This window comes from Terrabacter sp. Ter38 (assembly GCF_024519435.1).
GTDB lineage: Bacteria > Actinomycetota > Actinomycetes > Actinomycetales > Dermatophilaceae > Terrabacter.
Map to the genome: position 1 here is coordinate 1 of NZ_JALJRZ010000006.1, position 230,686 is coordinate 230,686.

Genomic DNA, 230,686 nt, shown 5'->3' on the forward strand with positions numbered 1-230,686 from the left:
TGGGTGGCCTCGTTTTCGACCGTCGCTATGGCCTCGTTTTCAAGCGTCGTCGACAGATGGGCAGACCAGCGCGACGCAGGCGTCCCGCCTGCAAATGTGATTCTCGTGCCATGGCCAACCGCTAGCCACTAGCCTTCCCCCATTGTCTTCGCGACGACGCGAAGCACTCGGGGTCATGGAGGTGCTCAACCATGGCATTGACTCGGTTAGCCGGTAGGCGACGTCCAGCTCTCATTGGTGCGGCGATGGCGGGTGCGATAGCCCTCTTCATGCCGAACCAGAGCGTGGCCCAGTCAGTCACGACGGACGACAGCACAGCAATGTATATCGTCCAACTGGCCGGCAGCCCGATAGCCGGCTATCAGGGCGACGTCAAGGGTTTCGCCGCTACCAAGCCCGGTGCCGGCAAGCGGCTCGACACCCGGACCCAGGCCGCCCAGGCCTACCGGGGGCACCTGCGCGACCAGCGCACCGCGGTACTCAAGAACGCACACCTCAGCGGCCACACGGTGACCAACGTGTACGACGTTACGATGAACGGTTTCGCCATGACGATGACGGCGACCGAAGCCGCGCGGCTGAAGTCCAAGCCGGGTGTGCTCCACGTCTGGAAGGACGCCATCTTCACCGCCGACACCGTGTCGACGCCCAGGTTCCTGGGCCTCGACGGCGGGAACGGCGTCTGGAACAAGCAGTTCGGGAGCGTCAACCACGCGGGTGAGGGCGTCATCGTCGGCGTCCTCGACACCGGCTTCTGGCCCGAGAGCCCGAGCTTCGCGCCGCTGAGCGAACCGCGGCCCGACGCCGCGACCATCGCGGCGAAGTTCCACGGCGTCTGCGACGCGGGCAACGACCCGGACATCACCCACCGCATCGCCTGCAACAACAAGGTGATCGGTGCGCGGTTCTTCGACGCGGGCGGCCTCAGCAACGGCCCCGGCGCCAACGAGTTCCACTCGCCTCGTGACCGCAACAGCCACGGCTCGCACACCGCGAGCACGGCCGCGGGCGACCACGGCGCGCCAGTCACGATCAACGGTCTGAGCCTGGGCACCGCATCCGGCATGGCCCCGAACGCCCGCCTGTCGGTGTACAAGATCGGCTGGAACAAGGCCGACGGCACCGCCAGCGCGACCAGCACCGACATCGTCGCCGCCATCAACGCGGCCGTGTCCGACGGCGTGGACGTGATCAACCTGTCGTTCTCCGGAGCGACCGATGAGGTCAACGACGCGGTCGAGATCAACTTCATGTTCGCCGCGGACGCGGGCGTCTTCGTCGCAGCGTCGGCCGGCAACAGCGGGCCGGGGGCCAGCACCGTCGCGCACAACTCGCCATGGCTCACCACCGTCGCCGCGAGCACGCACGACCGGTCCTTCGCCCGTACTGCCACCACCGGTGACGGCCACGTCTACTCCGGCCCCGGCGTTGGGCCGGCCGTCGCTTCATCGCCCCTGGTCTATGCCGGCAACGTGGGACTGCCGGGCGTGAACCCCACGCTGGTCCAGCAGTGCTTCAGCGACGTCGACGGCGTGACGCCGGGCATCCAACCGGCGCTGGACCCGACCAAGGTCGCGGGAAAGATCGTCCTGTGCGACCGCGGTGTCAACGCGCGGACCGACAAGAGCCTCGCCGTCAAGAACGCCGGCGGCGTAGGCATGATCCTCGGCAACGTGTCGCCGAACTCGCTGAACGCGGACTTCCACTTCGTGCCGACGATTCACGTGAGCGACACCGACCGCACCTCGATCCTGGCCTACATCAGCTCGGCCGGTGCCGGGGCGACAGCGAGCCTCTCGGCGGCGACCCAGGTCCAGACGGAGGCCCCGGCCATGGCCGCGTTCTCCTCCAACGGGCCCGCCCTCGCCGCCGGCGGCGACCTGCTCAAGCCGGACATCACCGCACCCGGCGTGGACGTGGTCGCGGCGGTCTCTCCCGCGGCAGACAACGGCAACTTCTACGACGCTGAGTCCGGCACCTCGATGTCGAGCCCGCATATCGCGGGTATCGCAGCCCTGGTGATTCAGAAGCACCCGGACTGGTCGCCGATGGCGGTCAAGTCGGCACTCATGACCTCGGCCAGCCAGGTCGACAACATGGGGAAACCGATCCTGGGTCCAGACGGGGTCAACCGGGCCACGCCGCTGAACTTCGGAGCGGGGCACGTGACTCCGGCCGGCGCCTTCAGCCCTGGACTGGTCTACGACTCCAGCCTGACCGACTGGGTCCAGTTCGGTTGCGGCCTGGGCGAGTTCCAGCCGGTGTTCGGCGACGCCGTGTGCGACTCGTTCGGCTCGATCGACGCCAGCAACCTGAACTACCCCACGCTGGCGATCGGTGACCTCGCGGGCTCGCAGACGCTCACCCGCACGGTCACGAACGTGGACGTCGGCGTCGGCAACTACAAGGCCAAGGTTGTGGCTCCGGCCGGCTTCACCGTCAAGGTCACGCCGGACCACTTCGTCGTCAAGCCGGGCAAGACCATCACGTACTCCGTGACGATCTCCCGGACGACCGCGCCGTTCGGCCGCTACGGGTTCGGCTCGCTCACCTGGGAGCGGACCAACGGCAGCCAGATTGTCCGCAGCAACATCGCGGTCAACCCTGTGCCGCTGGCTGCCCCGGTGGAGGTCGCGGCCTCCGGCGCTACCGGCACCACTGCGGTCTCGCTGACCCCGGGCTACAACGGCACGCTCACCGCGACGCCCCGTGGCCTCGCGCCCGACGCGCCGACCGTGGCGCACCTGACCGGCATCAACACGGCGTTCAACCCGGCGGCTCCGGCCACGGGTCCGGCCGTGTCGAAGGTGACGGTCACCGTTCCGGCGGGTAGCCGATATGCGCGCTTCGGCACGCACGGCTCCGACTACCCGGACGGCACCGACGTGGACGTCTTCGTCTACCGGGCGGGCACCAACGCGCTGGTCGGCCAGAGCGCGGGCGGTACGGCCGAGGAGACTGTGAACACCACGGCCTCGGGCTCGTACGACATCTATGCGGTGCTGTTCGCGCAGCCCGGCGGCGGCCAGGGCGCCTTCGACGTGACCACGCATACGTATGTGGTCCCGGCGGCGGCGTCCGGCTTCACCGCCACCCCGGCAACGCAGTCGGTGACGTTGGCCCAGACAGCCACGGTGACGGCTGGCTGGAGTGGCCTCGCCGCCGGGACGAGCTACCTGGGTGTCATCGACTTCGGTGATGGCACCAACACGATCGGCTCCACGGTCGTGAGCGTCACGAGCTAGTCCCGCACGCGGAACACCGGCGGGTCCCGTTCGCGGGGTCCGCCGGCCGCGTCCTGGGCCCTGGCTATGCTCGGGGAACCAAGGGAGGACCGTGCTGCGCCAGATGTCCATGAGGCGGGTACCGACTCCAGTCGTCGCGGTCGCGGCCTTCGCCGCGCTGCTGGCCGGATGCGCCTCTCCCACGCCGGGGCCGGGCCCCCAACCGTCCGACACCGTCACAGTCACCTCGTCCAGCGCACCGTCGGAGTCGCCGATGCCCAGCCTGTCCTACTCCCCGAAGTACCCGCCGCCGCCGTCCGGCGAGGTCACGGTCACCGGCACGGTGGAGGCCGGCGTGGAGCGCGGCTGCGTCATCCTGCGCGCGGGGGCGACGGTCTACCAGCTCGTCGGCCAGGACCCGGCGATCGTGGCTGGCGCGAGGGTGACCGTCCGCGGCCGGCCCGAGCCGGGCCTGGTGACGACCTGCCAGCAGGGCACGCCGCTGCACGTCATCGAGGTGACCTCAGCAAGCCAGTGACGCTTGCCCCAACGGGAGCCAGGACTGCCCGCTCAGACCGCGCACCAAGCCGGCGCGTACATCTGCACGGCCGGACTCCGGAGCTACGCCGGCGGCGCAGTCGTCGACTGCTTCGAGAGCTCGAGCTTCGGCACGCTTTCCGTCAGCGGGATCATCACCCAACCACCTCCGCGCAACCTCTCGGCCGGTGGGCACCCCGTCAGGATCAGACAGGTTGCGGGTTCGATCATCTTGAGCGCGCGCCGGGTCCGCACAGCACCGGAAGGAAGCTGGGTCAGGCTCGCCTCCGTCGCTCCGTCTCCAGGACAGCAGTCATCGAGAGCTACAGCGCCCCGCCTCCGCTGGTCAGCGCCTCTGGCAACTCTTCGTTCGCTCGAGAACCCGCCGGTAGCGCTATGGCACCCGGGAGCAATCCTGGATGCTAGGACGCAGCAGTCTGCGACCTTCAAGATCCAGGGTCATAACCCCCCGGGGGGGTGTGAATCCGATGACCGCGAGTCAGGGTAGACGTGGTGCGCATGGTCACGGACGCAAGCCGCGTACACATCTGCCAGAGGAATGCGCGATGAGGCTGAACGAGGAGACGGCTCTGGCCCGCCTGGGCGAGCAGGTCCACGGCGTCCTGTGCACCCTGCACCCCGAACGCGGGCCCGACCCGGTCCCGGTCGTGTATGCCGTGAGCCATGACGGGCACGTCGGCATCGGGATCGACACGGTCAAGCCCAAGACGTCCTCCCGGCTCCAGCGCGAGGCCAACCTGGCGGCCGACCCGCGGTGTTCCCTGCTCATCGAGCGCTGGGAGGCCGACGACTGGTCGAGGCTCTGGTGGGTGCGCGCCGAGCTCCGGCACATCAGCGACCCACCGTCCTCCCTGACCGACGTGCTCGCCGACCGACTGGCCAGCAGCGTGCCGCAGTACGCCGACAAGCCCTTCCACCGCATGCTCGTGTGCCGCATCGTCCGGGTCACCGGCTGGGCCGGCGGCAACACGTGAGCCCCTGCGGCCGACGGCCGGACCCGTGTCCGGACCGCGGCTTCGTCGCTCCCGGGCTCACAGGGGAGGGATGATCCTTCGCTGTCGCAGCGTCTCGAAGAGGTCGAGGAACGAGTCCGCCGAGTCCTGGTAGTCGAGGAAGCCCAGCTTGCGACTCTTGCCCATGTCGGCGAACGTCTCGACCGTGCGACCCAGATCAGCGTCCGTGTGCCACCACGACGCCAGCTCCGTCACCGGGTGCGGGGCGAGATCATGGCGCGCGACCAGGTCGGCCCACGCCTCGCCGGCGTGGGTCATGCGCCCCTCGAGGGGCTGCGGCTGACCGGGGTACTCGGCGGGTTCGACACCGAGGCCCTCCGCGACCCGGCTCCACATCTGGCGCCACCGGAAGACCTCACCGTTGACGGTGTTGAAGGCCTGGTCCCGCCCGGCGGGGTCGGTCGCCGACCATGCGACGTGCCTGCCCAGAAGGCGCGCGTCGGTGATGTCGGTGACGCCTGCCCACTGCTGTGGGCTCCCGGGGAACACGAAGGGCTGCCCCGTCTGGCGACAGATGCTGCCGTAGACGGCAAGCGTGACCCCCATGTTCATCGCGTTGCCGAGCGCGTAGCCGATCATCGTGTGCGGTCGGTGCACCGACCACGTGAAGCCCTGCTGGGCCGCTGCCTCGAAGAGCGCGTCCTCCTGGACGTAGTAGAAGTTCTCGAACGGCAGTCGCCCTTGGCTCTCGCGGAAGGGCGTTTCGGCCGGGGCCTTCGCGTAGGCCTCGAAGGGACCGAGGTAGTGCTTGAGGCCGGTCACGAGGACAGCGTGCTCGAGGGTGGTGGTGCGACCGAGCACCTCGAGGGTGTTGCGCAGCATCGCACCGTTGACCCGGCAGTTCTCCGCCTCTGTTGCCTGGCGTTGCCAGGTGGTGAACACCAGGTGGGAGATCGACCTGCCTGCGACCGCACGCTCGACGGACTCGGGGTCGAGGACGTCAGCGAGGACGTGGTCGACGCCGGGAACGGGCTCCCGCACGGAACGGGAGAGGCCCACTACGTCGAAACCCTTGTCCAACAGGGCGTGCGCGCAGTTCTGTCCACCGATGCCGGTGATTCCTACGACGAGGGCAGTGGGTGCCATGCGCGCTCCTTCGGGCGATGCTGACGGTGCGGCGGATGACGTCCGAGCGTCCATGTCCGCGACAGGCCGATGGTGCCGCGATCTGGACAGGGCGTCAAGTGATGATTAACGTTACCTCGAAACAGCTCGCCTGCGTCTGCCCTCGACCGTTCCACCCCGACCACATCCCGGCTCCCGAGGAGGACCCCCATGGCTGGACGCATCCTCACCCGGACCCACGCCACGCCCATCCTCTCGTGCCCCTTCAGGCCCGGCACGTGCCGTGGCGGGCCGGTCCCGAGTCGTGACGCGACGGTGCCCGGGTGAGCGCCGGCCGGATCGGGCAGGACGGGTCGCATCGCGCTACTGTCGGGGAAAACCGACGCCAGCACAGGGGTGAGCCGAGAGTGGTCGAGCAGGTCGAGAACCTCGGTGGCCGCCTCCGCAAGGTGCGGCTCGCCACCGGGATGTCCCTTCGCGAGGTGTCCCGACAGCTGGGGGTCTCGCCCTCCTTCGTGTCCCAGCTCGAGAACGGCAAGTCGCAACCGTCGGTGGCCACCCTCTACTCCTTGGCCCAGCTGTTGGGCGTGTCGATCGACGAGCTCTTCGCCGTGGACGCCGGCGCTGCGAGCTCGCCCTCGGGCACGGGTGGCGACGCCGACGGCACCGAGTCCCTGGCCGCCGCCCCGCGTCCGGCGAACGCGGAGGGCCTCCCGAGCCGGTCGGAGATCAGCTCCCCTGTCGACGCCGTTCCCCGCACCGGTCGTGCCGAGCGCGTCTCCGTCACCAGGTCCGGCGGCCGATCCCGTCTCGAGATGGACACCGGCGTCGTGTGGGAACGCTTGGCCGACAACACCGGCGGGGACCTCGACTTCATCGAGATCATGTATCCCCCGCACAGCAACTCGACCAACGACGGCCGGATGCTGCAGCACGCCGGCGCCGAGTTCGGGTACCTCCTCGAGGGCGAGCTCGAGATCACGGTGGGCTTCGACGTCTTCACCCTGCATGCGGGAGAGGCCCTCGGCTTCGACTCCTCCCAGCCCCACCTCTTCCGCAACCTGCATTCACAGCCGGCCCGCGGGATCTGGTTCGTGGTCCACCCCACGTCCTGACCGCCGGACTGCTTGACAGGTCGTCGTGGAGCGTTCACTCTGACTGAACTCCCGTCGTTCCACCTGTTCAGCGGTTTGCACCGCTCCGAGCCATCTGCCGAGGACGTCATATGCGCGCGCTGCAGTTCACCGGGCCCGACCAGTTCCACCTCAACGAGGTCGCCGTCCCCGAGCCGGGTCCGGACGAGGTGCTCGTCGCCAGTCGGAGCGTCGGGATCTGCCACTCCGACATCGAGCTCCTCGCCGGCCGCTACATCATCCCCTTCGCCTTCCCGGTGATCCCGGGCCACGAGTGGTCCGGCGAGGTCGTCCGCGTGGGCCGCGATGTCAAGGGCCTCGGCGTCGGCGACCGGGTCGTCGGCGAGTGCGTCATCGGTGACGACCACTTCGGCTTCAGCATCAGCGGTGCCGCCGCAGAGTTCTTCCTGGCCAAGGAGGCCTGGCTCCACCGCCTTCCCGACAACCTCTCGTGGACCCAGGGTGCCCTGGTCGAGCCGTTCAGCTGCGGCTACTACGCGACGGTTCGCGCCGACAACCTCGACGCGAGCGACACGGTTCTCGTGCTCGGGACCGGACCGATCGGGCTCGGCGTCGTGGCCGCATCGGTGGGCCGAGGTGCGAAGGTCGTCGTGGCCGAGCCCTCAGCAGACCGGGGGGAGCTCGCTCTGCGGCTCGGTGCCGACGAGGTGCTCGACCCCACTGCCGAGGGCTTCGAAGACGCGGTGCAGGAGGCCACCGACGGCGACGGGGCATCCGTCGTCTTCGAGGCGAGCGGCAAGCCGGCGGCGATGGCGGCGGCGCTCGAGGTCGCTGCGTTCCGCGCCCGGATCGTCTACATCGGGATCGACGTGGGCGGCTCCGCCCCTGCGAAGCTCGGGCTGTTCCAGTCCAAGGAGCTTCAGGCCCGCGGCATCATCGGCTCCCCCGGCGTCTGGCCGCAGACCCTGCGCTTCCTGTCCCGGAGCGGGGTGGACCTCAGCCCACTCGTCACCTCCAGCCACGATCTGGCGGACTCCGAGAAGGCGATCGCCGCCGTTCTTGAGGACCGGTCCCAGGTCAAGGTCCACATCACCTCGTCCGCCCGGCTCTGACGGGTCGACGGAGACCGATGATGCGTGCAGGAGTGCTCCACGGTCGCTCGGACCTTCGGGTCGAGGACCGACCAGAGCCACGACCCCGCGAGGGTGAGGTCCTCATCCAGGTCGCGCTCAACGGCCTGTGCGGTACCGACGCCACCGAGTACGCGAAGGGACCGATGATGGTCCCGCTCACGAACCGACACACCGGCAGCGGCCACGTGGGGCCCACCGTGCTCGGCCACGAGTTCATCGGGACCGTCGTCGCCGCCGGCCCACATGCCGGGGACGGGGAAAGACGATGGACCGGCCGACGGGTGGCCTGCGGCGCGGGAGTCTCGTGCGGTTCCTGTCGTTGGTGCGCGGTCGGTCGCACCAACCTGTGCGAGCGCTACTACACGCTCGGCCTGTCGACCCACGGTGGACTCGCCGAGCTCGTCGTCGCTCCCGTCAGCACCCTGGTCACCATCCCGGACGGGTGCGACGACACGGAAGCGGCGCTCGCACAGCCCTTCGCGGTCGGCCTGCACGCCATCGACCGCGCCGGGATCGCCGACGGGGACGACGTCGTCGTGCTCGGCGCCGGCGCGATCGGCTCCTTCGTCCTGGCCGGGCTGCGTGGCCACCGGGGCACGGTCACCGTGGTGGACGTCGACCCCGACCGCCTCGACGTGGCGCGACGACTCGGTGCGACGAGCACCGTCGCGGTGAGCCGCGAGACGACGCTCGAGGAGCTACGGGACCTCGTTCCCCTCCAGCCCCACGTCGTCATCGAGAGCTCGGGCGCGCCCGGCGCCGCGGCCCGTGCGCTGTCGCTCTGCGCGCGAGGAGGGCGGACGCTGCTGGTGGGCCTCGTCAAAGCCCCGCAGGAGCTCGGCCTCGCCGACATCGTGCTGCGTGAGGTCGACATCGCGACCACCGTCGCCCACATCTGCGCCACGGACATTCCCCGAGCCCTCGCGCTGCTCGAGAGCAGTCCGCTGGCGGGCGTCATCGGCACCACGACGGTGCCGCTCGACGACGTCGTCGCTCGTGGTCTCGACCCGATCGTGGCCGGCTCCGCGGGCGGCAAGATCCTGGTGGATCCTCGCCGTGGCTGACGTCGCGATCCTGGGCACCGGCCGCATGGGGTCGGCGATGGCGCGACGCGTGGCCGCCGCAGGGCACCGGGTGCGGGTGTGGAACCGCACGCTGTCATCCGCCCAGGCCCTGGTGGACTCGCAGACACACGGCGAGCTCGTCCTGTCCTCGACCCCCTCGGATGCCGTGACGGACGCGGACGTCGTGCTGACGATGCTCGCGGACGGCGACGTGACCACGTCGCTGCTGCTCTCGGAGGCCGTGCTGAGCGCCCTGCCCACCCACTGCCTCGTCATCGACCTGGGGACGAGCGGAGTGGCGGCGGCAACGAGTCTGGGTCGCCGGCTCACGGAGGCAGGACATCGCTTCGTCGATGCTCCCGTGTCGGGGAGCGTGCCCGCCGTCACCGCTGGCACCTTGCTCGTCATGGCGTCCGGGCGGCCCGACGACGTCATCGCCGCCCGGGGGGTCCTCGAGTCCTTCGCGGCCGAGGTGCTCCGGGTGGGTGACGTCGGCGCAGGCCAGGCGATGAAGCTCGCGGTCAACCTCGTGGTCCACGACCTCAACGCGGCCCTGGCAGAGGCCCTCGTCCTCGCGGAGCGGTCCGGAGTCACTCGGACGGAGGCCTACGACGTGCTCGAACGCAGTGTCGTCGGGGCTCCCTTCGTCCGCTACAAGCGCCCGGCTTTTCTCGACCCGCAGACGCCGGCCGCGATGAGTTTGGAGCTCGTCGCCAAGGACCTGCGCCTGATCACCGAGCAGGGCAGGACGACCGGCGCGGCGCTGCCGGTGACGGAGCAGACGCTGCAGCGGGTGCAGGGCGCCGTCGACGCCGGGTGGGGCCCACGAGACATGGCCGACCTGAGTCGTATCCAGTCTGCAGGCGACCCACGCGAGTAGGCGTTTCGCCCGCTTCGCGCCTGTCCGTCCCGAGGCGCGCATCACGGTCTTGTCTCGTTGGCAAAGACCCCAGCGTGAACCTCTTGTTAACGCCAAACGCTCTATGTACAGTCTCACCCAACACCTTGGTCGCCCGTGATCCGGACGGTCAGCATCGAAACCCTCAGTGTCGAGGAGTGGGTCATGGATCCGAAGAACGAGACGGTCAGCCCGTCGCGCCGCACCCCCCGCGGGCTCTCGCGTGGACTGCTGACCGTGGTCGCGGCGTTGGCCCTTCTCGTCGTCGCCGGCTTCATCTTCGCCCCGAGCAGCGTCAGCTCCGGTGCCGTCCAGAGCATGCTGCCGTTCGCAGCCGTGCTCGCCATCGTCGCCCTCGGGCAGACCCTGGTCGTCATGCAGGGCGGCATCGACCTGTCGGTCGCAGGCTCGGTGTCACTCGTGATCGTCATCGTGACCCACCAGGCCTACGGCGACGACTCCAAGGTGCTCCCGGCCGCCCTGCTCGCGCTGGGGGTCTCGCTCCTCACCGGGCTCGGCAACGGCCTGCTCATCGGACGCCTCGGCCTCAACCCGATCGTCGCCACCCTGGGCACCAACGCGCTGCTCTACGCCGCGGTGCTGGCCGTGTCCGGGGGGACCCCCCGACAGACCACCGACCTGCTCGCCCGGCTCGCGGGTGACAGCGCTCTCGGGATCCCACACGCGGTCCTCGTCGCAGTCCTCGCGACCGCCGTCGTCACGGTGGTCGTCAAGAAGACGGCGTCGGGACGTCGCTTCGAGGCGGTCGGGGCCAACGGCTCGGCGGCGTGGGCTGCTGGTCTGCGCGTGCAGGGCTTCAAGGCCGGCGGCTACGTCTTCGCGCAGGTCTTCTACTGGCTGGGGGCCCTGCTCCTGGCCGGCATCCTCAACAAGCCCACGGCATACCAGGGCGACAGCTACCTGCTGGCCTCGGTGGCAGCAGTCGTCCTCGGAGGCACCTCCCTGCTCGGCGGTCGGGGCAACCTCGTCGCCACAGCCGTCGCGGCGCTCTTCCTGATCCAGCTGGACCAGTTCGTGCTGGCCCTCGGCTTCGACTTCGCGGGCAAGACCCTCGTGCAGTCGGCCGCGTTCGCGATCGGTGTCGCGCTCTACACCATCAACTGGTCGCGTCTGCGACGGCGATCCCAGCGTCCAGCCAGCACCGTCCCGGCCTGACCCCTCGTGCTTCATCCCTCACCCGGCTCATGACCATCAGAAAGGTCGATCCGTAATGTCCCGACCCAACACAGCCATCCGCGTCCTCGCAGTGTCGAGCGTCGCCGCCCTGGCTCTCGCAGCCTGTGGCAGCTCGTCCGACGGCGCCTCTCCCGCCGCCAGCGGAGGCAGCACCGTCTCGGGGGCGCCATCCTGGTGCGGCTCCAAGCAGATCACCCTGGGCCTGACCGACGGGTTCGGCGGCAACAGCTGGCGTCTCGTCACGACGGCCTCCGCCAAGGACGAGATCGCCAAGTGCCCGAGCGTCACGAGCTTCACCTACGCCGACGGTCAGGGCGACACCCAGAAGGCCATCTCCGACATCCAGGGCCTGGTCGCCAAGGGAGTCAACGCACTCGTCGTCTTCCCGGACGCCGGCAACGCCATGCTCCCTGCCTTGCAGAGCGCCAAGGAGGCCGGCGTCACCACGGTGCCCTACCGGGTCAACCCGGGCGGCGCCGACGGCAAGGACTACGACGTCTGGGTGGGAGCCGACTTCGTCACCGACGGCAAGAACTGGGCCGACTGGCTCACCAAGACCCTGCCGAGCGGGGGCAACATCCTCTTCCTGTCCGGCCCCGCAGGCAACAGCCAGGGCCTCGACGAGCTCAAGGGCATGAAGGAGGTCCTCGACCCGGGGAAGTACACCTTCATCGGGCAGGCGCCGTTCGAGGTCACCAACTGGGATCCCGCCAAGACCCAGCAGGTCCTCAGTGCCGCCATCGCGAAGTACCCGAAGATCGACGCGATCGTGTCCGACTTCGGACCATCCCTCGTCGGTGCTCTGCCGGAGTTCGAGAAGAGCCAGCGCTCCATCCCTGCCCTGGCGACGTCCGACGGCAACGTCCTCTCGTGCTTCTACGAGGCGCACAAGGCGCAGAACCCGGACTTCAAGCTCTTCACCGTGGCCACGGGCAACGACAACGCCCGACTGGCGGTCCAGTGGGCCGTCGCCCTGGCGACCGGTGGCACCCCGCCCGCGTCGAAGCAGTTCAAGGCTCCGGCCTTCGAGGACTCGGTCGGCGGGAAGCCCAGCCCGGTGACGTGCAAGAAGGACCTTCCCGGTGACATCTACCTGTCCGCCCAGATGGCCGGACAGGACCAGGCGAAGCTGCTCAAGTGACTCCGCACGGGGCGGCCGGTGCCGTCACGACCGACGGCCCGGCCGACCCCGTGCCGGTCGATGTCGCCACCGACACCGAGACCGAGACGCTGAGCGAGATGCCGACCGAAACGCCGACCGAAGGACTGGACGTGACCAGAGACACCGCGGTGATCGCCGAGTCGGCGATGGTCCTCTCCGGCATCAGCAAGAACTACGACGGGGTCGCAGCGCTCACCGACGTCTCCCTGGAGATCCGTCGGGGCGAGGTCCACGCCCTGCTGGGCGAGAACGGCGCGGGCAAGTCGACCCTCATGGGGGTCGCCTCCGGTGAGGTGAGCCCGGACGCCGGCACCATCACCGGCGCGGGGCGGCTCATCGAGCGGCTGTCACCCGCCCTGGCCACCCAGCTCGGCATCGCGATCGTCCACCAGCACCCAGCGGTGCTGCCCGACCTCACCGTTGCCGAGAACATCGTGGTCGCCGTGCCCGGGGCCGTCCTCGGGACCGGCGCGGAGCAGATCCGCACGATGCAGCAGATGCTGGCCGACGTCGGCTCGAGCGCCCATCTCGAAGACCGGGTCGGCAACCTCAGCGTCGCCCAGCGCCACCTCCTCGAGCTGGCCAAGGCGCTTGCGGTGGAGCCGAAGCTGCTCATCCTCGACGAGCCCACCGCCCCGCTGGGAGCCGACTCCGTCGACATGCTCTTCGAACGCGTGCGGCGGGCCGCGGCCACCGGCACCGCCGTCGTCTACATCACGCACCGCCTCGCCGAGGTCCGCGAGCTGGCTGACCGCGTCACCGTCCTGCGCGACGGCAAGGTACGCGGAACTGCCGAGGTGGAGGCCATCACCGACGACGAGCTGCTGTCGCTCATCGTCGGGCGCCAGCTCGAGTCGACCTTCCCGGTGAAGCCGCCACAGGATGAGCTGGGTGATGGGGTCCTCGCCGTCGACGGGATCTCGGGTGCCGGCTTCTCCGACGTCTCCTTCACGGCACGCGCCGGGGAGATCATCGGCGTCTCGGGCATCGCGGGCAACGGCCAGAGCGAGGTGCTGCGGGCGCTCGCCGGGCTCACGGCCTTCTCCGGCTCGGTCACGGTCGGCGGCGCGTCGCGGACATCGCGCGACCTGCGCATGCGCTCGGCCTACCTCCCGGCCGACCGACACGACGAGGGCCTGATGATGACGCTCTCGGTCCGGGAGAACGCAGCTCTCTCCGCACTGGACCGGCTACGGGGTCGCGTCCTGCTGAGCCGCCGCCGGGAGGACACCCTCGTCGGGGCCGAGCTCACCGCTCTCGACGTCAAGACCGCCTCACCCGAGACCGTCGTCTCGGCCCTGTCCGGAGGGAACCAGCAGAAGGTCGTGCTCGCCCGGGCCCTGCTCTCCCGCCCCGCCATCGTCCTGGCCGACGAGCCGACGCAGGGCGTCGACGTCGGCGCACGCGCGGAGATCTACCGGATCCTGCGCGAGGTCTCCGCCGCAGGCGTGCCGGTCGTCGTCGCGTCCTCCGATGCCAAGGAGCTCGAAGGACTCTGCGACCGCGTGCTGGTCATGTCACGCGGAGCAGTGCTCGACGTCGTCGAGGGGGCCCAGGTCACTGAGGAACGCCTCATCCACTCGGCCGTCAGCGCGACGGTGCACCAGGGCGGCGCCAGCCGGACGGCCGGCTCCGTCTCGACCCGGCGGAGCCGCTTCCTCACCGGCGACTACGCCCCGGTCGTCATCCTCGCGCTCGTCATGCTCCTTCTCGGCGCCTTCGTGCTGTCGCAGAACTCGCGATACCTCGCACCCTTCAACCTGACGTCGGTCATGACCTCGTGCGCGGCCCTCGGCTTCATCGCCCTCGGGCAGACGATCGTTCTCATGACCGGGGGAATCGACCTCTCCGTCGGACCGCTCGCCGGTTTCCTGGTCGTCGTCGGCTCGTTCTTCCTGACCGCCGAGAAATCGGCCGCGGTCATGGCGCTGGGACTGGTCGTCATGCTGGCGGTCGCCGCCGCCACCGGAGCCGCCAACGGCAGCCTGATCCGCTTCGCCAAGTTCACCCCGGTGGCGGCCACACTGGCGAGCTACATCGGCATCCAGGGCCTCAGCTACCTTCTCCGGGACTCGCCCGGAGGGAACATCGCGATCTCGGTCACTCGCCTCGTCAAGACCAAGATCGGCCCCGTACCGGTCGCCTTCCTGCTGCTCGTCGTCACCGCCGTGGTGCTCGAGTACGCCCTGCGCAGACGGGGCCCTGGCCTGCGACTGCGCGCCATCGGATCCGACGAGGACGCCGCACGCCGGGTCGGGATCAACGTCGGCCGCACGGCGGTCCTGGCCTACGTCGCCGCCTCCTGCTTCGTCTTCCTCGGCTCCATCGTGCTGCTCGGCCAGCTCGGCATCGGTGACCCGGCTCAGGGCGTGGGCTACACCCTGAGCAGCATCACCGCGGTGGTCCTCGGTGGCACCAGCCTCCTGGGCGGTCGCGGCACGTTCATCGGCACGCTGCTCGGCGCCGGGCTCATCGTCCAGGTCTTCAACGCCATGGTCTTCCTCGACCTGTCGCAGACGTGGCAGTACTTCTTCCAGGGCGCCCTCATCGTGGCTGCCGCCGTGATCTACAGCCAAGTGCGCCGAGTCAGGGCCTGACAGCGCTCGACACCATCACCCGACCTTCGAATCACCCTGCAGCCAGGGCGGTCCGTCATCCATCGACAACCACCGAGGAGACTCAAGTGCGCGCAGCACGCTTCCACGGACAGTCCGACATCCGCATCGAGGACGTCGGATCCCCCGAGATCAAGGCGCCCGACGAGGTCCTCGTCGAGGTCCTCTGGTGCGGCATCTGCGGCACCGACCTGCACGAGTACCTCGTGGGCCCCATCGTCACCCCGACCACGCCGCACCCCCTCACCGGGGTGACCCTCCCCCAGACGCTCGGGCACGAGTTCTCCGCACGGGTCGTCGAGGTGGGCCCGCAGGTCACCGACGTGAGGGTGGGCGACCGTGTGAGCATCATGCCCGCGATCGTCTGCGGCCGATGCACCTTCTGCCGGCAGGGACTCGGTCACCTGTGCGTCCGGTTCGCCTGCACCGGGCTCTCCGCCGAGACCGGGGGCCTCGCCCAGTACGCCGTGCTCAAGGAGTACCAGGTCTCGACCCTCCCCGACGAGGTGTCGGACGTGGAGGGTGCCGTCGTCGAGCCGGCCAGCGTGGCGGCATACGGCATCGACAGGGTGGGGATCCGCGGCGGCGACATCGTGCTCGTCACCGGCGCCGGACCCATCGGGGTGTTGTCGGCGCTCTACGCCGATGCCCTCGGCGCGGCGACCGTCGTGATCGCCGAACCCAATCCGAACCGTGCAGCGCTCGCGGCCTCCCTCGACGTCGGCCCGGTCCTCGACCCGACCGCTGAGGGTTTCGCCGAGTCGATCGCACAGCTCACCCGAGGCACCGGCGTCGACGTGGTCGCCGAGTGCTCGGGCAGCACCCCGGGCCTGACCACCGCGATGAACAGCGTGCGCACGCGTGGCTCGATCGTGCAGACCGGCCTGCACACCAAGCCGGCAACGATCGACGCGATGCGGCTGTCGGAGAAGGACATCAGCTACATCGGCAGCTGGTGCTACCTCATCACCGACTGGCCACGCATCATCCGGCTCATCGCCGCTGGGAAGTACCCCGTCGCCAAGGCCGTCACGGCCCAGATCGAGCTGGAGCGGGTCGTTCCAGACGGCTTCGACGTCCTCGTCAACCCCTCGGGTGACCAGCTCAAGATCCTCGTCTCACCGACCGGCGCGACGCCGGCCTGACCGGTGCCACCGACCCTGCGCCACCGGCCGCGACCGACCAGCTGCCGATCCATCCACGTTCTCGAGGAGTAGTCATGGTGTCACCGACGTACGGCACGAATGCGGTCGACTGGGAGAGTCGCCTGGACCTGGACCGGCTGCGCCGCGAGCGCCTGGCCCGGCTCAAGGCGGAGCTCGACCGGTCGGACCTCGGCGCCCTGCTGACCTTCGACTTCCACAACATCCGCTACATGACCGCGACCCACATCGGGACATGGGCGATGGACAAGATGATCCGTTTCGCCATTCTCCCCCGCGGGGGAGACCCCGTCCTGTGGGACTTCGGGTCGGCCGCCCGCCACCACCAGTTGCAGTCGACCTGGCTCGACGAGCCGCACGCGGCTGCGGGTCGAGGAGACCACTACGGCGCCCGCGCGGGCATCTCCACGCTGCGCGGCGCGATCTCCCCCGGGGCAGGGCGCGCCGCGGACGTGGCCGCCAAGGTCGCCCAGGTGATGCGCGACTTCGGGCTCGACGGCCAGGCCATCGGCGTCGACATCGTCGAGCCGCCGGTCCTCTTCGCGCTCGAGGCGGCGGGTTTCCACGTCGTCGACGGACAGCAGCTCTTCCTCGAGGCGAGGCGGATCAAGACCGGGGACGAGATCGGCCTGCTCACGCAGGCAGCGTCGATGGTGGACGCTGCCTACGAGAACCTCTACGAGTTCCTCCGTCCGGGCGTCCGTGAGAACGAGTGCGTCGGCGTGGTGAGCAAGACGCTGTACGACCTCGGCTCCGAGCACGTCGAGGGAGTCAATGCCATTTCGGGAGAACGGTGCTCACCGCACCCGCACGTCTTCACCGACCGTCTGCTCCGGCCCGGCGACCCGGCCTTCTTCGACATCCTGCACAGCCACATGGGCTACCGGACCTGCTACTACCGGACCTTCGCCGTGGGCAGCGCATCGCGGGCTCAGCGGGACGCGTACACGATCTGTCGCGAGCTGATGGACCGGGCGATCGACATCGTCAAGCCCGGCGTGACGACGGCTGACGTCGTCGCCCTGTGGCCCACGGCACAGGAGTTCGGCTTCGCCGACGAGGAGGCGGCCTTCGCGCTCCAGTACGGCCACGGCGTGGGCCTGTCGATCTGGGAACGACCGATCTTCAGCCGCCTCACCTCCTTCGACAGCCCCGAGACGCTGGAGGAGGGCATGGTCTTCGCCCTCGAGACCTACTGGCCCGCGGCCGACGGCTGGGGGGCGGCCCGGATCGAGGAGGAGGTCGTCGTGACTGCCACTGGCTGCGAGGTCATCACGAAGTTCCCTGCCGAGGAGCTGCTCGTGGCCGGCAAGCGCTACTTCACCACCGGCGGCCACCTGCCGACGATGCGCGACAGCCAGTCCCATCTCAACCGCGCGCCGCGCGGGACCGACGCCGACTCCAGCACCGAGGCCGGCACCGGCACCGGCACCGAGGCCGATGCCAGCACGAGGAACAGCTCCACCCCGGCGGAGGTGGGCGCATGAGACTGCCCCTGGCGGAACACCGCTACGGCGAGCACGGCGTCGTGCTCCCGCCGGAGCGCAGCGACAGCAACGACGCCCTCGGCATCGACCTCGACACGCGGCGGCAGCTCTACCGTTCGATGCGAGAGATGCGGACCTTCGAGAAGCGCGCGTACGACCTCTTCATGAAGCAGCTGGTCAAGGGCACGAGCCACTTGTCGCTCGGCATGGAGGCCATCGCGGCGGGCTTCGGGGCCGCCATGCGCGAGGACGACTACACCTTCGCCACGTACCGCGGCCACGCACACACCCTCGCGAGGGGCGTGCCGATGACACCGGTGCTCGCCGAGCTGCTCGGACGGGCCAACGGCCTGATGGGGGGCAAGGGCGGTTCGATGCACCTCACGAGCGTCGAGCACGGGATGATGGGGTCCTACGCCATCATCGGGGCCCACCTGACGATCGCCAACGGAGCTGCGTGGTCCGCGCAGTACCGCGGGTCGGGCCAGGTGGCCGTCTGCTTCTTCGGCGACGGGACCACCAACATCGGCGCCTTCCACGAGGCCCTCAACTACGCCGCCGTGTACCGCCTGCCGGTCGTCTTCGTGTGCGAGAACAACCTCTACATGGAGTACACGTCCATCCGCGACATCACCGCCGTCGCGCACCCGGCGGCCGACCGGGCCTCGGCGTACGGACTCGAGTCGATCGTCGTCGACGGCAACGACGCCGACGCCGTGCACCTCGCCGCGCTCGAAGCCCTCGACCGGGCGCGCTCGGGGCTAGGCCCCTCGCTCGTCGAGGCCCTGACCTACCGCCACGGAGGGCACTCGCGCGCCGACCCCGGGAAGTACCGTCCCACCGGTGAGGTCGACGCCTGGAAGGCGTACGACCCACTCACGATCTACCGCGAGCGACTGGGGCGGCTCGGCGTGTCGGAAGCCGAGCTCGACGCCATGGACGCGACGGCTCTCGCGCTTGTCGATGCGGCCACCGAGGGAGCCATCGCCGGCGAGCTCCCCTCTCCCGAGAGCGCGTTCACCGATGTCTGGGCTGATGGAGGATGGTCATGGCGCAACTGAGCTACCGAGATGCCGTCGCGCGCGGCATCGCACAGGAGATGCGCCGCGACGAGCGGGTCGTCGTCGTCGGCGAGGACATCGCCGGGGCCGGCGGCGTCTTCAAGACGACGGTCGGCCTGCTCGACGAGTTCGGCCCGAAGCGGGTCATCGACACACCCATCAGCGAGCAGGCCATCCTCGGCGCGGCCACGGGCGCGGCGATGACCGGGCTACGACCGGTCGCGGAGATCATGTTCTCGGACTTCTTCGCCGTGTGCTGGGACATCGTGGTGAACCAGATCGCCAAGACGCGCTACATGACCGCGGGGCAGGTGACGATGCCGCTCGTCATCAAGACGGGCAACGGCGGCGGCCTGCGCTTCGGGGCCCAGCACTCGCAGTCGATCGAGAACTGGGCGATGGCCATCCCGGGGCTCAAGGTCGTGACGCCGTCGACCGCCGAGGACGTAATCGGCCTGATGGCCGCGGCCATCAGGGACGACGACCCGGTGATCTTCTGCGAGCACAAGGGTCTCTATGCCGCCAAGGGCGAGGTGCCCGACGGTGAGATCGTCGACACCCTCGGCACCGCCAGGATTCGCCGTCCCGGCCACGACGCGACCATCCTGGCGCTCGGCATGATGGTGCCCAGGGCGCTGGCCGCGGCGGAGGACCTGGCCACCCGCGGCATCGATGCCGAGGTCATCGACGTGCGCTCCCTCGTGCCTCTCGACACCCGGACGATCCTCGACTCGGTCGCCAGGACCGGCAGGCTCTTCACCGTCGAGGAGAACCCCCAGCTGCTCGGCTGGGGCGCCGAGATCGCGTCGCTCGTCGCCGACGAGGCGTTCTGGGACCTCGACGGACCGGTGCAGAGGATCACGACCCCGCACATCCCGCTGCCGTCCGCCGACTCCCTGGAGGACCTCGTCATGCCGTCCGCCGAGAGCGTCGCCAGGACCGTCGAGAAGGCGCTCCAGTCGTGAGCGTGCCGCCGTCGCTGGCGCCCTTCCTCCCCGGGGGTCGGCCGGAGCCTCGCGCCTCAGGTGGCCACCGCCCCCGGCAGGTGCACTCTCCCCGGGTACGCCATCTGGCGCACGACCGGGGCGTGCACCTCGCGGGACTCACCGGCACCGGTCCGCGCGGCCGGGTCACGACGGACGACGTGAACCGGGCGGCCTCGATGGCGGAGTCCCTCCCGCTCGCCTCTCCGGTCGCCGCGCCCGGCGCGGTGCGCGCTCGCTACACCGCGGTCACCGAGGTGGAGGTCACCCGTCTGACGACCTCACCTGACCTGCTCGCCTGCCTCGTCGAGTCGTCGGTCCGGGCGGTCCGGTCCGTGCGCGCGGCGACGGCCGAGGTCGTCCGTACGACGGTGTCGGTGCACGGGCCGCCCGGGGGCGCGCCACGGACGGTCGTCGACGCCCACGACCTCGGAGTGCAGGGGATCCAGCGGGTCCTCGGAGCCTCAGACGCATCCCTGAACGGCTCTGAGGGGCAGGGCTCCTGGGCCGACCTGTCGGTCCAGGACCTCCGGGGCACCGGCGTCCTCTTCGACGTCCCCGTGCTCGAGGACGGCGTGGTCGTCGCGCTCTCGTTCGGAGACGTCGTCGACCGGCCCACCGTCGTCGAGCTCCCCGACGGTGGACGCGGGATCGGGATCGGCTCCTTCGTGCACCTCGCTCTCACCGTCGACGAGCATCTGGCCGGTGCCAGCGCAGCGCGGCTGCTCGCCCGGGTGCGTCAGCGCCTCGAGGCCCACGAGAGCGGGAGGTCGTCGTGAACGCCCGCACCGAGCACCTCGCGTACTCCACCCTCGTGCACCCGGGCGACACCTGGCCGGAGATGCGCGACAGCCTCATGACCTACGCGCCGGCCGTGAAGCGGAGGGTGTCGCCCGACACGCCGTATGCCGTCTCGCTCCGCCTGTCTGCCTCGTCGGCGCAGACGCTGACCGACGACCCGGGCGAGCGGGAACGTCTGCGGGTCTGGCTGGACGAGAACGACATGTACGTCTACACCGTCAACGCCTTCCCCTACGGCCCGTTCAAGGGTCGTGCCGTGATGGAGGAGGTCTACGAGCCCGACTGGTCGGATCCTGACCGGGTCCGCTACACCTGCCAGGTCGCCGACATCCTCGCCGAGGTCTGCCCAGCCCACGTGTCGCCGTCCATCCAGACCTCGCCGCTCGCCTTCCGACCCAAGGTGCTGACGACCGCGGACCGGGCCACGCTGACGGAGAACGTCCTCACCGTGGTGGCACACCTCGTCGACCTCGAGCGCAGGACGGGACGGCGGATCAAGCTCGCGCTGGAGCCGGAACCCGCCTGCTTCCTCGAGACGACCACGGAGACGGTGGACTGGTTTCGCGAGGACGTCTGGTCCTTGACCGGGACGGCGACCCTCCGGCGGCTCACGGGGCTCCCCGTCAGCGAGGTCATCGGGCTGGTCCGTCGACACCTCGGCGTCGTCTTCGACATCTGCCACCAGTCCGTGCAGTTCGAGGACATCGCCCAGTCGCTGGAGCTGCTCTGCGAGGCCGGGGTCCCGGTCTTCAAGCTGCAGGCTGCAGCCGCGCTCCGTGTCCCGGTCGTCACCGACTCCACCGTGGACGCCATCGAGGCGTTCACGGACACGATCTACCTCAGTCAGACGACGGAGCGTCGCGACGGGCGCCTCACGAGGTTCCTCCACCTCGCCGACGCCATCAGGGCATGGCGCGCCGACCCCGCCGGAGGTCCCCGGGAGTGGCGGACGCACTTCCACGTGCCGATCTTCCTCGACGACCTGGACGGTCTCAGTACGACGCGGTCCGGCATCGTGGCCGCGCTCGAGGTGCATGCCCGGACCCCGCTCTCGGACCACCTCGAGATCGAGACCTACACGTGGGACGTGCTGCCCGCGCACCTCAAGAACGGCGACATCGTCGACTACGTCTCGCGCGAGCTGGAGTGGATCCGCGCCGAGCTGGATCGGTTGGACCCGGGGCGATGATCGACCATGCCTCCCTGCGGGGCCGGGCCGAGGCCGCCCTCCCGCCAGACGTGTTCGCCTACTTCGCGGCCGGCGCGGGGGACGAGACCACCCTCGCGCGGCAGGAGCAGGCCTGGGACGAGGTGCTGCTGCGGCCGAGGGTGCTGCGGGACGTGTCGGCGACCGCGGCGGCGTCTCAGGTGCTCGGACAGCCGATCACCGCGCCCGTCCTCGTCGCCCCCACTGCCACCCACCGGCTGGCCCACCCCGAGGGTGAGGTCGGGGTCGCCCGGGCGGCCCGGGCCGCGGGCAGTCTCCTCGTGCTGTCGATGAGGTCGAGCACCCGGGTGGAGGCTGTCGCCGCCGTTGCCGGTCCCTTCTGGCAGCAGCTCTACGTGCTGCAGGACCGCGGCGTCACCGACGAGGTCGGCCGCCGTGCCGCCGCCGCCGGTGCGCTGGCTCTCGTGGTCACCGTCGACACCCCACGCGTGGCTCGCAAGCGCGCCGGCCTCCCTGTATCCCGTCCGACCACCGGGGTCATCGAGTCGCTCGACCACCGCGAGGTCGCCGACCGACGGCTGATGCAGGCCTCGGACGTCGGCCCCCACGACCTCGAACGGCTCGCCGCGGCCAGCGGACTGCCCGTCGTGGCCAAGGGAGTGCTGACCGCAGAGGCCGCCCGGGACTGTGTGGCTGCCGGCGCTTCTGCCGTGGTCGTGTCGACGCACGGAGGGCGGCAGCTCGACGGGGTCGTCCCAACGCCGATGGCCCTGCCGGAGGTCGTCGAGGCCGTCGGCGACCGGGTGGAGGTCTACGTCGACGGGGGTGTCAGCACGGGATCGCACGTCCTCAAGGCGCTCGCCCTCGGAGCGCGGGCCGTGCTCGTCGGACGACCGGTCATCTGGGCCCTCGCCACCGGCGGATCCGACGGGGTGCGAGACCTCCTCGTCGACATGGCCTCGGAGGTCGAGGAGGCACTGGCCCTCGCCGGGTGCCGGTCCTGCGGCGACGTCGGGCCCGACCTCGTGCGCCGGTAGCCCCCGCTGGCGCACGACCACGCATCCTCGATGACCCTCCCCTGCTCAGGAAAGGACGCCATGACGACATCTGCAGTCACCGAGGGCACCGAGCGCTCACTCCTCGGCCGCCTGCCCACAGGCCTCTACATCGACGGCCGGTGGACGGAGTCCGCGGACGGCAGCCGCTTCGAGGTCTGCGACCCTGCCACCGAAGCCGTCCTCGCCACGGTCGCCGACGCGCAGCCAGAGGACGCCTTCCGCGCACTGGACGCGGCGCACGACGCCCAGCCGTCGTGGGGGCGCACGCCACCCCGCGTCAGGGCAGAGATCCTGCGCCAGGCCTTCGAGCTCGTGACCATCAGGGCCGAGGACTTCGCACTGACGATGACCCTCGAGATGGGCAAACCCCTTGCCGAGGCGCACGCCGAGGTCACCTACGGTGCAGAGTTCCTCCGCTGGTTCGGGGAGGAGGCACCCCGGATCTCCGGCCGGTACTCCACGGCCCCCGACGGAGCCAACCGTCTCCTCGTCACGAGGCGCCCGGTCGGGCCGTGCCTGTTCATCACGCCGTGGAACTTCCCGCTCGCCATGGCCACCCGCAAGATCGCGCCCGCCATCGCTGCGGGTTGCACCATGGTCCTCAAGCCTGCCGAGCTCACTCCGTTGACCTCGCTGCTGCTCACCGAGGTCCTCGAGGACGCCGGCCTGCCACGCGGTGTCCTCAACGTCATCCCCACGACCGACCCGGGGTCGGTGAGCGGCCCGCTCCTGGCAGACGCGCGGCTGCGCAAGCTGTCGTTCACCGGCTCGACGCCGGTTGGTCAGCGGCTGATCGCCGCCTCTGCCGACCAGGTCGTCCGGGTGTCGATGGAGCTCGGAGGCAACGCCCCCTTCATCGTCTTCGACGACGCCGACCTCGACGCCGCCGTCGAAGGAGCCCTCGCCGCAAAGCTGCGCAACGGCGGTGATGCCTGTGTCGCCGCCAACCGCTTCCTCGTGCACCGGAGTCTCGCCGACGAGTTCGGACAGGCCCTCGCGGCGAGGATGTCCGGCGTCACGGTCGGCCGCGGCACCGACCCGGCCACGCGCCTGGGTCCTCTCATCAATGCCGCGGCCGTCGCCAGGGTGGGCCGTCTCGTGGACGGAGCCGTCGCCGCGGGCGCCCGTCTCGCCCTCGGTGGCCGGGCACTCGACGGTCCCGGCCACTTCTTCCCGCCCACCGTCCTCATGGACGTGCCATCCGGCGCGGACATCCTCGACGAGGAGATCTTCGGACCGGTCGCCTCGATCGTCCCCTTCGACACCGAGGACGAGGCCGTCCGCCTCGCGAACGCCACGCCGTTCGGTCTCGTCGGCTACGTCTACACCCGCGACCTCGATCGGGGGCTCCGGATGGGCGAACGTCTGGAGACCGGGATGCTCGGCCTCAACACGGGCGTGGTCTCCAACCCGGCAGCCCCGTTCGGCGGCGTGAAGCAGTCCGGCCTCGGCCGCGAGGGAGGACGTGAAGGTATCGAGGAGTACCTCGAGACCTGCTACATCGGCGTGGCCGACCCGTTCGCAGCATTCGGATGAGGGTCGGTTCGCCGGCGGTTCCTCACTCCCGGCGCGTGCGATGACCGCGAGCACGAGCGAGCCGGGCTCGCGGTGAACCCCCCGCGGGCAGGCGCGCCGAGCCAGATGCGGATGCCGCCCACCTCCGGGGAGGGGACGGCATCCGCCATGTTGAGACATCCGTCGCTTCGTCAGCGCACCGCGTAGGCCGCCTTGACGACCTGCGTCACCGAGGCACCCTTGCTGTCGGTCACCTCGACCCGGGTGGTGACCGTCTTGCCGCTGGCACCCGTGTGGTCGACGACCGCGCTCCACGCCCCGGCCTTGCTGGACACCGCGGCGTCCGTCCACGTCGTGCCACCGTCGTAGGAGAAGGCGAACGTCGCCGAGACGATGTCACCGGGGGCGTAGCCGCCGTGACCGGTGACCCGGATCGGCAGCACCTGCCCTGCCGAGGCGGCGAGGGTCTTGCTGCCTTCCTCGGGCAGGCCGACCCGCGGGAAGAGCAGCGGGAGACCGACCGAGAACGTGTCGGGGTCGAGCGCGGAGCGGAAGCGCCACGTCGTCTTGACCTCGGTCGATCGGGCCCACTGACGCGCCGGGCTCCCGAACTTGCCGGTGTTCATCTCCAGCTCGTAGGCCGAGTCCTCGGCCGGCACCTCGAAGACGCCGTTGGGGGTGTAGCTGTAGCCGATCTCCTCGCCGTTGCGGCGCAGCGTGAGGTTGCCCTCGTCCCCGAAGCTGCCGGGGTTGGCCACGTGCCCGAAGTCGTCGCCCCACATCTGGGGGGCGAAGCCCATGAGGCCGCCCTGACGCTCGGCCGTCAGCTGCTCGACGCCCTGGTCGTTCTTGATCGCAGCCGGGGCGACGATGCCGCCGTACCAGCTGTCGGTGCGGACGCTGCCGGCCGGGTAGGTGCGCCAGGCCTCGGTCATCGCCTCTCCGAAGGGGAAGCTCGAGGTGAGGTAGTGCAGCCACTTCGTGCCGCCGTCGGTGTAGAACTCCGTGCGCTTGGTCGCCACCTGCACCGCTTCGTAGGCCGAGACACCGAAGCTGACACCGTTGTCACGGCCGGCGTAGACGTAGTCGAGGAGGGGCGTGTCGACGCCCATGCCCTTGTAGTCGGCCTCCGTGCGGCCGAGCTTCTTGTCCTGCACGACGAAGGTCTTGTCGTCCGTCAGCGGGGTCGACTGGGTGAAACCGAGGTTGTAGACGTACGGGCTGCTCGCCGTCGCCTTCCAGGAGAGCGTCAGCTGACCACCGGCGGCGGCAGCGAGGAGGGCCTGCAGCTGGTCGCCCTCGGCCATCGACAGCGAGTAGGTCGCCACGCTGAGCGGCGTGAAGCCGGCCACGGGCAACCACTTGCCGGGAGCCGGAGCGTAGGCAAGCAGCGCCTTGACACCGGCCGCGCGGGCACGGTTGACCATCGACGGGGAGATCCCGTCAACACTGACCTTCACGAGCACGACCTTGCCGCCCACGCGCGCGGGGTCGAACAACGAGCCGTTGCCCCCGTCGACGAGGCCGGCGGTGCCGACACCGTCGAGGCCCGGGGCCGCGTTCGGCGCCGCGATCGGGTGCAGGACCGGTCCTCCGACGACCGACATCGAGTCGACGGCAGGCGCGTAGCGCCGCGACCAGTCACCGAACTCCCACGTGCCCTGCTTGGGGTTGCCCTGCACGTCGGCGTACACGGCGGTCGTCGTCGAACCACTGCTGAGGGAGCCGGCGTGGATCCACGTGTCGTCCCACGTGCGGGAGAACGAGAGGACCGAGGCCTTGGGCTCACTGGGCCGGTCGGTCTTGACCGACAGCAGGTGCGCCCTGGTCGCGTCGAAGTCGACGGTCGTGTCGCCGGTGATCTTGATCTCCGGTCGGCCGAAGTAGGCGATGGAGCCGACGGTGTTCGGGGTCAGGTAGGTCGGGTCGGGGCTCCGGACGAAGCCCGACAGGAAGTAGGTGCCCGGACGCACCTGGAACGTCTGCTCCGCGGCACCGTTGTTGAAGGCGCGCTGTGCCTTGATGGAGTCGATGTTGACCACGTCGACGCTCGAACCCAGGTTGGCGGGCTGACCGAGGCGGTCCTTCATCCGGACGGTGAGCTGCACCGTCTGGGGAGTGACGTAGAGCGAGAAGGGGGTCGACACGGTGGCGTCACCCGTGGCCAGGATGCGCCCCGTGACGTCGCCGTACTGCGCGGCCCCGAGCTTGGCGGTCGGGTCCACCTTCAGCGGGACCTTGACCGTGGTACCGGCGGGTATCGTCACCGACGAGGCTCCGAGGGCGACCGGCGCCGACTTGACGGCGGAACCGTCGTCACCAGTGACACCGGCGACGGACAGCTTGAGGGTGACCGACTGGTCGGTGACGTTGGTGTAGGGAACGTCGATCGTCGTGATCTGGGCGCTCGTGTGCGGCCACGCGAAGGTGCCACCCTGCACCGGCATGGTGGCGACCGAGGCCTTGGTGGCGGCGAAGACATCGAGGCGGCCGGCACCCTGCGCGCGGACGTCACCGGGGACGTCGGACTTCGCCGACGACACGAGGGCCGCCTTGAGCTGCTGCCCGGTCCAGCTCGGGTGCGCCTGCTTGACGATGGCGGCGGCACCGGCGACGTGCGGCGTCGCCATCGACGTGCCCGACATCGCGACGTATGCGTCGTCGCCCCGACCGCCTGAGCGCGCCGCGGTGATGCCGACGCCCGGCGCCGAGATCTCCGGCTTGAGGGTGTGGTCGACCGCTGTGGGCCCGCGGCTGGAGAACCATGCCGGCACGTCCTGACGGTCCACGGCGCCCACCGTCAGCACCGCGGGAGCACAGCCGGGAGCCGAGACGGTGTTGTTGGCCGAGCCGGTGTTGCCGGCCGCGATGACGAAGAGCGTCTTGCTCGTCGTGGCGAGCTCCTGGGCCGCCGACGACATGGGGTCGTTGCAGGCGGACGGCGAGCCGTTGCTGCCCAGGCTCATGGAGACGACGTCGGCGCCCTGCCCGACCGCCCACTCCATGCCGCCGATGATCATCGAGTCGGAACCTCCACCACTGTCACCGAGCACCTTGCCGATGAGCAGCTGGGTCTCGGGGGCGACGCCCTTCTCGAGACCAGCGCTCGCCGCACCGGAGCCGCCGACGGTGGAGGCGGTGTGCGTGCCGTGACCGTGCACATCCGACAGTGCGCCACCCGCCGACCCCGTGAAGTCCTTGGACGCCAGGATCCGGCCCTGCAGGTCGGGGTGCTCGGCGTCGGCGCCGGTGTCGAGGACGGCGACCTTGGTGCCGCTGCCCTTGAGTCCGCTCGCCCAGGCGAGGTCGGCGCCCACCTGCTTCGTCGACTGGTCGAGGGTGGCGTACGCCTTCGCGTCCAGCCAGATCTTCTCGATCTTCGCACCGGCTGCGGTGGACGGGTCCGTCGCCTCCGCGAAGAAGGCAGCGGCCTGCGCCTTGCCGGCCTTGAGCGCGATGCCGTCGATCGAGTGCAGGGTCTGACCCTTGGCAGCGCCCTTCGGCGTGGCGGGCGCGGAACGCGCCCGGCTGAGGTCCGTGGAGTAGCGGGCGATGACCGGCACGCTGTCGGTACTGGCGTCGTCGTAGCCCATGGCCACGAGCCCCGTCACGTTGAAGAGCTCCTCGTCCACCTTGTCGGAAGACAGGGCGTCCACGGCATCGGCGGGGTAGACGTAGACGTCCTTGCCGACCCGCCGAGTCTCCACGGAGGGCACGGTGCCGTCCTCGCGCGGTAGCACCGTGACGATGGGGGCGTTGGTGCCTGCCCCGGTGACGAGGACCTTGTCGCCCGTGATCAGGGTGACGGTCTTGGGGGCGTCGCTCGTCGCCTGGGCAGCGCGCGATCCGACGATCGGACGGGGTGGGGCACCGGAGCCCTGGCCGAAGGCCGAGGTGGGGGCGGCCGCGGTGGCGGCAACGATGGCAACCGTTGCCACCCCTAGGGTGTTACGCCAGATGGGGCGCATGCTGTGGTCCTTCGGGGAGTGGGGGCGCGAGCCGCTGGTCGGGTCACGCTGCCGGGGGGGGGGTTGCGCCGGGGTGGGGAATCCGGCGCCGTCAGTCACAGTGCCGGACCGCCGGTTTGTCCGGAAGAATGTGCGTGCGGCGGTTATGCGTCATGGCGCAGGTGCGCCCCCCGCCATGACGACGTCAGAGCTAGCGGAAGGAACGACATGGAAGCGCTTGCAGCGCTGGGTCTGGGTCCGGCGGAGGCGAACCTGTACCGCACCCTCGTCGGGCTGGGCGGCACGGGCGTCGACGACCTGACCCATCGCTGCCAGCTCTCGAGGGCGGAGGTCGAGGGCGGCCTCGTCGGGCTGGAGCGCCAGGGACTGGTGGCCCAGTCGGCTGCCACGCCGGGTCGCTGGGTGGCGGCGCCACCGGGGATCGCGCTGCGGGCGCTCCTCAACGACCGACGTCACGAGCTCGAGCAGGCCGAGCTCGTCGCGGCGCGGCTGTCCGAGGTCCACCGCACCGATGCGGCGGGGAGCGTCCACGACCTCGTCGAGGTGGTCGTCGGCGCCGGCGCCGTCGGTCAGCGGTTCCACCAGCTGCAGCTGGGCGCCGTCGAGGAGGTCTGCGTGCTCGTCACCGACAACCCGACGGCCGTGCCGGCGACGGAGAACCAGGCCGAGGACATCGCCGCGGCCCGCGGCGTCCGCTACCGCGTCGTCCTCGAGCGGGACGTCCTCGAGCAGACGTCGCAGACCGAGCTCGTGGCGGTGATCCGCCGGGAGGAGGAGGTGCGCATCAGCGACCGGGTCCCGACCAAGCTCGTCATCGCCGACCGACGCACTGCGATGGTGCCCCTCGATGCCGACTCCCCGGAGCCGGCAGCCCTCGTCATCCACTCGACGGGCCTCGTGCAGTCGCTCCTCGCGCTCTTCGACTCGGTCTGGCGCGACGCCTGGCCACTCAACTTCGCCTCCCCGGAGAGCGACGAGCTCGTCGAAACCGCTCCGGGTCCCGACGAGACCGACCTGCAGGTGCTGTCGCTGCTCATCGCCGGTGCCTCGGACGTCCTCGTCGCGAGACAGCTCGACGTCGGCCTGCGGACCGTCCAGCGCCGTGTCCGTTCGCTCATGGACGCCACCGGAGCCAACAGCCGCATCCAGCTGGGGTGGGCGGCGCACGAGAAGGGCTGGCTCCGGCGACCGTAGCGCCACGGAAGGTGCACCTCGCGGCGACCAGCCCGCCCGCTCCAGCGCCAGCCAGCGCTCGGCATGCCCCAACAACGTTGGACAAGGGTTGTACATTCTGGCGATCGGGCGCCTAGGGTCACCCCCATGGACCCCTGCTCCGCGCTCGAGGCGGTCCGCACCGCTCCCACCCTCCTCGAAGCCATGCGAGCAGCGTCGACGCTCGCCGACGTCACCGCGCAGGCGGACGGTGACGCCGTCCGGGACCTGATCTCGGCGACGCTCTCCGACGATCCCCTGACTGCCCTCGCGGCCGTTCACGCGCTCGGTGTCTGCACCGACCCCACGGCGGCTCCGGTGCTCGCACGCCTGGTGGCCGACGATCGGCGCCCCGTGGCGGAGCACGCGCTCGACGCGCTGCGGCACACGACTCCCGTCGCCGACGCGCTGCCCCACCTCGTCGCCGCGACCCGCAACGGGGCGTTCACGGGCATGCTGGCTCAGCGCACCCTCGAGGCCTGGGCGGCGCGACAGCCGGATCTGCTGCGCGGCGCCCTGCTGAGCGGTCTGGCGGCGACGGCCGACGGCGACGGCAGAGCGCGACTGGTCGAGACGCTGGGGCTGGTGCCCGGCGGGGCGACCACGACGGCGCTCATGGCTCTGGCGGCAGACGAGGCCGAGGTGCTCCCGGTGCGCGCAGCAGCGACAGCCGCCCTGGGCGACGGACCTGCAGCCGACCACAGCGCCGCGGCGCTCCTCGTGTCGCTGGCCCGCAACGTCGGCCCCCTGGCCCAGACCGCCCGGCTCGCCCTCTTCGACCTGCGTCCGGTCCCGGCGTCGCGCGTGCCCGAGGGACTGACCATCGTGCAGCTCTTCCTCCACTCCGAGATCGACGGCCAGCTGCACCAGTCCGGCCGGGGAGACACCGGCGGCATCGCCACGCTGCTCGTGCAGCTCGGGGACGCCCTGCTGCGCGGCGAATCCCCTGTGGCCCGGGTCATCACCCTGTCGGGCGGCAGCCCCGACCCGGCCCAGTTCCCGTCAGGACGTGCGTCGGCTGCGCCCGGAGGCCAGGTCGGCTCCTCGCTGCTCACGACGGGTCACCACTACGCCAAGGTGCCGCTGTCAGGTCCCGTGGGGGTGGCCCGCGCCTGGCCGGCGCGGGTCGCGGCGCGCCGCGGGATCCGCCGGGTCCTCCGGGCCGCCGGCCGCGTCGACGCGATCCACCTGAGGATGGCCGACGTCGGATCCATGGCCGCCGCCGAGGTGGCGGACGAGCTCGGCATCCCCGTCGTGCTGACGGTCGCGCCCGACCCCCAGGCGCTCATCGACGCGCGGGACCGCGCCGGGACGCTGACCCGGGCCGGGTTCGGCGACGTCGATCTCGTGGAGCACCTGTGGTTCCGCGACGGGCTGCTTCGCGACCTCGCCGCGCGTGCCTCACACCTCGTCCTCTTCCCGCGCCCACAGGTCGACGACGACCTGAGGCGCTACCTCGGGATCGATGTCGAGGAGCAGGGTGAGCGCGTCGGCGTCGTCGGCGAGGGGATCGATGTGGCCGGTGTCGACCGCATCGTCAGCGAGACCCTGGACCGGTCCCGACGACGACCCGGGTCCGGCGTCGCCGCCGCCCTCGACGAGCTCGATGCCCTCCTCGACACCCTCCCGGAGGAGCGTCGGGCCCTGCCGATCGTCGTGTCCGTCGGTCGGCTCAACCCCGTCAAGGGGATGGCGACCCTCGTGCAGGCCTGGCGCGACGACGCTCCGCTGCGCCGGCGCTGCAACCTGCTCGTCGTGGGCGGCGACCTCGACCACCCCAGCGACGAGGAGTCCGCCGAGCTGGCTCGCATCGACGCCGCCGTGCCTGCGGACGACGCGGCCGACCAGGGGTTGCTCGTGGCCGGGCACCGCCCCAACGCGACGACCATCGCGTGGCTCACGCGGCTGCGGGGCGGACCCGACGACACGGCACCGCCCGGCGTCTACGTGAGCGCGAGCCTCAAGGAGGAGTTCGGCATCGCGATCCTCGAGGCGATGGCCGTCGGGCTCGTCGTCGTCGCCCCTGCCGGCGGGGGCCCTGCCACCTACGTCGCCCACGGCGAGACGGGCATCCTCGCCGACACGTCCACTGCCGCCGCCCTCGCGAGCGCGACCCACGCCGCACTCGACCTCGCCGCGGCGCCCGACGCCGACGCCCGGACGGAGCAGGCCCGGGACATGGTGCGTACGAGGTTCGGCATCGACACGATGGCCGCGTCGCTCGCCGCGGTCTACCGTCAGGTGGCGGCGCAGCGAGCGGGCCAGCCGCGCCTTTCCGACGCCGTGGAGGGAGCCTCGTGACGCTCCTCGTCATCAGCCCTGACTACGCCTCCCACCTCTACCCGCTCGCCACCCTCGCCACGGCCTGGCGTGACGCGGGTGAGCGCGTCGTCGTCGCCACCGGCACGGCGACCGATTCACTCGTCACCGCGTTCGGCTACGACCGCGAGCACCTGCAGCTGGGGCGCGGCTCGAACCCGGGCGTCATCCGGGCCGAGGAGCAGCCGGCCGGGGAGGACGACTCGCTCCGTGGGTTCTTCGAGGCCACGAGGCTCGGCGCGGTCGAGACGCTCACCTACCAGGCGCGGGCGCGCGGGGACGACCTCCTCTGGAACGCCGTGGGCGTGGCCCGGGCCGTGCACGAGGTCGTCGACCGGGTGCGCCCCGACACGATCATCGTCGACCACCTCGCGTTCGGTGCCCGACTGGGTCTCGCCAGCAGGGGGACCAGCCACGCCGACGTCGTGCTGGGACACCCGTCCGCCCTCACCGTCGGCGACGAGGTGTACGGCTACCCGCCCGCGTGGCCCCGTGCCTTCGGGCCCGCGCCGGACGCCCTCGCCGAGCTGCGGCGGCTCTCGGAGCAGGTGCGCGACGACTTCACGGCGCAGTGGAACACCGCGCTGGCACAGCTGTCGCCGGCGGCCCCGCCGAGCGTGGACGCCTTCGCCGAGACCGGCGACGTCCTGATGCTCAACTACCCCGCGGAGCTGCACGACCCCCACCGCACCTTGCGGCTCCCGCGCCACACCTTCCTCGGCTCGGCGGTGCGGGCGGAGGCCCCGGACGAGCAGGTCGAGGAGTGGCTCGGCCGCAGCGACGAGGCGGTCGTCTACGTCAGCCTCGGCAGCTTCCTCTCCGCCCGGTCGGACCTGCTCACGACGATCGCCGAGGCGCTGCGCCCGCTGGACGTCCGCGTCGCCCTGGCCCACGGGTCGACACCGCGTGCCCTGCTGGGTGCACTGCCCGAGTCGTGGCTCGTACGCGAGATGCTGCCGCAGGTGACCCTGCTCGGTCACGCTTCCGTGGCCGTCTCGCACGGCGGCAACAACAGCGTCACCGAGTCACTGACGGCCGGAGTGCCCCTGCTGCTGCTGCCTCTCTCCACCGACCAGTTCGCCGGCGCCGCCGCCGTGGAGGCGCAGCGGCTGGGCGAGGTGCTCGACCCCAACCACGCGGACGCCGGTGCGATCCGCTCGGCCGCCGAGCGCCTGATGGGTCGCGCGGACTCCGTGGACCGCGCCAAGCTGCACCGGCTGGGCGCGTCGCTGCGCGAGCACCCGGGACCCCGCCGGGCCCGCGACGCGCTGACGCTGCAGACGGCGCCCGCCGACGGCAGCGGTCCCGCGACGGTCTGAGCCTCGCCCCGGTGGGCACGTCGACCCGCACGGTGCGTGCGGCGGCATACGCCCTCGGGCGCGCGGTTGTGGGTCAGCGGAGGCGTGGGCTCCGCCACCGGCCGGCGGCGATCTGCTCGCCCCCGACCCACACGCCTCCGACGTCCGAGCTCGTGCCCAGCGCGAAGACCTTGGACAGCGCGTCGTCGGGGGACGACGCGTTGTCCAGTCCCACGGCGAGCGGGTCACCGGACTCCGGCAGCACCCAGACGGCGTCGAACTGCTTGCCGACCGAGAGGTCCCCCACCTCGTCACCGAGCCCGAGCGCGTCGGCGCCCGCCGCGGTGCTCAGCCAGAGCAGGTGCGCCGAGGTCAGCAGCATCCCCTCCGGGCCGAGGAGCTGCTGGACGAAGTACGCCTGCAGTCCCTCCTTGAACAGCGAGAAGCCGGTGCCGGCGCCGACGTCCGAGCCGAGGGCGACGCGTACCCCGGCCTCGACGTGACGACGGAGCGGAAAGAGCCCGCTGCCCAGCGCGGCGTTGCTCGTGGGGCAGTGGGCCACCGCGGCACCGCGTTCGGCGAGCGTCCTCAGCTCGGCATCGGTCGGGTGGACGTCGTGCGCCAGCACGGACCTCGCCGTGACGAGGCCGAAGCGGTCGTACGTGTCGACGTAGGAGGCCCCGCCGAAGAGGGCGGCGACCTCGCGGATCTCGTGGACGTTCTCGTTGAGGTGCGAGGTGAAGAGCGACCCGGGCACCTCGGCGAGGGTGGCGGCACAGGCCTCGAGCATCGCCTCGCTCGCCGAGAGGGAGAAGCGCGGTGTGACGGCATAGCGCAACCGGCCCTTGCCGTGCCAGCGGCCCGCGAGGGCGAGGGACTCGGCGTGGGCGCGCTCGGCGGTCGTGAGCAGCGGCTCGGGCAACAGCCGGTCCGAGGTCACGAGGCCGGTCGTGACCCGCAGGCCCCAGTGGTCGGCCGCCTCGAACATCACGTCGACGGCCGGGGCCTGGTGGGCCCCGAAGACGAGCGCGGTCGTCGTCCCGGCGTCCACGAGCCCTGCCACGAAGTCGCGGGCCACGCCCCGGGCGTGGTCGACGTCAGCGAGCCGCATCTCCTCCGGCAGGGCGTAGCGGTCCAGCCAGTCGAGCAGGGGCAGACCGAGCCCGCCGATGACGCGCACCTGGGGGAAGTGCACGTGCGTGTCGACGAGCCCCGGAAGGAGCAGACCCTCGCGCAGGTCGAGGACCGGCTCGTCGAGGTGCTCCGCCCGCACCGCGTCGAACGGGCCGCGCGCGGTGATGACGCCGTCGCCGACGAGCAGCCCGCAGTCGTCGTCGGACCGGAGCGTGCCGCCGGCGAAGGGGCTCGTCGGCGTGTCGAGCACGCGGGCCCGGAAGATCGTCACGGACGGGTGCCCGGCGACGGGAGCGTCGCGTGACCGAGCTGCCGCTCCCGCTCGAAGAGCGCCAGCAGGTCGGCCGCGACGGCCACGGCGATGGTCGCCGGGCTCTTCCCGGTGAGCCCCGGCGCCCCGATCGGCGTCGTGATCCTGCTCAGCTCCTGCGCCGAGTGGCCCTCTGCAGCAAGGCGTTGCTCGAATCGGCGCCACTTGGCCGACGACCCGATGAGGCCGATCGAGCCCAGGTGCGAGCACCTCAGGGCGGCATCGCACAGGGCAACGTCCTCGGCGTGGTCGTGGGTCATGACGAGCACGTGAGTGCCGCGCGGGACCTGCCCGAGGACGAGCTCCGGAACGGGCGCGTGGTGGACGTGCACACCGGCCACGGCGTCGGCGAGCCCCGCGAGTCGTCCCGGGGCCACGCGGTCGGCGCGGCCGTCGACGAGGTGCAGCTCGAGGTCGTGACGGCTCAGGATGCGCGCGAGCTCGGCGCCGACGTGACCCATCCCGAAGATCGCCACGGAGGGCACGACGGGCAGTGGCTCGAGTAGTACCGACACCTCGCCGCCGCAGCACTGCTGGCCGTGCTCGACGGGTGCTCGCTCGTTGAGCGCCAGGTCGAGCTGCTCGGGGGCGAGCTCCCCCCGCCGGAGCATCGTGCGGGCGCGCTCGACCGCTGTCGCCTCGAGGTTGCCACCCCCGATGCTGCCCCACGTGTCGTCGGGCGAGACGACCATCTTGGCGCCGGGCTCGCGCGGGGCGTGGCCGCGGACGGCCGCGACCGTCACGAGCACGCCGGGGACCCGGTCCGCACGCAGCCGTTGGGCTGCCGAGAGCCAGTGCACGTCAGTCACCCCTCCCGGCGGCGACCTGCTCCGAGTGCGGGCGCAGCGGGTGCCCGGCGGGGTCTGCGCGCTCGGGCGCCACGCCTACGCCCCGGGGCTCGCCCCGGACGACCGCCACCGTGTGCGGTGGCTGGCCGGCTCCTCGCGCCTGCTGGACGGCCCAGAAGACCGCCTCGGGTGTCGCCGGCGACGCGAGGTCGACCTGCGTGCCGGCGCCCCCGAACGCGGCGGCCGCCTGGCGCAGGGCCTCGCGGACGGAGATGGCGAGCATGAGCGGGGGCTCCCCGACGGCCTTGGACCCGTAGACGACACCGTCCTCGGTGGCGCGCTCGAGCAGTGCGACGTTGAAGACCTCGGGCATCTCGGAGAAGCTCGGCAGCTTGTAGGTGCTCGCCGATGCCGTGGCGAGCCGGCCGCGTGCCGGGCCGGAGGACTCGTCCCACCGGAGGTCCTCGAGGGTGAGCCAGCCCGCACCCTGCACGAAGCCGCCCTCGATCTGACCGAGGTCGACGAGTGGGGAGAGCGAGTCACCCACGTCGTGCACGATGTCCACCCGGCGCAGCCGGTAGGCACCGGTGAAGCCGTCGACCTCGACCTCGGCCGCCGCGGCGCCGTAGGAGAAGTACTTGAACGGCGAGCCGTGCATCCTCGTCGAGTCCCAGTGCAGTCCCTCGGTGCGGTAGAAACCGGCCGCCCAGAGCTGGACCCGTTGGTAGTAGGCCTCACTCACGAGGTCGGCCCAGGCCACCTCGGCTGCGCCTGTCGCCGCTCCCGACGCCGCTCGCGCGCACCCGCCGTCGAACCGCACGTCCTCGGCGGGGACGCCCAGCCGGGCAGCGGCCACGGCGCGGAGCCGCTCGAGGATCTGCTCGCAGGCGTCCTTGACCGCTGCGCCGTTGAGGTCGGCCCCCGAGCTCGCCGCGGTCGCGGACGTGTTGGGCACCTTGTCCGTGCGCGTCGGCGCCAGCCGGACCAGCGACAGGGGGACGCCCAGCGACGTGGCGGCGACCTGCAGCATCTTCGTGTGCAGGCCCTGACCCATCTCGGTGCCACCGTGCGTGATGAGCACCGAGCCGTCCTTGTAGACGTGCACCAGCGCCCCGGCCTGGTTGAAGGCGGTGAAGTTGAAGGAGATCCCGAACTTGACCGGCGTGACGGCCAGGCCCCGCTTCGTGTGCTCGTGCGACGCGTTGTACGCGGCGACCGCCGCCGAGCGCTCCGCGAGCCCGCCGGTCGTCACCACCTGCTCCCAGCAGGCGACGGCCCGCTCGGAGTGACGGACGACCTGGCCGTAGGGCGTGTCCTGGCCCTCCGTGTAGAAGTTGCGGCGCCGCAGCTCCACGGGGTCGATCCCGAGCAGCGGTGAGCAACGGCCGAGAACGTCCTCGATGACGAGCATCCCCTGCGGTCCGCCGAACCCGCGGAAGGCCGTCTGGGACGTCTTGTGGGTCCGGGCGATGCGCCCGTCGACCCGGAGGTGGGGGATCCAGTACGCGTTGTCGACGTGACAGAGCGCCCGCGCCAGCACGGGCTCGGAGAGGTCGAGGCTCCAGCCGCCGTCGGAGGTCAGGGTGGCGTCGAGCGCCTGGATGCGACCGTCACCGTCGAACGCGGCGCGCCACTGCGCGTGGAAGCCGTGTCGCTTGCCCGTCATCGTCAGGTCCTGCGTCCGGGTGAGGCGCAGGCGCACGGGGCGCCCGGTCAGGACGGCTCCCAGCGCGGCTACCGCTGCGTAGCCGTGCGGCTGCATCTCCTTGCCGCCGAAGCCTCCGCCCATCCGCAGGCACTGGACCGTGACGGCGTGGCTTGCCAGACCGAGCACGTGGGCGACGATCTGCTGGGTCTCCGTCGGGTGCTGGGTGCTGCTCTGGACGAAGACCTGCCCACCCTCGTCGACGTGCGCGAGCGAGCAGTGCGTCTCGAGGTAGAAGTGCTCCTGGCCGGCGAGGTCGAGCTCGCCGCTGAACACGTGCTCGGCTGCGACGAAGGCCCCGTCGACCTCCCCGCGCTCGAGCCTGGGCTGTCCGCCTTGGAAGCTGCCGGCCTCGATCGCGTCGCGGACCGTGACGACCGAGGGCAGCGGCTCGTAGTCCACCTCGACGGCGAGCGCGCCGAGCCGGGCCGCCTCGAGGGTGTCGGCCAGGACCCAGCACACTGCGTGGCCGAAGAACATCACCTCGGACGGGAAGAGCGGCTCGTCGTGCTTGACGCCGGCATCGTTGACGCCGGGCACGTCGGCGGCGGTGAGGACGCGCACGACGCCCGGGACGGTGAGCGCGGGTGCGGGGTCGAGCCGCGTCACGCGGGCGTGGGCGTGGGGTGCCTGGACGGGGTGGGCGTGGAGCAGACCGTGCGTTCGCGTGGTGAGGTCGTCGGTGTAGAGCGCGTGGCCGGTGACGTGAAGAGCGGCCGACTCGTGCGGGATCGGCTGCCCGACCACGGGATCCGCAGGCCGGCGGGACAGGGACGTCATGCACGCACCCCGTCCTCGGGCTGCTCGTCCGCATGAAGGCGAAGGAGCGAGGTGCCCAGCACCGCGATGCGGTAGGCCGCGCTGGCGCGGTGGTCGTCGAGCGGGGTGCCCTCCCCCCGCATCACCTCGGCGGCGGCGTGCACCGTCGCCGAGGTCCAGGCCCGGCCCTCCAGGAATGCCTCGGTGGCGAGCGCCCTGACGGGGGTGGCCGCGACGCCGCCAAGGCCGATGCGCGCCCGTCGGACGGAGCCGTCGACGACGTCGAGGGCTACTGCGACGGCGACGCTGGAGATGTCGTCGTAGCGGCGCTTGGCCACCTTGTGGAAGGCCGTGGTCGGGCTGAGCGGCAAGGGGATCCGCACCGCACGGATGAGCTCGTCGGGGCGACGCACGCTCTGCCGGTAGCCGGTGTAGTAGTCGGCGAGCGGCACCTGCCGGTCGCCGTCCGGGCTCGCGAGCACCACGACGGCCTCGAGCGCGAGCAGCGCGGGCGGCAGGTCGCCGATCGGGGAGCCCGTGCCGAGGTTGCCGCCGAGGGTCGCACCGTTGCGGATGAGTCGGGAGCCGAACAGGGGGAACACCTGGTCGAGCAGGGGGATCCGCCCCGCCAGCTCGCGCTCCACCTCGGTGAGGGTCAAGGCGGCGCCGATCTCGACGGCCTCGTCACCGATCTCGAGCCGGCGCAGCTCGGGCAGGCGGTCGATGCCGATGACGAACGGCGCCCGGGTGCCGCGAAGGTTCACGTCGACGCCCCAGTCGGTCGATCCGGCGACGACCGCCGCGCCCGGATGGCCCGCGAGCAGGTCGAGCGCCTCGTCGAGGTCGGCCGCACGGGCATACGTGCCGGTCGCCCCCGAGAGCCGGGTCCCGACCGGAGGTGGCGGCGCGTCCGAGCGCCGCGCGGCGAGCACGTCGTCGTCCGTCGGGGACTCGAGCGCGAAGGCTGCGTCCCGGATGGGCCGGTAGCCGGTGCACCGGCACAGGTTGCCTGAGAGCGCTGCGAGACGGAACCCGTTGGGCCCCGACTCGTGCGTGTCCGCGTCGCTGCCCGCACGGGCCGCGTCGTCCTGCCGGTCGGCGCGGTAGTACTCGGCAGCCATGGAGCAGACGAAACCGGGCGTGCAGTAGCCACACTGCGACCCGCCCCGCACCGCCATCTCGCGCTGCACGGGGTGCAGGTGCTCCGGCGTCCCGAGTCCCTCGGCGGTGACGACCTCCTGGCCGTCCCACGAGGCGGCCGGCACGAGACAGGCGTTGACGGCCGTCCACTCGGTGCCCGACGCGCCGTCGGGGCGGGCGACGAGGACCGCGCAAGCGCCGCACTCACCCTCGGCACACCCCTCCTTGGCCCCGGTGAGACCCTGCCCGCGCAGCCAGTCGAGGGCGTTGGTCGCGGGTTCGGTGCCCGCCAGGTCACGCTCGGTGCCGTTGACCGTCACCGAGAGTCGATGCCCCGGCCTCATCCGAAAGTCCCGTCGTCCACGGACCCATGATGCACCGCCGCGCGCCGCGGTCCATCAGGGTTGGACGTGCAGGTCGAGGGTGTGCGCGCCGCGCACGACCTTCGTCGCGAGGTAGTGGGCGTTCGCGTCGGACAGGTGGACGCCGGTCGGGACGCGACGGGCCACCGTGATCCCGAGCGCCCGCAGCTGCGCGGCCTTGTCGGGGTTGTTGCTGAGCAGCTCGACGCGGCTCACGCCCAGCGCACCGAGCATCTGCGCCGCGACGGTGTAGTCCCGCTCGTCCTCGCCGTATCCGAGGGCGACGTTCGCCTCGTAGGTGTCGAGCCCCGCGTCCTGCAGCACGTAGGCGTCGAGCTTGGGATAGAGCCCGATGCCGCGCCCCTCCTGCCGCAGGTAGAGCAGGAACCCACCGCTCGCGTCGAGACGCTCGACCGACTCGCGCAGCTGCGCGCCGCAGTCGCACCGCCCGCTGCCGAAGACGTCCCCGGTCAGGCACTCGCTGTGCAGCCGGGTCGGCGTCGGGTCCCCGTCGCAGACTCCCGGTCCGGGTGCCGCCGAGCGGTTCCCGAGCCCGAGGGCCAGGTGCTCGCGGCCGTCGGCGAGCTCGTCGAAGGTGAAGACGCGTGCCGTCGTCGCGAAGCCGTCGGCGAAGGCGACCGGCACGAGCACGTGGGCGCGGATGCGGGCCGGTGGAAGAACCGTGGCACGAGCCGGCTCGCGACCCGGCGACCCGGCGATCACGCGCTCTCCCGGAAACGCGATGACAACGCATACCTCAGCAGGACCACGTCGCCGATCTGGCGCACCTCGGCGAGCGTCGCCCGGCGGCCGGCGTTCCAGGGGTAGCGCCCGTCCCCGACGAACCGGCACGCCGCCGAGTCTCCGACGAAGAAGGGCGCCACGACGAGCTGGAGCTCGTCGGCGAGGTCGTCGGTGAGCAGCTGCGTGTGCACGGTGCCGCCCCCCTCGACCATGAGCCGCTGCACCCCGCGGTCACCGAGGTCCTCGCAGACCCGGCGCATCGTCGCGGGACGACCGGCGTCGACGACGGCCGCGGCCGCACCGAGCCGTCCGCGTGCCTCGGGCACCACGTCGCTGGGGCAGTAGACGATCTTGTCCGCGCCGTCGGCCGCGAAGAAGCTCGCGGCGCAGTCGAGCTCGGCATGTCTCGTCACCGTCACCTTCGTCGGCGACGGGGCGAGACCGCGGGCCACTCGTGCTGCCCGGCGCTCGGACGAGCGGACGAGCAGGCGCGGGTTGTCGTTGCGGATCGTGCTGGCGCCCACGAGGATCGCGTCGCTCGCGGCTCGCTCGCCGTCCACCCGGTCGAAGTCGGCGTCGTTGGACAGCATGAGACGCGTCGTGGTGCCCGCGTTGAGGTAGCCGTCGATCGACATGCCACAGCTGAGCAGAGTGTAGGGACGGTCAGCCACGGACGGCTCCTTCGGGTGTCAGCCCTGTCGGGGTGCGGGGGCCTCCGCGCCGCGACACGACGAGCAGTGCCGCGCCCGGCAGGGCTGCGACGAACGACATCACGCCGTAGACGACGGCGGTCGCCACTCCCCCGGCGACGCCGAGGCCGGCCACGCCGAACACCCAGGCCGCCACCCCTTCACGCGGTCCCCAGCCGGCGACGTTGAGCGGCAGCGCCATCGCCACGAGGACGACGAGCGCGAGTGGCACGAGGTCGGACACGGGCGCCTCCACCCCGGCGCTACGGGCAGCCAGCACGAAGGTCGCGACGTGCCCGACGACGACGAGCGCCGACACCACGACGACCCCCGGCCACGTATGCCGTCCCAGCAGGCCGTGACGCACGTCGGCCGCCGCAATCCGCAGGCCTCGCGAGGCCCCAGCGAAAGGTTCAGGTGGCGTGCGATCCGATCGGCGCCGCCATGCTGCCCCGAACCCGACCAGGGCCGCGGTCCCGGCGACGAGGACCACCGTGGCCACAGGGGATCCGACCGGCTGCAGTCTCGACGGGAGCAGCAGCACGGCGCCCAGCGTCAGCCCGAGGAGGACGACCTGACCGGCCGAGCGCTCCCACACGACTGACCGCACGCCGCGGCCGACGTCGCCGCCGTCGCGCCCGTGTCGGACGCCTCGGTGCACGTCGCCGAGCACCCCTCCGGGCAGGGTCACGTTGAGGAACTGCGACCGGTAGCACGCGGCGACGGCCGCGCGCAGGGACAGCTCGGTCCCGAGGCCTCGGGCCACGAGGACCCACCGCCACGCGCCGCAGACGGTCGTGACCACGGCGATGGCGGCCGCCGCAGCGACCGAACGGGCGTCGACCTGACGCAGGCCGTCGACGAAGGCGCCACCGCCGATGCGCCACACGAGGACGCCGAGGATCACGAGCCCCGCGAGGGGGCGCAGCCAGGACCGGTCGCGCTGCATCTCCTCCGCCCTTTCTGCCCCGGATCTGTCGAGAATCCGCCCGGGACCCCTGATGGTGACGACGTCCGGCTCCACGATCGGGTTCAGCGACCCCCTACCCTCTCGAGCACGGCCGACACGTGTCCTGCGGTCTCCGACCACGATGACAGGGTGTCGCGTCGCGCCATGGCATTCCGGCGCAGCCGGTCCCGCCGGTCCCCGTCGGTCAGCCACGACCGGAGCGCAGCCGCCAGCGCCTCGGGGCTGCCGGCAGGGACGAGCAGCCCGGGCTGCTCGTCGCCCGCCTGCCCGATCGCCTCGCGGACACCACCGACGTCGGTGGCGAGGACCGGGATGCCGCGGGCGAGTGCCTCGCTCACGACCATCCCGTACGTCTCGACGTGGGAGGGCAGCACGAGGAGGTCGGCGGCGGCATACGTCCGCTCGAGGTCCCCACCGACCCGCGGGCCCACGAGGTGCGCGCGGTCCACGAGGCCGGCCGATGCGGCCAGCCGACGCAGCCCGTCCACGACGTCGGGCTCGCGCGTCAGGGCGCCGACGAGGACGCACGACCACGGGAGGTCCGCCACGAGCGCGAGCGCCGCGAGGAGGTCGGCCTGCCCCTTGAGCGCGGTCACCGCGCCGACACAGATCAGCCGCGCACCGTCGGGAGCGCCAGGCGCCACGGGCGCCCGGTCGACCCCCGGCCGGGCGACGTGCACGGCAGCGGGGGTGAGGGCGTACGCGTCGAGCAGGACGTCCCGGGTCCACCCACTCGTCGTCACGACGGCCGCGGCCGCAGTCAGGACCTTGCCCTCCGCCGCGGCCAGGTCCGGGTCTGCCACCCCGAGCGGCAGGTGGACGACGACGACGAGGCGGACGCGGTCCGCCTCGGGCACGAGGACGGCGTCGGCGGCCGACGCGATGAGGCCGTCGACGAGCAGCACCGACCCCGTGGGGACGGCCGCGACGACCTCGGCCAGATGGGCCGTCGTTGCCGCGTCGGGGCGTGGCCACGGCCCGGGAACGGGGTGCTCGATCGGCCGCCACCCGAGGGCACGCAGGCCGTCGAGCACCCTGCGGTCGTAGGTGTTCCCGCCGCTCGGGAGCACGGGGTCGTCGATCCCGGCCGGGACGACGGCGTGGATCTCGCTCAGAGCTCGCACTCGTAGCTCGCCCAGGCGACGTGCGACTCGTGGAGGGTGACGGCGAGCCCGGTCACCCGGGCGGCGGCACCGCCGAGATCACCGGCGCGCACCCGACCCGCGACCCGCTCGGCGACGGTGCGGGCCAGCACCTCGGTCGAGGTGTTGACCCCGGCGAAGTCCGGCTCGTCGTCGAGATTGCGGTAGCCGAGGGCACCGACGACCTCGCGGACGTGCTGGGTCGCGAGTCCGATGTCGACGAGGATGTCGTCGTCGTCGAGCTCAGGCCCGCGGAACGTCACGTCGACGACGAACGTCGCCCCGTGCAACCGCTGCGCCGGACCGAACACCTCCCCCCGGAAGCTGTGCGCGATCATCATGTGGTCCCGGACGGTCACGCTGAACATCGGCTCCCCGCTTCAGTGGGTGGGTCGGTAGGAGATCGTGTGGCAGACGGCCTGCAGGGAGCCGTCCGCGAGGCGCGGCATGAGCGCGGGCAGCTCATCGAAGGGCGAGTCGCCGGTCAGCAAGGCGTCGAAGGCCGGGTCGCGCAGGAGGTCGAGCGCGAGCGCCAGCCGCTCGGCATACGTGTATCGCGAGCGCCTCGCTGCCGCAACGGAACCCACCTGACTTGCTCGGATCCGCAGTCGCGACGAGTGGAACGACCCACCGAGCGACAGCTCGACCCGGCCGTCGCCGTACCAGCTGAGGTCGAGCACCGTCGCCTCCGGTGCGAGCAGGTCGAGGGAGAGCTGGAGCCCGGCACCCGTGGCGCTCGTGTGGACGACGAGGTCGTGGTCCCCGCGCGCGTCGGCGAGGTCGGTGGGTCGCGCGAAGCCGACCCCGAGCGGTCCCGCCACCGCCTCCCGCGACGGGTCCACGTCGACGAGGGTCACCCGGCACCCGGGGATCCCGGCGAGCAGACGGGCGACGCAGCACCCGACCATCCCCGCGCCCACGACAGCGACCCGGTCACCGACCCGCGGTGCGGCGTCCCACAGGGCGTTGACGGCGGTCTCGACCGTGCCGGCGAGCACGGCCCGCCGCGCAGGCACGTCCTCGGGGACGACGACGACCGACCCGACGGGGACGACGTAGGCCGTCTGGTGCGGGTGCAGGCAGAAGACCGTCCTCCCGACGAGATCCGTCGGGCCCTCCTCGACGACGCCGACCCCGAGGTAGCCGTACTTGACCGGACCGGGGAAGTTCCCCTCCTGGTGCGGGGCGCGCATGACGGCGTACTGGCCCTCGGGGACCTTCCCCCGGAAGACGAGCGTCTCGGTACCGCGACTCACCCCCGAGTGCAGCGCTCGCACCAGCACATCGCCCGACCCGGGAGGGGGCACGGTGACCGGGCGGATCTCGCCCCTGCCGGGCTCGACCACCCAGAACGCCCGCGCTTCGGTGGACACGGGACCAGACTAGGGCTGCCCGTGAACTCCGGCGGTGGCGACGGCGTCCTTGGGTGAAACCTCTCAAGTCCGGTGGAGGCGCAGTGCGTCACGTGACCCCTCACGGCCCGGTCGCCGGGCTCGTCGGCGTGCTGACCCTGCTCGCCGGCCTGGGGCCGGCGACCGGACTCGGCGCTGCCGGCTGGACCGTCGGCCTGGCCTCGGGCGTGGCCCTCTGCACCCTGCTCACGGTCGGGCTCGTCCTGGCCTCGCGCCCGCGCCTCCTGCCCGCCGACCGAGTCACGCTGTCGAGGGCGGTGCTCGTGTGCGGCGTCGCGGCCCTCGTGGCCGACGCCGTGGCGGGGACCGCGGGCACCGACGAGCCGACCAGCCTCCTCGTGGCCCTGGCCTCGGTGGCCCTCCTCCTCGATGCGGTGGACGGCCGGGTCGCGCGCCGCACCGGCACCGTCCACCCGCTCGGCGCGCGCTTCGACATGGAGACCGACGCCTTCCTCATCCTCGTCCTCAGCGTGGCCGTCGCCCGTGACCTCGGGTGGTGGGTGCTCGGCGTGGGGGTCGCTCGCTACCTCCTGCTGCTCGTCGCGCTCGCTGCCCGATGGGCGCCGTGGCTGCGCGGACAGGTCCCGGGACGCCTGTGGCGCAAGGCGATCGCGGCCTACCAGGGCATCGTCCTCACGGTGGCCGCTGCCGGCATCGTGCCCGCCGTGGCCGCCTCGGTCGCCGTGGCAGCCGGGCTCGCACTGCTCGTCCTCTCGTTCGGCACGGAGGTCCTCACGCTGCGGCGGATGGCGGCGTCCCGACGCCACGAGGTCGAGGCACTCGCTCCCTGGCCGCTCGTCGAGCAGACGCCCGTCGACGCGCGCGTGCTGCCGTGACGTCTCCGACCCGGGCCAGGACCGGCCGCCGCGTCGCCGACGGCATCCTCAGCACCCTCGCCGTCCTGCTCGTCTGGGTCGCGCTCGTCGCTCCCGACCCGGCAGTCGGCTGGTCGCCGACACCGTTGGCCCTGCTCCGGATCCCCGTCGAGGCCCTGGTCCTCGTGGCCGGGCTCCTGCTCCTGCGCGGGGTGGCTGCGCGGTCCTTCGCGATCGCGGTCGGACTCGCCCTCGGGGTCCTCCTCGTCGTCCGGGTCCTCGACGCGGCCTTCCTCGCCACGCTCTACCGGACGTTCAACCCGCTCACCGACTGGCGCTACGCGGGGTCGGCCACCGACCTCATCGGCGACTCGGCCGGCCCGGTGACCGCCGTGCTGGCCGTCGTCGCGGCGGGGCTGCTCCTGCTCGGCATCGTCGTGCTGACCCCCTTGGCCCTACGACGTGTCGGGCGGGTCGTCGAACGCCACCGGACCGGAGCGATGCGCGCCCTGGCGGCCGGGGCCGTCGCCTGGGGCGTCTGCGCCTCGCTCGGGCTCGGCGTCACGGCCGACCTGCCCGGCGCCTCGTCGAGCTCGGCGGCCCTCGCCGGCCGCGAGTTCACGTCGGTGCGCGACGGCCTCCACGACCAGGACGTCTTCGCCGCGCAGATCGCCGTCGACCCGTACCGCGACACCGCGCCGGGCAGCCTGCTGACCGCATTGCGCGGCAAGGACGTCGTCGTCGTCTTCGTCGAGAGCTACGGGAAGGTCGCCGTCGACGAGAGCCCCGACGTGGCAAGGGCGCTCACGGCCGGGACGAACGGGCTGGAGGAGTCCGGCTACACGACGCGCAGCGCGTGGCTCACGTCCCCGACCTTCGGGGGGATCAGCTGGCTGGCCCACTCCACCCTCCAGTCCGGACTCTGGGTGAGCAGTCAGCAGCGCTACGACCAGCTCCTCGACACGGCAACGGCGGCCACCCACCGGCTCACCCTCGCGGGTGCCTTCGCCCAGGCCGGGTGGCGCACCGTCGACGTCATCCCGGCCAACCGTCACGACTGGCCCGAGGGCAAGGCCTTCTACGGCTACGACACCGTCTACGACGCACGCACCCTGGGCTACGCCGGCCCCGGCTTCGGCTACGCCCCGATGCCCGACCAGTACACGCTGTCGGCCTTCGACCGGCTCGAGCTGCAGCGCCGCCCACCCGGTCGACGGCCGCCGGTCATGGCCGAGATCGACCTCGTGACGAGCCACGTCCCCTGGGCGCCGCTGCCGCGACTGCTCGACTGGGCGGCGATCGGCGACGGCTCCCCCTACCTCGCCCAGGCGGGGCTCGCGACGCCACGCGACGTGGTGTGGAGCAGCGCCGAGAGGGTGCGGGCGGCATACGGCCAGACGGTCGCGTACTCCCTCGACAGCGTCGTGTCGTTCCTGCGCGCGACCCACGACGACGACCTCGTCGTCCTCGTGCTCGGCGACCACCAGCCGGTCAGCATCGTCTCGGGCGAGCACGCCGGGCACGACGTGCCGGTCAGCATCGTCTCCCGCGACCCGGCCGTGCTCGCGCGCATCTCCTCGTGGGGCTGGCAGGACGGGCTGCGGCCCGGACCCGCGGCTCCGGTGTGGCCCATGGACCGCTTCCGCGACCGCTTCCTCACCGCCTACGGCCCTTCGGGCGGCGGCTGAACCGTCGCCCACGTCGGAGCGTCTTCAGGGAAGGAGGTCCAACACCGCGACGCCAACGGGACGCCGCGGCGCGACCCGGACGACAGGAGCGCATCATGAGACTCCGAGGCGTGGGAGCGGTGGCGTTGCTCGTCTCCGCCGCCGTCCACCTCTACCTGTGGTTCGACGGGGTGCGCAACCAGAGCGTGGGCCCGATGTTCCTCATCAACGTCGTGGCGGGGGTCGTCATCGCGATCCTGCTGCTGCGCTGGGAGCACTGGGTCCCCGCGTTCCTGACCGCCGGTTTCGGGGCCGCGACGCTCGGGGCGTTCGTCATCGCGTCCACCGTCGGACTGCTCGGCGTGCACACCGTTTGGGCGGGCGGGTCGGTCTGGACGGCCGCGATCGCCGAGGTGGTCTGCATCGTCGTCGGCGGCCTCCTGCTGCTGCATGGGCGGTCGGTGGCGCCCCAGCTGACGCAACCCGCCAAGCGGCACGCCGCCTGAGCCTCACCCGCATCGGGGGATGCGGGCGCCCCCCGCGCGACGGGAGGCTCGGAGGACAGGTCGCAGGCCTGTCCCCGTGACACCCGGAGGTCGAGATGCCCGCACGACTTCGCTCGGTGCTGGCCGCCGTGCTCCTCGTCATCGGCGTCGTGCTCGTGCCCGTCGGGGTCACCGCGACGTGGCTGCGCACGACGGTGACCGACACCGACAACTGGGTCGAGACCGTGACCCCGCTCGCCACCGACCCGGCCGTGACCGCGTTCGTCGAGGATCGTGCGACGGCACGCGTCCTGGTCGCCATCAGCGACCAGCACCTGGTCGACCGAGCCCTCGAGGCGCTCGAAGCCGGAGGCCGACCGGTCGAAGCACGAGCACTCGGGCTGCTCAAAGCTCCTCTCGCGGCCCAGGTCGAGCAGGTCGTGCGCCGTGTCGTCACGGCCGTCGTCGGGAGCGACCAGTTCGCCACGGTCTGGGTCGCCGCCAACCAGGTCTCGCACGCCCAGCTCGTCGCCGTGCTCTCGCGGTCACCCGACGGCGCCATCGTCGACAACGGGACCGACGTCAGCATCGACATCGGCAACATCGTCGAGCCCATCGAGCAGCGTCTCGTCGCCGCGGGGGTCCCGCTCGTCGACAAGCTGCCGCCGATCACCGTCTCGGTCCCCCTGCTGCCGAGCAGCGACCTCGACACCGCGCGCACCGCCTACAACGCCCTGCGCCTCGGCGGCGTGGCCCTGCCGCTGCTGGCTCTCGCGTTCCTCGCCGGTGGGGTCGCCATGGCGCGCGACCGCCGTCGAGCACTGGTACGCGTGGGGCTCGGTGCCGCTGTCGCCTGTGTCGTGCTCGTGCTGGGGCTGTCGTTGGCCCGTTCGCACGTGGCGAGCAGCCTGCCGCCCGGCGCCTCCGCAGCCGCGGTCTCCGTCATCGACACGCTCACCGAGGGCCTGCGCCAGCTCGTGCGGGTCGTCGTCGTGGTCGCCCTCGCCGTGATGCTCGTCGCCCTCGTCGTCGGCCCGTCGCGCGGGGCCCGCCGGGTGCGGTCCCTGGCCGCCGCCGGGTGGAACGGTGCCCGCGGCGGGATGGACCGCGCCGCCGGCACGCCGCTCGCGATCCCGGTCTCCATCGGGGTCGCCGTCGTCTGCGTTCTCGTCGTCGTCTTCGCCGGCGACCTCGGAACCGGCTGGACAGTCCTGCTCGCCACCGTGGCCGCCCTGGCGCTCGTCGTCGCGGCCCTCGCCGGTCGCGGCGCGGCCCAGGTCAGCGGCCCGGCCGGAGGACCGTGACGCCCGTGGGGCGTCCCCCGACCTGCCTCAAGGCCATGACAGGCGAGCTCTGACGTCCCCGAGCCCGCGGGCGACGAGCAGGGTCCCCCCGCCCTCGAGGCGAGCCCACGATCCCGAGGCACTGTCCCAGCGACGCCACATCCGCTCATCACACGGCACGTCCACGGTCGAGCTGGCACCGGGGTCGACCTCGACGGCGCGCCAGCCGACGAGTCGCACCGGCTGGGTGGGGTCACCGGGCTCGAGGTAGACCTGCACGACCTCGCGGGAGGTGCGGTCCGAGGTGTTGGTGACGGTCGCCGAGACCACGACCGCGGCGTTCTCCGTCGACGACAGGGCGACGTCGGAGTAGTCCCATGCCCCGTAGCCGAGGCCGTGGCCGAACCAGAGGGCCGGAGCGGGAGCCCGGCCCGCGTGGTGTCCGCGGTAGCCGATGAACGAGCCCTCGGCATACTCCACCGCCCCGTCGACCGGGGTGACGCCCCATGCCGGGGCGGCGCCGTCGGCCTGCGGGTAGGACGTGACGAGCCGCCCCGAGGGCTCGATGTCACCGAGCAGGGCCGAGGCCACGGCATGACCGCCTTCCTGGCCAGGGATGCCGGCGATGAGGACGGCGTCCACCTCGTCGAACCACGGCATGAGCACGGGGGTGGCCGCGTTGACGACCACGACGGTCCGACGCGCCGCCGCCGCGACGGCGGCGACGAGGTCGTCCTGACGACCCGGGAGGGCAAGCGTGGTCTTGTCGACGGCCTCGGTCTCCTGCTCCTCGGTCAGTCCCACGACGACCACCGCGACCTCCGCCACCGCCGCAGCGGCCGCGGCGTCGGCAATGACGTCGCTCGCGGGGCGTGGTGCCGGGCGGCCCACGACGGAGAGCCGACCGAACGGCACACCGGTCGACCGTCGTTCGGCCACCAGCTCGACCGGGCCGGCGGAGTCGACGAGCGTCGTCCAGCCGGGCGGGGTCAGGAGCGCCTCACCGACGTCGCCGCTCGACAGGCCGAGCGTGACGTCATGGGCGACGCCGTCGACTCGCACCGTCCACGCGCCGACGCCCACGACCCCGACCTCGCGGGGCCCGTTGCCCGCGACCACCGCCTCGAGCCTCATGACGTCCGGGACCTCGGGCAACCCGTCGTCGACGCCGAACGAGACCGTCGCGTCATCGACGTGGCGGTCGACGACGACCGCGCCGTCGGCCGTCGTGGCCGTGTAGTGGATGCCCGCCGCGCCGCCGTGTGGGTCGGTCACGACGTCGAGGTCGGCCGGCACAGGACGCGAGCGCACCTCGACGCCGTCGACGACGTCGACGTCGACGAGGCGGGCCGACAGCGCCTCGGCCACGCTGACCTGATGCGGCGGCGTCACCTGGGCGGAGCCGCCACCCATGTCGATGGTCCGGGTCGCGTGCCGCCCGATCAGCGCCACCCGTGTCGCCCTGTCCAGGGGCAGGCTGCCGTCGTTGCGCACGACCGACATCCCTCGCGCCGCGATCCTCTCGAGCTGCTGCCGGCGCACGGGGTCGGTCGGCGCCGGGCACTCCGTCGACCACGTGCGGCCACCGTCGAGGGCCCCGACCCGACCTGCGAGTCGAAGCAGCCGGCGAAGGTGCTCGTCGACGGTGGACCCGTCCACGTCGCCGCTCTCGACGGCGGCGACCAGAGCGGCGCCCCAAGGTCCGTCGGGCCCGGGCATGACGAGGTCGAGACCACCGTTGGCGGCCGCGGCTGCCGACTTCGTCGCGAACCAGTCGGACATGAGGAGGCCGTCCCAGCCCCACTCCCCCTTGACGATGCCGTTGTTGACGGCGTGCTGCTCGGTCGCGGGCACGCCGTTGACGTCGTTGTAGGCGGCCATGATCGACCAGGGGTGGGAGTCCTCGACGGCGATCTCGAACGGCAGCAGGTAGAGCTCACGGAGCGTCGACTCGTCCACGACGCTGTTGACCGTGTGCCGGTCGGTCTCGGACTCGTTGGCCACGAGGTGCTTGAGACACGCGCCGATACCGTTGCCCTGCAAGCCCTTCACGTATGCCGCCGCGAGCCGTCCGGTGAGCAGCGGGTCCTCCGAGTACGCCTCGAAGAGACGACCTCCGAGGGGCGAGCGGTGCAGGTTGATGGTCGGGCCGAGCACGACGTGGATGTGCTGTCGCTCCGCCTCCTCGGCCAGCACCTGGCCGACCTCGTGAGCGAGGTCCTCGTCCCACGCAGAGGCGATGAGGGTGGCGTTGGGCAGCAGCGCCACCTCGTCGCCACCGACGAACTCGAGACCACGAACTCCGGTCGGCCCGTCGGAGAAGGCCATCGTGCCGAGGCCGATGGAGTCCTCGCTCTGCAGCGTGAACATCGTGGCGCCGGTCAGCAGGCGCACCTTGCCCTGCAGGTCGAGCGCGGCGATGCGGGCGTCCAGGTCGACGTCGTCGGTCATGGGACCACCCTCTCAGGCCAGCGTCGTCGCATAGTGGTGAACGCCCGCGGAGCACTCCACGGCATCCGACCCCGGCACGCTCACCGTTGCCGTGACGCCGTCGGGCACGGTGACGTCGAGCTCGAACCGGTTGCCCTCGAGCGACCACGACGTCGCGATCCGGCCGTGCGGCGTGTCGAGGGCTGCCCGGGCCCAGGTCAGCCCACCGCCCGGCCGCGGCTCGACGCGCACCCGCGAGTAGCCGGGGGCGAGCGGGGCGATGCCGCCGATGGCTCGGTGCATCCAGTCAGCCACCGCGCCGAGGGCGTAGTGGTTGAAGCTCGTCATCTCTCCCGGGTTGATCGTCCCGTCGGGCAACATCGAGTCCCAGCGCTCCCACACCGTGGTCGCTCCCATCGAGACGGGGTAGAGCCATGACGGGCACTCCCGCTCGAGCAGCAGGCCGTAGGCGTCGTCGAGGTGACCGGTGGCCGCGAGCGCCCCGGTGACGAAGGGCGTCCCGGCGAACCCCGTGGAGACCCGGTAGCCGTTCGCCCGCGCCAGCTCGGCCAGGCGGTCGCCGGCACCCTGCCGGTCGGCGCCGTCGAGCAGGTCGAACTCGATCGCCAGGGCGTAGACGGTCGCGCAGTCGCTCGTGACCCGACCCCCCTCCGAGACGTAGTGCTTGCCGAAGGCCGACCGGACGCGGTCTGCGAGTGCCGAGAAGTACCCGGCGTCGTCGGCCTTCCCGAGCGCCTCGGCCGCCGCCGAGACCTGACGCAACGTGCGGTGGTAGCAGGCCGTCGCCACGACGCCGTTGTCGGCCTTCGCCTTGATCGGGTCGTCCGGCGGCGCCTGCGGGTCGAGCCAGTCGCCGAACTGGAAGCCGGTGTCCCACAGGTCCGTCTCGGAGAGCAGCGACTCGACGCGCCGGGCGTGGGCGGTCATGGCCGGGTAGTGCCGCGCGAGGGCCTCCCGGTCGCCGTACGCCTGCCAGAGCGCCCACGGCACCCACACGGCGGCATCGCTCCAGATGGCCGTGCTCTCGGGCGCCGGGAAGTCCGACGGTGCGTCGATGTACTTGAGGACGTCGGGCACGACGAAGGGCACGAGCCCGTCGGCGTGCCGTTGCTCGAGGTCGACGTCGACGAGCCAGCTGTCGAGGAAGCCGGAGACGTCGTAGAGGTAGGCGGCGCTGGGGGCAAAGGCCGCGATGTCGCCGGTCCAGCCGAGGCGTTCGTCGCGCTGCGGGCAGTCGGTCGGCACGTCGAGGACGTTGCCCTTGAGCCCCCAGACGACGTTGCGGTGCAGCTGGTTGAGCAGGTCGTCCGAGCACTCGAAGGTGCCGGTACGGCGCAGCTCCGAGTGCACGACGACCGCCTCGAGGTCGTCAGCGGTGACCTCGCCCGGCCACCCGGTCACCTCGGCGTAGCGGAAGCCGTGGAAGGTCATGGTGGGCTCGAAGGAGTCGACTCCGCCGCTGAGAATGATGCGGTCCGTCGCTGCCGCCGAGCGCAGGGGTCGGGTGCCCAGCTCGTCGTGCTCGAGCACCTCGGCGTGCCGGAGGGTGATCTCGGTGCCGGCGGGCCCTTGCACCCTGAAGCGCAGCCAGCCGACGAGGTTCTGACCGAAGTCGACGAGGGTGGCTCCGGCGGGCGAGGTCCACACCCGCACGGGGCGCAGCACCTCGTGGCGGCGGACCGGCGGGCCGACGTAGGGCTGCAGCCGCCCGGCATCGTGCTCCACCGGGTGCACCCCGACCCATCCGGTCAGGTCCGCCCCCGGCACCGTCCAGGCGCTGGAGGCCAGCCGGGCGTCGATGGACTGGCCGTCATAGAGGTCGTTCGACGTGGTGGCGGACGGGCCGGCCTGCCAGGTGGCATCGGTGCCGACCACCTGGCGATGGCCGTCGGCGAACTCGACGTGCAGCTCGGCCAGGCCGGCCAGCTCGGAGCCGTAGAACGCTCTGTTTCCGGTCCAGCCCAGTCGGCCGCGGAACCATCCGTTGCCGAGCGCGAGCCCCAGCACCGAGGTGTCGGCCACGAGGGCGGTGACGTCGTACGAGGCGTAGCGCAGTCGCCACTCGTAGCTGCTCCATCCCGGGGTGAGAACGTCCTCGCTGACGGCCGCGCCGTTGATGCTCGGTTCGACGACTCCGTGGGCCGTCACGTGGAGGGTGGCTGTGACCACGTCGCCGTGACCGGAATCGAGGCTGAACTCCTTGCGCAGCAAGGGCGCTCCGGCGAAGTCGTCGTCGGGGGCGATGAGGTCCGCGGACCAGTGGTGGGTCATGGTTGCCTTTCAGGGGGAGTCCGGTGGTGCCGGGGCCGGAGGGCCCCGCGCCTCGACTGGAGGTGAGTGTGTGTCAGCCCTTGACCGCACCGGACGTCATGCCCGCGACGATCTTGCGGTTGAAGAAGATGAAGAGGATCAGCGGCGGGATCGTCACGAGCACGATGTTCATGAAGAGCAGGTTGTACTGCGTGTTGAACTGGCTCAGGAAGTTGTAGAGCGTCAGCTGCACGGTGGCGTTCTCGTCGCCCGGCAGGAAGTAGAGCGGGTTGACGAAGTCGTTGAAGATGAAGACCGACGACGTGAGGATCACCGTGATCGTGACCGGGCGCAGCAGGGGGAAGATCACCCGGAAGAACAGCGAGAGTCCCGTGCAGCCGTCGATCATGGCGGCCTCGTCGAGCTCGCGGGGGATGGCCGCGACGAAGGCGCGGAAGAGCAGCACGCAGAAGGCCATGTTGAAGGCCACCTCGACGAGGATCAGCCCGGGGAGCGTCTTGAAGATGTGCAGCTGCTGGAGCACCCAGATCGTCGGGACGACCGCGGGCGGGATGATCAGGCCGGACAGCACCAGGACGTTCGCGACGTTCGCGACCCTGCCAGGTCGCCGTTGGATGACATAGCCCACCATCGCACAGACCACCACGAGGATCGTGACGGAGACGACGGTGAGGATCGCGCTGTTGCGGAACGCCGTGAACAGGATGCCGTCGCGGGCCTCGAAGACCTCCTTGATGTTGTCGAGCACCGTCCACTGCGTCGGCAGGGAGAATGCCAGGTCCGCCGACTCGGACTCGTTCTTCGAGGCCGTGACGAACATGAAGATGAACGGCACGATGAAGACCACCGCGGCGACGAGGATCGCCACCACCTCCAGGGATGTGCGTCGGGCAGCTCTCATGACTCCACCTCGCGTGAGTTGAAGTAGCGCGACAGCGGATAGACGATCAGCGTCACGAGGATGAAGAGGACCACGTTGCCGGCGGTCGAGAGGCCGAAGAAGCCGGCCTGGTACGTCTTGTAGATGATCGAGGCGATGACGTCGCTGCTGAAGCCGGGGCCTCCACCCGTCATGGTCCAGATGAGGTCGAAGGACCTGAGGCCGCCGATGAGGGAGAGCAGGATGACCGTGAAGGTCGCCGGCCGCGACAGGGGAACGGTGACGTTCCGGAACTTGGTCCACGCTCCGCCGCCGTCGACGTCGACCGCCTCGTAGTAGTCCCTGGGGATGGCGAGGATTCCCGCGATGTAGATCAGCGTGGCGAGCCCGACGCCCTTCCACACGTCGACGAGGGCGACGGAGAGCAGGGCCGTGGCAGGGTCACCGAGCCAGTCCGGCGCGGTGATCCCGAGCTTGGCGAGCACGGTGGACACGACGCCCACGTCGGGCTGGAGCAGCACGCTGAAGGTGATGCCGACGGCGACCGTGCTGACGAGCACCGGGAAGAAGATGACCGAGCGCATCAGGCCCCGTGACCGGATCGGGCCGGTGAGCAGCACCGCCAGGAGCATGCCGAGCACCACCTTCAGACCGCTGGTGACGACGGCGTACACGAGCGTGTTCCGAAGGCCGCTGACCAGGGCCTGCTCGGAGAAGAACTGCCGGAAGTTGTCGAGCCCGATGAACTCGGACTCGAACAGGGTCCAGCGGGTGAAGGCGAAGTAGAAGGAGATGACCGTCGGCACGAGGAAGATCAGGCCGTAGACGATGCCGGCCGGTGCGTAGAACCAGTAGGGGTAGGTGTGCGCCCTGACGTTCCGGACGCCCGTGGCTCGTGGGCTCTTCCGGGCGGGCCGGCCGGCCCCCGCGTCATCGCGGTGGCCGACCGGGCGAGCCTCGTCGGCTCGCGAGCTCATCACCATCCCGGCAGTCCCAGCTGCTTGGCCTGCTTCGTCACGTCGGAGTCATACTGGGCGGCGCCGTCCTGGGGAGCCGTCTGCCCGGTCATCACGGCGACCATGATCTGCTCCAGCGAGGGGCCCTTGACCGGGGAGAGGAACTCGAGCGCCGGGGTCGAGGTCTTCGAGTCGATGTAGGCCTGCATGTCCGTCGCGACCGGAGGGGCGTTGTCGGGCAGCGTGGAGCCCTTGACGAGGTACGGGCCGGTGGGCGGCACTGCTGAGGAGAAGGCGTCTGTTCCCGCGACCGAGGCCACGAAGGCGACGAACTTCTTGGCGGCATCGATGTTCTTGCTCGTCTTGGGGATGTACTGGCCACCCGGCTCCCAGATGGTCGCGCCGTTGGTGCTGGCGTCATCACCGGGGATGCCGAAGAAGCCGATCTTGGCGGCGTCCGCCGGCGCCAGCGTCGAGATCGGGAAGGTCAGCATGGGGTACTGCGCCGCCTTGCCCTGAGCCAGCTGCTTGATGCCCTGCGCGAAGGTCAGGGAGCCGGCGCTGCTGTTGAGCCAGCCCTTCTGCTTGGGCTCGGCCGCCTTCTGGAAGCCCTTGAGGGCGACCGGGTCGGTGGCGTACTTGACCTTGTTCGCCGTGTAGTCGTCCGCCCACTTGGGGTTCGACGCCGCGACGTTGTGGAAGTCGCCGAGGACGTAGAGCTGCGAGGTGAAGGTGTCCTTGAGGGTGCCGAGGACCGGCGTGATGCCGGCGGCCTTGATCTTGTCGCTGTTGGACTCGAACTCGGCCCACGTCTTGGGCACCGACAGCCCGAGCTGGGAGTAGACGTCCTTGTTGTAGAGGATGCCGCCGCCCATCGCAGTGCCCCACGGCGCCCCGTAGACCTTGCCGTTCTGGGTCACGGCCGGAAGGAACGACGGATCGGTGTCCTTCAGCGCTGGGTCGTTCGTCAGGTCGACGAGGGTCTTCTCCGGGCTCAGGGCCTGGAGCAGCGAGCCGGAGTTGTACCAGAAGACGTCGGACATGTCGCCGGTCGAGAGCTTGGTCTTGACGAGGTTGTCACCGTCGGAGCCGCCCGGACGCGTCTCGGTCTTGACCGTGATGGTCGGGTTGGCCTTCTCGAACGCCGCGATCACCGCCTTCGCGGGCTTCACCGTGGTCTCCGCGTTGTCGGTCAGGAGCGTGATCTCCGTCTTCCCCCCGGATGAGCCGCTGGAGTCGGACGAGCTCGAGCAGGCGGCGAGCGGCACGAGAGCGAATGCGGCGACCGTGGCGATCGTCAGCCTCGAACGGGAAATCTTCATGGGGGGTACCTCCACAGCGTTGGGGCGCGTAACCGCGTTAGGGTGTCACCGATTTTGAATCGCTTCATTCGGTTGTTCAACGGTAGGGTTCACGCATCGCACTGTCAATGGGTCCGGTCAAATCTCGTCCTATCGTGCTCAATCTGGAGGCCGACACGCTCACCCGGGGTTGACCGCGGCCTGAGTGCTGCGGTTGACTGAGATCCAGACTTCTGAAACGCTTCATAACAGCGGCAGATCTGCACACCACGACGGGATGACCAATGACGACATTCAGCGACATCGCGGGCCGGCTCGCGCAGCAGGCGCTCGAGCTGCCCTCCTGGGCCTTCGGCAACTCGGGCACCCGGTTCAAGGTCTTCAGCACCCGGGGCACGCCGCGCACCGTCGAGGAGAAGCTCGCCGACGCCGCTGCGGTCCATCGCCTCACGGGTCTCGCCCCGTCCGTCGCCCTGCACATCCCGTGGGACCGCGTCGACGACTACGACAAGCTCGCCCGCTTCGCCGATGACCTCGGCATGCGGCTCGGAACCATCAACTCGAACACCTTCCAGGACGACGACTACAAGTTCGGCAGCCTGACCCACGTCGACGAGCGCATCCGCGCCAAGGCGGTCGCGCACCAGATCGAGTGCATCGACGTCATGGACGTCACCGGTAGCCGTGACCTCAAGATCTGGCTGCCGGACGGCACGAACTACCCCGGCCAGGGCGACCTGCGCGACCGACAGGACCGGCTCGCCGACTCGCTCGCCCAGGTCTACGCCCGCCTCTCGGGCGAGCAACGGCTCGTCCTCGAGTACAAGTTCTTCGAACCGGCCTTCTACGCCACGGACGTCCCGGACTGGGGCACGTCGTACGCGCAGTGCGTCGCACTCGGCGAGCGCGCCGTCGTCTGCCTCGACACCGGCCACCACGCGCCCGGCACGAACATCGAGTTCATCGTCATGCAGCTGCTCCGGCTCGGACGCCTCGGCGCGTTCGACTTCAACTCCCGCTTCTACGCCGACGACGACCTCATCGTGGGGGCGGCCGACCCGTTCCAGCTCTTCCGCATCCTCCACGAGGTCATCCGCGGTGGCGGCTACGGGCAGGACAGCGACGTCGCCTTCATGCTCGACCAGTGCCACAACGTCGAGGCCAAGATCCCCGGCCAGATCCGCTCGGTGCTGAACGTGCAAGAGATGACGGCACGAGCGCTCCTCGTCGACCGGGACGCCCTCGTCGAAGCCGAGCGAGCCGGTGACGTGCTCGGGGCCAACGGCGTGCTGATGGATGCGTTCTACACCGACGTCCGCGCCGACCTCGCTGAGTGGAGGGCCGGGCGCGGCCTGCCGGCCGACCCGATGAAGGCGTACGCCGCGAGCGGCTACCAGGACCAGATCGAAGCCACCCGCGTCGGTGGCACCCAGGCCGGCTGGGGCGCCTGAGACGCCCGGACGGCCCACCCCACCGGGTGGACGCCACGGTCACCCTCCCCCACCCCTGCCATCTCCCCGCTCGCACCCGCACCGCACCCACACCCGCACCCGAGGAACCCGCCATGACCAACACCGCCGTCGCCGACCTGCTCGCCCGATCCAACCGCCTGGGGGCCGACCCCCGGAACACGAACTACGCCGGGGGCAACACGTCCGCCAAGGGCTCCGAGACCGATCCCGTCACCGGCGAGCAGGTCGACCTGCTCTGGGTCAAGGGCTCGGGCGGCGACCTGGGCACCCTCACCGAGCCGGGGCTGGCCGTCCTGCGTCTCGACCGCATGCGCAGCCTCGTGGACGTCTACCCCGGCATCGACCGCGAGGACGAGATGGTCGCCGCCTTCGACTACTGCCTGCACGGCAAGGGGGGCGCAGCGCCGTCGATCGACACCGCCATGCACGGGCTCGTCGACGCGCCCCACGTCGACCACCTCCACCCCGACAGCGGCATCGCGATCGCGACGGCGAAGGACGGCGAGCAGCTGACGAAGGAGATCTTCGGCGACCGCGTCGTGTGGGTGCCGTGGCGCCGACCCGGCTTCCAGCTCGGTCTCGACATCGCCGCCATCAAGACCGCCAACCCGCAGGCCGTCGGGACGGTGCTCGGCGGCCACGGCATCACCGCCTGGGGCGACACGAGCGAGGAGGCCGAGGCCAACTCGATATGGATCATCGAGACCGCGCAGGCCCACCTCGACGAGCACGGCAGCGCCGAGCCCTTCGGCGCAGAGGTGCCGGGGTATGCCGCCCTGCCGCCCGCCGAGCGGCACGCGAAGGCCGCCGCGCTCGCCCCGCACGTCCGCGCTGTCGCCTCCCGGGACCGCGCGATGGTGGGCCACTTCACCGACGCCGACGTCGTGCTCGAGTTCCTCAGCCACGACAAGCTCGCTCACCTCGCCGAGCTCGGGACGTCGTGCCCCGACCACTTCCTGCGCACCAAGGTCAAGCCTCTGGTCGTCGACCTGCCGTCCGGCGCCACCGTCGAGGAGATCGTCGCGCGCCTCGACGAGCTGCACACGGCATACCGCGAGGACTACGCCGCCTACTACGAGCGCAACGCGACCCCCGACTCGCCCCCGATGCGCGGGGCCGACCCGGCCATCGTGCTCGTGCCGGGGGTCGGGATGTTCTCCTTCGGCAAGGACAAGCAGACGGCGCGGGTCGCGGGCGAGTTCTACGTCAACGCGATCAACGTCATGCGCGGCGCCGAGTCGGTGTCGACCTACGCGCCCATCGACGAGGCGGAGAAGTTCCGCATCGAGTACTGGGCCCTCGAGGAGGCCAAGCTCCAGCGGATGCCCAAGCCGCGCAGCCACGCCGGCCGCATCGCCCTCGTCACCGGCGCCGCCAGCGGCATCGGCAAGGCCATCGCCACGCGTCTGGCCGCCGAAGGTGCATGCGTCGTCATCGCCGACCTCGACCTCGACACGGCGCAGGCCGCCGCGACGGAGATCGGCACCAACGACGTCGCCGTCGGCGTGCAGGCGAACGTCACCGACGCCGCCCAGGTGCAGGCCGCCGTCGACGCGACCGTGCTCGCCTTCGGCGGCATCGACCTGCTCGTCAACAACGCCGGACTGTCGATCAGCAAGCCCCTGCTCGAGACGACCGAGGCCGACTGGGACCTCCAGCACGACGTCATGGCCAAGGGCAGCTTCCTCACGGCCCAGGCGGCCGCACGGGCGATGATCGCCCAGAAGCTGGGCGGCGACATCCTCTACATCTCCTCGAAGAACTCCGTCTTCGCCGGGCCGAACAACATCGCCTACAGCGCCGTCAAGGCCGACCAGGCCCACCAGGTCAGGCTGCTCGCGGCCGAGCTCGGCGAGCACGGCATCAAGGTCAACGGGATCAACCCCGACGGCGTCGTCCGCGGCAGCGGCATCTTCGCGGCCGGCTGGGGCGCCCAGCGCGCCGCCGTCTACGGGGTGCCGGAGGAGGAGCTCGGCGCCTACTACGCCAAACGCACCCTGCTCGGTCGGGAGGTGCTCCCGGAGCACGTCGCCAACGCGGCCGCGGTCCTCACCTCCGACGAGCTGAGCCACACGACCGGCCTGCACATCCCTGTCGACGCCGGCGTCGCCGCTGCGTTCCTTCGCTGAGAGCAGCCGTCGTGAGCCCACGCGTCTTCGGCGCCGTCGACATCGGTGCCTCCGGTGGTCGGGTCATGGCGGGCGTCGTCGACGGCTCACTCACCACGCTGCACACGCTGCACCGGTTCCGCAACGGGCCGGTGCAGCGTGACGGCCACCTCCGGTGGGACCTCACCCGTCTCTGGTCCGAGGTGCTCACCGGTCTGCGGCTGCTGGCCCGCGACTTCCCCGAGACGGAGTCGGTGGGCATCGACACGTGGGCCGTCGACTACGCCCTGCTCGACGCGCAGGGACGGCTCCTCGCGGAGCCCGTGTCCTACCGTGACGGGCGCACCGGCCCGGGCGTCGAGCGCGTGCACGCCCGCGTCGGGCCCGAGGAGCTGTATGCCGTCAACGGGTTGCAGTTCCTGCCGTTCACGACGCTCTACCAGCTCGAGGTCGAGAAGGCAGGGCCTCTGTGGGGCAATGTGGCCCACGTCGTGCTGCTCCCGGACGTGCTCGCCTACCGGCTCACCGGCGTGCTGCGTACCGAGACGACGAACGCCTCGACGACTGGCCTGCTGGACGCCGGAACGGGCACCTGGGCCAAGGACCTGCTCGACCGCCTCGACCTCCCGGCCGGCCTGCTGCCTCCGCTCGTCGCGCCCGGCGACGTCATCGGGCCGCTGACGAGCGCAGCTCTGGAGCAGACCGGCCTGCGGCCCGGCACCCTCGTCACCGCCGTCGGCTCCCACGACACGGCCTCCGCCGTCGTCGCCGTGCCCGCGACGACGAGTCGCTTCGCCTACGTCTCGAGCGGTACGTGGTCGCTCGCCGGGCTGGAGCTCGGGTCGCCCGTCATCACCCCGGCGAGCAGGGCCGCCAACTTCACCAACGAGGGAGGTGTCGACGGCCGGACCCGCTTCCTGCGCAACGTCGGTGGCCTCTGGCTGCTCCAGGAGTCGATGCGGGCGTGGGCAGACCGCGGTGTCGCGCAGGACCTCGATGCCCTCCTCGTCGAGGCCGAGCGGCTCCCGCCCGGGGGGCCTCTCGTCGACGTCGACGACGACGCCTTCATCCGCCCGGACGACATGCCCGAGCGCATCGCGGCGGCGGCGAGGAGCCCTCTCCCCGACCCCGCACACACGGTGCGGTGCATCCTCGACTCGCTCGCGGCGGCATACGCCTCGACGACACGTCGGGCCGCCGTGCTCGCCGGTACCGGCGTCGACGTCATCCACGTCGTCGGTGGCGGCTCGCGCAACCACCTGCTCTGCCAGGTGACGGCGGACCTGACGGGCCTGCCCGTCGTCGCCGGGCCGGTCGAGGCCACCGCGCTGGGCAACGTGCTCGTGCAGGCGAGAGCCTTCGGGGCCGCCCCCCCGACCCTCGAGCAGATCCGCGCCGACCTCGCCGCCACGCAGGACCTGCGCAGGCATGTGCCCTCATGAGCCGTGTCCGGCCCGGAGGCGACGACGCGGACCGGCCGGGACGCGATACGTTGCTGCGGCGAGAGGAGGACCCATGGCCACGGTGAGCATCAAGGACGTCGCGGCACGCGCCGGCGTCTCCCTGGGGACCGTCTCCAACGTCCTCAACCGCCCGGCCGCCGTCCGGCCCGCGACCCGCGCGAAGGTGGAGGCGGCGATCGCCGAGCTCGGCTTCGTGCCGAACGCGTCGGCCCGTCAGCTGGCCGCAGGTCGCTCCCGCACCATCGCCTACCTCGTGCTCGACGCGACCAACCCCTTCTTCACCGACGTCGCGCGCGGCGTCGAGGACGTCGCCAGGGCCGAGGGACTCGCCCTCTTCATCTGCAACAGTGACCAGGACGTCGAGCGCGAGGACCAGTACCTCGAGCAGCTCACCCAGCTCCGCCCGCGTGGCGTCCTCATCACGGCCATGGACTACGCCAACCCCCGCCTGCAGCGCCTGCGGGACGCCGGGGTCCCGGTCGTCCTCGTCGACCGGGCCCCGGACGACAGTGACGACTGGTGCACGGTCGGCGTCGACGACGTCTCCGGCGGCGAGCTCGCCATCAGCCACCTCGCCGAGGCCGGCCACACCCGGCTGGCCTTCGTCGGCGGCCCGGCCGAGATCCCCCAGGTGCGCGACCGTCACACCGGTGCTGTGGCGGCCACGGCGGCAGCCGGCCTGCCCGCGGACGTCCTCACCTGGATCCGGACGTCGGCGCTCACGATCGCCGAGGGCCGCCGGGCCGGGGAGCGCCTCCTCGGCCTGCCACGCCGCACGCGGCCGACCGGCGTCTTCTGTGCCAACGACCTGCTCGCACTCGGGCTCCTCCAGCACCTCTCCCAGCACGGCGTCAGGGTGCCCGACGACGTCGGCATCGTCGGCTACGACGACATCGAGTTCGCCGCCGCAGCAGCCGTGCCCCTCACGTCGGTCTCCCAGCCGCGCCACCTGCTCGGCCAGACGGCGGCCCGGCTGCTCGCCGAGGAGGCCGACCGCGGCACCGAGCACGTGCACCAGCACGTCGTCTTCCCGCCCGAGCTCATCGCCCGGGCATCGACGGCGGCGTCGTCGGCGAGGAGACTCGCGTGAGGATCGCGCTCTTCGTGACCTGCCTCGGCGACGTCCTCTTCCCCGAGGTCGGCAAGGCCACGGTGGCGGTGCTGGAAAGGCTCGGCCACGAGGTCGTCTTCCCGCAGTCGCAGACGTGCTGCGGGCAGATGCACACGAACACCGGCTACCAGCACGACGCCGTGGGCCTCGTGCGACACCACGTGGACGTGTTCGAGCGGGCCATCGCCGCCGGATGTGAAGCGGTCGTCGCGCCGTCGGGCTCATGCGTCGGCTCGGTGCGGCACCAGCACGCCGCGCTCGCACGTCGTGAGGGTGACGAGGCGCTGGCCCTGCGGGCCGATGCCGTGGCCGGGCGCACCTTCGAGCTGTCCGAGCTGCTCGTCGACGTCCTCGGGGTGACCGACGTGGGCGCCGCCTACCCGCACCGCGTGACCTACCACCCGACCTGCCACTCACTTCGCCTCCTCGGGGTCGGCGAGCGGCCGCTGCAGCTGCTCCGGGCCGTGCGGGGCATCGACCTCGTCGAGCTCCCCGCCGCCGACACGTGCTGCGGCTTCGGCGGCACGTTCTCGGTCAAGAACGCCGACACCTCGACCGCGATGCTCGCCGACAAGATGTCCTCGGTGCTCGCGACGCGGGCCGAGGTCGTGACGGCCGGCGACGCGTCCTGCCTCATGCACATCGGCGGCGGCCTGTCCCGGCTGCGCACCGGCGTACGTCCCGTCCATCTCGCCGAGATCCTCGCGAGCACCTCATGAGGCGGGCGCGATGAGCACCTTCCTCGGAATGCCTGCCGGCCGGGTCCCCGGGCCCGCCGCAGACACCGCCGTAGGGCAGCTCACGGGAAACCGGTCCTTCCCGGCCGCCGCCCGCGACGCGCTCGGCGACACCCGCCTGCGCCGCAACCTGGCCCACGCGACCGCGACGATCCGTGCGAAACGCGCCTCCGTCGTCGGCGAGGTGCCCGACTGGGAAGCCCTGCGCGATGCGGGGTCGGCCATCAAGGCCGACACGATGGCGCGCCTCCCCGAGCTGCTCGAGGAGCTCGAGCGCAACGTGACGGCCCGTGGCGGCACGGTGCACTGGGCCCGCGACGCGGCGGAGGCCAACGGCATCGTGCTCGACCTCGTGCGCGCCACCGGAGCCGACGAGGTGGTCAAGGTCAAGTCGATGGCCACCCAGGAGATCGGGCTCAACGAGGCACTCGAGGAGGCCGGGATCACGGCCCACGAGACCGACCTCGCCGAGCTGATCGTCCAGCTCGGCCACGACAAGCCCAGCCACATCCTCGTGCCGGCCATCCACCGCGGCCGTGCCGAGATCCGCGAGATCTTCGCCCGCGAGATGCCGGACGTCGACCTGGCCACGCTGACCGACGAGCCCAGCGTGCTCGCGGCCGCCGCGCGCACCCATCTTCGCGAGCTGTTCCTCAGGGCCAGGGTCGCGGTGTCCGGTGCCAACTTCGGCATCGCCGAGACCGGAACGCTGACCGTCGTCGAGTCCGAGGGCAACGGTCGGATGTGCCTGACCCTGCCCGAGACCCTCATCACCGTGATGGGCATCGAGAAGGTCGTCCCCGCCTGGCGCGACCTCGAGGTCTTCCTCCAGCTCCTGCCGCGCTCGTCGACCGGTGAGCGGATGAACCCCTACACCTCGATGTGGACCGGCGTGACGCCCGGCGACGGCCCCCAGGACTTCCACCTCGTCCTGCTCGACAACGGCCGCACCCGCGCCCTGGCCGACGACCTCGGCCGCACCGCCCTGCACTGCATCCGCTGCTCCGCGTGCCTCAACGTGTGCCCGGTCTACGAGCGCACCGGCGGCCACGCCTACGGCTCGGTCTACCCCGGGCCCATCGGCGCGGTGCTGACACCGTTCCTCACCGGAGTGACCGGAGGCCACGACCCGAACGACTCGCTGCCCTACGCGTCGAGCCTCTGTGGTGCCTGCTACGACGTGTGTCCCGTCAAGATCAACATCCCCGACCTGCTCGTCCAGCTGCGCGCCGAGCACACCGAGGCCCACGCCGCCGCCCACCGGCTGCCGTCCGCCGAGGCCGCCGCGATGGCTGCAGCGGCGTGGGTGATGAGCGACCCGGCGCGCTTCGCGCGAGCCGGGCGTGCGGCCGGGACGGCCAGGCACGGCATACGACGAGGGCGGCCGCTCCTTCCGCTGCCACCGCCGCTCAACGGGTGGACCGCTTCCCGCGACGCCCCGAGCCCTCCTGCCGAGACGTTCCGAGACTGGTGGGCGCGCACCCGCGGAGGTCGTTCGTGAGCGCCCGCGACGAGGTGCTGGCCCGGATCCGGGGCGCCCTCGGCGACAACCCCGCTGACGCGCCTCCGGTCGTCCGCGCCTATCGCGAGGCCGGCGAGCACCCTCCCGGCTCGGCCGCCGTGGTCGACCAGCTCGTCGAGCGACTCGAGGACTACCGCGCGACCGTCGTGCGGACGAGAGGGGCGGACGAGTCGGTCGGCATCGCGATCGCCGCTGCCCTCGACGCCGTCGGCGCCACCTCCTCGATCGCGGCACCAGGCGTCCCGGACGGGTGGACCTCGGCCACACCGGTCTGCATCCGTGACGTCGGCACCATCACGCCCCGCGAGCTGGACCGCGTCGACGCCGTCGTCACCGGCTCGGTCGTGGCGATCTCCGAGACGGGGACGATCGCCCTCGACGGGTCGCCCCGGTGTGGGCGACGGATGATCACCCTCGTGCCTGACGTGCACCTCTGCGTCGTGTCGGTGGCGGACGTCGTCCAGTCGGTCCCCGAAGGGCTCGCGCGCCTCGACCCCACCGCGCCCCTGACCTTCGTCAGCGGGCCCTCGGCGACGAGCGACATCGAGCTGAGCCGCGTCGAAGGAGTGCACGGACCTCGACACCTCGTCGTCGTCATCGCCGGCTGAGCCCGGCGGCGGTGCGTCAGAGAGCCGGCAGCAGGAGCCTGACGCTCGTCCCCCGGCCGAGCTCGGACTCGACGTCGATCCGCCCGCCGTGCCTCGTCACGACGCGCTGCGCGATGCTGAGGCCGAGACCCGTGCCCGGCACCTGGAGGGTCTCGGGGTTCGTGCCACGGAAGAACTCCGTGAAGAGGCCCTCCTGGTCCTCCGGTGAGATGCCGAGCCCGTCGTCGGTGCACTCGAGCACGACCCGGTCGCGGCGGCTTGCGACGGAGACCGCCACCCTCCCGCCGGCCGGGGTGAACTTCACGGCGTTGCTCACGAGGTTCTGCACGACCCGCTCGAGGTCCCCGGCACTCCCTCGGACGAGCGGCAGCCGCTCCTCGAGGTCGAAGGTGAGACTGACCTGCCTGGTGTCCGCGCGCGGACGGAACATGTCGACGACGTCGCGTGACACCGCGCCGAGATCGACGTCAGCCTCGGGCATGGCCCGGTCGGGGTCGCTGACCCGCGACAGCGTCAGCAGGTCGTCGACGAGGCTCTGCAGCCGCTCGGTGTTGCGCTCGATGACCCCGAGCGACCAGTCGCCGTTGGCGTCCGGCTCCTGCCGGAGCAGCTCGACGTGTCCGACGATCGAGGCGAGGGGGTTCTTCAGCTCGTGCGACACGGTAGAGAAGAGCTGCGTCTTGCTGCGGTCGGCCTCACGCAGCTCGGCCGCGACCCGCCGCTCGACGGCGTACAAACGGGCGTTCCGGATGGCCCGCCCCAGGTCACGGCCCATCTCGAGCGCGGCCTGCGCCTCGGCGTCGGTCCAGTCCGGGTCACCGGGCCCGCGTGTGCAGGCGATGTAGCCGAAGCAGCTCGAGCCCGAGCCCATCGGCGCGATGAGCAGCGAGCGCGCTGCGGCGTCGGACAGGAAGACGCGCACCTGGGCGATGTCGTCGTCGCTCCAGAGGCGCGTCGGCTCGACGTGGCCTTCGGCGCCGACGACCGCGACGACACCTTCACGCCAGCACCGGGCGGCCATCCGTCGGGCGATCGCGACGAGCGAGACCGGCGTGTGCACGCGCTCGCCGCTGCGCGCCGAGACGCTCTCACGCTCGTCGTCGTCCTCGCCGGCGAAGGCCCGTAGCCACAGGCCTGCCGACGCGAGGCCGGCCGAGATCGGCGTCGCCGCGACGTCGACGACCCGGGCCGGGTCGAGGTCCTCCTGCGCGATGCGCGCCACCGTCTGCACGGCCTCACCGAGACGGACCCGCTCGGACAGGGCGTGGCGCTGGCGCGCGGCCGAGATGGCGATGCCCGTCTGGTTGGCGAAGAGCTCGAGCACGGCCCGTTGCGTCACGTCGGGGCGGCGCCCGCTGAGCGGTAGGTCGACCGAGAGGATGCCGAGCAGCTCCCCGACGGCGTCGAAGAAGGGTGCGATGAGGGTGTCTTCCGGGTTCCACGCGTCGGGGTCACCGGCAGGGGTCGGCGCGGTCCAGTCGGCCGACACCCAGCCCTCGGCTGACCCGTCGGGCAGCTCACCGGCGGGGACGAAGCGCAGGCTCCCCCACCTCTCGGCCACGGCGAACTCGGCCTCGAGGACCGGTCGGGGCGTCCGCCTGCCGAGCAGCTCCACGCGCGCGTCGTCGTCGCCGGCCACGGCTGCGACCTCGATGTCGCCCGAGGGCACGACGACACTGATCGCTGCCACCTTGAAGCCGACCACGTCGGCGGCGCCGTCGACGACCATGTCGAAGAGGATCGACAGGTCGTCCTGCGCGCTGACCCGGTTCATCAGCTCGGTGAGCCGACTGAGCGCCAGCACCTCCCACACCACGCCGTCGCGCACCCTGTCCCCTGTCTGCGTCCTACTCCTGGATCGCGGCCGCCGCCACTAGGAATCGTCCCGATGGTCACGATATGTCCGAGAGGCCCCCTGCGTGGGAGGACCGGCAGAACCCGCAACGGGAAGACACACCGTGAACGTCGACCCCTGGTCCGGGGCCGAGTCGACCGACACCGACCCGCCGTGCCCCTCGGCGATGGCGCGCACGATCGACAGTCCGAGACCCGATCCCTGGATGGCCCGCTCGTTGGCGGCGCTCGAGCGGAAGAACCGCGCGAAGACGCGCTCGTGGTCGGACTCCGGGATGCCCATCCCCGAGTCGGAGACGACGAGGCGGACCGTGTCCGGGCGGCGGTCGTCGGGGTGCGCGGCGAGCGCGACCCGGCCGCCGTCGGGGGTGAACTTCACGGCGTTGGAGAGCAGGTTGGTGACCATCCGCTCGAGTGCTACGGGGTCTCCCTCGATCCACAGCGGTCGCGGCGACACCTCGACCTCGCGCGCGAGGTCGCGCTGCGCCGTCACCGTCTCCACCGACGTCCACGCGCTGGCGACGACGTCTGACAGGTCGCACCGGCGCGGCGTGAGCTCGAGACGTCCGGCCTCGATGTGGGAGTTGAGCAGGAGGTCCTCGATGAGCGAGAGCAGGCGACGGCCGTTGCGGTCGACGCGGGCCACGAGCTCGAGCTGGCGGTCGGTGAGAGCGCCGGCGGCGCCGTCCTCGAGCATCTCGGTGTAGCCGAGCACGCTGGCCAGCGGGGTGCGCAGCTCGTGGCTGACCGCCGACACGAAGTCGGACTTCGTCCGGTCGAGCTGGGTCAGCTCCTCGACCGCCTCACGCTCCCGCTCGAGCGCGACCTGCAGGGTGACCTCGACCTGCCGGCGTCTCGTGACGTCCTCGGCCACGCCGAGATAACCCGTGAGCTGGCCCCCCTCGCCACGGATGCCGCTCATCGTCAGGGACACCGTGCGACGGGTGCCGTCCTTGCGGACGTAGGTCCAGTCACGGGTCTCGGTCGCGGCGCCGCCCCGGACGCGGTGCACGAGCACGTCGAATCCGGGCTCGACGCCGAGCTCCTCGGCACGGCTGTCGATCTCAGCGGGGTCGTGCAGCAGCGACCAGTCCTTGCAGCTGACGACCTCCGACGCGCGCCAGCCGAGCACGGTCTCGGCGCCGCGGTTGAAGAGCGTGATGACACCGTCGAGGTCGGTGCCGATGATCGCGGTGGCCGTGGCGGCCTCGAGCACGGCCTCGACGAAGGTCCGGGCCGCACGCTCGTCGGTGACGTCGACGCCGGTCTTGACGAGGTGGGTGCGGTGCCCGGTGTCGTCAGTGAGGTAGGCGTTGGTCCACACGATGTGACGCACGCCGAGTCCCTCGACGCGCCAGTCCTGCTCCTCGTGGAGCGACACGGCACCCTCTCCGATGCCGGCCGTCTGCGTGGTGACACGGTCGTGGTGCTCGACGGGGAAGACCTCCGCAGCCGGACGTCCGACGAGCTCGACCTCGGGCGCGCCGAGCAGGCGCGCCGCTGTCGCGTTGAGGCGGGCGATGGCCCCGGCGCGGTCGACGACGATGATCGCGCTGGCGGCGGTGTCGAGCACGACGCTGCTCAGCTCGACCTCGCTGCGCAGGTCGAGCAGGGCCGTGCGACGCTGCGTCGAGGCGACGGCGAGCGAGAGGGCGGTCACGGCGGCCGTCACGAGGAACGCCTGGGTGAGCGCGCCCACCGTCTCGGGGCGGAGTCCCCCGACGCGCGCTGCGGCGGCGAAGGGTCCGCCGCCGATGCTCGTCAGCGTGACCGCCAGGACACCGACGACGAGCAGCTGGATCGCGACGGTGCGCAGCCCGAGACGCAGGGCGCCCCAGACGAGGACGGGGATCGGCAGGAACGCGAGCGGCAGCGCCTGCCCCGGATTGAAGACCCAGGCCGTGAGCCCGACGACGACGACCCACTGGACGAGGTCCTCGAAGCCGGGACGTCGCGTGCGTCGCGTGCCGACCGCGATGCCGAGAGGTGCGAAGACGAGCACGGCGGCGGCGTGCGAGGCGGTGACGGCGGACGCCGTCGCGAGCAACGGCCCTCCGAGAGCGATGCTCACCGTGAGGCCGGCGAGGAGACCGAAGACGAGAGCTCCGGCGAGCGTCGCGGCGAGGAGGTTCCAGAGGTCCTCCATCGTCGCGAGCGCGGGGCGTCGCCCGCCGCGGGTCAGCAGGCCGTAGACGACCGCCACCTCGGCGGCATTGGCCACGCCGAAGCACAGGGCCACGAGCGGCGGGCGGCCACCGTAGGCGTTGGCGGCCGCGCTCGAGACGACGACACCGAGGACGAAGAGCCAGGCGCGCGGACCCCGTGCGGTGGCGAGCAGGAAGGAGACCGCGAGACCGGCGGCCGGCCACCAGACGGCGACGGTCGACCCGGGAGGGGCGAAGCGCACCGCCGTCGCTCCGAGCACGAAGACGCCGACGAGCGCCAGCGCCGCTGCCACCCACCAGCGGGCGCGGCCCAGGGTCGGGCGGGTCGGGCGGGTCACGCGGGCGCCCCGTTCGGGGCCAGCATCCCGTGGCTCGTCGTCGGCCGACGCGGGGCGTCACGTGCAGCCTTCACCGCGGACCTCATTGACTCATGATGTCGCAGAGAGCCCGACAATCGGGCAAAAAGGACTATTCACACCACGTGTCGCCGGGTCAGGAGTCCGGGGCCTCACCAGCCGGACTGCATCGCCGAGTGCTCGGGGGCCGGGGTCCGGGTCAGCTGGAGGAAGCCGCCCGGCATGTCGCGGCGGTCGATCGCCCGCCGGGTCATGCCCTTCGCCGCGGCCAGGGCGACGGCCTTGTCGACGAAGGTCGGCTCGGTGCAAGTGAACTCGCGCCCCTTCCAGCGGATCGTGCAGCCGTCGGCGGCGCGGACGTTGCGGACCCAGTCGGTGCCACGTCCCCACGGGAGGGCGATGATGAAGGTCGACGGCGTCGGGATGACGGCGACGGGAGTCGCGTAGTCCTTGCCGCTCGAGCGGCCTTGGTGACGCAGCACCGCCCAGAGCGGGAAGAAACGGTGCCCGGCGAGCCGGACGGCGACCTTGTTGAACTGCTTCGCGCTTGCGGGTGGACCTGCCATCTCCACAGCATCCTCCTCACCGGCCCCGACAGGGCTCCTTTGACCGAGGGCGTATGCCGCCGGGCCGGGTGCCCCCGCGCGTCAGCCCAGGTGCCCGCGCACCGACACGTGCCCCTTGAGGAGGTTGCGCGCGATGGTGCGGCGCTGGATCTCGTCGGTGCCCTCGTAGATGCGCAGCAGGCGCAGCTCGCGGTACCACCGCTCGACGGGCAGCTCGCGCGTGTAGCCCATGCCGCCGTGCATCTGGAGCACGCGGTCGACGATCTCGTTGGCTTTGACGCCGCCGTAGAGCTTGGCCATCGACTGCGACTGTCGCGAGTCGAGGCCACGGTCGACCTGCCAGGCTGCGGTGAGCACGAGCCAGCGCAACGCCTCGATCTCGACGGCGGAGTCGGCGACCATCCACTGGATGGCCTGGCGCTCGGCGATCGGCTGGCCGAAGGTGACCCGGTTGCGGGCCCACTCCATCCCCATCTCGACGAGCCGTTCGCACGAGCCGAGGGCACGCGCGGGCAGCATGTAGCGGCCCTTGCCGATCCAGCGCATCGCGAGGTCGAAGCCCTTGCCCTCCTCGCCGAGGATCGCAGAGTGCGGCACACGGACGTCGTCGAAGACGAGCGCGGCCGGCCCCCACTCGCCCATCGTGTCGATGGGGGTGCTCGTCCACCCGCGGTCGCGGTCGACGAGGAAGCACGTGACCCCGCCGTCGGCGCCCTTCTCCTTGTCCGTCACCGCGAAGACCATGACGAAGTCGGCCTCGTTGCCGCCGGTGATGAAGGTCTTCTCGCCGTTGATGACCCACTCGTCGCCCTCGCGTCGGGCGCTCGTGCGGATGGCGCGGGCGTCGGACCCGGCCCCGGGCTCCGTGATCGCGAAGCACGACCTGCGCGTGCCCTCGATCGTCGGGCGGAGGTAGGTGTCCTGCTGCTCCTCAGTGGCCGAGAAGAGGATGTTGTCGGCCTCGCCGGCGAAGCGGAACGGCACGAACGACCGTCCGAGCTCGATCTCGATGAGCGCGGCGACGACGGCTCCCTGACCCATGCCGCCGTGGCTCTCAGGTGTCTGGATGCCGAAGAAGCCGGACGAGCGGGCTTTGTCCTGAAGGGCTCTCAGCTCCTCAGCCGTCAGGCCGCGCTCGCCCCGCCGCTCGCGCTCGAGCACCTGCGGCTCGAGCGGCACGATCTCCTTGCGCACGAAGGTGCGCACCCAGTCACGGATCTCGCGCTCCTCGGCGCTGAGGTCGAAGTCCATCATCGGTCCCTTCGTCGTGCGGTCGGGTGGGTCGTGCCGTCGCCTGGTGGTGCCGGCGGGCGCGCGGCGGGCGTATGCCGTAGCGCGGGCGTCAGCGGGCGACATACCTCCGCAGCTCGGCCTTGGCGAGCGCGTTCTTGTGCACCTCGTCGGGACCGTCGGCGAAACGCAGCGTGCGGATGCCCGCGAAGGCGGCCGCGAGCTCGGTGTCCTGGCTCAGCCCGGCGGCGCCGTGGGTCTGGATGGCCTTGTCGAGGATCCACTCGACGGTCTTGGGGGTCGCGATCTTGATCGCCTGGATCTCGGTGTGGGCGCCCTTGTTGCCGACGGTGTCCATGAGCCAGGCGGTCTTGAGCACGAGGAGGCGCAGCTGCTCGATGCGCACGCGGGACTCGGCGATCCAGTCGCGCACGACGCCTTGCTCGGCGATGGGGCGCCCGAAGGCCACGCGCTCGGAGGCACGGCGGCACATGGCCTCGATGGCGACTTCAGCGAGGCCGATCGAGCGCATGCAGTGGTGGATCCGGCCGGGGCCGAGGCGGGCCTGGGCGATGGCGAAGCCGGTGCCCTCCTCGCCGATGAGGTTGTTCGCGGGCACGCGGACGTCGGTGAAGCGCAGCTCGGCGTGGCCACCGTGGTCGTGGTCGTCGTAGCCGAAGACCTCCATGCCGCGGACGACCTCCACGCCGGGGGTGTCGCGTGGGACGAGGACCATCGACTGCTGCCGGTGCCGGTCGGCGTCGGGATCGGTCTTGCCCATGACGATGAGGATTTCGCACTCGGGGTTCATCGCACCGGTGATCCACCACTTGCGGCCGTTGATGACGTAGTCGTCGCCGTCGCGCCGGATGCTCGTGGCGATGTTGGTGGCGTCGCTGCTCGCCACGTCGGGCTCCGTCATCGCGAACGCCGAGCGGATATCGCCACGCAGCAAGGGTTTCAGCCACCGCTCCTGCTGCTCGGACGTGCCGAACTGCGCGAGCACCTCCATGTTGCCGGTGTCGGGAGCGGCGCAGTTGAGGACCGCCGGCGCGAGGCGGATCGAGCGCCCGGTGATCTCGGCGAGCGGGGCGTACTGGAGGTTCGTCAGGCCGGCGCCGAGCTGGCCGGGGAGGAAGACGTTCCACAGCCCCAGGTCGCGGGCCTCCTGCCGGAGGTCCTGGAGCACGGGCGCGGTGCTCCACGCCCACCGGTCGGGGAGCGCCGAGACCTGCTCGTCGAAGACGGGCAGCGACGGCACGATGCGCTCGTCCATGAAGCCGAGCAGCTCCTGACGCAGCTCCTCGGTGCGGGCGTCGAATCCGAAGTCCATAGTCAGCTCTCCTTGACGGCGGCGAGGCCGGCGGTGACGAGGGGGACGGTGGCCTCACCGATGCGGGCGAAGCCGCTCCCCACCGTCTGGCCCTGGGTGTAGCGGTAGTGGATGCCCTCGAGGATGACCGCGAGCTTGAAGTAGGCGAGCCCGAGGTGGAACGAGAGGTGCCCGAGGTCGCGACCGCTCGCGGCGGCATACCGCTGACGCAGCTCAGGACCGCTGATGAAGCCCGGCGTCCGCGAGACGTCGGAGACGGCGACGCTGTCCATCATGAGCGGGAGGGTCTGGTACGCCTCGAGCAGGGCGACGTCGGTGAGGGGGTCGCCCAGCGTCGCCATCTCCCAGTCGAGCACCGCCGAGACCTCGCCGTCGCCAGTGACGAGGAGGTTGTCGAGGCGGAAGTCGCCATGCACGATCGTCGGATCGCCCTGTTCCGGAACGGATCCCGCGAGCCGCTCGTGCAGCTCGTCGATGCCCGGGAGGTCTCGGCTGCGGGAGGCGTCGAGCTGCTGCTTCCAGCGCCGCACCTGGCGCTCGAGGAAGCCGTCGGGGCGGCCGAAGTCACCGAGCCCGACCGACCCGGGGTCGACGGCGTGCAGGGCGACGAGGGTGTCCACCATCCGCTCGCTGATCGCCCGCACCCGTGCGGCGCCGAGCGGCCTGAGCTGTGCCTCGAAGCGGTAGGGCGTGCCCTCGACGCGCTCCATGACGTAGAACGGCGCCCCGATGACGTCCGGGTCGTCGCACACGGCATACGTCGTCGGGACGGGGACGGCGGTGTCGCGCAGGGCGCTGATGACGCGGTGCTCGCGCACCATGTCGTGCGCGGTGGCGAGCACGTGGCCGAGCGGCGGGCGACGCACGATGACCGTGCGCGTGCCGTCGCCGACCGCGTAGGTGAGGTTCGACTTGCCGCCCGCGACGAGCCGCCCGCTGAGCGGGCCCGACAGCAGGTCGGGCGACGTCTCGTCGAGGAAGCCCCGGAGCCGGTCGAGCGGCAGGCCGGGCGGGTCCCCGTCAGGGGCGGCGTCGCGGGCGTCGGTCACGTCAGTCCTTCGGTCCGCCGGCGACGTAGATGACCTGGCCGGAGACGAAGCCCGCCTCGTCGCGCACGAGGAAGGAGGTCGTCGCCGCGATGTCCTCGGGCTGGCCGACGCGGGCCACGGGGATCTCCTTGGCGGCGCCCTCGAGGAACTGCTCGAAGGTGATGCCCATGCGCTCGGCCGTCTGGCGCGTCATGTCCGTGGCGATGAACCCGGGCGCGATGGCGTTGGCGGTGACGCCGAACTTGCCGAGCTCGATGGCCAAGGTCTTCGTGAAGCCCTGCAGGCCCGCCTTGGCGGCGGAGTAGTTGGCCTGCCCGCGGTTGCCGAGCGCCGACGTCGAGCTGAGGTTGACGATGCGGCCGAACTTCGCGTCGATCATGTGCTTCTGCGTCGCCCGCGTCATGAGGAAGGAGCCGCGGAGGTGGACGTTCATGACCGCGTCCCAGTCGTCGGCACTCATCTTGAAGAGCATGTTGTCGCGGATGATGCCGGCGTTGTTGACGAGCACCGTCGGGGCCCCGAGCTCGGAGGCCACGCGGTCGACAGCCGCGTGCACGGCCGACTCGTCCGAGACGTCGACACCGACGGCGAGACCCTTGCCACCCGCGGCCTCGATCTCGGAGACCACTGCCGCACAAGCGGACTCGTCGAGGTCGAGGACGGCGACGGCATACCCGTCGGAGGCGAGGCGCTTGGCCACGGCGGCGCCGATGCCGCGCGCGGCCCCGGTGACGATGGCGGTGCGCTGGGTGGTGTTCGGCTGGGCGGTCATGCGTTCTCCTGCTGGTCGGCGGTCTGGTGGTCGAGCTTCTGCTGCAGCCGGTTCATGCCGGCGAGCCAGGCGTCGGGGTGCGCGGCGCGCTGCGCGTAGTAGCCGCTCACCTCGGGGTGCGGGAGGACGTAGAACTCGTCGCCCGAGAGCGCCCGGAACGCGGCGTCGGCGACCTCGTCGGCGGTGAGCGTCGCGTCGAGGGCGAGCAGGTCCTTGAGCGGGCCGGAGCCGTCGAGCATCCGGGTCTGGACGCCCTGGGGGCAGATCGCCTGCACGACGATCCCGCGGTGGCGGTACGTCGCGCTCAGCCACTCGGCGAACGCGACGGCGCCATGCTTGCTCACGGAGTAGGGCGCGTCGCCGAGCATCGTCAGCAGCCCGGCCGCCGACGCGGTGACGACGAGGCGCCCGCCGCCGGTGTCGAGCCAGCGCGGCACGAGGTGCCGGGCGGCGCGTACGTGGGCGAGGACGTTGGTCTCGAGGATGCGGGTCCACTCGTCGTCCGAGGCGTCGAGACCCTTGAGGGTGCCGATCCCCGCATTGGCGAAGAAGACGTCGACGTGCCCGAGGCGCTCGTGTGCCGTGTCGACGAGGTGGCGCACGCCGGAGTCGGTCGACGTGTCCCCCGGGACGGCGACGGCACCGATCTGCTCGGCGGTCGTCGCGAGCTCGGCCGCGTCGAGGTCGGCGACGACGACCTGCCACCCCTCGCGGGCCAGGCGGGTGGCGATGGCGCGGCCGATCCCCCGGGCTGCTCCGTTGACGACGGCGGTGTCGGGCATGCTGCTCCTCGCGATGGACTAAGCGCTTGCTTACCCTGACGACAAGGAGGCCCCCACGTCAAGTGACCCACCCCCTCCCCCACCGTCGAGAGGCCACGAGAGGCCGCCACGGGAGCGTCGAGAGGCCAGCGCCGACGCTCAGGACGTGACGCGCTGGAGGAACGCCACCGAGCGGTCCAGCGCCTCGCGACCGGGCGCCGAGTCGAGATCGAACTGGAACTCGTGGCCCAGCCGAGGCTCGTGGTCGTCGGCGAAGAGCAGGGCGTCGTGGTCGACGCCGTGCCGGTCCAGCGCCTCGACGAGCGCGACCGTGTGCGGGAGGAGGGGGTCGCCGTTCCCGGCCGACACGAAGGCCGGCGGGAACGACGAGGTGACGTGCACCGGCACCGAGCCCTGACGGGTCGTCCGCTCGTCGTGGCGTCGGCTCGACCCGAGGTAGGACCAGATGGCCGTGTCGACGAGCCAGCTGCCCAGCCGGGTCGACCCCTGCGCGAGGGTGAAGTCGTAGGCACCGCAGAAGAGCACGACCCCTTTGAGGGACGCCGGCGGCACAGCCACCTCGATGCCGACGTCACTCGCGTAGGCAGCGTCGCTGACGAGCAGCGCGACCTGCGCGGCGATCTGGGCGCCCGCGGAGTCGCCGGCAAGCACGATGCGTCCGGGGTCGACGCCGAGCCGGTCGGCGTGGTCGACGAGGTGGGCGAGTGCCGCCGCCACCTGCCTGACCGGCGTGGGATAGCGCGAGCCGGGGGCGATCGAGTAGTCAACGCCGACCGTCGTGAACCCGCGGCCGGCGAGCACCCGGAGGTAGTTGGCGACGTCGCCCTTCGATCCCGACACGAACGCACCCCCGTGCACCCAGACGACCGTGGGCAGCGGCTCGGTGCGAGGTGGCCGGAAGACGTCGAGCCGCCCGTCGGGCGAGGCGATGTCGTACGCCTCGTCGACGACTTCGACGAGGTCTCCCGGGACGTGCTTCTCCAGGGCGGCGCTCGCGCGCCCGGCTCCGCGGTCGAAGACGGCCCGGATGAGCAGGGCCGACGGCCACGGCGTCGTCCGGGCGGTCACGAGCAGCGCGCCGGCCGCGGTCGCCGTGCCCAGAGCGACCCTGTTAGCGAGACCGCGAGTCCGGTCGACGATGCCACCCATGCGGCGAATCTAGTCCGGCCTACGGCAGACATGGGCCTCTCGACAGTGGCGCAGCGGCAGACTTCGGCCCCTCGACGGCGGAGCAGCGGCAGACTTTGACCTCTCGACGGTTGGATGTGGGTGGGAGCGGGCAGGATCGGGGCATGCAGCTCTCCGACGTCGTCGCCACCTCGCACACCGTCGCCGCCACGTCGTCGCGCACGGCGAAGGTCGAGGCGCTGGCGGCCTGCCTGCGGCGTGCGGCGCACGACGGTCCCGACGTCGTCGAGGTCGTGACGGCCCACCTGTCGGGCGCGCTCCCCCAGCGGCGCATCGGCGTCAGCTGGCGCGGACTGCAGGGACTTCCCGACCCGGCGCAGACCTCGACGCTGACCGTCGAGGAGGTCGACGCCGCGGTCACGGCGATCGCTGCCATCGGCGGGTCCGGGTCGGGCGCGGCGCGATCCTCCGCCGTGCGCGAGCTCTTCGCGCGCGCCACCGCCGACGAGCAGGCGTGGCTGCGCGGCCTCATCACGGGCGAGACCCGTCAGGGCGCGGGCGACGGCGTCGTGCTCCAGGCGATCGCCAAGGCCGCCGACGTCCCCGACGCCGCGGTGCGCCGGGCCGTCATGCTCGCCGGCTTCGCTGGCCCGGTCGCCCGCGCCGCCCTCACCGGGGGCACCGAGGCCCTGGAAACGCTCACCCTCGAGGTCGGTCGCCCGCTGCGACCGATGCTCGCCGGCTCGGCCCCCGACGTCGCCACGGCGCTCGCCACGCTGGGGGGCGAGGTCGTCGTCGAGACCAAGCTCGACGGCATACGCCTGCAGGCACACGTCGACAACCGCACGAGCCCGGGCACCGTGCGCCTCTTCACCCGCACGCTCGACGAGGTCACCGACCGGATGCCCGAGATCACCGAGGCACTCGCAGGCCTCCCCGTCGAGACCCTCGTCCTCGACGGCGAGGTCATCGCCCTCGGCGAGGGCGGCCGGCCCCAGCCCTTCCAGGTCACGGGCGCCCGTACCGCGAGCAGCGCCGACGTCGACCGGCTGCGCGAGCAGGTGCCCCTCACGCCGTACTTCTTCGACGTGCTCCACCTCGACGGCGAGGACCTCCTCGACGAGCCCGCCCACGTGCGCTGGGAGCGCCTCGCCGCGACGGTGCCGCCGGCGTGGCGCGTGCCGCGCGAGCGCACCGACGACCCCCAGCGCGCGCAGCAGTTCTTCGCCGACCTCGTCGCCGCCGGCCACGAGGGCGTCGTCGTCAAGGACCCCGCACTGCCGTATGCCGCCGGACGCCGGGGTCCCGGGTGGGTCAAGGTCAAGCCGCGGCACACCCTCGACCTCGTCGTGCTCGCGGTCGAGTGGGGCAGCGGCCGGCGCCAGGGGTGGCTGTCCAACATCCACCTCGGCGCCCGCGACGCCGACTCGGGCGAGCTCGTCATGCTCGGCAAGACGTTCAAGGGGATGACCGACGAGATGCTCGCGTGGCAGACCGAGCGGTTCAGCGGCCTGGCGCTCGACCCGGCGGACGTCGAGGCGGGCCGCTCGGGCCAGCAGTGGGGTGTCGTGCCACTGCGCCCCGAGCAGGTCGTCGAGATCGCCTTCGACGGCGTGCAGAGGTCGTCGCGCTACCCCGGCGGCATGGCGCTGCGCTTCGCTCGGGTGCTCCGCTACCGCGACGACAAGCCGGTCTCCGAGATCGACACCGTGCAGACCGTGAGGTCGCTCGCCGGCTGGTGAGGGGGGCCGCCGGACCGGCCGCGCCCGGCGCATCGTGAGATGGCACGCCTCTATCTGTTGCCTACGCCACGGTACGTAGGTAAGTTCCGGCGCGACGACAGATTGCGTGAATTCTTCACATCCCTGGAGGCACCATGTCCATGTCCGAACTCTCACGTCGCTCCGTGATCGCGGGCGGCCTCGCCGCCGCAGCAGCCGGTGCCGCGGCCGGCAGCGCGCGTGCCGCGTCGAGCTCCGTCCCCGCAGCGATCGCGGGCGAGAGGGGTTGGGTGACCGCCACGATCGCCCGGATGTCGTTGGAGGAGAAGGTCGGTCAGCTCTTCATCCAGAACGTCTACGGCAAGGACGCGACGACGCCCGACAGCCGCAACCTCCCGCTCTACGGCGTCGCGAGCCCGGCCGAGGTCGTGCAGAAGTACCACCTCGGCGGTGTCATCTACTTCGCCTGGACCGACAGCGTGCAGAACCCGGACCAGATCGTCGGTCTCTCCAACGGCCTGCAGAAGGCGGCCCTGACGCAGACGAGCAAGGTCCGGATCCCCCTCCAGATCGCGACCGACCAGGAGCAGGGCGTCGTGACACGCATCGGGCCGCCCGCCACGCAGTTCCCCGGCTCGATGGCCCTCGGGGCCGGCCGGAGCGCCGCCGACGCCCGCACGGCCGCCGCGATCACCGGCCGCGAGCTGCTCGCCATGGGCGTCAACACGAACTTCGCCCCCGACTGCGACGTCAACGTCAACCCGCTCAACCCCGTCATCGGCACCCGCTCCTTCTCGTCGCGGGCCGCTCTCGCCGCTGAGCTGGCCGCGGCGCAGGTCGCCGGCTACCAGCGTGACGGCGGGGTCGCCTCGTCCGCCAAGCACTTCCCGGGCCACGGCGACACCGCGACCGACAGCCACGTCGCCTTCCCGATCATCACGCACACCCGCGAGCAGTGGGAGACCATCGACGCGCCGCCCTTCAAGGCCGCCGTCAACGAGCAGATCGACATGATCATGACGGCACACCTGTCGTTCCCGGCGCTCGACGACTCGGGCAACCCGGCCACGCTGAGCAAGCCGATCATGACCGGCGTGCTGCGCGGGGAGCTCGGCTACGAGGGGGTCATCGTCACCGACTCGCTCGCCATGCAGGGCGTGCGTGACCTCTACGGCGACGCCGAGGTGGCCGTCCGGGCGCTGCTCGCCGGGGTCGACCAGCTGCTCATGACCCCCGCGATGGACGATGCCTACGCCGCTGTCATCGACGCGGTCCGCAGCGGTCGCATCCCGCGCAACGAGCTCGACGCGAAGGTACGCCGCGTGCTGGGCCTCAAGTACCGCCGGGGCATCGTGGCCCGACCGTACGCCGACCCCGCCGCCGTCGCGTCGGTCGTCGGCACACCCGCGCACCTCGCGTCGGCGAGCTCCGTCACCGACCGCACGACGACGCTCGTCAAGAACGACGCCAAGGCCCTCCCGGTCGCCCCGGCCGGCAAGAAGGTCCTCGTCACCGGCTACGGCGTCTCGACGACGGCCACGCTCGCGGCGGCGATGACGGCCAAGGGCGCGACGGTGCATACCGTCCAGACCGGCACGTCGCCCACCGACGCGGCGGTGGCCTCCGCGGTCGCGGCGGCCGCCGACAAGGACGTCGTCGTCGTCACGACGATGAAGGCCTGGGACACGAGCGTCACCGACACCCGTGGCGGGCAGCAGAAGCTCGTCAAGGCGCTGCTCGCCACCGGGAAGACCGTCGTCGTCGTGGCCGTGCGCGACCCCTACGACATCGCCTACTTCACGAGCGCCCCGACCTACCTCGCGACGTACTCCTACAGCCCCGTCGCGATCGAGGCGGCTGCCCGCGTCATCGTCGGGGACGTCGCGCCGACGGCCTCCCTGCCCGTCGACATCCCCGTCGCCGGCGACCCGGCCACGGTGCTCTACCCGTTCGGGCACGGCCTCACCTACTGACACCCGCCACGACAGGGAGCGACCAGATGACCAACCTCAACCGCAGGCAGCTGCTCACCGCCGGCGCGCTCGGCGCCGCCGCCATCCCCGCCACCGCAGCGGGATCCGTTGCTGCCCAGGCCGGCCCGACGGCACACGCCAGCAACTACCCCAACAACCCGATCACGACGGGCGCGCAGAGCGCCGCCGCGGCGGGCTGGTCGGCGCTCTCGGGCCAGAAGGTCGGGATCGTCACCAACCCGACCGGCATCCTCACCAACCTGCGCACCATCGTCGACGAGATGCACGAGTCCGGCGCCGTCGACATCGTCGGCGTCTTCGGGCCGGAGCACGGCTTCCGTGGCACGGCGCAGGCCGGCGACTCCGAGGGCAACCACATCGACCCACGCACCGGGCTCATGGTCTACGACGCCTACGGCGCCTCCGCGGCGAAGATGACGACCCTCTTCCGCACCGCCGGAGTCGAGACCGTGGTCTTCGACATCCAGGACGTCGGCTCGCGCTTCTACACCTACATCTGGACGATGTACACGGCCATGCGCGCGGCCGTCGCCGTCGGCGCCCGCTTCGTCGTGCTCGACCGACCGAACCCCGTCGGCGGCCGGGCGATCGGGCCGATGATGACGACACCGTGGACCTCCGGTGTCGGCGCCAAGGAGATCGTCCAGGCGCACGGCATGACGGTCGGCGAGCTCGCGCGCTACTTCGACGGCGAGTTCCTCACGGGCGACGCCGGTGGGCGGCTCGCCGAGCTGTCCGTCATCGAGGTCAAGGGCTGGCGCAGGGACGTGCCGTATGCCGTCACCGGTCTCCCGTGGGTCATGCCGAGTCCCAACATGCCGACTCCCGACACCGCGCTCGTCTACCCCGGCACGGGGATGTTCGAGGGGACCAACCTGTCCGAGGGCCGCGGCACGACCCGGCCGTTCGAGCTCATCGGCGCGCCGTACGTGGACTACAAGTGGGCCGAACGCCTTGCGGCGCTGGGCCTTCGGGGAGTCGGTTTCCGCGAGGCCTACTTCTCCCCGACGTTCAGCAAGCACACCGGCCTCGTCTGCGGCGGCGTCCAGCTGCACGTCACCGACCCGTCCACCTTCGACCCGATCCGCTCGAGCGTCGAGATGCTCGTGGCGGCCAAGGCGCTCTACAGCGACTTCGCCTGGCGCTACGACTCCTACGACCCGGCTCGGCCCTACTGGATCGACAAGCTGACCGGCTCGCAGCGGCTGCGCACCCAGATCTCGGCCGGCGCCCCTGCCGACGAGGTCGTCGGTGCGTGGCGCGACGAGCTCGCGGCCTTCGACGCCCGGCGCCAGCAGTACCTCCTCTACCGCGGCCCCTCGAACTGACCTGTCCACCGGCTCATCACCCGCTGCACGACCTGTTGCACGATCTAGGAGTGACATGCGCCTGCGCACCCTCGTCCCCGCTGCCCTGGGCAGCCTCGTCCTCGCGGGCAGTCTCGTGACCGCGGGACCCGTCGGCTCCGCGACGGCCGACGACTTCAGCAAGCCAGACCGCGGTTTCGCGCCGCCCAACACCGTGCTGTCCGACGCGAGCCCCGCGTCGGTCGGGCTCGACCCGGCCCCGATCGCCGAGGCCGTCGAACGGGTCCACACCCACGAGCAGGTCGACGCGAGCGGCCACCCGCTCTTCGCCGGCGCGGTCGGGATCATGGGCCACGAGGGACGCATCGTCCAGCGCGACGCGAGCGGCTGGGCGCTGCGCTACGCCGACGCGAGCACCGAGCTCCCCCGCGACCAGTGGGAGCCGATGCGCACCGACACGATCTTCGACCTCGCCTCGGTCTCCAAGCTCTTCACCTCGATCGCCGTCGTCCAGCTCATCGAGGAGGGGCGCATCTCCCTCGAGAGCCCGGTGGCGGCATACCTCCCGGAGTTCGCCGCGGGCGGCAAGGGCGCCGTCACGGTGCGCCAGCTGCTGACGCACACGTCCGGCTTCACGTCCTGGCTTCCCCTGTGGAGCACGTGGCCCGACAAGGCCTCGCGCATCAAGGCCGTCATGGACCAGCCGCTGACCAACGCGCCGGGCACGACCTACCTCTACAGCGATCTCAACCTCATCACTCTCGGTGTCATGGTGGAGAAGCTGCGCGGAGAGCCGCTCGACACCGTCGTCCACGACCGGATCACGGCGCCGCTCGGGATGAAGGACACCGGCTACAACCCGACCGACAAGGCCCGGACGGCGGCGACCGAGTACCAGACGGCGCCGCCGCGTGGCGTGGTCCGCGGCGAGGTCCACGACGAGAACGCCTGGTCGCTGGGCGGGGTCGCCGGGCACGCCGGGGTCTTCTCCACCGTCGACGACCTCGCGACCCTCTCGCAGGCGCTGCTCAACGGCGGCTCCTACCGTGGCGAGCGCATCCTCAGCCGCAAGAGCGTCGAGGCCCTCATCACGAACTTCAACGGCGCCTTCCCCGGCGACTCGCACGGCCTCGGCTTCGAGCTCGACCAGCGCTGGTACATGGACGCCTTGTCCGGTCCCCGCACCGCGGGCCACACCGGCTACACGGGCACGTCGATCGTCATCGACTTCACGTCTCGGTCGTTCGCGATCCTGCTCACCAACCGCGTGCACCCCTCTCGCAACTGGGGATCGATCAACCTCGCCCGTCGCGAGTGGGCGCACGGCCTCGCCACGTCGATGGGCATCCGCCCCCGCCACGGCGACACCGCCTGGTTCACGGGGTCCGACAACGCGACGACCACCACCCTGACGACACCCGCCCTCCCCGTCGGTCCGGGAGGTGCGCGCCTCGGCTTCGACCTCTTCCTCGACACCGAGGAGACCGACCTGCTCCACCTCGAGCGCTCCACCGACGGTGGCGCGACGTGGACGGCCCTGCCGTTCGACGTCGTCGACCGCGGGCAGACCGAGACGGCCGACGGCGTCATCTCCGGTGCGGGCACGAGGCGCTGGGTGCAGGTGCGGGCCGACCTGCCGACCGGCTCGCAGCAGCTGCGCTGGCGGCACACGACCGACGGGGGCTACCTCGGTCGGGGTGTCGCCGTCGACGACGTCGTCGTCCGGGGACCGGGTGGCGTGCTGCTCGACGGCGAGAAGACACCTGACGCCTTCACGGCGGACGGTTGGCGGCTCGCCGGCCGCGACGCCGTAGCGTAGGCCCATGCCCAGGACCGAGGACGGGACCTCGTCCCCCGCAGGTGCCGCGAGCGCGTCGCTGCTCATCCGCCTGCGGGGGATCAAGCCCTCCCTGTCGCCCGCCGAGGACCGTGTCGCCGACATCGTCCTCGCCGACGCACGCCGCGCCGCCGGGCTGACCATCAGCGAGCTGGCCACCGCGGCACGCACGTCCGAGACGACGGTGCTGCGCTTCTGCCGTCGGCTCGGGCTGCCCGGCTACCCGCAGCTGCGTCTCGCGCTCGCCGAGGAGTCGGCCCACCCGCGCACGATGAACCGCGGCGGCACCGACATCAGCGCCAGCGACACCATCGACGACATCATCGCCAAGGTGGCCTTCAGCGACGCGAGCGCCGTCGAGGAGACGGCCCAGCAGCTCGACCGCGACGCCCTGGCCTCGGCGGCGGCGGCCATCGCCCGGGCCGGTCGCGTCGACATCTACGGCATCGGCGCGAGCTCGATCGTCGGCACCGACCTCCAGCAGAAGCTGCACCGCATCGGCATCGTCGCCTTCGCGTGGAACGACCCCCACATCGCCCTGACGAGCGCGACGCTGCTCGGCCCCGGCGACATCGCGGTCGGCATCTCGCACTCCGGCACGACGACCGAGACCATCGAGGCGCTGGCGGCGGCGCGCACGACGGGTGCGCGGACGCTCGCGATCACGAACTTCCCGCTGTCCCGTCTCGCCTCCGGCGTCGACATCCTCCTGACGACCGCGGCCCGCGAGACGAGCCTGCGTTCCGGCGCCACGGCGAGCCGCATCGCCGCCCTCACCGTCGTCGACTGCCTCTACATCGCGGTCGCCCAGCGCAACCTCCGCAAGGCCCGCAAGGCCGTCGCCGACACGCGTGAGGCCGTCGCCGGCCACCACGTCACCGACTGACGAGAGCGCCGGCGCCCCGGAGCGACCGTCGTGACGGGAATGTTACTCATTTACGGCATTGACGCTGGCGACGTAGGAAACTAACCTCGCACGGGTGAGCAGCGAGGTGACCGTGGACGCCCCCACCGAGGAGCGCCACCAGGGGACGACGTCCATCGACACGCACACCTCCCTCGACATCCTCCGGGCCCTCAACGCCGAGGACGCGACGGTGGCCGGCGCCGTCAGCGAGGTCCTCCCCGACCTGGCCCTCCTCGTCGACCGCGCGGTCGAGTCGCTCCGCGCCGGCGGGGCCGTCCACTACTTCGGCGCCGGCACGTCCGGACGGCTCGCCGTGCTCGACGCCGCCGAGCTGCGCCCCACCTTCAACGCCCCGGCCGGGCTCGTCGTGGCCCACCACGCCGGCGGCCCCGGCGCCCTGCTCGAGGCCGTCGAGAACGTCGAGGACGACGCCGACCTCGGTCGCGAGGAGGCCGAGGCCCTGCGCCCCGGCGACATCGCCATCGGCCTCACGGCCTCCGGGCGTACTCCGTTCGTGGCCGGCGCTCTCGCGCGGGCTCGCGAGCTCGGCGCCGTCACAGCCCTCGTCACCGCCAACCCGGACGCCGAGGTCGCCGTCCACGCCGACCTGCTGCTCGCCGTGCGCACCGGGCCGGAGGCGTTGACCGGCTCGACCCGCCTCAAGGCCGGCACCGCCCAGAAGCTCGTCCTCAACTCGTTCTCGACCGCCGTGATGATCCGCCTCGGCCGCACGTGGAGCAACCTCATGGTCGACGTCGTCGCGACGAACGCCAAGCTCCGCGGCCGCGTCGTCCGCATCCTCCGGGAGGCCACCGGCGCCGACGCCGAGCAGGCTCGGCGCGCGCTGGACGATGCCGACGGCGAGCTCAAGCCCGCGCTCCTGTCGATGCTCGCGGGCGTCGACGCCACCACGGCCCGCGACGCCATCGCCGTGCACGACGGCTCCGTGGCCCACGCCCTGGCATCCCTCGGCGGCCAGGTGGGCGCCCCGCCCACCCCCAGCCCCGAACGCTGAACCCACCACCCTCCCACCCACCCGTGCCGACCCCCAGGCACCCAGCAGAACCCGACAGGAGCACCACCATGACGTTCGCCTCACGCCTCCCCGGCTCGTCGCGGCGCGCACGCCGCACGGTCCTGACGATCGCCGCCCTCTCCGGGGCGCTCGTCGTGACCGCCTGCTCGCCGTCCTCCTCTGGCTCCTCGAGCACCGGCGACGACGGCAAGGTCACCCTGACGGTGTGGTCGTGGCGCGTGGAGGACGAGGCGGCGTACAAGAAGATCTTCGCGGCGTACGAGAAGGCCCACTCCAACGTCACCGTCGACTTCAAGGCGTTCAAGGCCACGGAGTACAACAAGATCCTCGCGACCGGCCTCGCCGGCTCGAGCGGCCCCGACGTGCCCCAGGTGCGCTCCTACGGCCAGCTCCAGGGCACCGTGGCGAGCAACTCGCTGCTGCCGCTCGACGGCAAGGTCGACCTCTCCGGCTGGGACGAGAACGTCGTCGCGAGCGCCAAGGGCAAGGAGGACGGCAAGACCTACTCCGTGCCGCTCGCCCGCCAGACCGTCCAGATGTTCTACAACCAGGGCCTCTTCGAGAAGAACGGCGTCGCGGCCCCGACGACGTGGGCCGAGTTCGTCGCCGCCAACGACAAGCTCATGGCCGCCGGCGTCACACCGATCGCCATCGGCGCCAAGGACGACTGGACCCTCCCGATCGTCCACGAGGTCCTCGCGGCCCCGCGCTTCGGCGGCAAGGCGTTCCAGTCCGAGGTGCTCTCGGGCCAGAAGACCTTCACCGACCCCGACTGGGTGGGATCGGTGCAGGTCGTGGCCGACCTCGAGAAGTACATGCCGAAGAACGCCACCGGCGTGGCGCAGACCGACGCGCAGACGCTCTTCTCGGCCGAGAAGGCAGCGATGATCCCCGGCGGTAGCTTCGACCTCTCCGTCTTCCAGAAGGCCAACCCGGCCATGAAGATCGGCATCTTCCAGGTGCCGCCGGCCCCGGGCTCGCCGAGCGGGTCCGAGGCGACGACGGCAGGATGGGCCGATGGCAACTTCGCCGTCTCCGCCAGGTCGAAGCACCCGACCGAAGCCACGGAGCTCGTGAAGTGGATGACCACGAAGGAGTTCGGCCAGATGGTCACCGACGACATCAGGCAGATCTCAGCCGTGCCGGGCGTCGAGCCGACCGACCCGCTGCTCAAGCAGATGAGCGAGAACTACACGAAGTCCGGTTCGCCGTACCTGCTGCTCACCGACTTCCGCTACGGCTCCCCCACGGGCACCGACCTGCTCGGCAAGGGCCTGCAGGAGCTGCTGCTCGGCACCAAGGATGCCGCTGCGGTGAGCCAGGACCTCGAGACCGGCGTCAAGACCTGGTTCAAGCCGAGCGCGTGACGGTCCCTGCATGAGGCGCCGCACCGGCCTGGTCTTCGTCGCTCCCGCTCTCGCGCTCTTCGCGGTGTTCGTGCTCTACCCGATGGTGACGGCGTTCTCGTACGCCTTCTTCCAGTGGCAGGGCACGACCCGCGGAGCGTTCGCGGGGGTCGAGAACTTCGTGACGCTCTTCACCAGGGCCCCGTTCACGACCGACCTCCCCCGAGCGCTGCTGCACAACGTGCTCTTCTTCCTCGGCACGATGCTCGTCCAGAACACCTTCGGGCTGACGATCGCCTACCTGCTCTACACGCGACCGCGCAGCCGTCGGATGCTGCAGACGCTCTACGCGATGCCCTACCTCGTGAGCCCGATCGTCATCGGCTACCTCTGGACGCTGCTCCTGTCACCGACGTTCGGCCCGGTCAACACGCTCCTGACGAAGATCGGCCTCGAGTCATGGGCCCTCCCGTGGCTCGGTGACCCGAAGACGGCGATCTGGGTCGTCATCCTCGTCAGCGTGTGGCAGTGGATCGGCTTCCCGGTGCTGCTCTACGGGGCTGCCCTGGGCGGCATCCCGGAGGAGCTGAGCGAGGCGGCCCGCGTCGACGGCGCGAGCAACCGGCAGGCCTTCTTCAGGATCACCCTGCCACTGCTCGTGCCCGCCATCGGCACGGTGTCGGTCCTGACGTTCATCTTCGCGATGGAGGCCTTCGCCCTGCCCTACGCGTTCGGCGGGTCCACCGGAAACCCTGCGGGCGCAACGGACTTCGTGTCGCTGCTCTTCTACCGCACGGCGTTCGACTCGGGTGCGACCGACGCCATCGGCAGCTCGTCGGCACTGGCGACGCTGCTCTTCCTCATCATCTTCGGCGGGGCGTACGCCGCCACGGCCGTGCTGCGCCGTCACGAGCGGAGGATCACCGCATGACCACGGCCGTCGTCACCACCGAGGCGCCCCAGGAGCACGTCGTCGCCCGTCCTCCCCGGGGCGGCCGCCGGCGCCCACCGCGGGTCAACCGTCCCGTGGGCGGCGCGGGTGCCAGCGTGCTCCTCTGGGGGTATGCCGCGCTGGCGCTCGTGCCGCTGCTGCTCATGGTGAGCAACAGCTTCCGCACCAACGCCGACCTCATCACGGACCCGCTCGGCCTGCCGTCGCCCCCGACGACGGCGAGCTACGTCGAGGCGTGGACGACCGGCAACTTCGCGACGTACTTCGGCAACTCGCTCCTCGTCACCGTGGGCGCGGTCGCGATCTCGACGGCCGTCGCGACGATGGCGGCCTACGCGCTGGCCCGTGGGCGCTCGCGGATCTTCCGCTGGCTCGAGGCGCTCTTCCTCTCGGGGCTCATGCTCCCGATCCATCTCGCGATCCTGCCGATCTTCTACCTCTTCGACGGCCTCGGGCTCATCGACTCGCGGCTCGGCCTCATGCTCATGTACGCCGCGTCGGGCGTCCCGTTCTCGATCTTCGTCCTCACGACCTTCTTCCGGCAGCTGCCGGAGGAGCTCGAGGAGGCGGCGGCGCTCGACGGCGCGAGCAGCTGGCAGACGTTCTGGCGGATCATGGTCCCGCTCGTGCGCCCGGCCGTGGCGACCGTGGCCGTCTTCCGGTTCGTGCCGATCTGGAACGACTTCCTCTTCCCGCTCGTGCTGCTGCGGAGCGAGGACAAGTACACCCTCCCTGTCGGGCTCACGAGCTTCTTCGGTGAGAACGCGACGAACTACTCGGCCGTCTTCGCCGGGCTCGTCATCACGACGGTCCCGCTCATCGTGCTCTTCCTCGTCGCCACGAAGCAGATCGTCGCGGGCTTGACCGCCGGCATGGCGAAGTGATCGGCTCGCTCGCGTGAGCGAGCTGCAGGTCGTGGCCGTCGACGTCGGCGGGTCGGGCCTCCGACTGCAGTCGTATGCCGGGTCGCCCGGTCCCGTGCTCAGGGCACCGGGCGTGCGGGTCGGTGCGGGCGGCATCGACGTCGCAGCGCTCGTCTCTGATGCCCGCGCCCTGATGGGAGCGAGCCCGGACGACGAGAACCGTTTCGGCACAGCGGCTCCCGCGGTCGTCGTCTGGTCGATGCGCGGCCTGCTCTTCCTCGCCGACCGGTCGGAGGTGCTGCGGACCGTGGCGCAGGGCCTGGGTGCCGAGCGCACCGTCGTCGTCAGCGACGCCGTCGCCAACCTCGTCGGCGCGACGGGCCGCATCGGCCCGGGCGCGGTCGTCGCGGCGGGCACCGGGGCGGTCGCGTTCGGCACCGACTTCGAGCAGCAGTGGCGCCGGGTCGACGGGTGGGGGCACGTGCTCGGCGACGCCGGGTCGGCGGCGGCCCTCGGCATGGCCGGACTCCGCGCAGCACTGCGCGCCCACGACGGGCTGCCCGACGGGTCGCCCGCCCTGCTGGTGGCGGCGACCGAGCTGCTCGGCCCTCCCGAGGGCTGGCCACGACTCGTCATGACGAGCCCTGACGCCCCCGAGCGCCTCGCTGCCGTCGCTCCCCTCGTCACGGCGGCTGCCGACGTCGACGACGTCGCCCGCACCCTGTGCGTCCGCTCCGGCGTCGACCTCGCCGACTCGCTGCTTCGCGCAGCGGAGGGCCTGACCGACCCGATCCTCACCGCGACCGGCGGCCTCCTCAGCGCCCGACCGGTCGCGGACGCCCTCGACGACCGGCTGGCCGAGACCGGAGGCGGTGCCCGGCGTTCACCGGCCCTCGGAGGCGCGCTCGACGGTGCACTGCACCTGGCCCGGCACCTGCGCGACACCGGCACCGTCCCCGAGCACCCGGCATACCTGCTCGTCGGCTGACCGGGGCCGAGCGGGTACGTCACCGGTCGGTCCGAGCAGCCAGGTCTACGCTCGGGCTGCCCCCTCACGAGCCGACTGGAGCCCGCATGTCCGAGCACGACGCCCACCGCCCCGGACTCGGGTCGATACCCCACGACGACGGGACCTCCTTCCGCGTCTGGGCACCGAACGCCGACGCCGTCGCAGTGACCGGCAGCTTCACCGACTGGTCGGGCGACGGGCACGCGATGGTCCCCGAGGACCACGGGCACTGGTACGCCGACGTCCGCGGCGCCCGGCCCGGCGACGAGTACCAGTTCGTCATCACCAACGGCGACCAGCGCCTCATGCGGATCGACCCGCGCGCCCGCGTCGTCACGAACTCGTCGGGCAACGCCGTGGTCTACGACCGCGACGCCTTCGACTGGGACGGCGACACGTTCGGCTGCCCGCCCCACGACGAGCTCGTCGTCTACGAGACCCACATCGGCTCGTTCGTGGCCACCGAGGGTGACGCCGGTGACCTCGGCGGCCTGGCCGGCAAGCTCGGTTACCTCGCCGAGCTGGGCATCAACGCCATCGAGCTCATGCCCGTCACCGAGTTCGCGGGCGACTACTCCTGGGGCTACAACCCCTCGAACCCGTTCGCCGTCGAGAGCAGCTACGGCGGCGCCGACGCGCTCAAGGCCTTCGTCCGGGAGTCGCACCGGCACGGCATCGCCGTGATCCTCGACGTCGTCATCAACCACTACGGCCCGAGCGACCTCTCCCTGTGGCAGTTCGACGGCTGGAGCGAGGACGGCAAGGGCGGCATCTACTTCTACAACGACGAGCGCTCGGCGACGCCGTGGGGCGACACTCGACCCGACTACGGCCGCGAGGAGGTGCGCGCCTACCTCCACGACAACGCCCTGATGTGGCTCGAGGAGTTCCACCTCGACGGCCTGCGGTTCGACGCGACGCTCTACGTGCGCACCATCGACGGTCTCGGCACGGGCGACCTGCCGGAGGGCTGGGACCTCATGCGGTCGATCACGGCGACCATCCGCGAGCGGCACCCCGACAAGATCCTCATCGCCGAGGACCTCCAGTCCGACCCGGCGATCACCGCCTCGGACGACGGCGGTGCCGGCTTCCACGCGCAGTGGGACACGAGCTTCGTCCACCCGGTGCGGGCCCTGCTGACGGCCGTCGACGACGCGGAGCGCTCGATGACCGAGCTCGCGGACGCCCTGCGGGGCAACGACGAGCCGTTCCGGCGGATCGTCTACACCGAGAGCCACGACGAGGTGGCCAACGGCAAGCTCCGGGTCCCCCACGAGGTCGACGGCGACGACCCTAGCGGCTGGGCCGCGCAGAAGCGCGCGACGCTCGGCTACGCCATCGCCCTGACGGCGCCCGGGATCCCGATGCTCTTCCAGGGCCAGGAGTTCCTCGAGGACGAGTGGTTCCGCGACGACGTGCCGCTCGACTGGGAGCGGGCCGAGCAGTTCCGCGACATCGTGCGTCTCGGTCGTGACCTCATCCACCTGCGCCGCGACGTCGACGGCGTCTCTCGCGGCCTGCGCGGCGAGGGCTTCGAGGTGCTGCACCTCGACGACGAGGCCAAGGCCCTCGCCTGGGCCCGTCGCTCCGGCGATGACGTCGCCGTGGTCGTCGTCAACGCGAGCGCCGAGGCACGGGACATCACGACGGGTATGCCGTCCGCGGGCCCGTGGGCGGTCCGCTTCAACTCCGACGCGTCGACCTACAGCGCCCTGTTCGCGGGGCACGAGACCCACGACGTGGATGCGGTGGCCGAGCCCCTCGACGACCAGCCCGCCAGCGGCACGGTCTCGGTGGGCGCCTACACCCTCGTCGTCCTCACCCCCGCCTGACGCCCGCGCTCGGGCTCGTCGCACTGGCCGTCGGCCTCGCGCTCTTCCAGCCCTGGCGCCTGCTCACCCGGAGCGTCGTCGACGAGCCGCTCCCGGCCGCCACGGCGGTCGCCGACACGGGCCTGGCCCCGAGCGGCACCGCTGCGCACAGCGTGGAGGCGACCACACGGCATACGCCCCGGTCGCGACGGACCGGACGTCGTCGTGTGGCTGACCGACCAGCCGGCGCCACCGACGGCAACCAGAACTATGCCGTCCCTGCAGGCACGGACCTGTCGGACCTGACCTCGGTCGTCATCTGGTGCGACCGTTTCGACGTCGCCTTCGGATCTGCACCAATCCGGTCCACCTGACGTCTCCGAAGCACGGTTGACGGCTGCCGCCGCACTGAGGGGTCCGGCGGCAGCCGGTCTCCGGCGGACGCTGACGCGCCGCCGATGCGCGGGGGGACGCGCACGGAGGCCCACCTGACGAGGTTCGTCAGGTGGGCCTTGTCCGTGTCTCCCGGCACTGCCGGGTCCGGTCAGCGCAGCGGGTCGAAGGGCGCGAGCTGCTCGGGCGCGCGGCCGGTGACCATCTGCTCTGCGAGCAGGCGGCCGGTGACGGGGCCGAGGGTGATGCCCCACATGCCGTGCCCGCCGGCGACGAAGACCTTGGGGTTCTTCGAGGCGCCGATGAGCGGGAGTCCGTCGACGGTGCAGGGACGCGAGCCCACCCACTCGTCCTGGCGGTGGTCGAGGTCGGCGCCCTGGAGCAGCGGACGCGCCGACTCGACGATGGCCTTGATGCGGCGCGGGTCGAGCGCTGCCTCGGGCTGGCGGAACTCCATCATGCCGGCGACCCGGAGGCGGTCGCCGACGGGCGTGCAGGCGACGCGCTCGGCCGGGAAGTAGACGGGGCCGTTGGGCAGGTCGTCGACGGCGACGCTGAAGGAGTAGCCGCGGCCGGCCTGGACGACGCGCTTGACGCCGAACTCCCGCGCGAGCTTGCCGAGCCACGCGCCGGTCGCGACGACGACGGCGTCGTAGTGCTCGGCCTGCCCGAAGTCGTTCGTGACGAGCACGCCGGTCGGGGTGTCGGTGATGCGCGAGACGGCACTGCCCGTGACGATCTTGCCGCCGCGCGCGGTGACCGAGTCGGCGAGCGCGGCGACGTAGGCGCCGGGGTTGATGAAGCGCTGGCCGTGCAGCACGATCGCGGCGCCGATCTCGTCGGACAGGGCGGGCTCGATGGCCCGGGCCTCGTCGCCGCTCAGGACGTCGAAGGTGATGTCGCCGCCCGAGGCGTGGATGTGCTCGATCTCCTCGAGGAGGGTCTGGCGCTCCTCGGCCGTGCGGTAGGCGGCCGTGAACGACTTGGCCTCATAGGTATCGGCGTCGACGCCGCCGGCCTTGAGCAGGTCGAAGCTCTGCAGCGACAGGTCGTTGACGGGCACGAGGGCGCCCATGGCCTTCTTCCAGGCCGTCATCGTGCTGTGCCGGGTGAAGCCGGTGACGAAACGGAGGAAGTCCGGGCGCGCGCTCGGCGGCACGTAGACGGGCGAGCTCGGGCTGAGGACGGCGCGCAGGCCGTACTTGAGCACGGCGGGCTCGGGCAGCGGGGTCGCGATGCCGGGGGTCAGCCAGCCAGCGTTGCCCCACGACGCGCCGGCGGCGACGCCGTCGCGGTCGATGACGGTGACCTCGACGCCACGCTCCTGGAGGAACCAGGCGGTGGCGAGACCGACCATGCCGGCGCCGACGACGGCGACGCGCTCGGGGACGGGGGTACCGGCGGGGGTCACAGCGGCCATGCGATTCGACTCCTGGGTCTGGTGCTCGGGTGGTGCCTTGCGTCCATGGTGGGCCCGCACGCACGCAGGGTCGTGGTGCTGAGGCGCCAGTGTTTGCGCCATGTCTTGTGCTGGGAGCACGAGGACAGGCCACAATGGTCGTATGCCGTCCGCCCCGTCCCGCTCGACCCGAGGGTCCGCGACCCGCACCTCGTCGACGACCCCGGTCGGCCTGCCCATCGCGCAGCTCGTCGGCACGCTCGGCGGGGGCCTGCTCACGGTGGTCGTCGACGTCGGCGGGCCGACGGTCGACGACGTCACGCTCGCCGAGCCCGGCTCGGGCGTCTTCGGCCAGGCCGGCGACCTGCTCCTCGGGGTCGGGGTCGAGCGGCCGGCGGAGGCGGCAGCCCTGCTCGAGGGCGCGGCCGCGGTCGACTGCGGCGCCGTCGTGCTGCGGCGGGCCGCTGCCCGCAACCAACAGGTCCGCGCCGCGGCGGCCCGTTTTCGCGTCAGCCTCGTCGAGCTCGCCGACCACGCGTCGTGGGCGCACGTCGTGTGGCTGCTGCGCGGTGTCCTCGACCGCGCCGCGAGCGGACCTGCGGTGCGCGCGGAGGGTCCGGTGCTCGACGAGCTCTTCGCCCTCGCCGACGCGTGCGCGGCCCTCGTCGCGGCGCCCATCACCATCGAGGACACCCAGTCGCGGGTGCTCGCCTACTCCTCGACCCAGGACGTCGCCGACCCGGCGCGCGTCTCGACCATCGTCGGCCGGCGGGTGCCCGACGAGGTCATCGCCAACCTCCGCGGGCGCGGGGTGTTCCGTCGGCTCGCGCGATCCGACGAGCCCTTCTTCGTCCCTGCCGGGCGCGGCCTCGGGGCTCGCGTCGTCGTGCCGGTGCGGGCCGGCACCGAGTGGCTGGGCTCGATCTGGGCCGTCGTCGACGAGGAGCCCGCCGAGCAGGTCATGGGCTCGCTCGCCCAGACGGCATCGGTCGTGGCCCTGCACCTGCTGCGCCTGCGGTCGCAGGCCGACCTCGCCCGACGGGTCTCGGCCGACCGGCTCCGGGCGGTGCTGAGCGGCGACACGCTCGAGGCCGAGGGCTGGCTGCCGGCGCCGCCGTGGCGGGTCGTCGTGCTCGCCGGCGCGCACCGGCCACGCACCGACCCGACCGGTGAGGGCCCTCCCCGTGACACCGAGCACGAGCTCGACGTGTGGGAGTCGGCTGCTCGGCGCCGCTCGTGGCGACAGCCGCTCCTCGCGATCTTCGACGGCGTGGCCCTGACCCTCGTGCGCGACGTGCCCGGCGACACGTCCCCCGGCACGTGGGAGTGGTTGCTCGGCGTCGTCGAGGAGGTCGCGGGCGTCACGCCGACGGCCACGGCCAGCGCCGGCGGTCGGGTCTCCCGCACCGTCGACCTCGACCGCTCGCGACGCGAGGCCACCGAGGTGCAGCGGCTGCGCGACGTCGGCCGGGTCTCGGGCACGACGACGACGGTCGAGGACGCCTGGGCAGCCGTCACCAACGCCCGCGCCCTCGGAGGCATCTGGACCGAGGAGCTGCTCGGCCCGGTCGCCGCCCTGCGCGAGCACGACGAGACCCACCACACGGCATACCTCGAGACGGTCGCGGCGTGGCTCGACCACCCGGGCGACCCGCGGGCCGCCGCGGCGCGCGTCCACGTGCACCCCAACACGCTCCGCTACCGGATGCAGCGCCTGTCAGCCGTCGTCGAGCTCGACCTGCACGACCCCGAGACGCGCCTGGCCCTGCGCCTCCAGCTGCGCGCACTCGGCCACTGAGGCGAGCCGCCGGCGCTAACGTGGCGTCGTGGACGAGCAGGACGCGGTGGCCACCGGCGGGCAGCAGTGGCTCGGACCGGACGAGTTCCAGCGGATCTACGGTCCGCAGCTCTCGTGGACCCCCGCCGAGGTCCGGGACCTGCTCGCCGGGCTCGGCGTGCCGTGGTGGGTGGCCGGCGGATGGGCCGTCGAGTCCTTCACCGGTGTCGCCCGGGACCACGAGGACATCGACGTCTCGGTGCTTCGTCGCGACGTCGGCGCCATCCGCGCCCATCTCGAGCCGCACTGGCACCTGTGGTCGGCCGGCGACTCGGGCCTGCTGCACCTGCGGCCGGGACGGGACGTGCCCGACGACTCCGAGCAGATCTGGGTCCGCGAGGACGCACTGGCCCCGTGGCGCGGGGAGATCCTGCTCAACCCGGACGTGGACGGACGGTGGCAGTTCAAGCGGGACCCCTCGCTCGTGGTGTCACTGGACGACGCCACCTGGGAGCGCGACGGTGTGCGCTACCTGCGGCCCGAGCTCGTCCTCGCCCACAAGGCCGCCTCACCCCGCCCCAAGGACGACGCCGACCTCGAGGCAGCGCTCCCCCTGCTCGGTGCCGCCCAGGTCGCGGTGCTCCGGCGCGTCGTCGATGCCCAACCGGCCGGCCATCCGTGGCGCACTCGCCTGGACGGGACTCGGGGCCGCGCCTAGGCCGGCGCCTCGCCGAGGTGGACCGTGCCGTCCGCGTCGACCCGGAAGTTCGGGTTGTGCACGAGGTCCCACCGGAAGCCGTCCGGGTCGGCCACGCACGCGCTGACCCCGCCCCACTCTCGCTCGGTCGGGGCGGAGACGGAGGTCGCGCCCGCAGCCAGCGCGGCGGCATACAACGCCTCGACCTGCCCGACCTCGGTGACGTTGTGGCCCAGCGACACGGGTGGCGCCGACGAGCCGTGCGCGACGTCGCCGTACTCGCTCGGCATCTGCGCGACGTCCCACAGGGCGAGGAGCACGCCGGGGGCACCCTGGACGAAGGTGATCTCCGGCAGGTGGAGGACGGAGCGGAAGCCGAGCCCGTCGACGTAGAACGCGCGGGAGCGCTCGACGTCGCGGACGCCGAGGGTGATGGCGGTGATCTCGGGTGGCTTCGTCATCCCGCCACGATAGGACGGACCGCCGACGTCGCCGAGCCGTAAGGACCGGACAACTCCCTCGTCATGGAGCGCACGACCGGCACGGGATTGATCGCTGGTGAACCGGTCAGGGTGACCGGACGAAAGGTGGAAAGCCATGTCTCACAGGCTGACTCGCAGGACCATCCGGTCCCTCCAACCCCATCCCCCACGGCCGGGCCTGAGCGCACACGTCCCCCGGTGGCAGTCGGGGGAACGGCACCGTGTGGTGCCGCTCCCCCGACGATCTGACCGGTCTACCCCCAACTCACCGTCGAGATCAGTGCCCGCCACCCAGAAGGTCGCGCACCTCTGACTCGCGATACCTCCGGTGCCCCCCAAGGGTCCGGATCGAAGTCAGCTTTCCTGCCTTGGCCCACCGGGTGACCGTCTTCGGGTCCACTCGGAACAGGGCCGCAACCTCGGCAGGAGTCAGTAGCTTCTCGGTTTCGTGTCGATCCTGAGTCGTCATTGTCATATCCCCACCACCCTGTCGCTAGGTGCAGCGACACGCATGCGCCCCAATCGGGGCTCAGTAAAGCAAGGGTAAAGTCTCGGCCAGCCTCATGGCGGTTAAACACTGAAAAGACTCAAATCGTCCCGCTCCCGAGACACAAGGTGTATGCGCCCGACCGGCCGTCCGGCAGCGTACCCGCGAGCCCTGACGGTCCCTGGGGGACCCCCGGGCCGACCCCGCGCGGTCGGCCCGGTTCGACGAGGCGCGACGCGCCGCCGGCGAGGCGGTGGGGCGGGCGCAGGATTTGCCTCACTCATGTAGCGTTAGCACCACGAGAACACACACATTCCCGGGGCCGCTACGCGGACATCGAAGAACCACCCGGTTCTCCGAGGAGCGATGCCGTCCCGGCACGACGCACGAGGGGGTCACGCCATGGGGCGCGGCCGAGCCAAAGCCAAGCAGACCAAGGTCGCACGGCAGCTCAAGTACTACACACCTGACACGGACTTGAGCGCGCTGGAGCGTGAGCTGCACGGGCCGTCGCAACGCGACGTGTCCAACCAGCCACGATCCGTCGACGACGACGAGTACGACGAATACGGGAAGTGGGCCTCGGGCGGGCGCTGAGCCTGCCTTCCTCTTCCGTCTGCACCTCGTGCGTCGGGTGTTCACACCCGACGCGCGGTCGGTGCTGCCCTCGAGGCGCCCGAGGCTCCCGCCCACGTGGCGAGTGCGTCGAGGTGACGTGACGATGCCCGCACACCCTCCGGGGTGTTGCGGGCATCGTCACGTCACCCAGACGGCTGTACGCCGCGTCGGACGGTACGCGTCAGGGGGCCGGAACGCCACGTGGCCGGGTCGTCCACCCTGCTGACGCACCGGCCCGTCCGCACCGTGGCGAAGGGGACCTCAGGCGGTCGGGTGCTGCCCGACGACCTGCACGGCCCCGCCGTCGACGCCCTTGGCGCCGCGCACGATCTCGGCGTCGTCGGCGACGAGGCCGTCGGCGTGCGCCCGCTCCTCGTTCGCGACCACGCCGAGACGCCACGCACCGATGCCACGCGCCTCGCTCAGCTCGATGGCGCGGTCCGCGTGGGCCTCGGGGAGCACGGCGACGAAGCCGATGCCCTGGTTGAGCGTGCGCTCGATGTCGGCCTGCGGCACGTGCCCGAGGTCCTGCACCGTGCGGAAGACGGCAGGCGGCGTCCACGTCGAGCGGTCGACGCGGGCGAAGGTGCCGGTCGGGAGCACGCGGGCGAGGTTCGCGGCGAGACCCCCTCCGGTGACGTGGCTCAGGGCGTGTACGTCGACGCCCTCGGCGGCGATGAGCTCGAGCAGTGGCCTGGTGTAGATGCGGGTCGGCTCGAGCAGCTCCTCACCGAGAGTGCGGCCGAAGTCGTCGACGTGCCGGTCGAGCTGCCAGCCGGCGCTCGCGATGACGCGGCGCACGAGGCTGTAGCCGTTGCTGTGCAGGCCACTGCTCGCGAGCGCGACCACGACGTCCCCGTCGGCGACGCGCTGGGGACCCAGCACGGCGGCATACTCCACGACACCGGTGGCGGCGCCGGCGACGTCGTACTCGTCGGGTTCGAGCAGTCCCGGGTGCTCGGCGGTCTCGCCGCCGACGAGGGCGACCCCCGCCTCCTCGCACGCGCGAGCGATGCCGCCGACGATCGCGGCGATGCGCTCCGGGACGACCTTGCCGGTGGCGATGTAGTCGGTCATGAAGAGCGGCTCGGCCCCGCACACGACGATGTCGTCGACGACCATGCCGACGAGGTCGAAGCCGATCGTGTCGTGCACGTCGAGGGCCTGGGCGATGGCGACCTTGGTGCCGACGCCGTCGGTGCTCGTGGCAAGGATCGGACGGGTCATCCGCGCGATCGCGCTCGCGTCGAACATGCCCGCGAACCCGCCGAGGCCACCGACGACCTCTGGCCTGGTGGCGCGCCGCACCGATGCCTTCATCAGCTCGACGGCCTTGTCACCCGCCTCGACGTCGACTCCGGCCGAGGCATAGGTGATGGGGGCATCGCTCACGGGCCCCAGCCTACCGGCGCCCGAGGGACACCCTCGCCCCCGTCCAACAGCCCGGTTCCCTCACGCCGGTTCGCCCCCCGGCGCGAGGTATCACCTCGACCGGCGTCGGAGGCTAGGGGTGCTGGAGGGCGTTCGCGCCGCCGAGGCCGACCCCGAGGGCCACACCGTCGACGTCGACCGAGCGGTCGTGGCCGGTGCGCACCGTCAGCGGCAGCGTCTCGAGGACGTGCTTGCCGATGCGGCCGTCCTCGGGCAGCTCGATGGGGTACTTCCCGGTGAAGCAGGCCGAGCACAGCTCGTCGGCGGGCTGGTTCGTCGCGCCGATCATTCCCTCCTCGGAGATGTAGCCGAGGGAGTCGGCCCCGATCGAGGCGCGGATCTCCTCGACCTTGAGGCCGGTCGCGATGAGCTCGGCCCGCGTCGCGAAGTCGATGCCGTAGAAGCACGGCCACTGCACGGGCGGCGAGCTGATGCGCACGTGCACCTCGGCCGCACCGGCCTCGCGGAGCATGCGGATCTGGGCCCGCTGCGTGTTGCCGCGCACGATCGAGTCGTCCACGACGACGAGGCGCTTGCCGCGAATCGTGTGCTCGAGCGGGTTGAGCTTGAGCCGGATACCGAGCTGGCGCAGCGTCTGCGACGGCTGGATGAAGGTGCGTCCGACGTAGGCGTTCTTGACGAAGCCCTGGCCGAACGGGATGCCCGACTCCTGCGAGTAGCCAACAGCCGCAGGCACGCCCGACTCCGGGACACCGATGACGAGGTCGGCGTCGACCGGGTGCTCGCGCGCGAGGACGCGCCCCATCTCGACGCGGGCCTCGTGCACGACACGGCCACGGATGACGGCGTCGGGCCGGGCAAGGTAGACGTACTCGAACACGCAGCCCTTGGGCTGTGGGTCGGCGAACCTGTGCGAGCGCAGGCCGTCCTCGTCGATGACGATGAGCTCACCGGGCTCGACCTCGCGGATGACAGCAGCGCCGATCGTCTGCAGGGCCGCGGTCTCGGACGCGACGACCCAGCCGCGCTCGAGGCGGCCGAGCGCGAGGGGACGCACGCCCCACGGGTCGCGGGCGGCATACAACGTCGTCTCGTCCATGAAGACGAAGGAGAACGCGCCCTTGAGCTTGGGCAGCAGCTCGAGGGCGGCCTGCTCGGGCGTGCGGTCCTCGTCGGCCGCGAGCAGCGTCGTGACGAGCGCGGTGTCGGACGTGTTGCCCCGCGCGAGCTCGCCGGTGATGCGGGTGCCGCCGAAGTGCTCGTCGACGAGGGCCCGCAGCTCGACCGTGTTGATGAGGTTGCCGTTGTGGGCCAGGGCCAGGGTGCTGTGTCCGGTGCCGCCGAGGGTGGGCTGGGCGTTCTCCCACGTGGAGCCGCCGGTGGTCGAGTAGCGCGTGTGACCGATGGCGATGTGCCCGCGGAGCGAGCTGAGCGCGGTCTCGTCGAAGACCTGCGAGACGAGGCCCATGTCCTTGTAGACGAGGATCTTCTCGCCGTCACCGGTCGCGATGCCCGCCGACTCCTGCCCGCGGTGCTGCAACGCATACAGCCCGAAGTAGGTCAGCTTCGCGACGTCCTCTCCGGGAGCCCAGACGCCGAAGACCCCGCAGGCGTCCTGCGGGCCTTTCTCGCCGGGGATGAGGTCATGGTTCAAACGACCGTCGCCACGTGCCACAGCGCCAGTGTCGCACACGCCGGTGGGCGACTCGCCCGCGGATCATGCCCGCAGCGGCAGCTCGGCGAGCACCTCGTAGCGCGGCCGCCGACCCCGCCCCTGCCCGAGGTGCGACTCGACGAGCACGAGGTGGTCGACCCGCCAGGCCGGCCCCTCCCAGGCGTCGAGCGCGCGGATCCAGCGGGTCGCCTCGGTGGGCTGATGGAAGCGGCCGAGCGTCAGGTGGGGATGGAAGCGCGTGCCGTCTGGCGTCGCCCCCGCCGACGTGGACGCACGGCGTATGCCGCCCGCCACCGCCCCGAGGTCACCGCGCACCTCGTCGACCCCCGCCCAGAGCACGCGGGCGGCGTAGGGGTTCGGGAAGGCTCCGGCCCCGGCGAGCTGCAGGACGAGGGGATCGCGCCGTGCGGCGGACCGGGCGAGCGCCTCCGTGAGGTCGTCGAGGCGCGCCTCCGGGACGCCGCCGAGGAAGGCGAGGGTGACATGCCACTGGTGGCGGTCGGTCCAGCGGATCTCCGGACCCGCCTCGCGGCGCGGTCCGACGTGCTCCTCCAGGTCGTCGAGCACGTCGTCGGGAGGGACGACGGCGACGAAGAGCCTCATGGCGCGGACGCGGCGCCCGAGGCGATGAGCGCGTCGACGTCGTCGATGCCCCACGCGGCGAGGGCGGCGCGGGTGTCGGCGCCGGGCATGGACGGTGGGGTGCCCAGCGCAGCCGGGGTGCGGGAGAATCGGGGCGCCGGGGCCGGCTGGAGGCGGCCATGGTGCTCGACGTAGGTGCCGCGCGCCGCGAGGTGCGGGTGTCCGGGTGCCTCGGCGTAGCTGAGGACCGGCTCGACGCACGCGTCGGTGCCCTCGAAGACGGCCGTCCACTCGTCGCGGGTGCGGCTGCGGAGGGTGTCGGCGAGCAGGGCTCGCAGTGCCGGCCACGTGCGGGGGTCGAGGCGGTCAGGCGCGGTGTCGGTGAGGTCGGTCAGGCGCAGCAGCTCGGCATAGAACGCTGGCTCGAGCGGGCCGACCGCGAGCCAGCCGCCGTCGCTCGTCTCGTAGACGTCGTAGAAGGGGGCGCCGGTGTCGAGGAGGTTGGTGCCGCGGCGGTCGGACCAGAGGCCGGCGCCCACGAGGCTCACGACGAGCGAGGAGAGGTGGGCGGTGCCGTCGACGATCGCCGCGTCGACGACCTGTCCGCGGTCACTCGTGCGGGCCTCGAGCAGGGCGGCGAGCACGCCGACGACGAGGTAGAGGGCTCCTCCCCCGAAGTCGCCGACGAGGTTGACGGGGACCTGCGGAGGTCCGCCGGCGCGGCCGATGGCGTGTAGCGCTCCCGTGATGGCGACGTAGCCGATGTCGTGCCCGGCAGCGTGGGCGAGCGGGCCGTCCTGCCCCCACCCGGTCATCCGTCCGTAGACGAGGCGTGGGTTGCGCCCGAGGCAGTCGGTGGGCCCGAGCCCGAGGCGCTCGGCGACACCGGGCCGGTAGCCCTCGAGGAGCACGTCGGCCTGCTCGACGAGCGCGAGGGTCGTCGCGAGACCGTCGGGGTGCTTGAGGTCGAGGGCGACGGAGGGGCGACCGCGGCGCAGCAGGTCGGCCTCGGGCGCCAGCGGGACGGGCAGCGAGCCCTCACCGGGCCGGTCGACGCGGATGACGTCGGCACCGAGGTCGGCGAGCAGCATCGCCGCGAAGGGGGTGGGGCCGATGCCGGCGAGCTCGACGACCCGCACACCGGCGAGCGGTCCCTGATGCGCGCCCGGATCGCCCTCAGCGCCGACGACCGCAGGGGTCACGACTGGTCGCGACCCGACCGGTCGAGGAGGATGCCGAGGACGCCGGCCAGGCCGGTGCCGATGAAGGCCCCGAGGGCGCCGATGTAGAGCGCGCCGGTCGTCGTGGTGTATCCCTGCACCTCTTCACCCCGGAGCGAGATGACAGCACCCACGATGAAACCCAGCACGGCACCCGTGATGAGGAAGCGCTTGAAGTTGGGGATGCGGGGACGCTCGGGGCGGGTGGTCGGCGAGGGCTGGGTCACGAGTCCAGCCTAAGCGAGGTGAGCGGCAGCAGGCCGTCGAGGTGGGCCCGCTGACCGCTGGCCCGAACCCGAGCCGCGTCGAAGGCCGCCTCCCAGGCCAGGTCGCCGACGGCGAGGCGCAACCACGTGGACGCATCGGTCTCGATGACGTTGGGCGGTGTGCCGCGGGTGTGGACCGGGCCCTCGATGCACTGCACCGCACCGTGCGGGGGGACGCGCACCTCGACGGTGCGGCCGGGCGCGATGGTCGCGAGCTCCTCGAGCGTGTAGCGGACCGCCGTCGCCGTGGTGCGGCGGTCGGCCTGCCAACCGGCGTCACGGCAGGCGACGAGGGCGGCGTGGCCCTCGGCGACGGGGGTACGGCGGCGTGGCGGCATACCTCGCAGGCTATCGGCGCCCGCCGACGGCGGACCGAGGTCCTCAGCGCAGGCGGGGGATGACGTCGGAGACGACCTCGTCGAGCACCTCTCGGGTGGTGTGGAAGGGCTCCGTCGTGCGCGGCCAGTGGGTGATGACGTCGGTGAAGCCGAGGGCCGCGGCGCGGCCGACGGCGTCCTCGAACGTCGCGGCGCTGCTCAGCGAGAACGTCGGCGCGGAGTCGAGGTTGAGGTAGCGGGTGAGATCGGCGGGGTCGCGACCGGCGACCTCGAGAGCGGCGTCGACCCGGCGACTGTGACCGGCCACGAGCTCCCACCACTCGTCGTCGGTGTCGGCAGTGCCGCCGTAGGTCATCCACCCGTCGCCGCGCTCGACCGCCAGGCCGATCGACCTGGGGCCGTTGGCCGCGATGACGAGCGGCACCCGGTCGCCGCCGTCGCCGCCGCGGACCGGCCCGGGGAGGGTGCGCACGTCGCGGGCGGCGTAGAAGCGGCCGTCGACGGTGACGTGGTCGTCGCGCAGCAGGCGGTCGAGCAGGTCGGTGAACTCGGTGAAACGGGCGACGCGGTCCCGCAGCGCGAGGTCCTCGCCCATGATGCGCGAGTCGAGGTCGCCACCGGTCCCGATGCCGAGGAGGAAGCGACCGCCGGAGATGTCGTCCAGGGCCAGCACCTCGCGCATGAACTGCACCGGGTGGTGGTTGTTGGGTGACGACACGAACGTGCCGAGACCGATGCGCTCGGTGACGGCGGCGGCCGCGGCGAGGGTCGGCACCGCCGCGAACCACGGCGACTCGGGCAGGCCTCCCCACGTCACGTGGTCGAAGGTCCAGGCGTGGTCGAAGCCCATCTGCTCGGCCGCGCGCCACATCGGCTCGGCCTCGGACCACGGGTGCTCGGGCAGGATCGCCAGACCGAATCGCATGGGACGACCGTAGCCTGTCGGGGTGACGACGAACTGGGACGCAGCGGCCGTGCTCGCCGCCTCGAACGAGTGGGCCTGGGTGCCAGACAGGGCGCCGCACGTCCGGAACGACGAGTACCTCGTCGTCGCCTACCCCGACTACTTCCTCACGCCGACCTCGGCACGCGTCTTCGGCTCCGACCGGGACGCCGTCGAGCTCGCCGACGAGATCGCGGACGTCACAAGGGGACTCGGTCGCGACCGACTCTGGTGGCGACTGTCGGAGTTCACCCGGCCCGACGATCTCGAGCCCGAGCTCACCCGCCGCGGCGCGGCGGTCGTGGACCGGATGGACGTCCTCGGCCTGCCGCTCGTGGGTGCCGTGCCCGACCTCGCCGTGCCTGCCGACGTCGAGGTCCGTCGGGTGAACGATGCCGAGACGGTGCGCGATGCGATCCTCGTCGGCAACGACGCCTTCGGCGGCAAGGAGCCGACGGACGAGCAGATCGCGTCGTCGCTGGCGGAGGTCGAGCGCGGCCTCGCCGACGACTCGGGCGGGCGGTGGGTTGCCTACGTCGACGGGCGTCCCGCGGGCACGGGCGGCTACACGCTCGCAGACGACGTATGCCGTCTCTGGGGCGGCGGGACGCACCGCACCGTGCGGGGTCGTGGCGCCTACCGCGGCGTCCTCCACGCCCGGCTGGTCGCTGCTCGCGCTGCGGGCGCGACGCTCGCCCTGACGCACGGGGTCGTCGACACGTCCTCGCCGATCCTGCGCCGCGTCGGCTTCACCCGCTACGGCGGGGAGCGCACGCTCGTCCTGGACCTTGCGTGAGCCCGGGATCGACGGCGGCGCAGCACGTCTCGCTCGAATGGGACGAGCGCGGCGGCGTCACGGTGCACATGGACGGCTCGCCACAGTCGCACGTCCAGCCGGACGACCCGACGCTGCTCGTCTTCGAGTACGTCCAGCACCTCGCGCTCGCCATCGACACCCTGCCGCCGGGCCCTCTCGGGGTCACGCACGTCGGCGGCGCTGGCCTGACACTGCCACGGTGGGTCGAGGCGACCCGTCCGGGCTCACCGCAGATCGTCCTCGAGCCGGACGAGGCCCTCACGGAGCTCGTCCGCCGCGAGGTCCCGCTCCCCCGGCGCCACCGCATCCGCGTCCGCCCGGTCGACGGCCTGACCGGCGTGCGAGCCCTCCGGGACGACTCCGCCGATGTCGTCGTGACCGACGCCTACGCGGGAGGCTGCGTGCCAGCCGAGCTCGTCGGGACGGCATACGCCCACGAGGTGGGGCGGGTGCTCAAGCCTGCGGGCATCGCGCTGTGGAACCTCGCCGACGAACCCGGGATGCGTTGGGTCGCAAGGGTCGTCGCGACGGTGGCCACGTCGCTGCCGCACGTCGCGGTGATCGCGACGCACGAGGTGCTCAAGGGCCGGAGGTTCGGCAACTCGGTGCTCGTGGCCGGCGCCTCGCCACTGCCGGCGGAGGCACTGAGGCGTGACGTCGCCCGGGCCAACCTGCCGACCGGGCTGCGTGACGGTGCAGCCTTGACGCGGCTGCTCGCGGGTGCAAAACCCTTTGACGACAGTGGAATGCAGAGCCCGCCACCTCCCGAGGCCGGGAAGTGGCGGGCGCGTTGAGCTGATGAGGCCGGCGTCTCAGGCGCCGAAGACCGCCGGGAGCGTGAACTCGTGCGCCGACTTGAGCTCGGCGACCGAGACGGAGAAGTGTCCGATGACGTCGAGGTCGCGACCCCCCGTCACGCCGATGCGCGCGTGCGGCACGTCGCCGAGCATCGCCTCGAACTCGGCGGCGTGACCGGCGGGCACGGCGACGAGCGCCCGGGCGCTCGACTCGGAGAAGAGCGCCGTGAAGGCATCGAGGGGGTTGCCCTCGGCGTCGGCACCGATGGCATCGAGTCCGTCGACGGTGACGCCGACGCCGTGGCGCATGCATGCCTCGGCCAGCGCGATGGCGAGGCCACCCTCGGAGAGGTCGTGCGCGGCCTCGACGACGCCGGTGCGGGCCGCCTCGACGAGGACCCGGCCCAGGGCCTGCTCGGCCGCGAGGTCGACCTTCGGCGGGAGGCCACCGAGGTGCTTGTGGACGACGTGCGCCCACTCGGACCCGTCGAGCTCGTCCCGCGTCGTGCCGAGGAGGTACACGTGCGCGTCGTCGCTGCGGAAACCCGATCCGGAGCGCTTGGAGACGTCGTCCATGACCCCGAGCACGCCGATGACGGGCGTCGGGTGGATCGCGACGTCACCGGTCTGGTTGTAGAACGACACGTTGCCGCCCGTGACGGGGATGCCGAGGAAGCGGCACCCCTCGGCGATGCCGCGGATGGCCTCACGGAACTGCCACATGACGCCCGGGTCCTCCGGCGAGCCGAAGTTGAGGCAGTCGGTGACGGCGAGCGGGGCGGCACCGGCGGTGGCGACGTTGCGGTAGGCCTCGGCGAGCGCGAGCTGCGCACCCGCATACGGGTCGAGCTTGGCGAAGCGGCCGTTGCAGTCGGTCGACACGGCGACGCCGCGGCCCGTCTCCTCGTCGACGCGCACGACGCCCGAGTCGTCGGGCTGCGCGAGGGCCGTGTTGCCGAGCACGTACCGGTCGTACTGGTCGGTGATCCACGACTTGTCGCAGAGGTTGGGCGACCCGAGCAGCGTCAGCAGCTGCGCCCGGATCTCCTCGCCCGTCTGCGGCTTGGCCAGCTCGGCCGTGCCCGCAGCGTTGAGTCCGTCGAGGTATGCCGGCCGGGCCAGCGGGCGGTTGTAGGTCGGGCCCTCGTGGGCGACCGAGCGCGGCGGCACGTCGACGATGACCTCGCCGTGCCAGGTGATGACGAGGTGGTCGCCGTCGGTGACCTCGCCGATGACGGTTGCCTCGACGTCCCACTTGTCGGTGATGGCCATGAACTCGTCCAGGTGCTTCGGCTCGACGACCGCCATCATGCGCTCCTGCGACTCCGACATGAGGATCTCCTGCGGCTGCAGGCTCGCGTCGCGCAGCGGGACGAGCGAGAGCTCGACCTGCATGCCGCCGTCACCGTTGGAGGCGAGCTCGCTGGTGGCACAGGAGAGCCCGGCACCGCCGAGGTCCTGGATGCCGTCCACGACGCCGGCCGCGTAGAGATCGAGGCAGCACTCGATGAGCACCTTCTCGGCGAAGGGGTCGCCGACCTGGACGGCGGGGCGCTTGGTCGGGCCGCCCTCGTCGAACGTCTCGGACGCGAGCACCGAGACGCCGCCGATGCCGTCGCCGCCGGTCTTGGCGCCGAAGAGGATGACCTTGTTGCCGGGACCGGACGCCTTCGCGAGGTGGATGTCCTCGATGCGCATGGCGCCGACGCAGAGCGCGTTGACGAGCGGGTTGCCCTGGTAGCAGTCGTCGAAGACGACCTCTCCGCCGATGTTGGGCAGGCCGATGCAGTTGCCGTAGCCGCCGACGCCCGCGACGACGCCCGGCAGGACGCGCTGGGTGTCGGGGTGGTGCAGGTTGCCGAAGCGGAGCGGGTCCATGACGGCGATCGGTCGGGCGCCCATCGACATGATGTCGCGGATGATGCCGCCGACGCCCGTCGCGGCGCCCTGGTAGGGCTCGACGTAGGACGGGTGGTTGTGCGACTCGACCTTGAAGGTCACGGCCCAGCCGTCACCGATGTCGACGACGCCGGCGTTCTCGCCGATGCCGACGAGGAGCTTCTCGCGCATCTCGTCGGTGGTGTTCTCGCCCCAGAGGGAGAAGTGGATCTTGCTCGACTTGTAGGAGCAGTGCTCGCTCCACATGACGGAGTACATGGCGAGCTCGGCGATGGTCGGACGGCGCCCGATGATCTCGCGGATGTTGGCGTACTCGCCGACCTTGAGGCCGAGCTCGGCCCACGGCTGTTCGACGTCGGGCGTGGCCGCGGCGTGCTCGACGGTGTCGAGGAGGGGCGCGGTCTGGGTGTCGCTCATGCGGTGGCTGCGCTCTCGAGGGTCTGCTTGATGATCGAGGTGAAGAAGCCGCGGCCGTCGAGGCTCGGGCCGTAGCCCTCCTCGACTGCGTGCTCCGGGTGCGGCATGAGCCCGACGACGTTGCCGCGCTCGTTCGTGATGCCGGCGATGTGGCGGTAGGAGCCGTTGGGGTTGCGGCCCTGGGCGTCGGGGACGTAGCGGAAGACGACCCGGCCCTCGCCCTCGAGCGTGTCCAGCGTCTTCTCGTCCGCGACGAAGCCGCCCTCGCCGTTCTTGAGGACGATCGTGATCTCCTGGCCGGCCTCGAAGTCGGACGTCCATGCGGTGGAGGCGTTCTCGACGACGAGCCGCTGGTCGACGCAGTTGAACTTGCGGTGGTCGTTGCGGATCAGCGCCCCGGGGAGCAGGTGGCTCTCGGTGAGCACCTGGAACCCGTTGCAGATGCCGAGGACAGGCAGACCGCCCCGGGCCGCGGGCACGAGGGCGTCCATGACCGGCGCGAAGCGTGCGATGGCGCCGCACCGGAGGTAGTCGCCGTAGGAGAAGCCACCGGGCAGGATGACCGCGTCGACGCCCTTGAGGTCTGCGTCGCCGTGCCAGAGCGGGACGGCCTCGCCACCGCACTCGCGGACGGCGCGCGCTGCGTCACGGTCGTCGAGCGAGCCGGGGAACGTGACGACGCCGATCCTCACTGCTCGCCGTCCTCCGCCTCGTCGGGCTCGCCGTCGGCGTCCGCTGCTGGAGCGTCGGCCTCGTCCGCTGCGGGAGCGTCGGGCTCGTGCGCCGCGCTCCCCTCCGCCCCGCTCTCGTCGAGCACGTGCACCGACACGACGTCCTCGATGACCGGGTTGGACAGCAGGGTCTCGGCGGCCTCACGGGCTGCTGCGAGGTGCTCGTTCGTGACGTCACCGTCGACGGTGAGCACGAAGCGCTTGCCCTGGCGGACGTCGGTGAAACCGGTGAACCCGAGCCGCGGCAGTGCGCCGCCGACGGCCTGCCCCTGGGGGTCGAGGATCTCGGGCTTGAGCATGACGTCGACGACGATGCTTCCCATCAGTGGTGCTTCTCCCTGGGCTGGATGGGGATGGAGGCGTCCCGAGGGACGGCCCGAGTCTATCGGGCGCCGTGCGGGCCCTCGGACAGCGTCTCAGCGCGACTGCAGGGCGTCGAGCGCGACGGCCATCGCCATGCCGACGCGCCAGTCGATGGGCTTGCCGTCGGCGAGCGCCGGGAGGGTCACGTGGTAGACGTCCTTGACGCCGGCCTTCTTCGTCGAGGTGAGCGCGACCGACCCGTCCTCGGCGGCGAAGTCGAAGTGAAAGAGGAACGGCACGGGGAGGTCACCGACGACGGGGACGATGTCCCAGAGGCGGCGCACGAGGGCGACCTTGGCGTTGCGCTCCGTGCCGACGAACTCCCGTCCGTCGGGGAGTCCGAGCCTCCAGGTCGAGTTGACCAGCGAGGCCTTGAACTGCTTCTTGAACCAGCCGATCCGCTGGCCGCGGTTGTCGGTGACGTCGTAGCCGGAGCTCAGATCGATCCGCTTGCGCGCCTTGAACCCGAAGAGCGGATGAGTCTTGGCCGAGTCGGTGTAGAAGGTCACCTGCTCCTTCGCGGCCATCCGCTTCTGCTCGGCGAAGCACAGCAGGCCGAGCTCCTTGCCGAGCTCATCCTGGCGGACGATCTCGTAGCGGTTGACCATCATCGTCAGCTTCTGGCGAAGGAGATAGCGCTCGGCAGGGGCGTCGGCGACGGGCTCGGTCATGGGCCCAGCGTCCCACGGCGGCACAGGGCGACAGCATGCGTATGCCGCCGCGCCCGGGAAGGTGCCGACGCTCGCCGGGTGCCCGAAACGCATACGACAGCCGCCCTCCCGGCTGGCAGGGTGGCCGAGTGCCCGACGACGCCTCACAGACTCCGCGCATCTCTGCCCGGTGTTCAGTCCGGAGCGAGCCGGGCGTGGAGGTGCATGTCGTGCCATCCGTCGGGGTGGAGCAGGGCTGACCGGCGGGTGCCCTCGAGGTCGAAGCCGTTCTTGACGGCCACCCGACACGACGGCCCGTTGAGCACCGAGTGCATGAGTTCGACGCGGTGGAGCCCGAGCTCGAAGAGCCAGTCGGTCATGGCGGTGAGCGCACGTCCGGCCACGCCGCGACCACGGCCCTCGGGCAGCACCCAGTAGCCGACCTCGGCTACTCCTTCGTCGAGGTGCAGGACCGGGAGACCGACCCTTCCGACGAGGACGCCTGCTTCGACGACGGCCCACTCGGCTCCGGTCTCGGCCTGCCAGCGGTGCCACGCCCGCCCCCGGACCCACTCGAGCGCCTCTTCACCCGTCAAGGTGCGACGGTGCCACCGCTCGATGGCTGGGTCGACATACGCCCGGACGAGCGCGCCGGCGTCGGCCTCGACGAACGGTCGGAGGCTCAGGCCCGTGCCTGCATCGATGACCGGCTGGGACTGACCACTGACGGCTCCGGCCGGGACGGCCACAGGAAGCAACGACATGAGCCCATCCTCGCAGCCGGGGCTGACAGGGCGACCGACCCGGGAGAAGCGTTGGCGGACAGGTCAATTGGCTGTGGACAAGTATTGTCGGTCGCACGATCTCCATCTAGGATGGAACACATGTTCGAACAGGCGATCGATGCAGACGTGAGGAGAGCCGACCCGCTCGGCGTCTTCGTCGACGCGTCGCCCGCCACATCGGCCCTGATCCGAGAGGCGTCCGGCATCGACCACGGCGACCTCGCCGACGCCGACCTCATCTCTGCCATCGACGCGCTCGAACGGGTCAAGGCGGCGTGTGCCGCCGCCCAAGCACGACTGACGGCCCGTTTCGTCGAGTCACAGGCGCAGGTCGCCACGCGTCTGCGGGCAGAGGCGCAGGCGCGCTCCGACGCCGGCGACTTCGACGGCTGGGTGGCGGCACGGGACCGGGCGCGCGCCCTGGAGCTCGGACCGTCGCCGTCCGAGACGCAGGGCCGTCGCCGTGCTCCGTCGCGGTCCGATCGCCGGATGACGCTGTCTCGCACCGGGGTGTCGGCGCAGGTCGGCCTCGCACGACGGGAGTCACCATTCCGGGGTGCTCGGCTCGCGAACGCGTCGGTCGCCCTCGTGCAGCACCTGCACCACACCCTGGAGGCGCTGGGCGCCGGCGTCCTCAACGAACGTCGCGCCGAGATCGTCGTGCGCTGCACGAGCCACCTCGACCCAGAGCTCAGGGCGCAGGTCGACAGCGAGGTCGTCGGGGCCCATCTCGACCTCACCGACCCAACGGCCCCGGGAGGCGTCGGTTCCTGGGGCGACCGCGAGCTCGAGCGTCGCCTCCGCGCGTGCGCCGACCGGCTCGACGCGGTCGCAGCGGTCGAGCGGTGCCGCATCGCTGAGAACGAACGGCGTGTATCGATCCGACCGGTCCCCGACGCCATGGCTCTGGTCACTGCCGTGCTCCCCGTCGCCCAGGCCGTCGCGGTGCATGCCGCCCTGACGCGGGCCGCCCTGTCCGGCAAGGCAGCAGGCGATGAGCGGGGGAAGGGCCAGCTGATGGCCGACACGCTCGTCGAGCTCGTCACCGGACGGTCCGTGGCCGACGACGTCCCGGTCGAGGTGCAGGTCGTCATCACCGACCGGGCCCTGATGGCGGGAGACGAGATACCGGCTCACGTGCCCGGCTACGGCTCGGTCCCGGCCGCCTGGGTCCGCGAGCTCCTCACCCGGCGTTCCGAGACGGAGGCGGACGACCGTGCTCACCGTGCCACGATCGCGCTACGTGCGGGGCAGTCGCGCACCGAGGAGGCCGACGGCTCGGAACCGCGAGAATCCCGGAACGAGCACACCGCGAAGGTCTGGGTGCGTCGACTTTTCACCCACCCGTCCACCGGGACCCTCGTGGCGATGGACAGTACCCGTCGGCTCTTTCCGCCAGCGCTCCGCCGCTTCGTCGTCACGCGCGACGGCACGTGCCGCACACCTTGGTGCGATGCACCGATCGCGCACGCCGACCACGTCGAGCCGCACGCCGACGGCGGTCCGACGAGCGCGGCCAACGGCCAGGGCCTCTGCGTGCGCTGCAACCTCGTCAAGGAGGAACCGGGCTGGTGCTCGGAGGTCGTGCACGACGGACTCGGCCCGACCGACGCCCGCACGCACACGGTGCGCACCACGACACCGACCGGGCACCGCTATGGATCGACCGCTCCCCCGCTGCTCCCGATGCGGCCACCCGCAGCTGCACGGCCTCGAGCACGCGGCCCGGCGCCCGACGGACGGGCCGAGGTCATCCGGCTCGAGCTCTACCGGCGCACCGACCTCGAGGTCGAGCTCACGGGCTGACGCCGTCAGAGCACGAGCTTCATCCTCGGCGCGCTCGTCAGGACGAAGCCGAGCCGTTCGTAGAGCCGCCGCCCGGCGGGAGTCGCGCTGAGATCCACGCGGTCGGCGTCGATCGATCGGGCCCACTCGACCACGTCGCCGACGAGGAGGGTGCCGAACCGGTGTCCGCGATGCTCCGGCAGGGTGATGACGTTGGCGAGCCGCACCGTGCGACCGCGCGCGCAGTGCGGGTTGGGAACGCCGACCTCGAGCGTGCCGATCGCCGTCGCGACGATGACGCCGTCCACCTCGACCACCGGGAAGCGAGCGACCGTGCCGTCGTCGACGGCGCGTACGAACCAGTCCTGCGCGTGGCGCCGCCAGGCGGCACCCTGGCCGCGATCGCCCTCGCCCGCGTCGTACACGATCGCCCACAGCGAGAGCAGGCGGTCGAGATCGGACGACGTAGCGGCACGGAGTCGTCCCTCCGGGGCGCCGGTGCCGGCCTCGCCGGTCAGAAGGTCTCTCCCGTGAGCCGCTCGTAGGCCTCGACGTACTTCGCCCTGGTCTGGGCGACGACGTGCTGGGGCAGCTCGGGTGGGGGCCCGCCCGCCTTGCGGTCCCAGCCCGACTCGGGCGAGGTCAGCCAGTCGCGGACGAACTGCTTGTCATAGGACGGTTGCGGGCGCCCCGGCTCCCACAGCTGCGCCGGCCAGAAGCGCGACGAGTCCGGGGTCAGCACCTCGTCGGCGAGCACGAGTCCGCCCGTGCCGTCGGACGACAGGCCGAACTCGACCTTCGTGTCGGCGATGAGGACGCCGCGCTCGGCGGCGATCTCGTTGCCCCGGGCCAGGATCGCGCGCGTCAGGCGCGACACCTCGGCTGCGATTTCGGCACCGAGCTCGGCCTCGACCTCGTCGGGCGACATCGGCAGGTCGTGCTCCCCCACGGGCGCCTTGGTCGTGGGAGTGAAGACCGGCTCGGGCAGCCGCGAGCCGTCGACCAGGCCCTCAGGCAGCACGACGCCGGAGACGGATCCCTTCTCGCGGTACTCCTCGAGACCTCCACCCGTCAGGTAGGCCCGCGCGATGGCCTCGACCTTGAGCATGTCGAGCCGGCGCACGAGCACCGCGCGGCCTGCGACGGCGTCGGGGACGTCTGTCGAGATGACGTGGTTGGGCACGAGGTCGGCGAGCTGGTCGAACCACCACAGCGACAGCCGGGTCAGCACGGCACCCTTGTCGGGGATCTCGGGCGACATCATCCAGTCGTAGGCCGAGAGCCGGTTCGAGGCGACGAGGAGCAGCTGGTCCTCGACCACCTGGCCGTCTTCACCGACCGGCGCGTAGAGGTCACGCACCTTGCCGGAGTAGATGTGCTCGTAGCCAGGCAGGTCGATCGGTAGGTCGGTCACGCGCACAGCCTGCCACCTGCCCAGCTGATCGGGCAGGGTGCGCTCGGGGGGAACGGGCAGATTCACGACAGTGCCTCCTTGACGGCATCGATCTCGATCACGGTGGACAGGCTCCGACGAGCCCGGTGGAGACGGGACTTCACGGTCCCCTCCGAGACACCGAGCGCGCCGGCCGCCTCGGCGATGGAACAGTGCGACCAGACGACCAGCTCGATCGCCTCGCGCTGGACCCGCGGGATGAGCCTCAGGGCTCGGTGCACCTCGCTCATCCGCCGCTCGTCGTCGACCCGCGCTGCCGTCGGTGCGGCGTGGTCGGGCGAGAGGGCACCACCGGAGTCGGCCTCGATGCGCCCGTGCAGCAGCCGCTGCCGCCGCGCAGTACGCGCGACGTTGGCGCACTCCTGCCCCGCCATGACGAGCAGCACGGCCCGCGCCGTCTCGGCCCGCAGCGCGTCCACGCTCCCGGCGCGAGCTCGTCGCCAGACCGCGGTGAAGGTCGCCTGCACCACGTCCTCCGCGGCCGCCCAGGACGCCGTGCGCCGGAACGCGAAGTTGTACACGGCGTCGCAGTGCCGTCGGTACAGCTCGGTCAGCGCCGCATCGTCGGCCCCTGCCAGCCGCGACCACAGCACGCGGTCGTCCGCCCCCATGGAGTCATCGGACCTGGGATCTCCCCGGCTCGCGGTCGTGGTGCTCATACCAAGGAGAGTCCGGCCCGGCGGGAACGGTTCGCGTCAGCCGACCGTGATCTCGCCGCGCTCGGCGCGGAGTGCTATGTCGGAGCGGTGGTGCGACCCCTCGAGCTCGATGACCGCGACGGCGTCGTATGCCGCCTGGCGCGCCTTCGCCAGGGACGGCGCCACCGCGACGACGTCGAGCACGCGCCCGCCGGCCGAGACGAGAGCACCCGAACCGTCGAGCGCCGTTCCGGCGTGCAGGACGACGGTGCCGGGCACCTCCGCCGCGGCGTCGAGCCCGCTGATGGGATCTCCGGTGCGGGGCGAGGCGGGGTAGTCCGAGGAGGCGATGACGACGACGACCGCGTGGTCCGACGACCAGCGCAGCCGGCCGAACTCGCCGAGCCCGCCCGTGGCCGCGGCGAGGAGCAGCTGCGCGAAGGGCGTCTCGAGGCGGGCGAGCGAGGCCTGCCCGTCGGGGTCGCCGAAGCGCGCGTTGAACTCGATGACCCGCGGCCCCCGCGACGTCAGGGCCAGACCGACGTAGAGCACCCCGACGAAGGGCGTGCCACGGCGGCGCATCTCGTCGATGGTCGGCTGGGCCACGCGTCGCACGATGTCGTCGGCGAGACCGTCGGGCGCCCAGTCGAGGGGCGAGTAGGCGCCCATGCCACCGGTGTTGGGCCCGGCGTCGTCGTCGCCGACGCGCTTGAAGTCCTGGGCCGGAGCGAGCGCCACGACCGTCTCGCCGTCGCTGATGCAGAAGACCGACACCTCGGGCCCGTCGAGGAACTCCTCGACGACGAGCCGACCGTCGGGCTTGGCGAGGCAGGCTCGCGCGTGCGCGACGGCCACGTCACGTGAGTCGGTGACGACGACGCCCTTGCCGGCGGCGAGACCGTCGTCCTTGACGACGTGCGGGGCGCCGAGCGCGTCGAGGGCCGCCTCGACCTCGTCCATCGTCGTGCAGACGTGGGCCAGGGCGGTCGGCACGTCGGCCGCGGCCATGACCTCCTTGGCGAAGGACTTGCTGCCCTCGAGACGGGCCGCCTCGGCAGAGGGGCCGAAGACGGCGAACCCGGCGGCACGGCATACGTCTGCGACACCGGCGACGAGCGGGGCCTCGGGCCCCACGACGACGAGGTCGACGTCGTGCTCTCGGGCCAGCTGGGCCACGGCTGCGCCGTCGAGGATGTCGACGGGGACGCACAGCGCCGTCGCGTCGATGCCCGGGTTGCCCGGCGCGGCGATGACCGCGTCGACCTCGGGGTCGGCCGCGACGGCCTTGACGAGAGCGTGTTCACGGGCGCCGGAGCCGAGGACGAGAACCTTCACGGCGCCCACCCTATTGGCTCACCCTCCCGGCCCTGCCACGCTGTCTCGATGCCCGACACCCACCCGGCGCCGGACCACGATGCGTGGCTGGTGCAGACGCTCCAGTCGCATCGCGAGGCGGTGCTGTGGAAGCTCGACGGCCTGTCCGACCACGACATCCGCCGACCCCTCACCTCGACGGGGACCAACCTCCTGGGACTCGTCAGGCACCTCGCGTACGTCGAGTTCGGCTACCTCGGCGAGACGTTCGGCCGGCCCGCGGAGCGACCGCTGCCCGCCTGGTCGGAGGACGCCGAGGTAAACGACGACCTCTACGCCCGCGCCGACGAGTCACGTGGGGAGGTCGTCGACCTCTACCGCGCGGCCTGGCGGCACGGCGAGGGCACCATCGCCCTCGGTCTCGACACCATGGGTCGCGTCCCGCACTGGCCCGAGGAGAGGGCCCACGTCGACGTCCGCTTCGTGCTCGGTCACCTCGTCGCCGAGACCGCGCGGCACGCGGGCACGCCGACATCCTGCGTGAGCAGCTCGACGGGGCGGTCGGACGCTTCGCCGACCGCGACAACATGCCCGGGGTCGATGCCGACTGGTGGGACGCCTACCTCACGCGCGTCCAGGCTGCCGCCGACGCGTACCGCTGACGGGACGCGGTCAGCCGAGGCGCTCGAGCAGTCCCGCCCGCACCCGCGGCCACTCGTCGACGAGGATCGAGTGGACGGCGGTGTCGCGCCATGACCCGTCGGCCCGCCTCACGTCGCGGCGCGTGATCCCCTCGAAGGTCGCGCCGAGCTTGACGATCGCGGCCCGCGAGCGGGCGTTGACGACGTCGGTCTGGATCTTGACCCGCCCGAAGCCGCACGTCTCGAACGCGTGCGCGAGGAGGAGGAACTTCGCCTCCGGGTTGACCTGCGTGCCCCACCAGCGCGACCCGTACATCGTCCAGCCCAGGTGCACGTGCTCCCGCTCGGTGTCGACGTCGCCGAGCGAGCTCGACCCGACGACGGTGCCCGCCGGGCCGAGGTCGCCGTCGGCGACGAGCCTGATCGTGTATGCCGTCCGGCCCGTCCCGTGGGCACCGCGCGCTGCGACGGCGGCCGCCACGAGAGCCTCGGTCTCGGCCACCGACGTGTGCGGTCGCATCATCACGAAGCCCTGCTCGTAGCACCGCGGGTCGGAGTAGACGGCGAACAGTCCGGGGGCGTCGTCGGGGGTCGTCACGTCGAGGCGGACGGAGCGGCCGACGAGCGGCGCGCCGGTGGGCGGGACACAGACCTCGATGGGCATGAACTGACAGTAGACTTGATGGTTCCCGCGCCACCCGGCGCGTCCCTCAGAGTCCTTGGATGTCAGTGAGCACTTCGAACGCATCGTCCCAGCGGACCAACGCGCCCGGATCGCGGGGCGCCACGCCGGTGTCGACCAAGAGCATCCCCGACGAGCTCGCGCGCGAGATCGCCGTCGAGCAGGCCCACGTCGACCGCGTCCACGAGGAGCTGGAGAAGGCCGGGGTGCGCGCCGACAGCGTCCAGGCCGAGGGCCTCGCGCGCAGCCACTTCGGACGTCAGGTCGAGGTCGGTGACGCCGAGGGTGCGGCCCTCTTCGAGCGCGACGCGCTGATGTTCCACGCCGCCAAGCGACGCACCGCCCTCGACACGCAGTACGAAGGCCTCGTCTTCGGACGCCTCGACATCGACCACGCGATGCTCCGTGCTGCGGCCGTCGAGTCCAACGGCAACGGCCACCGCCCGGCCGACGGCAGCTCGGGCGGAGACCGCGAGATCCGCTACATCGGTCGCCTCGGTGTCCGCGACGACGACTACGAGCCGCTCGTCATCGACTGGCGCGCGCCGGCCGCCTCCGCGTTCTACCGCGCGACGCCGACGCAGCCGATGGGCGTCCTGCGCCGCCGTGTCCTGCGCAGCCGCGGCACCGTCGTCATCGGCATCGAGGACGACCTCATGGTGCCCGAGGCCCCCGACGACCTCGTCATCGTCGGAGATGGCGCGCTCATGGCTGCTCTGACCCGCAGCCGCGGCGAGCGGATGCGCGACATCGTCGCGACGATCCAGGCCCACCAGGACGAGGCGATCCGCGCCAGCGCCCGGGGCATCACGGAGATCACGGGCGGCCCCGGCACCGGCAAGACGGTCGTCGCGCTGCACCGTGCGGCCTACCTGCTCTACTCCGACCGGCGCCGCTTCGAGTCCGGCGGCATCCTCGTCGTCGGCCCCTCGGGCGCCTACACCGCATACATCGAGCGTGTCCTCCCCTCGCTCGGCGAGGACAGCGTCATCCTGCGCGCCCTCGGCGACGTCCTCGACGTCGTGCACACCGAGCGGTTCGACCCGCCGGCCGTCGCGCGCACCAAGGGCTCGACGCGCATCCGCACCCTGCTCGGCGCCGCCGCCCGTGGCCGCGTGCCGGGCACGCCGACCGAGTTCCGGGCCATGGTCGCGGGCCGCCCGGTTCGCCTCGAGGTGCGCGAGCTCGACCGTGTCCGCTCGCAGGTCCTTCGCCAGCACCAGCGCAACACCGGCACGTCCGCGGCCCAGGACGCCCTCGGCGAGGCCGCCTGGGCCTCCCTCGGCATCACGGGCGACCGGGAGGCCAAGGAGGAGTTCCTCGACAAGTGGGAGGACCACCTCGACGTCGAGGCGTTCATGCAGGTCTGGTGGCCGCAGGTCGACCCCCGCGAGGTGCTGCTGTGGCTCGGCGATCCCGAGCTCGTGCGCCGGCACGCTCGCGGCACCCTCCGCGACGACGAGATCGAGCCGCTGGCCGCCTCGTTCCGGCTCGCGCTCGAGACCGGCACGTGGTCGGTGGCCGACGTCGCGCTCGTCGACGACATCGCCGCCCGCGTCGGCCCGGTGCAGGAGGCCCCCAAGGAGGAGCGCGGCTTCTACGAGATCGAGGAGCTCGACGACCTCAGCCAGTACGGCGTCACCGAGGTGCAGCCCGTCGTCAGCGCAGCGCGCGACGCCGGCGCGCCGCGGGTGCTCACCGACCCGCGCGACAAGCTCCTCGCCGGCCGCATCGGCAAGCCCGACGAGTACGCCCACGTCCTCGTCGACGAGGCCCAGGACCTCTCGCCCATGCAGTGGCGGATGATCGGCCGTCGCGGGCGGTATGCGTCGTGGACCGTCGTCGGTGACGCCGCCCAGGCCTCGTGGCCCGACGCCGTCGAGGCGGCTGCCGCGCGCGAGGAGGCCTTCGGGTCACAGGCGCGCCAGCAGTTCCACATGGACACCAACTACCGCAACGCGCGCGAGATCTTCGACTACGCCGCGGAGGTCGTGCGCCGCGAGGTGCCTGACGCGGACATCCCGCAGGCCGTCCGCGAGACGGGGATCCACCCGGTGGAGGGTGCCCTCGGTCCGGACGCCCTGGCCTCGGTCCGCGCCGCCGTCGAGTCGCTGCTCGCAGAGGTCGAGGGGGCCATCGCGGTCATCACCCCGGCCCTGCACGCCACACTTCTCGAGCCGGTGTCCCGTCTCGGCGAGGGACGCGTCCAGGTCATCGACCCGATGTCGACGAAGGGCCTCGAGTACGACGCCACCGTCGTCGTCGACCCCGACGAGATCACTCGTGAGTCGCCCGGCGGGATACGGGTGCTCTACGTCGCCCTGACCCGTGCGGCACACCGGATGACGATCCTGGCCTGACCGGTGCGGGGCGTCGCGGTCCTCGCATTCCGCCTTCGGGACGAACCGACGTGTGATCGGTTCGTCCCGACCTCGGGGCCGTTCGGCGCAGACTTCGCCGTCTGCATGCCGCCGAGTCGCCCAATGCGGACCGACAGCGTCGCCCAGCCGCAGGAAGCCTCGTCCCGACCGATTTACCTTTAGGTAAAGACTTGTTCAAGGATTCCGCGAACCGTCGACTGTGCCCCCACCCGGGAGGATGATTGCTTCAACGTCAAGGCGCGCGAACCTACCCTCCCCGCCGCCTCCTCCCCCCTGAGGCCCTTGACGTTCGCGAAGTCCCGCCCCCCATGTGGACGACGCACCGGGCGAGGGACGAGATGCAACCCCCCTGCATCTCGCCCCTCGCCCGCTCCCATGCCCGGGCGTCTCACCCGCTTCCTGGGAGAAGTCTGGGAACAGCCCTCGCCACCGCGGCCGCCTGGTCCGGAGGGGTCAACTGACCAGAACCGCCACACACGACCCGCGAGGGTCGTGCCGGCGGCAGACGCGCGAAGGCCCCGACCACAGACGTGGTCGGGGCCTCCTCGTCCGGAGTGGGCGGGAGGTCAGTGGCCGACCAGGCTGCGGACCCGGTCGGCACCGACGGCGAGGAGCAGCGTGGGCAGGCGGGGCCCCGTGTCCTTGCCGACGAGCAGCCGGTAGACGAGGACGAAGAAGGCGCGCTGGGCCGCCGACAGCTCGGGGTCCTTGACCTTTTCCTCCGGGTCGATGCCGCGCTGGATCTTCGGGACGCCGTAGACGAGGTGCGTCAGACCATCGAGGGACCAGTGCTCGTCGAGACCCTCGGCGAGCAGGCGCAGCGACTCCTGCTGCTGCTCGTCGAGGCTGCCGAGCAGGTCGGCATCCGGCTCGGTGCGCACGACGGTGCGGTCCTCTGCAGGCACGTAGCCGAGCATCCAGCGCTCGGCGCAGTCGAGCCGGGGCCGTAAATCGTCGGTCGAGCCGACCGGGTTGTCGGGCTCGAGCTCGCTGAGGATGCGGACGGCCTGCTCCTCGTCACCCTGCGTCACGTCGATGACCGACGCGATGGTCCGGAAGGGCAACGGACGCGGCGTCGACGGCAACGGACCGGCAGCCGTCGAGGTCGCGCGCAGGTGCGCGGCAAGGTCACCGGCCTGGGCCGAACCGTCGGCGACCTTGCGACCCAACGCATCCCACTCGTCGTAGAGGCGCTGCAGCTCCGGACCGAAGGCGACGTCGAAGCTCTGGTTGGGCCGGCGACGGGCGTAGAGCCAACGCAGCACCGGCGCCTCCATGACCTCGAGCGCATCGGTCGGGATCGGTACGCCGCCCTTGCTCGAGCTCATCTTGGCCATCCCGGCGATGCCGACGAAGGCGTACATCGGCCCGACCGGGCGCTCCCAGCCGAAGATCGGCGCGAGGTCCTTGCCGACGACGAAGCTGCTGCCCGGGCTCTGGTGGTCGACACCCGACGGCTCGAAGAGCACGTGCTCGTGCCCCCAGCGCATCGGCCAGTCGACCTTCCACACGAGCTTGCCGTTCGTGAAGGTGTCGAGGTCGACGGTCTCGGTGTGCCCGCACTTCGTGCAGTCGTAGGTCAGCTCGTGGCTGTCGTCGTCGTAGGCCGTGACGGTCGTGAAGTCGGTGCCGCACGAGCTGCAGAAGGGCTTGAAGGGGTAGTAGCCGCCCTTGCCCTCGCTGCCGTCGTCCTCGGACGCCGCGCCGGAGCCACGCTCGGCCTCGGTCGCCGCGGCAGCCTGCTCCTCGGTGAGCTTCGCCGCCTTGCCGCCACCACCGCCCTTCCCCTTGCCACTCGACTTCTGGCGCGCCGCCTCGACGGCCTCGAGCGTGCGGTACTGGTCGAGCACCTTGTCGATGGCGAAGCGCTCACGCATCGCGAGCAGCACCTGGTCGCGGTAGACCCCGGCCCGGTACTGCTCGGTCTGGCTGATCTGGCGCACCTCGATGCCCGTGGCGACCATGGCCTCGAGGAGCGGCGCCTTGAAGTGGTCGGCCCAGCTCGCGTGCGCCGAACCGGCGGGCGGCGGCACCGAGGTCAGCGGCATGCCGATGTACTGCTCCCACGAGTCGTCCACTCCCGCAAGGTTCTTCGGCACGCGGCGGAAGCGGTCGAAGTCGTCCCAGCTGAGGATGTGCTCGCAGTCGATCCCGCGCCGCTTGACCTCGTCGGCGACGAGGTGCGGCGTGATGAGCTCGCGGAAGTTGCCGAGGTGGATCGGCCCGGACGGGCTGATGCCCGACGCGCAGACGATCGTCTCGCCGGGGTTGCGCTCCTGCGCCTCGGCGATCACGTCGTCGGCAAGACGCGTGACCCAGTCGAGGGGGGTGACCTCTTCAGTCATGGGTTTCCTTCAGTTACGGAGGCTTTCGTATGCCGTGTGCGTGCCACGCGTGATGGCGTCAGTGCGCGACGGCCGGCTTGAGCGGGAAGCGCTCGATGATCTCGTCTCGGCCCGGGCCGACACCGATGGCCGAGACCCGGGCGCCGATGAGCTCCTCGACGCGCAGCACGTAGGCCTGGGCGTTGGCCGGCAGGTCCTCGAAGGAGCGGCAGCCGGTGATGTCCTCCCACCAGCCGTCGAGCTCCTCGTAGATCGGCGTCGCGTGGTGGAAGTCGGTCTGGTTGACCGGCATCTCGTCGTGGCGCACGCCGCCGACGTCGTAGGCCACGCAGACGGGGACCTTCTCGAGGCCGGTGAGGACGTCGAGCTTGGTGATGACGAAGTCCGTGACGCCGTTGATGCGGGTCGCGTATCGGCCCACCACGGTGTCCATCCAGCCGCAGCGGCGCGGGCGACCGGTCGTCGTGCCGTACTCGGCACCCGTCTTGCGGAGGAACTCGCCGCTGTCGTCGTGCAGCTCGGTCGGGAAGGGGCCCTCGCCGACGCGGGTCGTGTAGGCCTTGAGGATCGCGATGACCGAGTCGATGCGCGTCGGCGGCACGCCGGATCCGGTGCAGGCGCCGGCCGACACGGCGTTGCTCGACGTGACGTAGGGGTAGGTGCCGTGGTCGACGTCGAGCAGGGTCGCCTGCCCCGCCTCGAAGAGCACCGTGTCGCCGCGGTCGAGCGCCTGGGTCAGCACGAGGCTCGTGTCGGCGACCATCGGAGCGAGCCGGGCGGCATACGACAGCAGCTCCACGACGACGTCGTCGACGGCGGAGGCGCGGGTGTTGTAGATCTTCGCGAGCACCTGGTTCTTCAGCTCGAGGGCGGCCTCGACCTTCTGGCGCAGGATGCCCTCGTCGTAGAGGTCCTGGATGCGGATGCCGACGCGGTTCATCTTGTCGGCGTAGGTGGGACCGATGCCGCGGCCGGTCGTGCCGATGCGGCGCTTGCCGAGGAAGCGCTCCGTCACCTTGTCGATGGTGCGGTTGTAGCTCGGGATGACGTGCGCGTTGGCGCTGACGAGCAGCTTGCTCGTGTCGACGCCGCGCGCCTCGAGACCGTCGAGCTCCTCGAAGAGGACGCCGAGGTCGATGACGACGCCGTTGCCGATGACCGGCACGCAGTTGGGGCTGAGGATGCCCGAGGGCAGCAGGTGCAGCGCGTACTTCTCGCGCTTGCCGTCCTTCTCGATGACGACGGTGTGGCCGGCGTTGTTGCCGCCGTTGAACTTGACGACGTAGTCGACGCTGCTGCCCAGCAGGTCGGTCGCCTTGCCCTTGCCCTCGTCACCCCACTGCGCTCCGACGAGCACGATTGCCGGCATCGGTCTACCTTCCGGTTGTGGTCAAGCCAACCGCAAGGTTATCGGTTCGAGACCGGTGTCCCGGACGCCACCCGGCCCGCATGCGCCCCGGACCAGGGATCTGTCCTCGAGCGCCGCGAACGGGTTCGGTCCGACGCGTGGGTCCGGCGATCTGGTCCGGGTCGCCCAACAGGTCACCCGACCGTGGCCGGGTGCCCGGGCCGGCACGGGTCGGCCCCGCGCCGGCCCGGCTCGTCAGGCGACGGGCTGCTGCAGCTCGATGACCCAGTGGTCCGGATCGTCCATCTGCGCCTCGTGGTAGATCTCGCGGCACGGACCGGCGAACGAGAGCCCGCGTGCCTCGACCTCGCGCGACAGGGTCTGCCACGCCTCGCCGATGGCGCTGAGCGGCCCGCGCAGCGTGGTGACCAGGGCCCGGGGCTCGGCCGGCAGGTCGGCGAGCTCGAGCCCGGCCGCCGAGGCCTGGGCCTCCCCGACCTCCGGTCCGACCGGGTACGCCGCGGCGGCGACCATCGAGTCGCCATCCATCGTGTAGTGCCCGATCGACGGACCGGAGGGCGTCAGGTGCCCGGCACGCACGGCCTCGTCGACCTGGCCGAAGAGCGGACCGACGACCTCACCGACCTGCTGGCCGTCGGCGACGCGGCTGCTGCGCTGCACGACGCGCAGCGCCGGTAGGTCCTGCTCGGTGTAGGGGTCGAGGACGACTGACGGTGACATGGTGCGCTCCTTCTCGATCATCCGGAGACGTCGCTCGACCTGCTCCAACCGCGCACGGTCGGCCTCGATCTGCTCGGCGAGCTCGGCCCGGCGCAGGCGCAGCATGCCGCGCAGCTGCTCCACGGGCAGGTCGTCGCCGAGCAGGCGTCCGCAGTCCTCGAGCGAGAAGCCGAGGTCCTTGAGCGCGACGAGCCGGTTGACCCGGTCGAGCTGGCCGGTCGTGTAGGACCGGTAGCCCGAGTGCGGGTCGACGCGGGCGGGCCGGAGCAGGCCGAGGGCGTCGTAGTGGCGCAGCATGCGCACCGACACCCCGGCCAGCCGGGCGAAGTCTCCGATACTCAACATGGTTCACCTAGGGCATCGCCTGACACGGTGTCAGGGTCAAGCATCGCCGACGATCGTGGTCCCGTCGGGCCATCCGGCTGCGGTCGCCCGACAGGTCGCCGGACCGAGCCCGGACCGCGGCGGTCGGCAGAGGTCGCCGGCCGACCGGGTCGTCAGTGCGAGCCCAGCCAGTCCTCGAGGTAGGCGGCGACGCCGTCCTCCCGGTGGTGACCGGTGACGACGGATGCGGCATCGAGGGCCGGGTCGACGGCGTTGGCGACCGCGACCGCGGTGCCCGCCACGGCGAAGGCCGAGACGTCGTTGTGGTTGTCGCCGAAGAAGACCGTGTCGGAGACGTCGACGCCGAGCTCGTCGGCGAGGGCGCGCAGCCCGTCCCCCTTGGAGCACGCGGCGTTGGCGATCTCGAGGTAGGTGGCCTTGGACCGGTACGTCACGAGGCCCGTCCGGCCGCTGAGCGCCGCCTCGAGCTCGTCGACGAGGCCCGGGTCGCCCATCGCCATGACCTTGTGCGGCGGCTGCACGTCGACGCGACCGCTCGAGACGTAGTCGTGCGCCGAGTCCGGGCTCGGGTCGACGGCGGTGATCGTCGCCTCGCGCTCGGTCCACTCGTCGGGGCCCCAGGCGTACCAGTCGTCCCCGGCGAAGAAGCTCCCGTGGAGCTCGAGCCGCTCGCACACGGCATACGCGGCCCTCGCGTCGTCGGGCGTGATGGCGACGTCGGTGACGACCGAGCGGTCGGCACGCAGCACGAGCCCGCCGTTGTACGCGATGAGCGGGGTGGGCTCGACGCCGCAGAGCCGCTCGAGACCCTCGAGGGACGCGGGCATGCGGGAGCTGCAGAGCACGAACGCGTGGCCGGCCTCCCGCACCGCCCGGATGGCGGCCACGGTGCGGGAGGACAGCGTGCGTCGGTGGTCGAGCAGCGTGCCGTCGACGTCGGAGCAGAACAGCGTCATCAAGTGGTGCGCGACGGCCTCAGAGACCGAGCTCGCGAGCGCCCTCGGCCGAGCTGTCGCGCAGGAACTGCGTGCAGCGCGCCTCCTCGTCGCTCTCACCGATGGCGCGGGCCGCCCGGGCGAGAGCCGCGAGCGCACGCAGGAAGCCGCGGTTGGGCTCGTGCGACCACGGCACCGGACCCTGCCCTCGCCAGCCGGACTTGCGCAGCGAGTCGAGCGCCCGGTGGTAGCCGGTGCGGGCGTACGCGTACGCCTCGACGTCGCGGTCACCGTCGGCGAGCGCGTCCTCGGCGAGAACGGCCCACGCGAGCGAGCTCGCGGGGTACGTCGCGGCCACCTGCACCGGGTCGACCCCGGCGTCGAGCTTCTCGGCGGCCGGGTCGACGGCCAGGCGGGTCTCGGGGATGCCGAGCAGGTTGTCGCTCACTGGTGCGTGCCCGCCGAGCGGAGCGCGTCGCACGCCTCGACGACGCGCTTGGCCATGGCCTCCTCGGCCGACTTGCCCCAGGCACGGGGGTCGTACTGCTTCTTGTTGCCGACCTCGCCGTCGATCTTGAGCACGCCGGCGTAGTTGCCGATCATCCAGCCGGCGATGTCGCGCGTGAAGGCGTACTGCGTGTCGGTGTCGACGTTCATCTTGATGACGCCGTTGTCGACGGCGGCCGAGATCTCCTCGGGCAGCGAGCCCGAGCCGCCGTGGAAGACGAGGTCGAAGGGGCGCGCATCGTCGGACAGGCCGAGCTCCGTGGCGGCGGCGTGCTGGGCCTGCAGCAGGATCTCCGGGCGCAGCTTGACGTTGCCCGGCTTGTAGACGCCGTGGACGTTGCCGAAGGTGAGGGCCGTCAGGTAGCGGCCGTTCTCGCCGGAGCCGAGGGCCTTGATCGTCGCGATCGCGTCCTCGGGGGTCGAGTAGAGCTTGTCGTCGATGGCCCCCTCGACGCCGTCCTCCTCGCCGCCGACGACGCCGACCTCGATCTCGAGGATGACGTGGGCGGCCTTGGCGAGAGCGAGGAGCTCCTGCGCGATCGACAGGTTCTCGTCGAGCGGCACGGCCGAGCCGTCCCACATGTGCGACTGGAACCACGGCGTGCCGCCGGCCTGGACGCGCTCGGTGCTCGCCGCGAGGAGGGGACGCACGAAGGTGTCGAGCTTGTCCTTGGGGCAGTGGTCGGTGTGCAACGCGATGTTGACGGGGTAGTTCTTGGCCACCTCGTGCGCGTAGGCGGCGAAGGCCAGCGAGCCGCTCACCATGTTCTTGATGCTCGGGCCGGAGAGGTAGTCGGCCCCACCCGTCGAGACCTGGATGATGCCGTCGGAGCCGGCGTCGGCGAAGCCCTTGAGCGCGGCGTTCAGCGTCTGCGAGCTCGAGACGTTGATGGCGGGGTACGCGAAGGAGCCGGCCTTCGCGCGGTCGAGCATGTCGGCATACACCTCGGGGGTGGCGATGGGCATTGCTACTCCTGCTGTCTGGTGAGCGGGTTCACGATCCGCCGTGAATCCTGCCACGTATGCCGCCGCGTGCCCACGGGTGCCCACCCACCGGTGAGCGCCCGCTCAGAGGAGGCGCGCGACGAGCACCGCGAGCGCCTTCTGCTGCTCTCCCGGATGCCACCCGCTGCCGTCGAGCGTGGCCCACACGAGGTGGTCTCCGCGGCGCAGCAGGACCACCTCGGCCGACCCGGCGCCGTACTCCGAGGGGACGGTCCCGATGCGGGCGCGGAGACCGGCCACGCGGCTCGGCGCCGCCTTCGCGCAGGTCGTGAAGGCGGTGTCGAGGTAGGCGACGAGGCCTCCCGGGTCGCCCGCTTCGAGGTCGACGAGGCTGAACGTGACGACCTTCGTGCCGGCCGAGCTCTCGGGCGGGGCCTGGTTGCCGGCCTGCTTCGGCATCGTCAGGAGATAGCCCTCGACGAGACGCAGCGCCCCGCTCGCCGGGATGAACGCGTCCGCGAGCAGACCGGTCCACGGCACGAGGCCGTCGCACTGCGGCCGGGAGGGCAGCTCGCCGGGACACCGCCCCCGGTCGGCGGCGTCAGGACCCGGCACCACCTCTCTGGGAGCGGAGAACGCGCTCGTCTCGGCGCCGGGGAAGACGGCGTCGAGAGGGACGCGACCCGTGCCGGTGAGCGGTCGCGTGGTGGTGCACCGCGGGGCGGCCTCGATGAAGGTCATCCCGGGATCGGGCTGCACCGTCCCCGTCGTCGACGTGGCATCGCGACCTGTGGGTTCGGCGCTCTCCGTGGTGCACGCCCCGAGCAGCGTCGCGGCCAGCGCCCCGGCGGCTCCGGCGGCGAACGCGGACCGGGCGGCCGTGGCTGCCCGCCCCCGTGGCGCCCGCGTCACTGCCGTGGCCCCGTCAGGCCCTGGGATCGAAGACGTACGGGGTCGTCGTCGCCACACGGTGCAGGCCGAGGCGGCGCAGGATCGGCTCGGAGTCGGGCGAGGCGTCGACGCGGACGTACTCCTTGCCGCGGTCGAGGCCGAGGCGGGCCCGGTGGAGCAGCGTGGCGCGGTAGAGCCCGCGGCCTCGCCACTCGGGCAGCGTCGAGCCGCCCCAGAGGCCGGTGAACCCACTCGCGTCGTACTCACCGCGGGCCGCGCAGAGGACCGGCCCCTCACGGGACTCCTCGACGACGACGACGTCCATCGACTCGGGCCGGGCGACCCACTCGGGGTAGAGGGACTCGGTCACCCAGGCGTGGTCGTCGCCCCACACCGTCTCGGACATCGTGCGCATCCGCGCGAAGTCCTCGAAGCCGTCGGCGGCACGCACGACGACGCCCTCGGGCAGCGCGAGGTCCTGCGCCGCGAGCGGGGCGGCCTCACCGAGGACCAGCGCCTCGTCGTCCTCGCGGACGAAGCCCGCCGCCTCGAGGCGCGCGCCGAGGTCGCTCGGCTCGTCGTAGTCGTACGTCTTCCACTCGACCTTCTGGCCGCGTTCGGCGAAGAAGTCGCGCACCCGGGCGACGAGGCCATCGGGGTCGTCACCGAGACCGTCCGGGCTCTCGACCATCGCGAAGTGGCCGGCCGGGTCGAGGTCGTAGTGCTTGCGCACGGGACCGTCGAGCTCGAGGGGGCGCTCGGCGGTCCCGAGCGGGACGGGCGCGCGCGTCTGGTCGTGGAAGACCCGGAGCAGCTGCTCGGGCAGGGGAGCCGGCACCGGCTCGGTATCGCTCTGGAACGAACGGGGGTTCACAGGCACCAGCCAAGCATGGTCTGATCCGTCTCGTCATGCCTGTTTCCCCGCTGTCGCCCCGAGCCGCCGTCGCCCTCGCCGACGCCCGGCCCGTCCCCTTCTGGACCGACCGTCCCGAGCGGCCCGACCCGCGGGCGGCCTTGACGGGCGCGGCACCACGCACCGACCTGCTCGTCGTCGGCGGCGGGTTCACCGGGCTGTGGGCCGCGATCCAGGCCAAGGAGGCCGACCCGGCGCGTGACGTCGTGGTCGTCGAGGCCGGGCGCCTGGCCGATGGCGCCTCCGGCCGCAACGGCGGCTTCATGGCGCCGTCGCTGACCCATGGTCTCGCCCAGGGCGTCGGCTGCTGGCCCGACGAGATGGAGGCCCTCGACCGGCTCGCGGCCGAGAACGTCGCGGGCATCGAGAGGACGCTGACGGCATACGGCATCGACGCCGACCACCACGTGCCCGGCGAGCTGACCCTGGCCCTGACCGAGCACCAGATCCCCTCCGTCCGTGCGTCGTTCGAGCTGCACCGGGCGCACGGCGTCCCGGTCGAGCTCCTCGACGCCGAGCAGGCGCGGGCCCGCGTCGACTCGCCGCGCTACCTCGCCGGCATGTACGACCCGGAGGTCGCGCTGGTCGACCCCGCGCGCCTCGTCTGGGGGTTGGCCCGCGCGGCCGAGTCGCTCGGCGTGCGGCTCCACGAGCACACGCGCGCCACGGGATTCGACACCGAGGGCGACGGCGTGAGGGTGACGCTCGACGACGGCTCGATCCACGCGCGACGCGTCGTCATCGGCACGAACGCGTCGCAGGGGGTGCTCAGGCGCTTCAGTGCGTGGGTGCTCCCCGTCTACGACCACGTCCTCATGACCGAGCCCCTGACGCCGGCCCAGCTCGACGCCATCGGCTGGAAGGGGCGCGAGGGACTGACCGACGCGGGCAACCAGTTCCACTACTACAGAAGGACGCTCGACGACCGGGTGCTCTTCGGAGGCTACGACGCGAACTACCACTTCCCCGGACGCATCGACCCCGTGCTCGAGCAGTCGGACGCCTCCCACGGGCTGCTCGCCGACCACTTCCTCGACCTCTTCCCTCAGCTCGAGGGCATCCGCTTCACGCACCGCTGGGCCGGTGTCATCGACACGACGTCGCGCTTCACGCCGGTCTTCGGCACGGCGCTCGGAGGACGGATGGCGTACGCCGTCGGCTACACCGGGCTGGGCGTCGCCTCGACCCGCTTCGGTGCGGCCGTCGCCCTCGACCTCGTCGACGGCAAGGACACCGAGCGCACCCGCCTCGGGATGGTGCGGCGCAAGCCGATCCCCTTCCCTCCCGAGCCGATCCGCTATGCCACGGTGCGGGCCACGCGGTCCTCGCTCGCGGCCGAGGACCGCACCGGCCGGCGCAACCTGTGGCTCCGCACGCTCGACCGGATCGGGGTCGGCTTCGACTCCTGACGTCCTGGGACGCTCACTCGAGCGGGACGGGTCAGAGGACGACGAGGTCGGTCGGCCTCGTGTTGAAGCGCTCGACGCCGTCGTCGGTCACCGCGACGATGTCCTCGATCCGGGCACCCCAACGGCCCGCGAGGTAGACGCCCGGCTCGATGCTGAAGGTCATGCCGGCTTCGACCGGGAGGTCGTTGCCCGCGACGATGTAGGGCTCCTCGTGGCCGTCGAGGCCGATGCCGTGGCCGGTGCGGTGGATGAAGTGCTCGGCGAGGCCGGCCTCCGCGAGCACGTCTCGGGCCGCCCGGTCGATCTGCTCGCACGTGACTCCGGGGCGCACGGACGCGACGGACGCCTGCTGTGCCGCCTGCAGCGCGGCATACGCCAGGGCCACGTCGGGCTCGCGAGGCGACCCGACGGCATACGTGCGCGTGCTGTCGGAACCGTAGCCCGAGGGCAGCGGGCCGCCGATGTCGACGACGACGACGTCGCCGTCCTCGATGACGCGCTCGCTGACGGAGTGGTGCGGGCTGGCGCCGTTCGGACCCGACCCCACGATGACGAATTCGGCTGTGGCGTGGCCTTCCTCGACGATCGCAGCGGCAATGTCGGCAGCCACGTCAGCCTCGGTGCGACCAGCCCGGAGCCACTCGCCGACCCGTGCGTGCACGCGGTCGATCGCGGCTCCGGCCGAACGCAGCTCCGCGAGCTCGGCTGCGTCCTTGCGCATCCGCAGCTCGCGCAGGACAGGCCCGGCGAGCTGCTGGTCGCCGGCCCCCGCGTCGCGAAGCCGCAGCAGGTGCAGCGCCGGCGTCATGTCGGACACCGCGACGCGACCGCTCGGCAGGCCGCCGAGCGCCAGGGCGTAGGGGTCCTCGCCGTCGACCCACGTGCGCACCTCGACGCCGAGCTCGCCGAGCGGCACGTGGCCGAGGCCGGCGTACTCGAGCGCCGGCGAGACGAAGACGGGGGCGACCGCGGCGTCGCTCGGGACGACGAGGGCCGTGAGTCGCTCGAAGGACGAGCCCGCGATGCCGGTGAGGTAGCGCAGGTCGGAGCCGGGTGACACGACGGTCGCCGCGACGCCTGCATCTGCCGCGTGGTGTCGCAGCCGGTCGAGCCGGGAGCGCATCGTCGGGACGTCGAGGACGGAGGAGGAGACACCCATGCGCCCGAACCTACCGCCGCCACGCCCTCCACCTCGAGGGGGAACCGGCGCGGGCACCGGTCTGCCTAGGCTGATCCCCATGGACGGCCGGTGGACTGCCCTCGTGGCGCGGGTGAGGGCCTACTTCGGTGTCGACACCGACTGGGAGCGGGTGCCCGACGACTCGCCGCGCCAGCGGCGCGCCGACCTCTGGGTCGCCCTCGGCTTCCTCGTCGCGGGGTCGCTCGGCGTCGAGCTGCTGCGGAGCATCGACTCACTCGGCGCGCAGCAGGACTCGTGGGTCTGGCCGCACGTCGCCGTGGCCCTCGGCACGCTCCCCCTCATCTGGCGCCACCGGTGGCCACTGCTCGTCGCGGCCGGGCTGTCGCTGCACCTCTTCGTCTTCGGCCTGCTCATGCCGGCGGTCGCGGTGTCGATGCCGATGCAGGTCGTCTACTTCCTCGCCCTCTTCACCGGCGTCGCCTGGGCACGTGACCGGCAGGCGATGCTCGGGGTCGTGGCCGGTGTCGTGCTGCTGATGTTCGGCTGGCTCGCCTGGCAGCTCGCGGTGGGCAGCGGCGTCGAGGAGGCGATGAGCCGCGGCGACGAGCCCCTCGTCCACCAGGGCCTCTTCAGCCCGGCCGGCGCCTACGTCGTCTACACGCTGCTCATCAACGTCTTCTACTTCGGCGGCGCCATCATCGGCGGCCAGGCCGCCTGGCGCGCCGCGCTCCAGCGCGAGCGGCTCGCCGCCCAGGCACGGACCATCGACGCCCAGGCCACGAGCCTCCAGCGGCAGGCCGTCGTCGAGGAGCGGCTGCGGATCGCCCGCGAGCTCCACGACGTCGTCGCCCACCACGTCTCGGTCATCGGGATCCAGGCCGCTGCGGCCCGTCGCGTGCTCCGCCGCGACCCCGATGCCGCCGAGGGCGCCCTGCGCTCGGTCGAGACGTCGTCGCGCGACGCGGTGGCCCAGATGCGAGGGCTGCTCGGCACGCTGCGCGCCGACGACCACGAGGGGACCTCGGACGGGTCGGGACCCGGGGGTCGCACCCGGGCGCCCGAGCCCGGGCTCGCGGACGTGACGACTCTGGCCCGAGAGGCCGCGACCCAGGGTCTCGAGGTCGAGTGCCACGTCGTCGAGGACGTGCCCGGCGCGGCCGCCTCCGTCCCGGCACCGCTGGGGCTCTCCCTCTACCGCACCGCGCAGGAGGCGCTGGCCAACGTGCGCCGGCACTCGACAGCCGCATCTGCGACGGTCTTCGTCCGCGTGGACCGACGACCGGAGCACGGTTTCGCGCACGGCTACGCCGAGGTCGAGGTGCTCGACGGCGGGCGGCCGCGGTCGGGCACGTCGGGGACCGGGCTCGGGCTCCTCGGCGTCCGCGAGCGTCTCGCGACGCACGGCGGGGTGAGCGAGATCGGGCCCCGGGTCACCGGCGGCTACCGGGTGCGCGTGCGTATGCCGCTGCCCGAGGAGGCGCCGTGAGCGCGCCCGTCCGCGTCCTGCTCGTCGACGACCAGCTGCTCGTCCGGTCCGGCTTCTCGCTCATCCTCTCGGTGGAGGACGACATCGAGGTCATCGGGCAGGCGAGCGACGGCGAGGAGGCGGTGCGGCTCACCCGTGAGCTGCGACCCGACGTCGTGCTCATGGACGTGCAGATGCCGCTCATGGACGGCATCGAGGCGACCCGGCGCATCGTCGCCGACGACCTGGCCAGGGTCGTCATCCTCACGACCTTCGACCGGGACGACTACGTCTTCGCCGGCCTCGCCGCCGGGGCGAGCGGCTTCCTGCTCAAGAACGCCGACGCCGACCACCTCATCGAGGCGGTGAGGGCCGTCTCGGGTGGCCACGCCCTGCTCGCTCCGGAGGTGACCCGGCGGGTCATCGAGCAGATGACGAGCGGGCCGCTCGCCGACGCTCGGGGCGCCCCACGGCGGGCCGAGCGGGACCCGCGGCTCGACGACCTGACGCCCCGGGAGCTCGAGGTGCTCGGTCTCGTGGGTCGGGGCCTCTCCAACGCCGAGATCGCCGGTCGGCTCTTCGTCGGTGAGGCGACGGTCAAGACGCACCTGTCCAACGTCTTCGCCAAGCTGCACCTGCGCGACCGCGTCCAGGCGGTCGTGCTGGCCTACGAGGCCGGTCTCATCCTCCGGGGGGACCCGGAGGATCAACCGAGCGGCTGATCCCGTGCACCCCCCTGCGGCCTAGCGTGGATGGCATGAGCGAACACGGGGACCGCCTGACCAGACCGCGCGCCACGGCCGACATCGAGCTGCGGCACCTGAGCCGCACCTTCGGCGAGATCCGCGCCGTCGACGACATCAGCTTCACGGTCGGGGCCGGCCGGCTGACCGGCTTCGTCGGCGGCAACGGTGCCGGGAAGACGACGACGATGCGCATGGTCATGGGGGTCCTGTCGCCCAGCGGTGGCGAGGTGCTCTGGGACGGTCGCCCGATCACCGCTCTCGACCGGCGCCAGTTCGGCTACATGCCGGAGGAGCGGGGGCTCTACCCCAAGCAGGGGGTGCTCGACCAGCTCGTCTACCTCGGACGGCTCCGGGGGCTCAGCACCTCGGTGGCCCGGTCCTCGGTCACGGCCCACCTCGAGCGCCTCGGTCTCGCCGAGCGCGCCAAGGACCACGTCGAGAAGCTCTCCCTCGGCAACCAGCAGCGGGTCCAGATCATCGCCGCGCTCATGGGCCGTCCCCGGGCGCTCGTGCTCGACGAGCCGTTCAGCGGGCTCGACCCCGCCGCGGTCGACAACATGGCCGACCTGCTGCGCGAGCACACGACGCAGGGGGTGCCGGTCCTCTTCTCCTCCCACCAGCTCGACCTCGTCGAGCGGCTCTGCGAGCGCCTCGTCGTGCTCGCCAAGGGTCGGGTCGTCGCGTCGGGCTCCCCGGACGAGCTCCGCTCCACCTCCGTGTCGCGGCACCGGCTCGTCCTGTCGGGCGACGCGGGCTGGGTGCGCGGCGTCGGGGGCGTGCACGCCGTGGACGTCGAGGGGCACACGGCCCTGCTCGAGATCGTCGAGCACGGCGCGGAACGGACCCTCCTCGAGGAGGCCCTGAGACGCGGCGAGGTGCACGAGTTCTCGCCGCAGCGACCCACCCTGGCCCAGATCTACCGTGAGGTGACGGCATGACCACGCTTCAGCACCGACCGGACCCCGACACCACCGGCGAGGGCGTCGGCAGCAGCGAGGCCTCCGGGCTCGCCGAGCTCGCCGACGAGCGGGCGCCCGGCAGCGGGCGTCCGTGGCTCATCGTGGCCGTGCGCGAGGTCGTCGTCCGCGTCACGAACCGCACGTTCCTCTTCTCCACGCTCTTCACGCTCGTGTTCATCGCCGGCTTCGCGGCCTTCTCGGCGTGGCAGGCGGGAAAGACGACGACCTACACCGTCGCCGTGTCGTCGGCCGAGGGCACGCGCCTCGTCGAGAAGGCCGCATCGACAGCCCGCTCGACGAGTGACACCGTCGTCATCACCCCGACGACCGTCACCGGCGAGGACGCGGCGCACGCCGCCGTCGACCGGGGCGACGTCGACGCGTGGCTGCACGAGACGCCGGCCGGCTGGACGCTGACGTCCGGCGACGACGTGGGGTCGTCGCTGCGGACGCCCCTCGAGGGAGCCGTCCGCGCCGCCGCGCTCGACCGCAACGCGGCTGCGGCCGGCACGACGGTCGAGGCCCTCGAGCGCGGGGCGACCCTGGGCGCCGACCGCTTCGACGGGCAGACGACGAACCGCGGCTTCGTGCAGGCCGCCACCTTCGCCTTCGCGCTGCTCTTCTTCATGGGCGCCCTGATGTTCGGCCAGCAGATCGCCGCGAGCGTCGTGGAGGAGAAGCAGTCGCGCCTCGTCGAGATCATCGCGACGGCGATCCCGCTGCGCGCCCTGCTCGCCGGCAAGGTCGTCGGGAACTCGGTCATCGCGATGGGCCAGGTGGTGCTCTTCGCCGGGGTCGGGCTCGTGGCGGTGTCGTTCACCGAGTGGTCGTCGCTGCTGCCCGCGCTCTCGACCGCGGTCGTGTGGTTCATCCTCTTCTTCGCGGTGGGCTTCTTCGCCCTGGCCTGCCTCTTCGCCGTCGCGGGCGCGCTGGCCTCGCGCACCGAGGACCTCCAGTCGACGACCTCGCCCCTGACGACCCTGCTCATGCTCGTCTACTTCGCGAGCTTCGCCCTGAGCGGCACTGCCCTCAAGGTCGCCTCCTTCGTGCCGATCGTGTCCGTCGTGGCGATGCCGGGGCGGATCATCGCGGGCGACGCAGCCTGGTGGGAGCCCGTCGTGTCCCTCCTGATCATGGCGGCCTTCTCCGCGGTGACCGTCGTCATCGGCGAGAAGGTCTACCGACGGTCGCTCATGCAGACCCGCGGCCGGACGTCGTGGAAGCAGGCCCTGCGCACGGCGGACTGACCTCAGGCGCGGCCCTGCACCGGACCCTGCACCGGCCCCTCCACCGGGCGCTCCCCTGGCGCCGTCACGTGACGGTACGGCGAGCTCCAGAGCAGCAGGGCCGCGACCGCGAGACCGACGACCCCGATCGCGATGGCGACCCGGTTGCCCCACGTCGCGGCGACGAGGCCTCCGAGGGGAGCCGCCACGGCGATCGAGCCCCAGTTGAGCGACCGGATCGTCGCGTTCATCCGCCCCCGGAGCCGGTCGGGCGTCACGAGGTTGCGGTAGCTCATGTCGAGCGGATCCCGCAGCCCCATCGCCAGACCGAAGAGCGCGTTGGCGACGAGCGGCCACACGATGGCATACGGCCCGGGCTGGGCGAGCAGCAGGAGGGCGTATGCCGCCGGGCTCAGCCACTCCGTCGTCGTGATCACCCGGCCGGTGCCGAAGCGCAGGCCGAGTCGGGGGGACAGGCCCGCTCCGAGGACGCCGGTCACGCCGGTCGCGGCGAGGACGAGCCCGACCGCCAGCGGGTCGAGGTGCAGCTCCGTCGTCGCGAAGTAGACGAGGACCGTCGTGACCATCGCGTTGGCGAAGAACCAGAGGTGGAGCGAGACGGCGTACGGGCGCAGCACCGGGTGCCGGTAGACCCACGCCGCGCCCTCGCGCAGCTCGCGCCACACGTGCCGCTCGGGCGTGCGCTCGGGAGCCCGCTCCGGGACGCGGACGGTCAGGAGCACGAGGGCCGACACGGCATACGACACGGCATCGACGAGCACCGCCACGGGCGCGGACAGCAGCCGCACGAGCGCACCGCCGATGAGCGGGCCGAGCGACTGCGTCGCGGCGTACGTCTGGGCGAGCCGGGCGTTCGCCGAGGCGAGGCGGGTCTCCGGCACGACCGTCGGCAGGAACGACAGGTGGGCGGCGCTGAAGAACATCGAGGCCGAGCCGGCGCAGAAGACGAGGACGGCGACGAGCGGCACCGTCAGGTGACCGGTCAGGGCGAGCACCCCGATCGTGCCGACGAGCAGGGCGCACAGCACGTCGGCCGCGACGAGCAGCGGCCGGCGCCGCACCCGGTCGACGACGACGCCGGCGAGCATGCCGAAGAGGAGGTACGGCAGCCACGTCGCCGCCCGGACGATCCCGAGCTCGGTCTGGTCGGCGTGAAGGGTCTCGATGAGGAGCAGCTGGAGGGCGAGCGCCGAGACGAAGGTGCCGAGGTTGGAGACGGCATCGGCGACCCAGAACCGGACGAATGCCGCATTACGGGGCGATTCGGCCGACGTTCCTGACACCCCGAGCCCCTCCTGACGCGATACCTACCCTTCCTTGACACCACCTTGTCGAGTCCTGACCTGAACGTCGACCCGAGACCCCGATTCTGTCCTACTGTGGACCTGACGTTCGGAGGGCTCCGGGCGACCACCAGCGACCGGATGCTCCCCCGGTCGCGCCGAGCAGGCCCCGGCAACCGGATGCGTCGGGGCCTGCTCGATGCCCTCCGGGGTCAGGCCGGTTGCGGAGCGCGGACATCCGTGGGCACCCGCTGGGGCGGCGGCGGCCCGACGTACCGTGCGGCCGGCCGGATGATCTTCGGGTCGCGGCTCTGCTCGAGGACGTTGGACGTCCAGCCGACGACGCGCGCGACGCAGAAGGTCGGCGTGAACATCGACGGGTCGAGCCCGGCGAGCTTCATGACGACGCCGGCGTAGAACTCGACGTTGGCATGGAGCTCGCGCCCCGGCTTCAGCTCGGCGAGCGCGCGCTCGATGGCCTCCTCGACCCCGACCGCGAGGTCGACGAGCGGGTCGTCCCAGCCGCCGGCGATCTGCTTGAGCATCTCCGAGCGCGGGTCGCGCGTGCGGTAGACGGCGTGGCCGAAACCCATGATCCGGTCGCCGGACGCGATGCGGTCGCGCACCCAGCCGTCGGCCCGGTCCAGGGTGCCGATCTCGTCGAGGGCCTCGAGCGCCCGGCTCGGCGCGCCGCCGTGCTTGGGACCGGAGAAGGAGCCGATGGCCCCGACGAGGCAGGCCGCGAGGTCGGCGCCGGTGCTCGCGATGACCCGTGCGGTGAAGGTCGAGGCGTTGAAGCCGTGGTCCATCGTCGCGACGAGGTACTGCTCGACGGCGCGGACGTCTCGCGCCGAGGGCAGCCGCCCGGTCACCATGCGCAGGTAGTCCTCGGCGTGGCCCAGCGTCGGGTCGGCCGGCACCGGCTCGAGCCCGTGGTGGAGACGGTGCGCGGCCGCGAGGATCGTCGGCGTGACGGCGACGGCCGCCAGCGCTGTCGCGGCCTTCTCGTCCTCGTCGCAGTCGTAGAGCGGACGCAGGCCGGCGATGCCGCCCCACGCGGACAGCGTCGTGCGCAGCACCTGGAGCGAGTCGGTGGTCGTCGCGCAGATGGCGGGGAGCAGGTCGACGAGACCGGGCGGAAGGACGCGTCGTCGCCCCACGTCCGCGGTGAAGGCGGCCAGCTCTGCGTCGTCGGGCAGGTGGCCGCGCTCGAGCAGGTGCCAGGCCTGCTCGAAGCCGACCTGTGCGGCGAGCTCGACGGCGGAGTACTGCCGGTAGTGGAAGAAGCCCTCGTCGCCGCGGACGTCGCCGAGCTCGGTGTCGGCGACGACGACCTTGGCGAGACCCTTCGGGACGGTGATGAAGTCGGTGGACGTGGTGGACATGGGGTCCTCCTTTCAGGTTCACTCGTCACTCTCAGCGATGTTGATCAACATCGTCAATGTTGATCGCGTCAACGGTTGACGCGATCAACCCATCGGCCCGCCCCTTCCGGAGGCGACGTGACGACCGCACGCGGCACGTGGATCACGACGACGGAGGCCGCCCAGCGGCTCGGCGTCAAGCGCGCGACCCTCTACGCGTACGTCAGCCGCGGGCTGCTGCGGAGCGAGCGCCGGTCGGGCCAGCAGGAGAGCCTCTTCGACCGGGCGCAGATCGATGCCATGGCCTCGGCGACCCGTCCCCCGGGCGGGCCGCGGCCGGTCCTGCGGTTCCGGAGCATCGCCACCGCTGTGAGTCGGCAGGCCGAAGGGGAGCTCTTCTACCGCGGACGGGCCCTCAGCGACGTCGTCGCCCTGCGGTCGCTCGAGGAGGCGGCAGCGGTCGTGCTGGGGACGACCAGCCCGCGAGCCTTCCCGGGGGTGCCTGACACGGCCGACGTCGACCTCAGGAGCCTGCCGCTCGAGCGGCGGATGCCGGTGGCCGTCCAGCTGCTCGCGGCGGCCGACCCCTTCGCGTCGGACACGGACCCCGAACGGGTCAGGCACGCGGCGCTGCCCACGATCCGGGCCGCCGTGGCCCTGGCCGGCGCCTCGTCCCTCCCTCCGTCGGCCCGTGCCCGGCCCGGGGACCTCACGGCCCTGACGCTGACCGCCCTCGGCGGGGACCCGACGGCCCGCGGCGACGTCGCCGTGCTCCGGGTGCTGCTCGTGGCCCTGCTCGACCACGGCCTCACCGCCTCCACCGTCGCCGCGCGGGTCGCCGCCTCGACGCGGGCCGGGCTCCACGACTGCCTGTCGGCCGCGTACGCCGCGATGGCCGGACCGCTCCACGGCGCGGCCCCCGTCGCCGCCCACGCGCTGCTCACCGAGGGCGTCGACCCCGCCGTGCTCGTGGCGCGATCGCTGCGTGAGCGGGGCGTCGTAGCCGGCTTCGGACACTTCCTCTACCCCGAGGGCGACCCGCGGGCCGACGTCGTGCTCGAGGCCCTGTGGCGTCGGCGCGGCACGAGCCCCCTGCGGCGGCGCGTCGACGCGCTGGCGGCACTCGTCGCCCAGCGCACCGGAGCGCTGCCCAACATCGACCTCGCGAGCGCCGCCGTGCTCCACGCCCTCGGCCTGCCCGCCGAGTCGGGCGAGGTGGTCTTCCAGGTCGCGAGGTCGGTCGGCGTCGCCGCCCACGTCGTCGAGGAGTATGCCGAGGAGCCCTTGCGCTGGCGCGGTCGCGACCCGCAGGGCTGAGCTACACGCGCTGGTCGAAGACGTGCCGCCGCACCCAGGCGTGCATCGCGATCGCCGCGGCCGCGCCGGCGTTGATCGAGCGGGTGGAGCCGAACTGCTCGATGTGGAGCACGGCCGTGCACACGGCCCGCATCGGCTCGGACAGCCCCGGGCCCTCCTGGCCGAAGACGAGGACGCACCGGCGCGGCAGCTCGAAGGTCTCGATGGGCACCGAGCCGGGCAGGTTGTCGACGCCGACGAGGGCGAGCCCCTCGCCGCGCGCCCATGCGGCGAGCGAGGCGGCGTCCGGGTGGTGGTGCTCGTGCTGGTAGCGGTCGGTGACCATGGCCCCGCGGCGGTTCCACCGCCGCTTGCCGACGATGTGGAACGCCCGCGCGCCCATGGCGTTCGCCGTTCGGATGACGGACCCGATGTTGAAGTCGTGGCCCCAGTTCTCCACGGCGACGTGGAAGTCGTGGCGCCGGGCGTCGAGGTCGGTGACGATCGCGTCGTGGCGCCAGTACCGGTAGGCGTCGACGACGTTGCGCCGGTCGCCGTGCTCGAGCAGCTCGGGGTCCCAGTGGTCGCCGGACGGCCACGGTCCCGGCCAGGGGCCGACCCCGACGGCGACGGCCGGGGCGTTCGGTGCGTCCGGCCCGTTCGGGGTCTCACCCCCTTCAGGCGATGCCACGGGTCCCCTTCCGGTTCAGTCTGGTGTCACATCGGATGCCCGGAAGACTAACGACCGGGCGAACGGCCGGACGACCCACCGGGGCGGTCCGGTGGCGACAGGAGACCTGCCATGCGTTCCACGACCCCGGCGACCGGCTCGGTCACCACGCTCGCCGCGACCGGCCGGAGTCGGTCATGAGCACCGCCGCCACCGTGATCCTCGTCGTGCTCCTCGTGCCGATCCTCGCGATCTTCGCGTGGATGGTCGTCACGGCCTCGATGATCAAGGTGCCGGCCGGCGCCCTCGGCCTCGTGCTCAAGAACGGCCGGGCAACCGACCACTCCCTGACGCCCGGCCGGCACTGGGTGCCGCTCCTGCGCAAGACGATGGTCGTGGAGTACCCGTCGGTGGAGATGGCCTACCGAGCCGGCGAGGACACCTCGTCTGCGGCGTCGCAGCTCGACCGCACCGGACCCAGCCTCAGCTGCGCCCTCGGGGACCGGGCCCTGGCAGACGTCGCGTACACGGTGCGCTACGCAATCGTCCCCGAGCGGCTGCGCACCGTGCACGAACGGTTCGGGCCCGAGGGCGTCCACGGACTCGTCCGGGACGCGAGTGGTCGGGCGATCAGCCGCGCTCTGAGCGACCCCGCCGTCACGGTCGAGACCCTCTTCGGGAGCGCCCGGTCCGACACCGAGACCAGGCTCGCGGAGGCCGTCACGGCCGCGCTCGAGGAGCACGGGCTACGCGTCACCGGCTTCGTGCTCGGGCCGGTCGACCTCGGCCGTACGGGCGAGGTCATCCAGGCCACCGTGCGCGCCACGTTCGAGCTCGCTCTCGAGGAGGCCGAGGCCGCCACCCGGATCGCCCGGGCCCAGAACGACGGCCGGCTCGAGCAGGAGATCACGACCGCACGCGAGGACGCCTGGCGCTACCGCGAGACCGACCTGTGGCGCGACCTCGTGCAGCGTTCGGACGGCGTCCAGGTGGGCCGTCGCCGTCCTGGCTACGGTCCCGGGCGGATGGGGCTCACGGTCCGCGAGGACCCTGCCGCTCCCCAGGGCGCCGCCGCGGCCGCCGACCAGCCTCCGGGCACTGAGCCGCAATGAACCGCGAGGGCTCCTTCGTCGACCGTCTCATCGAGATGGTCACGGTGCTCGTCCTCGGGCTCGCCACGGTCGGGACGGCCTGGTGCGGCTACCAGGCGTCCCAGTGGAGCGGGGCGCAGAGCACCGCGACGAGCACGTCGACCGACCAGCGCGTCGAGGCCAGCCGGCTGTTCGGCGTCGCGACCCAGAAGGTCAGCTACGACAGCAGCATGATCGCCCAGTACGCGCAGGCGGTGCAGGCGAAGAACACCCCGCTCGTCGGCTTCTACCGCGCGACCCTCATCCGCGAGGAGCTGCTCCCCGTCATCGACCGCTGGGAGGCCGAGATCAAGGCGGGAGGCACCCCCACGAGGCTCATCGACGACACGAGCTACATGGGCGCCCAGCTCGGGCCCTACCAGGCGGCCACCGCGAAGGCGGACGCCTCGGGCAAGCAGGCGCTCCAGGCCGGGGAAACGGCGCACGACTACGTCATCAACACGATCCTGCTCGCGGTCGCGCTCTTCTTCTCCGGCGTCCTGTCGAGCTTCCGCTACCGGCCGGCACGCCTGCTGCTCGTCGTGGCCGCCATCGCGACCGTGGCCGTGGCCGCCGTGAACCTCGCAGACCTGCCCATCGCCTGACGGCGCGGCCGCGCTCGCAACGGGATCAGGAGGAGGACGGCACGCGCGCCGTCGTGGGCGCCGCAGCGTCCACGACCCCGAGTGTCCGGCAGGTGCCGCCACTCCTCCTTCGCTCCCGCGTCCATCGTGAACCGGGTCCGCGCGCCGACGGAAGGGACGTCGTCCCATCGATATCCCTTCGAGACCCGCTCGAGACCCCACAGCGCGCCGACAGCGCGGATTCAGGCGCTCCCGGGCCCACGGCATACCCTGTCACCCATGCACGCACTCGCCTCCGTCCTGCCGGCCATCGCGCCGGCCCTCGGCCCCAAGTGGATGGACCCCACCTACCTGCTCCAGCAGTACGGCGAGGCCTTCTTCTGGATCGCCGTCGCCATCGTCTTCATCGAGTGCGGACTCCTCTTCCCGATCCTGCCCGGCGACTCCCTCCTCTTCGCGGTGGGCCTGTTCATCGCGACCGGCCAGGTGCACGTCAACCTCGGCGTGGCGATCGTGATCCTGTGCGCGTCGGCCTTCCTCGGCAACGTCGTCGGCTACGAGATCGGTCGGGCCCTCGGCACACCCCTCTATGCGCGCGACGGCAAGGTGCTCAAGAAGAAGTACTTCGACCAGACGACGGACTTCTTCGACCGGCACGGCAACAAGGCCCTCGTCATCGGGCGGTTCGTCCCGATCGTGCGCACCTACATCACCGTCGTCGCCGGCGTCAGCCGGATGGAGCGCCGCCGCTTCTTCACGTGGAGCGCCGTCGGCGCCGTCCTGTGGGCGGCCGGCATCACCCTTCTCGGCTACTTCCTCGGGCAGGCCTTCCCGTGGCTCACCGACAAGCTCGAGGTCGCGATCCTGCTCGTCGTCGCGGTCTCGCTGCTGCCGATGGTCTACGAGTTCCTCAAGCACCGCCGCCGGGCCAAGGCCCTCGCCGCCGAGACCGCCGACGCGGCGGGCGACATCTCCGACGCCGCGAGGGGCAGCGACCGCACCTCCTGACCTACCCGCACGCCTTGACGTGAAGTCCTGACGCGCCGCCCGTGCCCGGAGCACACTGGTGCTGCAGGGGCGATGGGAGGACGTCATGGAGACAACGACCGAGACCCCGGACACCGGGTCCGACGTCGGCGGTGCCTACCGCCGCAGCGTGCACTGGTGGACGCAGCAGGTCGCCTCGGTGGCCGACGACCAGTGGGGCCTGCCGACGCCGTGCAGCGAATGGACGGTGCGGGACCTCGTGAACCACGTGACGGGCGAGGACCTCTGGACCTCACCGCTCATGCGCGGCCGCAGCATCGCCGACGTCGGCAGCCGGCTCGACGGCGACCTCCTAGGTGAGGACGCCCGGGACGCCGCGGCGTCAGCCGCGACCGAGGCCCTCGGCGCCGTCGCCGAGACGCTCCCCTCGCACGGCACCGTGCAGCTGTCCTACGGCGAGGAGTCGATGGACGAGTACGTCCGCCAGCTCGTGGCAGACCACCTCGTGCACGGCTGGGACCTCGCGGCGGCGATCGGGCAGGACCGCACGCTCGACCCGGGCCTCGTCGCCGACGTGGCGACGTGGTTCGACCGCATGGAGGAGGCCTACCGCTCCGGCGGGGCGGTCGGACCGCGTATGCCGTCCGGTGGCGACCCGCAGGCCGACCTCCTCGCGCGCTTCGGACGGGACGGCGCCTGGGGTCCGAACCACGCGGGTTTCACCGCCTTCGTCGCGGCGTTCGGCCGGGGCGACGTCGACGCGATCATGTCGCTCATGACCGACGACTGCGTCTTCGAGGCCACGGGGCCGGCGCCGGACGGCGTACGCCATGAGGGCGCGACCGACGTGCGCTCGGTGTGGGAGTCGCTCTTCACCGAGACGGGCAGCCCGCTCTTCACGGCCGAGGAGTCCTTCGTCGCCGGCGACCGGGGGGTGCTGCGCTGGCGCTTCTCCTGGGTTGCCCCCGACGGCTCGCCCGGTCACGTGCGCGGCATCGACCTCGTGCGCCTGCGCGACGGCAAGGTCTGCGAGAAGCTCTCCTACGTCAAGGGCTGACGCCCCTGACACCCCGTCAGGCGCCGGACGTGCCCGGTCCGGCCGAGTCGGACGTCGGGTCGGGCTGTGCGGCGCCGGGGGCCTGGGCCTGCGGCAGCGCGCCCGGCGCGCCACCCGGCTGGGTCGACGAGCCGCCGACGGCACCGGGCTGGGTGGACGCCGAGACGGCCGGGGTGCCGGAGCCCCCGACGGCGCTGTCGCCCCCGAACGACACGCTCGGGGCGACGGCCTCGGTCGCGGGGGTCTCGAAGTACTCGGCGCGCTTGACGCCGGCCATGTTGGCGACGATGTTCGAGGGGACGGACTCGACCTTGGTGTTGAGGTCGCGCACCAGGGCGTTGTAGTAGCGGCGCGAGCTCGCGATGCGGTCCTCGGTGCTCGTCAGCTCCTGCTGGAGGGCGAGGAAGTTCTGGTTGGCCTTGAGGTCGGGGTAGGCCTCGGCGACGGCCATGAGGCGGCCGAGCGCCTGGCTCAGCTGACCCTCGGCCTGTGCCGAGGCGGCGGGCGTCGACGCGCCCGACATGGCGGCGGACCGGGCCTGCATGACCTCCTCGAGCGTGCCGCGCTCGTGCGACGCGTAGCCCTTGACCGTCTCGACGAGGTTGGGGATGAGGTCGTGACGACGCTTCAGCTCGACGTCGATCTGGCGCCAGCCCTCCTCGACCTTGTTGCGCAGGCCGATGAGGCCGTTGTACATGACGACGCCGACGACGGCGAGGAGCACGACGAGGCCGAGCAGGATCCAGACGATGATCATGGGTTCTCCCGATAGAGGGCGGCGGGTCGGTGTGCCGGTCGAGCCGATCCTAGTGCGGGGTGCACGCGTGCAGACCGGGTCGCGGGTGCGACGCGGTCGCCGCTCCCCCGGTTCCTGTCGGTGCCGGGTCCTAGCGTGGACGCATGACGACGCTCCGGTTCACGGCCGACCTGTGGCGCTGGGAGGCGCAGACGGGATGGTTCTTCGTGACGGTCGGCACCGACGCGTCGGCGCGCATCCGCGAGGTCCCGCGGCCGCCGCGCGGCTTCGGCTCCGTGCGCGTCCGGGCGACCGTCGGAGCCACGACGTGGACGACGTCCGTCTTCCCGGACGCGAGCCGCGGCGCCTACGTGCTGCCGGTCAAGAAGGCGGTGCGCCACGCCGAGGGTCTCGGGGAGGGCGACCCGGCCGACGTCGTCCTCGAGGTGCTCGAGTGAGCGGCACCGTCCCCCCGGCCCGCAACCGGGTCGACCCCTTCGGCACCGTCGTCGCGGCTCCCGGGCGCGGCGACCTCATGGGCAACCGGGGCCGGCTGCACGACGGCGCGGGCACACGCGACGTCCGCCGGCACCACGTCGGACGGGCGTGGATCACGTGCCTGCTGGACGTCCGCGACCGCCGGGTGCGGCAGTGGGACCCCAGCCACTACACGCCGCTCTTCTTCCTCGACGAGGCGCTGGCGCTCGCGGCCGGGCATCGTCCGTGTGCCGAGTGCCGTCGCGCCGACTTCGGCCGCTTCCGCGACCTCGTCGCAGTGGCGCACCGCACGACCCGCCTGCCGGCCCCCGGCCTCGACCGGCTGCTCCACGACGAGCGCTGGGACGCGCGCCGCCGCACCCGCCGGCTGCACGCGTACGCCTGGGGTGACCTGCCCGACGGCACCTACGTGCTGCTGGGGTCGGGTCCGGCCGTCGTCACCAGCGGGGGCCTGCTGCCCTGGCTGCGCGACAACACGTATGCCGCCGTCCCCGTCGAGCGTCCCCGCGTCGGCATCGCGACGGTGATCACGCCACCGTCGTCGGTCGAGGCCCTGCGGGGAGGGTTCGAGGTCCACGTCGGGCGGCGCCCGGGTGGGCCTCAGGCGAGCCCGAGCTCCTCGAGCGAGAAGGCGTAGCGGTACTCCACGCCCGCCTCGGCCGTGATCCGGTCGCCGGCGCCGGTGGCGCGGTCGGCGATGGTGGCGACGGCGACGACCTCGGCGCCGTCCGCACGGGCTGCCTCGACGGCGGCGAGGGGCGACGCACCGGTCGTCGTCGTGTCCTCGACGACGAGCACCTGTCGACCGGTGATCGACGGCCCCTCGATGCGCTGCTGGAGGCCGTGCGCCTTGCCGGCCTTGCGCACGACGAAGGCGTCGAGGCGCTCACCGGCGGCCGCGGCCGCGTGCAGCATCGAGGTCGCGACGGGGTCGGCGCCGAGCGTCAGGCCACCCACGGCGGCATACGTCAGGTCCCGGGTCAGCTCGCGCATGACGATCCCGACGAGGGGCGCGGCCTCCCCGTCGAGGGAGATGCGGCGCAGGTCGACGTAGTAGTCGGCCTCCTTGCCCGAGCTGAGGGTCACGCGACCGTGGACGATCGCCCTCTCCCGGATGATCTCGAGCAGGCGGGCACGGGCAGCGGGGGTGTCAGTGTCGGTCACGAGGCTCCATCGTAGGGCCCCCGTCAGTCGGGCCGCCCCCGAACTGCCACCGGTGCATCTCGACGACGAGGCGAGAGCCCTGGGGAGGTCGCCGGCCGTCGGACCGGAAAAGAGCTGTCGGGTGGGCGCGGTCCGGTGGTAGACATCCGGCGTGACGAGCGCTCCCGAGTTCCCCGACCTGCTGCGCCTCGTCGACGAGCGGTCGCGGGCCTTCCGCTCCGCCGTGTCGATGGCCTCCACGCTCGACGTGCCGGTCCCGACGTGTCCCGAGTGGACCCTCCGCGACCTGGTGCACCACGTGGGCGAGGGGCGACGCTCCTGGGCCGCCACGGTCGCCGCCGGGCCCGCGGCGACCTCCCGGATCCGGCCGCCGACGGACGGCGACGCGGCTGCGCCGCGGGAGCCCGAGGCCCTGGACACCTGGCTGGCGGCGTCGAGCGGGCTGCTCCTCGACGCGCTGCGCGAGGCGGGACCCGAGCGTGGCTGCTGGACGTGGTGGGGTGACTCGCAGTCGCCCCGGACGTGCGGCGCCGTCGCCCGGCACCAGCTCCAGGAGATCGCCGTGCACACGTACGACGCCCAGCTCACGGTCGGCGCCCCCCGGGCCCTACCCGACGACGTGGCCCTCGACGGGGTCGAGGAGTTCCTCTTCACCTGCTGCGCCACGACGAGCCCGTGGCCGCACGAGCCCGCCGTCGTCGACTACGAGGCGACCGAGGGTCGCTCGTGGCGGCTGCGGGTCTCCGCCGACGGCGCGCGGATCGCACGACGGCCCGAGGCCGGCGGGCCGGGGGCTGCCAACGACGGCCGGGAGACGGTCGATGCCCGCGTCAGCGCCACGGCGAGCGAGATCGTCCTTGCCGCCTTCTACGGCCGCCGGTCCCTGGAGGGACTGACGATCGAGGGCGACCGACGGGTCATCGACCGGCTGATCGCCTGGGAGCCGGAGTAGCGCCGACGATCAGCGTCGGACGAGGCGGCCCCGACGGATGAGCGAGCGCGGCACGACGCGGAGCAGCCCGACCAGCGCCTTGTACTGCAGGCCCGGGACCGAGACGACCCGGCCCTTGTCGACGTCGTCCAGGCAGTCGGAGACGAGCCGCGTCGGGTCGAGCCACATGAAGTCGGGCCCGGGCTTGCTGATCCCCGCGCGCTGCTGGAACTCGGTGTGGGTGAAGCCGGGGCACAGGGCCGTCACGGTGACCCCCGACCCGGCGAGCTCGCCGGCGAGCCCCTCGCTGAAGGTCGTGACCCACGCCTTGGCCGCGGAGTAGGAGCCGGAGGCGATGAAACCGGCCACCGACGAGACGTTGACGATGCGGCCCCGCCCGCGCTCTCGCATCGCGACACCGGCCGCGTGCGAGAGGACGAGCACCGCCCGCGTCAGCACGTCGAAGGCGGCCTCCTCCACGGCGACGTCGTTGCGCAGGAAGCTGCGGCGCTGGCCGTAGCCGGCGTTGTTGACGAGCACGTCGACGGGACGCCCGGGGTCGGCCACGCGGTCGGCGACCGTCTGCAGCGCCGACCGGTCCGAGAGGTCGGCGACGAGCACCTCGGCCGTGACGGCATACGTGCTCGTCAGCTCGGCGGCGACGGCGTCGAGGCGCTCACGGTCGCGGGCGACGAGGACCAGGTCGTGCTGGCGGGCGGCGAGCTGCCGCGCGAACTCGTGTCCGATGCCAGCGCTCGCGCCGGTGACGAGGGCCGTGGGTCGCGTCGTGCGCGGTGCAGTCATGTGGCTCACCCTAGGGACCGGCCGTCGGCGCGGCGGTCTAGGGTGGCCGACTGTGCGCATCGCCACCTGGAACGTCAACTCCATCCGATCCCGCGTCGACCGCGTCGCCGCCTGGCTCGAGCGGAGCGACGTCGACGTGCTCGCGATCCAGGAGACCAAGGCGCGCGCCGACCAGTTCCCCCTCGAGCGGTTCGAGGCTCTCGGCTACGAGGTCGCCCACCACGGACTGAGCCAGTGGAACGGCGTCGCCGTCGTCTCGCGGGTCGGTCTCGAGGACGTGCAGGTCGGGTTCGACGGGATGCCGGGCTGGGGAGACCCGGTCGCGCCCGAGGCGCGCGCCATCAGCGCGCTGTGCGACGGCGTACGCGTGTGGTCCCTCTACGTCCCGAACGGCCGCTCCCTCGATGACCCGCACCTCGCCTACAAGCTGAGCTGGCTCGAGGCGCTGGCGGCTGCCGGCCGCGGATGGCTGGCCGACGACCCCGGGGCTCAGATCGCCCTGCTCGGCGACTGGAACATCGCGCCGACGGACGCCGACGTGTGGAGCGTCCCCTACTACGAGGACAAGACCCACACCTCGCCCGGTGAGCGCGCCGCCTTCCAGGGCGTCGTCGACGCCGGCTTCCGCGACGTCGTGCGCCCGCACACGAGCGAGCCCGGCACCTTCACCTACTGGGACTACACGCAGCTGCGCTTCCAGAAGCGCCAGGGCATGCGCATCGACTTCGCGCTGTGCTCCCCCGCCCTCGCCGACCGCGTCGTCGGGGCCGCCATCGACCGCGAGGAGCGCAAGGGCAAGGGTGCCTCCGACCACGCGCCCGTCGTCTTCCAGGTCGGCGTCGCCGAGGACGTCGAGCCGACGGGCTCCGACACGTGAGGCGCCACGACCGCCCGCGGACCGCTGTGAGCCCCCGGCCCGCCGTTCATGTCCTGACGCTACGTCCCCGCGACCCGTCCCGTCACCACCCGCTCGTCGGGCAGGCCCAACGGTCGCATGCCGCCCTGCCGTCCCTGCGTCACGGGTGCATCCCGTGCAGCACTGACGTAGGGAGCGGGGCGGGGCGGGTCCGGCCGCTCGTCCGACGTCACCAACGTCGGGGGTCAGCCCTTGGCGGGCAGGTGCGCGTCGAACGTCTCAAAGGGCGACGAAGCGGGGAGCGTCGGCGTCCGCCGGCGCGCTCTCGCCCGTGCGGCCGCTGACACCGAGGGTGAAGGCCATGCCAGCCCCGAGCAGGGCGGCGATCGCGCCCCCGAGGAAGACCGTCTGCACCTGCACGACGCCGGCCCCGATGAGGGCATCGGTGTCGAGCTGGTCCGGCAGCCGACGCACCGCCTCGAAGTAGCGGTTGAGCCCGATCGACGTGAGCAGCGCGAGCCCGACGACCATGCCGACCATCCGGGCCACGACGACGAGCGAGCTCGCGACCCCGTGAGCGTCGGCCGGGGAGTCGGCGAGCGCCGCGTTGTTGACGGGCGCGAGCGCGAGGCCCATCCCGAGGCCGACGACGACGAGGACGACGGTCGCCGGCACGGTGTCGCCGACCGACTCGAGCGTCCAGCGGGACATCACGACGAGGCCGACCCCGGCGAGGAGCAGGCCGGCGCCGGCGACGGCACCGTCACCGAGACGGCGCAGCGACCAGCCGCCGACGAGGGCTCCGACGGGGACGGCGAGCAGGAAGCGGACGAGGACGAGCGCCGCGCCGGTCTCGTCGTAGGTGTCGGTGAGCCGTGCGAGGAGCGGCACGTCGACGACGACCGAGACGAGGGCCGCCCCGACGAGGAGGCTGACGACGAGCGAGCGGCCGCCCCGCGCCCCGACGACTCCACGAGGGATGAGCGGGTCCGCCGCGTGACGGTGCCACCACACGAGGGCGAGGAGGGCGACGGCGCCGACGGGGAGCAGGCTGTAGCCGAGCGGGCCGACGACCTCCTTCTCCGGGTCGGACGACGCGAAGGTCAGCACGAGGCTGCCCAGTGCGACCGCCACGAGCAGCGCGCCGACGAGGTCGGCCCGCCGCAGGACGGCCCACCACCGGGGCGCCGTCAGCACCGCGACGACGGCGAGCAGCGCGAGGCCGACGACACCGACCGGCGTCAGCACACGCGAGCTGCCGGCGAAGGGCACGAAGGGCGCGCCGAGGGTCACGTCGGTGACGAGCGACTCGGGAGCTGCGAGCGCCAGTCCGGTGACGGCGAGACCGACGACGAGCAGCACCGCCGTGATCGCCCACAGGACGCGGCGGCTACCCGCAGCACCCGGGCGGGTCACGTCAGCCGACCCCCGCGAGCGCCCGCGGGGACCGAGAAGGTGGATGACGGCGTACAGCACGAGGGCGGCGGCGACGTTGAGCCAAAAGATCGCCCGCCATCCGGACCAGGCCAGCACGACCGCGCCGAGGACCGGGCCGAGCACGGAGCCGAGCTCCTGCACGGCGCCGACGACCCCGAGCGGCGTCCCACGCCGGTGCGGCGGCCAGAGGTCCGCGACGAGGGCGAGGGTGGCCGGGACGAGACCTCCGCCACCGATGCCCTGGAGGACCCGACCGGTCACGAGCACCGGCATCTCGACGGCGAGCGCCGTGACGGCCGAGCCGACGACGAAGACGAGGAGGCACCCGAGCAGGATGCGCCGGCGGTCGAGCAGGTCGGAGAGCCGGCCGATGAGCGGCAGCACCGCGATGTAGCCGAGGAGGAAGCCGGAGATGATCGGTGTCGCCCGCTGGAGGGCGTCGATGCCGATGCCGACGCCGGCCATCATGTCGGTGAGCGCCAGGACGACGACGTACGTGTCGGCGGCGGCCAGGGCGACCGCGGCGGACGCGGCCGACAGCAGCGCGAGGCGGTGCGTGCCGGCAGCGGCCCCGGACAGGTGTGGTGACGTCACCGGCGCGTCAGGGCTTGGTGATGGCGACGGGCTTGCCGTACTGGTCGAGCGTCAGGGTGTACGTCGACGTCGTGCCGGGGCCGAAGAACGGGCCCGTGATGACGACCTGGCGCAGCTCCTGGGAGTCCGTGAGCCCGTAGGTCGCCTGGAACGTGCCGTTGGGGTCGCCGATGAGGAAGAGGTCGGTGACCGCCTTGCCCGGCACGCTGCCCGTGATCGTCGTCAGCACCTCGGAGCCCTTCCGCACCTTCTCGCCCGCGACCGGGGAGGTCGTCGCGGTGAGGAGCGTCGTCAGCCCCTTGTCGGGTGAGAAGAGGACGGCTGGGTCGGGAAGGCCGAACGTCTTGGGGTCGATCTTGTTCGTGCCGGGGACGAGGGGGAGCTTGGCGTAGACGTCGCCGTCGAGCGACGTGATGTCGGCGTCGGCCTGGATGCCGTTGAGCGTCACCTTGAAGGTGCCCTTGAACGCCGGTGGGTGCTTGCCCCAGCCGTCGGCGGACACGACCCCGCTGGCACCCTGCGGGACGTTGCTGCTCGCGAGCGCGAGGTGCACCGAGGGGGCCGCGTCGACCTTGGTCTTGGCGGCAGCGAGCTGCTGCGCCGGCGAGAGCTGTGACGCCGTCGGCGTCGACCCGTCCGGGCTGCTCGAGCAGGAGGCCACCCCGACGACGCAGAGCGCCGAGAGGGCAGCGGCGGCGAGCGTTCCCGTGATGCGCATGGGGGTCAGGCTAACCGAGGAGGCCTCTCCCCTCGGTCCGCCGCGGCAATGTGGGTATGGCTAGGGTCGGGGACGATCACGGCGGGACAACCCCGCCACCAGACGAAGGAGCACGAACCCATGGCCCTGCTCGGAGTGATCCTGCTGCTGGTCGGCGCCGGAGTCGGCGTCGTCGCCTACCTGGCGACCCACGCCGCCGCCGGGACGGTCGCCGTCACGGCCTTCGGCTTCACGCGCAACGCGACGCCGCTCGAGCTCGTCGTCTACGGCGCAGCCGCGGTCCTGCTCTTCGCGCTCGGCTGGGCCATGGTCTCGGCCGCCGCCCGCCGCCGCGCCCGCCTGCGCCGCGAGGACAAGGAGGCGACCCGCGTCACCGAGCTCGAGGAGAACGCCGAGGCCGCGCGCCTCGACCACGAGCGTCGCTTCCAGGAGGCCGGCCTGCGGGACGAGGACCTGCGCCGCCGCGAGAGCGAGCTGTCGGCTCGCCACGAGGGCCTCGACACCCGTGAGGCCGAGCTGTCGCGCCGCGAGGCCGAGTGGCGTGAGCGCGAGGGCCCGTCCGTCGCCGACGTCGTGACCGGCCGCGCCGACGGGAGCGTCAACGAGGGCACCGCGTCGTGGACGGACCAGCCGCGTTCGGCGGGCAGCGTCGAGCGCCCGGCCGAGACGCGGAGCAGCCGTCGGGCCGACCGCCCCGACGAGCTCGACCCGGCCGACACCACCTCCTCCGACGAGCACGAGCAGCGCGACTCGACGGTGTGAGGGACCACACCGCCTACGTCTTCGACCTCGACGGCGTCGTCCGGGACTTCGCCCCGGGCGACGCCGACCCCGCGATCGAGGCGGCCCTCGGGCTGCCCGCCGGGCACGTGGCGGCGACGGCCTTCGCCAGCGATCTGCTCCTGCCGACGATCACGGGCCGGCGCACCTTCGACGAGTGGTATGCCGCCATCTGCGCCGCGCTCGAGGAGGTCGTCCCCGAGCCGGCGCGGGTGCGCGAGCACATGACGCGGTGGCACGCCAACCGCGGCACCGTCATCGACGAGACGGTCGAGCGCCTCGAGGAGCTGCGCGCGGGCGGCCACCGCACGTACGTCTTCACCAACGGCACCGACCAGGTGCCGCAGGAGATGGAGCTGCTCGGGATCAACCGGCTCTTCGACGGCCTGCTCAACACCACCGACTTCGGCGTGGCCAAGCCCGACCCGATGGCGTATGCCGCCGCCCACCGCGCCATCGAGGCCGACCTCGGGCGCGTGGTGGCCCGCGCCGAGGTCTGGTTCACCGACGACCGCGAGGACAACGTCGCGGCCGCCCGTGAGTTCGGTTGGGACGCAGAGCTCTTCACTCGCTGAGGGCCGTGTGTCAGACGAGGTCGAGCGCCTCGCCGTCGGGGTCGACACCCACGGTGACCGCCGACCCGTCGCGCACGTCGCCCGAAAGCAGGCCGCGGGCCAGTCGGTCGCCGATCTCGCGCTGGACGAGGCGTCGCAGCGGCCGGGCGCCGTAGGCCGGGTCGTAGCCGCGGCCCGCGAGCCACTGGCGCGCGTCGTCGGTGACCTCGAGCGTGATGCGCCGGTCGGAGAGACGCTCGGCGAAGGCCCGCACCTGCAGGTCGACGATGCGGGCGAGGTCGTCGCGGCTCAAGGCGTCGAAGACGACGACCTCGTCGAGGCGGTTGAGGAACTCGGGCTTGAAGGACGAGCGCACGACGCCCATGACCGACTCGCGTCGTGCGTCGGGGCTCAGCGTCGGGTCGGTGAGGAACTGCGAGCCGAGGTTGGAGGTGAGCACGAGGATGACGTTGCGGAAGTCGACGGTGCGACCCTGTCCGTCGGTCAGCCGCCCGTCGTCGAGGACCTGGAGCAGGATGTCGAACGTCTCGGGGTGGGCCTTCTCGACCTCGTCGAGGAGGATCACGGAGTAGGGGCGACGGCGGACGGCCTCCGTGAGCTGGCCACCCTCCTCGTAGCCGACGTAGCCGGGGGGCGCCCCGATGAGGCGCGCGACGGAGTGCCGCTCGGAGTACTCCGACATGTCGATGCGGACCATGGCCCGCTCGTCGTCGAAGAGGAAGTCGGCGAGGCTCTTGGCCAGCTCGGTCTTGCCGACACCGGTGGGTCCGAGGAAGAGGAAGCTGCCGGTCGGCCGGTCGGGGTCGGAGACCCCGGCGCGGGTGCGGCGCACCGCGTCGGAGACCGCACGCACCGCGTCGGCCTGGCCGATGAGCCGGGCGCCGATGTGCTGCTCCATGTGCAGCAGCTTCTCGGACTCACCCTCCATGAGCCGGCCTGCCGGGATGCCGGTCCAGGCGGAGATGACGTCGGCGATGTCGTCGGCGCCGACCTCCTCCTTGACCATCGGCTCGTCGTCGCCGGTGGTGGCGGCCTCCTCCCGCTCCTGGGCGGTCGCGAGCTCCTTCTCGAGGGTCGGGATGTCGCCGTAGAGGATCTTGGAGGCGGCGCCGAGATCACCCTCACGCTGGAGTCGGTCGGCCTGGGTGCGCAGGTCGTCGATGCGCGCCTTGAGGTCACCGACGGCGTTGAGCCCGGACTTCTCGGCCTCCCAGCGGGCGTTGAGGGCCGCGAGCTCCTCGGAGCGGTCGGCGAGGTCCTTGCGCAGGCGCTCGAGGCGGTCCTTGCTCGCCGCGTCGCTCTCCTGCTCGAGGGCGAACTCCTCCATCTTGAGCCGGTCGACGGCACGCCGGAGCTCGTCGACCTCGACAGGGCTCGAGTCGATCTCCATCCGCAGCCGGGAGGCGGCCTCGTCGATGAGGTCGATGGCCTTGTCGGGCAGCTGGCGCCCGCTGATGTAGCGGTCGGACAGGCTGGCCGCGGCGACGAGCGCCGAGTCGGCGATCGTCACCTTGTGGTGGCCCTCGTAGCGCTCCTTGAGCCCGCGGAGGATCGCGATGGTGTCCTCGACGGAGGGCTCGCCCACGAAGACCTGCTGGAAGCGGCGCTCGAGGGCGGCGTCCTTCTCGATGTGCTTGCGGTACTCGTCGAGGGTCGTCGCGCCGACGAGTCGGAGCTCGCCGCGGGCGAGCATGGGCTTGAGCATGTTGCCGGCGTCCATGGCGCCCTCGCCGCCGGCGCCCGCGCCGACGACGGTGTGGATCTCGTCGATGAAGGTGACGATCTGGCCGTCGCTGCCCTTGATCTCCTCGAGGACGGCCTTGAGCCGCTCCTCGAACTCGCCGCGGTACTTGGCCCCGGCGATCATCGAGCCGAGGTCGAGGCTGTAGAGGGTCTTGTCGCGCAGGCTCTCCGGCACGTCGCCCTCGACGATGCGCTGGGCGAGGCCCTCGACGACGGCGGTCTTGCCGACCCCGGGCTCGCCGATGAGCACGGGATTGTTCTTCGTCCGGCGTGAGAGGACCTGGACGACGCGGCGGATCTCGGCGTCGCGACCGATGACGGGGTCGAGCTTGCCCTCGCGAGCGCGAGCCGTGAGGTCGGTGCCGTACTTCGCGAGCGCCTCGAAGGTCCCCTCGGGGTTGTCGGAGGTGACGGGACGACCTCCGCGCAGCGTGGGGATGGCCGCCTCGATGGCGTCGGCGTCGAGGCCGAACTGGCCCGTGCGCGCGAGCGCGAGCAGGAGGTGGTCGGTGGAGACGTAGGAGTCGCCCATCGCCGTCATGTACTGCTGGGCCTGCTGGACGACGCGTCCGGCCGTGGCCGAGAGCTGCGGCTGCTGGGCGCCGCCGGTGACCTGCGGCATCGCGGCCATGGCGCGCTCGGCGGCGGCGGTCGCGGCTGCGACGCTCGAGCCCCCGGCGGTGAGCAGGGCCGGGGTGGTCGTGCCGCTCTGGGCTGCCAACGCGAGCAGCAGGTGTGCCGGCTCGATGTTCGGGTGGTGCTTGCCGGTCGCGGTCGTCGCGGCCTGGGCAAAGGCCTCCTGAGCCTTGTTGGTCAGCTGTAGGTCCATGCGTACTCCTGGTGAGGGGGTCGGTTCACTGGGATCAACGGGCGCTGACTTGAGTCTATTCCACTCAACTTCGTGCTACGTCCGGGATGCCGACGACCCCATCGGTCGTGAGTGTCGTGCGCTCAGACGAGCGGATCGGGGTCGTACCACCCGTCGTGGGCCGCGGCGAGCGCCTGGAAGCGGGCGGCGTACGCCGGGTCGGGAGGGGTGCGCACGTGGACGGCCCACTCGTGGGCCTCGGAGTCGTCCTCGCCCGCGAGCGCCTCACGCACGACCCGGACGTCGGCCCATCCCTCGGCCTCGAGCTCGTCGGCGAGCTCCTCGGCGGCGTCGCGCTCCGGCAGCACGATGAGGTGCTCGACATCGTCCGTGCTGCTCACTCGTCCAGCCTAGGACCGACCGACGACCTCGTCCGGCTCCGCACCGGTCTCGATGACGCGCTGGGCGACGACACGCAGCTTGACGTTGTGGTCCTGCGACGCGCGCCGCAGCACGTCGAAGGCCTCCTCCGAGACGATCCGGTGGCGCTCGATGAGGATGCCCATGGCCTGACCGACGAGCCGGTGGCTCTCGACGGCGCGCTCGAGGTTGGCCTCGTTCTCGCGGAAGCGGTCGACGGTGACGATCCGGTCGACCGCCTGCGCCAGTGAGTGCAGGAGCAGCTCGGCGACCGTTCGCTCGGTCGCACCTGGTCCCGGGATCAACCCCACGCCGGCCCAGACGCGGCACGTGGCGTGGATGCCCGACGACTCGAGGAGGAGCCCGCGGGTCCCGCCGCCGGCTCCCGGGTCCACCGCCGTCCCGTCGACGTCGACGGGGCCCGCGAGGACCTCGCGCACGGCGGGTGAGAGCGCCGACGGGGGGACGACACCCGATGCGCTCGCGAGGAGGTCGTGGTGGGTCGCGGTCACGCGGATCACGGCCTCGCCCACGAGGACGTCTCCGATGGCCGACGCGGCCACGGAGAGCGCCTCCTCGAGGTCCTCGGAGCGGACCAGCTGCCGCGCGGCGGCGGTGATCCGCCCGGCGGCGTCGGGATCGCCGTCATCGTTCGCAGCGGTCGCCGGACGCAGGTCGGTCACGGGGCCTCCAGGGTATGCGTGGGAAGGCCCGCGAACTTGGAGGCAGCACAGTGTTGCATCCCGTGGCGCCACCCGACAAAACACGACACGGGGCAACTGCCCGATCCCGACCAGCTCCCCCGCGGCACAGGACCGCACGCACGTGACCTCCGAGGCCCGCAACCCCGGAGGTCGGGTCTCGGGTCTCGGCGGCGGTCAGGCCTGGTCGGGGTCCTGCCCGCTCTCGACGACGCGCGCCGCGATCTCGCGCAGCTTGACGTTGCGGTTGAGCGAGGCCTGCCGCAGCATCTCGAAGCTCTGCGTCGCCGTGATCCGGTGGCGTTCGATGAGGACGCCGACGGCGTGGCCAATGAGCCGATGACTCTCGATGGCCTGCTCGAGCTGGCGCTCCTTCTGCGCGCGCGCCTGCCGCGCGACGACGCGGTCGACGGCCTGACCGAGCGACTGCGCGAGCAGGTCACCGACGATGAGCTCGTCGCTCGAGACCAGACGCGGCTCGTCGAACTGCACCCAGCCGCGGCAGTCGGACTCGTGGGCTGTCGGCAGGAGCAGCAGGCCCTCGCGCTTGTCGCCGACGAGGACGTCGTGGCTGTGGGGTGAGGACTCCAGCCCCCGACGTGGGCCGGGCTCGAGGTCGTCGACCGCCACACGCCCGCGCGGGGACAGCACGACCGCCTCCCCCTTCGTCGGCGAGACGGCCAGGGTGACGGCGCCGTCGAAGAGCACCGTGAAGCCCGTGACGGCCGTGGCGAGCACCTGGTCCAGCTCCTCGGCGACCGCGAGGTCGACGGCGATCCGCGCCGCGAGCTCGCGCCGCATGCGGGACTCGTGTTCGCGCGTCTCGTCGCGAACGACGACGATGACAAAGCCTTCGTGCTCGGCCGTGGCGGGCACGCTCGCCGACCGGATGTGGACCCATGCCTCGCCGCCACCACGACGCAGGATGCGGTAGCGGTCGTCGTCGACGGGGCGGCCGGACCGGAGCAGCTCCATCCTCCGACCGTGCTCACGGCGTTCGTCGGGGGACTCCGACTCGGGGATCCACCAGGGGTACGGCGGCACGAGGGGGCCGTCGGCGAGGGACCAGCCGAAGGTGCGGGTGAACACGTCGTTGACCTGGACGACCAGGCCCTCGCCGTCGACGACGACGAACGGCTCCTGGATGGCGCCGAGGATGGCGCGCAACCAGGCGGCGTCTCGCGACCGCGACCGCGCGCGTAGGAGGTTGGCGGCGAGGCGCGCGCGCAGCTCCTCGGGCTGGAAGGGCTTGACGACGTAGTCGTCGGCGCCCTCGAGCAGCCCGGTGGTGCTGGCCTCGACGCCGGCCCGGGCCGAGAGCAGGACGACCGGCAGGTCGCGCAGGCTCGGCTCGGCCCGGATCTCCCGGACGAGGGTCAGGCCGTCCATGCGCGGCATCATGACGTCGGCGAGGACGATCGACGGGCGCCGGGTGCGGAGATGGTCGAGGGCCTCCACGCCGTCGCGAACCGAGACGACGTCGTAGTCGACGACGCAGTGCCGGGCGATGTAGTCGCGCATGTCGTGGTTGTCCTCGACGACGAGGAGCGTCGGACGCACCTCGTCGGGCCTCGGGGTCGGCGAGGCCGGGCCGGGCAGGTGCGCCGCCCCGTCGGTGGCCGACTCCATCTCGGCCGCGACCTCGTCTCGGATGACCCAGCTGTTCGCCTCGTTGATGAAGGACTCCGCCGAGCGCGGCCGGATCGAGGGACGCAACGCGACACGCTCGGCCGCGCGGCCCCACGGGAGCGACACCGTGAACGTGCTGCCGTGCCCCGGCTGGGACCGCACGGCGACCCGGCCCCCGAGCAGGTCGACGAGCTGGCGCACGAGCGACAGGCCGATACCGGCGCCCTCACGCGACCGGCGGTCGTCGCCGCGGTCCAGCTGTCGGAACCGGTCGAAGACGAGGTCGAGGTCCTTCTCGGCGATGCCGATGCCGGTGTCGGTGACCGACACCGAGTAGCCGTCGCCGTCGCCGGTCAGGCACAGCGAGATCCGGCCACGGGCCGTGAACTTCAGGGCGTTCGAGAGCAGGTTGAGCAGGATGCGCTCGAACATGTCGACGTCGACGTAGGCCTCGTGGTCGAGGTCGTCGCAGACCACCTCGAACTCGAGCCCCATGCGCTCGATGGCGGGTCGGAAGTTCGCGGCGATGCCGGTCGTCAGCTCCTCGACGTCGGCCGGGACCCAGTGGGGCTCGACCGCACCGGCTTCCACGCGGGTGAGGTCGAGGATGCGGTCGACGAGACCGGCCAGTCGGTCGGTGTTGCGGCGGATCAGCTCGAAGCGCTGACGCTGCTCGGGGTCGAGTCCCCCGGAGGCCAGCGCATCCTGGACCGGCCCGGCGATGAGGGTCAGGGGCGTGCGCAGCTCGTGGCTGACGTTCGCGAAGAAGTCGGACTTGGCCACGTCGAGGTCGGCGAGGGCCTCGGAGCGGCCCCGCTCGTCCCGAAGACGACGGATGGCACTCAACGCCATCGCGACGTGCGAGGCGCACAGCTCCGCGTAGACCTGCAGCGGGGCATCCCAGGGACGTCGCGGGTTCTCGGTCAGCAGCAGGTACGCACTCGGCTCGAGCAGGCCGGGCTCGACGACGGGCACGACGTGCACGACGTGCCCGTCGACGGCGCCGCTCTGCGGTTCGTCCCCCTCGCCGTGCCACCGGATGGCGCTCGCGAGGTGGTCGTTGACCTGGGAGCCGAGCACCTCGAGCGCGCGGTCACGGACGTCCTCGCGCGTTTCGGCGTCGGCCAAGGAAGCCACGAGCCGGGCCGACATCTCGTCGCGCCGCTCGGCGAGCACCTTGGCGGTGGTCTCGGTGGCGATGTCGAGGACGCCGGCGACCTGACCGTCGTCATCATGGACCGCGCCGAACGACCACGTGAAGTACGCCTCCTCGAGGAAGCCGTAACGGTCGACGACCAGCAGCTCGTCCTCGACCCAGGTCGCGGGACCGCCACTGGCCACGCCATGGAGCATCGGTCCGATGACGTCCCAGATCTCGGGCCATACCTCACGGATGGGGCGACCCCACGCCCCGGGGTGCTTGCTCTCGCCGAGGAGGTCGCGGTAGCCGTCGTTGTAGAGCATGGAGAGGTCCGGGCCCCAGCAGACGAGCATGGGGAAGCGGGACGACAGACAGACGTCGACCAGCATGCGAAGGTTCGCGGGCCATGCCTCGACGGGGCCGAGGTGCGTCGCCGACCAGTCGGTGCGACGAAAGAGGTCGAGCATCTCGCCCTGGCGCGGCACACCGTCGTGCGGGCTGACCAGGGGGGCGCCCGAGGGGCCGCCCTCGGGGTGGTGCGGGGTCACTCGACCTCCGGGACTGGGGTCACGAAGCTGCCGCCGGCGGCATCCTACGACGGCATGCCCCGTCTGCTCGAGGCGAGCACAGTCTGACACACGCGAGAAGTGCCGGGAGTCGGGACGCTAACGTTCCGGCCGCCAGACGACGAGGGCCTGCGACGACGGCGCACGTGGGGGTCGCTGCCCCCGGCGGACCGCGACGACCTCGCCACGTGAACCGACCGCGAAGACCCGGGCGCCGGCCGAGAGGGCAGCCTGGGCGGCCGCCAGCTCGGTGGCGAGCTCCTCGACCCGTGACCGAAGGGCGGTCACGTGGTTCTCGAGGTCGAGGATGCGCTGGATGCCGGCCAGCGAGACACCCTCCTGCGAGAGGCGCTGCACCTCGCGGAGCAGCTCGACGTCGCGGGTGCTGTAGCGCCGTCCGCCACCGCGCGTGCGCGACGGGGAGACGAGGCCGAGCCGGTCGTACTGACGCAGCGTCTGCGCGTGCATGCCGGCCAGCTCGGCCGCGACGGAGATGACGAAGACGGGTGCGTCGTCGTCGTGCCCGCCGGGGCGGGCGCTCTTGCGGGCCATCGTCGTCACCTCGCTCGTCAGGCTCGGGCGCGCTGGAAGAGGTCGGCGCGGGGGTCGTGACCGTCCTCGGCGGCAGCCATCTTCTCGACGGCCTCACGGGCCTCGTCGGTCAGTCGCTGCGGCACGACGACCTGCACGCGGGCCAGCAGGTCGCCGACGTGGTCGCCCCGTTTGACGCCGCGACCCTTGAGCCGCAGGACGCGGCCGCTCGGGGTGCCGGGTGCGACCTTGACCTTGACCGACCCGCCGTCGAGCGTCGGGACCGCCACGGTCGCGCCGAGCGCGGCCTCCGCGAAGGTGACGGGAAGGTCGAGGGTGAGGTTGTCGCCGTCGCGGCCGTAGACCGGGTGCTTGTCGACGGCCACCGTCAGGATGAGGTCACCGGCCGGCGCGCCGGGGTCGCCCTGGCGGCCCTTGCCACGCAAGCGGATCCGCTGGCCGTCCTTGACGCCTGCGGGGATGCGGGCGGTGATGCGGCCGAGGTCGGGAGAGCTGAGCGAGACCGTCGAGCCCTCGACGGCGTCACGGAAGCCGATGTGCGTGCTCGCCTGGACGTCGGCCCCGGGGCGCGGACCGGCGGTCGCGCCGTAGCCGCCGTAGCCGGCGCCGGGCGCTGCACCGCCGAACATCTGCCCGAGGATGTCCTCGAGGTTGGGCTGGCCGCCGGCGCCACCGGTGTCGAAGCGCACGCGCTGCCCACCGGGACCGCCCGCGCCGCCGAAGGCGGAGAAGATGTCCTCGAAACCGGCGCCCTGGCCACCCGCGCCGCCCGCGGTGAAGCGGGCACCGCCGTGCGACATCGCCCGGATCGCGTCGTACTCGCGCCGCTTCTCGGGGTCCGAGAGGACGGCATACGCCTCCCCGACCTCCTTGAAGCGCTCCTCCGCCTTGGGGTCGCCGACGTTGTGGTCGGGGTGCATCGTCCGCGCTACCTTGCGGTACGTCTTCTTGATCGTCGCGGCGTCGGCGTCCTGGGGCACGCCGAGGATCGCGTAGAAGTCCTTCTCGAACCAGTCCTGACTAGCCATGGCGCACCTCCTCGTTCACGGTGACTCTCACGCTGCTCCCATCATCGGGTATGCCGCCGGGCTGCGTGCGCAGCCCGGCGGTGGACGTCTCAGGCGGGGTCGGCAACCGAGACCCGGGCGGCGCGGACGAGCCGGTCGCCGACGCGGTAGCCGGGCTGGAGCACCTGGACGACGGTGGTGCCGGTCGTACCCTCGGGCAGCTCGGCCTCGACGTGCATGAGGGCCTCGTGCACGTTGGGGTCGAACTCCTGACCGACCTCGCCGAGACGCTCGACGCCGAAGCGTCCGAGGGTCGCCTCGAGCTTGTCGGCGATCGCGGCGAAGGGACCGCCGGCGAGGTCGCCGGCCTGGCGGGCCATGTGAATGTCGTCGAGGACCGGGAGCAGGGACTCGACGACGCTACCGACCGCGGTGTGACGGATGACCTCACGGTCGCGGTCCACGCGCTTCTTGTAGTTGACGTACTCGGCCTGCAGTCGCTGCAGGTCGGCCAGCAGCGTCGCCGCCATGGTGTCCTCCTCGGCGAGGGCCGTGCCCTCGGTCTCCGAGGACGCACCGGCGGCGCCCCTCTCGTTGGAGTCGGGTGCGGTGTGGTCGAACTCGTCCTCACCACCGGGCTCGGACGACGCGCCGGCACCGCCCTCGTAGTACGTGTGATGGCGCTCGCCGTGGGCGGAGTCTGCCCGCGGCGGGGTGCCGGCGGCGTCGCCGCCGGCACCCGTCGCGCCCGTTGCGGTCACGTCAGGCTGTTCGCCGGGCGCGCCGTGCTTCCGGGACTCGGTCACTTGGCGTCCTTGACCTCGTCGTCGTCGACGACCTCGGCGTCGACGACGTCGTCGTCGGCCGTGCCGGACCCACCGGGCGTGGTGTCGTCGGCGGGGGCGCCGTCCTGCGCCCCGGCGGCGCCCGCGGCGTTCGCGGAGGCCTGCTCGGTGGCGTACACGGCCTGGCCCATGGCCTGCGACTTCGTGTTGAGGTCCTCGACCTTGGCCTTGATGTCGTCGGCGCCGGCCTCGGACCCCTCGGCGATGGCGGCCTTGAGGTCGGCGAGCGACTCCTCGACCGGCGTCTTGACGTCGGCCGGGACCTTGTCGCCCGACTCCTTGAGGAAGGACTCGGTCGAGAAGACGAGCTGCTCGGCCTGGTTCCTGACCTCGGCCTCCTCGCGACGCTTCTTGTCCTCGTCGGCGTGCGCCTCGGCGTCCTTGACCATCTTGTCGATCTCCTCCTTCGACAGGGCCGAGCCGCCGGTGATCGTCATCTTCTGCTCCTTGCCGGTGCCCTGGTCCTTGGCGGAGACGTTGACGATGCCGTTGGCGTCGATGTCGAAGGTGACCTCGATCTTCGGCACACCGCGCGGCGCCGGCGCGATGCCGGTCAGCTCGAAGGTGCCGAGCGACTTGTTGTGCTGCGCGATCTCGCGCTCACCCTGGAAGACCTGGATGAGGACCGACGGCTGGTTGTCGTCGGCGGTGCTGAAGATCTCGGAGCGCTTCGTCGGGATCGCGGTGTTGCGCTCGATGAGCTTGGTGAACAGGCCACCCTTGGTCTCGATGCCGAGCGAGAGCGGCGTGACGTCGATGAGCAGGACGTCCTTGCGCTCGCCCTTGAGGACACCGGCCTGCAGGCTCGCGCCCATGGCGACGACCTCGTCGGGGTTGACGCCCTTGTTGGGGGCCTTGCCGCCGGTCAGCTCGGTGACGAGCGCGGTGACGGCCGGCATGCGGGTGGAGCCACCGACGAGCACGACGTGGTCGATGTCGGCGACCTTGATGCCGGCGTCCTCGATGACCTTGTGGAACGGCGCCTTGGTGCGGTCGAGGAGCGACTTGGTCATCTGCTCGAACTGCGCGCGGGTGAGGTTCTCGTCGAGGTGGATCGGACCCTCGGGTGTCATCGAGATGTACTGCGCCGAGATGTTGGTGCTCGTCGCGGTGGACAGCTCCTTCTTGGCGCGCTCGGCCTCGTCGCGGAGGCGCTGCATCGCGATCTTGTCCTTGGACAGGTCCTGGCCCGTCTTGTTCTTCACCTGCGTGATGAGGTGCTGGACGACGACGTCGTCCCAGTCGTCACCACCGAGGTGGTTGTCGCCGTTGGTGGCGCGCACCTGGATCGTCGCGAAGCCGTCCTCGGCGTCCTTGCCGACCTCGAGGAGGGACACGTCGAACGTGCCGCCGCCGAGGTCGAAGACGAGGATGAGCTCGTCCTCCTTGCCCTTGTCGAGACCGTAGGCGAGCGCGGCGGCGGTGGGCTCGTTGACGATGCGCAGGACGTTGAGGCCCGCGATCTCACCGGCCTCCTTCGTGGCCTGGCGCTCGGCGTCGTCGAAGTACGCGGGCACGGTGATGACGGCGTCGGTCACGGTCTCGCCGAGGTAGGACTCCGCGTCGCGCTTGAGCTTCTGGAGGATGCGCGCGCTGATCTCCTGCGCGGTGTACGTCTTGCCGTCGATCTCGGGCGACTTCCAGTCGGTGCCCATGTGGCGCTTGACCGAGCGGATCGTGCGGTCGACGTTCGTGACGGCCTGGCGCTTGGCGACCTCGCCGACGAGAACCTCGCCGTTCTTGGAGAACGCGACGACGGAGGGGGTGGTCCGCCCGCCCTCGGCGTTCGCGATGATGCTCGGCTCGCCGCCCTCGAGGACGGAGACGGCCGAGTTGGTGGTACCGAGGTCGATTCCGACGGCACGTGCCATGGGTGACTCCTTGATGATCTAGGTGGAGACCGTGGTGCTGGTGGTCCGGGTGAAACAGGTCCTCGCTCAATCTGCTCCCGCTCCGACGTGATTGTCAAAACCGGACTCGCAAATCTTGCGTTCACTCGACTCAACTCTGGGCATCCCGCGATTGTTCCCACTCGCTCGGACGAATCCCGGGCGGGACCACGACATCGAGACCGGGCGCGTGCGACCTGCGCCGGCGCACAGGCAGGCTGGCTAGCGTCGGGACCGGAGGTGGCCCCATGCAGACCCAGACGACCCGCACGGTGCGCACCGCACTCGCGGCGGCCGTCGCCCTCGGCCTGACCGGCGTCTCGGCGGCCGCCTGCTCCCCCGCGGTCTCGACCACGGCCGGTGCCACGACCACAGGCACGTCCTCGACGTCGTCACCGACGGCCTCGACGGTCACGACCACGAGCGCGCAGACCTCGAGCGCACACGCGGGGACGACGCGGACGCCCTCGGCGACGTCGAGCGGGCCGGCCACCCCGACGGGTGCGCCACCCACCTCGGCGCCGGGGCGGGCGACCGGGACGGCGACGGTCGTGCGCACCCTGGCCGCCGGGATCGACGTGCCGTGGGGCCTCGCCCGGCTGCCCGACGGGACCGTCCTCGTCTCGGCGCGCGACAGCTTCCGGGTCTACCGGCTCGACGTCGCGGCTGCCCGGCTGACCCGGGTCGGCACGGTGCCGGGCGTCGTCTCGAACGTCGCACAGCAGGGTGAGGCGGGCCTGCTCGGCATCGCCGTCTCGCCCGCCTTCACCCGCGACCACCTCGTCTACGCCTACTACTCCACCGCGAGGGACAACCGCATCGCGGCGATCCCGTGGGACCCGTCCGCACCCGCCGGTCGGCAGCTCGGCACGCCGCGGGTGCTCGTCACAGGGATCCCGCACAACGTGCACCACAACGGCGGTCGCCTCGCCTTCGGGCCGGACGGCTACCTCTACGCGACGACCGGCGAGGCGCAGCAGCCGGCGCTGGCCCAGGACACGGGCTCGCTCGGGGGCAAGATCCTGCGGATGACGACCACGGGACGCCCGGCCCCGGGCAACCCCTTCGGGACGCTCGTGTGGTCCTACGGCCACCGCAACGTCCAGGGCATCGCGTGGGACTCCGGCGGGCGCCTCTGGGCCTCCGAGTTCGGTGACCACAGCGAGGACGAGCTCAACCTCATCCGCCCCGGCCGCAACTACGGCTGGCCACAGACGGAGGGGCGCACGAGTCGGGCGGGCATCACGGGTCCCGTGGCCCAGTGGGGCCCGCCGGAGGACTCGCCGAGCGGGATCGCGATCGCCCGGGGATCGGTCTGGATGGCGGCGCTGCGCGGGCAGCGGTTGTGGCGGATCCCCCTCGACGGCGCCGGGACGGCGGCGACGCCCCAGGACTTCCTCGTCGGCCGCTACGGGCGGCTGCGCAGCGTGCTCACTGTCGGACCGGACACCCTCCTCGTGACGACGAGCAACCGCGACGGCCGGCAGAGCCCGGGGGCAGGCGACGACCGCATCCTGCTCGTCCGGGTGACCTGAGCCCTCGGATCAACAGGCAAGACTGGACAGTCTGGACTGACGATTTCTAGTCTGGGGTTCATGGCACCCCGCAGCGGCCCGACGCGCCCGAGCCCGGCCCCGAGTCGTGCCGCCAGCCCTGCCCCCAGCCCTGCCCCCAGCCCTGCCCACGGTTCGCGCGCGATCGCGCCGACTGCCGCACGCGCCGCCCACGACGTCCGGGTCACCTTCAGCCGGCTGCGCCGCCGCCTCCGCGACGTGGCCGAGCTCGACGGCCTCACGCCCTCCCAGACCGCCGTGCTGAGCCGGCTCCTCGGCGACGGGGACGCCACGGCCAGCGCCCTCGCCGCAGGCGAGCAGGTGCGACCGCAGTCGATGGCCGCGACCCTGGCCGTGCTCGAGGAGCGTGGTCTCGTGGCGCGGCGCCCCGACCCCACCGACGGCCGTCGCCAGCTCGTCGCCCTCACGCCGGAGGGCCGCAGCCGCATCGACGTCAGCCGGGCCGCCCGGGAGGAGTGGCTCTCCCGCGCCCTCACCGACCACTTCACCGAGGCCGAGCGACACACCGTCCTCGAGGCGATGGTGCTGCTCGACCGCCTCTCGCGCCGATGAGGCGGGTCCCCTCCTCCGGCCGCTTCGACCGGCGTCTCGTCGCGCCGATGGTCCTCGGTTCGGTGCTCAACCCGGTCAACTCCTCGATGCTCGCCGTCGCGCTCGTCCCGATCGGCCTCGCGCTCGACGCTCCCCCGTCCGAGACCATCTGGCTCGTCTCGGCGCTCTACCTCGCCACTGCCGTGGGTCAGCCCGTCGTCGGGCGGCTCGTCGACCTCCACGGCCCTCGACGCCTCTACCTCGCCGGGACCGCTCTCGTCGGCCTGGCGGGCATCCTCGGCGCGCTCGCGCCGTCACTCGGGGTCCTCGTGCTCGCCCGGGTGATCCTCGGGATCGGCACGTGCGCGGCCTACCCCGCCTCGATGGTGCTCATCCGCAGCGAGTCGGTGCGCACCGGCACCGACTCGCCCGCCGGCGTCCTCGCCGCGCTCTCGGTCGCCAACCAGACGGTGGCCGTCATCGGCCCGACGCTCGGCGGCCTGCTCATCGGGCTCGGTGGCTGGCGCACGATCTTCACCGTCAACGTGCCGCTGGCGATCGCCTGCCTCGTCCTGGGCTCGCTGCGCCTCCCCCGCGACGAGCAGCTGCACCGCGATGCCGGGGCGGCCCGACCCCGCGGGCTCGACGTCGCCGGCATGGTCCTCTTCGCCGTCACGCTGACCGCGCTGCTGCTCTTCCTCATGGAGCCCACGCCGGCGCACTGGCCGTTGCTGCTCGTCGCCGCCGTGGCCGGCACGGGACTGGCGGTGCGCGAGCAGCGCGCCGACGACCCCTTCATCGACGTACGCGTCCTCGCCGGCAACGGTCCCCTGCTCGCGACGTACGTGCGTCAGCTGCTCGCCTTCACCGTGAGCTATGCCTTCCTCTACGGCTTCACGCAGTGGCTCGAGCAGGGTCGAGGTCTCTCCGCCACCGGCGCCGGGCTCGCGCTGCTGCCGATGTTCGTCGTCGCCATCACCGTCACGTCGGTCTTCGGCCGACGCGAGCAGGTCCGCGGCAAGCTCCTCGTCGGCGGGGCGCTGCAGGTCCTCGCCTGCCTCGGGCTGCTCCTGCTCCACGACGACTCCCCGCTGTGGCTCGTCGTCGCCGTCGTCGCCGTGGTCGGGGTGCCGCAGGGGCTCATCGGCCTGGCGAACCAGAACGCCCTCTACCGTCAGGCCGACCCCCACCGCCTCGGCTCGTCCGCCGGCCTGCTGCGCACCTTCATGTATCTCGGCGCGATGCTCGCCGCCGCCGCCAACGCGGCAGCCTTCCCCGACCGCGCCGACACCGCGGGCCTGCACGAGCTCGCCGTCGTGCTCACCGTCGTCGCCGTCCTGCTCCTGCTCATGTCGGCCCTGGACCGCTCCCTGGGCCGCCGTCGACCCACCGGCTCGTCCGTCCCCAGCGCCCCCGCGACACCCCCGACCCGAGAGGCAAGCCACCCCCGACCTCGGCGCCGGCAGCCCGGCTAGCTGCCGACGACCCGGTGCTGCCCGAACGCTGCGCGCAGCGGGGCGAGGTCGGCGCCGGGCACGTGCTCGTGCGCGAGGTCGTACGTCTCCTCGACGAGGGCGACCAACGTCGCGACAGCGTCGTGCGGGGCCGCGACGAGGAGCGACCGCATGCGCTCGACGAGACGGTCGGGGCGGTGGGCGAGCAGCGTCGCCTCGCGGTCGAGCCACTTGTGGAAGGGATGCGGCATCCACACCCGGTTGATCGCGAAGAGCGCGTCGAGCACGCCCTGCACGCCGTCGAGCAGGTCGCGGTGGAGCAGCACGACGTCGTCCCGGGCCGCGAGCATCTCGAGCCGCTCCCGGGGCCTCAGGTCGAGGGCCTCGAGCACCTGGGCGACGGCCAGCGGCTCCGGGTAGTCGTCGCACCGGGTCCGCCACGCGTCGATGACCGCGCGGCCGTGCAGGGGTATGCCGTCGCGCAGGGCCGTGACGCGGACCTGCAGCTCCGCGTCGGTGTCGCCCGCGAGCACGCGCTCGAGATAGGTGTCGATGGTCGACGTGACGAAGCCGCTGACGTCGGTCTTGACGCCGCCGACGAGCAGGCCGTCGGCCCACTCGTGGTCGTCCTCCTCCGCATACACGCGGGTGAGCCCGGCGCCCTCGATCGCCGCCTCGCGGTCCGCGACGGTCGGCGGGGACGACCAGTAGACGTCGAGCTCGATGTCGGACGCCTCGTCGGCGATCCCGCGCGCCACGGACCCGCCGATGAGGGCGGCTGCGACCTTGGGGTTCGCGGCATACGCCCGGACCGCCTTGCCCGCCAGCGCGATCCGCCGCTCGACCTCAACCACGGCCATCCCGTCAGCCTGCTGCGGGGATGCGCACGCTCGAGACCGTGGTCAGCACGGGATGGGCGTCGTCGCCGTCGCGGATCTCGCCGCCGCGCCAGACGATCGAGAGGTCCCGGCCCTGGACGGTGAGCTCGGCGAGACAGTTGTCGAACCACGGACCGTCGGTGACGGTCCACGGATAGGCCGGGTCGGGCACGTGCTTCGAGCGCTCGGCGACGAACCGCATCGGGCCCACGAGCCCGCGGGCGAAGGCGGACATCATGACGCGCACCATCCGCGGCATGGGGTTGCGGATCGGCGAGCAGACGGCCTGGATGACACGGGACGTCGCACCGTGGCGGGTCCTCGCGTCGACGACCTCGGCGACGTAGGAGTTGTGGACGTCGCCGGAGAGGAAGACGACGCTGGCCGGAGCCGCACCGCGCTCACCCCGCGCCACCTGCATGACCATGTCGAAGACCTCGACGAATCCGTCGTTGAAGGCTGCCCAGTGCTCGAGGTCGATGGACTGCCGGACCTTCTCGGCCCGGTCGGCGACGACCCGTCCGTGCGTGCCCATCGCGAGCACCTCGTCGATCGTCTCGAGGTCGTGCAGCCCCGGGGGCAGCATGAACGGCAGGGACGTCCCGATCAGCAGGTGCTCGACGTCGCCGGTCAGCTGCTCGTCGAGCCAGCTCATCTCGTCGGGGTCGAGCATCGAGCGGTGCTTCGGCTCGAGCACCCGGGCGGCCCGCGAGTCGACGACGACGAGGCGGACGTCGCCGAGGTCGCGCCGGAAGCTCCAGCGGTAGACCTCGGGGTGCCGGTCGGAACGGCGGGCGAGGTCGAAGACGGCCTCGGTCAGGTCGAGCTCCTGCCCGTCCCCGTCCCCGTCCCCGTCCCCGTCTCCGTCCCCGTCCCCGTCCCCGTCCCCGTCTCCGTCCCCGTCCCCGTCACGGTCGGCGCCGGCGAGCACCTGCGCGTAGATCTCGTCGTCGGCGAGCTGCGACGGCGAGAGGTTGCCGATGTGCTGGTAGACCCAGTACGAGGAGAGCCCGCCCATGAGCCGCTCGTGCCACCACGGAGTGCGGTTGATCTCCTCGTGCCAGGTCCACGACGTGTTCCAGTCGTCGCGGATGTCGTGGTCGTCGAAGATCATGCAGCTCGGCAGCGTAGACAGGAGCCAGCGGTTCGCCGCATCTCCCCACGCGAGCCCGTAGAGGTGGGCGTACTCCTCGTAGTCCTTGATCTCCTCGCCGGGCGGCTGGGTGATGTCGCGGCGGGACGCGATGAACTCGCGCATCGCCTCGGACGTCTCGTCGGCGTAGACCTGGTCACCGAGGAAGGCCACGAGGTCGGGCCACTCCTCCTCGCCACGGGACAGGGCGAGCGCGAGCGTGCGCAGCGCATCGACGCCGTTGGTGCGGTGCCCCTCGCGGTCGTGGGGCACCGTGGTGCGGCACGAGCCGAAGAGCAGCCGAGTCGGTCGACCGCGGTGGATGGTGCGGATGCGCGGCGGCGGGAAGACGCTGTCGGGCTCGGGCCAGACCGGTGCGCCGTCGATGCTGACGGCATAGTCCCACGACCCGCCCGGCTCAAGGCCGTCGACGACGACGAGCGCATAGTGGTGGCCCTTGACGGTGAAGGTCGGAGCCGTCCAGTCGCGACCGTCGGCGTGGACCGCGACGACTCCCCGGCCGGAGGTCTCGACCCACACCGTCGCATCGGTCTCACCGATGTAGCGCAGCATCGGGCCGAGGACGAGCGGCGCGATCTCGTGGCCGGTCACGACGGCAGGTTCTCGTCGAAGAAGGCGAGCGTCCGGTCCCACGCGTCGGCCGCCACCTCGGCGTTGTACTTCGACGGCGAGGTGTCGTTGAAGAAGGCGTGCCCGACGCCGTGGTAGACGCGCGCCGTGAAGTCGACGCCCGCCTGCTCCATCCGTGACTCGAGCTCGGGCACTCCGTCGGTGATGCCGTGGTCGTCCTCGCCGTAGAAGGCGAGGACGGGGCACCCGATCGTCGCGGGGTCGGCGTTCTCGGGGAAGTGGCCGTAGAAGGGCACCGCCGCGCGCAGCCGCGGGTCGGCAGCCGCGAGGGCGAAGGCGTACGTCCCGCCGAAGCAGAAGCCGACGACGCCCACCCGGCCGTCGACGCCCGGCTCGTCGACGAGCGCGTCGACGACGGCGCGCAGGGCGGGCACGGCCCACGCGGCGAACTCCGGCTGCCGGGCCGGCGTGGTGGCTGCGCGCATCTGCGGCTGGGCCGCGAGCCGGTCCTCCTCCGACGCGCTGAACATCAGCTCGAAGATCCGCGCACCCACCTCGGGCGTCAGCCCGACGTGACCGAGCAGGTCGGGCGCGACGGCGACGTAGCCCTGTGCGGCGACGCGGTCGGTGACGTCCTTGATGTGGTCGGCCAGCCCCCAGATCTCCTGGATGACGACCACGGCGCCGCGCGGCGTCCCGGTCGGTTCGGCGCGGTACGCGGTGAGGTCGTGCTCGGGGAGGTCGATCATCGTGCCCATGCCCCATTCCTACCCCTGGTGCCCGGTCGCGGGTGTGAGGATGGCGTCGTGACCACGCAGCCCGCCGCCGTCACGAGGGCGCTCGCGCACGTGCGCGGCCTCTCGACCGGGCCCCCGCTCGACCCGACGCTGCGCGTCACCCTCAACTTCCATCCGGACCGCCTCGTCCGCGGCGAGCCGATCCTCGCCGTCATGGCCCGCGACGGTGTCTACCGCTCCCAGTTCGAGACGGGCACGAGCAACGGTGGGCTGACGGCGCTTCCCGGCGGTGACCGATGGCGCTGGGAGAGCCGGATCTTCGGCGGCGCCTACGACGACGCCGAGCCGGCGCTGCGGCCGAAGTACGGCGCTCTCGACCTGCACCGACGCCCGTACGGCGCCGCTCCGCGCTTCGGGTCGGCCCACGTCCGGCTGGCGGCGCACACGCTGGAGCGGACGACGTTCTGCTTCCCCGACAGCGTCTTCGAGCCCGACCACTTCGGCACCGCAATGGCTTTCGCGCTCGGCGACCATGCCGAGGCCGCCGACCACGACCTCCTCGACGACTACGTCGAGGCCCACGCCCACGGGGTGCTCGACCTCGCCCGTGACGTCGAGGCGCTCGTGCTCGACCCCGGCTACCGAGGCACCGACGTAGAGGCGGATGCCCTCCGGCTCGGCGTGCCCGTCGAGTGGCACCCGGGCTACCGGCTCGACGTCGCAACCCTCCGTGCCCACCCGGGCTACCGCGGGCCGGAGTTCGTCGCGCTCGGTGAGTCGCTCGCCGTCGACGGCATCGTCACCCCGCAGGTCATCGGGGACGCCTCACGAGCAGGGCGGCACGACGAGCAGTCCCTCAAGCGGGTCTGGCACTACGTCGCGCGGTTCGGATCCGTCTCTGCCTGAAGGGTGCCCGCCTCGTCGCCGGTGACGACGGTCGTGACGACCGACGTCACCGACGGGCGGCGAGGCGTCGACGAGAAGCCGAACCGGCAGGGCGGGTCGACCGGCGCGAGGGCTCCCAGCGCGACGCCGTCGAAGCGACCGGCGAGCGCCGTCACGGCGTGCAGGTCGGTGGCTCCGTAGAACTCCTGACGGCCCTCGAGCGCCGTGCCGCGGGTGCGGACCCCACGCAGGACGACCCGGGCGACGGGGTCGACGACCGTCGCCCACCGGGGACTCGACGCGACGCGCGCGGGCACGGCCCGCAGGAGCCGGCCGAGCGGCATACGCCCTCCGACCGTGAGGTCGAGGGAGAGAGAGGGCGACATGACCTGCCAGTGGTCGCGGCCCGTGCGCACGGTGATCGGCTCGAGGCGCACCTCGTCGAAGGCGTACGTCGCCTCGATGAACGCCGCGACCTGCGGGGTCGGCGCGACGAGCACCCGGTGCCCACCGGCCGTCTCGACCATCGCGTCGCCGAACGACCCGAGCGGCGTGCGCAGCCACGAGCCGACGACGACCCGGACGCCGGACGTGGAGCCGACGCCGGCGATCTGCCCGTGGAAACGCTGCGCTGGCACGGTCCGAGCGTAGTCAGCCGCGGAGCCGCCCTCACTCGACCCGAGATACCGTCTCCTCGATCCCTGCGACGAGCTTCGAGTAGTCGTCGGTGGGCGAGCCGCCGAGGACCGAGCCCCACGCCGGGACGAGCTCGGGCCCGTAGCGGTGGCCGTAGCCGTCGGGCGGGTCGTGGCCGACGGCCATGTCTGTGGTCAGCTGCCAGAAGGTCACGAAGGGGATCCACGTGACGTCGGGGTTGACGTCGTGACCCCGCGGCTCGCGCAGCCAGTCGGGCTCGGCGCCGAGCAGGGCAGGGTTCCACCAGACGACGGGGTCGGACGGGTGCTGGGCGTAGACGAAGCGCGGGAAGTCCCACGCGCCGTAGTCGCGACCGTAGTAGTCGTGGGTCAGCTGGTCGCCGCTCGCCGCGAAACGGATGTGCAGGCCCCCGTCGACGACCGGGACGATCTCGGGCGACCCCTCGTTGCGTCGGGCGGTCAGCGACTCCGCGATGTCGGTGAAGCTGGGGGTGCCGACCCAGACTCCGCCCTGCGCGCGGGCCAGCATGTCGTCGGCGTCCGTGAACGCCGCCTGCCCGCCGTAGGAGCCGAGCGACTCCCCGCCGACGACGAGCTGCGGGCGATCGTCGGCCGGCAGGGTGCGCCAGACGGCATACACCTTGTCGAAGAGCGCCTTGCCCGCCTCGCGCGGGGTCTCGCGGTCGGTCATCATCGACATCGCGCTGGGCAGGTAGGAGTACTGCATCGCGGCGATCGCGCTGTCGCCGTTGCTGAGGTACTCGACGGACTGGGCCGACCAGTCGTCGACCCACCCGGTACCCGTCGTCGTGAAGACCGCGAGCACCCGGCGGTTGAACGCCTTCGTGCGCTGCAGCTCGGCGACCACGGCGTCGGCGACGTCGTCGACCGTGCGGTCCGGCGCGCGCCCGGCGTAGACGCGGATCGGCTCGATGGCCCCGCGGTCGGTCGCTGCGGTGATCTGGGCGGCCGTCGGCGCGCTCGTGACGAACATCTGGCCCTGGAAGCCGAGGCTGTCCCACGACTCGAGCGACCCGGGACCGCCCGACCGCAGCGGGGAGGTCGGCGCCGCCCGGCCGCTCGGGGCCGTGTTGACCTGGGCCGCGACGCCGGCGAAGGCCTGCATGCCGCGGTGGAAGAGCACGCTGTCGGTCACCCACGCCGCCGCGAGGGCCACGACGACGACGGCGGTGAGCGTCGCGATCGTCTTGGGCAGCACGTGACCAGCGGCCTCGGCGAGCTGGTGGGTCGCGCCGCGCAGACCCCGCGCGATCGCGAGGAAGAGGACGGCGACGACGGCCGCGAGCACGAGCGCCAGGGCCCAGTCGAACGGGTCGAGGGGGGTCAGCCGGACCACGGCCGCCGTGCGCGCCTGCGAGCGCACGTTGGCGACCGTCAGCCCGAGGACCGCCACCGCTCCGAAGACGGGCGCGGCGACGAGCAGCCAGTGACGGGCCTCGCCGCTCACCGTGACGTGCAGGTCGATGAGGCGGGCCACCCGACGGACGACCCAGGCGACGAACACGCCGAGCGCGTAGCCGGCCACGGCGCACAGGCCGCTGATGAGGCCCTGGTAGTACCACGTGCGCGGCAGCAGGCTCGGGGCCATCGACGTGAGGAAGTAGGCGGCGCCGAAGAACAGACCGGTGCGCGACACGTGCCACCAGGCGCGGCCCGCGCCGGGCTGGATGCGCTGGTCGGACACGTCGGGCATGGCTCCACAGTAGGTCGCCCGGGTGTCGCGCCGCCTCGGGTTTCGCCCCTAGGTGACGACCCTGACCCGGGCACCCTGCCGGGCACTCGTCGGGTCGCCGGGGCACCATGGGGACATGCGAGCCCTCGAGAACCGGATCACGACCTACAGCCGCGACGGACTGCGCTTCGACGTGACCGATGAGGGACCCCTGGGCGGCGACGTCGTCGTGCTGCTCCACGGCTTCCCGACCGACCGCACGAGCTGGGACCGCGTCGCCGCCCGGCTGCACGAGGCGGGGCTGCGCACCCTCGCCCCGGACCAGCGCGGCTACTCCCCCGCAGCCTGCCCGCCCGACCGGGACGCCTACCGTCTCGACGAGCTCGTCGCCGATGTCATCGGTCTCATCGAGGCCTCCGGACGGGAGCGGGTCCATCTCGTCGGCCACGACTGGGGGGGCGCCCTCGCGTGGCTCGTCGCAGCCAACCACCCGACCCGCATCGCGTCGCTGACCGTCCTGTCGACGCCGCACCCGGCCGCGATGTCGCGGGCCTGGCGGTCCGGCACCGAGCAGAAGCGCAAGTCCTGGTACATGGCGGCCTTCCAGGTGCCGCGCCTGCCCGAGCGGGCCCTCGCCGCCGGCTTCGACCGCCTCATGGCCCGCTCGGGCCTGCCGGCTGCCGACCGGAGCAGGTATGCCGTCCGGCTCGGTCACGCCGAGGCGCTCACCGGCCCGATCAACTGGTACCGCGCGGCCCGGCACTCCGGCGTCGGGGCGCACCGCGTCGACGTGCCCACGACCTACGTCTGGGGCTCGCGCGACCCGTTCCTCGGCCGGACCGCAGCCGAGCTGACCCACGAGCACGTGACGGGCGACTACGAGCTCGTCGAGCTCGACGCGGGGCACTGGCTGCCCGAGACCCGGGATGCGGAGTCTGCCGCCGCGATCCTGCACCGCATCGCCCGCGCCGGCTGAACGGCATACGCCCGCTCACCCGGGAGTGACGGACGACTCGCCCGATGCGGGGAACACGGGTGCGCGCGGGTAGGTTGCACGACCGTGAAGATCGACATCTGGTCCGACATCGTGTGCCCGTTCTGCTACCTCGGCAAGCGCCGCCTCGAGGGCGCGCTCGCGCAGTTCGAGCACGCCGACGAGGTCGAGGTGACGTGGCACAGCTTCGAGCTCGACCGAGGCGCCGACCCGGCGTCGGACGTCGCGCTCGTCGACCTCGTGGCCGCCAAGTACGGCACGACGCGCGAGCAGGCTGTCGCGCAGCACGAATCGATGGCCGCGGCGGCTGCCGAGCTGGGCCTCACGTTCAACTGGGAGCAGGCCCGCTACGGCAACACCTTCGACGCCCACCGCGTCGTCCACCTCGCCGCCGAGCAGGGTCTGGCCGACGCCGCCCACGAGCGCCTCATGCGCGCCTACTTCACCGACGGCCTCGCGGTCGGTGACCGCGAGGTGCTCGTGCGGCTCGCGACCGAGATCGGTCTCGACGACGGCGCCGTGCGCGCCATGCTCGAGTCGGACGACTACGGCAACCACGTGCGCAGTGACGAGGCGACGGCCAAGATGCTCGGCATCGAGTCGGTCCCCTTCTTCGTCTTCGACCGCAAGTACGGCGTCTCGGGCGCCCAGCCGGTCGAGGTCTTCACCCAGGCCCTCGACACGGCGTGGTCGACCCGGCACGAGGTGCCGGAGCCCGTTGCCGCGGGCGGGTGCGGTGGCGGCTGCGGCGCGGGCGGCTGCGGCGGAGTCTGCGGCGCCTGAGGCACCTCCGAGGGCTGCGGCGGCCCTACCGTGGTCGGGTGGCCCATCCCCTGATGTTCGACGGCGCGGACCCCTATCTGGCCAGGGTCCGTGGGATCTGTCTGGCCCTGCCGGGCGCCGACGAGAAGGTGTCGCACGGGCGCCCGAGCTTCTTCACGACGAAGCTCTTCCTCACCTACGGCGGCACCGTCCGGGGCGACCACGACCCGGAGCCCTACCGGCACTCCGTCCTCGTGCTCCCCGACGCCGCCGAGCGGCCGGCCCTGCTCGGTGACGCGCGCTTCTACGATCCGGCCTACGTCGGCCCCTCCGGTTGGGTCGGGCTCGACCTGCGCGCGTGCGGCCCGCCGGGGGAGGTGGACTGGCAGGAGGTCGCCGAGCTCGTCGACGCGTCCTACCGGCTGACGGCACCGGCCCGCCTCGTGCGCGAGCTCGACGCCCGCTGAGCCTGGGCGCGCCCATCGTCCACCGTGGCCGGGGGCGCGTAAGGTACCGCTCGCTGGATGACGAAAGGCGCACATGGGATGGCACACCGATCCCGCGGCCATGGGATCCCGGCGCGCCGCCGTGGTGACCCTGACGGTGTCCGCGCTGCTCGTCGTGGGAGGCGTCGCGATCGTCCACGACTCCGGTGGGATGCGCCCCGGCCACCGGTCGACACCCTCCACCCCCTCCACCCCCTCCACACCCTCCACACCCTCCACACCCTCCACACCCTCCACACCCTCGGTCCCGGTCACCCCGAGCAGCCGCGTCGCGGACGCCACCGAGCCCGGGCGCACGCCCTCGCCCTCGGCCACCACGACGTCGACGACGCCGACGTCGTCGCCCCAGCCGTCGCTCACCCCCCGCGCCCCCGCTCCGCTCGTCACGGTGCCGGTGCCGACGGGCACCTCGAGACCGGCGCCTCCGCCCCGCGACATCGGCGTCGGCTACGCGACCGGCGGCACCTACGGCACGTACCTGACCCGGACGTTCGGCGGCTGAGCCACCCCTAGGTTGGTGCCATGGAGCAGTGGCACGCGCAGGACCGGCACGTCGTCCGCCTCGACTGGGGGCCCGGCGCCGCCGAGGCCATGACGGCGTATGCCGTGGCCGCAGGCTCGCCCGTGTGTGCGGTCGTCGTCGACGTCCTCAGCTTCACGACGTGCGTGTCCGTCGCCATGGACGCGGGCATCCGCGTGCACCCCTACCGCTGGATGGACGAGTCGGCCCGGGCCTTCGCCGACGGGCTCGGCGCGACGCTCGCCCGGGGTCGGTCCGAGGCTCGCGTCGACGGCGCCATCAGTCTGTCTCCGGCCTCGATCCGCGCGGCCGGACCGGTCGGCGACCTCGTCCTGCCCTCGCCCAACGGCTCGACGACCACTGCCGTGCTGGCCGGGGCCGGGGCGGACGTCGTGGCGGCCTCGGTGCGCAACCGCGCCGCGGTGGCCACCTGGCTCGTCGACTGGCTCGACGCGTCCCGGCGGTCGCACGGTCCGGCCTCGCAGCCGGCCGTCCTCGTCGTGCCGGCGGGTGAGCGCTGGCCCGACGGGTCCCTGCGGCCCGCCGTCGAGGACCTGTGGGGTGCGGGAGCCGTCGTCGCCGCCCTGGCCGGTTTCCTCGAGCACCGAGGCGGACCCCTCCTGCTCAGCCCCGAGGCCGAAGCGGCCGGGGCGGCGTGGCTCGCCGTGCAGCACCGGGTCGGGGAGGCCCTGCACGCGTGCGCGAGCGGCCGCGAGCTCGTCGAGCAGGGGTGGCCCGACGACGTGGCGGTCGCGGCCGAGCTCGACGCGTCATCGCTCGTGCCGGTGCTGACGGACGGCGCCTTCACCGCGCACCGGTCCTGAGCCGACCACCGCGGCGGCGCAGCACCCGGCCCAGGACCCGCCGACCTACTGGCCGAGCGCTGTCCAGAAGGCCGACGCGGCGCGCGACGGGCGGCCGGTGCGGCGCTCCGACCAGTCGGCCGAGGTCATGAGCGCGGTGACGGCGTTGACGCCGAGCCAGCGCAGCGGCTCGGGCTCCCAGTCGCGGGACGTGCGTCCCGCCCAGGGCAGCGTGGCCAGGCCTTCGGGGTCGTCGCCGCGGATCATCGCGGCCAGCGTGCGACCGGCGAGCGCCGAGGTGGCGACGCCGTCACCGACGTAGCCGCCCGCGAACGCGAGGCCGGTGTGTCGGTCGTGACGGACCGACGGGAACCAGTCGCGGGGCACGCCGAGGTTGCCGCCCCAGGCATGCGTGAAGGTGACGCCGTCGAGGACGGGGAAGAGCTCGAGGAGAATCCGGCGCAGGGCTGCGTGGACGCGCTCGTCGCGGTCGTAGAGCGGGGAGACCTTGGACGCGTAGTGGTAGGGAGCGCCTCTGCCGCCGAAGGCGATCCGTCCGTCCCGGGTGCGCTGGCCGTAGATCGTCAGGTGCCGGTTGTCGGCGAAGGTCGTGCGCTTGTCGAGGCCGATCTGCGCCCAGGTGTCGTCGGGCAGGGGCTCCGTCGCGGTCATGAGCGAGTAGATCGGTGCGATGGCCCTGCGGCGCCCGGCGACGGTCGGCGTGTAGCCCTCGGTCGCGAGGACGACGTGCTCGGCGCGCACCGTGCCGTGCGGCGTGACGACGCGTCGGCTGCGCACGTCGACGGCCGTCGTGCGCTCGTGGACGACGACGCCGCGGCGCTCGACGGCATCGGCGAGCCCGCGGACGAGGCGCGCCGGGTGGATGGCGGCACAGTGGGGGGTGAACGAGCCGCCGAGCGCGTCGTTGACGCCGGCGATCGCGGTGACCTCGCGCGCGTCGAGGAGGCGGTGGTCGTCCTCGCCGAAGCCCCACTCGCGATGATCGGCGACCTCCTCGCGAACCCGTTCGAGCTGGGCCGGGTTCCGCGCGACGGAGAGGTAGCCGCCCTGGTCGAAGTGGCAGTCGATGCCTTCCGCGTCGGCGATCCGGCCGACGTCGGCGACCGTGTCGTGCAGCAGGTGCTGCATCCGCACCGCCGCCTCCCGGCCGCGCTCGGCCGCCATCCGCTTGAGCGAGGCGGGGAACAGGGCCGAGCACCAGCCACCGTTGCGGCCCGAGGCGCCGAAGCCGGCCACCTCCTTCTCGATGACGGCGACCCGGATCGTCGGGTCGGCCGCGACGAGGTGGTAGGCCGTCCACAGGCCGGTGTAACCGGCACCGACGACGGCGACGTCCACGTCGATGTCGGTGTCGAGCGAGGGGCGCGGCTCGATGTCGTCGATCGTGTCGTGCCAGAGGCTGAGGCCGCGGTAACCGCTCGGGGGCATGGGCGGGATCATGCCACCTCCCAGGCCCTCCGCAAGCCCTGCGAACCTGTGCCTTTTCGCTTGAATCCCCTTCCAACACCTACGGAATCCGCGGTCTGGTGGGGTTTGGGCGATTACTTCCGCCGCGTGGCTCCGCGGGGCATGATGCGGACATGAGCACCGTCGACCGCGCCCGTCTCGCCGACCTGCACACCCGCGAGCGGACCACCTTCGCCGAGGCGCGACCGCGCTCCCGGGCCCTGGCCGAGCAGGCGGCCGCGCACATGCCCGGCGGCGTCCCGATGAGCTGGATGGTCAAGTGGCCCGGCGACTTCCCGGTCTTCGTCGATCAGGCCGAGGGCGCGCACTTCACGTGCGTCGACGGCATCGACCACATCGATCTCTGCCTCGGTGACACCGGCGCGATGATGGGACACTCCCCCGCGCCGACGGTCGAGGCCGTGACCCGACAGCTCTCCCGCGGGATCACGACGATGCTGCCCACCGAGGACGCGATCGCGGTCTCGACCGGGCTCGCCGAGCGCTTCGGCCTCCCCTTCTGGCAGTTCACACTGACCGCCACGGACGCCAACCGCCACGCGATCCGCTACGCCCGCCACCTCACCGGCCGCAGCAAGGTCGTCGTCCACAACTGGTGCTACCACGGCTCCGTCGACGAGGCCTTCGCGACGCTGGGCCCCGACGGCTCGACGGTCGACCGGCGCAGCAACATCGGCGCCCCCGTCGACACGTCGGAGACGACGCGGGTCGTCGAGTTCAACGACCTCGAGGCGCTCGAGCGCGCCCTGGCCCACGGTGACGTCGCGGCGATCCTCGTCGAGCCGGCCCTGACCAACATCGGCATCGTGCTGCCCGACCCCGGCTACAACGAGGGGTTGCGCGTGCTCGCCACCCGCTACGGCGCCCTGCTCGTCAACGACGAGACGCACACGATCTGCGCGGGCCCGGGTGGTTACACCGGCACTCACGGCCTCGAGCCCGACCTGCTCGTCATCGGCAAGTCCATCGGCGGCGGCATCCCCTGCGGCACCTTCGGTTTCAGCCAGGACATCGCCGACCGCATCGCGCGCTCCATCGAGCTGGAGGACATCGACGTCGGCGGTATCGGCGGCACGCTGGCCGGCAACGGCCTCTCCATGGCGGCCATGAAGGCCACGCTCGAGCACGTCATGACGGCCAAGGCGTTCGAGCACATGGTGCCGCTCGCCGACGCGTGGGCCGACGGCGTGCAGGCCGGCATCGACGCGGTCGGGGCCGACTGGCACGTGACGCGGCTCGGCGCCCGGGCCGAGTACAACTTCTCCGGCCGCCCCTCGCGCGACGGCCAGGAGGCCCACGACGCCGACGACTTCGAGCTGCAGCAGTACCTCCACCTCTACGCCCTCAACCGCGGCATCCTCCTGACGCCCTTCCACAACATGGCGCTGATGAGCCCGGCCACGACCACCGCCGACGTCGAGGCACACACGACGATGTTCGGCGAGTGCCTGCGCGAGCTCTTCGGCTGAGCGGTCACGCCCGGCGTCACGCCACGCGCGACGGGCGGCCGAACCGCGTGGCCACGCCGGGTGACCACAGCGCGCGCAGCCGCGGCCCGGTGGGGGTGACCCCGCTCGCCCCGAGCAGGTCGTCGGCGAGCTCGACGACGTCGGCCGCATACAACGGCCACGGCCCGTGCTCGTTGGGCACCCAGAGCGTGCGCCCGGCGACGCGGGTGTGGGCGCCCCAGCGGGCCGTGAGCCACGTCTCGAGCGGCGTCGGCTCGACCGGCTCACCGACGCGGACCGTGAGGAGGCTGCGCAGCCCGCGGGACGGGGCTCGGCGCCGGCTCGTGTAGGTCACGACGTCACCGTCGCGGCGCAGTCGCATCCGGGCCCACGTGTAGGGGATCCCGAGGCCGGCGCGAGCGCCGAGGACGACGAGGGACCGCTCGGTCTCGAGCGAGCGGAAGAGCACCCCGTGGTGCCCGGCGTCGTCGACCGAGTAGAGCCGGATGTTCGTCTCGAGGAAGCTGCCGAGCCACGGCAGTCGGGGCGAGGGCGCCCGACCGAGCCGCATGCCGTCCATGACGAAGGGCACGAGCGCGACGTACGTGCGCCCGTCGGCGAAGACGTCCGGGCGGGTGCCGGTCGGGAAGAGGTGGCGCACCGCGTCCGGGTCGACGGGCCAGTGGACGAACGTCAGGTCGCGCCAGACCTGGTCGAAGACGACGGGCGGCCGCAGCGGCGGGGGCGCCACGGGATAGCCGTCCAGCGACGGGACGGCATCCACGGGCGGGTCCACGACACCATCGTCACACGCGTGGCGCCACCGACCCTCGACACGCGTCAGGAGCCCGGAGGAGCGTCGTAGCGGGACCGCTCCTCCTCGGACGGGGCGTGCCACCACGGCAGGTAGGCGTCGAGCTGCGCGCGCGTGATCGGCACGGAGCCGGGGGAACCGTCACGGTTGCGACGCTCGATCCGCGCCCAGAGCTCGTCGACGGGCAGGTCGAGCACGTGCAGCTCGACCCCGACGCCGAGGGCCCGGGCCGCGACGCGCTTCTCCTCACGCTCGGCCTCGGCCCAGAGCCCGTACTCGAGCACGACGCTCACGCCGAGGCGCAGGAGCCGTTGAGTGTCGTCCCAGAGCCGGTGCTCGAGCAGGTCGCGGAAGGTGCCGTCGAGCGGGTCGATGCGCAGGTCGCGCAGCCACTCGGCGGGGCTCATCCGCACGGCGGGACGCTCGGTCTCGAGACGCCTCGCCAGCGTCGTCTTGCCGGCGCCGGGCAGCCCGACGACGAGGACGAGCCGCGGTCCCTCACCAGTCATGACGTCAGGCTGACACACTCGCAGCGACGACGTGCACGAGCGACGGAGGACCGACGATGACCGTGGAGACACCGGCAGGCAGCACCCGCCGCCGCACGACGAAGCTCGGGATCGTCGGGGCCGGCGCCGTCGGCGCCACGCTGGCGTATGCCGCGTTGATGCGTGGTGTCGCCCAGAACGTGGCGCTCTTCGACGTCAACGCCGCCAAGGTGCGCGCCGAGGCGCTCGACCTCAGCCACGGCATCCAGTTCGTCCCGATGGCGCACGTCGACGGCTCCGAGGACGTCGCGGTGCTGGCCGACTCCGACGTCATCGTCTTCACGGCGGGGGCCAAGCAGAAGCCCGGGCAGTCCCGGCTCGAGCTCGCCGAGTCGACGATCGGCATCATGCGCGGGATCCTGCCGCAGCTCGTCGAGGTCGCTCCGGACGCCGTGCACGTCATGGTCACCAACCCCGTCGACGTCGTCACGTACGCGGCCATCCAGGTGTCCGGGCTGCCGGCCGCGCGGCTGTTCGGGTCGGGCACGGTCCTCGACTCGTCACGACTGCGCTTCCTCCTCGCCGAGCACACGGGCGTCGCAGCCCAGAGCGTGCACGCGTACGTCATCGGTGAGCACGGCGACTCCGAGCTGCCGCTGTGGTCGTCCGCGACCATCGGCTCCGTGCCGCTCCTGCAGTGGCGCACGTCGGACGGACGCATCGCCCTCCCCGAGGAGGCGCGCGACCGCATCGCGACCGACGTCGTGCAGTCGGCCTACCGGGTCATCGAGGGCAAGGGCGCGACCAACTACGCGATCGGCCTCGCCGCCACGCGCATCATCGAAGCGGTCCTCTTCGACGAGCGCCGCATCCTTCCCGTCTCGTCGCTGCTCGACGACTACTACGGCATCAGCGACGTCTGCCTGTCGGTGCCGACGATCGTCCATTCCGGCGGCGTCGGCGACCGGGTCGAGGTGCCGATGACCGACGCCGAGCTGGCGGGCCTGCGGGCGTCCGCGGATGCCGTGCGTGCCACGGCCCGGCGCTTCGGGTTCTGACGACGTGGTGGACACGCGAGGAGCGTCGCGTCCGGGTGCCGTGACCGCGCTCGGCGGCGTGATCGCCCTGGCCCTCGTAGCGCTCGTCACCGCCGCCTGCGCGGGCGGCGGAGGGGCTCCCGCGGACGCGCCGCCGCCGACCAGACTGGCCCGCGCCTTCGACCTCCAGGCGCACCGCGGCGGTGCGGACCTGACGTCGGAGAACACCCTGGAGGCCTTCGCGCGTGCGCTCGACATCGGCGTCACGACCCTTGAGCTCGACGCACAGGTCACCCGCGACGGTGCCGTCGTGGTCGCCCACGACAACCGGGTCAACCCGGACACGTGCCGCGACACGTCTCCGGCCGGCCTGTCCGACGACCTCTTTCCATACTCCGGCAAGCCCTTCCGGCTCCTGACACTCGCGCAGGTGCGCACGCTCGACTGCGGATACCACCCGACCCCCGACCACCCGGACCAGCGCGCCGTGTCCGGTGCACACGTGCCCGAGCTCCGCGAGGTCGTCGATCTGCTGCGAGAGCGCGGCGCCGACGACGTCGGGCTCAACGTCGAGATCAAGGTGCAGGCGGACGACCTCGGGCTCACCGTGCCGCGCGCCGAGTACGCGGCGAAGGTGTGGGCGGTGCTCGACGAGGGCGGTGTCGCGGGCCGCGCGACGATCCAGTCGTTCGACTGGGCGAGCCTGACCGCGGTCCACCGCATCGCGCCCCGCGCCCGGCTCGTCGCCCTCGTCTCCCCCGAGCGGCTCGAGCGGGGCCAGGAGGGCGCGTCCCCGTGGCTGGGCGGCACCGACATCGACGACGTGAGCGGCGACGTCGTGCGCGCCGCCTCCCGCATCGCGGGTGTCGTCGCCCTGTCGCCGCGGGAGGACCTCCCCGTCGATGCCGCGCTCGTCCGTTCGGCGCACGCCGCGGGGCTCGCCGTCGTGCCGTGGACCGTCGACGACGAGGACGACATGGGTCGTCTCGTCGACCTCGGCGTCGACGGCCTCATCACCAACCGCCCCGACCTGCTCCGCACCGTGCTGGCCCTGCGCGGCCTCGCGACACCCCCGTCCCATCCCGCAGCCGGGTGAGGCCCCGCCGCCACGCCCCGGAGCATGATGGGGCTGTGAGCACGTCCGCCGCCTTCGACGCCGACCCGGCACCCGCCACGGCACCCGACCCGTCGGGCACCCCGCCGGCGCGGGCGACGTACCACCACGGCGACCTGCGCCGGGCCCTGCTCGAGGCGGGCACCGACCTCGCCCGCGAGGGCGGGCCCGACAAGGTCGTCCTGCGCGAGGCGACGCGCCGCGTCGGGGTCTCGGCCAACGCGGCCTACCGCCACTTCGCCGACCGTGACGCGCTGCTGGGCGAGGTCGTCTCCCGCGCCCAGGCGCGTGCCGCTGACGTCATCGGCGCCACGATGGACGCCGTCCCCGACGACCTCGAGACGGGCCCGCGAGCGCGTGCCCGCTTCCGGGCCGTGGGCGTCGGCTACCTGCGCTTCGCGATGGACGAACCGGGCCTGTTCCGCGCGGCGTTCGCCGTGCCGGTCGACCTCAGCCGGGCCGCCTCCCCGGACGCGGCCGGCGCGGGCGGCCGCACCCCCTTCCAGCTGCTCGCCGACTCCCTCGACGCCATGGTCGACGCCGGCGTCATGTCCGACGACGAGCGTCCCGGCGCCGAGCTGCTCGCGTGGGCGGCCGTCCACGGCATGGCCATGCTCGCCCTCGAGGGCCCGCTGCGCGACCTGCCGCCCGGCGCCGTCGACGAGCTCGCGCCGCGCCTCGTGCGCATGGTCGACCTCGGGCTCGGCCTCTCCGACGGCGCGGTCTGAGCGGCACCGACCGACACCTAGGGTGGGCGGGTGACCAGCGAGACCCGCGACAGCACCGGCTTCGAGCTCGACCGCGACACCCCGGCCTTCTACCGCCGGCTGGACCGTGGCCTCTACGCCCCGACCGTGCACGTGCAGGGCGCCTGGCGCGACGACGAGCAGCACATGGCTCCCGTCAGCGGCATCCTCGCCCACGAGATCGACCTCCACGAGCCACGCGAGGGGATGCAGCTCGCGCGCATCTCCTTCGACATCCTCGGCATGATCCCGGCGCGACCGAGCCGAGTGGACGTGCGCACGACCCGCCCTGGTCGCACCATCGAGCTCGTCGAGGCGACGATGCTCGTCGACGACCGTCCCGTCGTGCGGGCCCACGCGTGGAGGCTCGCCGCCCACGACTCCGAGCCGGTGGCCGGCGTCGAGCTCGAGCCGATCCCCGGACCCGACGAGATGCTGCCGTGGGCGGGTGCCGACACGTGGGAGGGCGGCTACATCGAGGGGCTCGAGTTCCGGGTCGACGCCGAGCGTCGCCCGGGCCGGACCCGAGCCTGGATCCGCGCGCTCAACCCCCTCGTCGACGGCGAGACCTGCTCTCCCACAGCCGATCTCGTGCGCCTCGCCGACACGGCCAACGGCATCGCGGTGCGCGTCTCACCGCGGGAGTGGATGTTCCCCAACGTCGACCTCAGCGTGCACCTCTTCCGCGAGCCGGTCCGCGGGTGGGTCGGTTTCGACACCCGGGTGACGATGGGCCCGACGGGTCTCGGGCTGACGTCGACGACACTGCACGACGTGCGCGGCCCGGTCGGTCGCGCCGAGCAGATCCTCACGGTCCGTCGCCTCCCGGGAGCCTGACGCCCTTCCCACGGGCCGGTCTGCGGAGCGCGACAACCTTTCGCCCCGTCGACGCGTCCGGGGAGGTGTCGGCACGCCGCGCCAAAGCCCGGTTCGCCTGCCACAATGAAGGGCGCGATCGCGCCGACTCACAGCCGCCGTCGCGCGGTCAGGACACCAGGGGACACCATGAGGACCATCCGCATGGACAGGAATCGCACCGTGGGCAGCGTCGCTGCCACGCTCGCGGTCATCGCACTCACCGTGACGGCTCCGGCCGCCCGCGCCGACGACCTCACCGGCACGCCGACACTGCCCGGCACCTCGACGTCCACGGGCTCGACCGGCTCGACCGCCGGGAGCACGGTCGCCGACGCGACGACGACCTCCAGCACGACGACGACCACCACCACGACCACGGCGACGACGCCGCCCACGACGTCGAGCCCCACGGCGACGACCCCGCCGCCGCCCGCGCCGAGCCCCGTCGTCATCCCGGCCGGCAGCTCCGGCTGGAAGGTCAAGGACCTCCAGGTGCGCCTGCGCCTCGTCAAGGCGTCGTACTGGACGTATGCCGTCTCCGGCTCCTACGGCTGGACGCTCGGCCAGACGGTCCTCGCCTTCCAGACCGACCAGTCACTGCCCCGCACCGGCGTCGTCGACCAGCGCACCTGGAGCCGACTCGTCGCCCTCACCGCGACCACGACCCGTCTCGACGAGGGCTCGTCGGGGTACGCCGTCAAGGATCTCCAGTCGCGTCTGCGGGCCGTCAAGGCGTCCTATTGGTCCTACGCCGTGTCCGGCTACTACGGCTGGACCCTCGGCCAGAAGGTGCTCACCTTCCAGCGCGACCAGAACCTCCCCCAGTCCGGCGTGCTCGACCAGCGCACGTGGAGCCGGCTCGTCTCGATGTCGACGTCCCCGGTCGTGCTCGGCAGCACGACGGCCGCCGCCAACGTCCGCGAGCTCCAGCGACGCCTCGGTGCCAAGGGCCTGTGGCCGTATGCGTTCTCCGGCACCTACGGCTGGACGCTCGGCCAGAAGGTGCTCGCCTTCCAGCGCGCCTACGACGTGCCGCAGTCAGGTGTCGTCGACAGCCGCACGTGGGCGCGCCTGCGAGCCCTGACCTACACGCCCGGCACCTTCGACCAGCACCGCTACTACGCGGGCCTGCGCCCGCTCGTGCCGACGCTCTCCTCGCTCGACCAGCGATGCCGCACCGGCAGGGTCATGTGCGTCGACAAGTCGACCCGCACCCTGACGTGGGTCGTGAACGGCAAGCCGCTCACGGCCATGTGGGCCCGCTTCGGTCGTCCCGGCAAGGAGACGCGCGAGGGCACCTTCAGCGTCTCCCGGAAGTACGAGTACGTCATCTCCAACCTCTACTTCACGCCGATGCCCTACTCGATGTTCTTCTCCGGCGGCCAGGCCGTGCACTACTCGTCGAACTTCGCGCGGCTCGGCTACGCCAGCGCGAGCCACGGCTGCGTCAACATCGCCGACCACGCGCAGGTCAAGGCGCTCTTCTTCGCGGTGCGCATCGGTGACAAGGTCGTCGTCTACCCCTGATCGGGCGTCCTTGCCGACAGAGCAAAGCCGATCAAGTACGCGTGGGGTCGGGTCGCGCAGGATCGTGACGTGACCGGCTCCCGTGACACCTTCAGCGCCTGGCTGGACGTGCTCGTCGACACCCTCGACGAGCCCGACCTGACCGGCGAGCAGATCGCGGGCCGGCTGCACCTGTCACGGTTCCACCTCGACCGCATCGTCAGCGCGGGCGCAGGCGAGGCGCCGAGCTCCCTGCGCCGCAGGGTGCTGCTCGAGCGTTCGGCCTACCGCCTCGCGGCGAGCCGCCGGTCCGTCCTCGACGTCGCGGTCGAGGCGGGCTACGGCTCGCACGAGGCGTTCACCCGGGCGTTCCGTCGCGCCTACGGCACGACGCCGAGCGCGTGGCGCGGACGTCCGGGGACGATCCGTCTGGAGGCGGCCAACGACATCCACTTCCACCCGCCCGGCGGCATACGCCTCCCGGCCCAGCGAAAGGTCACTGCCATGGACCTCGTGCAGAGGATGGTCGAGCACCACATCTGGCTGACCGGCCAGCTCATCGAGTGCGCCGGCCAGCTCACCGACGAACAGCTCGACGAGCCGATCGTCATGAACGTCGACGACGATCCCGACCCGTCGACGCTGCGCCGCATCATCAGCCGGCTCGTGGGCCAAATGGCGATGTGGAACGCCACGATGGCGAGCCGCGACTACGACTTCTCCGTCGAGGAGCACGAGTCGCTGACGTCCGCGCGGCGTCGTCTGGCCGACGCCGCACCCGTCTTCCTCGGCCACGTGCGCGAGGCGATCGAGGAGGGTCGGCTCGACGACGTCTTCGTCGACGCGTCCTGCGACCCGCCCTACGTCTGCTCCTACGGCGCGATGGTCGCGCACGTCCTGACGTTCGCGGCGCACCGGCGCACCCTCGCGGTGCGCGCGCTCGACAAGCACGGGGTCAGCCGGCTCGGGTGGGGCGACCCCATCGAGTGGCTCGACGCCGCCCACCACGCCTGACGCATACGCCTTCGGGGGACGGCGGGTCTCGGTCACTCGACGGTGGTCGTGACCTGCTGCCCGAGCTCGACGGTGCGGCTCACGGTGCACCACTCGTCGTGCGAGCGCTTGACGAGCTTGGGGAGCATCTCGCGCGCCGCGTCGCCGCCGTCACCCTCGGGGAAGCGCACCCGGAAGCGCACCTCGATGTCCTGGAGGTGGTTGCCGTGCTCGTCCTTGACCTTGTCGGCCGTCACCTCGATCTCGAACTGCTCGGGCTCGGCGCGTCGCGTCGTCACGGTGTCGACGTCGACGGCGGTGCAGCCGGCGATACCGGCGAGGAGCAGCTCGACCGGCGAGAGCTCGTCGGTGCCGGAGCTCAGCGTGATCGACCCGCCGCGGTCGTTGCGGGCGGTGTAGCGGCCGACGCTGTCGCGGGTCAGGGTGACGCGGCGCAGGTCCTTCGGATCTCTGGCGGTCGTGCTCTCGGTCGTGCTCTCGGTCATGGTGCAAGCCTCTCAGAGGTCGGGGCTGGTGGCTCGTCGCGTCCGGCGCTCAGAGCCAGGCGTCGGCGAGCAGCTCGTAGGAGCGCAGCCGTGCCTCGTGGTCGTGGGCGCCGCACGTGACGATGACCTCGTCGACGCCCGTGGCCTCGACGAAGCCGGCGAGCCCGTCGCGCACCTCGTCGGGCGTGCCGACGAGCGAGACCCGGGTCATCTCGCTCACGGCCTGGCGCTCCGCCGGCGACCACTGCGCCATGAGGCTCGCGATGTCACCCTCCGGCTCCGGCAGCCCGGCCCGTCGGCCGGTGACGATGCCGTGGAAGCGCTGGAGCACGCTCGTGAAGAGCCGCTCGGCCTCGGCCGTCGTGTCGGCGACCATGACGTTGACGCCGGCCATCGAGCGGGGGGCATCGAGGCCACCGGGCTCGGTCGACGGCGTGAAGCGCGAGCGGTAGACCTCGAGCGCGCTCATCAGGGCGGCCGGCGCGAAGTGCGAGGCGAAGGAGTAGGGCAGGCCGAGGGCGGCGGCCACCTGGGCGCCACCGTGGCTCGACCCGAGGATCCAGATGGGCACGTGGGTGCCCTCACCGGGGATGGCGCGGACCTTGGCGTCGGGGTCGGGGTCGCCGAGGTAGCCGATGAGCTCCTCGACCTCGCCCGCGAAGTTCATCGCGGCGGCCTCGTTGCGGCGCAGGGCGCGGGTCGTGAACGGGTCGGTGCCCGGGGCGCGGCCGAGTCCGAGGTCGATGCGGCCCGGGTGGATCGTGGCGAGAGTGCCGAACTGCTCGGCGACGACGTAGGGCGCATGGTTGGGCAGCATGATGCCGCCGGCGCCGACGCGGATCGTCTCGGTCTGGTCGGCGACGTGGCCGATGAGCACGGCCGTCGAGCTCGACGCGACGCCGCGCATGTTGTGGTGCTCTGCCATCCAGTAGCGCTGGTAGCCCCACTTCTCGGCGTGCCTGGCGATGTCGACCGTCGAGGCGATGGCCTCACCGGCGGTCCCACCGTCGAGGACGGGGACGAGATCGAGGATGTTCAGCTGGGCTTTCGCGGCAGGACTCACGTGGGTGCCAACGGGCGGCCCGGGCCCCCGTATTCCGGGACGCGCGGTCCGGGCGAGCCTCCTGCGCACGTCTGCGAGTCAGGCACCTGATGCGGTGGAGGCTCTCTTTGGGTACCTATGGTTCACCGACACGGACGGCAGGTCCGCGTCATCCCGAGCCCTGAGCGTCACCACCATGTCGACCGAGACCGTCACCCGCGCCTCCGAAGGCCGAGGTGTGCGCCTGCCCGGCGTCACGCCGCGGCACGGCGCGCGCCTGCGCCTCGTCGCCGTCATCGCCGCCGCGTTCGTCGTGACCGAGGGAGTCGCACAGGCGGTCACCCCCTTCATCCGCCAGGACGACTGGGCGTTCCTGCTGCCCGAGGGTTCTCCGGGGGCGGTCCCCCCGTCGTACTACAACGTGAGCGAGGGGCGCTGGCTCAACTCCGGCTGGTGGTGGCTCGTCGGTCAGCACGGCACCGTCACGACCGCCTCCCTGACGTATGCCGCCGCGTACGCGCTGCTCGTGGCGGGCGTCTGGCGGCTGCTCCACCGGGCCGCGGTACGCCCCCGGCCCGTCGCCGACGCCCTCCTCGGCGTAGCGCTCTTCGCCTCGCCGGTCTGGGTCCAGCTGCTCTACTGGCCCGGGGCGCTGACGCCCTCGGCGCTCGTGGCCGCCGGCGCGGTCTGGCTCCTGCCCCGAGCCGCTCGCTCGGGGCGGTGGCTGGTGGCCTGGCTGGTCCTGAGCGGCATCGCCTCCGTGCTCACCTACCCGCCGATCGCCTTCGTGCTGCTCGTCCTCGCCGTCGTCTCGCTCCGGGACGCCCCGTGGCGCAGGGTGCTTCTCGTCGTCGCCGGCTGGGCCGCCGGGTTCGCCGCTGGAGTCGCGGTGGCCTACGTGCTCAACTGGGTCGTCAACGGGCACTTCGGCATCGAGGTCGCCGCCTGGCGCCAGGCCAACCCGTTGACCTCGCTCGACGCCCTCGGCGTGAACGCCGGTCGGTGGCTGACGGCCGCGGGCTCGCTCTGGGCTGCGCAGTGGTGGGTCGCACTCGTCGCGGTCGTCGCCGTCGCCCTCGGCTGGAGGGAGCCGGTCGTCCGCCCCCGGCTGCAGCGTCTCCTCCTGGCCCTCGCCGTCGCGTGCGGCATCGACGCCGCGCAGACCCTCGCGACCGGCCTCGTCACCGAGGCCCGTGGCCAGCTGTGGACGTGGTTCGCGGCCGTGCTGGCCGTCGCGCTGCTCCTCGTCGACCGCGGTGCGGGCGCCGGGGCGCACGTCGGACCCGCGCCCACGACGCAGCCCGGCACGACGCCGACCGCCCGCGTCGCGACGGCGCTGCTCGCGGTCCTCGCTGCGTCCGGGGTCCTGGCCTGGCGAGCCGACATCGGCGCGCACCAGGACACGCGCCGGGAGTATGCCGCGATCGCCGAGGCCGCGACGGCTCACCCGACCGGGACCGCCCCGCCGACCGTCGTCGTCTACCAGGATCCCGCCCTCAAGGACACCCGCTCCGGCCGGCTCATGGCGAGCACCCTCTTCATGGCCGTCCGTGTCGAGCAGGACGGCCGCGTGCCGCGCTGGTGCATCGGCATCGAGTGCCGCGAGATCGCGGCGCGGTCCACGTCGGGGCCGGTCGTCGACCTGGGTCGGGCTGGGAGCCTGCCCGGCATCGTCGGCATCGTCGTGCCCGCCCCGCCCGGCTGGATCTGACGACCCGACGCCACCCGAGAACCTGCCTCACGGCCGCCCTCAGGGCAGGTCGAGCTGGGGGACCTGGGCGTCGTAGTCGGGGCAGAACGCCTGCACGCCGGCGGCCATCAGCTGCTTCGTGCGCAGCGCGTCCCCGGTGTTCCCGAGCGGCTTGTCCCCGTCGTCGACCGCGATCTGGGCCAGCTCGACGCCGCCGTTCTTCAGGGCCCAGCACGTCGTCGTCCCGGTCTCGATGTCGTCGTCGACGCTGGCGCCCGTCACCGACGCCCCGAGCTTCTGCGCGGCCAGGACGAACTGCGCCTCCTCCGCCGAGATGCTCGGCCGAGCATCTGCCACGCCCGCCGGCAGGTCGCCGAGGGTCGGGTCCGACCCGCCACAGGCGGCGAGCGAGAGGACGACCACGAGGGCGGCCCCGGCAGCGAGCGTCCCGCGCAGTGCCGGGCGGACGGCATACGGCCGCGGAGCGTGCGCCGGCGTCTTCGTGTCCATCGTTACCCTGAACGCGTGAGCGAGCCCGATCGTCCCCGCGACGCCGCGTCCGCGAGGTGGGGCGCCGAGGCGCCGATCGCCCGGGGCGCGGTCGTGGCATCCCTGTCGGCCGTCGTCTTCGGGTTCGTCTTTCTGCCACAGCTGCTCGGTCTGGCGCTCGCCGGGATCAGCCTCGTCCGCCGCGAGCCGGGCGGACGCCGACCCGCGCTGCTGGCCGCCGGCATCAGCCTGCTGCTCACCGTCGTGTGGGGCATCGTGCTCGGCCTGCTCCTCAAGTGGTGGGCCACCTCCCGCTGACCCGACCCGCCTACTGCGAGTAGGTCGAGAGGAACTTCTCGAGGCGTCCGACGGCGTCCTCGAGGTCCTCGACACGCGGCAGGAAGACGAGCCGGAAGTGGTCGGGGGTCGCCCAGTTGAAGCCCGTGCCGTGCACGATGAGCATCTTCTGGTCGCGCAGCAGGTCGAGGGCGAAGCGCTCGTCGTCGCGGATGTCGTGGACCTTCGGGTCGAGCCGCGGGAAGAGGTAGAGCGCCCCCTCGGGCTTGGTCACCGACACACCCGGGATCTGGCCCAGCATCTCCCAGGCGACGTTGCGCTGCTCGAGCAGGCGGCCGCCGGGCAGGATCAGCTCGTTGATCGACTGGTATCCGCCGAGCGCCACCTGGATCGCGTGCTGCGCCGGGACGTTGGCGCACAGGCGCATGTTGGCGAGGATGTCGAGGCCCTCGAGGTAGTTGCGCGCGTGCTCCTTGGGCCCGGTGATGACGAGCCAGCCGGAGCGGAAGCCGGCCACCCGGTAGGCCTTGGACAGACCGTTGAAGGTCAGGCAGAGCAGGTCGGGCGCCAGGGCCGCGATCGAGGTGTGCGTCGCACCGTCGTAGAGGATCTTGTCGTAGATCTCGTCGGCCATGATGATCAGCTCGTGCTCGCGGGCGACCTGCGCGATGGCCTCGAGGACCTCGCGCGGGTAGACGGCACCCGTCGGGTTGTTCGGGTTGATGACGACGATGGCGCGCGTGCGGTCGGTGACCTTGCTGCGGATGTCGTCGAGGTCGGGTGCCCAGCCGGCCTGCTCGTCGCAGACGTAGTGGACGGCGGTGCCGCCGGCGAGGCTCGCGGCCGCGGTCCACAGCGGGTAGTCGGGGGCCGGGATGAGCACCTCGTCGCCGTTGTCGAGCAGGCCCTGCATCGCCATGACGATGAGCTCGCTGACGCCGTTGCCGAGGTAGATGTCCTCGACGCCGACGGGCGGGAAGTCACGCACCTCGTAGTGCTGCTTGACGGCCCGGCGGGCCGACAGGATGCCCTTGCTGTCGCTGTAGCCCTGCGCCGTCGGCAGCTCCTGGATGACGTCGACGAGGATGTCCTCGGGGGCCTCGAAGCCGAACGGAGCCGGGTTGCCGATGTTGAGCTTGAGGATGCGGTGTCCCTCGTCCTCGAGCCGCTTGGCCTCGGCCAGCACGGGACCACGGATCTCGTAACAGACGTTCTGCAGCTTCTTGCTCTGGGTCACCGCGCGCATGTGGACCAGCGTCCCACCGCCGTATGCCGTGGGCTGCGTCATTCCCACCATGTGGCCCATGTCGTGGGTCACGCGTCGGTCACGCCGCGGCTGGGTCGGGCGTGACGTCGAGGCCACTCGAGGGGGGCGGGGCACTCACTCGAGTGGGCGTGGTGGCTAGCGGCCGAGGCAGCCGAGGGCGGAGCCCGGGCTGCTCGCCGTCAGGGACGCGACGAGCTGGTTGAGCGCGCCGGCTGCCACGTCGATCGTCAGGACGTGGCCGTCCTCGACGCGGGTCAGGTGGGCGACGACGGGCGGCACGGCGGTCCCCTGCGTCCAGCCCTTCTGCTCGAGGTAACCGACGAGCTCGGCGGCCTGCGGCCCGGTCGAGGGCGGGTACGTGCGAGTGATGCGCCCGTCGACGCCCTCCCGGCAGGGCGGCAGCTCGCTGTGGCCGAGCGGGACCATCGAACGGTCGAGCTCCTCGACCTCGTTCGCGAGGGACGCGTAGGCGGCGACGTCGTCGGCGTGGGTGCGGCTCGACCAGGCCCAGCCGCCGAACGCCAGCAGGCCGACGACGAGCACGACGAAGACGATGGCTGCCGGCCCAGGACGTCGCCGGCTCCCGGGGGTGCGGGCTCGTCCACGGGCACCGGACGGGGCGCCGTGAGGAGCGCCGGTGGGGGCCTCGTCGACGAAGCCGGAGTCACTCACCGGGACAGTGTCCGGCACCCGGCCCCGCTCTGTCAGGGACCTCGGCAACTGTCGCCGATCCGTGACCCCGGCGGCCTCAGCGTCGGACGAGGGGACGGTCGAGATCGAGCAGGTGACGCCAGTCGGTGCGGCGGGCGGTGCGCAGCCCGCGCCGCAGCAGCAGCACAAGGACGACGAGCGCGATCGGGACCCCGAGGGCCGTCGTCGTGAGGCCGAGGCTGTAGCCCTCGGGCAGCGTCGCGAAGCAGACGACGGTCGCGACGACGGCGAGGGGCCGCTCGAGCCGCGCCTGCCAGAGGGCGCCGAGCGACACCGCGAAGAACGGGAGCGCCCAGAGGTAGTACCACCCGAGGAAGACCGGGGCGAGCACGACGACGGCGAGCATGGCCCAGGCGATGCCGCGCACCGGTCGTAGGAGCGGCTCGGCCGCTGCATCCTCCGCAGCGAGGCCCCGGGTGTCCGCGGGCTTGAGCGCCCCGAGCCAGACGAGCGCGAGGAGCAGGGCCAGCACGACGAGTCCCACGGCCCGCGCGGCCGCGATGCCCGGGTCGCGCCACTCGTCGCGGTCGAGCAGATGCCCGAGCGCACCGACGGCGATCCCGATCGAGGTCGGCAGCGAGGTCCACTGCTCGTTCTTGCCCGGCGTCCCCGTCGGGTTGAGCCACGAGAACCCGAGCCCGGTGACGACGCCGCCGAGGGCCATCGGGACACCCGCGCACAGCACCGTCAGTGCGCCCGCGCGCACGACGTCACCCCAGCGGGCGAATGCCGTCCCGTCCGTCCTCGGGGCGCGTGCCGTCACGACGTGGCGGGCCCAGAGGATGACGACGAACGGCAGTGCGATGACGGCGGTGACCTTGACCATGGCCCCGAGCGCGACGACGACGCAGGCGAGGACGAACCGCCCGCGCAGCGCCAGGGCGAGCCCGCCGAGCGCCGCGGCCACCATGAGGGCGTCGTTGTGGGCTCCTCCGACGAAGTGCGCGCCGACGAGCGGCACCGCGACGCCGAGCCAGAGCGCCCGGACGGGCGACCAGCCGATTCGGCGGGCGACGTCGGGCACGGCCCACGCCATGACGGCGACGCCCGCCACGGCGAGGAGGCGGAGGAGCAGGAGCGCGACCCACAGCTCGCCCGAGACCGACGCGACGGCCCGGGCGAGCAGCAGCCAGACGGGTCCGTAGGGCGTCGGGCTGTCGAGCCACGTCGGCGCCGTCGAGCCACGCCACGGCGAGTCGAGCTCACGGACGACGTGGTCGTAGGGGCTGAGGCCCTGGTCCCAGAGCAGGCCCTGGGCGGCGTAGGAGTAGAGGTCACGGCTGTAGAGCGGCATCGAGGCGACGAGCGGCACGAACCACAGCGCGATCGTCAGCCACCACCAGCGCACCGACACGTCGGCGTCACGGAGGCGCCACCAGGCGAGGACGAGCAGGCCCATCGCGAGGACCGCGACGGTGGCGAGCAGGGGCGAGCCACCCTTGGGCGTCCACCAGGCGACGCCTGGCCACAGCACACCGGTGTTGGGCCGCGGCAGGGCACCCGAGCCCCACGAGGCGGCCGCGAGCACGACGCCGGCGACGGCACCCGCCCAGCGCCACGGGCCGGGGGCGAGGGCAGGCCGCGCCTCAGCCATGCGTGACCGGTTCGTCACCCCACGCGAGCAGGCGCCACCCGGCCTCGGGGTCGCCCTCCATCGTCACGACGTGCGCGTTGTCGAGCCGCCGGTCGTCGAAGAAGTCGGCGGGCAGGCTGAGTGAGGCCGAGCACCACACGCGCATGGCGGCCCCGTGGCTCACGGCGAGGGCGGACTCGTGGCCGTCGGAGGCGATGCGGGCGATCGCCGCGTCGTAGCGCTCCATGAAGCCGGCACCGCTGTCACCACCGGGGATCGTGTGTCCGGGCTCGTCGCGCCAGCGGATGACCGCGTCGATGTAGGGCTGCCACTCGGTCGACATCTCGTAGTCGCCGGCCTGGATCTCGCGCAGCCCGGGCAAGACGACCATCTCGAGACCGAGCATCTCGGCGAGCGGCGCCGCGGTCTGCTGGGTGCGCACGAGGTCGGAGGTGTAGATCGCGCCGAGGTCCTCACCGCCGAGACGCTCGGCAAGAGCCCGAGCCTGTGCCCGCCCCTCGTCGGTGAGGTCGAGACCGGGGACGGCGGTGTCGAGCTGCCGGGCGACGTTGGCGTGGGTCTGCCCGTGCCGCACGAGGTAGAGCCGCACGTCAGAGGCCCTTCACCGTGACGCCGCTCAGGCACTCGACGCCTTTGCTCGGTCCGGTGTGGAAGTCCTTGATGGAGACCGGTGCGGTCGCCCCGGCGGCGAGCTCCACCTCGACCTCCTTGCTGGCGACGGCGGAGGCGTCGGAGGTCTTGACGATGAAGACCGCCACGGAGAACGTGTGCGCCTGGGTGTCGGAGTTCGTGAGGGTGCCGGAGAAGCTCCACGACTCGCCCGAGGGCGCACACGTCGCGCCGGTGAGGCTCGAGGCCGCGTCGAAGAGCCCACCGTCGCCGGGGTCGGTCGTGTCGACGGGGTCGGGCACGTCGTCGCTCGGGGTCTCGGCCGTGATGGTCGGCTGGACGGCGACGCTCACCGTCGGCGCCACGGAGTCGTCGGGCGACGACGGGGCGGGCTGGCCGCAGCCGGCGAGCGCCAGCACGAGCGACGCAGACAGGCCCAGCGCGACGGCCGGGACGGCATACGCCCTCGGGGTGCGGTGGGTCCGGGTGGCTCGGCGGGGTCGGCCTGGCATGGGCACGTGCGGCCCCTTCCTGTCGGCAGGTGTGCGCCGCCCATTGTGCCCCGCGAGGGCGTCAGGGCAGCGTCAGCCGGGCCGCGACGGCCGCGGCGACCACGAGCAGGCCCGCGCCGAGGGCCAGCGTGTCGGGCAGGCGCCACGGCGCCGGACCCGCCCACGTGCGGCGGCGGGCCTCCGCGAAACCCCGTGCGTCCATCGCGAGCGCGAGGGCCGAGGCCTGCCCGAGGGCGCCGACGAGGAGCCCACCGGTGACGACGACCGCCTCCCGGCCGCGGGCGAGCGCCCCACGATCGGCCCGGATGCCGCGGACCCGGCGGGTCGTCATGAGCTCGCCCCACAGGGTGTCGAAGGACTGGAGCCGCTGGAGCGCCGCCGTCGCGGCGACGACGGGGCGAGCCGGGAGACGGAGCCGCTGGGCGAGGTGGTCGCCGAGACCCTCCGGGTCGATGAAGCCGACGACGAACGCGGAGGGCACGAGCAGGCAGAGGACGCGCAGGGCCGCTCCCGCGGCGACCTCGAGGTCACGGCCACCGAGGAGCCACGCCGACCAGGCGACGCCGACCACGGCGAGCGCCGCCGGGGCCAGGCGCGCGAGGACGCCCCGGAGCCGTCCCTCCGGCGCACGGCCCCGGCCCGGGGCGAGGAGGCCGACGAGGCCGAGGACGACCTCGACGACGAGGACGGCGAGTCCCTGGCGCCACGTCTCGAGGAGTGCGGGCAGTGGCAGCACGCACAGGGCCGCCCCGAGCAGGGCCAGGGGTCCGGCCCGAGCGAGCAGCGGATGGCGTTCCGGCTCCGGGTCGGGCGGCGGCGGGGTGGGCGCCTCCAGCCGGATGACGCGGTCGGCGTCGTCGACGACGCCGGGGTCGTGGGTCGTGACGACGACCGCCGCGCCCTCGTCACGCGCGGCTGCCAGGACGCCGGACACGGCAGCCCACGTGAGCCGGTCCTGCCCGACGGTCGGCTCGTCGGCGAGCACGAGCGCCGGACCGTGCGCGACGGCCGACGCCATGGCGAGACGGCGCTGCTCGCCGCCGGAGAGCTGGCGCGGGTCAGCCTGCGCCAGGTGCGCGAGCCCCAGCGCCGTGAGCAACGCGTCGGCCCGCCGGCCGGCAGCCCCGGGGTCCTGCCCGAGGGCGAGCGAGGTGGTGAGCACGTCGTCACGCACCGTGCGGCCGACGATCGCGGTCGCCGCGCGTTGCGGCACCCACGCGACGACGCGCGCGAGGTCGAGCGAGGACCACTCGTGTGGCGGCACGAGCCGGTCCCGGGCGGCGGCCCGGTCTCCGGTCTCGGCCGGGGTGAGCGGCAGCGCGACGTCGACGCTGCCGCGCGACGGCTCGACGAGGCCGCCGAGGGCCGCCATGAGCGAGGACTTGCCGGCGCCGCTGGGTCCGACGAGGGCCACGGACCGGCCGGCCAGCACCTCGAGGTCGGCGCCGTCGACGGCGAGCGTCGTGCGGGACCGCTCCCCCAGTCGCCGGCTCCGGTGCTCGACCCGGACGTCGGAGGCGGCTGCGACGACGCGGCCCTCAGGCACGCGCCCGGCTGCCGCCTGCGGCGACGGCTCGAGGTCGAGCGGCAGCGGCTCGGGATCAGGCACACCGGGGACCCAGATCCCCTGTGCGGCAAGGGATTTACCGTGGGTCGCAAGGACCGCACGAGGCTTGCCGTCGGCCACGACCGAACCGGCCGCGTCGAGGACGACGAGCCGGTCGACGAGGTCGAGCCAGCCGTCGAGACGGTGCTCGACGACGACGAGCGTGAGACCGCGCCGCTCGACGACGTCGGCCACGACGCCCCGCACGTCGGCGGCCGTGTCGGCGTCGAGCATGGCCGTCGGCTCGTCGAGCAGGAGCACCGCGGGCTCCATGACGAGCGCCCCGGCGAGCGCGAGCCGCTGGGACTCGCCCCCGCTCAGGGTCGACGGCGCGCTGGCGGGCGACATCGTCAGCCCGACCTCACGGAGGGCAGCCGTGACGCGGGACGGCATCCCGTCCCGCGGCAGCACGACGTTCTCGAGGCCGAAGGCGACGTCACGACCAATGCTCGAGGCGACGGTGCCCGCACCCGGGTCCTGCAGGACGAGGCCCACCGATCCCGGAACCTCTTGTGGCGCATGGCCGCCCACGGTCACCGTGCCCGACAGGTCACCGGCGTCCGCCGTGAGCAGCAGTCCGGCGAGGCCCCGGAGCAGCGTCGACTTGCCCGACCCGCTCGGCCCGGCGAGCAGCACCCGCTCGCCGGGCTCGAGCGTGAGGTCGAGGCCGTCGAGGACCGGACGGGAGCGCCCGAACGGCCTCCACGTCAGGTCCTCCACGCGCACGCCGAGGCCCGAGGACACCGACGACGACCGCGCGTCGAGGTGTTCCGCTTCTCGTGTCATCGGCGCGTCCACCTCGAACCGGTCAGACGGCCCGCTGCTCGCGGACCTCCTGGCCCGGCGGGAACGGGTTGAGCGCGCCCGCCGCGGCGAGCAGTCGCGTCAGGCCGACGGCGACGAGCGAGCCGAGGACGGCGACGGACGCACCGAGCAGGAGCAGGTAGGAGATCTTGTAGCCCCAGCCCCAGTCGGTCCAGTAGGAGTACCACTCGTAGACGGCCTCGAAGGCACCACCGAGGAAACCACCGAGCAGCAGCGGCGCCCAGCTGTAGACGGCATACGCGAAGACGGCGAAGCCCAGCTCGACGCCGAGCCCCTGGACGAGACCCGACACGAGTGTGGTCAGGCCCCACTGCGTGCCGATGAGCGCCGACACGACGGCCGCGAGGAGCTCGGTGAAGACGGCCGCACCGGGGCGCCGGATGATGAGCATCCCGACGATGCCGGCGACGAGCCAGGGCCAGTTGAAGAGGGCGCCGAGGGGCGGGAAGGCCGCCGACACGGCGTTCGACGGGACGGCGTAGACGAGCCCCCAGGCCCAGTAGGCCACGCCGAAGGCGACGCCGAGGAAGGCGCAGGTGAGCAGGTCGATGGTGCGCCAGCGGGTCAGCGGACCGCTCGCGGTGATGGTCGTGGACATGGTCTGTCTCCCGGGTTCCAGTGGATACGTGTGGATACCTGGGGGAAGCCAGCCGGACGGCACGCGTCGATGACGTGTGCCGTGCGGTGGCCTGAGAAATACCGACTTCCTTCGCCGGTGCTAACCGGAGCAGGTTCGAGGGTCTGCGGCTCGGCCCTTCGGGCTGCCGCACTCTCAGCGCGTGACGCGCTCCCCTGTCGTGATGGGTGGGTGGTGCTCTTCAGTTGTCGGGGGTGACTCTACTCCGCACGACGTGGGTACAGTCACGCCATGGCATCCAAGGACTCGAAGAAGGCCACCAAGGCGCTCGGCCGGGCGAAGGCCGAGGCCCAGGAGGCCGCTGCGCCACGCACCCCGCTCGGTGGCCCCGTGTGGAAGATCCTCAGCGTCGGCACGACGCTCCTCGCCACGAAGGTCGCGTCCGACGCCGCGCAGAAGGGCTGGAAGCTCGCGACCGGTCGCAACGTGCCCGTCAAGGGTGACTACGAGCGCGAGCGCACCCGTGACGTCGTGCTCTTCACCGCGCTGTCGTCGATGGCCGTGGCCACCGCCCGGGTGGCCGTCGAGCGCGGCGCCGCGAGCTACTACCGCCGCTCGACCGGGCACCTGCCCAAGGCCCTCGAGGACGACAAGGTGTCGCCGGAGGACGTCAGGGCGCACCGCAAGCTCGAGCGCCGCAAGGCACGCGCTGCCTACCGGCTGCAGAAGGCGATCAACCGGGCGGGCACCCGCTGACCCTCAGGCGTCACCGACGCGCACGAGCCCCGTCTCGTACGCCAGCACGACCATCTGCACCCGGTCGCGCAGTCCCAGCTTGGCGAGGATGCGCCCGACGTGGGTCTTGACCGTCGCCTCGGCGACGAAGAACGTCGCGGCGATCTCGGTGTTGTTCAGCCCCTTGCCGACCGCCTCGAGCACCTCGCGCTCTCGCTCCGTCAGGACGTCGAGCCGCTCGAGGCCGGACGGCTGCATCGGGCTCGCGAGCACCGGCAGGAAGCGGTCGAGCAGCCGCCGGGTCGGGCCCGGGGCGACGACGGCGTCGCCGGTGTGGACGGCCCGGATCGCCGAGAGCAGCTCCGAGGGGCCGGCGTCCTTGAGCAGGAAGCCGGCCGCCCCCGCCCGCAGGGCCGCGTAGACGTACTCGTCGAGGTCGAAGGTCGTCAGGACGAGCACCTTGGGGGTGTCGCCGCGCTCGACGACCCGGCGCGTCGCCTCGATGCCGTCGAGCCGCGGCATCCGGATGTCCATGAGCACGACGTCGACGTCACGGCCGGGCAGCGCGTCGAGCGCGGCCAGCCCGTCGGCGCACTCCGCGACGACGTCGATGTCGGGCTCGGCGTCGAGGACCATGCGGAAGCCCGCTCGCACGAGCGCCTGGTCGTCGACGATCATGACCCGGGTCGGCCGCTCGCCCACGTGTTCCGTCGTCATCCCCGTCACCGCTCCCCCTCCGTCGGCATCGTCGCGAGCACCTCGAAGCCGCCGCCTGCCCGCGGCCCGGCCGTCAACGTGCCACCGTGCACGGCGACGCGCTCCCGCATGCCCGGCAGCCCGTGCCCGCGCCCGTCGTCGACGCTGCGCGCACCGACCCCGTCGTCGCACACGCAGATCCGCAGCACCTCATCGGTCTGCTCGACGTCCACGACGGCGCGCGCGGCCGGACCGGCGTGCTTGATGACGTTGGTCAGCGCCTCCTGGACGACGCGGTAGGCCGCGAGGTCGAGTCCCACGGGCCGCGCGCGCTCGGCGCCCCGGACCGTGAGCGTGACCGGCACCCCTGCCGCGCGGACTCCCGCGACGAGGTCGGCGAGCTGCGCGACGCCACCCGTCGGGGCGAGCTCGACACCCGACTCGGGGTCACGCAGCACCCCGACGAGGCGACGGGTCTCGGTCAGGGCGTCCCGGGCCGTCGCCCCGATGGTCTCGAGCGCGCCCACCGACCGGGCGAGGGCGCCCTCGGGACTGCGCTCGGCGGCATACGCGGCGCCGTCGGCCTGCACGACGATGACCGACAGCGCGTGCGCGACGACGTCGTGCATCTCGCGGGCGATGGCCGCACGCTCCTGCTGGGCGGCGAGCCGCAGGGCCTGCTCGCGCTCGCGTTCGACGCGCTCGGCGCGGTCCTGGAGGTCGGCGAGGCGCTGGAGGCGGGCGCGCTTGAGGTCACCGAGCGCCCATGCGGCGAGAGAGGCCGCGGCGCAGGCGACGAAGGTGAAGAGGAACTCGCCGGGACCGGGCACGCGTCCGCTGACGGCGGAGAACCGCGCCCCGGCGATGGCCGATCCGAGCGCCGCGACGCCGAGACCGGCCAGGCGCACGCCACGGCGGCGGTCGTAGGCGGCGAGCGAGTAGAGCGCGACGAGGAAGGCGATGTCGCCGGGGAGCAGGTTGGTCGTCGGGACGACCCGGAGCGCGAGGGCGATGCTGACGACCGCGAACGCCGTGGCCGGGTGGGAACGCCGCCAGATGAGGGCGAGGTTGGCGAGTCCCACGACGGCCCAGCCGATGCCCTGGCCCTCGCCGAGGACGACGAGCCCGAGGAGCGCGAGGAAGACGGCGAGCGGGACGTCGAGGAGCAGCGGCCGGCGCTGCAGCCAGTCGTAGACGCTCCCCTCGCTCACGTCCCGAAGCCTACGAGGACGACGGGGTCCGGTCGTCAGACCGTGGTCGGAGACGCGCCCCGTACGCGTGGGGGCTCGGACGGCACGGGCCATCACCTTCGTCGGTCACTGGCCGGCCGAAGGCCTTCCCGCGCGGGGCCGGAGGTGGTGTCCTTGGAGGAGGAGAGCCCCAGCGCGAGGAGGTGTGCCATGGAGGCACGGGTCGGTGACCGCATCACGATGGCCGCGGAGCACGTCGGTCAGAGCACGCGCGAAGGGACCATCCGGGAGGTGAAGGGTGAGGGCGGCGGGCCGCCCTACGTCGTCGAGTGGTCCGACGGGCACACCGGGATCATCCATCCCGGACCCGGTTCGGTGCTGCGCTGCGAGCACCCCGCCGACGACGCCGCCGGCTCCTAGAGGTCGAGCGCTCGCACGATCGGCACCCCGGCACGGTAGGCCAGGTGCAGGTGGCTCGGCGCGTCGATGACGGCCAGCTCGGCGGGCTGCCCCGGGGCGATCCGACGGTCGAGGCCGAGCGACCGCGCCGAGACGGCAGTCGCGGCGTGCAGCGCCTCGGCGGGCGTCATCCCCATCTCGCGCACCGCGAGGGCGATGGCGAAGGGGATCGACGAGGAGTAGCAGGTGCCGGGGTTGCAGTCGGAGGCGAGCGCCACGTCGACGCCGGCGTCGATGAGGGCCCGCCCGTCGGGGTAGGGCGAGCGCGTCGAGAACTCGACGCCCGGCAGCAGGGTCGCGACGGTCGCGCCCCGGGCGGCGGCGAGCGCCTCGACGTCGGCGTCGTCGAGGAACGTGCAGTGGTCGACGCTGCGCGCGCCGAGCTCGCAGGCCAGACGGACGCCCGGGCCCGGGCCGAGCTGGTTGCCGTGGACGCGGAGGGCGAGCCCGGCCGCGCGGCCCGCCTCGAGGATCGTGCGCGCCTCGTCGCCGTCGAAGGCGTGCGCCGAGTGCGGCTCGCAGAAGACGTCGATGCTCTCGGCGAGCGCGGTGGGGCCGTCGGCGGTGACGGCGTCGAGCATCGGGCCCGTCACGAGGTCGACGTAGGCCGCCCGGTCCGAGGCGTACTCCCGCGGCACGACGTGCGCGCCCAGGAAGGTCGTGTGCGCGGTGACCTCGCGGGCGATGCGGAGGCTGCGCAGCTCGTCGTCGAGGGTCAGGCCGTAGCCGCTCTTGATCTCGACGGTCGTCGTGCCCTGGGCCCGCATCTCGGCGACGCGCGCAGCGACGAGGGCGCGCAGCTCGTCGTCGCTCGCGGCCCGGGTGGCGGCGACCGAGACGGCGATGCCGCCCCCGTCGTAGGGCGTGCCCGTCATGCGCGCGGCGAACTCCGCCGAGCGGTCGCCGGCGAAGACGAGGTGCGTGTGCGAGTCGACGAAGCCGGGAATGACCGCACGGCCGCCGAGGTCACGGCGATGGTCGGTGTCCGGCGCCTCGTCGGCGGCCCCGACCCACTCGACCACGCCGTCGTCCGACACGACGAGGGCTGCGTCACGGATGACGCCGAGGAGCGCGTCGCCGGGGTCGGCGTGACCGTCACCGCGGGCCGGGTCGTTCGTCGTCAGCTCCGCGATGCCCGTGAGGAGCAGGCTCACGCGTGCACCCCTCCGACGACCCCTCCCGCGACGCGGTCGATGGCGCTGACGAGCAGCCGGCCGACGTCACCCATCCGGTGGTGGCCGTCGCTGACGACGACGTCGCCACCGACGACGACCGTCGAGACGTCGGACGCGACGCACGCGTAGATGATCTGGTCCTGCGCAGCGCCTGCGGTGTTGACCGTGTCGGTACGCACGGTGACGAAGTCGGCGAGCGCCCCCTTGCTGAGGTGGCCGCCGTCGGACCAGCCGAGGGACCGGTAGCCGTTGAAGGAGGCCGCAAGGAGCAGGTCGTTGGCCGAGAACCGGTCACGCTCGTTGGTGACGAGCCGCTCGTGCATCTCGAGACCCCGCAGTTCCTCGAACGGGTCGATGACGACGTGCTGGTCCGAGCCCAGCGAGAGCGGGCTGCCCGCGTCGTGGAGCGCCCGCGCCGGGCCGATGCCGTCGGCGAGGTCGCGCTCGGTCGTCGGGCAGAAGCACGCGCCCGTCCCGGTGCCCCCGAGCAGGTCGATGTCGCGGTCCTCGAGGTGCGTGGCGTGCACGGCCGTCGAGTGGGCTCCGAGGGCACCAGCCTCGTCGAGCAGCTGCGTCGGGCTCGCGCCGTAGAACATCTGGCAGGCGAGGTTCTCGCCGTGCTGCTCCGACAGGTGCACGTGCAGCGGCAGGTCGCCGGCCGCCTCGACGACCCGCGGCAGGTCCTCGCGGCGGACCGCGCGAACCGAGTGGATGGCCGCACCGAGCCGCACGCGGTCGGTCTCGGGGCGGCGCTCGGACATCCGGGAGGCCCAGGCCTCGACGGTGCCGTCGCTGAAGCGGCGCTGGCCGGGGTGCAGCTCGACGTGGCCGCCCCCGTTGAGGCCCCCCTCGAGGTAGCAGGTGTCGAGGAGCGTGAGCCGGATGCCGGCCTCGTCGGCAGCCTGGCGCACCGCGAGCCCCATGGCGTTCGGGTCGCGGTAGGGGTGGCCGCCGGGACGGTGGTGGACGTAGTGGAACTCCCCCACGACGGTGATCCCGGCCTGCACCATCTCGGCGAAGACGGCCCGCGCGAGCGCGAAGTACGTGTCGGGGTTGAGCTGCTCGGCCGCGGCGTACATCTGCTCGCGCCAGCTCCAGAAGTTGCCGCCGCCGCCGTTGACCCGGCCTCGCAGGGCGCGGTGGAAGGCGTGGCTGTGCGCGTTGGCCATGCCGGGCAGCGTCACGCCGGCGAGGCGGACGTCGTCGGGCTCGGGGTCGGCGTCGACGAGGACCTCCTTGAAGAGGCCGTCGTGGGTCACGAAGCGGACCCGCCGCGCGAAACCTCCTGTGAGCCAGGCACTCTCGCACCAGAATGCAGTCATCGGGCGTCGCTCATCGACTCGTGGTCCTTCCCTGTGCACAGCTCGGTCACGACGGCTGTCAGGGCCGTGACCCCATGGTGACAGTCATCCGTGCTCGCGAGCTCGGCGGGTGAGTGTGAAACTCCTGTGGGGTTGCGGACGAAGAGCATCGCGCTCGGGACGCCGTGCGTCGCGAGGATGCCTGCGTCGTGCCCGGCGCCCGTGCCGAGCAGCGGCGCGTCGGGCAGGATCCCGCGCAGCCTCCCGACGAGATCGGTGTCGAAGGTGGTCGTCGGCGTCCACGACTCCGGTGTCGTCGTCGCGCCGAGGCGGCCGGCCTCCGACGACACGGCGTCGACGGCCGCGTGCACGACGTGCTCGCTGCGCCCGCGGACGTCGAGCCAGGCCGTGACGTGGCTCGGGATCGCGTTGACGCCGCCGGGGATGACGTCGACCTTGCCCACCGTGGCGACGCAGCCCAGCCCCACGGCATACGACCGGGCCGCCTGGATGACCGTGGCGAGCCCGATCATCGCGTCCCGGCGGTCGGCGATGCGCGTCGTGCCGGCGTGGTTGGCCTCACCGGGGATGTCGACGCGCCACCGGCCGTGCGGCCAGATGTCGGTGCCGATCGCGACGGCGCGGCCTGGGTCGCTGAGGTCCTCGCTCCCGTCCGGGGCGAGCGCCAGCGCCTTGCCCTGCTCGACGTGCAGCTCGACGAAGCGGCCGACGCGCCGGACCGCCTCGTCGTCGCGGCCGAGCGTCTCGGGGTCCCGCCCCGCGCTGCGCCAGGCCTCGGCGACCGACACGCCGTCGACGTCGGTCAGGGAGCGGGCCCGGTCGGCGTCGAGAGCCCCGGTGATGATACGGGACCCCGCGCAGGCGATGCCGAAGCGGGCTCCCTCCTCGTCGACGAAGTTGACGACACCGAGCGGCACGTCAGGCTCGAAACCGTCTTCCCGCAGCGCATCGACGGTCGCGAGGGCGCTGACGACCCCGAGCGGGCCGTCGAACGCGCCGCCGTCGGGCACGGAGTCGAGGTGCGAGCCGATGACGACGCCGGGCGTCGTGTCGGGGTCGCCCCACCAGCCCCACTGGTTGCCGGCCCGGTCCTCGACGAGGTCGAGGCCCCGGGTGGCGCACTCGGCGGCGAACCACTCCCGCAGGTCGTGGTCGGTCCGGGTCCACGCGTAGCGGCGGTAGCCGCCCGACCCGGCGTCGCGACCGACCGGCTCGAGATCGGCCCACATCCGGTCGAAGCTCGTCGTCGTCACTCGATCACCACTCCTCGCAACGCCGGCATCTGCGTCCGGCTCTGTAACTAGGCTCTGTCCCATGGATCCTGACCGCGACGACACCACCGAGCGTAGTGACTCGGGCCCGGAACCGCCGATCCGCACGCCTGCGGTCGACGCGGTCCTCGCGGCCGGCATCGAGCACACCGTGACCCGGCACGGACGCGTCTCGAGCCTCGAGGAGGCGGCCGCCGCACGGGGCATCGAGCCGCGTGACCTCATCAAGACCCTCGTCGTGCGCCGGGCGGAGGACGACCACGTCTTCGTCCTCGTACCCGGTGACCGCACGTTCTCCTGGGCCAAGGTCCGCGCCCTGCTCGGCACGAACCGCATCTCGATGCCCGACGCCGAGGCCGCAAAGGCCGTCACCGGCTACGAGCGCGGCACCATCACGCCCTTCGGCTCCGCCGCGCGCCTGCCGGTCATCGCCGACACGCACCTCGTGGGACGACGCATCTCGCTGGGCGGCGGCGGCCACGGGATCGGCCTCACGGTCAACGGCGACGACGTCATCCGGCTCTTCGAGGCGACCGTCGCCGACATCTCCGACGAGGAGGTCCGCAAGGACCGTTGACGCCCCCGCGCCCCGGAGGGCGCAGACTGTGCACATGTCACGCACCCCGCTGCCCACCAAGCCGTGCGCTCGATGCGGTCGCACGATCACGTGGCGCAAGGCCTGGGAGCGCGACTGGGCGACGGTGCGCTGGTGCTCCGACAACTGCCGCAAGCACGGCCTGACCCCGGTCGACATCGAGCTCGAGGATGCCCTGACCAAGCTCGTCCGGGCGCACGCCGCCTCGGCCACGGTCGACCCGTCGGAGGCGGCCAGGTCCGTCGGTGGCGCGGACTGGGAGGCGCTCGTCGAGCCCGCCCGGAACGCCGCCCGACGGCTCGTCGCCGCCGGGCGGGCCCAGATCATCCAGGGTGGCCGGGTCATCGACCCGGACCACGCGAAGGGCCCGATCACGGTGCGCCGCCCCCGCTGAGCGGACCGCACGACCCCACCGGACGGCATACGCCCTCTCAGCCCTCCTGCATCGGGATGCGGACGCCGCGCTCGTGCGCGACGTGGTCGGCGATGTCGTAGCCGGCGTCGACGTGGCGGATGACACCCATGCCGGGGTCGTTCGACAGGACGCGCGCGAGCTTCTGCGCGGCGAGGTCGGTGCCGTCGGCGAGGGAGACCTGGCCGGCGTGGAGGCTGCGGCCGATACCGACCCCGCCGCCGTGGTGGATCGAGACCCAGCTCGCGCCCGAGCTCGTGTTGACGAGCGCGTTGAGCAGCGGCCAGTCGGCGATGGCGTCGGAGCCGTCGGCCATCGACTCGGTCTCGCGGTAGGGGCTCGCGACGGAGCCGCTGTCGAGGTGGTCGCGGCCGATGACGATGGGCGCCGAGATCTCACCGGTGCGGACCATCTCGTTGAACTTCAGTCCGGCCTTGTCACGCTCGCCGTAGCCGAGCCAGCAGATGCGGGCAGGCAGGCCCTGGAAGGCGATCCGCTCCTGTGCGCCCCGGATCCACTTGTGCAGCCGGTCGTTGTCGGGGAAGAGCTCGAGCACGGCCTTGTCGGTCGCGGCGATGTCGCGCGGGTCGCCCGAGAGCGCGGCCCAGCGGAACGGGCCCTTGCCCTCGCAGAAGAGCGGGCGGATGTAGGCCGGCACGAAGCCCGGGAACTCGAAGGCCCGGTCGTACCCGCCCTGGCGGGCCTCGTCGCGGATCGAGTTGCCGTAGTCGAAGACCTCGGCGCCGGCGTCCTGGAACTCGACCATCGCCTTGACGTGCTTCGCCATCGAGGCGCGGGCGCGGTCGGTGAAGTCCTCGGGCTTCTTCTCGGCGTACTCGGCCCAGTCGGCGAGGTCGACGCCCTCGGGCAGGTAGCTGAGCGGGTCGTGCGCCGACGTCTGGTCGGTGACGATGTCGATCTCGACGCCCCGGCGGAGCAGCTCGGGGAAGACCTCGGCCGCGTTGCCGACGACGCCGACCGACCAGCCGCGGCGCTCGCGCTTGGCTGCGAGCGCCTTGTCGATGGCGTCGTCGAGGTCGGTCGCGACCTCGTCGAGGTAGCGGTGCTCGACGCGGCGCTGGAGGCGGGCCGGGTCGACGTCGACGATGAGGCAGGCACCGTCGTTGAGCGTGACGGCCAGCGGCTGCGCGCCACCCATGCCACCGCAGCCGCCCGTCAGGGTGAGCGTGCCGGCGAGGGTGCCGCCGAACTTCTTCTCGGCGACGGCGGCGAAGGTCTCGTAGGTGCCCTGGACGATGCCCTGGGTGCCGATGTAGATCCACGACCCGGCCGTCATCTGGCCGTACATCGTCAGTCCGAGGTGCTCGAGGCGGCGGAACTCGGGCCACGTCGCCCAGTCGCCGACGAGGTTGGAGTTGGCGATGAGGACGCGCGGAGCCCACTCGTGCGTCTGCATGACGCCGACGGGGCGCCCGCTCTGGACGAGCATCGTCTCGTCCTGCTTGAGCGTGGTCAGCGTGCGCACCATCGCGTCGAAGGACTTCCAGTCGCGAGCCGCGCGACCGGTGCCGCCGTAGACGACGAGGTCGTCGGGGCGCTCTGCCACCTCGGGGTCGAGGTTGTTCATGAGCATCCGCAGCGGGGCCTCGGTGGCCCACGACTGCGCCGTCAGGGTCGTCCCGCGCGCCGCGCGGACGGGTCGTGCACCTTCCATGTCACTCTCCTTCGAGGTGGAAAAACGTTGGTATGCCGTGTGCTTCAGCGTTCGTGTGCCGCCCCTCCACCCCTCGAAAGGCCACTTCCTGCCGCCTCTCGCCGGTCGAAAGGCCAGCCCGGGCGGCCTCTGGTGGCCACTCGACCCGCCGAAGGCGGCCACACGTGGCCTTTCGACGGTTAGGGGGTGGGGTTGGGGGTGGGGTTGGGGGTGGGTTTGGGGGTGGGGTCAGCGGAGGGGGCCGGTGACGGACTCAGCGGCGGCGAGGACGTCGCCGTCGGTCACGGCCCGGTGGGCGCCCTCGATGTCGGGGGCGAGGAAACGGTCGGGCCCCGGCGCCGCGTTCGTGCGAGCGGACAGCGCAGCGATGACGGCGCCGGTGGCGGGCGACGGCTCGAGCGGGGACCGCAGCTGGATGCCGCGCGCCGCCGTCAGCACCTCGATGGCGAGGACGTGGCCGAGCGCGTCGACGGAGCGGCGCAGCTTGCGGGCACCCGACCAGCCCATCGACACGTGGTCCTCCTGCATGGCCGAGCTCGGGATGGAGTCGACCGAGGCGGGGACGGCGAGGCGCTTCATCTCCGAGACCATGGCGGCCTGGGTGTACTGCGCGATCATGAGGCCCGAGTCGACGCCGGGATCGTCGGCGAGGAAGGGCGGCAGGCCGTGGTTGCGGGCCTGGTCGAGGAAGCGGTCGGAGCGGCGCTCGGCCATCGACGCGACGTCGGCCGCGACGATGGCGAGGAAGTCGAGCACGTAGGCCACCGGGGCGCCGTGGAAGTTGCCGTTGGACTCGACCCGGCCGTCGGGGGTGACGACGGGGTTGTCGACGGCCGAGGCCAGCTCGGCCGCGGCGACGCGGGCGGCGTGCTCGACCGTGTCGCGGGCGCCACCGTGCACCTGCGGCGCGCAGCGGAGGGAGTAGGCGTCCTGCACGCGGGTGCACTCCTCGGTGCGGTGCGACTCGCGGATCGGCGAGTCCGCCATGACGGCGAGGATGTTCGCAGCCGACTCACCCTGGCCCACCTGCGGCCGCAGCGCGTGCAGGTCGGGCGCGAAGACGCTGTCGGAGCCGAGCAGGCCCTCGACGCTCATCGCGGCCGACACGTCGGCGACCTTGAGCAGGTGGCGCAGGTCGTGGATGGCGAGGACGAGCATGCCGAGCATGCCGTCGGTGCCGTTGATGAGGGCCAGGCCCTCTTTCTCGGCGAGGACGACCGGCTCGATCCCGTGGTCGCGCAGGGCCGTGGCCGCGTCGGTCAGCGTGCCGTCGGCGAGGCGCACCGGCCCCTCGCCCATCGCGGCGAGCGCGCAGTGCGACAACGGCGCGAGGTCGCCGGAGCAGCCGAGAGAGCCGTACTCGTGCACGACGGGGGTGATGCCGGCACTGAGCAGGGCGGCATACGTCCTCGCGGTCTCGAGGCGCACGCCGGTGCGGCCCGTCGCGAGGGTCGACAGGCGCAGCAGCATGAGGGCGCGCACGACCTCGCGCTCGACCTCGGGCCCGGCGCCGGCGGCGTGCGAGCGCACGAGCGAGCGCTGCAGCTGGGCGCGCAGCGCCGTCGGGATGTGACGGGTGGCGAGCGCGCCGAAACCGGTCGAGACGCCGTAGTGGGCGACGGTGTCGTTCGCGAGGTCCTCGATGACGGTGCGGCTGCGGGCGATCTCGGCCTCGGCGTCGGCGGACAGCTCCACCCGGGCGTCGTGGCGGGCGACGGCGACGACGTCGTCCAAGGAGAGCGGACCGGTGCCGACCGTGACGATGCCGGCTCCGGTCACCGAAGGGGCGGCGGTGGCGGGTGCTGCGTTCATGGACCCATCGAACCCCCGAACGGCTGGCGCGTCGGCCCGCGAGGGGGGACAATTGTCTCGGATGCGAGACGTCATCCCGACCGCGGACAGGAGGTGGCCCACGTGTCCAACGCCCCGGCCGCCGCCAACGCGCTCGACGTCCTCGAGCACCTCTCCCGCCACGCCGAGCCGGTGCCCGCCGCGTCCATCGCCCGCGACCTCGGCCTGCCGCGCAGCTCCGTCTACCACCTGCTCAAGGTGCTGCACAGCCGTGGCTACGTCACCCACTACGTCGAGGAGCGGCGCTTCGGGCTCGGCCAGGCGGCCTACGAGCTCGGCTCGGCCTACCAGCGACAGGCGCCCCTCGCCCGCGTCGCGCGGGCGGCCATGCGGCGGCTCGTCGACCAGTGCGGCCGCAACGCCCACTTCGCCACGCTCGACGGGCGCGACGTCATCTACCTCCTCGAGGAACGCGCGCCCGGGCAGCCGATGCTCGTCACCGACGTCGGCGTGCGCCTCCCCGCCCACCTGACAGCCAGCGGGCTCGCCATGCTGTCCGCCCTCCCCGCGACGCAGGTGCGGGCGCTCTACCCCGACCGGGCGTCCTTCGTGCAACGCAGCGGCGGGGGGGCCCGGTCCCTCGGCGAGCTGCGCAGCGTGCTCACCCGCACGCGCACCGACGGCTACGCCCGCGAGGAGGGCACCGTCACGGCCGACCTGTCGTCGGTCGCCGTGCCCGTGCTCGACCGCGCCGGCCGGCCGCTCGCGGCGATCGCCCTGACGCTGCGCACCCCGGACGCGAGCGCCGAGCACGTGGCCGAGCTCGTGGCCCGGGCCCGTCTCGCCGCCGACGACATCGCCCGCCGTCTCAGCCCGAGCCCGACAGGAAGACGCTGACACATGGACATCCACCTCATCGGCGGCGGCTGGGACGACGCCCTCGCCGCCACGCTCTACGGACCCTTCGTCGAAGCCGCCGCGCGTCGTGCCGACGGCACCCCGCGCATCCTGCTCGTCGTCATGGGCACCGATCCCGATTCGCTGGAGTACCACGAGAAGTACGTCGACACGCTCGGTCTCGTGGGTGGTCACGACCTCGTCGTGGAGCGGGTGGCCGAGGGCACGCCGATGGACCCGGCGGCCCTCGACGGGGTCGACGGCCTCTTCGTCGGCGGCGGCCCGACGCCGGAGTACCACGCGTCGCTCGCGGGCGCCTACCCCCGGATCCGCGCGCTGGTGTCCGCAGGTGTGCCGTATGCCGGCTTCTCCGCGGGTGCGGCCATCGCCGGCTCCCACGCGGTCATCGGCGGCTGGCTCCTCGACGGGCGGCCCGTCTGCCCGGAGGACAGCAACGAGGACCTCGACGACGTCGCCGTGGTCGGGGGCATCGGCCTCGTGCCGGGAGCCGTCGACGTGCATGCGTCCCAGTGGGGCAACGTGTCGCGCCTCGTCGCCCTGGTCGCCGCCGGCCAGGCGCCGAGCGGTGTCGCGATCGACGAGGGGACGCTCCTGCGGTCGGACGGGTCCGTGGCGGGCGCGGGACGCGTATGGCACGTCACCCCGGACAGCGCGGGGCCCGGCGGGGCCTGCGTGCGTGCGCGGGCCGCGGGTCAATAGGCTCGGCCCATGCGCGCCATCACGATCCCCGAGCCAGGAGACGCCGACAGCCTCGTCCTCGACGAGGTGCCCGACCCCGAGCTGCGGCCGGGGCACGTGGTCATCGATGTCGCCGCCGCGGGTGTCAACCGCGCCGACGTCATGCAGCGCCTCGGTCACTACCCACCGCCTGCAGGCGCCTCGGAGTATCCCGGCCTCGAGGTGAGCGGCACCATCGCGGCGCTCGGCGAGGGCGTCGAGGACTGGCAGGTCGGCGACGAGGTGTGCGCCCTCATCGACGGAGGCGGCTACGCCGAGCGCGTCGTGGCGCCGGCCGAGCAGCTGCTGCCGGTGCCGCGCGGCGTCTCGCTCGTCGACGCGGCCGGGCTGCCGGAGGTGACGTGCACCGTCTGGTCCAACGTCTTCCTCGTCGCCAACATCCAGCCGGGCCAGGTGCTCCTCGTCCACGGCGGCAGCTCCGGCATCGGCACCATGGCCATCCAGCTGGCCAAGGCGGTCGGCGCGCACGTCGCCGTGACGGCGGGCAGCCAGGCCAAGCTCGACGTGTGCCGCGACCTCGGTGCCGAGTTCCTCGTCAACTACCGCGAGGAGGACTTCGTCGAGCGCGTCCGCGACCTCACGAAGGGTCACGGCGCCGACGTCATCCTCGACAACATGGGCGCGAAGTACCTCTCCCGCAACGTCGAGGCCCTCGCCATCAGCGGGCGCCTCGTGACGATCGGCCTCATGGGCGGCCGCACGGGCGAGCTCGACATGGGCATGCTCCTGGCCAAGCGCGCCGCCGTCATCGCCACCTCGCTGCGGGCCCGCCCCGCGACGGAGAAGGTGGCCATCGTCGCCGCCGTCCGCGAGCACGTCTGGCCCCTCATCGAGTCCGGCGCGGTGCGTCCCGTCATCCACTCGCGTCACCCCCTCGAGCACGCTGCCGAGGCGCACCGCGAGATGGAGGCCTCGGGCCACATCGGCAAGATCCTCCTCACCACCTGAGCCGCCCTGTGCAGCGGGACGATCCGGCTGTGTCCGACTCGTCCCCTGACGCGCTGCCCACCACCGGCGTACCGTTGACCGGTGGACCACTTCGCCACGAAGCGGCCCTCCCACCACACGAGTACCGGGAGGCACCTGCAGTGTTCATCCAAGTGATTCAGGGCAAGACCCACGACGCGGACATGCTCCACCGCCGCATGGACGCCTGGCGCGAAGAGCTCGAGCCCGGCGCGGCCGGCTGGCTCGGCGGCACGTACGGCATCGACGACGACAACGAGTTCATCGGTGTCGTCCGCTTCGACTCTCGCGAGTCGGCGATGCGCAACAGCGAACGCCCCGAGCAGGGCGCCTGGTGGGCCGACACCGAGAAGTGCTTCGACGGCGGCGTCACCTTCCACGACTGCGACGACGTGACGATGATGCTCGACGGCGGGTCGGACGACGCGCAGTTCGTCCAGGTCATCCAGGGGCGCATCAGCGACCAGGAGAAGTTCCGGATGATGCGCGACATGCCGATGGACACCCTCCACACGGAGCGGCCCGACATCCTCGGCGGCACCATCGCGGTCGACGCCGATGGCTGGTTCACGCAGACCATGGCGTTCCGCACCGAGGCAGATGCCCGTGAGGGCGAGAAGAAGGACATGCCGCCGGAGATGAAGGAGCAGATGGCCGACATGGACCAGGCCATGAGCGACGTCCGCTACCACGACCTGCACCATCCGTGGTTCGCCACGGCCGGCTCGCACTGACCAGCGTCGGCCGGAGGACGAGGAGGGGCCCGTGCGACCTGACGGGGAACGCGCGGGCCCCGACCGCTCGACCTGCGCGGTGAGGCAGGATGGAGCGCATGAGCGACGACGCGAGCCGACAGGGCCAGGGCACCGACACCGACTCCGACTCCGACTCCGACTCCGACTCCCAGCGTGACGAGCCGCGCATCGTCGTCGTCACGCCCGACGGCATGGGCGTCGCGGACGCCCAGGGCGAGGATCGCCCCGACGGCGCCGGTCCCCACCCGGAGGGCCGCGAGGAGCGACGCGAGCGCGAGCGCACCAACCCGGCTGACCTCGTCGAGGAGCCGGCCAAGGTCATGCGCATCGGGTCGATGATCAAGCAGCTGCTCGAGGAGGTGCGCAACGCGCCGCTCGACGAGGCCGGGCGCCGTCGCCTCGCCGACGTCCACCACCGCTCCATCGAGGAGCTCAAGGACGGCCTCGCGCCCGAGCTCGTCGCCGAGCTCGACCGGATCGCCCTGCCCTTCCGCGACGACTCCCCGACCGACGCCGAGTTGCGGATCGCCCAGGCCCAGCTCGTCGGCTGGCTCGAGGGGCTCTTCCACGGCATCCAGACCGCGCTGGTCGCGCAGCAGATGGCCGCGCAGCAGCAGCTCCAGCAGATGCGCGCGCTGCCGGCCGGCCCGGGCGCCTCCTACGGCACCCCACCCGGCATGCAGCCCAGCGAGCACCACCCCGGCGAGTCCGGACCCACCGGGCAGTACCTCTGACCCCGGCGGTCAGAGCCAGCTCGAGCGCTCGCGATCGGTCGGCACGACGTCGGGGTTCCACTGCGTGAACGGCGCCTCGAGCTTGTAGTGGAGGTCCTTCTGGCGCAGCAGCACCACGGGCTGGGCGTTCTCGGGGTTGTCGAGCGACTCGAAGTAGTCGACGCTCCAGTGGAACCACCGCATGCAGAAGAGCCGCATCGTCAGGCCGTGCGTCACGATGACGACGTTGCGCGGCGCGGTCGGCGTCTCGAAGTTGCGGTGCATCGACTCGAGGAACGTCGACACGCGGTCGTAGACGTCCGACCCGGACTCGCCGTGGCTGAACCGGTAGAAGAAGTGGCCGTAGCGGTCCCGCTCGGCCTTCTGCTGGGCGATGTCGACGGGGTCCTGGAAGTTGGCCCAGTCCTGCTCGCGCAGGCGCGGCTCGACCCGCACGTCCCGCTCAACCACCGGCAGGGCGAGCGCCTCGAGGGTCTGCCTGGTGCGCACGTACGGCGAGACGTAGGCCTCGACCGACTCCCCGTCGAGCACGTCCCGGATCGCGGCACCCGTGTCGCGGGCCTGCTGAAAACCTTTGGGCGTCAGGCTGATCCGGTGGTCGGGTACGCGCTCGTAGACGGTGTCGTCGAGGTTGCCCTCGGACTCGCCGTGCCGCACGAGGATGATCCGGTTCGGTCGGTGCTCGAGGTTCACCGCCTCAGACTACGGTCGCGACCCCGTGCCGCCCACGGGGCGACGAGGAGCACGAGCCAGGCGAAGCCGACGACGAAGCTCGCCACGAGGATGACGATCCCGGCGGACCCACCGAGCACCCGTGGCCCGACGACGAGCAGGACGGCATACGCGACGAGCGCCGTGACGAGGACGGCCTTGCGACGAGTCGACCCCATGACTCCCCCTCGCTGCGATGCGCTGACGGCCCCATCGCACCACCCGCACGTGAACGGGCGGTGCCGTCCGGGTGACACCTCCCGGTCCGGTTAGGGTGAGGCGATGCGACAGGTGGGCGACCTGCTGACCGGTGACAGCCCCTGGCTGCGCCGGGCCTCGCACGTGCTCAAGTGGCTCGCGGTGCTCGCGGCCTGCTACCTGGGAGGCGTGGCCGCGACCAACCTCGCGCCGACCGTCGCCGAGACCTCGCAGTACCGCGCGGTCCTGCGCCTCGACCCGGTGCCGCGTCACTCGCCCGTGCTCCACGCGCCGACGATCGTCGGTGACGTCGACGTCCAGTTCGCCTCTCCCATCGTCGCGCCCGGCCTCGACGTGCAGGTCGCGGTGCGCGAGGAGATCACCAACCTCTTCACCCGGCCCAACGTCGACATCAAGGCACTTCAGCCCTCGCCGGACGAGATCTCGTCGGCGGTCGCGCAGGCCGCCGTCGGCGTCGGCATCCGCTTCCTCCTCGGCGCGACGGCGATCGCGGTGCTCCTCGCCCTGGCCTCGCACTACATCCGGCAGCGCACCACCCGTCGACACCACGTGCTCTTCGTCGCGTCCGCGATGGTCGTGGCGACCGCCGTGACCTTCGGCGGGATCGCCCTGACCTACCAGCCGGGCCGCTTCGCGGAGTACCGCACGAGCGGCGTCCTCGGCGTCGTGCAGCGCAACGCCGGCCTGCTCGCCGACGTCGAGGCGCGCGCCACCCAGGTGACGCCCTACTTCCGCAACCTCCTCGCGGTGACGCAGGCGCTCCAGCAGAAGTACGTCGCCGGCAACGTCGACGAGCCCGTCTCGTCGCGCTTCCTGCTCGTCTCGGACATCCACGGCGCGAACCAGTACGCCCTGATGCGCACGATCATCGCGGAGGAGGACATCGACGCCGTCATCGACAGCGGCGACCTCGTCAACTTCGGCCGGGTCCAGGAGGGCGACGCCGCCGACCTCTATCGCTCGATCCAGTCGCTCGGCGTGCCCTACATCTTCACGAGCGGCAACCACGACCAGTCGTCGGCGACCGACCGGGCCGTCGTCGCCCGACTCGCCCGCATCCCGAACGTCGTGCTCCTCGAGGACGCCGCCGGGTCGCTGCGGGAGCTGACCTTCCACGGGCTGCGCATCACCGGCTTCAACGACCCGCGCTACTTCGGCGACGACAACGCCGACCCCACGGCCAAGGCGAAGCCCGCCGTCGACCGCTACAACGCGGCCGTGGCGGACCAGCCCGAGCCCGACGTCGTCGTGACGCACGAGCCGTATGCCGCCGAGCAGGTCGAGCGCGGACGCCTGCTCGTCAACGGGCACATGCACACCCCGGCGCTCGAGGGCAACCGGATCCAGGTCGGCACCTTCACGGGCGGCGGGGTCGTCTCGCACTACTCCGAGGGCCCGGGGCAGGAGCTCGACGGGCAGCCGTACTCCTTCGACATCGCGCAGTTCGGCACGTCGTGCGAGCTGACCTCGCTGAGCCGCTACTCGTTCCGCAACCTGCTCGAGGGCCGTCCGGCCTACGACAGCGTGCAGGTCATCAGCGGAGCCCGCATCGACCCCTACCGACCCGTCCCGTCGACCGTCCAGCAGCCCGGGCAGGACCAGCCGGACCCGGCCAAACGCATCTGCAGCCGCATCGACGAGACGACGGTGCGGTCGCTGCCGCTCGCCTCGGACGACCCGGCCTCGTCGGCCACGACGACCCCGGCCGCACCGTCGGGGCTGCCCGTCACCCCTTGAGATCGGGGAACTGGTCGTCGCGCCACTCGTTGGCGGGCTGGTCGGCGCCGGTCGCCTCGAGGTCGGTCTCGCGGCCGCGCAGCTCGACCCGGCGGATCTTGCCCGAGATCGTCTTGGGCAGCTCGAAGAACTCGATCCGCCGGACCCGCTGCCACGGCGCGAGCTTCTCGCGGGCGTGGGCGAGGATCGAGCGCGCGACGTCCTCGCCGGGCTCGTGGCCGGGGGCGAGGGCGATGTACGCCTTGGGCACGGCGAGGCGCAGGGGGTCGGGCGCGGGCACGACGGCGGCCTCGGCGACGGCCGGGTGCTCGATGAGCACCGACTCGACCTCGAACGGGCTGATCTTGTAGTCGCTCGCCTTGAAGACGTCGTCGGTGCGTCCGACGAAGGAGATGTAGCCGTCGGCGTCGACCGACGCGACGTCGCCCGTGTGGTAGAAACCGCCCGCCATGGCGTCGGCGTTGCGCTGCTCGTCGCCCTGGTAGCCGGTCATGAGCGGGACGGGATGCTGCGCCAGGTCGAGGCAGATCTCGCCCTCACGGTTGCCGTCCGAGTCGGCCTCCGTGACAAGGACGTTCGTGATCGGGTCGACGACGACGACCGGGCAGCCGGGGAGTGGCCGACCCATCGAGCCGGGCTTGACCGTGGAGCCGGGGGTGTTGCCCACCGCTGCGGTCATCTCGGTCTGTCCGTAGCCGTCGCGGATCGTCAGGCCCCACGCCTTCTCGACCTGCGCGATGACCTCGGGGTTGAGCGGCTCGCCGGCACCGATGACCTCGCGCAGCGACCCCGGCCCGCCGGACAGGTCGCTCTTGATGAGCATCCGCCACACCGTCGGCGGCGCGCAGATCGAGGTGACCTCGTGCGTGCGCAGGACCCGCAGCAGGGCGGCCGGGTCGAACCGGCTGTAGTTGTAGACGAATGCCGTCGCCTCGGCCGCCCACGGGGCGAAGAACGACGACCATGCGTGCTTGGCCCAGCCGGGGCTGCTGATGTTGAGGTGCACGTCGCCGGGCTGCAGCCCGATCCAGTACATCGTCGACAGGTGCCCGACGGGGTAGGAGCGCTGGGTGTGCTCGACGAGCTTGGGCCGGCTCGTCGTGCCGGACGTGAAGTAGAGGAGCATCCGGTCGTCGGGCGCCGTGCCCGGGTGGTCGGTGGGCGGGACCTCGAGGTCGTAGGCCGCCTCGTGGCGTTCCCAGCCGGCCGTGGCGGTCCCGGCCGGGTCGGCCCCACCGACGGCGACGCGGACGTGGTCGCCCGGCACGTCGTCGAGCTTGTGCACCTCCGACGCGTTGGTGATGACGGCGCGGGCCGCGCCGCGCTCCATCCGGTCGACGAGGTCGCCGGGGCCGACGGCGGTCGTCGTCGGCATGACGACGGCGCCGAGCTTGATGACGGCGAGCATCGACTCCCAGAGCTCGACCTGGTTGCCGAGCATGAGGATCACCGAGTCACCGCGGCGCACCCCGAGGGTGGCGAGGTGCGCGGCCACCTGGTCGGAGCGGCGGGCCATCTCGTCCCAGGAGTACGAGGCCGACGACTCGTCACGCTCGACGATCGTCAGGCAGGCGCCGTCGTTGCCTCGGGCGACGGCGTCGAACCAGTCGACGCCCCAGTTCCAGCGGTCTCCCACGTCGGGGAAGGTGAACTCGCGGACGGCGCGCGCATGGTCACCACGCAGGGCGAGCAGCGCGTCTCGGGCCGCTCGGTAGGTCGCGGTCACACCGGCTTCGTCGACAGTGGAGGTCATGACCCGACGATGCCACACGGGCCTGCCGTGCGGCAGGGTACGGCGACGGGCTCAGAGCGACTGGTCGCTGGCGTCACCGAGGTCGCGCGGGCGACGGCGCTCCTCCGCGAGCTCGGGTCGGTCGGACCGCTCGGACCGCTGGCGTGGGATCGCCGTCGTGTCCTCGCTGTAGCCGTCGTCGCCGGCCGCGGAGCCCGGGTCCGCGGCCGGCGCGTCGACCATGCCGCGGCCGTGGGCGCGCCGGCGCAGGTCGTCCTCGTCGATGAGGCGGTTGATGAGCTGCTGGACCTCGTTGCTGCGCGGGATGTTCGTGAGGTTCTCGTCGGGGCTGTCGCCGGCCGACTCGATGTGCAGGGAGCCCGCGCCGATGATCCGGTCGACCACGGTCTGCTGGAAGCTGACGTCGGTGATCTTCGAGAGCGTGATGTCCTTGCCGTTCTTCGTCAGGATGCCTCGGCGCACCATGACGCGGTGCGAGGTGATGACGTAGTGCGTGGTGCGCCAGCGCAGGTAGGGCACGAAGACCGCCGGGACCGCGACGAGGACGAACACGGCCACGGCGATCCACTGGATCCGGTTGCCGGTGTCGTCGTCGGGCGTGGCGCGGGCGACGGTGATGCAGGCCGCGGCCAGCAGCAGGCCGAAGATCGTGGGCACGACGACGGTGAGCCAGTGCGGGTGCAGGTCGCGCTCGACCTTCTCTCCCTTGGCCAGCACGTTCTCCGGGAAGCCCACGGTCATCCTCCTGTCGTCACGGTCCCCTCGGACCACCTGTTGACGTCCAGCCTAGGCGGTCATGCCTCCCCGTCGGTCGGCCCGGACTCGGCGAGGAGCCGCAGTCCGTCGGCCCGGGCCCGGCGGGTGGTCTGGCCCAGCCACTCGGTGCCGAGGTAGACGTGGTCGGGCCCCACGAGACCGACGAGCCCCTCGGCCTCCATCTGGTGCAGGACCTGCCGGTTGTCGACGACGAGCTTGAGGACGCCGTCCTTGGCCTGCAGCTCCCGCGCGTAGCCACGGAGCACGTCGATGAGGGTCAGCCCGATCTGGTCGACCCCGCGCAGCCGGAGCACGACGACGGCGTGCCGTGACCCCTCGTCGACGCGCGGCAGCAGGGCTCGGAACGTCGGGGCGCTGGCGAAGAAGAGGGAGCCGTACGGCTGGAGCACGAGCACCTCGCCGGCCGGCACGGTGTCCGGTGGCTCGCCCTGGCGCACCCTCCCCTCGGCGTCGAGGTCGAGGCGGGTGACCCGCACCCGGTTGGACTGCTCGACGACGTGGAGCACGATCGCGAGGGCGACCCCGACGAGCACGGCGTACTGCACCGGGATGAGCAGGGTCAGCAGGAAGGTCAGGGCGAGGACGACGGTCTGGACGGTCCCCGTGCGCATCACCGACCGCACCCTCGCCGGCTTCACCGCGCCGGCGCCGACGACCATGAGGAGCGCGGCGATGGCCGGCAGCGCGACGAGGGCCACCACGCCGGCGAGCACGAGCACGACGAGCGCCATGACCCCACCGGCGAAGGCGAGCGAGAGGCGCGTTCGGCCGCCCGCCGTCGCGACGAGCGACGACGCCGACATGGAGCCGCCGACCGGCATGCCCCGGAAGAGACCGGAGACGACGTTGCCGACCCCCTGGCCGATGAAGTCGCGCGAGGCGACGGACGATCGCCCGTCGGGGTTCGGCACCGCAGCCGAGACCGCGGCGCCCTGCACGAGCCCGATGAAGGCGAGCGAGACCGCGGGCAGCGCGAGGTAGGGCACGTCACCGAGCGACGGCAGCGCCGGCAGCGGGAGCGAGCGGGGGACGGCCGCGATGTCGCCGACGACGGCGACGTCCGCGTCGAAGAGCGAGCCCAGCACACCGGCGAGCAGCGAGCCGACGGCGATCGCGACCACGAGGCCGAGCGCGCCCAGGCGCGTCCGCTGGAGCCCGACGATGAGCACGAGGGTCACCACCCCGACGAGCAGGGTCATGAGGTCGATCCGCCACGGGTGGATCAGCAGGTCGACGGTGCGCATGATCCGGTTGGCGCCGGACGTCTCGGCTCCGGTGAAGTCGCCGAGCTGCCCGAGCACGATGTTGACGCCGACGGCCGTGACGAAGCCGGTCATGACCGAGCTCGGCACGAAGCGCAGCAACACTCCACCGCGCAGCAGGCCGGCCACGATCATGACGACACCGGTCAGGGCGGCCAGGGTCCAGAGCGCCCGCTCGGGGTCAGGTCGCGACCCCAGGTCGGCGTCGGCGACGACGAGCGACATGGCTCCCGTCGCCTGGACGGCCATGAGGGTACTGCTCGTGAAGAGCGCGGCGCCCACCATGCCGTAGAGGTAGCCGTAGAGCCCCGCGAGCGGATTGACGCCCGCGAGGACGCCGCTCGCCAGTCCGTCGGGGACGCTCTCGACGCCGAGCACGACGCCTGCCTTGAGGTCGGCGCCCAGAGACCCGCTCCTCAGCCGCGCCAAGGCAGCTCGTCCTGCGCCGCCCGTCACGGTGCCGCCGTCGACGTCACCGTTGGCGGCCCCCACATCCGGATCAGCCGCCCAGGATGCGGGCCTTCTGCTGCGCCAGCTCCTCGTCGGTGAGGATGCCCTGCGCGTGCAGTGCCGCCAGGCGTTCGAGGGAGTCCAGCACGTCGTCGGCCGCGGGAACGGGGGCCGGCGGCGGAGGCGGCGGCGGGGGTGGCGGGGGCGCCTGGGCCTCCGTGGCGGCGGCCTGGGCCGCGGCCTCCTGCTGCTGCTGGGCCTGGGCGTCCGCGGCCTGCTGTGCCTTGGCCTGCTGGCCCTGCGCCACCTTGCCGCTCACCGCGGTGGCAGTGCCGGCGACGACGGCCGTCCGGGCCGCCACCCCCAGCAGACCCGGCCTGCCCCTGCGTCCCCTCATGACCCCTCCTCGTTCGACGAGATGGCCGCCAGGGCAACCTCGATGTCCTCGCGCGGCAGGCGCTCCATGACGAGCAGCTGCCCGTCCAGCTCGCGCACCTCGGCAGCGATCTCGGAGGCCCACACGTTCTCCCAGGCGATGACGAGCACCGTCGTGCCGGGGTCCATCTCGGCGGCGATCGCGAGCGCGTCCTCCTCCCCGACGAGGTCGGGCATCACGGTCGGGAAGCCGAGCAGCTCCTCCGCGCCCTCGGGTGACTCGGCGTCGAACAGCCGCACGCTGCCGTCGTCGTCCTTGCGGACGAGGAGGACGTCGAGCACGCGCACGGCCCCTCGGTCGACGGCTCGTGCCACCGCATCGCGGATGCCGCCTTGTCGCAGCTCGCCACGGAATCCGATGACCGCCAGGTCCACTGGCCCGATGGGCCCCGTCGCAGTCGACATGGGACTCCCTCCCGACTCGTGGCGACGTCATGCAGACGTCGCTCGCCTTCATGCTCCGGCGTGCACCCGTGGTGGGCATCACCCCGGCAGGGTGACGCCCGTGCCGAGTCCCGGTGATGACATGACAGGCATGAGCGCAGCGGACGTACCGGGGGCCAGCGATCCCGAGGATCCGGTTCCCGAGACGCCGTCCGGGGCTCCGGCGGTGCCCGCCGTCCCCACGATGCCGCGCGGCGTCCTCATCCTCGTGGCACTGGCGGCGGGCTTCGTCGTCGCGTACGGCATCCACCTCGTGTCGGGCATCCTCGGCCCACTCTTCCTCGCCCTCGTCCTCATCATCGCGGCGTTCCCGGTGCGCAACGCCCTGGTCCGTCATGGCCTCCCGCACTGGCTCGGCACGCTCGCGGTCGTCCTCGTGATCTACCTGGGCATCGTGGGCCTGGCCCTGCTCATCGTGGTGTCGGGCGCGGAGCTCGCAGGCCTGCTCCCCCAGTACGCCGACGACCTCGCGTCCCTCGTCGCCGACGTGACCGACTGGCTGGCCGCCCGCGGTTTCAGGCCCGAGCAGACGCAGGCGATCGCCTCGTCCCTCGACCTCGGGCGCGTCAGCGCGCTCATCACGTCGCTGCTCTCGGACGTCCTGTCGCTCGTGACGAACCTCGTCTTCGTGCTCGCGCTCGTGCTCTTCGCCGCGATGGACGCGAAGGGCTTCTCCGAGACACTCACGACGCTCCGGAGCGAGCGGCTCGCGTTCGTGTCGGCGATGACGTCCTTCACGCACGGAACGCGCCGATACCTCGTGGTGGCAACGGTGTTCGGCGCGATCGTCGCCGTCTTCGACACCGTGTTCCTCTGGCTCGTCGGCGTGCCCGGCGCCCTCCTGTGGGGACTGCTCGCCTTCATCACGAACTACATCCCCAACATCGGCTTCGTCATCGGCCTCGTGCCCCCGGCGATCCTCGCGCTGCTCGATGGCGGGTGGAGCTCCTTCGTCATCGTCGTGGTGGTCTACAGCGTCATCAACCTCATCATCCAGTCGGTGATCCAGCCGAAGGTCGTCGGAGACGTCGTGGGGCTCTCGGCGGTCGTGACGATCCTGTCGCTCGTCGTCTGGTCGCTCCTCCTCGGCGCCATCGGAGCCGTGCTCGCGATCCCGCTGACGCTGCTCGTCAAGACCCTGCTCGTCGATGTCGACCCGCGCACGAGGTGGCTCCGGGGCCTCCTCGGCGACCGTGGCGCGACGCCGTCCTGACCGCCTGGCGACGGGCCGACACCCTGCCGCCAGCGGCCACCCTCAGTTCGGCTCGCGGGACCACCGGGCTGGCCCTACTGTCCGGTAGTGGGACGTGTGACGCAGGGCACAGCGTGGCCGCGGGCGGCGCCCCGGCAGGTTGCAGTGCTCGGCGTCAGGAAGCCTTCCACCCACAAAGGAGTGTGTCGTGAAGAGCAGGTCCGTCATGTCATCCACCCGCCGGCGTGCCCTCGGGGCCGGCCTCTCCGCCGTCATCGGAGCCGGAGCCGCCCTCGCCCTCGGCGCCCCGGCCGTCGCAGCGGGCACGGGCTACGTCGCCCTCGGCGACTCCTACTCCTCGGGCACCGGGACGCGGACGTACATCAGCGACGGCACGTCGTGCCAGCGCTCCGTCTACGCCTACCCGTCGCTCGACGCCTCGGCCCTCGGGCTGGCACTGACCTTCCGCGCGTGCTCCGGCGCGACGGTCGCCGACGTGACGAACACCCAGCTGTCGGCGCTCTCGAGCACGACGGCATACGTCACGATCTCGGTCGGGGGCAACGACGCCGGCTTCGCGAGCGTGCTGACGACGTGCGCGCAGCCGAGCTGGCTGAGCAACTGCAACGGCGCCATCGACACGGCCCAGGGCACCATCAACACCACGATCCCGGGCCGCCTCGCGACGCTCTACTCCTCGATCCGCGCCAAGGCCCCCAACGCCCGCGTCATCGTCGTCGGCTACCCGCGCATCTTCAACGGCGAGGACTGCAACGCCTTCACGTGGTTCTCCCCCACCGAGGAGTCGCGCCTCAACGCCACCGCCGACCTGCTCAACTCCAGGACGGCGAGCGCCGCGGCCAACGCCGGGTTCACGTTCGTCAACCCGACCTCGAAGTTCGTCGGGCACGCGGTGTGCGACAACGTCGAGTGGCTCAACGGCCTGTCCAACCCGATCGGCGAGAGCTACCACCCCAACATCGCCGGTCACCGGGACGGCTACGCCGTCGTCACCAAGCCCGCCTTCGGGCTCGCCCTCAAGCTCTCGGCGTCGCAGGCCGAGGCCAGGGCAACGGCGTCCGCCGACTCGCTGGCCCGGGACGCGAGGCGGTATGCCGCCGTCGACCGCACGATCACCCCGGAGCGTTTCGTCGCTCCCGACCTCACGACGCCCGCCGCCCGCGCGGCCGCGGCCCGCGCCGGGGTCGACCTGAGCAGCCGCACGAGCATCGACGCCGCCGACCGGCTCTACTCGGCCCGTCAGGACGCCGCGAGGAGGTCCGTGGCTTCGCGGTGAGCCTGCGGTGAAGCAGTGGTGAGGTCGTCGGGCGTCGCCCGGGCACGGCACCTAGTCTGACCGGGTGCGCTACGACGACATCATCATCGGGGCCGGTCACAACGGCCTCACGGCCGCCGCCTACCTGGCCCGCGCGGGAAGGACTGTCCTCCTCCTCGAGCGATCGGACCGGGTGGGCGGCGCTGCCGTGTCCGCCCGGGCCTTCGAGGGGGTCGACGCGCGACTGTCGCGCTACTCCTACCTCGTCTCGTTGCTGCCGCGTCAGGTGCTCACCGACCTCGACCTCGACCTGCAGCTCATCCGGAGGCGGTTCTCGTCGTACACGCCGGTCCCGTCGGATCCCGACCGTGGCCTCCTCGTCGACCACGGTGACGAGGCGGCGACGCGCGCCGCCTTCCGCGCGCTCACCGGCGGCGACGACGCGTACGCCGGGTGGAGCGACTTCTACTCCCGGATGGCCGACGTCGCCGCGCGGGTCTTCCCGACCGTCCTCGAGCCCCTGCGCTCCCGCGACGACGTGCGCACGCTCTCCGGCGACGCCGACCTCTTCGACGCGCTGACGACCCGTCCCGTCGGCGAGCTCATCGAGTCGGTCACCGACGACGACACGCTCCGCGGCATCATCGCCACCGACGCCCTCATCGGCACCTTCGCCTCGCTCGGTGAGGTCGACCTGCGCCAGAACGTCTGCTTCCTCTACCACCTCATCGGAGGCGGCACCGGAGACTGGGACGTCCCCGTCGGAGGCATGGGCGCGCTCACGAACTCCCTTGCGGCAGCGGCGGTCTCGGCCGGCGCGACGATCATCACGGGCGCCGAGGTCACGTCGGTCGACCCCTCCACGGGAGAGGTCGCCTGGGCAGGCGGGAGCGCCGGCACTGGCGGCGCCATCGGTGGCACCCTCGTGGCCGGGTGCGCACCCACCGTCCTCAACCGCCTCCTGGCTGCGGCGGGTGCGGCACCGGTCGACACGGAGCCCGACGTCGAGGGCGCCCAGCTCAAGGTCAACATGCTGCTGACCCGCCTGCCCCGCCTGCGTGACGCGGCCGTCGACCCGGCCGCAGCCTTCGCCGGCACCTTCCACATCAACGAGGGCTACGCCCAGCTCGAGCAGACGTATGCCGCCGCGCGCGACGGCCGCATCCCGGACCTGCCGCCGTGCGAGATCTACTGCCACACCCTCTCGGACCGCTCGATCCTCGGCGCGGAGCTCGCCGCGACGGACGCGCAGACCCTGACGCTCTTCGGGCTGCACCTGCCGGCGCGCCTCTTCCGGGCCGACAACGAGACGGCGACGAAGGAAGCCCTCGCGGCCACCCTCCGCTCGCTCGACTCGGTGCTCGGCGAGCCGATCGAGTCGGTGCTCGCCCGTGACGCCAACGGCGACCCCTGCATCGAGGTCAAGAGTCCCGTCGACCTGGAGCAGTCCGTCGGCCTGCCGGGCGGCAACATCTTCCACCGCTCGCTGCAGTGGCCCTGGGCCGAGCGGGACGTCGAGGTGGGCACCTGGGGCGTCGAGACGGCATACGACAACGTGCTGCTCGGCGGTGCGGGGGCCCGGCGCGGCGGCGGAGTCAGCGCGATCCCCGGCCACAACGCGGCCCGGGCGATCCTCGGCTGAGGTCTAGGCGGGCCAGACGCCCGAGCTGCCCCGGCGGTGGCTGCCCATGAGGTGGGTGTCGACGATGCCGACGGCCTCCATCAAGGCATACATGGTCGTGGGTCCGACGAACGCGAAACCCTTCTTGCGCAAGGCTTTTGAGAGCGCCTTGCTCTCGTCGGACACGGTCGGCACGTCAGAGTGGTCGTGCGGGCGCGGGGTGTCGGGCGGCTGGAAGCCCCAGACGAAGTCGACGAGACCGCCCTCGTCGCGCAGGGCGACGGTGGCCCGGGCGTTGGTGATCGTCGCCTGGATCTTGCCGCGGTGGCGGATGATGCCGGCATCACCGAGCAGCCGCTCGACGTCGGCGTCGGTGTACGTCGCCACGACGTCGGGGTCGAAGTCGGCAAAGGCCACCCGGAAGTTCGGGCGCTTGCGCAGGATCGTCGCCCACGACAGTCCGGCCTGGAAGCCCTCGAGGCAGATCCGCTCGTAGAGGCCTCGCTCGTCGCGGATCGGGACCCCCCACTCGGTGTCGTAGTAGTCCATGAGGAGAGGGTCCACGGAGGCCCACGTGGGGCGGGCGAGCCCGTCAGCACCAACGACCGTCATGCCGCGACCCTAGGAGATCGACCGGCGCATGACGACGCGGGGGAAGCCCCCGGACACGGCGGTGGTGTCGGCCGCCTTGGCGAAGCCGGCACGCTCGAAGAGCACGCGCGTGCCGACGTAGGCCATCGTGAGGTCGACCTTCTCGCCGCGGTTGTCGACGGGGTAGCCCTCGACGGCGGGCGCGCCCTGGTCGCGGGCGTAGCCGACGGCGCCCTCGAGGAGTGGTTGGGCGATGCCCTGGCCGCGGTGACCGGGGCGGACCCGGATGCACCAGATCGACCACACGGCGACGTCGTCGACGTGCGGGATCTTCACCGACCGCGCGAAGGGCAGCTCCGACCGGGGCGCCACGGCGGCCCAGCCGACGACCTCGGCGCCGTCGTAGGCCAGCACTCCCGGGGCGACCCGGCGGCGCGTGAGCGCTCGGACGAACTCGCGGCGCTCGGGGCCGACGAGACTCCTGTTGGTCTTCGCGTCCACGCGGTGGCTCAGACACCAGCACACGCTCGACGTCGGGCTCTTCGGCCCGAGCATCGTCGCGACGTCGTCGAACCGCGCGAGCGTGGCCGGGCGCACCTCGAAGGTCATGGCGCCAACGCTAGCCATGGGTGGTGACGGCATGCCGTCGACGGCGCGAGCCGGCCGGTAGACATGTCCGTTTCGTCGACAGACGCCCGCGACCTCCGTACCGTGGCTGGACGGCATACGCCCGCAGTCATCTCGGAGGACCCATGCAGTCGACCAGCACTCCCACCCGCACTCGTATCGGTCTCGTCGTCGCTGCCTCGGCCGCCCTCGCCGCGACCCCGGCGATCGGTTCGTCCCAGACGGCCCAAGCAGCGACGATGAGCGTCCAGAACCAGGTCATCCAGCTCGTCAACGTGCAGCGCGCCAAGGTCGGGTGCCGCGCCCTCGTGCTCGATGCTCGCCTCTCCCGAGCAGCCCAGGCGCACTCGATCGACATGGCGAAGCGGCGCTACTTCGCGCACACGAGCCTCGACGGGCGCACCTTCGCACAGCGGATCCGGGCGCAGGGCTACACCGGTTCGATCATCGGCGAGAACATCGCGGCCGGCTACCCCACCCCGAAGGCCGTCATGGACGCGTGGATGAAGAGCCCGGGACACAAGGCCAACATCCTCAACTGCCGCTACACGGCCATCGGCGTCGGATCGGCGGTCGGCGGCCCGTACCGCTACTACTGGACGCAGGACTTCGGCGGCTGAGCGGCGGCGGTTCTCCGTCATCGACGCCGTGCCGGCGGATGGCACTGCGGCGACGCGGGTCAAGCACGAGTTCGCCGATGTCGGCGGCCCGTCGCTCGCGCGGCCAGTCCCGCTCAGCCGCGCCCTACGGCGCCGCGAACGTCACTGGGTCGTACATGATTATCCTTGCGGGTACATAACTGATTGGGTACATTCACTGTATGGACGCGGTACTGCAGGCCTTGAGCGACCCGAGCCGACGCACGGTGCTCGAGATCCTGCGCGACCACCCGGCCACCGCAGGCGAGCTCGCCGACGCCCTGCCGATCGCCCGGCCAGGCGTGTCCCGTCACCTGCGGGTGCTCCGCGAGGCCGGGCTCGTCGACGTGCGCCAGGAGGCGCAGCGCAGGATCTACACCCTGCGCCCCGAGGCCCTCGTCGAGGTCGACGAGTGGCTGGACGACTACCGCGTCCTGTGGCAGAACCGGCTCGATGCCCTGCACACGGAGATCGCACGAGGAAAGAAGGCACGGAAGTGAAGATCACCGGCACGATGCGCGCCCTCGACGACACCCGCGGAGCGGTCCGCGTGGAGGACGTCTACGACACGGACATCCAGGACCTCTGGGAGGCGTGCACGAACCCCGAGCGGCTGGCCCGATGGATCGCCGAGGTCTCCGGGGATCTTCGCGTGGGCGGAACGGTGCACGCCGTCTTCACGAGCACGTGGACCGGACCGGCGACGGTCGAGGTCTGCGACGCGCCGCACCACCTGTTGCTGACGACCGAGCCCGGCACCGAGGACGAGAGCCAGATCGAGGCCTGGCTCACCACCGAGGGGACGAAGACCCGCCTCGTGGTCGAGGAGCGCGGACTGCCGGTCGGGCAGCTCCACTTCTACGGAGCCGGCTGGCAGGTCCACCTCGAGGACCTCGGACGCTCGCTGCGCAGCGGCGGCTCTGCTCACGACGGCGGCTGGTCGTCAGAGGCGCCCGCTCCCGCCTGGCAGGAACGCTGGACGGCGCTGACCCCCGCCTACGAGACCATGACGGACCGCTGATGTCCGACACGATCCGCTTCGACGGGACGACGGTCAACGCGCCTCATGCGCTCGAGCTCGCGCAGTTCTATGCCGAGATCACGGGCGGACTGGCCAAGGGCTCGGCGCACTGGGCCGCGGTGAGCACCGGGGGCGCGCTCATCGCCTTCCAGCAGGTCGAGGACTTCCGGCCGCCGACCTGGCCAGGTGGTTCGGCGCCGATGCAGCTGCACCTCGACTTCTTCGTCGACGACCTCGCGGCGAGCGGGGCACGCGCGACCGCCGCCGGGGCCCGACTGCTCGAGGTCCAGCCCAACGACCACTGCCGGGTCTACGCCGACCCGGCCGGCCACCCGTTCTGCCTGTCGACGTGGGAGGGACAGCAGCTCTTCGACAGCTGAGCAGCCTCAGGTCGGGGTGAAGTCGACGAGGTGCGGGTGCAGGGTGCCACCGGAGGGCGCGGGGTAGCGGCGGCCGAGTCGGGCTGGTGGTCTGCGCCGGTCGGGCTGGTCCGACTCGCCCGAGCCGTCCGGCTGGTTCGGTCCGGGGGTCAGGGTGAGCCGGGGTGGTGGGGGTGGTTGCCGTGGTTGCTGGGGTGGGCCGATGAGCAGGCCGGTGTCGGTGTGGAAGGTGAGCCCGTCGGGGTGGGTGGGGTCGCCGGTGAGGGTGAACTCGCCGCGGTGGTGTCCGTCGTGGTGGAAGGTGCACAGGGCCAGCAGGTTGCTGGTGTCGGTGGGGCCGCCGTCGCGCCAGTGGGTCAGGTGGTGGATCTCGAGGTGGCGGGTGCAGCCGCAGCCGGGGAAGCGGCAGCCGCGGTCGCGGTCCAGGACCAGGATGCGGGTGCGGTGCGGGACGACGCGGTGGGCGCGGCCGACGTTGACGGGGTGCCCGTCGGTCTCCCA

Annotated in this window: 209 protein-coding genes and 1 riboswitch (1 of these 210 cut by a window edge); of the genes, 103 read left to right on the forward strand and 106 right to left on the reverse strand. The window is 72.2% G+C overall.

Annotation, left to right across the window (positions count from 1 at the left end; translation table 11 throughout):
- Positions 1-320 precede the first annotated feature (320 nt).
- The 3 genes from NR112_RS13325 (at position 321) to NR112_RS13335 (ending at position 4,756) form a co-directional block, all read left to right on the forward strand.
- The gene (locus tag NR112_RS13325) at positions 321-3,245 is read left to right on the forward strand and encodes a S8 family serine peptidase (RefSeq protein ID WP_256794790.1); all 2,925 of its coding nucleotides are present in this window, start codon (positions 321-323) and stop codon (positions 3,243-3,245) included.
- A gap of 253 nt (positions 3,246-3,498) precedes the next feature.
- Positions 3,499-3,762, forward strand: coding sequence for a hypothetical protein (locus tag NR112_RS13330; RefSeq protein WP_256794791.1), 264 nt, complete (start codon positions 3,499-3,501; stop codon positions 3,760-3,762).
- A gap of 565 nt (positions 3,763-4,327) precedes the next feature.
- On the forward strand, positions 4,328-4,756 hold the full coding sequence (locus NR112_RS13335) for a pyridoxamine 5'-phosphate oxidase family protein (RefSeq protein WP_256794792.1): 429 nt from the start codon (positions 4,328-4,330) through the stop codon (positions 4,754-4,756).
- A gap of 57 nt (positions 4,757-4,813) precedes the next feature.
- Here NR112_RS13335 and NR112_RS13340 read toward each other — a convergent pair whose 3' ends face one another.
- A complete protein-coding gene (locus tag NR112_RS13340; protein WP_256794793.1) occupies positions 4,814-5,881 on the reverse strand; it encodes an SDR family oxidoreductase in 1,068 nt (355 codons plus the stop codon).
- A 386-nt stretch (positions 5,882-6,267) separates the two neighbouring features.
- On the opposite strand from NR112_RS13340, the gene NR112_RS22945 reads away from it, so the two are divergent.
- The 15 genes from NR112_RS22945 to NR112_RS13415 all read left to right on the forward strand — a co-directional run bounded on the left by NR112_RS22945 (position 6,268) and on the right by NR112_RS13415 (position 24,280).
- Positions 6,268-6,975: an XRE family transcriptional regulator gene (locus NR112_RS22945; RefSeq protein ID WP_256794794.1), complete on the forward strand. Its 708-nt coding sequence runs from the start codon at positions 6,268-6,270 to the stop codon at positions 6,973-6,975.
- Positions 6,976-7,085: 110 nt separating this feature from the next.
- Positions 7,086-8,066 carry a zinc-binding dehydrogenase gene (locus NR112_RS13350; protein ID WP_256794795.1) on the forward strand — a complete coding sequence of 327 codons (981 nt, stop codon included), beginning with the start codon at positions 7,086-7,088 and terminating at the stop codon, positions 8,064-8,066.
- A 17-nt stretch (positions 8,067-8,083) separates the two neighbouring features.
- Positions 8,084-9,151: a zinc-binding dehydrogenase gene (locus NR112_RS13355; protein ID WP_256794796.1), complete on the forward strand. Its 1,068-nt coding sequence runs from the start codon at positions 8,084-8,086 to the stop codon at positions 9,149-9,151.
- On the forward strand, positions 9,144-10,031 hold the full coding sequence (locus NR112_RS13360) for an NAD(P)-dependent oxidoreductase (RefSeq protein ID WP_256794797.1): 888 nt from the start codon (positions 9,144-9,146) through the stop codon (positions 10,029-10,031). The genes NR112_RS13355 and NR112_RS13360 overlap by 8 nt, the downstream gene beginning before the upstream one ends.
- A gap of 183 nt (positions 10,032-10,214) precedes the next feature.
- Positions 10,215-11,225 (forward strand): ABC transporter permease, encoded by a 1,011-nt coding sequence (locus NR112_RS13365; RefSeq protein WP_256794798.1) that lies wholly within the window; start codon positions 10,215-10,217, stop codon positions 11,223-11,225.
- A gap of 55 nt (positions 11,226-11,280) precedes the next feature.
- Complete coding sequence (locus tag NR112_RS13370) at positions 11,281-12,387, forward strand: substrate-binding domain-containing protein (RefSeq protein WP_256794799.1); 1,107 nt, start codon at positions 11,281-11,283, stop codon at positions 12,385-12,387.
- Positions 12,384-15,005 (forward strand): ATP-binding cassette domain-containing protein, encoded by a 2,622-nt coding sequence (locus NR112_RS13375; protein WP_256794800.1) that lies wholly within the window; start codon positions 12,384-12,386, stop codon positions 15,003-15,005. The genes NR112_RS13370 and NR112_RS13375 overlap by 4 nt, the downstream gene beginning before the upstream one ends.
- Positions 15,006-15,091: 86 nt before the next feature.
- The gene (locus tag NR112_RS13380) at positions 15,092-16,168 is read left to right on the forward strand and encodes a 2,3-butanediol dehydrogenase (protein WP_256794801.1); all 1,077 of its coding nucleotides are present in this window, start codon (positions 15,092-15,094) and stop codon (positions 16,166-16,168) included.
- Between the two features lie 74 nt (positions 16,169-16,242).
- Positions 16,243-17,673, forward strand: a complete 1,431-nt coding sequence (locus NR112_RS13385; RefSeq protein ID WP_256794802.1) for a Xaa-Pro peptidase family protein — start codon at positions 16,243-16,245, stop codon at positions 17,671-17,673.
- A complete protein-coding gene (locus tag NR112_RS13390) occupies positions 17,670-18,734 on the forward strand; it encodes a thiamine pyrophosphate-dependent dehydrogenase E1 component subunit alpha (protein ID WP_256794803.1) in 1,065 nt (354 codons plus the stop codon). The genes NR112_RS13385 and NR112_RS13390 overlap by 4 nt, the downstream gene beginning before the upstream one ends.
- The gene (locus tag NR112_RS13395; RefSeq protein ID WP_256794804.1) at positions 18,722-19,699 is read left to right on the forward strand and encodes an alpha-ketoacid dehydrogenase subunit beta; all 978 of its coding nucleotides are present in this window, start codon (positions 18,722-18,724) and stop codon (positions 19,697-19,699) included. The genes NR112_RS13390 and NR112_RS13395 overlap by 13 nt, the downstream gene beginning before the upstream one ends.
- A gap of 80 nt (positions 19,700-19,779) precedes the next feature.
- Complete coding sequence (locus NR112_RS22950) at positions 19,780-20,496, forward strand: E3 binding domain-containing protein (RefSeq protein WP_256795068.1); 717 nt, start codon at positions 19,780-19,782, stop codon at positions 20,494-20,496.
- The gene (gene eboE / locus NR112_RS13405) at positions 20,493-21,707 is read left to right on the forward strand and encodes a metabolite traffic protein EboE (protein WP_256794805.1); all 1,215 of its coding nucleotides are present in this window, start codon (positions 20,493-20,495) and stop codon (positions 21,705-21,707) included. The genes NR112_RS22950 and eboE overlap by 4 nt, the downstream gene beginning before the upstream one ends.
- On the forward strand, positions 21,704-22,723 hold the full coding sequence (locus tag NR112_RS13410; RefSeq protein ID WP_256794806.1) for an alpha-hydroxy acid oxidase: 1,020 nt from the start codon (positions 21,704-21,706) through the stop codon (positions 22,721-22,723). Before eboE ends, NR112_RS13410 begins: the two co-directional genes overlap by 4 nt.
- Before the next feature lie 60 nt (positions 22,724-22,783).
- Positions 22,784-24,280, forward strand: coding sequence for an NAD-dependent succinate-semialdehyde dehydrogenase (locus NR112_RS13415; protein WP_256794807.1), 1,497 nt, complete (start codon positions 22,784-22,786; stop codon positions 24,278-24,280).
- Positions 24,281-24,450: 170 nt separating this feature from the next.
- Here the strand turns inward: NR112_RS13415 and NR112_RS13420 are convergent, their stop codons facing one another.
- Positions 24,451-28,197, reverse strand: coding sequence for a S8 family serine peptidase (locus tag NR112_RS13420; protein WP_256794808.1), 3,747 nt, complete (start codon positions 28,195-28,197; stop codon positions 24,451-24,453).
- 237 nt (positions 28,198-28,434) lie between these two features.
- Here NR112_RS13420 and NR112_RS13425 point away from each other — a divergent pair, with 237 nt between their 5' ends.
- The 3 genes from NR112_RS13425 (at position 28,435) to NR112_RS22955 (ending at position 33,077) form a co-directional block, all read left to right on the forward strand.
- Positions 28,435-29,421: a helix-turn-helix domain-containing protein gene (locus tag NR112_RS13425; RefSeq protein ID WP_256794809.1), complete on the forward strand. Its 987-nt coding sequence runs from the start codon at positions 28,435-28,437 to the stop codon at positions 29,419-29,421.
- A gap of 126 nt (positions 29,422-29,547) precedes the next feature.
- A complete protein-coding gene (locus tag NR112_RS13430; protein ID WP_256794810.1) occupies positions 29,548-31,740 on the forward strand; it encodes a glycosyltransferase in 2,193 nt (730 codons plus the stop codon).
- Positions 31,737-33,077: a glycosyltransferase gene (locus tag NR112_RS22955; protein ID WP_256794811.1), complete on the forward strand. Its 1,341-nt coding sequence runs from the start codon at positions 31,737-31,739 to the stop codon at positions 33,075-33,077. The genes NR112_RS13430 and NR112_RS22955 overlap by 4 nt, the downstream gene beginning before the upstream one ends.
- A 73-nt stretch (positions 33,078-33,150) precedes the next feature.
- Here the strand turns inward: NR112_RS22955 and NR112_RS13440 are convergent, their stop codons facing one another.
- From NR112_RS13440 to NR112_RS13485, 10 genes are all read right to left on the reverse strand, one after another.
- Positions 33,151-34,461: a guanine deaminase gene (locus tag NR112_RS13440; RefSeq protein WP_256794812.1), complete on the reverse strand. Its 1,311-nt coding sequence runs from the start codon at positions 34,459-34,461 to the stop codon at positions 33,151-33,153.
- Positions 34,458-35,300 carry a xanthine dehydrogenase accessory protein XdhC gene (gene xdhC / locus NR112_RS13445; protein WP_256794813.1) on the reverse strand — a complete coding sequence of 281 codons (843 nt, stop codon included), beginning with the start codon at positions 35,298-35,300 and terminating at the stop codon, positions 34,458-34,460. Before xdhC ends, NR112_RS13440 begins: the two co-directional genes overlap by 4 nt.
- A gap of 1 nt (position 35,301) precedes the next feature.
- Positions 35,302-37,773 (reverse strand): xanthine dehydrogenase molybdopterin binding subunit, encoded by a 2,472-nt coding sequence (gene xdhB / locus NR112_RS13450; protein WP_256794814.1) that lies wholly within the window; start codon positions 37,771-37,773, stop codon positions 35,302-35,304.
- Positions 37,770-39,236 carry a xanthine dehydrogenase small subunit gene (locus NR112_RS13455; RefSeq protein WP_256794815.1) on the reverse strand — a complete coding sequence of 489 codons (1,467 nt, stop codon included), beginning with the start codon at positions 39,234-39,236 and terminating at the stop codon, positions 37,770-37,772. Before NR112_RS13455 ends, xdhB begins: the two co-directional genes overlap by 4 nt.
- 54 nt (positions 39,237-39,290) lie before the next feature.
- Positions 39,291-39,905, reverse strand: coding sequence for a GTP cyclohydrolase II (gene ribA / locus NR112_RS13460; RefSeq protein WP_256795069.1), 615 nt, complete (start codon positions 39,903-39,905; stop codon positions 39,291-39,293).
- Positions 39,906-39,973: 68 nt separating this feature from the next.
- The gene (locus NR112_RS13465; RefSeq protein WP_256794816.1) at positions 39,974-40,669 is read right to left on the reverse strand and encodes a RibD family protein; all 696 of its coding nucleotides are present in this window, start codon (positions 40,667-40,669) and stop codon (positions 39,974-39,976) included.
- A complete protein-coding gene (locus NR112_RS13470; protein WP_256794817.1) occupies positions 40,662-41,636 on the reverse strand; it encodes a lysylphosphatidylglycerol synthase transmembrane domain-containing protein in 975 nt (324 codons plus the stop codon). Before NR112_RS13470 ends, NR112_RS13465 begins: the two co-directional genes overlap by 8 nt.
- Before the next feature lie 83 nt (positions 41,637-41,719).
- Complete coding sequence (locus tag NR112_RS13475; protein WP_256794818.1) at positions 41,720-42,781, reverse strand: glycosyltransferase family 4 protein; 1,062 nt, start codon at positions 42,779-42,781, stop codon at positions 41,720-41,722.
- Positions 42,769-43,167 carry a 6-carboxytetrahydropterin synthase gene (locus NR112_RS13480; RefSeq protein WP_256794819.1) on the reverse strand — a complete coding sequence of 133 codons (399 nt, stop codon included), beginning with the start codon at positions 43,165-43,167 and terminating at the stop codon, positions 42,769-42,771. Before NR112_RS13480 ends, NR112_RS13475 begins: the two co-directional genes overlap by 13 nt.
- A 12-nt stretch (positions 43,168-43,179) precedes the next feature.
- Positions 43,180-44,172, reverse strand: coding sequence for a dehydrogenase (locus tag NR112_RS13485; RefSeq protein WP_256794820.1), 993 nt, complete (start codon positions 44,170-44,172; stop codon positions 43,180-43,182).
- A gap of 92 nt (positions 44,173-44,264) precedes the next feature.
- Between NR112_RS13485 and NR112_RS13490 the strand changes: the two genes are divergently transcribed.
- From NR112_RS13490 to NR112_RS13505, 4 genes are all read left to right on the forward strand, one after another.
- Complete coding sequence (locus NR112_RS13490) at positions 44,265-45,047, forward strand: CDP-alcohol phosphatidyltransferase family protein (protein ID WP_256794821.1); 783 nt, start codon at positions 44,265-44,267, stop codon at positions 45,045-45,047.
- Positions 45,044-46,714 (forward strand): CDP-alcohol phosphatidyltransferase, encoded by a 1,671-nt coding sequence (locus tag NR112_RS13495; protein WP_256794822.1) that lies wholly within the window; start codon positions 45,044-45,046, stop codon positions 46,712-46,714. Before NR112_RS13490 ends, NR112_RS13495 begins: the two co-directional genes overlap by 4 nt.
- 95 nt (positions 46,715-46,809) lie before the next feature.
- The gene (locus tag NR112_RS13500) at positions 46,810-47,199 is read left to right on the forward strand and encodes a hypothetical protein (RefSeq protein WP_256794823.1); all 390 of its coding nucleotides are present in this window, start codon (positions 46,810-46,812) and stop codon (positions 47,197-47,199) included.
- Between the two features lie 95 nt (positions 47,200-47,294).
- Positions 47,295-48,482 carry a hypothetical protein gene (locus tag NR112_RS13505; RefSeq protein ID WP_256794824.1) on the forward strand — a complete coding sequence of 396 codons (1,188 nt, stop codon included), beginning with the start codon at positions 47,295-47,297 and terminating at the stop codon, positions 48,480-48,482.
- A 27-nt stretch (positions 48,483-48,509) separates the two neighbouring features.
- Here NR112_RS13505 and NR112_RS13510 read toward each other — a convergent pair whose 3' ends face one another.
- From NR112_RS13510 to NR112_RS13530, 5 genes are all read right to left on the reverse strand, one after another.
- Positions 48,510-50,912 (reverse strand): beta-glucosidase, encoded by a 2,403-nt coding sequence (locus NR112_RS13510; RefSeq protein ID WP_256794825.1) that lies wholly within the window; start codon positions 50,910-50,912, stop codon positions 48,510-48,512.
- Positions 50,913-50,924: 12 nt separating this feature from the next.
- A complete protein-coding gene (locus NR112_RS13515; protein ID WP_256794826.1) occupies positions 50,925-53,183 on the reverse strand; it encodes a family 78 glycoside hydrolase catalytic domain in 2,259 nt (752 codons plus the stop codon).
- Positions 53,184-53,256: 73 nt separating this feature from the next.
- Positions 53,257-54,084 (reverse strand): carbohydrate ABC transporter permease, encoded by an 828-nt coding sequence (locus NR112_RS13520; protein ID WP_256794827.1) that lies wholly within the window; start codon positions 54,082-54,084, stop codon positions 53,257-53,259.
- A complete protein-coding gene (locus tag NR112_RS13525) occupies positions 54,081-55,040 on the reverse strand; it encodes a carbohydrate ABC transporter permease (protein WP_256794828.1) in 960 nt (319 codons plus the stop codon). Before NR112_RS13525 ends, NR112_RS13520 begins: the two co-directional genes overlap by 4 nt.
- Positions 55,040-56,341, reverse strand: coding sequence for an ABC transporter substrate-binding protein (locus NR112_RS13530; protein ID WP_256794829.1), 1,302 nt, complete (start codon positions 56,339-56,341; stop codon positions 55,040-55,042). Before NR112_RS13530 ends, NR112_RS13525 begins: the two co-directional genes overlap by 1 nt.
- A gap of 263 nt (positions 56,342-56,604) precedes the next feature.
- Between NR112_RS13530 and rhaI the strand changes: the two genes are divergently transcribed.
- The 7 genes from rhaI (at position 56,605) to NR112_RS13565 (ending at position 65,341) form a co-directional block, all read left to right on the forward strand.
- Positions 56,605-57,771, forward strand: coding sequence for an L-rhamnose isomerase (rhaI, locus tag NR112_RS13535; protein ID WP_256794830.1), 1,167 nt, complete (start codon positions 56,605-56,607; stop codon positions 57,769-57,771).
- A 113-nt stretch (positions 57,772-57,884) separates the two neighbouring features.
- Positions 57,885-59,921, forward strand: coding sequence for a bifunctional aldolase/short-chain dehydrogenase (locus NR112_RS13540; RefSeq protein WP_256794831.1), 2,037 nt, complete (start codon positions 57,885-57,887; stop codon positions 59,919-59,921).
- Positions 59,922-59,932: 11 nt separating this feature from the next.
- Positions 59,933-61,342 carry a rhamnulokinase family protein gene (locus tag NR112_RS13545; protein WP_256794832.1) on the forward strand — a complete coding sequence of 470 codons (1,410 nt, stop codon included), beginning with the start codon at positions 59,933-59,935 and terminating at the stop codon, positions 61,340-61,342.
- A 73-nt stretch (positions 61,343-61,415) separates the two neighbouring features.
- Positions 61,416-62,453: a LacI family DNA-binding transcriptional regulator gene (locus tag NR112_RS13550; protein ID WP_256794833.1), complete on the forward strand. Its 1,038-nt coding sequence runs from the start codon at positions 61,416-61,418 to the stop codon at positions 62,451-62,453.
- Positions 62,450-63,193 (forward strand): (Fe-S)-binding protein, encoded by a 744-nt coding sequence (locus NR112_RS13555; protein WP_256794834.1) that lies wholly within the window; start codon positions 62,450-62,452, stop codon positions 63,191-63,193. The genes NR112_RS13550 and NR112_RS13555 overlap by 4 nt, the downstream gene beginning before the upstream one ends.
- Positions 63,194-63,203: 10 nt before the next feature.
- Positions 63,204-64,712: a lactate utilization protein B gene (locus tag NR112_RS13560; protein ID WP_256794835.1), complete on the forward strand. Its 1,509-nt coding sequence runs from the start codon at positions 63,204-63,206 to the stop codon at positions 64,710-64,712.
- Positions 64,709-65,341, forward strand: coding sequence for an LUD domain-containing protein (locus NR112_RS13565; protein ID WP_256794836.1), 633 nt, complete (start codon positions 64,709-64,711; stop codon positions 65,339-65,341). The genes NR112_RS13560 and NR112_RS13565 overlap by 4 nt, the downstream gene beginning before the upstream one ends.
- A 16-nt stretch (positions 65,342-65,357) precedes the next feature.
- Here NR112_RS13565 and NR112_RS13570 read toward each other — a convergent pair whose 3' ends face one another.
- The 9 genes from NR112_RS13570 to NR112_RS13610 form a co-directional block, all read right to left on the reverse strand.
- Complete coding sequence (locus NR112_RS13570) at positions 65,358-67,169, reverse strand: GAF domain-containing sensor histidine kinase (RefSeq protein WP_256794837.1); 1,812 nt, start codon at positions 67,167-67,169, stop codon at positions 65,358-65,360.
- A 45-nt stretch (positions 67,170-67,214) separates the two neighbouring features.
- Positions 67,215-69,698 carry an ATP-binding protein gene (locus tag NR112_RS13575; protein WP_256794838.1) on the reverse strand — a complete coding sequence of 828 codons (2,484 nt, stop codon included), beginning with the start codon at positions 69,696-69,698 and terminating at the stop codon, positions 67,215-67,217.
- A gap of 170 nt (positions 69,699-69,868) precedes the next feature.
- Positions 69,869-70,282: a nitroreductase family deazaflavin-dependent oxidoreductase gene (locus tag NR112_RS13580; RefSeq protein ID WP_256794839.1), complete on the reverse strand. Its 414-nt coding sequence runs from the start codon at positions 70,280-70,282 to the stop codon at positions 69,869-69,871.
- Between the two features lie 81 nt (positions 70,283-70,363).
- Positions 70,364-71,638, reverse strand: a complete 1,275-nt coding sequence (locus NR112_RS13585; protein WP_256794840.1) for an acyl-CoA dehydrogenase family protein — start codon at positions 71,636-71,638, stop codon at positions 70,364-70,366.
- Positions 71,625-72,845, reverse strand: a complete 1,221-nt coding sequence (locus NR112_RS13590; RefSeq protein WP_256794841.1) for an acyl-CoA dehydrogenase family protein — start codon at positions 72,843-72,845, stop codon at positions 71,625-71,627. The genes NR112_RS13585 and NR112_RS13590 overlap by 14 nt, the downstream gene beginning before the upstream one ends.
- Positions 72,846-72,847: 2 nt before the next feature.
- The gene (locus NR112_RS13595; protein ID WP_256794842.1) at positions 72,848-73,894 is read right to left on the reverse strand and encodes a phosphotransferase family protein; all 1,047 of its coding nucleotides are present in this window, start codon (positions 73,892-73,894) and stop codon (positions 72,848-72,850) included.
- Between the two features lies 1 nt (position 73,895).
- Positions 73,896-74,666, reverse strand: a complete 771-nt coding sequence (gene fabG, locus NR112_RS13600; protein ID WP_256794843.1) for a 3-oxoacyl-ACP reductase FabG — start codon at positions 74,664-74,666, stop codon at positions 73,896-73,898.
- Positions 74,663-75,448 (reverse strand): SDR family oxidoreductase, encoded by a 786-nt coding sequence (locus tag NR112_RS13605; protein ID WP_256794844.1) that lies wholly within the window; start codon positions 75,446-75,448, stop codon positions 74,663-74,665. Before NR112_RS13605 ends, fabG begins: the two co-directional genes overlap by 4 nt.
- Positions 75,449-75,586: 138 nt before the next feature.
- Entirely contained in the window at positions 75,587-76,597 is a 1,011-nt protein-coding gene (locus NR112_RS13610) for an alpha/beta hydrolase (RefSeq protein ID WP_256794845.1), read from the reverse strand.
- Positions 76,598-76,740: 143 nt separating this feature from the next.
- Here NR112_RS13610 and NR112_RS13615 point away from each other — a divergent pair, with 143 nt between their 5' ends.
- The 12 genes from NR112_RS13615 (at position 76,741) to NR112_RS22960 (ending at position 91,736) form a co-directional block, all read left to right on the forward strand.
- A complete protein-coding gene (locus tag NR112_RS13615) occupies positions 76,741-78,318 on the forward strand; it encodes an ATP-dependent DNA ligase (protein WP_256794846.1) in 1,578 nt (525 codons plus the stop codon).
- Positions 78,319-78,458: 140 nt separating this feature from the next.
- The gene (locus tag NR112_RS13620; protein WP_256794847.1) at positions 78,459-80,270 is read left to right on the forward strand and encodes a glycoside hydrolase family 3 protein; all 1,812 of its coding nucleotides are present in this window, start codon (positions 78,459-78,461) and stop codon (positions 80,268-80,270) included.
- A gap of 26 nt (positions 80,271-80,296) precedes the next feature.
- The gene (locus NR112_RS13625; protein ID WP_256794848.1) at positions 80,297-81,619 is read left to right on the forward strand and encodes an exo-beta-N-acetylmuramidase NamZ domain-containing protein; all 1,323 of its coding nucleotides are present in this window, start codon (positions 80,297-80,299) and stop codon (positions 81,617-81,619) included.
- 55 nt (positions 81,620-81,674) lie between these two features.
- Positions 81,675-83,417, forward strand: coding sequence for a serine hydrolase (locus NR112_RS13630; protein WP_256794849.1), 1,743 nt, complete (start codon positions 81,675-81,677; stop codon positions 83,415-83,417).
- A gap of 4 nt (positions 83,418-83,421) precedes the next feature.
- Positions 83,422-84,321: a MurR/RpiR family transcriptional regulator gene (locus NR112_RS13635; protein WP_256794850.1), complete on the forward strand. Its 900-nt coding sequence runs from the start codon at positions 83,422-83,424 to the stop codon at positions 84,319-84,321.
- A 94-nt stretch (positions 84,322-84,415) separates the two neighbouring features.
- Complete coding sequence (locus NR112_RS13640) at positions 84,416-85,357, forward strand: N-acetylmuramic acid 6-phosphate etherase (RefSeq protein WP_256794851.1); 942 nt, start codon at positions 84,416-84,418, stop codon at positions 85,355-85,357.
- A gap of 68 nt (positions 85,358-85,425) precedes the next feature.
- On the forward strand, positions 85,426-86,745 hold the full coding sequence (locus NR112_RS13645; RefSeq protein ID WP_256794852.1) for an ABC transporter substrate-binding protein: 1,320 nt from the start codon (positions 85,426-85,428) through the stop codon (positions 86,743-86,745).
- A 10-nt stretch (positions 86,746-86,755) separates the two neighbouring features.
- Complete coding sequence (locus tag NR112_RS13650) at positions 86,756-87,655, forward strand: carbohydrate ABC transporter permease (RefSeq protein WP_256794853.1); 900 nt, start codon at positions 86,756-86,758, stop codon at positions 87,653-87,655.
- Positions 87,652-88,560 (forward strand): carbohydrate ABC transporter permease, encoded by a 909-nt coding sequence (locus tag NR112_RS13655; RefSeq protein ID WP_256794854.1) that lies wholly within the window; start codon positions 87,652-87,654, stop codon positions 88,558-88,560. The genes NR112_RS13650 and NR112_RS13655 overlap by 4 nt, the downstream gene beginning before the upstream one ends.
- Before the next feature lie 13 nt (positions 88,561-88,573).
- Positions 88,574-89,527, forward strand: a complete 954-nt coding sequence (locus NR112_RS13660) for a BadF/BadG/BcrA/BcrD ATPase family protein (RefSeq protein ID WP_256794855.1) — start codon at positions 88,574-88,576, stop codon at positions 89,525-89,527.
- 86 nt (positions 89,528-89,613) lie between these two features.
- Positions 89,614-91,383 carry an alpha-amylase family glycosyl hydrolase gene (locus NR112_RS13665; RefSeq protein ID WP_256794856.1) on the forward strand — a complete coding sequence of 590 codons (1,770 nt, stop codon included), beginning with the start codon at positions 89,614-89,616 and terminating at the stop codon, positions 91,381-91,383.
- A gap of 206 nt (positions 91,384-91,589) precedes the next feature.
- Positions 91,590-91,736, forward strand: coding sequence for a DM13 domain-containing protein (locus NR112_RS22960; protein ID WP_256794857.1), 147 nt, complete (start codon positions 91,590-91,592; stop codon positions 91,734-91,736).
- A 170-nt stretch (positions 91,737-91,906) separates the two neighbouring features.
- Here the strand turns inward: NR112_RS22960 and NR112_RS13675 are convergent, their stop codons facing one another.
- Positions 91,907-93,175, reverse strand: coding sequence for an FAD-binding oxidoreductase (locus NR112_RS13675; RefSeq protein ID WP_256794858.1), 1,269 nt, complete (start codon positions 93,173-93,175; stop codon positions 91,907-91,909).
- 142 nt (positions 93,176-93,317) lie between these two features.
- On the opposite strand from NR112_RS13675, the gene NR112_RS13680 reads away from it, so the two are divergent.
- Positions 93,318-94,952, forward strand: coding sequence for a CdaR family transcriptional regulator (locus tag NR112_RS13680; RefSeq protein ID WP_256794859.1), 1,635 nt, complete (start codon positions 93,318-93,320; stop codon positions 94,950-94,952).
- Positions 94,953-94,980: 28 nt separating this feature from the next.
- Entirely contained in the window at positions 94,981-95,649 is a 669-nt protein-coding gene (locus tag NR112_RS13685) for a nucleotidyltransferase domain-containing protein (RefSeq protein ID WP_256794860.1), read from the forward strand.
- On the opposite strand, the gene NR112_RS13690 is transcribed toward NR112_RS13685, so the two are convergent.
- Complete coding sequence (locus NR112_RS13690; RefSeq protein WP_256794861.1) at positions 95,646-96,089, reverse strand: VOC family protein; 444 nt, start codon at positions 96,087-96,089, stop codon at positions 95,646-95,648. The two genes, NR112_RS13685 and NR112_RS13690, sit on opposite strands and share 4 nt — an antisense overlap.
- A 298-nt stretch (positions 96,090-96,387) precedes the next feature.
- On the reverse strand, positions 96,388-96,579 hold the full coding sequence (locus NR112_RS13695; RefSeq protein ID WP_045191048.1) for a BldC family transcriptional regulator: 192 nt from the start codon (positions 96,577-96,579) through the stop codon (positions 96,388-96,390).
- A gap of 420 nt (positions 96,580-96,999) precedes the next feature.
- On the opposite strand from NR112_RS13695, the gene NR112_RS13700 reads away from it, so the two are divergent.
- Positions 97,000-97,194: a DUF3073 domain-containing protein gene (locus NR112_RS13700; RefSeq protein WP_020142456.1), complete on the forward strand. Its 195-nt coding sequence runs from the start codon at positions 97,000-97,002 to the stop codon at positions 97,192-97,194.
- A 282-nt stretch (positions 97,195-97,476) separates the two neighbouring features.
- Here NR112_RS13700 and purM read toward each other — a convergent pair whose 3' ends face one another.
- From purM to NR112_RS13735, 7 genes are all read right to left on the reverse strand, one after another.
- Positions 97,477-98,607, reverse strand: a complete 1,131-nt coding sequence (gene purM, locus NR112_RS13705) for a phosphoribosylformylglycinamidine cyclo-ligase (protein ID WP_256794862.1) — start codon at positions 98,605-98,607, stop codon at positions 97,477-97,479.
- Positions 98,608-98,719: 112 nt separating this feature from the next.
- Positions 98,720-100,282 carry an amidophosphoribosyltransferase gene (purF, locus tag NR112_RS13710; RefSeq protein WP_256794863.1) on the reverse strand — a complete coding sequence of 521 codons (1,563 nt, stop codon included), beginning with the start codon at positions 100,280-100,282 and terminating at the stop codon, positions 98,720-98,722.
- 42 nt (positions 100,283-100,324) lie between these two features.
- Positions 100,325-100,885, reverse strand: a complete 561-nt coding sequence (thpR, locus tag NR112_RS13715; RefSeq protein WP_256794864.1) for an RNA 2',3'-cyclic phosphodiesterase — start codon at positions 100,883-100,885, stop codon at positions 100,325-100,327.
- A complete protein-coding gene (locus tag NR112_RS13720) occupies positions 100,882-102,066 on the reverse strand; it encodes a CaiB/BaiF CoA-transferase family protein (protein WP_256794865.1) in 1,185 nt (394 codons plus the stop codon). Before NR112_RS13720 ends, thpR begins: the two co-directional genes overlap by 4 nt.
- Positions 102,063-102,311: a hypothetical protein gene (locus NR112_RS13725; RefSeq protein WP_256794866.1), complete on the reverse strand. Its 249-nt coding sequence runs from the start codon at positions 102,309-102,311 to the stop codon at positions 102,063-102,065. Before NR112_RS13725 ends, NR112_RS13720 begins: the two co-directional genes overlap by 4 nt.
- Entirely contained in the window at positions 102,308-102,688 is a 381-nt protein-coding gene (locus NR112_RS13730) for a sterol carrier family protein (RefSeq protein ID WP_256794867.1), read from the reverse strand. Before NR112_RS13730 ends, NR112_RS13725 begins: the two co-directional genes overlap by 4 nt.
- Before the next feature lie 43 nt (positions 102,689-102,731).
- Complete coding sequence (locus tag NR112_RS13735) at positions 102,732-103,613, reverse strand: LLM class flavin-dependent oxidoreductase (RefSeq protein WP_256794868.1); 882 nt, start codon at positions 103,611-103,613, stop codon at positions 102,732-102,734.
- A gap of 22 nt (positions 103,614-103,635) precedes the next feature.
- On the opposite strand from NR112_RS13735, the gene NR112_RS13740 reads away from it, so the two are divergent.
- A complete protein-coding gene (locus NR112_RS13740) occupies positions 103,636-104,427 on the forward strand; it encodes a GNAT family N-acetyltransferase (RefSeq protein ID WP_256794869.1) in 792 nt (263 codons plus the stop codon).
- 68 nt (positions 104,428-104,495) lie between these two features.
- Positions 104,496-105,242 carry a fused MFS/spermidine synthase gene (locus NR112_RS13745; protein ID WP_256795070.1) on the forward strand — a complete coding sequence of 249 codons (747 nt, stop codon included), beginning with the start codon at positions 104,496-104,498 and terminating at the stop codon, positions 105,240-105,242.
- Between the two features lie 18 nt (positions 105,243-105,260).
- Here the strand turns inward: NR112_RS13745 and purL are convergent, their stop codons facing one another.
- The 5 genes from purL to NR112_RS13770 all read right to left on the reverse strand — a co-directional run bounded on the left by purL (position 105,261) and on the right by NR112_RS13770 (position 110,069).
- On the reverse strand, positions 105,261-107,561 hold the full coding sequence (gene purL / locus NR112_RS13750) for a phosphoribosylformylglycinamidine synthase subunit PurL (protein ID WP_256794870.1): 2,301 nt from the start codon (positions 107,559-107,561) through the stop codon (positions 105,261-105,263).
- Positions 107,558-108,253, reverse strand: coding sequence for a phosphoribosylformylglycinamidine synthase subunit PurQ (gene purQ, locus NR112_RS13755; protein ID WP_256794871.1), 696 nt, complete (start codon positions 108,251-108,253; stop codon positions 107,558-107,560). The genes purL and purQ overlap by 4 nt, the downstream gene beginning before the upstream one ends.
- Complete coding sequence (gene purS / locus NR112_RS13760) at positions 108,250-108,615, reverse strand: phosphoribosylformylglycinamidine synthase subunit PurS (RefSeq protein WP_374512408.1); 366 nt, start codon at positions 108,613-108,615, stop codon at positions 108,250-108,252. Before purS ends, purQ begins: the two co-directional genes overlap by 4 nt.
- Positions 108,616-108,708: 93 nt before the next feature.
- Positions 108,709-109,326, reverse strand: coding sequence for a hypothetical protein (locus tag NR112_RS13765; RefSeq protein WP_256794872.1), 618 nt, complete (start codon positions 109,324-109,326; stop codon positions 108,709-108,711).
- Between the two features lie 173 nt (positions 109,327-109,499).
- A complete protein-coding gene (locus NR112_RS13770) occupies positions 109,500-110,069 on the reverse strand; it encodes a GNAT family N-acetyltransferase (RefSeq protein ID WP_256794873.1) in 570 nt (189 codons plus the stop codon).
- A 120-nt stretch (positions 110,070-110,189) separates the two neighbouring features.
- Between NR112_RS13770 and NR112_RS13775 the strand changes: the two genes are divergently transcribed.
- Positions 110,190-111,896, forward strand: coding sequence for an HNH endonuclease (locus NR112_RS13775; protein WP_256794874.1), 1,707 nt, complete (start codon positions 110,190-110,192; stop codon positions 111,894-111,896).
- Positions 111,897-111,901: 5 nt separating this feature from the next.
- On the opposite strand, the gene NR112_RS13780 is transcribed toward NR112_RS13775, so the two are convergent.
- The 4 genes from NR112_RS13780 to purD form a co-directional block, all read right to left on the reverse strand.
- Positions 111,902-112,300, reverse strand: a complete 399-nt coding sequence (locus tag NR112_RS13780; protein WP_256794875.1) for a GNAT family N-acetyltransferase — start codon at positions 112,298-112,300, stop codon at positions 111,902-111,904.
- An 89-nt stretch (positions 112,301-112,389) separates the two neighbouring features.
- Positions 112,390-113,295: a phosphoribosylaminoimidazolesuccinocarboxamide synthase gene (locus tag NR112_RS13785; RefSeq protein ID WP_256795071.1), complete on the reverse strand. Its 906-nt coding sequence runs from the start codon at positions 113,293-113,295 to the stop codon at positions 112,390-112,392.
- Positions 113,296-113,351: 56 nt separating this feature from the next.
- Positions 113,352-113,987 (reverse strand): RNA polymerase sigma factor, encoded by a 636-nt coding sequence (locus NR112_RS13790; RefSeq protein WP_256794876.1) that lies wholly within the window; start codon positions 113,985-113,987, stop codon positions 113,352-113,354.
- Positions 113,988-114,023: 36 nt separating this feature from the next.
- Positions 114,024-115,301 carry a phosphoribosylamine--glycine ligase gene (gene purD / locus NR112_RS13795; RefSeq protein ID WP_256794877.1) on the reverse strand — a complete coding sequence of 426 codons (1,278 nt, stop codon included), beginning with the start codon at positions 115,299-115,301 and terminating at the stop codon, positions 114,024-114,026.
- Between the two features lie 48 nt (positions 115,302-115,349).
- On the opposite strand from purD, the gene NR112_RS13800 reads away from it, so the two are divergent.
- Positions 115,350-116,036 (forward strand): DinB family protein, encoded by a 687-nt coding sequence (locus tag NR112_RS13800; protein ID WP_256794878.1) that lies wholly within the window; start codon positions 115,350-115,352, stop codon positions 116,034-116,036.
- On the opposite strand, the gene NR112_RS13805 is transcribed toward NR112_RS13800, so the two are convergent.
- The gene (locus tag NR112_RS13805) at positions 115,953-116,585 is read right to left on the reverse strand and encodes a GNAT family N-acetyltransferase (protein WP_256794879.1); all 633 of its coding nucleotides are present in this window, start codon (positions 116,583-116,585) and stop codon (positions 115,953-115,955) included. The genes NR112_RS13800 and NR112_RS13805 overlap by 84 nt on opposite strands.
- A 59-nt stretch (positions 116,586-116,644) precedes the next feature.
- Between NR112_RS13805 and NR112_RS13810 the strand changes: the two genes are divergently transcribed.
- On the forward strand, positions 116,645-118,963 hold the full coding sequence (locus tag NR112_RS13810) for an ATP-binding domain-containing protein (RefSeq protein WP_256794880.1): 2,319 nt from the start codon (positions 116,645-116,647) through the stop codon (positions 118,961-118,963).
- A 587-nt stretch (positions 118,964-119,550) separates the two neighbouring features.
- Here the strand turns inward: NR112_RS13810 and lysS are convergent.
- The 8 genes from lysS to NR112_RS13850 form a co-directional block, all read right to left on the reverse strand.
- Positions 119,551-121,329, reverse strand: coding sequence for a lysine--tRNA ligase (lysS, locus tag NR112_RS13815; RefSeq protein ID WP_256794881.1), 1,779 nt, complete (start codon positions 121,327-121,329; stop codon positions 119,551-119,553).
- Between the two features lie 58 nt (positions 121,330-121,387).
- Positions 121,388-122,698 carry an adenylosuccinate synthase gene (locus tag NR112_RS13820; RefSeq protein WP_256794882.1) on the reverse strand — a complete coding sequence of 437 codons (1,311 nt, stop codon included), beginning with the start codon at positions 122,696-122,698 and terminating at the stop codon, positions 121,388-121,390.
- 234 nt (positions 122,699-122,932) lie between these two features.
- Entirely contained in the window at positions 122,933-123,763 is an 831-nt protein-coding gene (locus NR112_RS13825; protein WP_256794883.1) for a MerR family transcriptional regulator, read from the reverse strand.
- Between the two features lie 152 nt (positions 123,764-123,915).
- Positions 123,916-124,719: a Cof-type HAD-IIB family hydrolase gene (locus NR112_RS13830; RefSeq protein WP_256794884.1), complete on the reverse strand. Its 804-nt coding sequence runs from the start codon at positions 124,717-124,719 to the stop codon at positions 123,916-123,918.
- A gap of 19 nt (positions 124,720-124,738) precedes the next feature.
- On the reverse strand, positions 124,739-125,146 hold the full coding sequence (locus NR112_RS13835; RefSeq protein WP_256794885.1) for a DUF3151 domain-containing protein: 408 nt from the start codon (positions 125,144-125,146) through the stop codon (positions 124,739-124,741).
- A complete protein-coding gene (gene fbaA, locus NR112_RS13840; protein WP_256794886.1) occupies positions 125,143-126,171 on the reverse strand; it encodes a class II fructose-bisphosphate aldolase in 1,029 nt (342 codons plus the stop codon). Before fbaA ends, NR112_RS13835 begins: the two co-directional genes overlap by 4 nt.
- Before the next feature lie 102 nt (positions 126,172-126,273).
- Positions 126,274-127,062 carry a hypothetical protein gene (locus NR112_RS13845; RefSeq protein WP_256794887.1) on the reverse strand — a complete coding sequence of 263 codons (789 nt, stop codon included), beginning with the start codon at positions 127,060-127,062 and terminating at the stop codon, positions 126,274-126,276.
- 13 nt (positions 127,063-127,075) lie between these two features.
- Positions 127,076-127,921 (reverse strand): GNAT family N-acetyltransferase, encoded by an 846-nt coding sequence (locus NR112_RS13850; RefSeq protein ID WP_256794888.1) that lies wholly within the window; start codon positions 127,919-127,921, stop codon positions 127,076-127,078.
- A gap of 29 nt (positions 127,922-127,950) precedes the next feature.
- Here NR112_RS13850 and NR112_RS13855 point away from each other — a divergent pair, with 29 nt between their 5' ends.
- Positions 127,951-129,363, forward strand: coding sequence for an FAD-binding oxidoreductase (locus NR112_RS13855; RefSeq protein WP_256794889.1), 1,413 nt, complete (start codon positions 127,951-127,953; stop codon positions 129,361-129,363).
- Between the two features lie 31 nt (positions 129,364-129,394).
- Here the strand turns inward: NR112_RS13855 and NR112_RS13860 are convergent, their stop codons facing one another.
- On the reverse strand, positions 129,395-130,522 hold the full coding sequence (locus tag NR112_RS13860) for a Xaa-Pro peptidase family protein (RefSeq protein ID WP_256794890.1): 1,128 nt from the start codon (positions 130,520-130,522) through the stop codon (positions 129,395-129,397).
- A gap of 79 nt (positions 130,523-130,601) precedes the next feature.
- On the opposite strand from NR112_RS13860, the gene NR112_RS13865 reads away from it, so the two are divergent.
- The 4 genes from NR112_RS13865 to NR112_RS13880 are packed head-to-tail and all read left to right on the forward strand — an operon-like array spanning position 130,602 to position 134,921.
- On the forward strand, positions 130,602-131,990 hold the full coding sequence (locus NR112_RS13865; protein WP_256794891.1) for a sensor histidine kinase: 1,389 nt from the start codon (positions 130,602-130,604) through the stop codon (positions 131,988-131,990).
- Entirely contained in the window at positions 131,987-132,691 is a 705-nt protein-coding gene (locus tag NR112_RS13870; RefSeq protein ID WP_256794892.1) for a response regulator transcription factor, read from the forward strand. The genes NR112_RS13865 and NR112_RS13870 overlap by 4 nt, the downstream gene beginning before the upstream one ends.
- A 35-nt stretch (positions 132,692-132,726) precedes the next feature.
- Positions 132,727-133,653: an ABC transporter ATP-binding protein gene (locus tag NR112_RS13875; protein ID WP_256794893.1), complete on the forward strand. Its 927-nt coding sequence runs from the start codon at positions 132,727-132,729 to the stop codon at positions 133,651-133,653.
- Positions 133,650-134,921, forward strand: a complete 1,272-nt coding sequence (locus tag NR112_RS13880) for an ABC transporter permease (RefSeq protein WP_256794894.1) — start codon at positions 133,650-133,652, stop codon at positions 134,919-134,921. Before NR112_RS13875 ends, NR112_RS13880 begins: the two co-directional genes overlap by 4 nt.
- 2 nt (positions 134,922-134,923) lie before the next feature.
- On the opposite strand, the gene NR112_RS13885 is transcribed toward NR112_RS13880, so the two are convergent.
- On the reverse strand, positions 134,924-136,204 hold the full coding sequence (locus tag NR112_RS13885; protein WP_256794895.1) for an MFS transporter: 1,281 nt from the start codon (positions 136,202-136,204) through the stop codon (positions 134,924-134,926).
- A 212-nt stretch (positions 136,205-136,416) separates the two neighbouring features.
- The gene (locus NR112_RS13890; protein ID WP_256794896.1) at positions 136,417-137,589 is read right to left on the reverse strand and encodes a citrate/2-methylcitrate synthase; all 1,173 of its coding nucleotides are present in this window, start codon (positions 137,587-137,589) and stop codon (positions 136,417-136,419) included.
- Positions 137,590-137,706: 117 nt separating this feature from the next.
- Here NR112_RS13890 and NR112_RS13895 point away from each other — a divergent pair, with 117 nt between their 5' ends.
- On the forward strand, positions 137,707-138,885 hold the full coding sequence (locus tag NR112_RS13895) for a citrate/2-methylcitrate synthase (protein ID WP_256794897.1): 1,179 nt from the start codon (positions 137,707-137,709) through the stop codon (positions 138,883-138,885).
- A 1-nt stretch (position 138,886) separates the two neighbouring features.
- On the opposite strand, the gene NR112_RS13900 is transcribed toward NR112_RS13895, so the two are convergent.
- A complete protein-coding gene (locus NR112_RS13900) occupies positions 138,887-139,555 on the reverse strand; it encodes a TrmH family RNA methyltransferase (protein ID WP_256794898.1) in 669 nt (222 codons plus the stop codon).
- A 176-nt stretch (positions 139,556-139,731) separates the two neighbouring features.
- Here NR112_RS13900 and NR112_RS13905 point away from each other — a divergent pair, with 176 nt between their 5' ends.
- The 4 genes from NR112_RS13905 to NR112_RS13920 all read left to right on the forward strand — a co-directional run bounded on the left by NR112_RS13905 (position 139,732) and on the right by NR112_RS13920 (position 143,292).
- Positions 139,732-140,646, forward strand: coding sequence for an SPFH domain-containing protein (locus tag NR112_RS13905; protein WP_256794899.1), 915 nt, complete (start codon positions 139,732-139,734; stop codon positions 140,644-140,646).
- A complete protein-coding gene (locus NR112_RS13910) occupies positions 140,643-141,269 on the forward strand; it encodes a hypothetical protein (RefSeq protein WP_256794900.1) in 627 nt (208 codons plus the stop codon). The genes NR112_RS13905 and NR112_RS13910 overlap by 4 nt, the downstream gene beginning before the upstream one ends.
- A gap of 258 nt (positions 141,270-141,527) precedes the next feature.
- The gene (locus tag NR112_RS13915; protein WP_256794901.1) at positions 141,528-142,256 is read left to right on the forward strand and encodes a DedA family protein; all 729 of its coding nucleotides are present in this window, start codon (positions 141,528-141,530) and stop codon (positions 142,254-142,256) included.
- Positions 142,257-142,341: 85 nt separating this feature from the next.
- The gene (locus NR112_RS13920) at positions 142,342-143,292 is read left to right on the forward strand and encodes a TIGR03086 family metal-binding protein (RefSeq protein ID WP_256794902.1); all 951 of its coding nucleotides are present in this window, start codon (positions 142,342-142,344) and stop codon (positions 143,290-143,292) included.
- Between the two features lie 16 nt (positions 143,293-143,308).
- Here NR112_RS13920 and NR112_RS13925 read toward each other — a convergent pair whose 3' ends face one another.
- On the reverse strand, positions 143,309-144,049 hold the full coding sequence (locus NR112_RS13925; RefSeq protein ID WP_256794903.1) for a LemA family protein: 741 nt from the start codon (positions 144,047-144,049) through the stop codon (positions 143,309-143,311).
- Between the two features lie 143 nt (positions 144,050-144,192).
- On the opposite strand from NR112_RS13925, the gene NR112_RS13930 reads away from it, so the two are divergent.
- Positions 144,193-144,486, forward strand: coding sequence for a DUF1905 domain-containing protein (locus NR112_RS13930; protein WP_256794904.1), 294 nt, complete (start codon positions 144,193-144,195; stop codon positions 144,484-144,486).
- Positions 144,483-145,163, forward strand: coding sequence for a hypothetical protein (locus NR112_RS13935; protein WP_256794905.1), 681 nt, complete (start codon positions 144,483-144,485; stop codon positions 145,161-145,163). Before NR112_RS13930 ends, NR112_RS13935 begins: the two co-directional genes overlap by 4 nt.
- Here the strand turns inward: NR112_RS13935 and NR112_RS13940 are convergent.
- Positions 145,127-145,690 carry an orotate phosphoribosyltransferase gene (locus tag NR112_RS13940; RefSeq protein ID WP_256794906.1) on the reverse strand — a complete coding sequence of 188 codons (564 nt, stop codon included), beginning with the start codon at positions 145,688-145,690 and terminating at the stop codon, positions 145,127-145,129. The genes NR112_RS13935 and NR112_RS13940 overlap by 37 nt on opposite strands.
- A 151-nt stretch (positions 145,691-145,841) precedes the next feature.
- On the opposite strand from NR112_RS13940, the gene NR112_RS13945 reads away from it, so the two are divergent.
- Positions 145,842-146,642 carry a maleylpyruvate isomerase N-terminal domain-containing protein gene (locus tag NR112_RS13945; RefSeq protein WP_256794907.1) on the forward strand — a complete coding sequence of 267 codons (801 nt, stop codon included), beginning with the start codon at positions 145,842-145,844 and terminating at the stop codon, positions 146,640-146,642.
- A 9-nt stretch (positions 146,643-146,651) separates the two neighbouring features.
- On the opposite strand, the gene NR112_RS13950 is transcribed toward NR112_RS13945, so the two are convergent.
- Complete coding sequence (locus NR112_RS13950) at positions 146,652-147,425, reverse strand: SDR family oxidoreductase (protein WP_256794908.1); 774 nt, start codon at positions 147,423-147,425, stop codon at positions 146,652-146,654.
- A 52-nt stretch (positions 147,426-147,477) separates the two neighbouring features.
- Between NR112_RS13950 and NR112_RS13955 the strand changes: the two genes are divergently transcribed.
- Complete coding sequence (locus NR112_RS13955; RefSeq protein ID WP_256794909.1) at positions 147,478-148,302, forward strand: exodeoxyribonuclease III; 825 nt, start codon at positions 147,478-147,480, stop codon at positions 148,300-148,302.
- A gap of 258 nt (positions 148,303-148,560) precedes the next feature.
- Here the strand turns inward: NR112_RS13955 and NR112_RS13960 are convergent, their stop codons facing one another.
- Positions 148,561-150,312, reverse strand: coding sequence for an MFS transporter (locus tag NR112_RS13960; protein ID WP_256794910.1), 1,752 nt, complete (start codon positions 150,310-150,312; stop codon positions 148,561-148,563).
- A 7-nt stretch (positions 150,313-150,319) separates the two neighbouring features.
- A complete protein-coding gene (locus NR112_RS13965; RefSeq protein WP_256794911.1) occupies positions 150,320-151,030 on the reverse strand; it encodes an LppX_LprAFG lipoprotein in 711 nt (236 codons plus the stop codon).
- Between the two features lie 120 nt (positions 151,031-151,150).
- Here NR112_RS13965 and NR112_RS13970 point away from each other — a divergent pair, with 120 nt between their 5' ends.
- Both NR112_RS13970 and NR112_RS13975 read left to right on the forward strand, forming a co-directional pair.
- Entirely contained in the window at positions 151,151-151,792 is a 642-nt protein-coding gene (locus NR112_RS13970; RefSeq protein WP_256794912.1) for a hypothetical protein, read from the forward strand.
- The gene (locus NR112_RS13975) at positions 151,789-152,385 is read left to right on the forward strand and encodes an HAD family hydrolase (protein WP_256794913.1); all 597 of its coding nucleotides are present in this window, start codon (positions 151,789-151,791) and stop codon (positions 152,383-152,385) included. The genes NR112_RS13970 and NR112_RS13975 overlap by 4 nt, the downstream gene beginning before the upstream one ends.
- A gap of 10 nt (positions 152,386-152,395) precedes the next feature.
- Here the strand turns inward: NR112_RS13975 and clpB are convergent, their stop codons facing one another.
- The 8 genes from clpB to dnaK form a co-directional block, all read right to left on the reverse strand.
- Positions 152,396-154,957, reverse strand: coding sequence for an ATP-dependent chaperone ClpB (gene clpB, locus NR112_RS13980; RefSeq protein WP_256794914.1), 2,562 nt, complete (start codon positions 154,955-154,957; stop codon positions 152,396-152,398).
- Between the two features lie 122 nt (positions 154,958-155,079).
- On the reverse strand, positions 155,080-155,337 hold the full coding sequence (locus NR112_RS13985; RefSeq protein ID WP_256794915.1) for a hypothetical protein: 258 nt from the start codon (positions 155,335-155,337) through the stop codon (positions 155,080-155,082).
- Between the two features lie 9 nt (positions 155,338-155,346).
- Complete coding sequence (locus NR112_RS13990) at positions 155,347-156,039, reverse strand: ANTAR domain-containing protein (protein ID WP_256794916.1); 693 nt, start codon at positions 156,037-156,039, stop codon at positions 155,347-155,349.
- Between the two features lie 195 nt (positions 156,040-156,234).
- Positions 156,235-159,375, reverse strand: coding sequence for an ATP-binding protein (locus NR112_RS13995; RefSeq protein WP_256794917.1), 3,141 nt, complete (start codon positions 159,373-159,375; stop codon positions 156,235-156,237).
- Positions 159,376-159,492: 117 nt separating this feature from the next.
- Complete coding sequence (locus NR112_RS14000; protein WP_256794918.1) at positions 159,493-159,945, reverse strand: heat shock protein transcriptional repressor HspR; 453 nt, start codon at positions 159,943-159,945, stop codon at positions 159,493-159,495.
- Between the two features lie 17 nt (positions 159,946-159,962).
- Positions 159,963-160,973 carry a DnaJ C-terminal domain-containing protein gene (locus tag NR112_RS14005; protein ID WP_256794919.1) on the reverse strand — a complete coding sequence of 337 codons (1,011 nt, stop codon included), beginning with the start codon at positions 160,971-160,973 and terminating at the stop codon, positions 159,963-159,965.
- Between the two features lie 89 nt (positions 160,974-161,062).
- A complete protein-coding gene (locus NR112_RS14010) occupies positions 161,063-161,758 on the reverse strand; it encodes a nucleotide exchange factor GrpE (protein ID WP_256794920.1) in 696 nt (231 codons plus the stop codon).
- Positions 161,755-163,668 carry a molecular chaperone DnaK gene (gene dnaK, locus NR112_RS14015; protein WP_256794921.1) on the reverse strand — a complete coding sequence of 638 codons (1,914 nt, stop codon included), beginning with the start codon at positions 163,666-163,668 and terminating at the stop codon, positions 161,755-161,757. Before dnaK ends, NR112_RS14010 begins: the two co-directional genes overlap by 4 nt.
- A 266-nt stretch (positions 163,669-163,934) precedes the next feature.
- Between dnaK and NR112_RS14020 the strand changes: the two genes are divergently transcribed.
- The 3 genes from NR112_RS14020 to NR112_RS14030 are packed head-to-tail and all read left to right on the forward strand — an operon-like array spanning position 163,935 to position 167,266.
- Complete coding sequence (locus NR112_RS14020; protein ID WP_256794922.1) at positions 163,935-165,221, forward strand: sorbosone dehydrogenase family protein; 1,287 nt, start codon at positions 163,935-163,937, stop codon at positions 165,219-165,221.
- 60 nt (positions 165,222-165,281) lie between these two features.
- Positions 165,282-165,812 (forward strand): MarR family winged helix-turn-helix transcriptional regulator, encoded by a 531-nt coding sequence (locus tag NR112_RS14025; RefSeq protein ID WP_256794923.1) that lies wholly within the window; start codon positions 165,282-165,284, stop codon positions 165,810-165,812.
- Positions 165,809-167,266 carry an MFS transporter gene (locus NR112_RS14030; protein WP_256794924.1) on the forward strand — a complete coding sequence of 486 codons (1,458 nt, stop codon included), beginning with the start codon at positions 165,809-165,811 and terminating at the stop codon, positions 167,264-167,266. Before NR112_RS14025 ends, NR112_RS14030 begins: the two co-directional genes overlap by 4 nt.
- Here the strand turns inward: NR112_RS14030 and NR112_RS14035 are convergent.
- Genes NR112_RS14035 through NR112_RS14045 form a run of 3 tightly spaced genes read right to left on the reverse strand, consistent with a single transcriptional unit; the run spans position 167,263 to position 170,604 of the window.
- Positions 167,263-168,105, reverse strand: coding sequence for a hypothetical protein (locus NR112_RS14035; protein WP_256794925.1), 843 nt, complete (start codon positions 168,103-168,105; stop codon positions 167,263-167,265). The genes NR112_RS14030 and NR112_RS14035 overlap by 4 nt on opposite strands.
- A 4-nt stretch (positions 168,106-168,109) precedes the next feature.
- Entirely contained in the window at positions 168,110-169,867 is a 1,758-nt protein-coding gene (locus NR112_RS14040; RefSeq protein ID WP_256794926.1) for an alkaline phosphatase D family protein, read from the reverse strand.
- Positions 169,864-170,604 (reverse strand): dienelactone hydrolase family protein, encoded by a 741-nt coding sequence (locus tag NR112_RS14045; RefSeq protein ID WP_256794927.1) that lies wholly within the window; start codon positions 170,602-170,604, stop codon positions 169,864-169,866. Before NR112_RS14045 ends, NR112_RS14040 begins: the two co-directional genes overlap by 4 nt.
- 48 nt (positions 170,605-170,652) lie before the next feature.
- On the opposite strand from NR112_RS14045, the gene NR112_RS14050 reads away from it, so the two are divergent.
- Positions 170,653-171,489, forward strand: coding sequence for a DUF3626 domain-containing protein (locus NR112_RS14050; RefSeq protein WP_256794928.1), 837 nt, complete (start codon positions 170,653-170,655; stop codon positions 171,487-171,489).
- On the opposite strand, the gene NR112_RS14055 is transcribed toward NR112_RS14050, so the two are convergent.
- Entirely contained in the window at positions 171,456-172,106 is a 651-nt protein-coding gene (locus NR112_RS14055) for a hypothetical protein (RefSeq protein ID WP_256794929.1), read from the reverse strand. The genes NR112_RS14050 and NR112_RS14055 overlap by 34 nt on opposite strands.
- Positions 172,107-172,137: 31 nt before the next feature.
- Positions 172,138-173,838, reverse strand: coding sequence for an alpha/beta-hydrolase family protein (locus tag NR112_RS14060; protein WP_256794930.1), 1,701 nt, complete (start codon positions 173,836-173,838; stop codon positions 172,138-172,140).
- Between the two features lie 115 nt (positions 173,839-173,953).
- On the opposite strand from NR112_RS14060, the gene NR112_RS14065 reads away from it, so the two are divergent.
- The 5 genes from NR112_RS14065 to NR112_RS14085 all read left to right on the forward strand — a co-directional run bounded on the left by NR112_RS14065 (position 173,954) and on the right by NR112_RS14085 (position 177,423).
- Positions 173,954-174,793 carry an alpha/beta fold hydrolase gene (locus tag NR112_RS14065; protein ID WP_256794931.1) on the forward strand — a complete coding sequence of 280 codons (840 nt, stop codon included), beginning with the start codon at positions 173,954-173,956 and terminating at the stop codon, positions 174,791-174,793.
- Between the two features lie 84 nt (positions 174,794-174,877).
- Positions 174,878-175,594 carry a DsbA family oxidoreductase gene (locus tag NR112_RS14070; protein WP_256794932.1) on the forward strand — a complete coding sequence of 239 codons (717 nt, stop codon included), beginning with the start codon at positions 174,878-174,880 and terminating at the stop codon, positions 175,592-175,594.
- Between the two features lie 38 nt (positions 175,595-175,632).
- Positions 175,633-176,040: an MmcQ/YjbR family DNA-binding protein gene (locus NR112_RS14075; protein WP_308337082.1), complete on the forward strand. Its 408-nt coding sequence runs from the start codon at positions 175,633-175,635 to the stop codon at positions 176,038-176,040.
- A gap of 73 nt (positions 176,041-176,113) precedes the next feature.
- Positions 176,114-176,581 (forward strand): hypothetical protein, encoded by a 468-nt coding sequence (locus NR112_RS14080; RefSeq protein WP_256794933.1) that lies wholly within the window; start codon positions 176,114-176,116, stop codon positions 176,579-176,581.
- Between the two features lie 20 nt (positions 176,582-176,601).
- Positions 176,602-177,423: a 2-phosphosulfolactate phosphatase gene (locus NR112_RS14085; protein WP_256794934.1), complete on the forward strand. Its 822-nt coding sequence runs from the start codon at positions 176,602-176,604 to the stop codon at positions 177,421-177,423.
- A 45-nt stretch (positions 177,424-177,468) separates the two neighbouring features.
- Here NR112_RS14085 and NR112_RS14090 read toward each other — a convergent pair whose 3' ends face one another.
- Positions 177,469-178,851, reverse strand: coding sequence for an FAD-binding oxidoreductase (locus tag NR112_RS14090; protein ID WP_256794935.1), 1,383 nt, complete (start codon positions 178,849-178,851; stop codon positions 177,469-177,471).
- 152 nt (positions 178,852-179,003) lie between these two features.
- Here NR112_RS14090 and NR112_RS14095 point away from each other — a divergent pair, with 152 nt between their 5' ends.
- Positions 179,004-180,359, forward strand: coding sequence for an aspartate aminotransferase family protein (locus NR112_RS14095; RefSeq protein WP_256794936.1), 1,356 nt, complete (start codon positions 179,004-179,006; stop codon positions 180,357-180,359).
- A gap of 16 nt (positions 180,360-180,375) precedes the next feature.
- Here NR112_RS14095 and NR112_RS14100 read toward each other — a convergent pair whose 3' ends face one another.
- Positions 180,376-181,134: a YqjF family protein gene (locus NR112_RS14100; protein ID WP_256794937.1), complete on the reverse strand. Its 759-nt coding sequence runs from the start codon at positions 181,132-181,134 to the stop codon at positions 180,376-180,378.
- 44 nt (positions 181,135-181,178) lie between these two features.
- Complete coding sequence (locus NR112_RS14105; RefSeq protein ID WP_256794938.1) at positions 181,179-181,661, reverse strand: AAA family ATPase; 483 nt, start codon at positions 181,659-181,661, stop codon at positions 181,179-181,181.
- 56 nt (positions 181,662-181,717) lie between these two features.
- Here NR112_RS14105 and NR112_RS14110 point away from each other — a divergent pair, with 56 nt between their 5' ends.
- The 6 genes from NR112_RS14110 (at position 181,718) to NR112_RS14135 (ending at position 187,915) form a co-directional block, all read left to right on the forward strand.
- Entirely contained in the window at positions 181,718-182,698 is a 981-nt protein-coding gene (locus tag NR112_RS14110; protein ID WP_256794939.1) for an L-lactate dehydrogenase, read from the forward strand.
- Positions 182,699-182,705: 7 nt separating this feature from the next.
- Positions 182,706-183,773: a glycerophosphodiester phosphodiesterase family protein gene (locus NR112_RS14115; RefSeq protein ID WP_256794940.1), complete on the forward strand. Its 1,068-nt coding sequence runs from the start codon at positions 182,706-182,708 to the stop codon at positions 183,771-183,773.
- Positions 183,774-183,808: 35 nt separating this feature from the next.
- The gene (locus NR112_RS14120) at positions 183,809-184,519 is read left to right on the forward strand and encodes a TetR/AcrR family transcriptional regulator (protein WP_256794941.1); all 711 of its coding nucleotides are present in this window, start codon (positions 183,809-183,811) and stop codon (positions 184,517-184,519) included.
- 30 nt (positions 184,520-184,549) lie between these two features.
- The gene (locus tag NR112_RS14125) at positions 184,550-185,374 is read left to right on the forward strand and encodes a thioesterase family protein (RefSeq protein WP_256794942.1); all 825 of its coding nucleotides are present in this window, start codon (positions 184,550-184,552) and stop codon (positions 185,372-185,374) included.
- A 183-nt stretch (positions 185,375-185,557) separates the two neighbouring features.
- Positions 185,558-186,922 carry a L,D-transpeptidase family protein gene (locus NR112_RS14130; RefSeq protein WP_256794943.1) on the forward strand — a complete coding sequence of 455 codons (1,365 nt, stop codon included), beginning with the start codon at positions 185,558-185,560 and terminating at the stop codon, positions 186,920-186,922.
- 69 nt (positions 186,923-186,991) lie between these two features.
- Positions 186,992-187,915: a helix-turn-helix transcriptional regulator gene (locus NR112_RS14135; RefSeq protein ID WP_256794944.1), complete on the forward strand. Its 924-nt coding sequence runs from the start codon at positions 186,992-186,994 to the stop codon at positions 187,913-187,915.
- A 32-nt stretch (positions 187,916-187,947) separates the two neighbouring features.
- Here NR112_RS14135 and NR112_RS14140 read toward each other — a convergent pair whose 3' ends face one another.
- A complete protein-coding gene (locus tag NR112_RS14140) occupies positions 187,948-188,400 on the reverse strand; it encodes an OsmC family protein (protein WP_256794945.1) in 453 nt (150 codons plus the stop codon).
- A gap of 49 nt (positions 188,401-188,449) precedes the next feature.
- Positions 188,450-189,463, reverse strand: a complete 1,014-nt coding sequence (locus NR112_RS14145; protein ID WP_256794946.1) for an LLM class flavin-dependent oxidoreductase — start codon at positions 189,461-189,463, stop codon at positions 188,450-188,452.
- 175 nt (positions 189,464-189,638) lie between these two features.
- Between NR112_RS14145 and NR112_RS14150 the strand changes: the two genes are divergently transcribed.
- Positions 189,639-191,153 carry a hypothetical protein gene (locus tag NR112_RS14150; RefSeq protein WP_256794947.1) on the forward strand — a complete coding sequence of 505 codons (1,515 nt, stop codon included), beginning with the start codon at positions 189,639-189,641 and terminating at the stop codon, positions 191,151-191,153.
- A 39-nt stretch (positions 191,154-191,192) separates the two neighbouring features.
- Here NR112_RS14150 and NR112_RS14155 read toward each other — a convergent pair whose 3' ends face one another.
- A complete protein-coding gene (locus NR112_RS14155) occupies positions 191,193-191,642 on the reverse strand; it encodes a hypothetical protein (protein ID WP_256794948.1) in 450 nt (149 codons plus the stop codon).
- Positions 191,643-191,657: 15 nt separating this feature from the next.
- On the opposite strand from NR112_RS14155, the gene NR112_RS14160 reads away from it, so the two are divergent.
- The gene (locus tag NR112_RS14160) at positions 191,658-191,939 is read left to right on the forward strand and encodes a hypothetical protein (RefSeq protein ID WP_256794949.1); all 282 of its coding nucleotides are present in this window, start codon (positions 191,658-191,660) and stop codon (positions 191,937-191,939) included.
- 10 nt (positions 191,940-191,949) lie between these two features.
- Here the strand turns inward: NR112_RS14160 and NR112_RS14165 are convergent, their stop codons facing one another.
- From NR112_RS14165 to NR112_RS14195, 7 genes are all read right to left on the reverse strand, one after another.
- On the reverse strand, positions 191,950-193,164 hold the full coding sequence (locus tag NR112_RS14165; protein ID WP_256795073.1) for a pyridoxal phosphate-dependent aminotransferase: 1,215 nt from the start codon (positions 193,162-193,164) through the stop codon (positions 191,950-191,952).
- Between the two features lie 156 nt (positions 193,165-193,320).
- Positions 193,321-193,857, reverse strand: coding sequence for a hypothetical protein (locus NR112_RS14170; RefSeq protein ID WP_256794950.1), 537 nt, complete (start codon positions 193,855-193,857; stop codon positions 193,321-193,323).
- 76 nt (positions 193,858-193,933) lie between these two features.
- A complete protein-coding gene (gene mptB, locus NR112_RS14175) occupies positions 193,934-195,490 on the reverse strand; it encodes a polyprenol phosphomannose-dependent alpha 1,6 mannosyltransferase MptB (protein WP_256794951.1) in 1,557 nt (518 codons plus the stop codon).
- Complete coding sequence (locus NR112_RS14180; protein WP_256794952.1) at positions 195,483-196,079, reverse strand: histidine phosphatase family protein; 597 nt, start codon at positions 196,077-196,079, stop codon at positions 195,483-195,485. Before NR112_RS14180 ends, mptB begins: the two co-directional genes overlap by 8 nt.
- 1 nt (position 196,080) lies before the next feature.
- Positions 196,081-196,617 (reverse strand): hypothetical protein, encoded by a 537-nt coding sequence (locus tag NR112_RS14185; protein ID WP_256794953.1) that lies wholly within the window; start codon positions 196,615-196,617, stop codon positions 196,081-196,083.
- A gap of 55 nt (positions 196,618-196,672) precedes the next feature.
- The gene (locus NR112_RS14190) at positions 196,673-199,003 is read right to left on the reverse strand and encodes an ATP-binding cassette domain-containing protein (RefSeq protein WP_256794954.1); all 2,331 of its coding nucleotides are present in this window, start codon (positions 199,001-199,003) and stop codon (positions 196,673-196,675) included.
- Between the two features lie 22 nt (positions 199,004-199,025).
- Positions 199,026-199,640, reverse strand: coding sequence for an ECF transporter S component (locus NR112_RS14195; protein ID WP_256794955.1), 615 nt, complete (start codon positions 199,638-199,640; stop codon positions 199,026-199,028).
- 89 nt (positions 199,641-199,729) lie between these two features.
- Positions 199,730-199,846, reverse strand: a riboswitch (TPP riboswitch).
- Positions 199,847-199,910: 64 nt separating this feature from the next.
- Here NR112_RS14195 and NR112_RS14200 point away from each other — a divergent pair.
- A complete protein-coding gene (locus NR112_RS14200; RefSeq protein WP_256794956.1) occupies positions 199,911-200,375 on the forward strand; it encodes a DUF4235 domain-containing protein in 465 nt (154 codons plus the stop codon).
- A 3-nt stretch (positions 200,376-200,378) separates the two neighbouring features.
- On the opposite strand, the gene NR112_RS14205 is transcribed toward NR112_RS14200, so the two are convergent.
- Together NR112_RS14205 and NR112_RS14210 are read right to left on the reverse strand one after the other, a co-directional pair.
- Positions 200,379-201,071, reverse strand: coding sequence for a response regulator transcription factor (locus NR112_RS14205; protein ID WP_256794957.1), 693 nt, complete (start codon positions 201,069-201,071; stop codon positions 200,379-200,381).
- 5 nt (positions 201,072-201,076) lie between these two features.
- Positions 201,077-202,261, reverse strand: coding sequence for a histidine kinase (locus NR112_RS14210; RefSeq protein ID WP_256794958.1), 1,185 nt, complete (start codon positions 202,259-202,261; stop codon positions 201,077-201,079).
- Positions 202,262-202,450: 189 nt separating this feature from the next.
- Here NR112_RS14210 and NR112_RS14215 point away from each other — a divergent pair, with 189 nt between their 5' ends.
- On the forward strand, positions 202,451-202,660 hold the full coding sequence (locus tag NR112_RS14215) for a DUF1918 domain-containing protein (protein ID WP_256794959.1): 210 nt from the start codon (positions 202,451-202,453) through the stop codon (positions 202,658-202,660).
- Here NR112_RS14215 and hutI read toward each other — a convergent pair.
- From hutI to NR112_RS14230, 3 genes are read right to left on the reverse strand one after another with little or no spacing between them, the layout of a single operon-like run.
- On the reverse strand, positions 202,657-203,853 hold the full coding sequence (gene hutI, locus NR112_RS14220) for an imidazolonepropionase (protein WP_256794960.1): 1,197 nt from the start codon (positions 203,851-203,853) through the stop codon (positions 202,657-202,659). The genes NR112_RS14215 and hutI overlap by 4 nt on opposite strands.
- On the reverse strand, positions 203,850-205,196 hold the full coding sequence (locus tag NR112_RS14225; protein ID WP_256794961.1) for a formimidoylglutamate deiminase: 1,347 nt from the start codon (positions 205,194-205,196) through the stop codon (positions 203,850-203,852). The genes hutI and NR112_RS14225 overlap by 4 nt, the downstream gene beginning before the upstream one ends.
- Positions 205,193-206,449 carry an allantoate amidohydrolase gene (locus NR112_RS14230; protein WP_256794962.1) on the reverse strand — a complete coding sequence of 419 codons (1,257 nt, stop codon included), beginning with the start codon at positions 206,447-206,449 and terminating at the stop codon, positions 205,193-205,195. Before NR112_RS14230 ends, NR112_RS14225 begins: the two co-directional genes overlap by 4 nt.
- A gap of 61 nt (positions 206,450-206,510) precedes the next feature.
- On the opposite strand from NR112_RS14230, the gene NR112_RS14235 reads away from it, so the two are divergent.
- The gene (locus tag NR112_RS14235; RefSeq protein ID WP_256794963.1) at positions 206,511-207,044 is read left to right on the forward strand and encodes an aminoacyl-tRNA deacylase; all 534 of its coding nucleotides are present in this window, start codon (positions 206,511-206,513) and stop codon (positions 207,042-207,044) included.
- 34 nt (positions 207,045-207,078) lie between these two features.
- Positions 207,079-207,456 carry a DUF2256 and DUF3253 domain-containing protein gene (locus NR112_RS14240; protein ID WP_256794964.1) on the forward strand — a complete coding sequence of 126 codons (378 nt, stop codon included), beginning with the start codon at positions 207,079-207,081 and terminating at the stop codon, positions 207,454-207,456.
- 37 nt (positions 207,457-207,493) lie between these two features.
- Here the strand turns inward: NR112_RS14240 and hutU are convergent, their stop codons facing one another.
- Together hutU and hutH are read right to left on the reverse strand one after the other, a co-directional pair.
- On the reverse strand, positions 207,494-209,149 hold the full coding sequence (hutU, locus tag NR112_RS14245; RefSeq protein WP_256794965.1) for a urocanate hydratase: 1,656 nt from the start codon (positions 209,147-209,149) through the stop codon (positions 207,494-207,496).
- A 228-nt stretch (positions 209,150-209,377) separates the two neighbouring features.
- Positions 209,378-210,961 (reverse strand): histidine ammonia-lyase, encoded by a 1,584-nt coding sequence (hutH, locus tag NR112_RS14250; protein ID WP_256794966.1) that lies wholly within the window; start codon positions 210,959-210,961, stop codon positions 209,378-209,380.
- A 102-nt stretch (positions 210,962-211,063) separates the two neighbouring features.
- On the opposite strand from hutH, the gene NR112_RS14255 reads away from it, so the two are divergent.
- From NR112_RS14255 to NR112_RS14275, 5 genes are all read left to right on the forward strand, one after another.
- Complete coding sequence (locus NR112_RS14255) at positions 211,064-211,837, forward strand: IclR family transcriptional regulator (protein ID WP_256794967.1); 774 nt, start codon at positions 211,064-211,066, stop codon at positions 211,835-211,837.
- Between the two features lie 3 nt (positions 211,838-211,840).
- Positions 211,841-212,557, forward strand: a complete 717-nt coding sequence (locus tag NR112_RS14260) for a Type 1 glutamine amidotransferase-like domain-containing protein (protein ID WP_256794968.1) — start codon at positions 211,841-211,843, stop codon at positions 212,555-212,557.
- A 9-nt stretch (positions 212,558-212,566) separates the two neighbouring features.
- Positions 212,567-213,544 (forward strand): NAD(P)H-quinone oxidoreductase, encoded by a 978-nt coding sequence (locus NR112_RS14265; RefSeq protein WP_256794969.1) that lies wholly within the window; start codon positions 212,567-212,569, stop codon positions 213,542-213,544.
- A 140-nt stretch (positions 213,545-213,684) separates the two neighbouring features.
- On the forward strand, positions 213,685-214,296 hold the full coding sequence (locus NR112_RS14270) for a hypothetical protein (RefSeq protein WP_256794970.1): 612 nt from the start codon (positions 213,685-213,687) through the stop codon (positions 214,294-214,296).
- Positions 214,297-214,394: 98 nt separating this feature from the next.
- The gene (locus NR112_RS14275) at positions 214,395-215,051 is read left to right on the forward strand and encodes a proteasome activator (protein WP_256794971.1); all 657 of its coding nucleotides are present in this window, start codon (positions 214,395-214,397) and stop codon (positions 215,049-215,051) included.
- 9 nt (positions 215,052-215,060) lie between these two features.
- Here the strand turns inward: NR112_RS14275 and NR112_RS14280 are convergent, their stop codons facing one another.
- Complete coding sequence (locus NR112_RS14280) at positions 215,061-215,744, reverse strand: phosphoglycerate mutase family protein (RefSeq protein ID WP_256794972.1); 684 nt, start codon at positions 215,742-215,744, stop codon at positions 215,061-215,063.
- Positions 215,741-215,941, reverse strand: a complete 201-nt coding sequence (locus NR112_RS14285) for a hypothetical protein (protein WP_256794973.1) — start codon at positions 215,939-215,941, stop codon at positions 215,741-215,743. Before NR112_RS14285 ends, NR112_RS14280 begins: the two co-directional genes overlap by 4 nt.
- Positions 215,942-216,044: 103 nt before the next feature.
- Between NR112_RS14285 and NR112_RS14290 the strand changes: the two genes are divergently transcribed.
- On the forward strand, positions 216,045-217,718 hold the full coding sequence (locus NR112_RS14290; RefSeq protein WP_256794974.1) for a metallophosphoesterase: 1,674 nt from the start codon (positions 216,045-216,047) through the stop codon (positions 217,716-217,718).
- Here NR112_RS14290 and NR112_RS14295 read toward each other — a convergent pair.
- From NR112_RS14295 to NR112_RS14315, 5 genes are all read right to left on the reverse strand, one after another.
- Complete coding sequence (locus NR112_RS14295; RefSeq protein ID WP_256794975.1) at positions 217,708-219,471, reverse strand: AMP-binding protein; 1,764 nt, start codon at positions 219,469-219,471, stop codon at positions 217,708-217,710. The two genes, NR112_RS14290 and NR112_RS14295, sit on opposite strands and share 11 nt — an antisense overlap.
- Before the next feature lie 51 nt (positions 219,472-219,522).
- Positions 219,523-220,212 (reverse strand): PH domain-containing protein, encoded by a 690-nt coding sequence (locus tag NR112_RS14300; protein WP_256794976.1) that lies wholly within the window; start codon positions 220,210-220,212, stop codon positions 219,523-219,525.
- 53 nt (positions 220,213-220,265) lie between these two features.
- Entirely contained in the window at positions 220,266-221,939 is a 1,674-nt protein-coding gene (locus NR112_RS14305) for a SulP family inorganic anion transporter (protein ID WP_256794977.1), read from the reverse strand.
- 70 nt (positions 221,940-222,009) lie between these two features.
- Entirely contained in the window at positions 222,010-222,357 is a 348-nt protein-coding gene (locus NR112_RS14310; protein WP_256794978.1) for an SHOCT domain-containing protein, read from the reverse strand.
- On the reverse strand, positions 222,354-222,800 hold the full coding sequence (locus tag NR112_RS14315) for a DUF6325 family protein (protein ID WP_256794979.1): 447 nt from the start codon (positions 222,798-222,800) through the stop codon (positions 222,354-222,356). Before NR112_RS14315 ends, NR112_RS14310 begins: the two co-directional genes overlap by 4 nt.
- Before the next feature lie 130 nt (positions 222,801-222,930).
- Between NR112_RS14315 and NR112_RS14320 the strand changes: the two genes are divergently transcribed.
- The 3 genes from NR112_RS14320 (at position 222,931) to NR112_RS14330 (ending at position 226,949) form a co-directional block, all read left to right on the forward strand.
- Entirely contained in the window at positions 222,931-224,052 is a 1,122-nt protein-coding gene (locus NR112_RS14320) for an AI-2E family transporter (protein WP_256794980.1), read from the forward strand.
- 187 nt (positions 224,053-224,239) lie between these two features.
- Entirely contained in the window at positions 224,240-225,328 is a 1,089-nt protein-coding gene (locus NR112_RS14325) for an SGNH/GDSL hydrolase family protein (protein WP_256794981.1), read from the forward strand.
- Positions 225,329-225,392: 64 nt separating this feature from the next.
- Positions 225,393-226,949, forward strand: a complete 1,557-nt coding sequence (locus NR112_RS14330) for an NAD(P)/FAD-dependent oxidoreductase (protein WP_256794982.1) — start codon at positions 225,393-225,395, stop codon at positions 226,947-226,949.
- Positions 226,950-226,952: 3 nt separating this feature from the next.
- Here the strand turns inward: NR112_RS14330 and NR112_RS14335 are convergent, their stop codons facing one another.
- Positions 226,953-227,540 (reverse strand): DNA-3-methyladenine glycosylase I, encoded by a 588-nt coding sequence (locus NR112_RS14335; protein WP_256794983.1) that lies wholly within the window; start codon positions 227,538-227,540, stop codon positions 226,953-226,955.
- Positions 227,541-227,549: 9 nt separating this feature from the next.
- Positions 227,550-228,128, reverse strand: coding sequence for a GNAT family N-acetyltransferase (locus NR112_RS14340; RefSeq protein ID WP_256794984.1), 579 nt, complete (start codon positions 228,126-228,128; stop codon positions 227,550-227,552).
- Between the two features lie 143 nt (positions 228,129-228,271).
- Here NR112_RS14340 and NR112_RS14345 point away from each other — a divergent pair, with 143 nt between their 5' ends.
- From NR112_RS14345 to NR112_RS14360, 4 genes are all read left to right on the forward strand, one after another.
- Complete coding sequence (locus tag NR112_RS14345; RefSeq protein ID WP_256794985.1) at positions 228,272-228,766, forward strand: CAP domain-containing protein; 495 nt, start codon at positions 228,272-228,274, stop codon at positions 228,764-228,766.
- 200 nt (positions 228,767-228,966) lie between these two features.
- Positions 228,967-229,284, forward strand: a complete 318-nt coding sequence (locus tag NR112_RS14350) for a helix-turn-helix transcriptional regulator (protein ID WP_256794986.1) — start codon at positions 228,967-228,969, stop codon at positions 229,282-229,284.
- On the forward strand, positions 229,281-229,805 hold the full coding sequence (locus NR112_RS14355; RefSeq protein WP_256794987.1) for an SRPBCC domain-containing protein: 525 nt from the start codon (positions 229,281-229,283) through the stop codon (positions 229,803-229,805). Before NR112_RS14350 ends, NR112_RS14355 begins: the two co-directional genes overlap by 4 nt.
- Positions 229,805-230,185: a VOC family protein gene (locus NR112_RS14360; RefSeq protein ID WP_256794988.1), complete on the forward strand. Its 381-nt coding sequence runs from the start codon at positions 229,805-229,807 to the stop codon at positions 230,183-230,185. Before NR112_RS14355 ends, NR112_RS14360 begins: the two co-directional genes overlap by 1 nt.
- 6 nt (positions 230,186-230,191) lie before the next feature.
- Here NR112_RS14360 and NR112_RS14365 read toward each other — a convergent pair whose 3' ends face one another.
- Positions 230,192-230,686, reverse strand: the 3' portion of a protein-coding gene (locus NR112_RS14365) for an HNH endonuclease signature motif containing protein (protein ID WP_256794989.1). It continues 105 nt past the right edge of the window; 495 of the gene's 600 nt are visible here — the last part of the coding sequence; its start codon lies beyond the right edge, outside the window — the gene reads right to left on this strand; the stop codon is at positions 230,192-230,194.

Bases quoted from the DNA above. Each gene is read 5' to 3' on its own strand.
- NR112_RS13325 (WP_256794790.1), top strand. From the start codon at position 321: ATGTATATCGTCCAACTGGCCGGCAGCCCGATAGCCGGCTATCAGGGC.
- NR112_RS13330 (WP_256794791.1), top strand. From the start codon at position 3,499: ATGCCCAGCCTGTCCTACTCCCCGAAGTACCCGCCGCCGCCGTCCGGC.
- NR112_RS13335 (WP_256794792.1), top strand. From the start codon at position 4,328: ATGAGGCTGAACGAGGAGACGGCTCTGGCCCGCCTGGGCGAGCAGGTC.
- NR112_RS13340 (WP_256794793.1), bottom strand. From the start codon at position 5,881: ATGGCACCCACTGCCCTCGTCGTAGGAATCACCGGCATCGGTGGACAG.
- NR112_RS13350 (WP_256794795.1), top strand. From the start codon at position 7,086: ATGCGCGCGCTGCAGTTCACCGGGCCCGACCAGTTCCACCTCAACGAG.
- NR112_RS13355 (WP_256794796.1), top strand. From the start codon at position 8,084: ATGATGCGTGCAGGAGTGCTCCACGGTCGCTCGGACCTTCGGGTCGAG.
- NR112_RS13365 (WP_256794798.1), top strand. From the start codon at position 10,215: ATGGATCCGAAGAACGAGACGGTCAGCCCGTCGCGCCGCACCCCCCGC.
- NR112_RS13370 (WP_256794799.1), top strand. From the start codon at position 11,281: ATGTCCCGACCCAACACAGCCATCCGCGTCCTCGCAGTGTCGAGCGTC.
- NR112_RS13385 (WP_256794802.1), top strand. From the start codon at position 16,243: ATGGTGTCACCGACGTACGGCACGAATGCGGTCGACTGGGAGAGTCGC.
- NR112_RS13390 (WP_256794803.1), top strand. From the start codon at position 17,670: ATGAGACTGCCCCTGGCGGAACACCGCTACGGCGAGCACGGCGTCGTG.
- NR112_RS13395 (WP_256794804.1), top strand. From the start codon at position 18,722: ATGGCGCAACTGAGCTACCGAGATGCCGTCGCGCGCGGCATCGCACAG.
- NR112_RS13410 (WP_256794806.1), top strand. From the start codon at position 21,704: ATGATCGACCATGCCTCCCTGCGGGGCCGGGCCGAGGCCGCCCTCCCG.
- NR112_RS13415 (WP_256794807.1), top strand. From the start codon at position 22,784: ATGACGACATCTGCAGTCACCGAGGGCACCGAGCGCTCACTCCTCGGC.
- NR112_RS13425 (WP_256794809.1), top strand. From the start codon at position 28,435: ATGGAAGCGCTTGCAGCGCTGGGTCTGGGTCCGGCGGAGGCGAACCTG.
- NR112_RS13430 (WP_256794810.1), top strand. From the start codon at position 29,548: ATGGACCCCTGCTCCGCGCTCGAGGCGGTCCGCACCGCTCCCACCCTC.
- xdhB (WP_256794814.1), bottom strand. From the start codon at position 37,773: ATGACGTCCCTGTCCCGCCGGCCTGCGGATCCCGTGGTCGGGCAGCCG.
- NR112_RS13455 (WP_256794815.1), bottom strand. From the start codon at position 39,236: ATGAGGCCGGGGCATCGACTCTCGGTGACGGTCAACGGCACCGAGCGT.
- NR112_RS13470 (WP_256794817.1), bottom strand. From the start codon at position 41,636: ATGCAGCGCGACCGGTCCTGGCTGCGCCCCCTCGCGGGGCTCGTGATC.
- NR112_RS13480 (WP_256794819.1), bottom strand. From the start codon at position 43,167: ATGTTCAGCGTGACCGTCCGGGACCACATGATGATCGCGCACAGCTTC.
- NR112_RS13500 (WP_256794823.1), top strand. From the start codon at position 46,810: ATGAGACTCCGAGGCGTGGGAGCGGTGGCGTTGCTCGTCTCCGCCGCC.
- NR112_RS13505 (WP_256794824.1), top strand. From the start codon at position 47,295: ATGCCCGCACGACTTCGCTCGGTGCTGGCCGCCGTGCTCCTCGTCATC.
- NR112_RS13510 (WP_256794825.1), bottom strand. From the start codon at position 50,912: ATGACCGACGACGTCGACCTGGACGCCCGCATCGCCGCGCTCGACCTG.
- NR112_RS13515 (WP_256794826.1), bottom strand. From the start codon at position 53,183: ATGACCCACCACTGGTCCGCGGACCTCATCGCCCCCGACGACGACTTC.
- NR112_RS13520 (WP_256794827.1), bottom strand. From the start codon at position 54,084: ATGAGAGCTGCCCGACGCACATCCCTGGAGGTGGTGGCGATCCTCGTC.
- NR112_RS13525 (WP_256794828.1), bottom strand. From the start codon at position 55,040: ATGAGCTCGCGAGCCGACGAGGCTCGCCCGGTCGGCCACCGCGATGAC.
- NR112_RS13530 (WP_256794829.1), bottom strand. From the start codon at position 56,341: ATGAAGATTTCCCGTTCGAGGCTGACGATCGCCACGGTCGCCGCATTC.
- rhaI (WP_256794830.1), top strand. From the start codon at position 56,605: ATGACGACATTCAGCGACATCGCGGGCCGGCTCGCGCAGCAGGCGCTC.
- NR112_RS13540 (WP_256794831.1), top strand. From the start codon at position 57,885: ATGACCAACACCGCCGTCGCCGACCTGCTCGCCCGATCCAACCGCCTG.
- NR112_RS13550 (WP_256794833.1), top strand. From the start codon at position 61,416: ATGGCCACGGTGAGCATCAAGGACGTCGCGGCACGCGCCGGCGTCTCC.
- NR112_RS13560 (WP_256794835.1), top strand. From the start codon at position 63,204: ATGAGCACCTTCCTCGGAATGCCTGCCGGCCGGGTCCCCGGGCCCGCC.
- NR112_RS13580 (WP_256794839.1), bottom strand. From the start codon at position 70,282: ATGGCAGGTCCACCCGCAAGCGCGAAGCAGTTCAACAAGGTCGCCGTC.
- NR112_RS13585 (WP_256794840.1), bottom strand. From the start codon at position 71,638: ATGTCGCCCGCTGACGCCCGCGCTACGGCATACGCCCGCCGCGCGCCC.
- NR112_RS13590 (WP_256794841.1), bottom strand. From the start codon at position 72,845: ATGGACTTCGGATTCGACGCCCGCACCGAGGAGCTGCGTCAGGAGCTG.
- fabG (WP_256794843.1), bottom strand. From the start codon at position 74,666: ATGACCGCCCAGCCGAACACCACCCAGCGCACCGCCATCGTCACCGGG.
- NR112_RS13605 (WP_256794844.1), bottom strand. From the start codon at position 75,448: ATGCCCGACACCGCCGTCGTCAACGGAGCAGCCCGGGGGATCGGCCGC.
- NR112_RS13610 (WP_256794845.1), bottom strand. From the start codon at position 76,597: ATGGGTGGCATCGTCGACCGGACTCGCGGTCTCGCTAACAGGGTCGCT.
- NR112_RS13615 (WP_256794846.1), top strand. From the start codon at position 76,741: ATGCAGCTCTCCGACGTCGTCGCCACCTCGCACACCGTCGCCGCCACG.
- NR112_RS13620 (WP_256794847.1), top strand. From the start codon at position 78,459: ATGTCCGAACTCTCACGTCGCTCCGTGATCGCGGGCGGCCTCGCCGCC.
- NR112_RS13625 (WP_256794848.1), top strand. From the start codon at position 80,297: ATGACCAACCTCAACCGCAGGCAGCTGCTCACCGCCGGCGCGCTCGGC.
- NR112_RS13630 (WP_256794849.1), top strand. From the start codon at position 81,675: ATGCGCCTGCGCACCCTCGTCCCCGCTGCCCTGGGCAGCCTCGTCCTC.
- NR112_RS13635 (WP_256794850.1), top strand. From the start codon at position 83,422: ATGCCCAGGACCGAGGACGGGACCTCGTCCCCCGCAGGTGCCGCGAGC.
- NR112_RS13645 (WP_256794852.1), top strand. From the start codon at position 85,426: ATGACGTTCGCCTCACGCCTCCCCGGCTCGTCGCGGCGCGCACGCCGC.
- NR112_RS13650 (WP_256794853.1), top strand. From the start codon at position 86,756: ATGAGGCGCCGCACCGGCCTGGTCTTCGTCGCTCCCGCTCTCGCGCTC.
- NR112_RS13655 (WP_256794854.1), top strand. From the start codon at position 87,652: ATGACCACGGCCGTCGTCACCACCGAGGCGCCCCAGGAGCACGTCGTC.
- NR112_RS13665 (WP_256794856.1), top strand. From the start codon at position 89,614: ATGTCCGAGCACGACGCCCACCGCCCCGGACTCGGGTCGATACCCCAC.
- NR112_RS13675 (WP_256794858.1), bottom strand. From the start codon at position 93,175: ATGGCCGCTGTGACCCCCGCCGGTACCCCCGTCCCCGAGCGCGTCGCC.
- NR112_RS13680 (WP_256794859.1), top strand. From the start codon at position 93,318: ATGCCGTCCGCCCCGTCCCGCTCGACCCGAGGGTCCGCGACCCGCACC.
- NR112_RS13690 (WP_256794861.1), bottom strand. From the start codon at position 96,089: ATGACGAAGCCACCCGAGATCACCGCCATCACCCTCGGCGTCCGCGAC.
- NR112_RS13695 (WP_045191048.1), bottom strand. From the start codon at position 96,579: ATGACGACTCAGGATCGACACGAAACCGAGAAGCTACTGACTCCTGCC.
- NR112_RS13700 (WP_020142456.1), top strand. From the start codon at position 97,000: ATGGGGCGCGGCCGAGCCAAAGCCAAGCAGACCAAGGTCGCACGGCAG.
- thpR (WP_256794864.1), bottom strand. From the start codon at position 100,885: ATGAGGCTCTTCGTCGCCGTCGTCCCTCCCGACGACGTGCTCGACGAC.
- NR112_RS13730 (WP_256794867.1), bottom strand. From the start codon at position 102,688: ATGCCGCCACGCCGCCGTACCCCCGTCGCCGAGGGCCACGCCGCCCTC.
- NR112_RS13735 (WP_256794868.1), bottom strand. From the start codon at position 103,613: ATGCGATTCGGTCTGGCGATCCTGCCCGAGCACCCGTGGTCCGAGGCC.
- NR112_RS13745 (WP_256795070.1), top strand. From the start codon at position 104,496: ATGGACGGCTCGCCACAGTCGCACGTCCAGCCGGACGACCCGACGCTG.
- purL (WP_256794870.1), bottom strand. From the start codon at position 107,561: ATGAGCGACACCCAGACCGCGCCCCTCCTCGACACCGTCGAGCACGCC.
- purS (WP_374512408.1), bottom strand. From the start codon at position 108,615: ATGGGAAGCATCGTCGTCGACGTCATGCTCAAGCCCGAGATCCTCGAC.
- NR112_RS13765 (WP_256794872.1), bottom strand. From the start codon at position 109,326: ATGACCGAGCCCGTCGCCGACGCCCCTGCCGAGCGCTATCTCCTTCGC.
- NR112_RS13770 (WP_256794873.1), bottom strand. From the start codon at position 110,069: ATGTCGTTGCTTCCTGTGGCCGTCCCGGCCGGAGCCGTCAGTGGTCAG.
- NR112_RS13775 (WP_256794874.1), top strand. From the start codon at position 110,190: ATGTTCGAACAGGCGATCGATGCAGACGTGAGGAGAGCCGACCCGCTC.
- NR112_RS13790 (WP_256794876.1), bottom strand. From the start codon at position 113,987: ATGAGCACCACGACCGCGAGCCGGGGAGATCCCAGGTCCGATGACTCC.
- NR112_RS13800 (WP_256794878.1), top strand. From the start codon at position 115,350: ATGCCCGACACCCACCCGGCGCCGGACCACGATGCGTGGCTGGTGCAG.
- NR112_RS13805 (WP_256794879.1), bottom strand. From the start codon at position 116,585: ATGCCCATCGAGGTCTGTGTCCCGCCCACCGGCGCGCCGCTCGTCGGC.
- NR112_RS13810 (WP_256794880.1), top strand. From the start codon at position 116,645: ATGTCAGTGAGCACTTCGAACGCATCGTCCCAGCGGACCAACGCGCCC.
- lysS (WP_256794881.1), bottom strand. From the start codon at position 121,329: ATGACTGAAGAGGTCACCCCCCTCGACTGGGTCACGCGTCTTGCCGAC.
- NR112_RS13820 (WP_256794882.1), bottom strand. From the start codon at position 122,698: ATGCCGGCAATCGTGCTCGTCGGAGCGCAGTGGGGTGACGAGGGCAAG.
- NR112_RS13825 (WP_256794883.1), bottom strand. From the start codon at position 123,763: ATGTTGAGTATCGGAGACTTCGCCCGGCTGGCCGGGGTGTCGGTGCGC.
- NR112_RS13830 (WP_256794884.1), bottom strand. From the start codon at position 124,719: ATGACGCTGTTCTGCTCCGACGTCGACGGCACGCTGCTCGACCACCGA.
- fbaA (WP_256794886.1), bottom strand. From the start codon at position 126,171: ATGCCCATCGCCACCCCCGAGGTGTATGCCGACATGCTCGACCGCGCG.
- NR112_RS13855 (WP_256794889.1), top strand. From the start codon at position 127,951: ATGCCTGTTTCCCCGCTGTCGCCCCGAGCCGCCGTCGCCCTCGCCGAC.
- NR112_RS13860 (WP_256794890.1), bottom strand. From the start codon at position 130,522: ATGGGTGTCTCCTCCTCCGTCCTCGACGTCCCGACGATGCGCTCCCGG.
- NR112_RS13865 (WP_256794891.1), top strand. From the start codon at position 130,602: ATGGACGGCCGGTGGACTGCCCTCGTGGCGCGGGTGAGGGCCTACTTC.
- NR112_RS13875 (WP_256794893.1), top strand. From the start codon at position 132,727: ATGAGCGAACACGGGGACCGCCTGACCAGACCGCGCGCCACGGCCGAC.
- NR112_RS13880 (WP_256794894.1), top strand. From the start codon at position 133,650: ATGACCACGCTTCAGCACCGACCGGACCCCGACACCACCGGCGAGGGC.
- NR112_RS13890 (WP_256794896.1), bottom strand. From the start codon at position 137,589: ATGTCCACCACGTCCACCGACTTCATCACCGTCCCGAAGGGTCTCGCC.
- NR112_RS13905 (WP_256794899.1), top strand. From the start codon at position 139,732: ATGAGCACCGCCGCCACCGTGATCCTCGTCGTGCTCCTCGTGCCGATC.
- NR112_RS13910 (WP_256794900.1), top strand. From the start codon at position 140,643: ATGAACCGCGAGGGCTCCTTCGTCGACCGTCTCATCGAGATGGTCACG.
- NR112_RS13915 (WP_256794901.1), top strand. From the start codon at position 141,528: ATGCACGCACTCGCCTCCGTCCTGCCGGCCATCGCGCCGGCCCTCGGC.
- NR112_RS13920 (WP_256794902.1), top strand. From the start codon at position 142,342: ATGGAGACAACGACCGAGACCCCGGACACCGGGTCCGACGTCGGCGGT.
- NR112_RS13925 (WP_256794903.1), bottom strand. From the start codon at position 144,049: ATGATCATCGTCTGGATCCTGCTCGGCCTCGTCGTGCTCCTCGCCGTC.
- NR112_RS13930 (WP_256794904.1), top strand. From the start codon at position 144,193: ATGACGACGCTCCGGTTCACGGCCGACCTGTGGCGCTGGGAGGCGCAG.
- NR112_RS13950 (WP_256794908.1), bottom strand. From the start codon at position 147,425: ATGACTGCACCGCGCACGACGCGACCCACGGCCCTCGTCACCGGCGCG.
- NR112_RS13965 (WP_256794911.1), bottom strand. From the start codon at position 151,030: ATGCGCATCACGGGAACGCTCGCCGCCGCTGCCCTCTCGGCGCTCTGC.
- NR112_RS13970 (WP_256794912.1), top strand. From the start codon at position 151,151: ATGGCCCTGCTCGGAGTGATCCTGCTGCTGGTCGGCGCCGGAGTCGGC.
- clpB (WP_256794914.1), bottom strand. From the start codon at position 154,957: ATGGACCTACAGCTGACCAACAAGGCTCAGGAGGCCTTTGCCCAGGCC.
- NR112_RS14000 (WP_256794918.1), bottom strand. From the start codon at position 159,945: ATGGCCCGCAAGAGCGCCCGCCCCGGCGGGCACGACGACGACGCACCC.
- NR112_RS14005 (WP_256794919.1), bottom strand. From the start codon at position 160,973: ATGGCTAGTCAGGACTGGTTCGAGAAGGACTTCTACGCGATCCTCGGC.
- dnaK (WP_256794921.1), bottom strand. From the start codon at position 163,668: ATGGCACGTGCCGTCGGAATCGACCTCGGTACCACCAACTCGGCCGTC.
- NR112_RS14020 (WP_256794922.1), top strand. From the start codon at position 163,935: ATGCAGACCCAGACGACCCGCACGGTGCGCACCGCACTCGCGGCGGCC.
- NR112_RS14025 (WP_256794923.1), top strand. From the start codon at position 165,282: ATGGCACCCCGCAGCGGCCCGACGCGCCCGAGCCCGGCCCCGAGTCGT.
- NR112_RS14030 (WP_256794924.1), top strand. From the start codon at position 165,809: ATGAGGCGGGTCCCCTCCTCCGGCCGCTTCGACCGGCGTCTCGTCGCG.
- NR112_RS14035 (WP_256794925.1), bottom strand. From the start codon at position 168,105: ATGGCCGTGGTTGAGGTCGAGCGGCGGATCGCGCTGGCGGGCAAGGCG.
- NR112_RS14045 (WP_256794927.1), bottom strand. From the start codon at position 170,604: ATGGGCACGATGATCGACCTCCCCGAGCACGACCTCACCGCGTACCGC.
- NR112_RS14060 (WP_256794930.1), bottom strand. From the start codon at position 173,838: ATGCCCGACGTGTCCGACCAGCGCATCCAGCCCGGCGCGGGCCGCGCC.
- NR112_RS14065 (WP_256794931.1), top strand. From the start codon at position 173,954: ATGCGAGCCCTCGAGAACCGGATCACGACCTACAGCCGCGACGGACTG.
- NR112_RS14080 (WP_256794933.1), top strand. From the start codon at position 176,114: ATGGGATGGCACACCGATCCCGCGGCCATGGGATCCCGGCGCGCCGCC.
- NR112_RS14085 (WP_256794934.1), top strand. From the start codon at position 176,602: ATGGAGCAGTGGCACGCGCAGGACCGGCACGTCGTCCGCCTCGACTGG.
- NR112_RS14090 (WP_256794935.1), bottom strand. From the start codon at position 178,851: ATGCCCCCGAGCGGTTACCGCGGCCTCAGCCTCTGGCACGACACGATC.
- NR112_RS14095 (WP_256794936.1), top strand. From the start codon at position 179,004: ATGAGCACCGTCGACCGCGCCCGTCTCGCCGACCTGCACACCCGCGAG.
- NR112_RS14105 (WP_256794938.1), bottom strand. From the start codon at position 181,661: ATGACTGGTGAGGGACCGCGGCTCGTCCTCGTCGTCGGGCTGCCCGGC.
- NR112_RS14110 (WP_256794939.1), top strand. From the start codon at position 181,718: ATGACCGTGGAGACACCGGCAGGCAGCACCCGCCGCCGCACGACGAAG.
- NR112_RS14130 (WP_256794943.1), top strand. From the start codon at position 185,558: ATGGACAGGAATCGCACCGTGGGCAGCGTCGCTGCCACGCTCGCGGTC.
- NR112_RS14140 (WP_256794945.1), bottom strand. From the start codon at position 188,400: ATGACCGAGAGCACGACCGAGAGCACGACCGCCAGAGATCCGAAGGAC.
- NR112_RS14150 (WP_256794947.1), top strand. From the start codon at position 189,639: ATGTCGACCGAGACCGTCACCCGCGCCTCCGAAGGCCGAGGTGTGCGC.
- NR112_RS14155 (WP_256794948.1), bottom strand. From the start codon at position 191,642: ATGGACACGAAGACGCCGGCGCACGCTCCGCGGCCGTATGCCGTCCGC.
- NR112_RS14165 (WP_256795073.1), bottom strand. From the start codon at position 193,164: ATGCGCGCGGTGACCCAGAGCAAGAAGCTGCAGAACGTCTGTTACGAG.
- mptB (WP_256794951.1), bottom strand. From the start codon at position 195,490: ATGGCTGAGGCGCGGCCTGCCCTCGCCCCCGGCCCGTGGCGCTGGGCG.
- NR112_RS14190 (WP_256794954.1), bottom strand. From the start codon at position 199,003: ATGACACGAGAAGCGGAACACCTCGACGCGCGGTCGTCGTCGGTGTCC.
- NR112_RS14195 (WP_256794955.1), bottom strand. From the start codon at position 199,640: ATGTCCACGACCATCACCGCGAGCGGTCCGCTGACCCGCTGGCGCACC.
- NR112_RS14200 (WP_256794956.1), top strand. From the start codon at position 199,911: ATGGCATCCAAGGACTCGAAGAAGGCCACCAAGGCGCTCGGCCGGGCG.
- NR112_RS14205 (WP_256794957.1), bottom strand. From the start codon at position 201,071: ATGACGACGGAACACGTGGGCGAGCGGCCGACCCGGGTCATGATCGTC.
- NR112_RS14215 (WP_256794959.1), top strand. From the start codon at position 202,451: ATGGAGGCACGGGTCGGTGACCGCATCACGATGGCCGCGGAGCACGTC.
- NR112_RS14225 (WP_256794961.1), bottom strand. From the start codon at position 205,196: ATGACTGCATTCTGGTGCGAGAGTGCCTGGCTCACAGGAGGTTTCGCG.
- NR112_RS14235 (WP_256794963.1), top strand. From the start codon at position 206,511: ATGGATCCTGACCGCGACGACACCACCGAGCGTAGTGACTCGGGCCCG.
- NR112_RS14240 (WP_256794964.1), top strand. From the start codon at position 207,079: ATGTCACGCACCCCGCTGCCCACCAAGCCGTGCGCTCGATGCGGTCGC.
- hutU (WP_256794965.1), bottom strand. From the start codon at position 209,149: ATGGAAGGTGCACGACCCGTCCGCGCGGCGCGCGGGACGACCCTGACG.
- hutH (WP_256794966.1), bottom strand. From the start codon at position 210,961: ATGAACGCAGCACCCGCCACCGCCGCCCCTTCGGTGACCGGAGCCGGC.
- NR112_RS14260 (WP_256794968.1), top strand. From the start codon at position 211,841: ATGGACATCCACCTCATCGGCGGCGGCTGGGACGACGCCCTCGCCGCC.
- NR112_RS14265 (WP_256794969.1), top strand. From the start codon at position 212,567: ATGCGCGCCATCACGATCCCCGAGCCAGGAGACGCCGACAGCCTCGTC.
- NR112_RS14275 (WP_256794971.1), top strand. From the start codon at position 214,395: ATGAGCGACGACGCGAGCCGACAGGGCCAGGGCACCGACACCGACTCC.
- NR112_RS14285 (WP_256794973.1), bottom strand. From the start codon at position 215,941: ATGGGGTCGACTCGTCGCAAGGCCGTCCTCGTCACGGCGCTCGTCGCG.
- NR112_RS14290 (WP_256794974.1), top strand. From the start codon at position 216,045: ATGCGACAGGTGGGCGACCTGCTGACCGGTGACAGCCCCTGGCTGCGC.
- NR112_RS14295 (WP_256794975.1), bottom strand. From the start codon at position 219,471: ATGACCTCCACTGTCGACGAAGCCGGTGTGACCGCGACCTACCGAGCG.
- NR112_RS14300 (WP_256794976.1), bottom strand. From the start codon at position 220,212: ATGACCGTGGGCTTCCCGGAGAACGTGCTGGCCAAGGGAGAGAAGGTC.
- NR112_RS14310 (WP_256794978.1), bottom strand. From the start codon at position 222,357: ATGAGGGGACGCAGGGGCAGGCCGGGTCTGCTGGGGGTGGCGGCCCGG.
- NR112_RS14315 (WP_256794979.1), bottom strand. From the start codon at position 222,800: ATGTCGACTGCGACGGGGCCCATCGGGCCAGTGGACCTGGCGGTCATC.
- NR112_RS14320 (WP_256794980.1), top strand. From the start codon at position 222,931: ATGAGCGCAGCGGACGTACCGGGGGCCAGCGATCCCGAGGATCCGGTT.
- NR112_RS14335 (WP_256794983.1), bottom strand. From the start codon at position 227,540: ATGACGGTCGTTGGTGCTGACGGGCTCGCCCGCCCCACGTGGGCCTCC.
- NR112_RS14340 (WP_256794984.1), bottom strand. From the start codon at position 228,128: ATGACCTTCGAGGTGCGCCCGGCCACGCTCGCGCGGTTCGACGACGTC.
- NR112_RS14345 (WP_256794985.1), top strand. From the start codon at position 228,272: ATGCAGTCGACCAGCACTCCCACCCGCACTCGTATCGGTCTCGTCGTC.
- NR112_RS14350 (WP_256794986.1), top strand. From the start codon at position 228,967: ATGGACGCGGTACTGCAGGCCTTGAGCGACCCGAGCCGACGCACGGTG.
- NR112_RS14360 (WP_256794988.1), top strand. From the start codon at position 229,805: ATGTCCGACACGATCCGCTTCGACGGGACGACGGTCAACGCGCCTCAT.